At 69.7% G+C, this 165,083-nt stretch carries 144 protein-coding genes, 4 tRNA genes and 1 riboswitch (1 of these 149 running past the window's edge); of the genes, 81 read left to right on the top strand and 67 right to left on the bottom strand.

Going from position 1 to position 165,083, the window contains the following annotated elements; translation table 11 throughout:
• The 7 genes from FCK90_RS03275 to FCK90_RS03245 all read right to left on the bottom strand — a co-directional run.
• Positions 1 to 485 (bottom strand): hypothetical protein (locus FCK90_RS03275; protein WP_220433255.1); only part of this gene is annotated, 485 nt, incomplete at its 3' end.
• Positions 486 to 686: 201 nt separating this feature from the next.
• Complete coding sequence (locus tag FCK90_RS03270; RefSeq protein ID WP_158032853.1) at positions 687 to 1,502, bottom strand: MBL fold metallo-hydrolase; 816 nt, start codon at positions 1,500 to 1,502, stop codon at positions 687 to 689.
• Positions 1,499 to 2,014 carry an SRPBCC family protein gene (locus FCK90_RS03265; protein WP_158032852.1) on the bottom strand — a complete coding sequence of 172 codons (516 nt, stop codon included), beginning with the start codon at positions 2,012 to 2,014 and terminating at the stop codon, positions 1,499 to 1,501. Before FCK90_RS03265 ends, FCK90_RS03270 begins: the two co-directional genes overlap by 4 nt.
• 9 nt (positions 2,015 to 2,023) lie before the next feature.
• Complete coding sequence (tgt, locus tag FCK90_RS03260) at positions 2,024 to 3,361, bottom strand: tRNA guanosine(34) transglycosylase Tgt (protein WP_158032851.1); 1,338 nt, start codon at positions 3,359 to 3,361, stop codon at positions 2,024 to 2,026.
• Complete coding sequence (locus FCK90_RS03255; protein WP_158032850.1) at positions 3,358 to 3,900, bottom strand: NUDIX hydrolase family protein; 543 nt, start codon at positions 3,898 to 3,900, stop codon at positions 3,358 to 3,360. Before FCK90_RS03255 ends, tgt begins: the two co-directional genes overlap by 4 nt.
• An 82-nt stretch (positions 3,901 to 3,982) precedes the next feature.
• On the bottom strand, positions 3,983 to 5,191 hold the full coding sequence (locus FCK90_RS03250) for a glycoside hydrolase family 76 protein (protein ID WP_158032849.1): 1,209 nt from the start codon (positions 5,189 to 5,191) through the stop codon (positions 3,983 to 3,985).
• A 16-nt stretch (positions 5,192 to 5,207) separates the two neighbouring features.
• A complete protein-coding gene (locus FCK90_RS03245) occupies positions 5,208 to 6,161 on the bottom strand; it encodes a pseudouridine synthase (RefSeq protein ID WP_246179939.1) in 954 nt (317 codons plus the stop codon).
• Between the two features lie 162 nt (positions 6,162 to 6,323).
• On the opposite strand from FCK90_RS03245, the gene idi reads away from it, so the two are divergent.
• Entirely contained in the window at positions 6,324 to 6,908 is a 585-nt protein-coding gene (gene idi / locus FCK90_RS03240) for an isopentenyl-diphosphate Delta-isomerase (RefSeq protein WP_158032848.1), read from the top strand.
• Positions 6,909 to 6,959: 51 nt separating this feature from the next.
• On the opposite strand, the gene FCK90_RS03235 is transcribed toward idi, so the two are convergent.
• The 8 genes from FCK90_RS03235 to tadA all read right to left on the bottom strand — a co-directional run bounded on the left by FCK90_RS03235 (position 6,960) and on the right by tadA (position 20,062).
• Complete coding sequence (locus FCK90_RS03235) at positions 6,960 to 11,900, bottom strand: Lhr family helicase (RefSeq protein WP_158032847.1); 4,941 nt, start codon at positions 11,898 to 11,900, stop codon at positions 6,960 to 6,962.
• Positions 11,893 to 12,654 carry a DUF4232 domain-containing protein gene (locus FCK90_RS03230; protein ID WP_158032846.1) on the bottom strand — a complete coding sequence of 254 codons (762 nt, stop codon included), beginning with the start codon at positions 12,652 to 12,654 and terminating at the stop codon, positions 11,893 to 11,895. The genes FCK90_RS03235 and FCK90_RS03230 overlap by 8 nt, the downstream gene beginning before the upstream one ends.
• 202 nt (positions 12,655 to 12,856) lie before the next feature.
• Positions 12,857 to 15,769: an FAD-binding and (Fe-S)-binding domain-containing protein gene (locus tag FCK90_RS03225; protein ID WP_158032845.1), complete on the bottom strand. Its 2,913-nt coding sequence runs from the start codon at positions 15,767 to 15,769 to the stop codon at positions 12,857 to 12,859.
• A gap of 105 nt (positions 15,770 to 15,874) precedes the next feature.
• Positions 15,875 to 16,207, bottom strand: coding sequence for a 2Fe-2S iron-sulfur cluster-binding protein (locus FCK90_RS03220; RefSeq protein WP_158032844.1), 333 nt, complete (start codon positions 16,205 to 16,207; stop codon positions 15,875 to 15,877).
• 266 nt (positions 16,208 to 16,473) lie between these two features.
• Positions 16,474 to 17,346: a universal stress protein gene (locus tag FCK90_RS03215; protein ID WP_158032843.1), complete on the bottom strand. Its 873-nt coding sequence runs from the start codon at positions 17,344 to 17,346 to the stop codon at positions 16,474 to 16,476.
• The gene (locus FCK90_RS03210) at positions 17,343 to 19,199 is read right to left on the bottom strand and encodes an amino acid permease (protein WP_158032842.1); all 1,857 of its coding nucleotides are present in this window, start codon (positions 19,197 to 19,199) and stop codon (positions 17,343 to 17,345) included. The genes FCK90_RS03215 and FCK90_RS03210 overlap by 4 nt, the downstream gene beginning before the upstream one ends.
• Positions 19,200 to 19,426: 227 nt before the next feature.
• A tRNA-Ser gene (locus FCK90_RS03205) sits at positions 19,427 to 19,513 on the bottom strand.
• Positions 19,514 to 19,594: 81 nt separating this feature from the next.
• Positions 19,595 to 20,062 carry a tRNA adenosine(34) deaminase TadA gene (gene tadA, locus FCK90_RS03200; protein WP_281347437.1) on the bottom strand — a complete coding sequence of 156 codons (468 nt, stop codon included), beginning with the start codon at positions 20,060 to 20,062 and terminating at the stop codon, positions 19,595 to 19,597.
• Positions 20,063 to 20,149: 87 nt separating this feature from the next.
• On the opposite strand from tadA, the gene upp reads away from it, so the two are divergent.
• From upp to FCK90_RS03180, 4 genes are all read left to right on the top strand, one after another.
• Positions 20,150 to 20,785 carry a uracil phosphoribosyltransferase gene (gene upp, locus FCK90_RS03195; protein ID WP_158032841.1) on the top strand — a complete coding sequence of 212 codons (636 nt, stop codon included), beginning with the start codon at positions 20,150 to 20,152 and terminating at the stop codon, positions 20,783 to 20,785.
• A 488-nt stretch (positions 20,786 to 21,273) separates the two neighbouring features.
• Positions 21,274 to 22,089, top strand: coding sequence for a winged helix-turn-helix domain-containing protein (locus FCK90_RS03190; protein WP_158032840.1), 816 nt, complete (start codon positions 21,274 to 21,276; stop codon positions 22,087 to 22,089).
• Between the two features lie 80 nt (positions 22,090 to 22,169).
• Positions 22,170 to 22,721: a SixA phosphatase family protein gene (locus tag FCK90_RS03185; RefSeq protein ID WP_158032839.1), complete on the top strand. Its 552-nt coding sequence runs from the start codon at positions 22,170 to 22,172 to the stop codon at positions 22,719 to 22,721.
• A gap of 18 nt (positions 22,722 to 22,739) precedes the next feature.
• Positions 22,740 to 23,738, top strand: coding sequence for an aldo/keto reductase (locus tag FCK90_RS03180; protein ID WP_158032838.1), 999 nt, complete (start codon positions 22,740 to 22,742; stop codon positions 23,736 to 23,738).
• A gap of 104 nt (positions 23,739 to 23,842) precedes the next feature.
• Here the strand turns inward: FCK90_RS03180 and FCK90_RS03175 are convergent.
• From FCK90_RS03175 to FCK90_RS03155, 5 genes are all read right to left on the bottom strand, one after another.
• A tRNA-Arg gene (locus FCK90_RS03175) sits at positions 23,843 to 23,915 on the bottom strand.
• 50 nt (positions 23,916 to 23,965) lie between these two features.
• Positions 23,966 to 24,793 carry an ABC transporter ATP-binding protein gene (locus tag FCK90_RS03170; RefSeq protein ID WP_158032837.1) on the bottom strand — a complete coding sequence of 276 codons (828 nt, stop codon included), beginning with the start codon at positions 24,791 to 24,793 and terminating at the stop codon, positions 23,966 to 23,968.
• Positions 24,790 to 25,833, bottom strand: a complete 1,044-nt coding sequence (locus FCK90_RS03165) for a FecCD family ABC transporter permease (protein ID WP_246179938.1) — start codon at positions 25,831 to 25,833, stop codon at positions 24,790 to 24,792. Before FCK90_RS03165 ends, FCK90_RS03170 begins: the two co-directional genes overlap by 4 nt.
• Positions 25,830 to 26,867 (bottom strand): FecCD family ABC transporter permease, encoded by a 1,038-nt coding sequence (locus FCK90_RS03160; protein ID WP_158032836.1) that lies wholly within the window; start codon positions 26,865 to 26,867, stop codon positions 25,830 to 25,832. The genes FCK90_RS03165 and FCK90_RS03160 overlap by 4 nt, the downstream gene beginning before the upstream one ends.
• On the bottom strand, positions 26,864 to 27,976 hold the full coding sequence (locus FCK90_RS03155; RefSeq protein ID WP_181954173.1) for an iron-siderophore ABC transporter substrate-binding protein: 1,113 nt from the start codon (positions 27,974 to 27,976) through the stop codon (positions 26,864 to 26,866). Before FCK90_RS03155 ends, FCK90_RS03160 begins: the two co-directional genes overlap by 4 nt.
• A 375-nt stretch (positions 27,977 to 28,351) precedes the next feature.
• On the opposite strand from FCK90_RS03155, the gene FCK90_RS03150 reads away from it, so the two are divergent.
• Entirely contained in the window at positions 28,352 to 30,211 is a 1,860-nt protein-coding gene (locus tag FCK90_RS03150) for a phosphoenolpyruvate carboxykinase (GTP) (protein WP_158032835.1), read from the top strand.
• Between the two features lie 68 nt (positions 30,212 to 30,279).
• On the opposite strand, the gene FCK90_RS03145 is transcribed toward FCK90_RS03150, so the two are convergent.
• Complete coding sequence (locus FCK90_RS03145) at positions 30,280 to 31,677, bottom strand: phosphomannomutase/phosphoglucomutase (protein ID WP_158032834.1); 1,398 nt, start codon at positions 31,675 to 31,677, stop codon at positions 30,280 to 30,282.
• Positions 31,678 to 31,859: 182 nt separating this feature from the next.
• On the opposite strand from FCK90_RS03145, the gene manA reads away from it, so the two are divergent.
• The 4 genes from manA to FCK90_RS03125 all read left to right on the top strand — a co-directional run bounded on the left by manA (position 31,860) and on the right by FCK90_RS03125 (position 36,322).
• Positions 31,860 to 33,041: a mannose-6-phosphate isomerase, class I gene (gene manA / locus FCK90_RS03140; RefSeq protein ID WP_181954172.1), complete on the top strand. Its 1,182-nt coding sequence runs from the start codon at positions 31,860 to 31,862 to the stop codon at positions 33,039 to 33,041.
• A 121-nt stretch (positions 33,042 to 33,162) separates the two neighbouring features.
• A complete protein-coding gene (locus tag FCK90_RS03135; protein WP_158032832.1) occupies positions 33,163 to 34,158 on the top strand; it encodes a tripartite tricarboxylate transporter substrate binding protein in 996 nt (331 codons plus the stop codon).
• A 2-nt stretch (positions 34,159 to 34,160) separates the two neighbouring features.
• Positions 34,161 to 34,700, top strand: coding sequence for a tripartite tricarboxylate transporter TctB family protein (locus FCK90_RS03130; protein ID WP_158032831.1), 540 nt, complete (start codon positions 34,161 to 34,163; stop codon positions 34,698 to 34,700).
• Positions 34,700 to 36,322, top strand: a complete 1,623-nt coding sequence (locus FCK90_RS03125; protein WP_158032830.1) for a tripartite tricarboxylate transporter permease — start codon at positions 34,700 to 34,702, stop codon at positions 36,320 to 36,322. Before FCK90_RS03130 ends, FCK90_RS03125 begins: the two co-directional genes overlap by 1 nt.
• A 79-nt stretch (positions 36,323 to 36,401) precedes the next feature.
• On the opposite strand, the gene FCK90_RS03120 is transcribed toward FCK90_RS03125, so the two are convergent.
• The 4 genes from FCK90_RS03120 to FCK90_RS03105 form a co-directional block, all read right to left on the bottom strand.
• Entirely contained in the window at positions 36,402 to 37,481 is a 1,080-nt protein-coding gene (locus tag FCK90_RS03120; RefSeq protein WP_158032829.1) for a Gfo/Idh/MocA family protein, read from the bottom strand.
• Between the two features lie 60 nt (positions 37,482 to 37,541).
• Entirely contained in the window at positions 37,542 to 38,486 is a 945-nt protein-coding gene (locus FCK90_RS03115) for a LysR family transcriptional regulator (RefSeq protein WP_158032828.1), read from the bottom strand.
• A gap of 72 nt (positions 38,487 to 38,558) precedes the next feature.
• The gene (locus tag FCK90_RS03110; protein ID WP_246179937.1) at positions 38,559 to 39,425 is read right to left on the bottom strand and encodes a sugar phosphate isomerase/epimerase family protein; all 867 of its coding nucleotides are present in this window, start codon (positions 39,423 to 39,425) and stop codon (positions 38,559 to 38,561) included.
• Positions 39,377 to 41,167, bottom strand: a complete 1,791-nt coding sequence (locus tag FCK90_RS03105; protein WP_158032827.1) for an FAD-dependent oxidoreductase — start codon at positions 41,165 to 41,167, stop codon at positions 39,377 to 39,379. The genes FCK90_RS03110 and FCK90_RS03105 overlap by 49 nt, the downstream gene beginning before the upstream one ends.
• 315 nt (positions 41,168 to 41,482) lie before the next feature.
• Here FCK90_RS03105 and FCK90_RS03100 point away from each other — a divergent pair, with 315 nt between their 5' ends.
• On the top strand, positions 41,483 to 42,358 hold the full coding sequence (locus tag FCK90_RS03100; protein ID WP_158032826.1) for a shikimate dehydrogenase: 876 nt from the start codon (positions 41,483 to 41,485) through the stop codon (positions 42,356 to 42,358).
• Positions 42,359 to 42,509: 151 nt separating this feature from the next.
• Positions 42,510 to 43,628 (top strand): hypothetical protein, encoded by a 1,119-nt coding sequence (locus tag FCK90_RS03095; protein ID WP_158032825.1) that lies wholly within the window; start codon positions 42,510 to 42,512, stop codon positions 43,626 to 43,628.
• A gap of 34 nt (positions 43,629 to 43,662) precedes the next feature.
• Here FCK90_RS03095 and FCK90_RS03090 read toward each other — a convergent pair whose 3' ends face one another.
• On the bottom strand, positions 43,663 to 43,845 hold the full coding sequence (locus FCK90_RS03090; protein ID WP_158032824.1) for a hypothetical protein: 183 nt from the start codon (positions 43,843 to 43,845) through the stop codon (positions 43,663 to 43,665).
• Between the two features lie 118 nt (positions 43,846 to 43,963).
• Here FCK90_RS03090 and FCK90_RS03085 point away from each other — a divergent pair, with 118 nt between their 5' ends.
• The 3 genes from FCK90_RS03085 (at position 43,964) to FCK90_RS15925 (ending at position 45,980) form a co-directional block, all read left to right on the top strand.
• On the top strand, positions 43,964 to 44,503 hold the full coding sequence (locus FCK90_RS03085; protein ID WP_158032823.1) for a type 1 glutamine amidotransferase domain-containing protein: 540 nt from the start codon (positions 43,964 to 43,966) through the stop codon (positions 44,501 to 44,503).
• A 176-nt stretch (positions 44,504 to 44,679) separates the two neighbouring features.
• On the top strand, positions 44,680 to 45,477 hold the full coding sequence (locus tag FCK90_RS03080) for a DsbA family protein (protein WP_181954171.1): 798 nt from the start codon (positions 44,680 to 44,682) through the stop codon (positions 45,475 to 45,477).
• Positions 45,474 to 45,980: an acylphosphatase gene (locus tag FCK90_RS15925; protein WP_158032821.1), complete on the top strand. Its 507-nt coding sequence runs from the start codon at positions 45,474 to 45,476 to the stop codon at positions 45,978 to 45,980. The genes FCK90_RS03080 and FCK90_RS15925 overlap by 4 nt, the downstream gene beginning before the upstream one ends.
• A gap of 50 nt (positions 45,981 to 46,030) precedes the next feature.
• Here the strand turns inward: FCK90_RS15925 and FCK90_RS03070 are convergent, their stop codons facing one another.
• Positions 46,031 to 46,855, bottom strand: a complete 825-nt coding sequence (locus tag FCK90_RS03070; RefSeq protein ID WP_181954170.1) for a spermidine synthase — start codon at positions 46,853 to 46,855, stop codon at positions 46,031 to 46,033.
• Positions 46,856 to 47,102: 247 nt separating this feature from the next.
• Between FCK90_RS03070 and FCK90_RS03065 the strand changes: the two genes are divergently transcribed.
• The 3 genes from FCK90_RS03065 to FCK90_RS03055 all read left to right on the top strand — a co-directional run bounded on the left by FCK90_RS03065 (position 47,103) and on the right by FCK90_RS03055 (position 51,269).
• On the top strand, positions 47,103 to 49,085 hold the full coding sequence (locus tag FCK90_RS03065; protein WP_246179936.1) for a pyruvate kinase: 1,983 nt from the start codon (positions 47,103 to 47,105) through the stop codon (positions 49,083 to 49,085).
• Between the two features lie 143 nt (positions 49,086 to 49,228).
• The gene (locus FCK90_RS03060) at positions 49,229 to 50,050 is read left to right on the top strand and encodes a di- and tripeptidase (protein WP_181954169.1); all 822 of its coding nucleotides are present in this window, start codon (positions 49,229 to 49,231) and stop codon (positions 50,048 to 50,050) included.
• A gap of 310 nt (positions 50,051 to 50,360) precedes the next feature.
• A complete protein-coding gene (locus FCK90_RS03055) occupies positions 50,361 to 51,269 on the top strand; it encodes an FAD:protein FMN transferase (protein ID WP_158032820.1) in 909 nt (302 codons plus the stop codon).
• Between the two features lie 100 nt (positions 51,270 to 51,369).
• On the opposite strand, the gene purB is transcribed toward FCK90_RS03055, so the two are convergent.
• A complete protein-coding gene (gene purB / locus FCK90_RS03050) occupies positions 51,370 to 52,890 on the bottom strand; it encodes an adenylosuccinate lyase (protein WP_158032819.1) in 1,521 nt (506 codons plus the stop codon).
• 108 nt (positions 52,891 to 52,998) lie between these two features.
• On the opposite strand from purB, the gene hisC reads away from it, so the two are divergent.
• The 4 genes from hisC to FCK90_RS03030 all read left to right on the top strand — a co-directional run bounded on the left by hisC (position 52,999) and on the right by FCK90_RS03030 (position 58,091).
• Entirely contained in the window at positions 52,999 to 54,138 is a 1,140-nt protein-coding gene (gene hisC / locus FCK90_RS03045; protein ID WP_158032818.1) for a histidinol-phosphate transaminase, read from the top strand.
• Positions 54,139 to 54,204: 66 nt separating this feature from the next.
• Complete coding sequence (locus tag FCK90_RS03040) at positions 54,205 to 55,467, top strand: thiamine pyrophosphate-dependent enzyme (RefSeq protein WP_246179934.1); 1,263 nt, start codon at positions 54,205 to 54,207, stop codon at positions 55,465 to 55,467.
• Positions 55,464 to 56,462 carry an alpha-ketoacid dehydrogenase subunit beta gene (locus FCK90_RS03035; RefSeq protein WP_158032816.1) on the top strand — a complete coding sequence of 333 codons (999 nt, stop codon included), beginning with the start codon at positions 55,464 to 55,466 and terminating at the stop codon, positions 56,460 to 56,462. Before FCK90_RS03040 ends, FCK90_RS03035 begins: the two co-directional genes overlap by 4 nt.
• A 57-nt stretch (positions 56,463 to 56,519) precedes the next feature.
• The gene (locus tag FCK90_RS03030; protein WP_158032815.1) at positions 56,520 to 58,091 is read left to right on the top strand and encodes a dihydrolipoamide acetyltransferase family protein; all 1,572 of its coding nucleotides are present in this window, start codon (positions 56,520 to 56,522) and stop codon (positions 58,089 to 58,091) included.
• A 43-nt stretch (positions 58,092 to 58,134) separates the two neighbouring features.
• Here FCK90_RS03030 and FCK90_RS03025 read toward each other — a convergent pair whose 3' ends face one another.
• The 4 genes from FCK90_RS03025 to FCK90_RS03010 all read right to left on the bottom strand — a co-directional run bounded on the left by FCK90_RS03025 (position 58,135) and on the right by FCK90_RS03010 (position 62,111).
• Positions 58,135 to 58,830, bottom strand: a complete 696-nt coding sequence (locus tag FCK90_RS03025) for a DNA-3-methyladenine glycosylase I (RefSeq protein ID WP_158032814.1) — start codon at positions 58,828 to 58,830, stop codon at positions 58,135 to 58,137.
• 99 nt (positions 58,831 to 58,929) lie between these two features.
• Positions 58,930 to 60,078: a PepSY domain-containing protein gene (locus FCK90_RS03020; protein WP_158032813.1), complete on the bottom strand. Its 1,149-nt coding sequence runs from the start codon at positions 60,076 to 60,078 to the stop codon at positions 58,930 to 58,932.
• A complete protein-coding gene (locus FCK90_RS03015; protein WP_158032812.1) occupies positions 60,035 to 61,336 on the bottom strand; it encodes a sensor histidine kinase in 1,302 nt (433 codons plus the stop codon). The genes FCK90_RS03020 and FCK90_RS03015 overlap by 44 nt, the downstream gene beginning before the upstream one ends.
• Before the next feature lie 58 nt (positions 61,337 to 61,394).
• Positions 61,395 to 62,111, bottom strand: coding sequence for a LuxR C-terminal-related transcriptional regulator (locus tag FCK90_RS03010; protein ID WP_158032811.1), 717 nt, complete (start codon positions 62,109 to 62,111; stop codon positions 61,395 to 61,397).
• A 270-nt stretch (positions 62,112 to 62,381) separates the two neighbouring features.
• On the opposite strand from FCK90_RS03010, the gene FCK90_RS03005 reads away from it, so the two are divergent.
• Positions 62,382 to 64,127, top strand: coding sequence for a long-chain-fatty-acid--CoA ligase (locus FCK90_RS03005; RefSeq protein ID WP_158032810.1), 1,746 nt, complete (start codon positions 62,382 to 62,384; stop codon positions 64,125 to 64,127).
• 12 nt (positions 64,128 to 64,139) lie between these two features.
• Positions 64,140 to 65,042: a LysR family transcriptional regulator gene (locus FCK90_RS03000; protein ID WP_158032809.1), complete on the top strand. Its 903-nt coding sequence runs from the start codon at positions 64,140 to 64,142 to the stop codon at positions 65,040 to 65,042.
• A gap of 547 nt (positions 65,043 to 65,589) precedes the next feature.
• Here the strand turns inward: FCK90_RS03000 and FCK90_RS02995 are convergent.
• The gene (locus FCK90_RS02995) at positions 65,590 to 66,093 is read right to left on the bottom strand and encodes a MarR family winged helix-turn-helix transcriptional regulator (RefSeq protein WP_158032808.1); all 504 of its coding nucleotides are present in this window, start codon (positions 66,091 to 66,093) and stop codon (positions 65,590 to 65,592) included.
• Positions 66,094 to 66,193: 100 nt separating this feature from the next.
• The gene (locus FCK90_RS02990; RefSeq protein ID WP_158032807.1) at positions 66,194 to 66,916 is read right to left on the bottom strand and encodes a hypothetical protein; all 723 of its coding nucleotides are present in this window, start codon (positions 66,914 to 66,916) and stop codon (positions 66,194 to 66,196) included.
• Positions 66,917 to 67,253: 337 nt separating this feature from the next.
• Here FCK90_RS02990 and FCK90_RS02985 point away from each other — a divergent pair, with 337 nt between their 5' ends.
• Together FCK90_RS02985 and FCK90_RS02980 are read left to right on the top strand one after the other, a co-directional pair.
• On the top strand, positions 67,254 to 68,366 hold the full coding sequence (locus tag FCK90_RS02985) for a glutathione S-transferase family protein (RefSeq protein WP_158032806.1): 1,113 nt from the start codon (positions 67,254 to 67,256) through the stop codon (positions 68,364 to 68,366).
• Between the two features lie 57 nt (positions 68,367 to 68,423).
• Positions 68,424 to 69,272: an HpcH/HpaI aldolase/citrate lyase family protein gene (locus FCK90_RS02980; protein WP_158032805.1), complete on the top strand. Its 849-nt coding sequence runs from the start codon at positions 68,424 to 68,426 to the stop codon at positions 69,270 to 69,272.
• 6 nt (positions 69,273 to 69,278) lie between these two features.
• Here the strand turns inward: FCK90_RS02980 and FCK90_RS02975 are convergent, their stop codons facing one another.
• Positions 69,279 to 69,977: an HAD family hydrolase gene (locus FCK90_RS02975; protein ID WP_158032804.1), complete on the bottom strand. Its 699-nt coding sequence runs from the start codon at positions 69,975 to 69,977 to the stop codon at positions 69,279 to 69,281.
• Between the two features lie 114 nt (positions 69,978 to 70,091).
• On the opposite strand from FCK90_RS02975, the gene malQ reads away from it, so the two are divergent.
• From malQ to FCK90_RS02930, 9 genes are all read left to right on the top strand, one after another.
• Positions 70,092 to 72,389, top strand: a complete 2,298-nt coding sequence (gene malQ, locus FCK90_RS02970; RefSeq protein ID WP_246179932.1) for a 4-alpha-glucanotransferase — start codon at positions 70,092 to 70,094, stop codon at positions 72,387 to 72,389.
• Between the two features lie 456 nt (positions 72,390 to 72,845).
• Positions 72,846 to 73,082, top strand: a complete 237-nt coding sequence (gene rpmB, locus FCK90_RS02965; protein WP_158032802.1) for a 50S ribosomal protein L28 — start codon at positions 72,846 to 72,848, stop codon at positions 73,080 to 73,082.
• 1 nt (position 73,083) lies between these two features.
• Positions 73,084 to 73,251, top strand: a complete 168-nt coding sequence (gene rpmG / locus FCK90_RS02960; RefSeq protein WP_158032801.1) for a 50S ribosomal protein L33 — start codon at positions 73,084 to 73,086, stop codon at positions 73,249 to 73,251.
• A gap of 3 nt (positions 73,252 to 73,254) precedes the next feature.
• Complete coding sequence (gene rpsN, locus FCK90_RS02955) at positions 73,255 to 73,560, top strand: 30S ribosomal protein S14 (protein WP_158032800.1); 306 nt, start codon at positions 73,255 to 73,257, stop codon at positions 73,558 to 73,560.
• Positions 73,561 to 73,626: 66 nt separating this feature from the next.
• Positions 73,627 to 73,911, top strand: a complete 285-nt coding sequence (locus FCK90_RS02950) for an HU family DNA-binding protein (RefSeq protein WP_158032799.1) — start codon at positions 73,627 to 73,629, stop codon at positions 73,909 to 73,911.
• Positions 73,912 to 74,173: 262 nt separating this feature from the next.
• Positions 74,174 to 74,872: a hypothetical protein gene (locus tag FCK90_RS02945; RefSeq protein ID WP_158032798.1), complete on the top strand. Its 699-nt coding sequence runs from the start codon at positions 74,174 to 74,176 to the stop codon at positions 74,870 to 74,872.
• Positions 74,873 to 75,037: 165 nt separating this feature from the next.
• Positions 75,038 to 75,739 carry a copper resistance CopC family protein gene (locus tag FCK90_RS02940; RefSeq protein WP_158032797.1) on the top strand — a complete coding sequence of 234 codons (702 nt, stop codon included), beginning with the start codon at positions 75,038 to 75,040 and terminating at the stop codon, positions 75,737 to 75,739.
• Between the two features lie 127 nt (positions 75,740 to 75,866).
• Entirely contained in the window at positions 75,867 to 78,071 is a 2,205-nt protein-coding gene (locus FCK90_RS02935) for a bifunctional copper resistance protein CopD/cytochrome c oxidase assembly protein (protein ID WP_158032796.1), read from the top strand.
• Positions 78,072 to 78,232: 161 nt separating this feature from the next.
• The gene (locus FCK90_RS02930; protein ID WP_158032795.1) at positions 78,233 to 80,131 is read left to right on the top strand and encodes an NHL domain-containing thioredoxin family protein; all 1,899 of its coding nucleotides are present in this window, start codon (positions 78,233 to 78,235) and stop codon (positions 80,129 to 80,131) included.
• A 12-nt stretch (positions 80,132 to 80,143) separates the two neighbouring features.
• Here the strand turns inward: FCK90_RS02930 and FCK90_RS02925 are convergent, their stop codons facing one another.
• A complete protein-coding gene (locus tag FCK90_RS02925; RefSeq protein WP_158032794.1) occupies positions 80,144 to 81,127 on the bottom strand; it encodes a hypothetical protein in 984 nt (327 codons plus the stop codon).
• 146 nt (positions 81,128 to 81,273) lie between these two features.
• Between FCK90_RS02925 and FCK90_RS02920 the strand changes: the two genes are divergently transcribed.
• Positions 81,274 to 81,936, top strand: a complete 663-nt coding sequence (locus FCK90_RS02920; RefSeq protein ID WP_158032793.1) for a hypothetical protein — start codon at positions 81,274 to 81,276, stop codon at positions 81,934 to 81,936.
• 203 nt (positions 81,937 to 82,139) lie between these two features.
• Here FCK90_RS02920 and FCK90_RS02915 read toward each other — a convergent pair whose 3' ends face one another.
• The 7 genes from FCK90_RS02915 to FCK90_RS02885 all read right to left on the bottom strand — a co-directional run bounded on the left by FCK90_RS02915 (position 82,140) and on the right by FCK90_RS02885 (position 88,667).
• Positions 82,140 to 83,393, bottom strand: a complete 1,254-nt coding sequence (locus FCK90_RS02915; protein WP_158032792.1) for an ABC transporter ATP-binding protein — start codon at positions 83,391 to 83,393, stop codon at positions 82,140 to 82,142.
• 56 nt (positions 83,394 to 83,449) lie between these two features.
• Entirely contained in the window at positions 83,450 to 84,283 is an 834-nt protein-coding gene (locus tag FCK90_RS02910) for a carbohydrate ABC transporter permease (RefSeq protein WP_158032791.1), read from the bottom strand.
• 1 nt (position 84,284) lies between these two features.
• A complete protein-coding gene (locus tag FCK90_RS02905; RefSeq protein WP_158032790.1) occupies positions 84,285 to 85,235 on the bottom strand; it encodes a carbohydrate ABC transporter permease in 951 nt (316 codons plus the stop codon).
• On the bottom strand, positions 85,232 to 86,503 hold the full coding sequence (locus FCK90_RS02900; RefSeq protein ID WP_246179931.1) for an extracellular solute-binding protein: 1,272 nt from the start codon (positions 86,501 to 86,503) through the stop codon (positions 85,232 to 85,234). The genes FCK90_RS02905 and FCK90_RS02900 overlap by 4 nt, the downstream gene beginning before the upstream one ends.
• A gap of 233 nt (positions 86,504 to 86,736) precedes the next feature.
• Positions 86,737 to 87,762 carry an AEC family transporter gene (locus FCK90_RS02895; RefSeq protein ID WP_158032788.1) on the bottom strand — a complete coding sequence of 342 codons (1,026 nt, stop codon included), beginning with the start codon at positions 87,760 to 87,762 and terminating at the stop codon, positions 86,737 to 86,739.
• Between the two features lie 3 nt (positions 87,763 to 87,765).
• On the bottom strand, positions 87,766 to 88,455 hold the full coding sequence (locus FCK90_RS02890) for a class I SAM-dependent DNA methyltransferase (RefSeq protein WP_181954168.1): 690 nt from the start codon (positions 88,453 to 88,455) through the stop codon (positions 87,766 to 87,768).
• 138 nt (positions 88,456 to 88,593) lie between these two features.
• Positions 88,594 to 88,667, bottom strand: a tRNA-Gly gene (locus FCK90_RS02885).
• 173 nt (positions 88,668 to 88,840) lie between these two features.
• Between FCK90_RS02885 and dcd the strand changes: the two genes are divergently transcribed.
• Positions 88,841 to 89,416, top strand: coding sequence for a dCTP deaminase (gene dcd / locus FCK90_RS02880; RefSeq protein WP_158032786.1), 576 nt, complete (start codon positions 88,841 to 88,843; stop codon positions 89,414 to 89,416).
• A gap of 40 nt (positions 89,417 to 89,456) precedes the next feature.
• Here dcd and FCK90_RS02875 read toward each other — a convergent pair whose 3' ends face one another.
• The gene (locus FCK90_RS02875) at positions 89,457 to 90,776 is read right to left on the bottom strand and encodes an MFS transporter (protein WP_158032785.1); all 1,320 of its coding nucleotides are present in this window, start codon (positions 90,774 to 90,776) and stop codon (positions 89,457 to 89,459) included.
• Positions 90,777 to 90,985: 209 nt separating this feature from the next.
• Between FCK90_RS02875 and FCK90_RS02870 the strand changes: the two genes are divergently transcribed.
• The 9 genes from FCK90_RS02870 to FCK90_RS02830 all read left to right on the top strand — a co-directional run bounded on the left by FCK90_RS02870 (position 90,986) and on the right by FCK90_RS02830 (position 101,662).
• Complete coding sequence (locus FCK90_RS02870; protein WP_158032784.1) at positions 90,986 to 94,072, top strand: Na+/H+ antiporter subunit A; 3,087 nt, start codon at positions 90,986 to 90,988, stop codon at positions 94,070 to 94,072.
• Complete coding sequence (locus tag FCK90_RS02865) at positions 94,069 to 94,665, top strand: Na(+)/H(+) antiporter subunit C (protein WP_158032783.1); 597 nt, start codon at positions 94,069 to 94,071, stop codon at positions 94,663 to 94,665. The genes FCK90_RS02870 and FCK90_RS02865 overlap by 4 nt, the downstream gene beginning before the upstream one ends.
• Positions 94,662 to 96,437 (top strand): Na+/H+ antiporter subunit D, encoded by a 1,776-nt coding sequence (locus FCK90_RS02860; protein WP_158032782.1) that lies wholly within the window; start codon positions 94,662 to 94,664, stop codon positions 96,435 to 96,437. The genes FCK90_RS02865 and FCK90_RS02860 overlap by 4 nt, the downstream gene beginning before the upstream one ends.
• On the top strand, positions 96,434 to 97,159 hold the full coding sequence (locus FCK90_RS02855) for a Na+/H+ antiporter subunit E (protein ID WP_246179930.1): 726 nt from the start codon (positions 96,434 to 96,436) through the stop codon (positions 97,157 to 97,159). Before FCK90_RS02860 ends, FCK90_RS02855 begins: the two co-directional genes overlap by 4 nt.
• Positions 97,156 to 97,557 (top strand): MrpF/PhaF family protein, encoded by a 402-nt coding sequence (locus FCK90_RS15920; RefSeq protein WP_158032781.1) that lies wholly within the window; start codon positions 97,156 to 97,158, stop codon positions 97,555 to 97,557. The genes FCK90_RS02855 and FCK90_RS15920 overlap by 4 nt, the downstream gene beginning before the upstream one ends.
• Positions 97,557 to 97,955 (top strand): monovalent cation/H(+) antiporter subunit G, encoded by a 399-nt coding sequence (mnhG, locus tag FCK90_RS02845; protein ID WP_158032780.1) that lies wholly within the window; start codon positions 97,557 to 97,559, stop codon positions 97,953 to 97,955. Before FCK90_RS15920 ends, mnhG begins: the two co-directional genes overlap by 1 nt.
• A gap of 93 nt (positions 97,956 to 98,048) precedes the next feature.
• Positions 98,049 to 98,309 carry a DUF4235 domain-containing protein gene (locus FCK90_RS02840; protein WP_158032779.1) on the top strand — a complete coding sequence of 87 codons (261 nt, stop codon included), beginning with the start codon at positions 98,049 to 98,051 and terminating at the stop codon, positions 98,307 to 98,309.
• A 113-nt stretch (positions 98,310 to 98,422) separates the two neighbouring features.
• A riboswitch (TPP riboswitch) is annotated at positions 98,423 to 98,527 on the top strand.
• Between the two features lie 88 nt (positions 98,528 to 98,615).
• Positions 98,616 to 99,215, top strand: coding sequence for an ECF transporter S component (locus FCK90_RS02835; protein WP_158032778.1), 600 nt, complete (start codon positions 98,616 to 98,618; stop codon positions 99,213 to 99,215).
• The gene (locus tag FCK90_RS02830) at positions 99,212 to 101,662 is read left to right on the top strand and encodes an ATP-binding cassette domain-containing protein (RefSeq protein WP_343029884.1); all 2,451 of its coding nucleotides are present in this window, start codon (positions 99,212 to 99,214) and stop codon (positions 101,660 to 101,662) included. Before FCK90_RS02835 ends, FCK90_RS02830 begins: the two co-directional genes overlap by 4 nt.
• Before the next feature lie 3 nt (positions 101,663 to 101,665).
• Here the strand turns inward: FCK90_RS02830 and FCK90_RS02825 are convergent, their stop codons facing one another.
• The 3 genes from FCK90_RS02825 to FCK90_RS02815 all read right to left on the bottom strand — a co-directional run bounded on the left by FCK90_RS02825 (position 101,666) and on the right by FCK90_RS02815 (position 104,471).
• Complete coding sequence (locus FCK90_RS02825; protein WP_158032777.1) at positions 101,666 to 102,259, bottom strand: nucleoside/nucleotide kinase family protein; 594 nt, start codon at positions 102,257 to 102,259, stop codon at positions 101,666 to 101,668.
• Positions 102,260 to 102,262: 3 nt separating this feature from the next.
• A complete protein-coding gene (locus FCK90_RS02820; protein WP_158032776.1) occupies positions 102,263 to 102,781 on the bottom strand; it encodes a low molecular weight protein-tyrosine-phosphatase in 519 nt (172 codons plus the stop codon).
• Between the two features lie 178 nt (positions 102,782 to 102,959).
• Complete coding sequence (locus tag FCK90_RS02815) at positions 102,960 to 104,471, bottom strand: hypothetical protein (RefSeq protein ID WP_158032775.1); 1,512 nt, start codon at positions 104,469 to 104,471, stop codon at positions 102,960 to 102,962.
• A gap of 255 nt (positions 104,472 to 104,726) precedes the next feature.
• Between FCK90_RS02815 and dnaK the strand changes: the two genes are divergently transcribed.
• The 4 genes from dnaK to FCK90_RS02795 all read left to right on the top strand — a co-directional run bounded on the left by dnaK (position 104,727) and on the right by FCK90_RS02795 (position 109,037).
• Positions 104,727 to 106,583 carry a molecular chaperone DnaK gene (gene dnaK / locus FCK90_RS02810; protein WP_158032774.1) on the top strand — a complete coding sequence of 619 codons (1,857 nt, stop codon included), beginning with the start codon at positions 104,727 to 104,729 and terminating at the stop codon, positions 106,581 to 106,583.
• Positions 106,584 to 106,671: 88 nt separating this feature from the next.
• A complete protein-coding gene (locus FCK90_RS02805; RefSeq protein ID WP_158032773.1) occupies positions 106,672 to 107,268 on the top strand; it encodes a nucleotide exchange factor GrpE in 597 nt (198 codons plus the stop codon).
• A 196-nt stretch (positions 107,269 to 107,464) separates the two neighbouring features.
• A complete protein-coding gene (locus FCK90_RS02800; RefSeq protein WP_158032772.1) occupies positions 107,465 to 108,502 on the top strand; it encodes a DnaJ C-terminal domain-containing protein in 1,038 nt (345 codons plus the stop codon).
• Between the two features lie 73 nt (positions 108,503 to 108,575).
• Positions 108,576 to 109,037 (top strand): heat shock protein transcriptional repressor HspR, encoded by a 462-nt coding sequence (locus FCK90_RS02795; RefSeq protein WP_158032771.1) that lies wholly within the window; start codon positions 108,576 to 108,578, stop codon positions 109,035 to 109,037.
• Positions 109,038 to 109,058: 21 nt separating this feature from the next.
• On the opposite strand, the gene FCK90_RS02790 is transcribed toward FCK90_RS02795, so the two are convergent.
• Positions 109,059 to 109,730 carry a MerR family transcriptional regulator gene (locus FCK90_RS02790; RefSeq protein ID WP_158032770.1) on the bottom strand — a complete coding sequence of 224 codons (672 nt, stop codon included), beginning with the start codon at positions 109,728 to 109,730 and terminating at the stop codon, positions 109,059 to 109,061.
• Positions 109,731 to 109,806: 76 nt separating this feature from the next.
• Between FCK90_RS02790 and FCK90_RS02785 the strand changes: the two genes are divergently transcribed.
• The gene (locus tag FCK90_RS02785) at positions 109,807 to 110,307 is read left to right on the top strand and encodes a DUF4188 domain-containing protein (protein WP_158032769.1); all 501 of its coding nucleotides are present in this window, start codon (positions 109,807 to 109,809) and stop codon (positions 110,305 to 110,307) included.
• Here FCK90_RS02785 and FCK90_RS02780 read toward each other — a convergent pair.
• Positions 110,280 to 112,337, bottom strand: a complete 2,058-nt coding sequence (locus FCK90_RS02780) for a BCCT family transporter (protein WP_158032768.1) — start codon at positions 112,335 to 112,337, stop codon at positions 110,280 to 110,282. The two genes, FCK90_RS02785 and FCK90_RS02780, sit on opposite strands and share 28 nt — an antisense overlap.
• A 111-nt stretch (positions 112,338 to 112,448) precedes the next feature.
• The gene (trmB, locus tag FCK90_RS02775) at positions 112,449 to 113,300 is read right to left on the bottom strand and encodes a tRNA (guanosine(46)-N7)-methyltransferase TrmB (protein ID WP_158032871.1); all 852 of its coding nucleotides are present in this window, start codon (positions 113,298 to 113,300) and stop codon (positions 112,449 to 112,451) included.
• A gap of 77 nt (positions 113,301 to 113,377) precedes the next feature.
• Here trmB and FCK90_RS02770 point away from each other — a divergent pair, with 77 nt between their 5' ends.
• From FCK90_RS02770 to FCK90_RS02760, 3 genes are all read left to right on the top strand, one after another.
• Entirely contained in the window at positions 113,378 to 114,607 is a 1,230-nt protein-coding gene (locus FCK90_RS02770) for a multidrug effflux MFS transporter (protein ID WP_158032767.1), read from the top strand.
• Between the two features lie 263 nt (positions 114,608 to 114,870).
• Positions 114,871 to 116,310 (top strand): alanine/glycine:cation symporter family protein, encoded by a 1,440-nt coding sequence (locus FCK90_RS02765; protein WP_158032870.1) that lies wholly within the window; start codon positions 114,871 to 114,873, stop codon positions 116,308 to 116,310.
• An 84-nt stretch (positions 116,311 to 116,394) separates the two neighbouring features.
• Entirely contained in the window at positions 116,395 to 117,228 is an 834-nt protein-coding gene (locus FCK90_RS02760; protein WP_158032766.1) for a D-hexose-6-phosphate mutarotase, read from the top strand.
• 82 nt (positions 117,229 to 117,310) lie between these two features.
• Here the strand turns inward: FCK90_RS02760 and FCK90_RS02755 are convergent, their stop codons facing one another.
• On the bottom strand, positions 117,311 to 117,712 hold the full coding sequence (locus FCK90_RS02755) for a hypothetical protein (protein ID WP_158032765.1): 402 nt from the start codon (positions 117,710 to 117,712) through the stop codon (positions 117,311 to 117,313).
• 437 nt (positions 117,713 to 118,149) lie between these two features.
• Here FCK90_RS02755 and FCK90_RS02750 point away from each other — a divergent pair, with 437 nt between their 5' ends.
• A complete protein-coding gene (locus tag FCK90_RS02750; RefSeq protein ID WP_158032764.1) occupies positions 118,150 to 119,745 on the top strand; it encodes a DEAD/DEAH box helicase in 1,596 nt (531 codons plus the stop codon).
• Positions 119,746 to 119,838: 93 nt separating this feature from the next.
• Here the strand turns inward: FCK90_RS02750 and FCK90_RS02745 are convergent, their stop codons facing one another.
• Positions 119,839 to 120,606 carry a TetR/AcrR family transcriptional regulator gene (locus FCK90_RS02745; protein WP_246179929.1) on the bottom strand — a complete coding sequence of 256 codons (768 nt, stop codon included), beginning with the start codon at positions 120,604 to 120,606 and terminating at the stop codon, positions 119,839 to 119,841.
• A 114-nt stretch (positions 120,607 to 120,720) separates the two neighbouring features.
• Here FCK90_RS02745 and FCK90_RS02740 point away from each other — a divergent pair, with 114 nt between their 5' ends.
• Positions 120,721 to 121,704: an NAD-dependent epimerase/dehydratase family protein gene (locus tag FCK90_RS02740; RefSeq protein WP_158032763.1), complete on the top strand. Its 984-nt coding sequence runs from the start codon at positions 120,721 to 120,723 to the stop codon at positions 121,702 to 121,704.
• A 54-nt stretch (positions 121,705 to 121,758) separates the two neighbouring features.
• Positions 121,759 to 122,352: a DinB family protein gene (locus tag FCK90_RS02735; protein ID WP_246179928.1), complete on the top strand. Its 594-nt coding sequence runs from the start codon at positions 121,759 to 121,761 to the stop codon at positions 122,350 to 122,352.
• Positions 122,353 to 122,413: 61 nt separating this feature from the next.
• Here FCK90_RS02735 and FCK90_RS02730 read toward each other — a convergent pair whose 3' ends face one another.
• Positions 122,414 to 123,835 carry an HAD family hydrolase gene (locus tag FCK90_RS02730; RefSeq protein WP_158032761.1) on the bottom strand — a complete coding sequence of 474 codons (1,422 nt, stop codon included), beginning with the start codon at positions 123,833 to 123,835 and terminating at the stop codon, positions 122,414 to 122,416.
• An 80-nt stretch (positions 123,836 to 123,915) separates the two neighbouring features.
• Positions 123,916 to 124,911: a cation diffusion facilitator family transporter gene (locus FCK90_RS02725; RefSeq protein WP_158032760.1), complete on the bottom strand. Its 996-nt coding sequence runs from the start codon at positions 124,909 to 124,911 to the stop codon at positions 123,916 to 123,918.
• A 69-nt stretch (positions 124,912 to 124,980) separates the two neighbouring features.
• Between FCK90_RS02725 and FCK90_RS02720 the strand changes: the two genes are divergently transcribed.
• A complete protein-coding gene (locus FCK90_RS02720; RefSeq protein ID WP_158032759.1) occupies positions 124,981 to 125,640 on the top strand; it encodes a hypothetical protein in 660 nt (219 codons plus the stop codon).
• Positions 125,641 to 125,645: 5 nt separating this feature from the next.
• Positions 125,646 to 126,275, top strand: a complete 630-nt coding sequence (locus FCK90_RS02715) for a CDP-alcohol phosphatidyltransferase family protein (RefSeq protein WP_181954166.1) — start codon at positions 125,646 to 125,648, stop codon at positions 126,273 to 126,275.
• A 6-nt stretch (positions 126,276 to 126,281) separates the two neighbouring features.
• Here the strand turns inward: FCK90_RS02715 and FCK90_RS02710 are convergent, their stop codons facing one another.
• Positions 126,282 to 126,887: a GNAT family N-acetyltransferase gene (locus FCK90_RS02710; RefSeq protein WP_181954165.1), complete on the bottom strand. Its 606-nt coding sequence runs from the start codon at positions 126,885 to 126,887 to the stop codon at positions 126,282 to 126,284.
• A 298-nt stretch (positions 126,888 to 127,185) separates the two neighbouring features.
• On the opposite strand from FCK90_RS02710, the gene clpB reads away from it, so the two are divergent.
• Both clpB and FCK90_RS02700 read left to right on the top strand, forming a co-directional pair.
• Positions 127,186 to 129,840: an ATP-dependent chaperone ClpB gene (gene clpB / locus FCK90_RS02705; RefSeq protein ID WP_158032756.1), complete on the top strand. Its 2,655-nt coding sequence runs from the start codon at positions 127,186 to 127,188 to the stop codon at positions 129,838 to 129,840.
• A gap of 171 nt (positions 129,841 to 130,011) precedes the next feature.
• On the top strand, positions 130,012 to 130,221 hold the full coding sequence (locus tag FCK90_RS02700) for a DUF3073 domain-containing protein (protein ID WP_158032755.1): 210 nt from the start codon (positions 130,012 to 130,014) through the stop codon (positions 130,219 to 130,221).
• A 131-nt stretch (positions 130,222 to 130,352) separates the two neighbouring features.
• On the opposite strand, the gene purM is transcribed toward FCK90_RS02700, so the two are convergent.
• From purM to FCK90_RS02675, 5 genes are all read right to left on the bottom strand, one after another.
• Positions 130,353 to 131,510, bottom strand: a complete 1,158-nt coding sequence (gene purM / locus FCK90_RS02695; protein ID WP_158032754.1) for a phosphoribosylformylglycinamidine cyclo-ligase — start codon at positions 131,508 to 131,510, stop codon at positions 130,353 to 130,355.
• Positions 131,511 to 131,598: 88 nt separating this feature from the next.
• The gene (gene purF, locus FCK90_RS02690) at positions 131,599 to 133,299 is read right to left on the bottom strand and encodes an amidophosphoribosyltransferase (RefSeq protein ID WP_158032753.1); all 1,701 of its coding nucleotides are present in this window, start codon (positions 133,297 to 133,299) and stop codon (positions 131,599 to 131,601) included.
• Between the two features lie 4 nt (positions 133,300 to 133,303).
• The gene (locus FCK90_RS02685; protein ID WP_158032752.1) at positions 133,304 to 133,813 is read right to left on the bottom strand and encodes a hypothetical protein; all 510 of its coding nucleotides are present in this window, start codon (positions 133,811 to 133,813) and stop codon (positions 133,304 to 133,306) included.
• A 45-nt stretch (positions 133,814 to 133,858) separates the two neighbouring features.
• The gene (locus tag FCK90_RS02680) at positions 133,859 to 134,233 is read right to left on the bottom strand and encodes a sterol carrier family protein (protein WP_158032751.1); all 375 of its coding nucleotides are present in this window, start codon (positions 134,231 to 134,233) and stop codon (positions 133,859 to 133,861) included.
• A 2-nt stretch (positions 134,234 to 134,235) separates the two neighbouring features.
• Positions 134,236 to 135,276 carry an asparaginase gene (locus FCK90_RS02675; protein WP_158032750.1) on the bottom strand — a complete coding sequence of 347 codons (1,041 nt, stop codon included), beginning with the start codon at positions 135,274 to 135,276 and terminating at the stop codon, positions 134,236 to 134,238.
• 80 nt (positions 135,277 to 135,356) lie between these two features.
• Between FCK90_RS02675 and purD the strand changes: the two genes are divergently transcribed.
• Both purD and FCK90_RS02665 read left to right on the top strand, forming a co-directional pair.
• Positions 135,357 to 136,646, top strand: a complete 1,290-nt coding sequence (gene purD, locus FCK90_RS02670) for a phosphoribosylamine--glycine ligase (protein WP_158032749.1) — start codon at positions 135,357 to 135,359, stop codon at positions 136,644 to 136,646.
• Positions 136,647 to 136,689: 43 nt separating this feature from the next.
• Entirely contained in the window at positions 136,690 to 137,715 is a 1,026-nt protein-coding gene (locus FCK90_RS02665; protein WP_158032748.1) for a phosphoribosylaminoimidazolesuccinocarboxamide synthase, read from the top strand.
• 633 nt (positions 137,716 to 138,348) lie between these two features.
• On the opposite strand, the gene FCK90_RS02660 is transcribed toward FCK90_RS02665, so the two are convergent.
• From FCK90_RS02660 to FCK90_RS02650, 3 genes are all read right to left on the bottom strand, one after another.
• Positions 138,349 to 138,422: transfer RNA gene (locus tag FCK90_RS02660), tRNA-Pro, on the bottom strand.
• An 84-nt stretch (positions 138,423 to 138,506) separates the two neighbouring features.
• Positions 138,507 to 139,463 carry a metallophosphoesterase gene (locus tag FCK90_RS02655; protein WP_158032747.1) on the bottom strand — a complete coding sequence of 319 codons (957 nt, stop codon included), beginning with the start codon at positions 139,461 to 139,463 and terminating at the stop codon, positions 138,507 to 138,509.
• 5 nt (positions 139,464 to 139,468) lie between these two features.
• Positions 139,469 to 141,760 carry a transglycosylase domain-containing protein gene (locus FCK90_RS02650; protein ID WP_158032746.1) on the bottom strand — a complete coding sequence of 764 codons (2,292 nt, stop codon included), beginning with the start codon at positions 141,758 to 141,760 and terminating at the stop codon, positions 139,469 to 139,471.
• Positions 141,761 to 141,839: 79 nt separating this feature from the next.
• On the opposite strand from FCK90_RS02650, the gene sp36 reads away from it, so the two are divergent.
• From sp36 to FCK90_RS02635, 3 genes are read left to right on the top strand one after another with little or no spacing between them, the layout of a single operon-like run.
• A complete protein-coding gene (gene sp36 / locus FCK90_RS02645; protein ID WP_158032745.1) occupies positions 141,840 to 142,037 on the top strand; it encodes a Sp36 family protein in 198 nt (65 codons plus the stop codon).
• A 2-nt stretch (positions 142,038 to 142,039) separates the two neighbouring features.
• Positions 142,040 to 142,507 (top strand): RidA family protein, encoded by a 468-nt coding sequence (locus tag FCK90_RS02640; RefSeq protein ID WP_158032744.1) that lies wholly within the window; start codon positions 142,040 to 142,042, stop codon positions 142,505 to 142,507.
• Complete coding sequence (locus FCK90_RS02635) at positions 142,491 to 143,555, top strand: NUDIX hydrolase (RefSeq protein WP_158032743.1); 1,065 nt, start codon at positions 142,491 to 142,493, stop codon at positions 143,553 to 143,555. The genes FCK90_RS02640 and FCK90_RS02635 overlap by 17 nt, the downstream gene beginning before the upstream one ends.
• Positions 143,556 to 143,623: 68 nt before the next feature.
• Here the strand turns inward: FCK90_RS02635 and FCK90_RS02630 are convergent, their stop codons facing one another.
• Entirely contained in the window at positions 143,624 to 144,301 is a 678-nt protein-coding gene (locus FCK90_RS02630; RefSeq protein ID WP_158032742.1) for a Crp/Fnr family transcriptional regulator, read from the bottom strand.
• Positions 144,302 to 144,620: 319 nt separating this feature from the next.
• Between FCK90_RS02630 and FCK90_RS02625 the strand changes: the two genes are divergently transcribed.
• Positions 144,621 to 145,823 (top strand): MarP family serine protease, encoded by a 1,203-nt coding sequence (locus FCK90_RS02625; RefSeq protein ID WP_158032741.1) that lies wholly within the window; start codon positions 144,621 to 144,623, stop codon positions 145,821 to 145,823.
• 141 nt (positions 145,824 to 145,964) lie between these two features.
• On the opposite strand, the gene acs is transcribed toward FCK90_RS02625, so the two are convergent.
• A complete protein-coding gene (gene acs / locus FCK90_RS02620; protein ID WP_158032740.1) occupies positions 145,965 to 147,908 on the bottom strand; it encodes an acetate--CoA ligase in 1,944 nt (647 codons plus the stop codon).
• A gap of 182 nt (positions 147,909 to 148,090) precedes the next feature.
• Between acs and nth the strand changes: the two genes are divergently transcribed.
• Together nth and FCK90_RS02610 are read left to right on the top strand one after the other, a co-directional pair.
• On the top strand, positions 148,091 to 149,005 hold the full coding sequence (gene nth / locus FCK90_RS02615; protein WP_158032739.1) for an endonuclease III: 915 nt from the start codon (positions 148,091 to 148,093) through the stop codon (positions 149,003 to 149,005).
• Positions 149,002 to 149,895: an NUDIX hydrolase gene (locus tag FCK90_RS02610; protein WP_246179927.1), complete on the top strand. Its 894-nt coding sequence runs from the start codon at positions 149,002 to 149,004 to the stop codon at positions 149,893 to 149,895. The genes nth and FCK90_RS02610 overlap by 4 nt, the downstream gene beginning before the upstream one ends.
• 54 nt (positions 149,896 to 149,949) lie before the next feature.
• On the opposite strand, the gene FCK90_RS02605 is transcribed toward FCK90_RS02610, so the two are convergent.
• On the bottom strand, positions 149,950 to 151,773 hold the full coding sequence (locus FCK90_RS02605; RefSeq protein ID WP_246179926.1) for a bifunctional 3'-5' exonuclease/DNA polymerase: 1,824 nt from the start codon (positions 151,771 to 151,773) through the stop codon (positions 149,950 to 149,952).
• Between the two features lie 151 nt (positions 151,774 to 151,924).
• On the opposite strand from FCK90_RS02605, the gene ssd reads away from it, so the two are divergent.
• The 7 genes from ssd (at position 151,925) to FCK90_RS02570 (ending at position 157,181) form a co-directional block, all read left to right on the top strand.
• Complete coding sequence (gene ssd, locus FCK90_RS02600; protein WP_158032737.1) at positions 151,925 to 153,187, top strand: septum site-determining protein Ssd; 1,263 nt, start codon at positions 151,925 to 151,927, stop codon at positions 153,185 to 153,187.
• On the top strand, positions 153,184 to 154,365 hold the full coding sequence (locus tag FCK90_RS02595; RefSeq protein ID WP_158032736.1) for a TadA family conjugal transfer-associated ATPase: 1,182 nt from the start codon (positions 153,184 to 153,186) through the stop codon (positions 154,363 to 154,365). The genes ssd and FCK90_RS02595 overlap by 4 nt, the downstream gene beginning before the upstream one ends.
• Complete coding sequence (locus FCK90_RS02590; RefSeq protein WP_246179924.1) at positions 154,362 to 155,177, top strand: type II secretion system F family protein; 816 nt, start codon at positions 154,362 to 154,364, stop codon at positions 155,175 to 155,177. The genes FCK90_RS02595 and FCK90_RS02590 overlap by 4 nt, the downstream gene beginning before the upstream one ends.
• Entirely contained in the window at positions 155,174 to 155,806 is a 633-nt protein-coding gene (locus FCK90_RS02585) for a type II secretion system F family protein (RefSeq protein WP_158032735.1), read from the top strand. The genes FCK90_RS02590 and FCK90_RS02585 overlap by 4 nt, the downstream gene beginning before the upstream one ends.
• Before the next feature lie 86 nt (positions 155,807 to 155,892).
• Entirely contained in the window at positions 155,893 to 156,156 is a 264-nt protein-coding gene (locus FCK90_RS02580) for a DUF4244 domain-containing protein (protein WP_158032734.1), read from the top strand.
• 127 nt (positions 156,157 to 156,283) lie between these two features.
• Positions 156,284 to 156,733 carry a TadE family type IV pilus minor pilin gene (locus tag FCK90_RS02575; protein ID WP_246179922.1) on the top strand — a complete coding sequence of 150 codons (450 nt, stop codon included), beginning with the start codon at positions 156,284 to 156,286 and terminating at the stop codon, positions 156,731 to 156,733.
• Positions 156,723 to 157,181: an Rv3654c family TadE-like protein gene (locus FCK90_RS02570; protein ID WP_158032733.1), complete on the top strand. Its 459-nt coding sequence runs from the start codon at positions 156,723 to 156,725 to the stop codon at positions 157,179 to 157,181. The genes FCK90_RS02575 and FCK90_RS02570 overlap by 11 nt, the downstream gene beginning before the upstream one ends.
• Here the strand turns inward: FCK90_RS02570 and FCK90_RS02565 are convergent.
• A complete protein-coding gene (locus tag FCK90_RS02565) occupies positions 157,158 to 159,524 on the bottom strand; it encodes a DEAD/DEAH box helicase (RefSeq protein WP_158032732.1) in 2,367 nt (788 codons plus the stop codon). The two genes, FCK90_RS02570 and FCK90_RS02565, sit on opposite strands and share 24 nt — an antisense overlap.
• A 129-nt stretch (positions 159,525 to 159,653) precedes the next feature.
• Between FCK90_RS02565 and FCK90_RS02560 the strand changes: the two genes are divergently transcribed.
• From FCK90_RS02560 to topA, 5 genes are all read left to right on the top strand, one after another.
• Positions 159,654 to 160,109 (top strand): pyridoxamine 5'-phosphate oxidase family protein, encoded by a 456-nt coding sequence (locus FCK90_RS02560; protein ID WP_246179921.1) that lies wholly within the window; start codon positions 159,654 to 159,656, stop codon positions 160,107 to 160,109.
• A gap of 64 nt (positions 160,110 to 160,173) precedes the next feature.
• Complete coding sequence (gene trhO / locus FCK90_RS02555) at positions 160,174 to 161,148, top strand: oxygen-dependent tRNA uridine(34) hydroxylase TrhO (RefSeq protein WP_158032731.1); 975 nt, start codon at positions 160,174 to 160,176, stop codon at positions 161,146 to 161,148.
• The gene (locus FCK90_RS02550; RefSeq protein WP_158032730.1) at positions 161,145 to 162,794 is read left to right on the top strand and encodes a DUF7059 domain-containing protein; all 1,650 of its coding nucleotides are present in this window, start codon (positions 161,145 to 161,147) and stop codon (positions 162,792 to 162,794) included. The genes trhO and FCK90_RS02550 overlap by 4 nt, the downstream gene beginning before the upstream one ends.
• 97 nt (positions 162,795 to 162,891) lie before the next feature.
• On the top strand, positions 162,892 to 163,326 hold the full coding sequence (locus tag FCK90_RS02545) for a pyridoxamine 5'-phosphate oxidase family protein (RefSeq protein ID WP_158032729.1): 435 nt from the start codon (positions 162,892 to 162,894) through the stop codon (positions 163,324 to 163,326).
• Positions 163,327 to 163,588: 262 nt separating this feature from the next.
• Positions 163,589 to 165,083 carry the 5' portion of a type I DNA topoisomerase gene (gene topA, locus FCK90_RS02540; protein WP_158032728.1) on the top strand. Its footprint extends 1,295 nt past the window's final position, so only the first 1,495 of its 2,790 coding nucleotides appear in the window; it begins with the start codon at positions 163,589 to 163,591; the stop codon falls past the right edge of the window.

Genomic DNA, 165,083 nt, shown 5'->3' with positions numbered 1-165,083 from the left:
GCCACCGCGATTTCTGCGGCCACATCACCAACCACCACATCCACCGACCCATACGCCACAGCCGCGGCCGAGGCCCCCGGCCCGGCGGTAGCTAGGCGATCGGGCAGGGTCTCACCCCGGCGCGCCAACGCCGCCTCGTACAGGTCTGCGGTCAACCGCAGCAGCTGGCCCCTGGCGGCGGCCTCCACCCGCGCGGCCGCCTGAATACCGGCCACCAGCTGCCGGGCGGTCTCCCCATCGAGGAACGACAGCTCCAGGGGCTCCTGGGTAGGGGCAGTACCAGCAGTGCCGGGCGTAGGGGCGTCGGCGTCGTTGTTTCGCCCATCACCTTCGACACCGCCGAGGGAACCGGCGATGGGGCCCTGCCCCAGACCGGAAGGAACCCCGTTCCCGCCGGTGTTCCCAGCGCCAACGCTGGTGGCGGGAACCTCGTTCCCCTCAGCGTCTTCGAAGGGCCCGAACCCCTTCTGACCTGCCCCGTTCATGCTCCCAGCCTCCCACGAGGGTCAGACAACACAAGCCCGAAAACAACCCAGAACAGACCCCCGGAAACAATTCACAAAAGGAAATTTCACTTGCTCAGCACACCGAACGGCACGGGCGGGAGCTAAGAACCGGAGCGACCTGTCTCTTTGTCCTGACTCAGGCAGAGATCCCGCAGAGAGCATGCAAGGTCTCGAACCGCTCTACAGCGCCAAGTACGCCACCTGTGCCTCGATCGAACGCATCGCCGCACGGCGCGCACCTTCCGGGACATCGGCGTAGATGTGATCTGTCAGCTGCTCGACCGTGGCTCCGGCACCCAGATCACGCTGGGCTTCCCGGACCTGGTCTATCCGTGACAGCCGATGCTCCCGGAGCATCCGGCACGTCTCGGTCAGGTCTGCCAGAGGTTCCCCGTGCCCCGGTAGCCCGATCGTGGGCCCCGGGCCTTCCGCCAGTGCTTCGAGGCGATCGAGGGTGTCCAGGTATTCGGCCAGGGTGCCGTCGGGGTGATCGATCATCGTGGTGCCCCGGCCCAGGACGGTGTCTCCGGTGAGCACCATCGTTTTGGGCCGGCCTGCGGAGTCAGGGTCGAAATCCTCTGTAATTACAAAACTCAGCGAATCGGATGTGTGCCCCGGCGTATGGATCACCTGGATCTGCAGGCCCCCGGCGGTGAGCACCTCACCGCCGTGCAATGGTTCCCCGTCCCGGCAGTGCTCCTCCAGATGAGCCCGTACCGGCGCGTCCGTGCGTTCGTACAGCGCGGCGATAGCCTCCGTGTGATCCCCATGGCGGTGCGTGATCAGCACGAGTTCGATCGGCCCCGCCGCGACCAGCTCGTCCAGGTGCTCTTCCAGATCAGGTCCCGGGTCCACGACGACGGCGCCGCCCCCGCCTCCGCTCGCCCCGTGGCGCGGTGCCTGCAGGATCCAGGTGTTCGTGCCGTCGAGCGTCATCGCGCCGGGGTTGTCCGCCCGGATCACGGAGACCGAGTCGGTGAGGTACTGCCTGGTCATGCGCCCGGCTCCGCTACCAGGTACTGCGCCAGCCGATCCAGGGAACTGGACCACGCCGCGCGTGCGTGGTCGTGCACGGTCTCCGGGAGGGGGCCCTGGGTCAGGGTGACCCGGGTAGTGTGGGCCCCGTGAGAGGTCACAGAGTCGTCCGGGCTGGCTATCGGGTCCAGCTCGCATCGCAGGATCACTACGTGCTGACTCGGCTGGCCCTCATGATCCGGGATGAACTCGTGGATCTCCAGCAGCCGGTCCTGCATCATCCCCGCGTGACGCCCGTGGATCGGCGCCGTCTGCCCGGGATCCTCGTCGAAGGTCATCCGGAAGGATCGCGCGCCTCCGGGGACGGCGTCCAGATCGATGCTCGCGGGGTCCACCGACCATCCTGCCGGGCCGTACCACTGGGCCAGGGCCGTGGCATCGATGAAGGCGCGGAACACCGCGTCCGCGCCATGGGGCAGATCGCGGGTCAGCGTCCAGGTCTGGTCAGCGGGTACGGCATCGAGTGCGGACATGGATCGAGCTTACGGGTGATTACCGCCGTAGTAGGTGCTCATGGTCCGGTTCCGGTATTCGATGTATGAGCCGTCGTTCATGGCCTGGCGGGCGCGGTCCACCAGGCGCACCGTGAACCGCTCGTTGTGGATCGAGGTCAGTGTGGCCGCCAGGCGTTCCTTCGCCTTGAAGAGGTGATGGACGTAGGCGCGGGTGTAGTGGGCGCAGGTGTAGCAGTCGCAGTCCTCGTCGAGCGGGGTGAAGTCCCGCTTGAACCGGGCCCCCGTGATATTGAACCTGCCCCGCGGATGATAGGCCGCCCCGGTGCGCGCCACGCGCGTGGGGGAGACGCAGTCGAAGGTATCGGCGCCGGCCTCCAGCGCCACGAAGATGTCGTTGGGCTCCGAGATGCCCAGCAGGTGACGGGGCTTGTCCTCGGGCAGTTCCTCCGAGCACCAGCCCACGATCGTGCCCAGGTTCTCCTTCTCCAGGGCACCGCCGATACCGAAACCGTCGAACTCCATGGCGCCGAGGTCCTGGCAGGCCTTGCGGCGCAGGTCCTCGTACTGCGCCCCCTGGATCACCCCGAACAGCGCCTGATAGGGCCGGTGGGACCGCGCCGCCGTGAGCCTCTGATGCTCGGCGATGCAGCGGATCGCCCACAGCCGCGTGCGCTCCAGCGCCTGCTCCTGATACCCGCGGGAGTTGTGCAGGGTGGTCAGCTCGTCGAAGGCGAACATGATGTCCGCCCCGATCCCGTGCTGGACCTGCATGGAGATCTCGGGGGTGAACCGGTGCCGGTCGCCGTTGAGATGGGAGGTGAACGTGACACCGTCGTTGTCCACGGCGGCCAGGCGCTGCTTGCCGGCAGCGACGTCGTCGTCGCCGACCTGGCCCGACGAGCCCGCGGTGGACATGTCGATGACCTTCTTGAACCCGGACCCCAGGGACATCACCTGGAAACCTCCGGAATCCGTGAAGGTGGGGCCGTCCCAGTTCATGAACCGGCCCAGGCCGCCGGCCTCGTCCAGGAGGTCGTGCCCGGGGCGCAGGTAGAGGTGGTAGGCGTTGGCCAGCAGCGCCTGGGCCCCCAGGTCCTTCATGGCCTCCGGCAGCACGGCCTTGACGGTGGCCGCCGTGGCCACGGGGATGAACGCCGGGGTCTGGATCTCACCGTGAGGGGTGGTGATGGTGCCCGTGCGGCCCAGCCAGGGGCCGTCGTCGCCGCTGGGCTGCGGGGAGGTCTCGCTCAGCCGCCGGTCGACGGTGAAACCGAAGGCGCCGCGCGCGGACTCCCACTGCCGGACCCCCTGATCTGCCGGGTCCGTGACGTGATCGACGGCACCGATGTCAGCGCTCGCGCTCATCGGCCCCAGCCCACGTGGGCCAGGGCCTGCTCGACCAGACGCCCGCGCCCGCCGGCGAACTCCGCCTGGACATCGGGGCTGAGCGCCTCCTCCGGCGTGAGCCAGGACAGCTGCAGGGCGTCGGCCCGCGGGGAGAAATCGCCGCGCACCGCCACCACGTAGTTCAGGGCCACGGCGTGCTGGCGGTCGTCCGTGAAACCGGTCTCCGAGGGATGGGGGAAGTACTCCGTCACGGAGAACGGGACGGTCGACGGCGGTAGCTGCGGCATGGCCAGTGGCCCCAGATCCTTCTCCAGGTGACGCAGCAGCGCGGCCCGGATGGTCTCCCGGTAGAGCACCCTGCCGGAGACCAGGGCGCGTTCCAGCGTCCCGTTGGCGTTGGGCTGGAGCAGCAGCCCCACGTCGGTCACGCATCCCAGCGGATCCAGCTGCACCGGTACGGCCTGGATATAGACCATCGGCAGACGACGCCGGGCCTCGCGGAGGTCATCCTCGTTGAGCCAGCCTGGGGTGGGGTCCGGGGTGCGAACGGAACTCATAGGTGTTTTCTACCTCATTCACGCAGCGGGCGGGAGGCGGCGCTCGGCGTTCAGCGGTGAGCGCACGGGCTGGCCCGGAGGCTCATACGCGCGGGGAGAGTCCCGCAGCCGCCTCCAGGGCGGTCCAGGCCTGGATCTGGTGGCCCAGTTCCAGGCTCCTGCCCACCGGCTGGGAGATGTCGGCGTGCACCAAAGGGTCCGGGGAGAAGATCGCCAGGACACGGGCGGGCTCCGGCTGCGCCTCGGGGTCGTTGAAGTCCAGGTCCGGGTCGAACTCCCGGCGTCCCTCCCACAGGGCGTCGGCGGTATCGACGACCAGCCGCCGGGCCGCCTGCCGGGTCTCGGAGTCGAGCGCTTCGGATCGTGCGGCCAGCGCCAGATACCGGGCGAGAATGCCCGTGAAGAGCCCCGCGTCCCCGGCGCCGTGGGTGCGCAGCACGCGCCGTCCATCCACGGCCCGGCCGAACTCGGCGTCCGCCCCCTCCACGATCTCCGCTGCGAACCCGGCCCATTCCCTCGCCTCGCCGCCGTCGGAGGACTCGGCGAGTTCGACGGCGGCGCCCAGCGCCGGCCCGGAATTATAGGTGTAGACGGAGCTGTCCAGCGTGGTGCCGGGTTCGCCGTCACCGGCCGGGACGATCTTGAGGCCGTCGTGGAAGACCTGCCGCTGCGAGTTCCACAGATTGCCCCGCAGCCAGTTCAGCAGGGCGGCCGATTCCTCCCGCGCGTGGGTGCGCGCGGCGATCAGCGCCGCCGGTCCCGTGGTGGCGGTGTTCTTGTACGTGCGCTCGCGGGTCCAGAACACGCCGCCGTCCAGGTCCTGGGTGTGCGCGGCGCGCAGGCTCCTGAGCAGTTGCGCGCCCGTCGCCGCCACCCCGCGGGGAACCCGGCCCGCGGACTCGTCCAGATCCCGCAGGCGTCCGACGGCGAGCATCAGCCAGGCCATGTCGTCGTAGTAGTTGTTCAGGGTGACCTGGCCGCCGTTCCGCACGGTGATCCCGCGCAGCAGCTGATGGGCGAGCTTGCGGGTCGGCCCGGGGTCCTGCCCGGTGGCGGACTCGCGGTAGGCGGCATCTATGAGGGCGTCCATCAGGTGCGCCTGCCACCAGTAGTGCCACGTGGTGGAGCGCCGGCTGGGGTGCGGGAACGCCACGGCGCCCAACCAGGTCCCGGGCATGCCGAACACCCGTTCACCGAAGAGGGTCTCCACCGAGCGCGCAGCGAGTGCCGCCCGCTCGCGACGGTCCCCGGCGGCACCGGGAACGACGGATTCGGCAAGGTGGTGGCTCATGGGACTCCTCGGCGGGTCAGGTGGACGGACGGTGCGGCTCCCACAGCGTAGCCAGCGTCCGCCCGCTGGTGAACTCGAGCGGCTCCCCGGTCACCGGATGGCGTATCCCCAGGCTCCTGGCCAGCAGCTGGAGCGGTCGGGACAGATCGCCGGGGTCCCTTTCGCGGGCCACCGGGTAGAGCGGATCCCACCGGATCGGCACTCCCAGCGCGTCGAGATGGACGCGCAGCTGATGGGTCTGCCCCGTGAGGGGCGTCAGGCGAAGCGCGCCCCAGAGGCCGTCGGCGTCGGTCCAGGGCCGGGGCTCCAGCGGCTCGATACGGGTCACCGCGTTGACCGGCCCGTCGATTTCCCCGGCCTGCAGGCGACCGCGGGTCTTCTCGATGCGGCTCTCCCGGCTGGGCGGCAGCCGCTGCAGCGTCTCGGGCGAGGGGAGGGCGACGACGGCCTCGTAGGTCTTGGTGGTCCTGCGCGCCTGGAACTGCCGTTGCACCGCACCCCGAACGGCCGGATCGCGGGTCAGGAGCAGGGTTCCCGCCGTGTCCCGGTCCAGGCGATGGGCCGGTGCGAGGTCCTGCTCCTCCCGGCGGTGCCGCAGGATCGTGAGCGCGGTCTGCGCCACGAAGCGGCCGCGCGGAGTAGTGGGCAGCCCGTGAGGCTTGTCGACCACCAGCAGCCATGGATCCTCGTAGAGCACGGGGAGATCGTGGGGGAGCTCCGGCTCGTCGGGGAGCGGTCGGTGGTACCAGATGGCGCCGCCACGGCAGGGGTCGGCGGGCAGCGCCGGGGCGCCGTCGTCGTAGACGACGCCGTCGCCGCGGAACAGCTCCGCGGCCTCTCCCGCCGACCGCGGAAAACGGCGCATCAGGTAGGACCGGACGGATTCGCCGGTCTCCGGAAGCCGGACCCTGACCGCGTCCACGCCATCGCGGGCGAGGAGAGGGGAAACGGGGCGTCGACGGCGGGGCACCTCTCGATTTTCACACTTCGAACACGGAAAAGTGCATCAATGCCCCTCCACCATGTCCTTATCCGTGTTCAACGTGCGGGGAGGGGCCGCGCTCGGGCATCCTGGAACCAGCCGGTACATCGACAGCGTGCTGGACGCACTCCGGGAGCCATGAGGGAGCCGATGCCTGAGCCGACCAGCGCACGACCGACCAGCGCACGATCGTCCACGGTCGAGGAGGTCATCCTCCTGGACGCGCAATACCGGCCCATCGGAACCGCGCCGAAGGCGACGGTGCACACGGAGAACACGCCGCTGCACTTCGCCTTCTCCTGCTGGGTTCTCGACGACGACGGCCGGGTCCTGCTCACCCGCCGGGCCCTGAGCAAGAAGACCTGGCCGGGGGTCTGGACCAACTCCTTCTGCGGGCATCCCGGTCCGGGCGAGGACCCCCGAGAGGCCGTGGCCCGACGGGCACGACAGGAACTCGGCCTGGAGATCGGTGATCTGACCGAGGTCCTGCCGGATTTCTCGTACCGCGCGGTGGATGCGTCGGGCATCGTGGAGAACGAGTTCTGCCCGGTGTGGACCGCCCGCGCCGCATCGGCACTGCGCGTCCAGCCCTCCGAGATCGCCGAGACCACGTGGGTGGAGCCGGCGGATCTGCTGACCGCGGCACGAGGTATCCCTCGGGTGTTCAGCCCCTGGCTGGTCGAGGAGATCGCTGAGGCGCCTTTGCAACGGGCTCTGGGCGTCCACGGGCGCTGAGGCGGCGCCGTTGTGGCAGCGTCGCTCAGGCAGTGCCGTTGTGGCAGCGCCTCAGACACCGCGGCGCATCCGCAATCCCTTCGGCGTCGTCGAGAACCCTGCGGTCACGAGCGCGTCGCGCACCGTGCTCTCCAGAGGCCCGGAGCCCAGGACACCGTGGCCGTTGACCTTCTCCACGGTCAGCTTCTCCGCGGCCCCCGCATGCACGAGATCCACAACGGCCGGGGCGCACATGCGGATCCTCGCGGGATCGTCGTCGAAGACCAGGACCGTGCGCCCTCCTCGCTCGAAGTAGAGGACGGGGGAGCCGTCCACGGAGACCACCACGGCACCCGCCTTGCGTCCGGGACGATGCCCCGTGCCGTTCTCGGTCGTGATCACGGGTGGCCAGGACAGCGTGGCGCCCCAGGGGCTGGCGGGATCCGTGGCCGCGAGGGCCAGGACCTGGGGTTCGCGCGGCTTGGTGCGTGCCTGCTCGTCGTCGGCGAAACCTCGCAGCCGGTCGACCGTGGAGGATTGCGCGAACTGTGCCGCGCCCAGCCCCTCGATGAAATACCCGCGCCGGGTCTGACCGGCGTCCTCGATGGCGGTCAGCACCCGGTAGATCCCCGAGAAGCCCCCGGGGAGATCCTCGGCCTCGACCGCTCCGCGGGTCAGCACGCCGTAGCGATCCAGCAGCAGCTCCGCCCCGGCGCTGGCGCGCATCGTGGCGTCCAGGGAGTCGGGAACCAGCAGCGACCAGCGGCCCGAGGACTGCAGGGCCACCGAGGACCGCGGCCCTCCCGCAGCCGTGGCCGGCTGACGGGGGCGCAGCCGTGCCGCGCCGCGCCGTCCCGCCGAGCGGGTCACCGGGGCACGGGGCTTCTGCTTGTGCGCTCCGCCCCCTCCGGTCACGAGCGCGCGGACGGGGGCGAAGGTGTCGTTGGTGATCAGCCCGGCCCATACGAGCTCCCACAGGGCGGTGGTCACGCGGGGGATGTCGGCGGGGTGGCCCCGGTCGGCCAGGGCGGTCACCAGCTGATGGCTGAAGCGTGCGGCGCCGTCGGCCAGGATCTCCAGGATCGCGGACTGCAGGGCATCCGTTACCGCGGCGGCCTTCGCCTTGAGCTCGGCCAGGGGCGGCAGCGTGAGTTCCTGAGACTCCGCCAGGTGCAGCGCCAGCCACCCGTCGTCGCCGCTGAGCGATCCGGATCCCGACCAGAGCACCTCACCGGCGGCCAGCTGCTCGTCGAGCAGGTCGGGGGAGTAGTCGTCGATCCTCGCCCTGAGGATCAGGGGCTCGAGTGCGGAGGCCGGCAGGGCCAGGCCTCCCAGCTGGTCGATCACCGTGAGCAGCCCGTCGGCTCCGCGTAGCCGGGCCTCGCGGCCCACGTACTGCCAGGAAGGGAGGAACCGGGCGTAGACCTCCGGGGGGACCGGTTCCACCTGTTCCCGCAGGGCGGCCAGGGAACGGCGGCGGATCCGGTGCAGCACCTCCTTCTCGCACCATTCGGCGGCCGGTGCCGCGGTCGTGCCGTGCTCGCCGTCCTCGCCGTGCTCGCCGGCGGCCGGCATCGCTGTCCCGGCCGGACGGAACTCGCCCTCGAGGACCCGCCGCTCGGTGGCCAGGTGCTCCAGGGTGGCACGCACGACGGCGACGCCCAGTCCCGTGCCCGCGGCCGCCTCGGCGACCGTGAACGGGCCGTGGGTCCGGGCGTACCTGCCCACCAGATCCCCGAGGGGGTCCGCGACCGGGTCCAGGAACGCGACCGGGACGCCGTGGGGAACGGGGGCCCCGAGCGCGTCCCGCAACCGGGCGGCGTCCTCCACCGCGGCCAGTTTCTGCTCCCCCGCCAGCCGCACGGGAAAGGCGCGGTTGTCCCGGACCAGGTCGTCGGCCCACCGCTCGACGACGCCGGGATCGGCACTGGGGTCGGCACTGGGACCGATGCCGGCATCGACGCCGAGTTCCGGACCGGACTCGGCGGACGGAGCCTCACCGGGCACGTCACCGGGTGCACCGGCCTCGGGCGCATCCGGGTCCCGCAGCCGCAGCGCCGCCTCCTCGACCGTCAGCGGCCCCAGGAGACGCAGCAGATCCGCGAGTCCTTCGCGTCCTCGCAGCCGCCGTGCGGGAGCCAGGTACTGCAGCTCCGCCTCGGTGCGTGAGATGACATGGGCGTCCAGCAGCTCGCGCAGTTGCGCGCGGCCCAGCAGCTCCGCCAGCAGGTCCGTGTCCAGGGAGAGGATGGCCGCCTTGCGTTCGGCCAGCGGGGAATCGCCCTCGTAGATGAACTGCCCCAGGTAACCGAACAGCAGCGTTCTGGCGAAGGCCGAGGGGCCCTCCCGGGTGGTCTCCACCACCCGGATGGTCCGCCGGGAGATCTCCCGGTGCAGTTCCTGGAGGGCCGGGAGGTCGTAGACGTCCTGCAGACATTCCCGGACGGTCTCCAGGACGATCGGGAACTGCGGGTAGCGCCTGGCCACGTCCAGCAGCTGGGCCGACCTCTGGCGCTGCTGCCACAACGGCGTGCGACGACCGGGGTCCCGCCGCGGCAGCAGCAGGGCGCGGGCCGCGCATTCGCGGAAACGCGAGGCGAACAGCGCCGACGAGCCCACCTGCTCGGTCACGACCTGCTCGAGCTCATCGGCGTCGAACAGGAAGATCTCCGCCCCGGGCGGGTCCTCGTCGGTCAACGGGATGCGCAGCACGATGCCGTCGTCGGAGGCCTGCGCAGCGCCGTCGAGGCCCCAGCGCTCCTCGATCCGCGCCCCCACGGCCAGCGCCCACGGCGCGTGGACCTGCAGGCCGAACGGGGAGTGCAGCACCACCCGCCAGTCGCCCAGCTCGTCCGGGAACCGCTCGATGATCAGAGTGCGGTCCGAGGGCACGTGGCCCACGTCCTCCTTCATCTCGGACACGTAAGTCTGGAGATTGTCCCTGGCCCACTCGTCCAGGCCGTCGGCGGTCAGCCGGTCTCCAACGACGGCGGGTTCGGCGCCGGCGATCTCCCTCAGGAACGCGCCCTGCGCCCGGCCCAGCTCCACCGGGCGGCCCAGGCCGTCGCCGTGCCAGAACGGGAGCTTGCCCGCCTGACCCGGCGCCGGGACCACGGTGACCCGGTCGTGGGTGATCTCCTCGATCCGCCAGGATGAGGCGCCCAGAGCGATGATGTCGCCGGTGCGGGACTCGTAGACCATCTCCTCGTCCAGCTCACCCACGCGTTTCGGCGCTTTGTCGTCGGCCTGCCCGGCGATATGGACGGGGAAGAGCCCCCGGTCGGGGATCGTGCCGCCGGAGGTGACGGCCAGCCGCTGGGCGCCGGGCCGTGCCGTCAGGGTGCCCTCGTCCCGGTCCCACACCACGCGAGGCCGCAGCTGGGCGAACTCGTCGGAGGGGTACCGGCCGGAGACGAGGTCGAGCACGGCGTCGAACGCGCTGCGGGGCAGGCCCAGGAAGGGAGCCGACCTGCGGACAGTGTCCCACCAGTCCTCCACCCCGATCGGCTCCAGGGCGCAGGCGGCCACGCTCTGCTGGGCCAGGACATCCAGCGGGTTGGCCGGGATGTGCAGTGCCTCCACCCTGCCCTCCAGCATCTGCTCGACCGTGACCGCGGCATCGAGCAGATCCCCCCGGTGCTTGGGGAACAGCTTCCCGATCGAGACCTCGCCCACCTGATGCCCGGCCCGGCCCACGCGCTGCAGGCCCGAGGCCGCCGAGGGCGGGGACTCGATCTGGACGACCAGGTCCACCAGCCCCATGTCGATGCCGAGTTCCAGGGAGCTGGTGGCCACCACGCAGCGCAGCTGACCGCTCTTGAGATCCTCCTCGATCAGCGTGCGCTGGTCCTTGGACACCGAACCGTGGTGGGCGCGGGCGAGGACCGGCGCTGCGCCGTCGTACCGCCCGGTCTGCCGGCTGGGCGCGTCATCGACGCCCGCGGAACCCCGGCTCATGGCATCCAGGCCCATGGAATCCAGGACGGCGCCCACGGTCTCCGCCCGCCCGCTCCGGTCCTCGGATGCCCGGGCGTCCCCGGAGTGCTCGACGCGGAAGGCGTGGATCTCGTTGAGGCGCGCGGTCAGCTTCTCGGCCAGGCCTCGGGAGTTGGCGAACACGATGGTCGAACGGTGCGCCTCCACCAGGTCCGCTACCCGTTCCTCGACGTGGGGCCAGATCGAGGCGACGTTGGCGGGCTCGTCCTCCACGGCGGCATCGCCGAAGGGGGAGGAGTCCAGCGACGACGAGGCGCTCGGACCGCCCAGCACCGTCATGTCCGGGACGGGCACGCTGACCGTGAGGTCCCAGCGTTTCTCGGACCGGGGGCGGACCACCGTCACGGGCTCGCGGCCGCCCAGGAACCGGGTCACGGTCTCCACGGGCTCCACCGTGGCGGACAGTCCGATCCGCTGGGCGGGCCGGGGCAGCAGGTCATCCAGCCGCTCCAGGGAGAGGGCCAGGTGGGCGCCGCGTTTGGTTCCCGCCACGGCGTGGATCTCGTCGAGGACGATGGTCTCCACCTCCTCCAGGGCCGTACGGGCTCTGGAGGTGAGCATCAGATAGAGGGACTCCGGCGTGGTGATCAGGATGTCCGGAGGGGAGGCGACGAGCGCTCGCCGGATGGCCTGAGGGGTGTCGCCCGAGCGCACGCCCGTGGAGAGCTCCGGTGGCTCGAGGCCCATGTTCTTGGCCGTCTGGGTGATGCCGATCAGCGGCGAGCGGAGATTGCGCTCCACATCCACGCCGAGAGCCTTGAGCGGCGAGATGTAGAGCACCTTGGTGCCCCCCGAGGGGGACTCCCGGTTCATGAGCCGGTCGATGCCCCAGAGGAAGGCGGAGAGGGTCTTGCCCGATCCGGTGGGGGCGACCACCAGGGTGTGCCGGCCGTCCGCGACGGCGTTCCAGGCGCCTTCCTGGGCGGCGGTCGGCGCACTGAAAGCTCCCTCGAACCACCGTCTGGTGGGTTCCGAGAATCGTTCCAGCGCGCCGGAGCCAGCGGGATGATCAGCCACCGAACCCCTGGATCTCCAGCTGGGCGATCTTGGGATTGCCGCAGGCCTGGGTCTGGTAGGGGATGGAGAGCGCGTCGTAGCTGTCCGGCGGGTACACCACCAGCGCCGCGGACGTGTGCGCGTTGCACACCTGGCCGTAGTCCGCCGCGTTGCTCTGCTTGAGAGAGGCCGAAGCGGATTCGCCCGGCAGCACCGTCAGCGGCGTTCCCGCCGAGCCAGCGCGCTCCGCGGGCAGGCCGATCATGGCGCCGGACTCGTCGGCGAAGGAGACCCCGGGGTACCCGTAGAGATGGCAGGCCTGCTGTCCGTCGTTGGTCAGCGTGAGGCTCAGGATCGTGGCCCCGGCGGCGCCCTCCTGAGGAGTCACCGCACCGGTGAGGTCGTGGGCCCTGCACGCCTCCACGGATGCCGCCCCGCCTCCCGGCGCGGGAGCGGCGGGATCCTCCGGCATCGCCGCGGGATCGTCGCCGGATGCATTACCCGGATCAGCGGTCCCCGAGGGGCTCTCGGCGGGCTCGGGGGAGTCGGTGTCGGTATCGGTGGGATCGGCGGCCGTTGGTTCCGTGCTCGCCGATTCCGTCCCGGTCGGTTCCGTGCTGGGAGACCGCGTGGTCGTGGGCTGCGCCGACTCCGAGGACGTGGCGCTGGTCTCCTCGGGCGGGGCGGAGCCCTCGTCGCCGCCGCATCCTGCCAGGACGAGAGCAGCGGCCAGGGTGAGGGTGGAGAGGACTGCGTGGCGCTTGCGGAGAATCATGATTGCTCCTGTGGGGGCAGGTCCGGGCGAACCGGCATGAGTCGTGGCGCACGGGATGTGCGCCTGGTCTCATCCTAGAGCCGGCCTCCGACAACGCGGCCGCGACGGCAGGTCACGATTCGGGCTGCCCCGGCGCGCCCGCCGGGCCCGGCGGTGCCCGGCGGTGCCCGCTCGGCGGGGTACGGCGTGCCGTCGCGGCGCCTCAGGAGGCAGGCGGCAGTGCCGCCCGCAGGACCTCCGCCAGGGTGATGCCCTCTGCATCCGTGCCCTCGGCGATCTGGGTGCGGCAGGAGAAGCCGTCGGCGAGCACGATCGTCCCGTCCGCGGCCGCGCGGATCTTGGGGAACAGCTCCCGTTCCCCCAGGGTCCGGGAGACCTCCAGGTGCCCCGGCTCGAACCCGAAGTTCCCGGCGAGGCCGCAGCATCCGCCGCCGACCATGTCGACGTCCACACCCAGCTTCTCCAGGACCTTGAGCTCGGGGTCGTAGCCCAGCATCGATTTCTGGTGGCAGTGGACCTGGCACACGGCTTCCGCGGCACGCCCCTCGACCTCGAGCGGCCGGAACGGCCAGTCGCCGCCGGCCTCCAGGTGATCGGCCACGAACCGGCCCAGGGTGACCGTGCGCTCGGACAGGGCCTTGGCCCGCGGATCGCCCGGCAGGAGCTCGGTGATCTCGTCCTGCAGCATGACCGTGCAGGAGGGTTCCAGGCCGATCACGGGGTAACCGGCCTCCAGCAGCGGCTCCATGACGCCCAGGGTGCGGGCCACTTCCCGCTTGAGAGCATCGAGCTGCCCCGTGGAGTGCCAGGTCATGCCGCAGCAGACATCGCCCATCGGGATCAGGACGCGATACCCCATGGCCTCGAGGACCTCGACTGCCGCCTTGCCCGGGCCGTCGCTCATGAAGTTCGTCCAGGAGTCCGGCCACAGCACCACCGAAGGCCGCCCGGTGCCGTCGTCGCCGGCCTGCCGCCCGGAGGTTTTCGCCCGCGCCTTGAACCAGGAGGTCAGCGGCTTGTCGGCGAAGGTGATCATCTCCCGCTGCGTCTCCACGCCGCCGAGCCTCATCACCGTCTTCTGGAGGGGCTTGATCCTCATCGACGCATTGGCCAGTGCCGGGATGCCGGGCACCAGGTTCATCAGGCGGGCCAGCACCGGAAGCCAGCCCATGGTGGCGTGGGCCATGGGGCGGCGGTTGCGGCCCACGAAACTGCGCAGCCCCTCACCGTAGTGGTGGTGCAGGAACTCGGACTTGTAGGTGGCCATGTCCACGTTGACCGGGCACTCCGTGGCACAGGCCTTGCAGGACAGGCACAGGTCCAGGGCCTCGAGGGTCTCCTTGGACTTCCAGCCGTCCTTCAGGAAATCCCCGCGCAGCATCTCCGCCAGGGAACGCATCCTGCCCCGGGTCGAGTGCACCTCGTCACCGGTGGCCACGAACGAAGGGCACATCGCGCCCACGTCCGACCGGCAGGCGCCGACGCCGACGCACCGGTTGAGGGCGCCGGCGACTGACCCGCCGTCGTGGGTGAACGCGTGCACGGGCTTGAGCTCGAACTGCCGCGCACCCGGGCCGGGGCGGATACCCCGGTCGATCGGTTCCGGGTCCACGAGCACCCCGGGGTTGAACACCCCCTCCGGATCGAAGGCCCGCTTGAACTCACGGAATGACTGCAGGGCCTCGGGTGAGTAGATCGTGGAGAGCAGCTCCGAACGGGCGCGTCCGTCCCCGTGCTCGCCGGAGACCGATCCGCCGTAGCGGTGCACCAGCCGCGCGGCGCGCTCGATGAAGGTGCGGTAGACCTCCACGCCGGCGTCGGTGGCGAAATCGAAGGAGATGCGGATGTGCACGCACCCTTCGCCGAAGTGACCGAAGGGAATGCCTCGCAGGTCCAGCTCGGCGAGCAGGCCGTAGAGGTCGCGCAGATAGTCCCCGAGATGCTCGGGGGGCACGGCCGAATCCTCCCAGCCGGGCCAGGCCTCGCCGCCGTCGGGAAGGCGCGTGACGATGCCCGCGCTGGCCTCCCGGATGCGCCACAGGGCCCTGACCTCCCCGGGCTCGGTGACCACGACGGCGTTGCGCACCGTGACCTTGCCGGCCGAGTCCACGATCGCGCGCAGTTCGAGCGCACGGGCTTCGGCTTCCTCGAGGGTCCGCCCGCCGACCTCGCAGTACAGCCAGCCACCGCCCTCGGGCAGCTCCTGACCGGCGGTCTCCTGGCCCGGTCGCATGCGCAGGGCGTCCAGGAGGTCACCGCCCATCCCCTCGATCGTGGAGACGTCGCGGACGCGTAGAGCCGGGGCGGCCGTGGCGGCGTCGAAGGCGTCGTCGAAGCTCAGCACGGCCAGCGCCGTGTGGGCCGGCTTGCGTACCAGCTTGACGGTCATGCGGGTGATCACACCGCAGGTGCCCTCGGTTCCCGCGAACGCCTTGGCGGTGTCGAAGCCCTTCTCCTCCAGGAGGTAGTGCAGCCCGTAGCCGGAGACCTGGCGGGGGAACTGGCCCAGTTCGGTGCGCAGCATGGCCCGGTGGTCGTTGCGGATCCCCGCCAGCGTCGCGGTCAGTGCGTCGTCGCTGGTGGCCCCTGCGGTCAGCTCCACCTCGCGGCCGTCGGCCAGCATCACCGTGACCGCGATCAGGTTCTCCGCCGAGGTGCCCCACGCCACCGAGTGCGAGCCGCACGCGTTGTTGGCCACCATGCCACCCACCGTGCACCGGCTGTGGGTCGACGGATCCGGTCCATAGGTCAGCCCGAATTCCCCCGCGGCGTCCCGGAGCTGGTCGCAGACCACTCCCGGTTCGATCACGGCGGTCCCGGCGTCAGGATCGATCGAGATGATCCGGTTGAAATACCGGGAGGTGTCGATGACCAGGCCGTCGCCGATGGCGTTGCCCGCCACCGAGGTGCCCCCGCCCCGGGAGACCACCGGCCAGCCGCGTTCGCGGGCCAGAGCCAGGAGGTCGCGGATCTCCTCGACGGAACGCGGTTCCGCGACGGCCGCGGGGACCCGGCGGTAGATCGAGGCATCCGAGACGTAGGCCGCGCGCGTCGTCAGGTCGGCACGCAGCAACGCCTGGGCAGGGACATGGCCGTCGGTCCTCGTGGTGGTCAAAGCACAGGCTCCGTTCGGTAGATCTCGCGAACGTCTCGCGTGAGTGGATGAGCCCTCAGGACCGCGGGCGCCGGTCGGACGGGCGAACTGGATCCGATAGGGGGATCACCACTCCGGTGCGATGGTCACTTCGGCGCCGTTCAGTTCCTCGGACCACTCCACCTGGCAGGTCAGACGGGAGTCGTCGTGACGGGTGTCGTCGAGCATGTCCAGGACATCCTCTTCCTCGTCCTCGATGGGCGAGCTGGAGTTCGCCGTCTCCGCAGCCGAACCCAGGTAGCAGTGGCAGGTCGAGCACGAGGCGTTGCCGCCGCACGTCGCCAGGATCGGGAACTTGTTGCGGGTCAGGGCCTCCATGAGGGACTCGTGATCGTTCCATTCGACGTCCGGGGTCCGGGTGCCGTCGCGGTCGATGACGTTTACGGTGATGCTGCTCACGGGCGGGGTCCTCCTGGCAGCCGCATCTCTCGCAGCCGCGCTCTGGGTCATGGGTTCCCGGACATTCTAGAACCCTGTCCGAGTTGCGCTGACTCAGGGTTTCGCGAGCTTACGCCAACGTGCGCGGACTCACACGATGGGCCTTTCCCCGGTGCGGTCGGCGAATCGGCCGCGCCCTTCAACGGACTACCCCCTTGTGCCGGCACCTGGAGGTGCCGGCACAAGGGGGTAGTCGTTCATTCAGCGGACCGGTACCGGTCGCCCTCTCATCTGCGCGCGACGGTGAGGATGGGAACCGGTGAATGCCGCACGATCTTCGCCGCGTGGGATCCGAGGAGGAATCGCCTGGCCAGGGAGAGCGTGCTGCCGACGGCGAGCAGCTCCGTCGGCGACCACGGAACCGCGCCGACCGCCTCCTCCCAGCTGGTGCCGATGCCGACGACGACCTCGACCGCGGTCGGATCGCCACCAGCGGAGACGATGGCCTCCCCGATACGTTGGCGGAGCGGCTCGACCCACTGCTCCACGACCAGGTCGTCCGCGCTCGATTCGATGCTGTAGGCCTTGGTGTTGCCGGGGCGCACCGCGAAGCAGACCACGCGCAGCGGGATGTCGAGCCGCTGGGCCCATTCGAGCGCCGATGCCAAGAGCCTGCTGTCGTGGTCGGCCCTTCCGAATCCAACGGTGACGCGTGAGAAGGCCGAGCCCGGCGGCGGGCTGTAGCCGCTGGGCGCGATGCACACGGGCACATCCAGGGTGTGCAGGAGCCGTTCGGCGACGCTGCCCAGCGAGACCCGGCCGGGAACCCCCGAGGTCGCTGAGCCCAGGGCCACGAGGGTCGCCTCGCACCGTTCGGCGGCGGCCACCATGCCCGTCGCCACCGAGGGCGCCGTCTCGACGGCGTACTCGGCTTCCACGGTCTCGCCGATACGGCTCCTGGCCCGTTCCAGCGTCTCCTCGGCCGACTCCTCCTGCAGCTTCAGGTATTCGATGTCTCCCTGGTAGGGGTCCGGCGGCCACGGGACGGGGGTGACCGCCGAGACGAGCAGCGGCGAGGCGAAGGTATGCGCCAGCACTGCCCCGAGTGCTATCGCCGCATCGCTTCGTTCGTTCGGGCCGAGCCCGAGGAGGATGGTCATCGGGCTGACCCAGCCTGGTTCACCAGATCGCCCTCATCCGAACGGTCGACGACGATGTGGGTAATCGGCAGGTCGGGATGCTTCTCCCGCGCCCGGTCGACGACGTCGTAGCGCAGCCAGGTCGAGCTGTCCTCGGGATGCGAGCTGATGACGGCCTGGTCGGGCTTGAACTCGGCGACAGCCTCGTCGAGCGCTCGCAGCGGGCGGAAATCGCCCAGGCCTCCCTGGACGTCGAGGTTCTCGGATCGCATGGTCGCCAGAGTGCGGTCGAGGCGCTCTTGCGCCGCCTCCGCGGTCCGTTCCCAGATATAGACCGCACCGGAGTGCATGGCCTGCCCGGTGTCGATCGGATTGGCGGGGACGCAGATGAAGTACTCGGCCTTGCCCGCCCGGTCGATCCGCTGCAGCTCGGCCAGGAGCTCCTTCCCTTCCACGGTCTCGTTCGCGAGCACCAGCACGCGCTGCGCCTCCCCCGTGGGCTGGGGTTCGGCGCCTTCCGGAACCGGCGCACGGTTACGGATACCGCGCGTGACGAAGAAGATGACGAGCAGCACCGCCCAGGAGAGCAGGCTGAGCAGCAGCTGAGTGCGAGTGCCCTGGTTGAACGCCATCTGGAGGAGTACGGCGGCGATGGCCACGATGACCAGAACGGAGAGCCCCGGGTACAGCCACATCTTGACGGTCAGCTTGGCGGGGTCGGTCCTGCGCCGGAGGATGAACTGGGAGATCGCGATCAGCAGGTAGACGAACAGGATCACGGCGCCCGAGGAGTTCAGCAGGAACAGGAACACCGTGTCCTCCCACAGGGCGGCGGCGACGACGCACAGGAAGCCGACGATGCTGGAGAACAGGATCGCGTTGCGGGGCACGCCGTTGCCCTCGACCTTCATGAGGGAGAGAGGAGCCTCGCGACGGGCGGACAGCACGAACAGCATGCGGGAAGCCGTATAGAGACCGGAGTTCAGGCAGGACAGCACCGCCGTCAGGACCACGGCGTTCATGATGTGGTCGGCGAAGGGAATGCCCATGGCCGTGAAGGCCGAGACGTACGGGGAGGCCGCCAGGCCCTCCGAGTTCCACGGCAGGATCACGGCGAGCAGGAAGATCGAGAAGACGAAGAAGACCGCGATGCGCAGGATGATGGAGTTCGTCGCCCGGGCGATGGACTTACCGGGGTCGGGGGATTCCGCCGCGGCGATGGTCGCGATCTCGGCGCCCACCATGGAGAAGATCACCACGACCACGCCGGAGAAGACAGCCCCGCCGCCGAAGGGGAGGAAGCCGTCGTGGGCGACCAGGTTGGAGAAGTCGAGCCCCTTGTTGGGCCAGAGGCCGAGGACGAAGAAGGTCCCGAGGCCGATGAAGGCGATGATGGCCGCGATCCTGATGCCTGCGAACCAGAACTCGAACTCGCCGAAGGACTTGACCGAGAACAGGTTGGTACCAGTCATCAGGGCCATGAGGACCAGGGCGAACACCCAGGTCGGTACATCCGGGAACCAGTAGCGCATCGCCTCGGCGCCTGCGATGGCCTCGAAGCCGACGACGATCACCCAGAAGTACCAGTAGAGCCAGGCGGCGGAGAAGCCGGCCCACGGCCCCATCGCGTTGCGCGCGTAGTCGGCGAAGGAACCCGTGGAGGGGTTCGCCACTGCCATCTCACCCAGCATGCGCATGATCATGATGACGAGGACGCCCGAGACGGCGTAGGTCATGAAGGCACCGGGACCGACGCTCTGGATCACGGCGCCGGAACCGACGAACAGGCCGGCGCCGATGACGCCTCCCATCGCGATCATGGTGAGGTGCCTCTGTTTGAGGCCCTTCTTCAGTTCCACCGGTGGTGCGCCCATGACGGACCTCATCTCTACGTCTGTGAAGGAAGCCACACGCTGCGTGACTACAGGTCATTCATAGACGACGACGGTCCGCCGATTGTTTCGAACGTGTTAGTTCTCCGTTTGGCCACTGAGACCCCGGAAACCGGATGCGCGGCGATCCAGAGAGGCCGATCCCGGGCATGGAGAAAGCGCATGGCCTCCCGGAACCGAAGTTCCGGGAGGCCATGCGCTTCAACGAGCGGTGACGGAGGGATTTGAACCCTCGTTGGCTTTGACACCAAACATCATTTCGAGTGATGCACCTTCGGCCGCTCGGACACGTCACCAAGGCCAAAAGTGTAGTGGAGACTCTTTAGAGCGCCAAATCGGCCCTCGGGGCGAGCTGCGAAGGGGGTGCTGAGGGCGCTTCAGCGCTGAGCGCGGAAGAACTCGCGGATCGCCTCGCCGCACTCTTCCTCGAGTACCCCGCCGTGGACCTCGGTCCAGTGGTTGAGCGCAGGATGGCGGACCACGTCCATGACCGAACCGCAGGCTCCCGCCTTGGGGTCCCACGCACCCAGGACGATCCTCGGGATGCGGGCGAGCACGCTGGCCCCTGCGCACATCGCGCAGGGTTCCAGGGTCACCACCAGCGTGCAGTCGTCCAGTCTCCACCTGCCCAGCCGCCGGGCGGCCTGCTGCAGGGCCTGGACCTCCGCGTGGGCGGTGGGGTCGTCGTCGGCCTCCCGGCGATTGACGCCGGTGGCGAGCACTTCGCCGTCGTGGATGACCAGTGCGCCGATGGGCACGTCGTCGGTGCTCGCGGCGCCCGCGGCCACCTCGAGGGCGGTGCGCATCCACTGCTCGTGCCGGCTGTCCAGCGATGTCGGAGTCACCGTGCCTACCTGCTCTCGGTGTGTGGGGCGGGGTGGAGGCGCCCGGGCCGCCTATTGGGGCGGACGGCGCTCTGATAATTTTGCGGCATGCGCGTCACAGTCCTGGACCATCCTCTCGTCGCCCACAAGCTCACCGTGCTCCGGGATCGGAAGACCCCGTCGCCCATATTCCGCCTGCTCGTCGAGGAGCTGGTGACCCTCCTCGCGTACGAGGCCACTCGGGAGGTCCGGGTGGAGCCGGTCGAGGTCACTACCCCCGTGGCCACGACCACCGGCACCGCATTGAGCACCCCGCGCCCCCTGGTGGTCCCGATCCTCCGGGCCGGGCTGGGCATGCTCGAAGGCATGACCCGGCTGATTCCGACGGCGGAGGTCGGCTTCCTCGGCATGGCGCGGCATGAGAAGACCCTGGACATCGTCACGTACGCCGAGCGCCTGCCGGACGACCTCAGCGGCAGGCAGGTCTACGTCCTGGATCCCATGCTGGCCACGGGTGGCACGCTGGTGGAGGCCATCAAGTTCCTGCGCAAGCGCGGTGCCGCCGAGATCACCTGCCTCTGCCTGCTGGCCGCACCGGAGGGTCTGGCCGCGCTGGAGGAGCGTCTGGATGACGACGACGTCCATGTGGTGCTCGCTTCAGTAGACGAAAAGCTCGACGAGAACGCCTATATCGTCCCCGGCTTGGGGGATGCGGGTGACCGGCTCTACGGCATCGTGGACTGAGGCGCTCGGGCGCCGGACTATCACCGCAGAGACGATGACGACGGTGAAGCTCAAGCCCGACCGGCTTGATCTCACATATTGAGATCTAAATAGCTAAGCAGGAAGTTTGTTGACATATTGATTGTAGTTTGCTAGCGCTTCATATTTGAGTCCGGGGTGTGTATAGACGGCCAAATCCGCCTGAAAACCCGATACCGCGAGGATCAGATACTTCAATGAAGGTGCCGCCCCTCCTGTGCGGAAGCTGTCTATGGAGTGGGTATCTCATTATTTGAGACAAAGACACAATTGTTACTTGATTAAACTGGGTACTTGACGTGAAGATAGGGCTGTCGCATTCAGTGGGCACTCAGGATTCGGCACTGTCGGGAACGTCTTGCTTGTGGGAGAGAGAGGGCGGCCTGGGGTGATCGCGGTGTGACAAGTCAGCTCGACCTACTGGCTGACTGCGGCCATTTACAGGCCGTATGGAAGATCTAGGAGCAGTTATGGCGGGTGCACCCGGCTACGTCCACATTTCACAGCGGAACCGTGCAGCGGCAGCACGGCATCAGGCTGCAGTTGGAGAAGGGGCAACCCCGGGTCAGCGCCCCGCCCCGCCCCGTCCCGTCATGCGCGGCATGGTGAACGGCCAGCCGAACGAGGTCGACGCCGACCGTCGTCTGGCCCCGAACGAGACGCCGCAGGCGGCTCAAGGCAGCGAAGCCCGCGGATTCGTTCTCTATGTGGGTCTCGACGAGAAGAAGGCCGCAGCGGACGGCACCACCTTGGTGGAGGTCGTCCAGCACCTCCGCCGGGCGGTAGCCGAGGTGGCGCCGCAGGCCGGTACGTACGCGGCGGTCGCCTTGGCTCAGGCAGGAGCGGAGGGGACCGACCTGCAGGTGGTGCGCAATGCCCTGGGTGATCCCACCTCCGGTTACCAGCGCCCGGACCCCGTCCCTTCGCTGGTCAGCCGCAGCTCGGAAGCGAGCGCATCGCAGTCCGCCGGCGTGCTGATCGACCTCTCCCGCAGGGAGGTCCTGCTCGACGGCGACGTGCTCAACCTGACCTACAAGGAGTTCGAGCTCCTGAACTATCTGGTCGAGAACGGGTCACGGACTGTGGGCCGCGGCGAGCTGATCGGCAGCCTGTGGTCGGATGCCGAAGAGACGCCGAACGAGCGCACCATCGACGTCCATATCCGTCGCCTGCGCTCCAAGCTGGGGCGCCTGGCCAACACCGTTCGCACGGTGCGGGGTCAGGGCTACCGCTTCTACGACCACCCCGAGGTCGTGGTCTGGGCGGCGCCCGAGTACTCCATCTGAGCACCTCCATCGCGTCTTCGGCGGCGCCCCCACGACCCCGGTCGTGGGGGCGCCGCCGTCGGCCGTGAGAATATTGCCGCATGAGCACAGCAGAGTCTGCGAATCGTCACGATGAACGGGTGCTGATCTTGATGCGCCACTCAGCGGCCGGAGCCGGATGGGGGGTCGACGATCATGAACGCCCCCTCAGCCCCTCGGGGGAGGCCGATGCCCCCATGGCCGGCCGCTGGTTGCTGGAGCACGACCTCGCGCCGGAGATGATCCTGTGCTCGTCCGCGTTGCGCACCCGGCAGACCTGTACCTGGGTCTCCTCCGAGCTGGGGGAGCTGGCACCCACGGCGAACCTGTCGGAACGTCTCTACGAGGCGTCCGAGAACCATGTGCTGGCGGAGATCAACTCCGTCCCCGACGGGGTTCGTGTCCTGCTGGTGATCTTCCACCAGCCGGCGGTGCAGGACGTCGCCATGCGGCTGGTCGGATCGGACTCGGACATGGATGCCGTGATGGATCTCTCCGGCGGGTTCCCCACCAGCGGGCTGGCCGTCCTCCGGACCGTTGAGCCCTGGTCCGTCCTGGACGGCGCGGACGCGAGGCTGACCGACTTCGTGGTCCCGCGCGCAGAGCGGGTATAGGACGGGTACGGGCGCGATATGAGAGAGGTTCTGTTCACCCCCACGGGGGATCGAGTGGGTGCCGTCGGCTACGGCGCCATGGGGCTCAGCTGGGTCCTCGACCGCCGAGGCCTGACCGAGCGGGCCAAGCTGGACGTCCTGAGAGCGTCAGTGGACTCCGGGATGAACTTCGTCGACACCGCGACGCTCTACGGCGGCGGCGCCAACGAGGAACTCGTGGGCGCGGCGCTGCACGACCGCTACGACAGCGTCTTTTTGTGCTCCAAGGCCGGACTGCGCGCTGAGCAGCTGGACCCGCCGAAGACCGAGCGCTGCGGGGATCCCGGCTATCTCCGCCGCGCCATCGATGACAGCCTGCGACGATTGCGCGCCGAGACGGTCGACCTCTACTACGTGCACCGGCTCGACCCCGATGTGCCGCTCGAGGACACCTGGGGTGCCATGGCCGATCTCGTGGAGTCCGGCAAGGCCCGCTCCATCGGTCTCTCGGAGGTCTCGGTGGAGCAGCTCGACCGGGCGCAGGCCATCCACCCCGTGGCGGCCGTGCAGTCCGAGTACTCGCTCTGGACGCGGGAACCCGATGGCTCCGGGAAGATATCGGATGGTGACCCCGCCGGCGACGTCATCGGCTGGTGCAGGGATCACGGCGCCGTCTTCGTCCCGTTCTCCCCGGTGGGGCGCGGCTATCTGTCCGGGGCGCTGGGCGAGAGGGTGTTCTCCGGCGACGACTTCCGGTCCAGGAACCCCCGGTTCACCGATGAGGCCCGGGCGGCCAACGACGACGCCGTCCTGCCGCCCATCCGCAGCATCGCCCGGAAGCACGGGGTTCCGATGTCAGCCGTCGCCATCGCCTGGACCATGCTGCCGGGTGAAGCCGGGGGAGTCTCCTTGCCCATCCCGGGCACCACCAGCCTCGAGCACCTGGCCGAGAACGCCCGTGCCGCCGAGATCGAGTTCGATCAGGAGGACCTCATGATGCTGGAGCGGCTGCCGGCGGCGTCCGGACCCCGGTACTGAGGGAGTCACGGCCTGGGAGAGATTTCGGGGCCCCTCACCTGGACAGGCGAGGGGCCCCGAAATCGTCGTGAGCACACGGGCACGGAGTCCGCGGGCATGAAAAGTGCGCCACGAGGGATTCGAACCCCCAACCTTCTGATCCGTAGTCAGATGCTCTATCCGTTGAGCTAGTGGCGCATGGTCTTGCAGACCGATGTCCGCGGGCCGAAGGCCTCGCGAACAGGTGATTACATTACGCGGCTTGGGGCCGTGGGGCAAATCCGCCGGCGACCTCTCGGCAGGATCACCGGATGGCCCTCCACGGGGTCCCGGACCACCTGCGCCTCGAGGTCGAAGACCTCGGCCAGGATCTCGGGGGTGAAGACCTCCTCGGGGGTGCCCGCGGCCGAGATCCGCCCGGCGTTCAGCGCTATGACCCTGTCGGCCACGCGTGCGGCCAGGTTGAGCTCGTGCAGCACGGTGATCACCGTGGTCCGCGAACCGTCGGGGCGGCGCAGGCCCCGCAGGAGGTCGAGCAGCTCCACCTGATGGGCCAGGTCCAGGGCCGCCGTCGGCTCGTCCAGCAGGACGGTCGGCGTGTCCTGCGCCAGCACCAGGGCGATCCACACCCGCTGCCGCTGTCCGCCGGAGAGCTCGTCGACCGGGCGCTCGGCGAACTCCTCCAGGCTGACCATGGACAGGGCGCGGGCGATCGCCTCGTCGTCGCCGGGCGACGGGGCGCCCCACCACCGCCGGTGCGGATGGCGGCCACGGGAGACGAGCTCGGTGACGGTCAGGCCTTCGGGGACCAGGGGTGCCTGGGGGAGCAGCGCCACCTGCCGCGCATAGGGTTTGGGCCGGAGCTCCTCGAGGTCGTGGCCGTTGAAGCGGATGGTGCCGGTGCTCGGGGCCAGCTGCCGGGACAGGCCCTTGAACAGCGTGGATTTGCCCGATCCGTTGGCGCCGATCAGCACGGTCGTCTCCCCGGGGCTGATCGCCAGGTCCACCTCGGACACCGCGATCCTGGGTCCATAGCCGAGAGACAGCCCCCGGGTCTCGAAAACCGGATCGCTCATGATCGTGCTCCTCTCCGCTGCTGGACCAGCAGCCACAACATGACGGGTGCGCCGATGGCCCCCGTGATCACCCCGGCGGGCAGGCGGGCGTCGCCGAGCATCTCGGCGCCGACCATGTCCGCCGCGAGGACGATCAGGGCCCCCACCGCACCGCTGGCCAGCACCGAGATCCGGCCGTGGCGCAAGGCGGCGGCGATCGGGGTCGACAGCAGGGCCACGAAGGCGAGCGGCCCCGTGGAGGCCGTAGCGACGGCGGCCAGCACCACCCCCAGCCCCAGGGCGGCGGTCTGCACCCGGCCGGGATGCGAACCGAGCCCCACGGCGAGCTCGGGGCCGAGGGAAGCCGGTTGCAGGGCGCGGTGCACCAGAACCGCGGCGGGGATCGCCACCACCAGCACGACGGACACCAGGATCAGCCGGTCCCAGGTGGAGGAGTTCAGCGATCCCGCGGTCCATACCGCAGCGCCCTGAGCGTTCTGGGTGGTCAGGCGCGCCATGATGCCGACCACCGTGGCCTGGCCCAGGGCGGCTACCCCGATGCCGGCCAGCAGGAACCGTTCCCCCACGATCCCCGCCGTGCCCGCGGCGCCCCGCAGCGAGGTGGAGACCAGGGCGATCAGCATCGCGGCGGCGATGGCACCGGCCAGTCCCGCCCATGCCAGCCCCGTGCCCGCGGCGCCCAGGAAGTACATGGCCGCCACTGCACCGGCTGCGGCGCCCGCATTGATGCCCAGCACGTCGGGACTGGCCAGGGGGTTGCGCAGCACGGTGCGGAACAGGGCGCCGGAGATGCCGAAGGCCGCTCCGGCTGCGGCGCCCAGCAGCGCCCGGGGCAGTTTGTCCTGCATCACGATGAAGGTGGCTCCCGGGATGCGCTCGCCGCCGAGGATCCGGAAGAAGTCCGGGATGGTCACGGTGTACTGACCGAGCAGCACGCGGATGCCCATCATGGCGAGCATCGCGGTGAAGAGGACCACCAGAACGACGGTGGTGCGTCGGGTCTGCCTGCGCTGAAGCTCATGGACGGCGGAGGCCTTCACAACGACATCCCCTTTCGCCGGCGCAGCAGGAGGAGCAGGACGGGAACCCCGATCGCCACGGTGGTGACGCCCACGTAGATCTCCTGCGGAGGGGCGACCACGCGGCCCAGGGTGTCCGCGACCAGGAGCAGAATCGGGCCCAGGAGCATGCTGAGGACGATGATCCAGCGGTAGTCCCCTCCCACCAGGCGGCGGATCGCGTGGGGGATCAGCAACCCCACGAACGCGATCGGGCCCGCGATGGCCGTGGCCGAGCCGGCCAGGACCACCACGCCGGTGAACACCATGGCTCGCTGCGCGCCCAGGTCAACCCCCAGCCCGTGAGCCATGTCGTCACCCAGGGCCATGGCATTGAGTCCCGAGGCGCCCGCGAGCACCAGGAGCACGCCCAGCAGGATCAGGGGCGCTGCGGTAGCCAGGTCCGTGCCCTCGGTCCGGGACACGGAGCCGACGTTCCAGTACCGGTAGCGCTCCAGCACCTGCTGGTTGGTCAGGACGACGGCGGAGGTCACGGCCACGAACCCCGCATTGACCGCGGCTCCCGAGAGGGCCAGGCCGATCGGCGTGGGGGCGCCACCTCCTATCTGGGAGATGCCGAAGACCAGGATCGCCGCCACCGTCGAGCCGCTCAGGGCGGCCAGGGCGATCTGCCAGCTGGTGTGGACGCCCAGCCAGCCCAGCCCCAGGACCACCCCCGCCGCAGCGCCGGAGGACAGCCCGAGCAGCCCGGGATCGCCCAGGGGGTTGCGACTGACCCCTTGCATCCCCGCGCCGGCCACCGCCAGGGCGGCGCCCACCACGATGGCGGTGATCGTCCTGGGGATGCGGTTGAGCACCACGGCGGTGTCCATGTCCGCGGTGGCCCCCGGGTCCTGGCCCAGGAGGATCTCGGGCAGGCGGGCGAGCGCGGAGACGACGGTTCCGGGCTCCAGCGATCGGCTCCCCCAGAACAGCGACGCGGCCGTCGCGGTGATCAGCAGGACCACCGCGACGGCCAGCGTTACCCACGGGGTGACCCGTAGGGATGTCCTCATGCGGCGGGCGACTCTGAGGCAGAGGCCTGGTCGGACGATTCGGTGAAGACCCCCGCGATCTGCGGCAGCACGTTCTCCAGTGCCCACGGAATGCTCAGCGGAGAGGCCGCCGAGACGGACAGGGTCTCCTGGCCGTCGGTCTGCAGGACCATATGGCCATCGGCCACGGCGGGGATCTTGTTGAGCAGCTCGTCGGATTCGATGGCTTCCTTGACCCCGGCGTCGGCGGCCCAGGTGACCAGGACGTCGGAGTCGAGCTCGTCGGCGCGCTCCGGGGACCAGCCGATGTAGAACTCGGACGGGTCCTCGCCCTCGGTCTCGACGACGACGGGGGCCTGCTCCATGCCCAGGGAGGTGAGGAAGCGCGGCCGGTTGTCCACCGAGGTGTAGATGCTGATCTGCTCCTCGGCGGACGGATCGACCGTGCCGTAGATGAAGGTCTTGCCCTGGATCTCCGGGTGGTCCTCCGCAGCCTGGGAGAGCTGGTCCTCGACGGAGGAGATCAGCTCCTCGGCCTGGCTGTCGCGGCCGAGCGCCTCGCCGATGAGGCGGGTGGTCTCATCCCACGGGGTGCCGAAAGCGGGCGTGTCCGGCGGGGGCGCGATCGTGTTCGCGATCTCCGAGAGGCGGTCGTAGTCCTCCTGGGTCATCCCCGAGTAGACGCCCACGATCAGATCGGGCTCCGCCGCGGCGATCGCCTGGAAGTCCAGGCCGTCGGTCTCCGACCACTTGGCCGGTTCCTCGCCGCCGTTCTCCGTCAGGGCGTCGTCGAACCAGTCGGTCGAGTTGTTCTCGTTGCCCCCGAAGTCCGTGGCGGCGATACCCACGGGGGCCACACCCAGGGCCAGGACGATGTCCTGGTTCACCCATGCGATGGTCGCCACGCGCTGAGGGGCCTCGTCGATCGTCGTCGAACCGTAGGCGTGCTCGACGGTGCGGGGGAAGTCCCCCGTGGCGTCGTTAGCGCCCTCGTCCTGCGAATCCGAACCCGTCTGGCACGCTGCGAGGGCCATGGCGCCGACGGCGGCCAGCCCGGTCAGCGCGGTACGGCGGGAGAAGGAGCCCTTGGCAAGGCTCCGGGTGCCTTGCGGTCGAAGCGAGTCGGTCATGGTCAACCCCTGTGATTCGAAGATGTGGATCAAGACGTGTCGAAGTCTGGACGGAGGCGAGGTTAGGTGCCCCTAACATCGCGCAGACACACTGTAGGGGGTGTTCGAGGAAATGGGCAATGCGAACGTGTGCTAATCGGGTGGTCATGGAGTGCGCGTGCCTGGCGTCTGCGGGCCGCTGTCGCGGGCGGATCGTGGCATGGCAACCGCAGGCGTGAGACCTGTCACTAACCGGATCTGTGACGAGGGGAACAGGTAGACTTCGATCACACCACAAGTTCGGCCAGCTCGCTGCTCCCGACAGAGTGGGAGAACCTCAAAGACGAGGTGGCGAGGTGGTCTAGTAAATGCACGGCCTCAACGAGGAGACACGTCATGGCTCAGAAGCCCGCCGATACATTGAACGAACTCTCCATCGAGGCCCAGCGGGGGATAGAGCAAGCCCCCACGACCCATGAACACCTGCTGGAGTGGGTGAGCGAGATGGCTCGCCTGACCCAGCCGGACCGGATTCACTGGGCCGACGGCTCCGAGGACGAGTGGAAGTCCCTGACCGACGACATGGTTGAGGCCGGCACCCTGGTGCGGCTCAACGAGGAGAAGTTCCCCAACTCTTTCGCGGCGTTCTCCGACCCCGACGACGTTGCTCGCGTCGAGGAGCGCACCTTCATCTGCACCAAGACCAAGAGCGGTGCGGGTCCCACCAACAACTGGGAGGACCCGGAGGAGATGAAGGAGATCCTGCGGGGCCGGTTCCGCGGGTCCATGCGCGGTCGCACGATGTACGTGATCCCCTTCGTGATGGGGCATCTCGATGCCGACGACCCCAAGTTCGGGGTGGAGATCACCGACTCGGCCTACGTGGTGTGCTCCATGCGCATCATGGCGACCATCGGTACCGACGTCCTGAAGAAGATGGACGAGACCGACGCCTTCTTCGTCGAGTGCCTGCACTCGCTCGGTGCTCCCCTCGAGCCGGGGCAGGAGGACGTGCCGTGGCCCTGCAACCCGTCCAAGTACATCGTGCAGTTCCCCGAGGACCGCGCGATCTGGTCGTTCGGCTCCGGATACGGCGGTAACGCCCTCCTGGGGAAGAAGTGCTACGCGTTGCGCATCGCCTCCGCGATCGCCCACGACGAGGCGTGGCTGGCGGAGCACATGCTGATCCTGAAGGTCACCGACCCGCAGGAGTCCACCAAGTACATCGCCGCCGCATTCCCGTCGGCCTGCGGCAAGACCAACTTCGCGATGATCGAACCCACGATCCCGGGCTGGAAGGCCGAGATGGTGGGCGATGACATCGCGTGGATCCGTTTCCGTGGTGACCAGGCCTACGTGACCAACCCGGAGGCAGGGCTGTTCGGGGTGGCGCCGGGCACCGGCTGGTCCACGAACCCCAATGCGATGAAGGCCGTTGCCAAGGGGAACACCATCTTCACCAACGTGGCGCTGACCGACGACGGCGGCGTCTGGTGGGAGGGCATGACCGACGAGGTTCCCGAGCACCTGGTGGACTGGAAGGGCCATGACTGGACCCCCGATGCGGGGCGTCCCGCCGCGCATCCGAACTCCCGGTTCTGCACGCCGATCAAGCAGACGGACATCCTGGCCGCGGAGTACGACGACCCCAACGGCGTGCCCCTGTCGGCCATCGTCTTCGGCGGGCGCCGTAAGACCACCGTCCCCCTGGTCTCCGAGTCCTTCGGCTGGGAGCACGGCGTTTTCCAGGGGGCGACCCTGTCCTCCGAGACCACCGCGGCCGCCAAGGGCGCCGTCGGCGTGGTCCGCCGTGACCCCATGGCCATGCTGCCGTTCATCGGCTACAACGCCAACGAGTACCTGCAGCACTGGCTGGACCTGGGGGAGAGCCACGGCGCGGAGAACATGCCCAAGGTGTTCTACGTCAACTGGTTCCGGCGTACCCCGGACGGCGGTTTCGCCTGGCCCGGGTTCGGCGAGAACAGCCGTGTGGTGGACTGGATCTGCCGTCGCGTCGACGGTACCGCCGGGGGCGTCGAGACCCCGGTGGGCGTGGTGCCGACCAAGGAAGACCTCAACCTGGACGGCCTGGAGATCACCGACGAGGAGATCCAGGCGGCCCTGGCGGTCGATGCCGGGGAGTGGCTGAAAGAGCTGCCCGGCATCGAGGAGTGGTTCGCCAAGCTGGGTGCCGTCCCGGAGGTCCTCGACGAGCAGGCCGCGGGGCTCCGGGATCGTTTGAACGCTCAGCGGTGAACGCCCGCGGGGCCTTCCCCGTGAGCCCGGGACATCCGGGCTGACGGGGAAGGCCCCGCTTCATGTGGTCAGGCGCGCACCAGGGAGAGCACCCGGTCCCGGACGCGTTCCATGGAATCCTGATCCGCTGCCTCGACGTTCAGGCGCAGGTAGGGCTCGGTGTTGGAAGGGCGCAGGTTGAACCACCAGCCCTCCTCCTGAGAGGTGAACGTGGTGCCGTCCGAGTCCTCGACCGTGACGTCCTCATCGGCGTAGGCGTCCCGCACCCGGTCGACCGCGGCCTTCTTGTCCTCGATCTGCGAGTTGATCTCGCCCGAGGCCACATAGGGGGAGTAGCTCGCCATGAGATCGCTCAACGGCCGCTCCTGCTCGCCCAGCGCCGCGAGGACGTGCATGGCGGCCAGCATCCCGGTGTCGGCGTTGAAGAAGTCCCGGAAGTAGTAGTGCGCCGAGTGCTCCCCACCGAACACACCACCCTCCGAGGCCATGACGGCCTTGATGAAGGAGTGCCCCACTCGGGTCTTGACCGGCCGGCCGCCGCGGGAGGTCACCAGCTCCGGCACGGCCTTCGAGGTGATCAGGTTGTAGATCACCACGGGCCGCTCCTCGCCGTCGGCCTGGGCGCGAGCGATCTCCCGCTCGGCCACCAGCGCGGCGATGGCGGACGGGGTGACGGGCTCCCCCCGGTCGTCGATGACGAAGCAGCGGTCGGCATCGCCGTCGAAGGCCAGGCCGATATCCGCTCCGTGCTCGACCACCGCGCGCTGCAGATCGAGCAGGTTCTCCGGCTCGAGCGGGTTGGCCGGATGGTTGGGGAAGGTGCCGTCCAGCTCGAAGTACAGCGGGACGACCTCCAGGGGCAGACCCTCCAGGACGGTGTCACCCAGGACGGCGGGGGTGGTCTTGCCCCCCATGCCGTTGCCGGCGTCCACGACCACCTTCAGCGGACGGATGCCGGTCAGGTCCACGAGCCCGCGCAGGAACTCCGCGTACTCCTTGAGGATGTCGCGTTCGGTCGCGGTGCCCGGCTCGGCCACGGCGGTGATGCCGTCGGCCAGGTAGGCCTGGGCGCGGTCGCGGACCTCGTAGAGGCCGGTCTCGGAGGAGACGGGGACGGCGCCGGCCTTGGACATCTTCATGCCGTTGTAGGCGGCGGGGTTGTGGCTTGCGGTGAAGGTCACCCCGGCGGCGTCGAATACCCCGCACGCGAAGTAGAGCTCATCGGTGGAGATCAGGCCGATCTTGACCACGTCGGCGCCGCGGGCGGTCGCGCCCTCCGTGAAGGCATCCATGAACTCGGGCGACGACGGGCGCATGTCGCCGCCGACCAGCACAGTGCCGCCCGCAAGGCCCAGGGCGTCCACGAACGCGGCGCCCGTGGCCCGTACCGTCTCGGCGGTGATGGTTTCGCCCACGATGCCGCGCACATCGTAGGCCTTGAACGACTCGGAAAGCTCAATTGTCATAGACCGAACTTTAGTTCACCCGGCCCCTGCGCCCGTGGTGGTGAAGCGGTGGTCGAGCCATGTCACCGGGCGATGCGCCGGAGCGTTCCACCGGGCCGACTCGAAGGCAACCCCGAGGGCAATCCCGCCCGACCCACGTGGCCCGGCAGTGCCACCGCGCTGCGCTGTGCTTCCATGGAGGCATGGCAGAGTTTTTCGCAAGCACCGATCCCATCCAGGGCTATGCGTGGGGATCGCGTTCGGTCCTGGCGCGCATGCAGTCGCGTGAGGTCCCCTCCCCGGAGCCCGAAGCCGAGCTGTGGATCGGCTCACATCCCTCCGGCCCCTCGAGGCTTTCCGTCGACGGCCGGGAAGAGCCTCTCGACGAGATCCTGGAGCGGGATCCCGCACGGGTGCTCGGCGAGCGCGCGGAGGCCCTTCGCGACGGCGAGCTCCCGTTCCTGCTCAAGATCCTGGCCATCGACGCCCCGCTGTCGATCCAGGTCCATCCCTCGCCCGAGCAGGCCGAGGAGGGGTGGCAGCGCGAGGAGGCCGAAGGCATCGACCATCAGGCGGCGAACCGGAACTACAAGGACCGGTCGGCCAAACCGGAGATCGGCGTGGCCGTGACCCGGGTGGAGACGCTCAGCGGGGTGCGCAGCCGGGCGGAGCTCGCGGTGCTGGCCGAGGCCCTCGACCAGCAGTGGCTGCGCGATGTCCTGGCCACTGGCCTGCCGGTGCTGCCGAGCGTGCTCCAGCTGCCCGAGGCGGAGGCCCGGGTCGCGCTGACGGACCTGCTGTCCGCCGTCGATCGGCTGCCGACCCACGACGAGCTCGGTGCGATGCTGCGCTACATCGCGGGGCGCCACCCCGGCGATCGCGGCCTGCTCGTGGCGCTGTGCATGAATCACGTGGTCCTGGAGCCCGGTGAGGCCATCTTCACACCGGCCGGGCAGCTGCACGCTTACTTGCGGGGGACCGCCGTCGAGATGATGGCGTGCTCCGACAACGTGCTGCGGGCCGGGCTGACTCCCAAGCACATCGACGTCGACGAACTGCTCGAGCTCGTGACCCCCGAGCAGGCGAACACCGATCCCATCGACGCCCCCGCCGGTCCTGACGGCCTGCGTCGCTACCCCCTGTGGGACGAGAGGCTGAGCCTCGTGTCGGCCACCGTCGAGGGAGGGGCCGGGACGAGGCTCCCGGAGAGCACGTGCGTCGTCCTGTGCACGGACGGTGCCGTCGAGCTCACCGCCGGCCCAGGCGGATCCGAGGCGCCTTCCTACGAGCTGTCCGCCGGGCACTCCGTCTGGTGCCGGACCGACGGCTCCGAACTCGGCGTCAAGGGTGCCGGGACGGTCTTCGCCGTGGGCCTGACCGCCTGAAGCGCTGATCATCGCCTCACGGTCCCTGCGGTCAGTGCGATCCGCACTTAATACCGGGATCGGTGGTGGTCATAACGTGGGGCACGTCACACTGGAGGTTCATCCATGAAAGGGAACCTCTATGACGACCACACGGCGACGCTGCGCCGCGGCCGCGCTTGCGGCGGCTTTCGTCCTGGCCGGTTGCAGCGGTGGGGACGACGGCGAGGGGGCTGAGGCCGACGGCGGCTCGGGCTCCTTCCCGTCGCAGCCGATCAACCTCATCGTCCCGTACGCGGCGGGCGGGAGCGCGGACAGCACCGCACGCCAGCTGGCCGCGGTCGCACAGGACACCTGCGGGGCGCCGATCATCATCCGCAACGCCACGGGCGGATCAGGGGCGGTGGGCTTCCAGGCCACGCTGTCCTCGCCCGCCGACGGATACACCGTGGGAAGCGCGTCGATCGAGCTGACCATGCTCGATCACATGGGCATCTCCGAGATCCACCCCGACGACTACGAGGGCATCCTGCAGTACAGCGAACAGCCCATCGTCTTCGGTGTACCGGCGGACTCCCCCTATCAGAGCCTGCAGGACGTCATCGACAGCGACGACCGCGTGACGGTGGCCACCAGCGGTACCGGAGGCATCTACCACCTCGGGTACGAGTCCATGGCCCTGGCGGCGGGCATCGACGACAGGACCGTGAACGTGCCTTTCGACGGCGCTGCCTCCGCCCTGCAGGCGGCGCTGGGCGACCAGACGGCCATGGTGTCCGTGGGTGCCGCCGAGATGCGCCCGCACATCGAATCCGGCGCCATCCGCCCGCTGGCGATCGCCGGAGACCCCGTGGACTATCTCCCCGAGGACGTGCCCACGCTGCACGAGCTGGGGATCGACTCGGAGACCACGGCGATCCTGGGCCTCTACGCCCCCGCCGGCGTCCCGCAGGACCGGATCGAGCTCCTCAACGAGTGCTTCAACGAGGCCCGCGAATCCGATCAGTTCTCCGACTACATGGAGACCACGGGGCTCAACCAGCGATACCGCGACGCCCAGGAGTTCGATCAGTTCATGGGCGAGGAATACGACCGGTTCGGTGAGCTCATCGACGAGATCGGGATGGGGGTTCACTGATCATGAACGCTGAGAAACCAACCGCCACCGCTGACGCGAGTGCACGCGGACACGCTCCGGCGGACTCCGGCGACGAGACGCCCGAGCAGGCCGGCGGGACGTTCGCCGACCGGATGATCGCCGTCGTCGTCATCCTGCTCGCCCTGACGCTGCTGCTGCTCACCTTCGGGTTCCCCGCCCCCGCTCAACCCGAGGATCCGGGGACGGCGATCCTGCCGCGGCTGGTGGGCGCCGCCCTGCTGGTGCTGGGGCTGGCCCTGATGCTCAGGCCGGAGACCGCCGCGGTGGCGCCGCCCCGCGGCGCGCGCGGCCGGCTGACGGCCTCCGTGATCGCCACTGCGACGCTGGTGTTCCTGGTGGTCCCCCTGGGGTTCCCCGTGGCCATCGCGCTGTTCCTGGCCTTCGCCCTGTGGCTCATGGGGGTCCGTAAAGTCCTGGGCCTGGTGCTGTACCCGATCATCGCGTCCGGATTCCTGTATTACCTGTTCGCCGACCTGCTGGACGTGTATCTCCCCGCAGGAATCCTGGAGGGAGTGCTCTGATGGAAAACTGGGCAATCGGCCTGGAGGCGGTCGCCGATCCGACGGTTCTGCTGCTGATCGTCGCGGGCGTGCTGATCGGCATCGTGGTGGGCGCCCTGCCGGGGATCTCGGCCACCGTCGGCGTGGCCATCCTGCTTCCGTTCACGTTCGTGATGGAGCCCCTTCAGGGCATGATGCTGCTGCTGGGCATCTACGGCGGCGCGGTCTATGCGGGGTCGATCCCCGCGATCCTCGTCAGGGCGCCGGGAACGCCGGCCTCGGCGGCCTCCGTCGCCGACGGCAATGCGCTGACCCGCAAAGGACAGGCGGAGCGGGCGCTGAAGATCTCCGTGCTCGCCTCCTGCCTGGGCGGTATCTTCGGCGTGATCGTCCTGGCGCTCATGGCGCCCGCCCTGGCGAGCATCGCCCTGGGCTTCGGCCCGGCGGCATACTTCATGCTGGCGCTGCTGGCCCTGACGGTGGTGGCCTCGGTCTCCGAGGGCCGTATGGTCAAGGGCCTGATCTCGGGCGTGATCGGCATCGGCATCGCCATGATCGGGCTGGACACCATCCAGGGCTTCCCGAGGCTGACCTTCGGGTCGGCCGACCTGACGGCGGGGATCAACTACATCCCCGTGATGATCGGCCTGTTCGCGGTCTCCGAGGCCTTCATGCAGTTCGAGTCCAAGGCCAAGCTCAAGCTCGACGTCGCGACGGAGAAGTTCAAGGCCTCGCTGAAGTGGCTGGCCCGGATCTCGCCGTCGGGTCTGCTGGGCTCCGTGATCGGCTTCATCATCGGCGTGATTCCAGGGACCGGCGGGGACATCGGGTCGTTCGTGGCCTACAACGAGGCCAAGCGGGCGGCTCGGGACAAGTCGAAGTTCGGCCGGGGTGACGAGCGCGGGCTGGCCGCGGCGGAAGCCGCGAAGAACTCCGGTACCGCGGGCGCCATGGTGCCCATGCTCACCCTGGGCATCCCGGGTGACGTGACCTCCGCCGTCTTGATCGGCGCGATCACCGTGCACGGCCTGCAGCCCGGTCCCAACCTGTTCTCCGGTGCCCCGGACCTGGTCTACGGCATCTTCATCGGCTTCCTCGTGGTCTACCTGGTGCTCTTGATCCTGGGATGGTTGGGCAGCGGGCTGTGGTCCAAGCTCATCGAACGCGTCCCCAGCAGCTACCTGTGGCCGTCGGTGATCGTGCTGGCCGTCATCGGCTGCTACTCCCTGCGCTCGAGCGCGTTCGACGTCCTGATCATGCTGATCTCGGCGGTGGTCGGCTACGTGCTGGCGAAGGCCGGCTTCCCGCTGGCGCCGCTGATCATCGGCATGATCCTGGGCCCGATCGCGGAGGCGGGCTTCCGCCGGGCGATGATCATCGAAGGCGATCTCTCCTGGATCTTCTCGCCGCTGCCCCTGGTGCTGCTGATCCTGACCCTGCTCTCGGTGGGCTTCGCCATCTGGCGGGAGTTCGCCCATCACGGGTCCCTCTCCGAGACCATCGGGATGGACAACACGGTGCCGCCGACCGGTGCCACCCCGGTGGTCACCGCGGACGGTCCTTCGGGTGAGCAGGGGGCAGCCGGCTCCGTGGACTCGGAGAAGCCGGCCCCATCGCGCTCGAGTGGTCAGTCCGACAGCTGATCTGCGCCGAACGGTCGAAATCCTCGCTCATCAGTGCTGATGAGCGAGGATTTCGACCGTTCGGCGGGCCGATCGCCGTTCAGAGCGTGATGCTCTCCCCGGTGCGGTGCGAGGCGTAGATCGCCTCGACCAGGCGCAGGGATTCCAGAGCGTCCTGGCCGGTGACCACGGGTTCCCGGTCCTCGGCCACGGCGCGGACGAAATCGACGGCCTGCAGGGTGTGGAAGGGGATGTGCTGCTCGTTGATCTGCGCCAGATCGATATCGGGGTCCACGCCCCGACCGAAGACGGGCGCCTGTTCCACCCGCCCGGGGACATCCCAGAGGTCATTGACGCCTTCGGCACCCTCCGGGTACTCGGAGACGGAGACGGTGGCTCCCGTGGAGCCCGTGATCTTGATCTGCACGCCCTCACCCGGCGTGGCCCCGGTGGTGGCCAGGACGGTGGCCATGCCTCCGGATGCGAACCGCAGCAGTGCGGTCGCCGAGTCCTCGACCTCGATGTGCTCTCCGTGCACGTAGGTGGCGTACCGGCCCGTGACCTCCACGACCGGTCCCATGAACCACCGCAGCAGGTCCAGGTAGTGGATCGCCTGGGTCATCAGCACCCCGCCGCCGTCGGTGTCCCAGCGGCCCCGCCAGGCGTTGCGGGTGTAGTAGTCGGGTCTGCGATGCAGCATCACCGTGCACTGGCCCAGGACCGGGGTGCCCAGGGTGCCGTCGTCGATAGCGCGGCGGATGCGCTGGCTCGCGGGCCAGAAACGACGCTGGAACATCACCCCCAGGCGGACACCGGCTTCCCGGCACGCGGTCACCATCCGGGCCGCCGTGGGGGTGTCGATCGCGATGGGCTTCTCGCACAGCACGTGCAGACCCAGGCCGGCCGCGGCTATAACGACGGCCTCGTGGGTGGGGTGCGGGGTGCACACGGCGACCGCGTCCACTCCCAGGGCCGCCATCTCGGGCAGCGAACTCACCGCGTGCTCGATCCCGTGCCGGTCGGCGAACGCGCGAGCACGGGCGGGGTCGACGTCCGAGCAGGCGACGACGGTCGCACCCGGTGCGGCTGTGAACGCCTCCGCATGGTTGCGGGCGATCATCCCGCAGCCCACGACCCCCACGCGCAGTGGAGCGGAGGATGAGACTGACGACGGATTCATGGGTGCCCTCCCGGTCGGCGGCTCGAGGTAGATGGTCTGCGGATGCTGCGGGTCATGGCCTCATGCGTTCGACGCACTGGACCGGGACGACGGCGTGGGGGACGGGTCGGTATCGGTCGTCCCGGCAGGGAAGACCGATCGAGCCAGGTCCAGCACGGCGTCGAGCGCCTCGGTCCGGCGGGTTCCGTTCCAGCCCAGGGCACTGCGCAGGGGCGGATAGTTCTCGACCGGCCGGTGCTCCACGCTGCTGGGCAGGATGTGCAGCATGCCCTCGGGGACGATGGCCACGCCCAGTCCCGCGTCGACCAGCGAAAGGATCATGAACGGGTCCAGGACCTCCTGGGCCACCATGGGAGGAAAACCGTGGGTGTGGCAGGTGCTGGTCAGCGTCTCGCGCATCGTGGAGCCGCGATCGCGGGGTGGGCAGATGACGGGCTCGTTCTGCAGCTGCGCCACCTCGATCACATCGTGCTGCAGCAGGGGATGGCCCCGGTAGGCGACCAGGTAGTTGTCCTCGACCGCGATCATCAGGCTCTCCACGTCGGGCGAGCGGTACGGCAGCCCGATGAACGCCAGATCCAGCTGGCCCTGCTCGAGGCGGTGCACGGCCTCCCCGGAGAGCAGCCTGTCCACGAACTCCAGCTCGATCTGGGGGAACCTGGCCCGCACCGCGCGGGTGAACTGGGGGACCGTGCGGTGGTTCAGGGCCCCTGAGAAGGAGACCCGCAGCCGTCCGTAGACGTCCTGGCCGGTGCTGCGGACCGCGGAGGTGGCCAGCTGCAGCTCCTCGAGGACCTGGCGGGCGTGGGGGAGCAGGGCGTGACCGGCAGATGTCAGGGCCACGGACCGCGTGGAGCGGTCGAAGAGCTCGGCCCCGACCTCCTTCTCGAGCTTCCGGACGGTCTGGGACAGGGGCGACTGGCCGACGTGCAGCCGCTCGGCGGCCCTGCCGAAGTGCAGCTCCTCGGCCACGGTCAGGAAGGCTTCCAGCCAGCGTGTCTCCATAATCCTCCGTCCCCTCTGCTCCGGACGCAGCCGGACAGGCTCTTGCAGCCGCCCCACGTCGTCGTGCTCGGTTCAGCCTACGTGGGCGCGCGCCAGGGCATCGACCGCCTTCAGCCCGTCCAGGAGAAGCCCGGCCCAGGTGCGGTCTCCGAGATGCTGCCGGCGTCGCGGGTCCGGGACCTCGGCGCTCAGGTCGGTGTCCTCGGGCAGTGCCTGCACGAGGGAGGCCAGGTCGAAGTCACCGGCACCGGGGACCAGGCGGCGGGACCGGGACTCGACGACCAGGCCCTCATGGTCCGCGGGGGCTTCGGCCGGGCCGTCGCACAGCTGCAGCATGGGCACGTTCGCGGCGTGCTCCGCGAGCTGCGCGGCCGTGCCGCCGAAGCGATGGATGTGCAAGGAGTCGGGCAGCCAGTCGCACTGGGCCCCGGCGGCCAGTGCCGCCGCCTCCGGGATCGAATGGACCGGCTGATAGGAGATCGGTTCCAGGCTCAGCCGGATCCCGTGCTCCCGGCAGTCCCCGGAGAGCTCCATGAGCGTATCGGCCAGCCGTTCCCGGTCCGGATCGCATCCGGCCACGGTCAGGCTCGATGCGCCGAGGATCCCGCCGGCTTCGAGCACGGGCAACCAGGTCCCGCGGTCCACCGTGCCGTCCAGGGCCAGGAACTCGATGTCGGCCACGGGCAGGCCCGTATCGGCCAGCGCGGCCTGTGCCTGGCGGAGGCGTCGTGTGCCGGGCAGCAGGCTGAAGTCCGGTTCCTGGGCGGTCACCGGGATCACCCGCAATCCCACGAAGTCGAATCCCGCGCCGGCTGCGATCCGGACGACGTCGTCGGGCGGTGTGCCCAGGAAGGAGAGGGGCGCCAGGCCGAAGCGCCGGATGGCGGAGGTCATCGCCGCACCGCCCACGCCGTCCCGCGGTAGGCGGGGGACGGGCACGCCGTGCCGTCGTCCTCGTACGTGCTCGCCCCCGCCAGGTCCCGCCCGGCGACGTAGCCGAAGGTCATCGCGGGTCCCAGGTTCACGCCGCCGGCGGGGTAGCGCCCGCCCATGATGTTCACCTGGTCGTTGCCGCAGGCCCACAGGCCGTCGACGACGGCGCCGGACCGGTCCACCACGCGGGACCGGGCGTTGACCTTGATCCCGGCGAACGTGCCGAAGGAGCCGGGCAGGACCTTCACCGCGTAGAAGGGACCCTTCCCCAGCGGCGCCAGGGTCGGGTTGGGCGCCACGGCGGGATCTCCGCCGTAGCGGTTGAACGGCGTTTCGCCCCGGCCGAAGTCGGGGTCCACGCCGGCCGCCGCGTTGCGGTCGAATGCCGCCACCGTCTCCCACAGGCCCTCGGGGTCGATGCCGCACTTTCCCGCGAGCTCCTCCAGGGTGCGGCCCTTGACCAGGTACCTGAGGATCCGGGTGTAGGGGAAGACCGGCACCGGCCGGGGCTTGGCGAATCCGAGCATGTAGTTGCGCAGCGCGTGGTGACTGCCGATCAGCCAGGATTCGACCGGCCGTCCGTCCGGCACGGAGCGGATCATGCCGTTCACGTAGTCCCAGTAGCCGTTCGCCTCGTTCACGAACCGCCGTCCGTCCGAGAGCACGCCGATCACTCCCGGCTTGGCACGATCGGCGATATGCGGGAAGACTCCCTGGCGGCCGCCGGGGAAGTCCACCAGGGAGACCGGGCACCACGCCGCCGCCGAGGTCACCTCGGTGTCGAGGTACCCGCCGGCGGACTCGGCCAGATCGGCCCCCGACCCGTCGGCCTCCGCCGGGGCCAGGGTCCAGTGCTCCCGTCCGGTGGGGGTCCGGGTGAAGGTCTCCCTGCGCCGCTCGACGTCGGCAGGGTAACCGCCCGTGGCGAGGACGACGCCGCGGCGTGTTCTCACCGTGGTGGTGCCGGCGGGGGACTCGAGCACGGCGCCGGTCACCCGGCCGTCGTCGTCGAACGTGAGCCGGGTGACCCGGGTCTCGACCTCGATCCGGGCCCCGCCCTGATCGGCGGCTTGCAGGAGCCGGCCTACCAGGGCGACGCCGTTGACCATCTGCATGTTGCGCCTGTGGACCGCCAGGTCGAAGAGATGGGTGCCGACCCTCCGGGCCGCGTGGAGGAAGCTGCTGGGTCTCTTGAGGGCGGTCAGGAACTTCCCCAGGTCGTCGCCGGCCATGATCCCCATTCCCAGGAACGAGGTCATGTAGAACTGGTGGGCGAGTTTCCGCCGCAGCCGGGCGGGGATCCGCGTCCCGTAGAACGGGGAGGCCGCCACCGAGCGGTGACCCGTCCCCGCTCCCGGCAGGTTGCCGTAGATGTCGTTGATCCTGGCTCCTGGGGTGAAGCGCAGGGGGGTGAGCTCGTGGAAGAAGCCCACCATGTGGGGGACCGCCTCGAGGAAGGCCTCGATGCGCTCCTCGTCGTAGTTCTCCGGCGCGATCACGGCCCGCAGATAGGTGCGGAAGTCATCACGGGGTTCAGCGACGCCGTCGGCGAGGGCCAGCGGATTGCCGGGTGTCCACATCCAGCCCCCCGACCGCGCGGTGGCCCCGCCGCAGCGGGCGGCGCGCTCGGCCACCAGGACATCCAGCCCGTGATGGGCCGCGGTGGCAGCCGCGGACAGCCCGCCCGCGCCGGCCCCTGCCACGAGGACATCGACGGTCAGTTCGGCGGGTAGTTCAGCTTCGGCCATGGCCTCGTCTCGGTCCTGTCATCGTTGCCGGGCATCCTCAGCGCCGGGCGGGGCGGCCCTCCGCCGGGCGTCATTCCATGCTGCGCCGGGAATTATCCGCTGTCCATCACATATATAAGCGTTGTTTAAGTGGCAAACGCACTGGATCGGGGGATCGGGGTCGTAGCTTCATCCCGGCCTGTAGCGTCAGACGGAGCATGGGAGGGCGGGCCCGTCGTACGGCCCGTACGACGCCGTGGTATGCCCCTGGCCGTGAATCCCTGCAACCGAACCCGATCATCAACCGAACCCGATCATCCGAGGTGAGCCCCTGACATGAGCACGGTGCACGAGTCCTATCTGGTCGGGCTGATCGGGGACGGGATCACGGCCAGCATGACCCCGCCCATGCACGAGGCCGAGGCTGCGGCCCAAGGCCTGCAGTACCTCTACCGCCCCATCGACCTGGCGCAGATCGGCCGGCCCGCCGAAGATGTCGGGGATCTGCTCAGGGCCGGCAGGGATCTGGGATTCAACGCCTTCAACATCACCCATCCCTGCAAGCAGATCGTGCTGGATCATCTGGACGAGGTGTCCGGCCGTGCCGCTGCCCTGCAGGCCGTGAACACCGTGCTCGTCCAGGGCGGGCGCTTCGTCGGGCACAACACGGACCAGACCGGCTTCTCGGCCGCACTGGCCACGGAGCTGCCGGGAGCCGTCAAGGACCACGTGGTGCAACTGGGAACCGGCGGCGCCGGTTCCGCCGTGGCATACGCTCTGCTGGATTCCGGGGTGCGGCACCTGGCCCTGTTCGACATCGACCCCGAGAGGGCGGCTGCCCGTGCACAGGCCCTGGCCTCGCATTTCCCGCAGGCCCAGGTCAGCGCGGTCGGGCCGGAGGGGCTGAGCGAGGCCGTGACCCGTGCGGACGGGCTGGTCAACTGCACCCCTATCGGAATGCACCATCACCCCGGGGCCCCGATCGACCTGGAGCTGATCGACGCCAGGCAGTGGGTGGCGGACGTGATCTACCTGCCCGTCGACACGCCCCTCGTCCGGCGCGCCCGTTCCCTGGGCTGCCCGGTCCTGGACGGCGGCGCGATGGCCGTGGGACAGGCCGTCGACGCCTTCCGGCTGATCACCGGACTCGAAGCGGACCGCAGTCGCATGCGCCGGCATTTCCTGGCCATGCTCACCGCCCAGCAGGGCTGACCGGACGGAGGGGCGGAGGCCACTATCCTGGATGCCACGGGTGACCTGGACGGCTCCCGGGCGCGCTGGCCCGATGCGCGCAGCGACACGGCTCCCCGGCCGCTGTCCCCTCCAGCCCGCGCCGGTCGCCCGGAAGAAGTCAGGAGCCCCCATGCACTCCGCATCCACCCCCTTCGCAGCCGTGAGCAGACGGTGGCCGGCGGCGATCGCCGTCGTCGTGCTGTCCTGGGGCCTGGCAGGGTGCGGGAGCGGTACCAGCGCCGACGTCGGAGGCGGCGGCGAGACCACCGGGCTGGCCACTCCGCCCGACCGCGAGAGCGCCGAGCCCGTGATGGCCGAAGGCGCGGAGATGCCCGTCTGGGGTTACAGCGCCTCCTGCGACCAGCCCCGCCCGGAGGGTGAGGATGACGGCCTGGTCAGGCCGGACCCGCTGGCCGGCGACGAGAACACCCAGTTCTACGTTCCGGCCGTGGAGGAGATGTTGTGCAACATCAACGACGTCCGGTCGGCATCGGTGGCAGGGCAGTACACGGACAGCGATGGCGTCCGGAACGGCTCCGTGGACGTCGGCGTGGTGATGAGTGCCGACAGCTCGGAGGAAGCCCTGCGCGCGGTGCGTCAGGCGGCGGTGACCGCGGCGGATGAACAGCAGTTGCCGGCCCAGGGGATCGAGGTGGAGACGATCGAGATCTTCCTGGCCGACGGATCCTCCGTCTCCGGGCCCGCCCACGCGGTGGGCGACGACGGGTCCGAGACCATGACGGGGGAGGCCATCCGGAGTCTGGTCCTCCTGCGGGAGGCTGGTGCCGGGACGTATTGGAGCGCAGTGGCGGGCGAGGATCTCACCCTGACCACCTACCTGACGGCGGATGTGCTCGCGGCCGACTACGGCCAGAGCCGGGAGGAGGCCATGAGCGCCTCGACGGGCGTGCAGGCGGAGGTCCCGCCCGAGGTGCGCCAGGATCTGGTGGTGGTCGAGGACGGTCCGCTGACCCTCACCTACCGCAGCGACCTTCCGGCCGACCTCTCCGAAGCCGTCCTGGGCGACCTGGTGGAGCTGAGCGCGATCGAGGACGTGGAATCCGTGGCTGCCCAGCTGAGCACTGATCCCGAGGGCCGGGAGGTGCTGCGCGTCCGCACGAACGCGGCGAACCCGGCGACCGCCCCCGATGTCGACGACGCCGTAGCGGACCTGCAGCGGTCCGTCTCCGCCCACGGGCTGCAACTGGACCACGCGGTGACCGGCGCTCCGGCCCCGACCCGCTCCTGATGCTGATGGGCTGATGCTTGCGGGACCGGCGCGGTCAGCGGCGCGGACCGTCCTCCCGGGCTCGTGCGCGCAGCGCCATGCCCAGGCCGGTGACGGCGATCGCCGTCATCAGGCCGCCGATGAGCAGCAGGAGAGCATCGCCGACCACCGCGCCGAGGACGACCACCAGGAGCCCGACGACGGTCAGCCCGATCTGCAGGGGGATCAATGGTGCCATGGTCTCGCTCCTCAGGTCGTGCGCAGGTTTTCTCGGCGGCAACGCTACCGCTTTTGCCACGTCGTCGTAGGCTGGGAGGAGCACTGTCAGCCGTCTTCTGGTTCGGGAAGTGAGTGAAATGACGTCATTGAACGGTAAGAAGGTCGCGTTCATCGCCACCAACGGCGTGGAGGAGCCGGAGCTGACCGAGCCCTGGGCCGCGGTCCGTGAGGCAGGGGGTACGCCGGTACTGCTCTCCTCCGAGAAGGGCAGGGTGACGGCCATGAAGGGCGACTGGGAGCACTCCGGCAGCTACGACGTGGACGAGACCCTGGAGACCGTGGAGGCCGCCGATTTCGATGCCCTGGTGCTGCCGGGCGGTACGTTGAATGCGGATGCCGTCCGCATGGAGAAGGAGGCTCTGCGGCTGGCCCGTGAGTTCGACGCCGCGCAGAAGCCGATCGCAGCGATCTGTCACGCGCCCTGGATCCTCGTCGAGGCCGACCTGGTCAGAGGGCGCACCATGACCTCCTACGCGTCCGTGGCCACCGATCTCCGCAACGCCGGCGCCGAATGGGTGGACCGGGAAGTGGTGGTGGACGGGAACCTGATCACCTCCCGCAACCCCGGTGACCTGGAGGCCTTCAACCGGGAGCTGCTGCGGCTCACCGCCGACTGACCTCCTGGTCAGGACACTCGCGGCAACCACCCGGGAAAGGCCCGCCGAGGATGGTTGACTGCCCATAGACCCTGAATCCGCCCCGGTTGCCGATGCCGGTTGCCGCCGTCCCGGCCGCAGGAGCGGTCCCGCTGTCCCCGGTACCGACGGGGAAGCAGCCGATGAAAGGTGGTTCCGTGCCCCTCCGCCCGTATCCCATGAAACCCGGCCGATCTTCCCGGCTCGCAGGTGCGGCGGCGGGTCTCTCCGTCCTCCTGCTGCTGACCGGGTGCGGGACGGGAGGGGGCGGCTCCGAGGAGGCATCGGAGAGCGCGGCCGCTGACCCGGCCGGTACGGCGGCGCCGTCGCAGGACGCGGAAGAGGTCGAGGCCTCGATCGACTCCGGCTACCCCTTGAACGCCGTGGGCGACCACCCCGTGGTCACCATGTTCACCGACTACGAATGCCCGGCCTGCCAGTCCGCGCACGCACTGGTCGAGGAGGCGGCGCAGAGCCTGGACGGCGAGGTGACCGTCATGGTCAAGAACTACCCGCTGCCGATGCACGACAACGCCGTTCCCGCGGCCCGTGCGGTCGAGGCGGCAGCCATGCAGGGCCGGGCGGTCGAGTATGCCGACCATCTCTACGAGAACCCCGGCGAGTGGATCGATCTCTCCGGCGCCGAACTGGACGACTACTTCCGGGATATCGCCGACGATCAGGGGCTGGAGACCGGGCGCTTCGCCGCCGACCTCTCCTCCGGCGCCGTGGCGGCGATCGTCGACGGGCACGCCGGGCAGGCCGCGGAGCTCGGACTGCCCGGCACCCCGAGCTTCGTGACGGGCGATCAGACCATCGATCTGGACGGCGTCAGGACCGCCGACGATCTCGCCGGCGCTTTCCGGGACGCTGCCGAGGAAGCCGGCGACGACGCCCTGATCCCCTCCGGCGGCACCGCCGCCCCGACAGCACCCGCCCAGGAGGCAGGCTCATGACGTCCCAGGACGATTCACCGCAGGACGATTCAGTGCAGAAGGATTCAGCGCAGGACGGCGGACCGCTCGGCTGGCTCTCGCGCCTGACGGGCCGTCGTCAGCGCACCACATCGCTGCGGCATCCCGGCAATTCCTTCTTCGGCCTGCGGAGAGGGGCCAAGGCCCCGTCGGCGGGAGCGCAGGCCTCACCTCATTCCTCATCCCATCAGGAGGCGACATTGAACACGGATGAACCACTGCGCGTGACCGCGATCGTCCAGGGCACGGTGCAGGGAGTGGGTTTCCGGTACTGGACGTGGCGTCAGGCCGAGAAGCTGGGGCTGGCCGGTTCGGCGGTGAACCAGACCGACGGTTCGGTGCGGGTGGTCGCAGAAGGACCCCGCTCGGCGGTCCGCGAGCTCTTACGCGATATCCAGGGCCCGGACGCCCCAGGCGCGGTCTTCAAGGTCGACGCCCACTACGAGGAGGCGGCGGGCGGCCTCGACGGCTTCACCACCGGCTGAACCCGGCTGACGACCCGGCTGACGACCTCGCCAGAGGGAGCCTGCGCGGCTCACAGGGACTCCAGCCACTCCTCCAGTTCCCAGCGGTCCAGAACGGCCGCAGGGTGAGGCCCGGCGATCCGCAGAGCCTCACCCCACTCCGGAGGGATCTGCCGGGTGCTCGCGACCAGGATCAGGTTCCCCGCCTGCGTCCCGGAGAGCATGGAGTGCTCGGTGAGGCACCACAGGTCCTCGAAGAGAGGCCGGGAACCGGGGCCGGCCGGCCTCCCCAGCATCCGGGCCTGTTCGGCCAGGAACTGCAGACCGGGGTCGTCGCCGACGTTGACCAGCAGGATGCCCTCCGGGCCCAGGAGGTCGCGCACGCCTGCGTAGAACTCCCTGTCACGCAGGTGCTGCGGGGCGTCGGCACCCCGGAAGACGTCCAGGACGACGACGTCGGCCGGTGCCGCGAGGCCGGCCCGCGCGGCGGGGAGTTCCTCGCGGGCGTCGCCGATGATGACCTCGACGGCGGAGCCCGGAGGTAGCGGAAGGCGTCCCATCACGAAATCGGGGAGTTCCCTGGCCAGTTCCACCACGGTCTGAGGCGACCCCGGACGTGTGGCCGCGATGTAGCGGAGCAGCGTCATGGCACCGCCGCCGAGGTGGATCGCCCGCAGCGGGGTTCCCGGAGTTCCGGCCAGATCGACCACATTGGCGATCCGGCGCAGGTATTCGTAGAAGACCCGCCGGGGGTCGTTCAGATCGACGTGCGACTGCTCCGCGTCCCCGATGCTCAGGATCCACCCTTCCGTGTCGTCGTCGAAGTGCAGCCGGGCGGGGGCGTCCAAGACGCCGAGGAAGCACTGGGCCGGGTTCTGGGCGGAGCGGTCGGGCACGGGTACCTCACGATCGTGGTGATGCGGACGGCGGCCCCCGCCGCCGGGGACGGGCCGCCGGGAAAGAACGGGACGGCCGGAGTTGTTCCTCTAGAACCGGGTTCCAGACCGGGTTGTTTCCTGAGACCGGTATCTCGACCACCGGTATTTCGGTGACCGGCATCTCCACGGCCGGCGCGAGGACGAACGGGCCGGCGACCAGCGTGCCAGAAGAACCGAGACAGAGGAACGAGGAGGTGAGGTCACCGTGACCACCCCGTCGAACCGGCCGGCCACCGTCGGCTCGGGAAAGGCCCCGGACCCGGGTCAGCACGTGGCTGTGGTGCATCCCGCTGCGGATGCCCGGGTCCGCGCGGACGTGGCGCGCAGGCTCAACGTCGAGGTGCGTGGCCTGATCGACCACCTCAACGCCGTGAGGCGGCAGGCGGCGCCGTCCATCATGGCGGTGGATCTGCCCCATCGGCCCTCGGCGCTGAATTTGATGGACTACGTGGCCATCCGCGGCCTGGAGATCCGGCACCTGCAGCGCGGCCTGTCGGCTCTGGGGGTCTCGTCGCTGGGCCGAATGGAGGCCGGCGTGATGGAGCATCTTCTGCAGGTCTCGGCCACTCTCGGCGCCATCGGAGGCGAGGAGGGCGAGCAGGGCGAGCAACCGCAGCAGGTCTCGCTGGGTGTGGAGCGCGGCCGGGCCGCTCCCGGCGCGAAGGTGCTCGCGGACAACGCCGACCGCCTGCTCGGTCCCGTGCGGACCAACCGCAGTACCCGCATCATGGTCACGCTGCCCTCCGCCGCTGCCGGGCAACCGGAGCTGATCGAGCGGTACGTGGCATCGGGCATGGACGTGGCCCGCATCAACTGCGCCCACGACAGTCCCCGGGAATGGTCCCGGATGATCTCCAGCGTGCAGGCCGCGGGGAGCGCCGCCGGCCGCCCGGTCAAGATCGCCATGGATCTCGGTGGGCCCAAGCTGCGCACCGGACCCATCGAGCCCGGCCCGCGGGTGCGCAAGCTCAAGCCCCTCCGCGATCCGCAGGGCCGGGTCACCCGGCCGGCGAGGATCTGGCTGACACCCGCCGGCGGCAGCCTCGGAGACCTCCCCGCAGACCTCCCCGGCGAGGCCACGGCGATCCCGGTCGATGACGCCCAGTGGCTGATCGATCGCCGCCCAGGGGAGACGCTCGCACTACGCGACGCCCGGGGTTCCCGGCGCAGACTGCATGTGGTCGAGCGCCGGGACGGCGGGATGCTCACGGAGGCGCGCAAGACCGTGTACCTGGCCACGGGGCTGCCCATCACCGCGGAGGACGGCACCCAGGCTCTCGTCGGTACCCTGCCCTCTACCGAGCAGGCGTTCCGCGTCCATCAGGGCGATCATCTGACGCTGACCCGGGATACGGCCCCCGCCTCCGTGCGGCCCGGCGACCCCGTCCGGATCGGCTGCACTCTCCCCGAGGCCTTCGGCGACGCCGCACCCGGCCAGCGCGTGCTGATCAACGACGGCAAGATATCCACCGTGATCCGCGCCATCGATGCGGAGCACATGGAGCTTGAGGTCACCCGCTGCAAGCCGGCCGGAGCCGACCTCAAGGCCGGGAAGGGGCTCAACTTCCCGGACACGGAACTCGGGCTGTCCGCGCTCACGGCCGAGGACAGGGAGCACCTCCCGTTCATCGCGGAGCACGCCGATATGGTTCAGCTCTCCTTCGCCCGCTCGGCGGAGGACGTCTCGGACCTGCTCGATGCCCTGGAGGCCTTGGGGGCGACGGAGCTGGACGTCGTCCTGAAGATCGAGACCGTCAGCGGGTTCGAGAACCTGCCCCGTATGCTCATGCGGCTCCTCGGCAGGACCGGCTGCGGGGTGATGATCGCCCGGGGGGACCTGGCGGTGGAGGCGGGCTTCGAACGGACGGTGGAACTGCAGGAGGAGATCCTCTGGCTGTGCGAGGCCGCCCACGTTCCCGTGATCTGGGCGACACAGGTGCTGGAAACCCAGGCGCACTCCGGCCTGCCCTCCCGGCCGGAGGTCACCGACGCCGGGGTGGGACAGCGCGCGGAGTGCGTGATGCTCAACAAGGGACCGTTCATCCCCGGGGCGATATCCACGCTGGACTCCATCCTTTCGAGGATGGAGGGCCACCTGTCCAAGAAGTCCGACCTGCTGCGACGGCTCGAGTCATGGGATGCCCCGGTCAGCTTGCCGCGAACTGGCAAGCCTGCTGATCAAGTCTGACATACGGTGGACTTCGCTCGTCCATGCTCTCCCGTGCTCTTCAGGGATCTCCCACGACCTCCGAAGATCTCAGGAGCTCCCCGGCGAGGCTAAGGTCATATGGACGGTCGCTGATCCGGTGATCTCAAGATGAGGAGTTCTTCGTGGCTTTCAACCCCCTCAAACATGCGTTCGACGACGACGGCAGACCCACCCCTGCGCTGCAGAACTTCATGGACACCACGCTGAGAGTCCAGCGGCCCGTCGTACTGCGCTGGGTCAAGCGCATGCGCCGTCAACATCCCGAGGAGACCCCGCAGCAGATCGCCAAGCGGCTGACCAAGCACTACATGCGGGCGACGACGGGCGGTGGCGCCGCGACCGGCGGCATCGCCATGGTCCCGGGCATCGGCACCATGGCCTCGCTGGGCGTGTCCGCCGCCTCGGTGGGGGCCTACCTGGAGCTGACCGCGTTGTACGCGCAGTCCATCGCCGAGCTGCACGGCGTCTCCACGGACGACCCGGAAAAGACCCGGGCCATGGTCATGGCGCTCATGCTCGGCGAGGACGGCGAGGCGCTCATGACGCAGGTCCTCTCCAGCGGGTCCCGGGCCAGCAGCCTGAACAGCAAGTGGGGCCTGATGCTGAGCTCCGGGGGATCCCAGGGCTTCAAGGTCAGCCGGGCCCTGCCCAACCTGTTCATCAAGCGGTTCCTCAAGCGGCAGTCAGGCGCCTTCCTGGGCCGCGCCCTGCCGTTCGGGCTCGGTGCGGTCGTCGGTGGCGGCGCGAACTTCGCGCTCGCCCGCGTGGTCGTGAAGTCCACGCAGGAGGCCTTCGGCGAACTCGGGCCCGCCTTCCCTCCCGTCCTGGCGGAGGTCGACCGTGCTCCCAGGTTCAAGGACCGGGGATCCGGCCGGTCCAAGGGCGGAGCGGCCGAGGAGGCTCCCGCCGAACTGACCGCGGCCGACTCGGAGGAGTCCCGCTGACGTCCCGGTGACGGTGCGCCGTCTCAGGAGGGTGGTGCGATGGGCGCCGCCCTCCTGGTCTCTTCATGCTCCTTTTCATGCATCCGTGCAGGTCAGGCGGTAGTGGCGGGAGAATCTGCTGGATGAACGCGTCACACTCCGTCCGATAGGCCCCAGGGTTCACAGGGAGTTCCGAGTTGGGTATGTTCGCACCTGACGTTGCGTCCGCCCGCCCGGGCAACCGAACGTGAGGTGTTCCCGGGCGCCGCTGCCGCTCATCTCCCCCGTCGCTCCCCGTATTCCTCACCCCCCCCATCGAAGAGGACTGCCGATGACCATCTCTACCGTTCGCCGGGGCAGTGGCCTCGTGTCGGCCGGGCGGGTCGTTCATGCCATCGACCCCCTGACCCGGCTGGTCGCGTGCAGTGTGGCCGACCGCGTGCTCGAGGACCTGTCCTCGGCGGTCCAGGACGACCGCTGCGACTCGGAGATCGCGCTGCTCAACAGCCGAGCCGTTCACGACGACGTCAGCATCATGACCTCCCCGGCCCTGACGGCCATCCTGAGGCGAGCGCAGGAGGCCGCGCGGATGAGCGGGGGGCTCGTGGACCCCGTGGTCGGCATGGCCCTGACGGACGGACGACAGGGGCACGCGGGCCTCGGGCCGGTGGAGCCCTACCGCTTCGACGCGGATCAGCACCGCCTCGACCTGCGACGAGGAACGGTCCTCGACCTGTGGGACATCGGCTGCGCCTGGGCGGCGGAGGAGATCGTGGCGCAGGTGGTCCGCGAAGACCCCGCCGCCACGCTCGCGGTGGTGGTCGACCTCGCGGTCGTCTCCGTCGGCGCGGCCTGGGAGATCAGCGAGGCTCTTGAAGAGACGCTGCCGGTCCTGGACTCGCCGTTGCGATGCGGATTGAGGTCCTTCGCCATCCTGGACCACTCCGGTCCGCGCACGGGGACGCAGGACGAGGCCCTAGGCGACGCGACGGAGGTCCCGAGCCCCGCGCCCGGGACCTCGGCGGAGGCCGCCTGGGCACCCTGGTGGGAGCGCGCCGTGGTCGGTGCCGGGGATGCGGTTCAGGCACTGACCTTCGGGCTCATGGCGGAGCGCCTGGGAGACGGGATCTCCGAGCACATCGTCGACGCCGGGGGACAGGCGGAGTTCGTGGGGCCGCCCGGGGAGGCGGCACCGCGGCACCGGTTGCGGACGCCGGGCTGGGTGCCCAGGAGCGGATGAGGGGAGTCCTGGCGCCGGTGGACCGTGAACCGGTCCGGAGCAGCGCGGAAGACGGCGACGGCCGGCGGGGGAGACCCGCCGGCCGTCGCCGTCGGGCGGGCTAGCGCAGATGCTTCAGCAGCTCTTCGGCGATACCCGTGTACGTCGCGGGGGTGAGGCCGCTCAGGCGCTGCTCGGCCGCCGGCCCCAGGCCGAGGCCCTTCACGAACTCCTGCAGGCGCTGCCGGTCCACGCGATGCCCGCGGGTGAGCTCCTTGAGGCGTTCGTAGGGATCGTCCATGCCCTGCGTGCCTGCGATGGCCTCGGCGCGCATGACCGTCTGAACGGCCTCGCCCAGGACCTCCCAGTTGGCGTCCAGCTCCTCAGCCATGACGTCGTCGGCCACGTTGAGCCGTTTCATGCCCTTGGCGACATTGGAGATCGCCAGGAGGGAGTGCCCGAATGCCGTCCCGATATTGCGCTGGGACGACGAGTCGGTCAGGTCCCGCTGCCAGCGGGAGGTCACGAGGGTTGCTCCCAGGGTGTCCAGCAGGGAGCAGGAGATCTCCAGGTTCGCCTCGGCGTTCTCGAAGCGGATGGGATTGATCTTGTGCGGCATGGTGGAGGAGCCGGTGGCCCCCTCGACCGGCACCTGGCGGAAGAAGCCGATGGAGATGTAGGCCCAGATGTCCGTGCACAGGTTGTGCAGGATGCGGTTGAAGCGGGCGACGTCCGCGTAGAGCTCGGCCTGCCAGTCGTGGGACTCGATCTGGGTGGTCAGCGGGTTCCAGGTGAGGCCCAGCCCCTCGACGAAGCTGCGGGAGATCTCCTGCCAGTCGGTCTCGGGGGCGGCGGCCATGTGCGCCGCGTACGTGCCCGTCGCACCGTTGATCTTGCCCAGGAAGCCGGTCGATCGGACGCGGTCGAGCTGCCGGGTCAGGCGCTGGACGAACACCGCCAGCTCCTTGCCCAGCGTGGTCGGCGTGGCCGGCTGGCCGTGCGTTCGCGACAGCATCGGCACCGCCGCCGACTCCCGGGCCAGGGCTGCGATCCCGTCGACCAGCTCGCTCGCCGCAGGCGCCCACACCCGGGCGACGGCGTCGCGGATCCCCACCGCATAGGCGAGATTGTTGATGTCCTCCGAGGTGCAGGCGAAATGCACCAGGGGCTTGAGGCGATCCAGTCCCAGCGCGGGCAGGCGGCGGCCGATGAAGTACTCGACGGCCTTGACGTCGTGCACGGTGACGGCTTCGATCTCCGCCAGCTCTGCCACGGCCGCGGCGTCGAAGTCCAGCACGATCCCGCGCAGGCCATCGATCTGGCCCTGATCCAGCGGCTCGAGCCCCGGAAGCGCCCGCCGCTGGCACAGGTGGATGAACCACTCGACCTCGACGTGCACCCGGTTGCGATTCAGCGCCGCCTCCGAGAGGTGGTCCACCAGGGCTGCGACCACCGGACGATAGCGGCCGTCCAGGGCGCCGAGCGCGATCGCCGGTTCGGCCCCGGCCAGTGAGACGCGACCGGAGTCCGGTGAGCCCTGCTCGGGAAGCGCTGGCGTGCCGTGGTCGCCCGGCTGGGCGGCGGAGGGCGTGGCGGATGACGTGGCGGGGGCAGAACTGGAAGCGGAAGGGGTCTGAGCCATGACCGCCATTGTTCCACCTCCCCGCACCTCGGCGGGCATCCTCCCGGTCCCGGTGTCCAAGGATCCGATGACCGCTGCGGAGGCCCCCGCGCCGGTTAGAGTGAGCCTATGAGTCCGATCCGTGCCCGTAGTGCTCTGAGCGCCTTGCCCTCCTATGCCGCCGGCAAGCCGCCTGTCGAGGTCGCGGGGCTGACTCCGTACAAGCTCTCGTCCAACGAGAACCCCTGGGGGCCCGTTCCCGCGGCCCGCGAAGCACTGATCGAGGCGGCCGCCGGGGTGCACCGCTACCCGGATCCCGGCACCGTGCAGTTGCGCGCCGAGCTCGCCCGCGTGCTCGGGGTGCCGGCCGGCGACATCGTCACGGGCGCGGGCAGCCTGGGCGCCCTCTCCCAGATACTGGCCGCGTTCGCGGGCACCGGTGACGACGGTGTGGGCGATGAGGTCGTCTACCCCTGGCGCTCCTTCGAGGCCTACCCGATCGTGGTCACCACGGCCGGAGCCGTCAACGTGCAGGTGCCCAACCGGCCCGACGGCTCGCACGACCTGGAGGCGATGCTGGCCGCGGTCACGGAACGCACGCGGGTGATCCTGCTGTGCTCGCCCAACAACCCCACCGGGCCGTCGCTGTCCCAGGAGGCGGTTGAGGATTTCGTGGCGCGGGTCCCGCAGGACGTCGTGATCGTGCTCGATGAGGCCTACCGGGAGTTCCAGTCGGATCCCGATGTGGCGGACGGCGTGCGCACGTATCAGGCGCACCCCAATGTCGTCGCCCTCCGCACCTTCTCCAAGGCCCACGGCCTCGCCGGCCTGCGCGTGGGCTACAGCCTGTCCCAGCAGGCGATCACCGAGCAGCTGTGCAAGGTGACCGTGCCCTTCGCCGTGACCCAGCTGGCCCAGACGGCGGCCATCGCGACGTTGCGGCACCCCGAGCAGGTGGCCGAGCGCGTGGCGCGGATCAACTCCGAACGCGAGCGGGTCCAGGCGGGTCTGGCCCGTCTGGGGTGCTGGGTGCCGGACACGCAGGCGAACTTCGTCTGGCTGGACCTGGGGGCGGACGCGGAGCGGTTCGCGCAGGCCTGCGACGCCCAGGCGCTGTCGGTCCGGGCCTTCCCGGGAGAGGGCGTGCGGGTCACGATCGGTGAGCCGGAGGCCAACGACCGCTTCCTGGCGGTCTGCGCGAGCTTCTCACCATTGCCGCAGCGTCCCGTAAGCTCGCATCAAGAACTGGGCAGCGCGCCCGCCGGCTGATCCTCACGGATGCGGACCGCAGCAGGAACAGCCTCGAACAGTCGCTCAAGCCAGGGGGACCCACCTTTGACACCAACTGAGAACATCTCAGGCGAGCCGGGCACAGCCGACCCCCGGGACGCCCGGGCGACGGCAGGTGTCGGCGAGCACCCGGCCACCGTGGAGTGCGCTCTGCCGGTGGTCCGTCTGCTCGATCAAGACGGCAGAAGACTTCAGGACGACCGGTTCGGGCCGTGGGTCGAGGACCTGGACGACGACGCCGTCGCTCAGATCTACCGTTCCATGCTGCGTTCCCGCCGCCTGGACGAGATGGCCACTTCCCTGCAGCGGCAGGGGCAGATGGCGCTGTGGCCGCCGCTACGGGGCCAGGAGGCGGCACAGGTGGGCTCGGCGCGAGCGGTCGGTGAGCGGGACTTCGTGTTCCCCTCCTACCGCGAGCACGCCGTGATCCTGGAACGCGGCATCCCCGCCGGCCAGATGATGTCCCAGTTCCGCGGGCACAAGGCCTCCAGCTGGAAGCCCTCGGAGACCAGGACCCACGTCTACTCCCTCGTGCTCGGCTCGCAGGTCCCGCACGCCGTCGGATACGCGATGGGCATCGACCAGGACCGGCGGCTCGCGGAGGACGCCGGGGAACCCGCACCCGCGGAAGAGGCCGTGCTGGTCTACTTCGGGGACGGCTCCTCCACCCAGGGCGAGGTGCACGAGTCCATGGTCTTCGCGGCGTCCTACGACGCACCCGTCGTGTTCTTCGTGCAGAACAACCAATGGGCGATCTCCGTCCCGTTCTCCACGCAGTCCCGCGTCCCCCTGGCCGCGCGTGCCGCCGGATACGGCTTCGAAGGGGTCAGGGTCGACGGGAACGATCCGCTCGCCGTGCTGGCCGTGACCCGGTGGGCCATGGCCGAGGCCCGGCAGGGCCGGGGCCCGGTCATGATCGAGGCCGAGACCTTCCGGCTGGGGGCGCATACGACGGCCGACGATCCCACGAAGTACCGGAGCACTGCCGAGGAGCAGCGCTGGGCCGCCCGCGACCCCCTTCTGCGCACGCGGGCACTGCTCGAGGGCGAATACGGGGTCGGGCAGCAGTGGTTCGACGAGCTGGAGGAGGAGACGACGGCGTGGATCAAGTCCACGCGCACGGAGATCCTGGCCGGCCGGCCGGAGGACCTGGAGCAGCGCTTCGACGTCGCGTACGCCGCCGAACATCCGCTGGTGGACGAGGAACGCCAGTGGTACCTGGACTACCAGAGCTCGTTCCTCCCCGACCACGATGAGACCCCGGCCGGTTCCGCCGGCCACGACGCCGCACAGGAGGACCGGGCATGAGCGAGACCACCGAGTCCACGTTGCGCACCACCATGGCCAAGGCGCTGAATCTGGGGATGCGCCGCGCTCTGACCGACGACCCCAAGGTCCTGCTGATGGGAGAGGACATCGGCTCCCTGGGAGGCGTCTACCGGGTCACCGAAGGACTCAAAGGGGACTTCGGCGCTCACCGCGTCAGGGACACCCCTCTGGGCGAGGCCGGCATCGTCGGGACCGCGATCGGCATGGCCATGCGCGGTTACCGGCCCGTGTGCGAGATCCAGTTCGACGGTTTCACCTACCCGGCGTTCAACCAGATCACCACCCAGCTGGCCAAGATGCACGCCCGTTCCGACGGCGATGTCCAGGTGCCCGTGACCATCCGCATTCCCAGCGGCGGGGTGATCGGCTCCATCGAGCACCACTCCGAATCCCCCGAGGCGCTGTTCGCGCACACCGCAGGGGTCCGGATCGTGACCCCCTCCACCCCGCAGGACGCCTACTGGATGATCCAGCAGTCGATCAGCAGCCAGGACCCCGTGATCTTCTTCGAGCCCAAGCGCCGCTACTGGCTCAGGGGCCAGGTGGACCTGCTGCGGCCCACCAGCGAGAGCCCCTTCACGGCGCACGTCGTCCGGGAGGGGGAGGAGCTGACCCTCGTGGCCTGGGGGCCGCTGGTGCCCGTGGCCCTCGCCGTGGCCGAGGCGGCCTTCGAGGACGGCCACTCGGTGGAGGTGGTCGACCTGCGCTCGCTGTCCCCGATCGACTTCGACACCCTCGAGGCGTCCGTGAACCGCACCGGACGTATGGTGGTCGCCCACGAGGCCCCGGTCTTCGGCGGTCTCGGGGCTGAGATCGCCTCGCGGATCACCGACCGGTGCTTCTACAGCCTCGAGGCGCCCGTCCAGAGGGTGGGCGGCTACCACCTGCCGTATCCGCCCGCCGGCATGGAAGAGAACTACGTCCCCGACCTCGATCGCATCCTTGACGCGGTGGAACGAGCTTTCGCGTACTGAATCGCCGCGGGAGACGCCCCTGGGGGAGTCCGGCCCGCTGCCCGGAAGGAGCCTTGAATGTCTGAGGTTTTCGCCCTGCCCGATGTTGGCGAAGGGCTGACAGAAGCCGAGATCGTGAGCTGGAAGGTCGGCCCCGGCGAGAAAGTCGTGGTCGACCAGGTCCTGCTGGAGATCGAGACGGCAAAATCCCTCGTAGAGCTGCCCTCTCCATGGGACGGCACGGTCCTGGACCTGCTTGTGGACGAGGGCCGCACCGTCGAGGTGGGTACGCCGCTGATCGTGATCGGGGCCGACTCCGAGTCACCGGGCAACCTGCCCGACCCCGGCTACACGGGCGAGGCCGATGCCGCCTCCCGTGCCTCCACCCGGTCCGGGGACAACCAGGACGGCAAGGCGGGTTCGCACCAGAAGCAGGTCGAGGGAGAGGAGGCCGCCTCCCAGCAGGCCCTCGTCGGATCGGGGCCGAAGGCGGACCCGGTGGTCCGCCGACGGCGGCAGCCGACCCTGCCGCGGCGCAACCAGGGGGCGGAACCGGAGCGCAGGGCCTCCCAGGCTCATGAGGCCCCGCGCCAGGGGCCGGGCCCTGCGGGGCGGCCTTCCTTCGGGGAGGGCATCGCGGACCTGCTCTCCCGCGCCGGCCTGGGCCAGTCCGCAGCGGAGCGTCCGGCCTGGCTCGGCGGCCGCCGCCAGGAGGCAGGGGGCGGGGCAGCACCCGTGCCGTCCACCGCCGATCAGGAGACCCCGCGGCGCCCGGCCCTGGCCAAACCTCCCGTGCGCAAAGTCGCGAAGGAGATGGGCATCGACCTGGCGGATGTCACCGGCACCGGGGAATCCGGCCAGGTGACCAAACGCGATCTGCTGGCCTACGCGGCGCATCTGCGTGAGATCCCGGACGGCCCCGACTCCTTCTGGGTCTCCACCAACGCGCCGGGAGCGGGTGACCGTACCCAGCGGATCCCCGTCAAGGGCGTTCGTAAGCTGACCGCTCAGAACATGGTCAAGAGCGCCTTCACCGCACCGCACGTCTCGATCTTCGTGGACGTGGACGCCTCCCGCACGATGGAGTTCGTCAAGCGGTTGAAGGAGGCCGACTACTTCGACGGCGTCAAGATCACACCCCTGCTGATCCTGGCCAAGGCGATCATCTGGGCCACCGCCCGGAATCCCCAGGTGAACGCCACCTGGACGGACAGCGAGATCATCATCAAGCGGTACATGAACCTGGGTATCGCGGCGGCCACCCCCCGCGGGCTGATGGTCCCCAACATCAAGGACGCCCAGGACATGTCCCTGCGCGAGCTCGCGGTCGCCCTGGACAACCTGACCAAGACGGCGCGTGCGGGCAAGACCCAGCCCGGGGACATGCAGAACGGGACCATCTCGATCACGAACATCGGATCGCTGGGCATCGACATCGGCACCCCGATCATCAATCCCGGCGAGGTCGCGATCGTGGCCTTCGGCACGATCAAGCAGAAGCCCTGGGTGGTCGACGGGGAGATCATCCCCCGGTGGATCACCACCCTGGGCGGTTCCTTCGATCATCGCGTGGTCGACGGCGATCTCTCGGCACGCTTCATGGCCGATGTCGCCAAGATCCTCGAGGAGCCGGCCCTGCTCCTGGACTAGCTCCGTCCCGTCCACCGGATGACCGGTCCCCTGCCGGTCGCCGTCACCAGCCCTCCGCCGTCGGGTCTCCCGCGGCGGGGTGGCGGTGGCAGCCTTCCACATGTCCGGTGACGACGCCCGTCCGGGCCAGGAAGTGCCCTGCAATGCCGGGCCCCACATGGACCAGACCGAGCTCGCGGAACCGTTGCGCGAGCTGCCGGGGGGCTTCGCCGGGGTGAGCGGCCGCAGCGCCGGTGATCTCCTCCCAGTCCTCCGTGTCCCAGCCCTGCACGAGCCTGGCCGCGTGGATGACCGCCACCAGTTTGGCCCGGTTACGGATGAGGCGACGGTCCAGCATGAGCTCGTCGACGTCCTCGTCCGCGAGCAGCCCGGTTCTGGCCGGCAGGAAGCCGCACATGGCCTCGCTCAACGCACCGCGGCGCCCGGCTGCGGTTCCCGTTGCCAACCCGGCCTGGAAGATCTCCATCGCCAGCGCCTCGAACCAGGCGGGGGAGGTGAGGGGCCGACGGCCCCAGACGAGATCGTGCTCCTCCAGGACCACGGAGTTCACCAGAGCCCACGGGCAGCGGTACACGCCATCGGCGCACAGCACCGCGTGGTCCAGGATGCGATGAAGCCTCCCGCCGGGATCCTCTCCGGCGCCCCGGAGATCGGGAGAACCGGCCGGTGCAGCCGAGGGGGCGACCGGGAGCGCGGCGGGCTGAATGCTGGTCGTGACGTCGAAGCGCGTGGAGTCCATGCACGGACCCTACGGACCGCCGTGGCCCGACGCCGGACGAGCCGGGGCATCTGGGGACACCGGCTCGCCCGGGGCCCGGAAGGGCGGGGTGTGGAGCCCTCAGAGCACGGAGATCTCCCCGGTCTCCTGCTCTATCTCGATGGCCACCGCATCGGAGTCCTCGTCGCCCGGATCATGGACGATGAACACCGCGGTGGCGTCGTCGGGGGAGAAGGCGCGGATCGTCACAGCCCCTGTCTGGGCGGCGTCGAGCACCGCGACGGCCTGATCCGTCACGACCTCCATGATGCGGTGGGGAAGCGGAGTCCCCCGCTCGTCCAGGATGTCCACCGTGACGCCGCGCTCGCGGGCGTTCCGGGCGACTTCCAGGAGCCGTGGATTGGCGATGGCCCGACCGCGGATGGAATCCCGGAGCTGGGCCTCGGTCAGGCGGAACTGGGCGATGTCGTAGTCGGTGACCGGTGAGTTGTCGTGGGCGATCCGCTCCAGCAGCCCGCCGGCCATGCGACGTACCTCCTGGATCCGCCGGATCGAGGCATTGACAAGATCCTGGTTCTCCTCGTCCGTGGTGCGGGCCGAGAGCCCCATCCGCCAGGCCTCCCGGCGGCGGGTGAACAGCCGACGCATCTCCGTGACCAGGATCTGGGCGGCCAGGATCAGCCCGATCAGGGAGCACATCGACAGCACGCCCGAGAGCGCGCCGACATCTGAACGCGCGCCGTAGCTGGCCGCGAAGAGCAACGCCACGCACAGCGTGCCCCAGGCCCAGCCCGTGCGCCTGCGGACCACCAGGCAGACCATGTAGGCGTGGATGCCCAGCGTGTACCAGGGCGACGGCAGGCCTTCCATCGCGGGTGGCGTCGCCTCTCCCAGCGAGGGCGGCATCGCCTCGAACGACAGGCTCACGCACAGCACCATGAGGAACGATGAGGTCACCGTCTGCAGGTCGCCCATCCTCAGCGAGCTGGTCGGCCAGACGACGAGGAGGACGCTCAGGGTGAAGAACACCACGGCCGCCAGCTGAGCACTCGTATTGTACGAGCCGTTGACCGCCATCAGGCCCACGGCGATGGACGGCACGAAAACCAGGAGCCTGGCCGCATACATCCATGGGTGCTCGAAGGCGGCATCGAATCCACCGACGTCTCGACGTCGGTGCCATTCGTTGAGGATGCGGCGGCGGATTCCGATATCCGCCTTCGTCTCAGTGAGGGTGTTCGGCATCGCGTGGCCAGGTGATGACGACATGTGTTCCGCGGTGCAGGGGGGAGTGGATCTGCACCTCTCCGCCGACGTTCTGCACGTTGCCGGTGATGGAGACCCTGACGCCGAGGCGGCGTTCGTCGACCGCGCGGATCTGGAATCCGCGGCCGTTGTCCTCGATGTCGAAGCGCAGGAAGAATCCCTGGGGATTCAGGCGGGTGGGCGGGCAGGAGCCTCCGCTCATGGTGACGTAGGTGATCTCCGCCCCCGAGTGCCGGGCGCTGTTGGCCACGGCCTCGGTGACAGCCTGTACCAGGGCCTGTGCGACCTCGGTCCAGAGAAAGACCCGGGGCTGACCCACCGGGCGGATGTTCGGGGTGACGGAGGTGAACCGCACGCGAGCGCGCCATGGGGTCAGCGCCTCGAGCAGCTCGTCCTCCAGGACGTGCACCAGGGTGGTGGCCGTGCCGGAGGCGCGCTTCTCCTCGAAGGCCAGGACGTTCAGGGCGCGCTGGGCCAGTTTCTTGGTGCGCTTGGAGACCACGTCGGAACCCCGGGAGGCGTCCAGCAGGGCGGCCATGACGTTGTCGTGGATCAGGCGGTCCAGGCGTTCCTGGGCCTCGGCCTGGCTGTGCGAGCGCTTGAGCGCCGTGGCGTGGGCCAGGGCGTCGTTGTAGGCCTCGTCCGCGTTCTCCGCCACTTTGCGGATGACCGAGACGATCATGACGGCCACCAGTGTCACCGCGACCTGGGCGGCGAAGGAGAGCAGCGCAGCCGTGCCGTCCAGCGGGCCGGCCTGCACCCAGCTGAGGATCACATAGAGCAGCGCGGACCCGGATGCGTACACCAGCCCCATGACCGTTCCCCAGACGTAGACCACGGCCATGGCTGCCACCGTGAGGAGGGAGGGTATCCACGGATGCTGGATGGTCAGTTCCCGGGCGCTCATGAACGGCACGGAGGCCACGGCGAGGAGGCCCAGGACGGCGGTCACGATCAGCGGCCAGACCACCACCTTCCGCTGGAGGCCGAAGACGAACATGACCACCGTGTTGGCCAGGTGGAGCAGGAGGAATACGAGGCTCCAGGACAAGGGGCCGTCGTCCAACTGCCCCAGTCTCGGCAGGCTCTCGAGGATCAGGGCGAAGGCCAGCACCGCGAGGCAGATCTGGCCGAGCCAGAACAGCCGGTACGCATACGGCCCCAGGGCTACGGGCGAGGTCGCGGATGGAAGGCCGGAGCGGCGCAGCCTCGAGGGCACGCGCTTGTAGTTGAGCTGGGATCGGATCTCGGTGTGACTCACGAGAGGGTGCCGGCCTTGTGCTTCGTTCCCCGGGGAGTCCCGCTGCCGCGGGATGCCCTCAAGGGCGCAGTTCGACCGTGTTGACGTCGGCCTCGGGATCCACCAGGCCGTCCTCGATCGCACGGATGCGCAGATCGATCTTGGTCGGCGCCGGACGGCCGATGCGGGCGTACTTCTCCCGGATCCGGTCGATGTTGGTCTTGACGGCCGACTGCTTGATGCCCATGCGGCGGGCCACCTGGACCTGGGCGAACCCTGAGGCGTAGAGACGCAGGGTCTCCTGCTCTCGCGGGGAGAGATTGGCACGTGCGAATTCGACGTCGCCGTCGATGGCCGCGGCGAGTTCCTTGGTGATCACCGGCTTGCCCTCGGCGATGTTGCGGGCCTCCTCGATCGCATGCTCGAGGGGCTCCGACTTGCGGACCAGTCCCAGGGCCCCGGCTCGCAGGGCCTCCCGGATCAGCGTCGCGTTCTCGCCCACCGAGAAGATCAGTACCTTCATGCCCGCCTGACGCAGCTTCTCCACGTTCTCCGAGGGGCGCGAACGATCGGTCAGGGAGAGGTCCAGCAGGACCACCTCGCAGTCGATGCGCTTGGCCCCGTACGCCGTCAAGGAGGCGCTCTCCGGATCGCGGCCCAGCTGGTCCAGCAGTGCCGGAACGGTAGCGGCGGCCCCCACGAGCTTCACGTCGGCCTGCGAAGTCATGGAAACAAGGCGGATGCCTTCGCGGACGACTTCGTGGTCATCAACGACTGCAACGAGCGTGGAGGGCATATTTACACCTCGGGTCGGTTCGGGGGCGTTCAGGGTCGCGATGTCGTGGGTGCTCCATGATGCCGGAACCCGGCTCACAGGAACTCCCGGGGGCCAGTTTCACCTCCCCAGCGGGTGGAGCCGGTCTGGTGGATACTCCTCACTATACGACGGAGATCCACCCGATGACCGCCGGCGCATTAAGATACATGAAATTACGACGATACCCGGTCTGACGTGGTGCGGTCATCACCACCGCCTGCGGAGCGCACCACCGGTAGGCTCGTCACCATGCCTGAGCACAATCCCGCCACCGGCCCCACGGCTCCCGGGTCTTCCCTCGAGTTCCTGTCCGGCCGCCCCTGGACCGCCAGTTACGTCGACGGCGTCGCACACGACCTGGACCTTCCGGACACCTCGCTGAGTCATATGTTCGAGAGGTCCGTGGGGCTCTTCGGCTCGAAGGCCGCCGTGAGCTTCTTCGGCGTGGACGTCACCTACGAGCAGCTGGGCAAGGACGTGGAGCGGGCGGCCGAAGGGCTGAGGCAGCTCGGGGTCGAGGCGGGCGACCGGGTGGCCCTGGTGCTGCCCAACTGCCCCCAGCACATCGTCGCCTTCTACGCGGCCATGCGGCTCGGGGCGATCGTCGTCGAGCACAACCCGCTCTACACCGCGCCCGAGCTGCGGCACCAGTTCGAGGACCACGGCGCTCGCGTGGCGATCGTCTGGGACAAGACCGCAGCCGCTGTCCAGTCGCTGCCCCAGGACGTCGGCCTGGAGCACATCGTCTCGGTGGACATCACCTCGGCCATGCCGCGGCTGATGCGCACGGCCCTGCGCCTGCCGCTGAAGAAGCTGAGGGAGCAGCGGGCCGCCCTGACCGCGCCCGCGCCGGGAACGACTCCGTGGAAGGAGCTGCTGGCCCACGAGCCCGTCGCCCACGATCACCCCTATCCCACGGCCCACGATCTCGCCGTGCTGCAGTACACCTCCGGTACTACGGGGCTGCCGAAGGGCGCGATGCTCACTCATCGCAACCTGGAGTCCAACGCCGCGATGGGCTCGGCCTGGCTGCACGCCAGCTCCGACGAGGTCTTCTACGGGGCCCTGCCGCTCTTCCACGCGTTCGGGCTCACGCTGGGGATGACCCTGGCGATGTCCCTGGGGGCCACCCTCGTGCTCTTCCCCACCCCGCGCCCGGATCTGATCGTCGGAGCGATGAAGAAGCGTCAGGCCACGGTGCTCCCGGCCGTGCCGCCCGTCTACCAGAAGGTCATGGAGCTGGCTGACCGGAAGGGCGTCTCCCTCGCCGGACTCAAGATGGGCGTCTCCGGCGCCATGGCCCTTCCCGTCCACCTCGTGGACGAATGGGAGCAGCGCACGCACGGGATGCTCGTGGAGGGGTACGGGCTGACCGAATGCTCGCCGCTGGTCTCCTGCAATCCCCTCAACTCGTTGCGCAAGGCGGGCAGCATCGGCATCCCCTTCCCCTCGACCGACATTCGGACGGTCGACCCCGAGACCATGGAGGACGTGGCCAGGGGTGAGGAGGGCGAGCTCTGGGTGTCCGGCCCCCAGGTCTTCCAGGGCTACTGGAAGCGCCCGGACGCCACCGCCGAGACCCTCGTGGACGGCTGGCTGCGCACGGGGGACATGGTCACGGTCGACGACGACGGCTTCATCCGCGTGGTGGACCGGCTCAAGGAGATCATCATCACCGGCGGTTTCAACGTGGCTCCCAGCGAGGTCGAGGCTGCTCTCCGGACGAGCGACGCGGTGGAGGACGCCGCCGTCGTGGGGCTCAAGAACGAGGACGGGACGGAGATCGTCGTGGCCGCGGTCATCCCGGCCGCGGGCCAGGCCTTCGACGAGCACGCCCTGCGGGAGCACTGCTATGCCAAGGTCACCCGGTACAAGGTGCCTCGGCGCATCGTGGAGGTCGACGACCTGCCGCGCACCATGCTCGGCAAGATCCAGCGCCGCCTGGTCCGTGAAGAGCTCGAGGGCAAGAACATAGACCTCAGCCATAAGGGCTGACCTCCCGGGGCCATGGAACTGCGGCAGCTGAACTACTTCCTCGCCGTGGCGGAGGAACGCCATTTCGGCCGCGCGGCCAGGAAGCTGAAGATCACCCAGCCGCAGCTCTCCCAGCACATCCGGCAGCTGGAGCAGCAGATGGGCGTAAAACTGTTCGAGCGGACCACTCGCCGGGTGGACCTGACGGCCGCGGGGCACCTGCTGCTGGATCGCGGCCGCGCCATCGTCGATGAGGTGGACGAGGTGCGGGCGGAGGTCTATCAGGCGGGCTCCGGGGTCACGGGGACGCTGCGGATCGGCATGGTGGGTTCGGCGGCGTACACGGTGATGCCCGGGATCGTGCGGGCCTCCGGGGAGGCGTATCCGGACCTGAAGCTCGAACTGCACGGGGAGATGCTGTCTCCCGAGCTGGAGAAGGCGTTGGTGGACGGGGATCTGGACGCGGCCGTCGTCCGGTCACCGCCCGCCGGTCCCGAGGTCGGCTTCCGGATCATCGGGAGGGAGCCGCTGATGGTCGCCGTCCCGGCCCGGGGGCCGTTGGGCCGGGACGGGACCCTGACCGCCGGCGACCTGCGGGACGAACGATTCGTGAGCTATCCGCCGGGGACGGCGATCCACCGGCTCACCCAGCAGATCTGCCGCGGTGCGGGTTTCGAGTGCCGCGTGGCCCAGGTCGTCCGGGAGCTTTCCGCGGCGCTCTGCCTCGTGGCGGCGGGAACGGGAGTGGCCGTGGTCCCGGTGGGCGCACGGGTTGTGCGGATGGCCGGGGTGAGATTCTGCGAGCTCGCCGGAGCTCCCGAGACGGAACTCGCCCTCGTCTGGCGCCGGGGCGATTACTCGCACCTGGTCGCGAACTTCGTCGAGCTGGTCACGGCCCTGGAGGCGACCGAGGTATCGGCCCCGGAGGCGCCGTAGCCTGCGTGCCGGCGCCTGGAAGACGCGCCCCGATCCCGGCTCCGGCGGGGTCAGCCCGTCCGGCAGCGGGGATGTAAGGTACTTCACACTTTATGAAGATGTATCGAATTGTGGACTTTCAGGGGAAAACCCCAGGTGACTCTCGGGAGGCACTGACCCCCTGCCACCTGGGGTTTTGCTATATTCTGCCTAGTGAGAGATGCGCCACAGGGGGTCGAAAAGTCAAGACTCATGATAAATCGACCACTTGTGTGGGGACGCCCAGTCCCCTATATTGAAATCACTACGCGTATCGGCCCGGTGGTGATCCCCCAATGTGCCACCGGATAGTTCCCGCGTGTAGTTGACGTCCTGTTCCCCCGATACGGACGTTTGACGGGCCCTGTCATTTCCCCAAGTGACAGGGTCCGTCCCTATTCCCCGTAGTTTCGCGAGTCGGCCCTGGCGAGGTCGCCCGCCGATGCCGGTGGATACCCCCGCGCCGCGTGACGGGCCGTCGAGGGGCGCGCGGCACCGGCAGAGGCCAAAAGGCCTCGAACAGGAGTCGCTAGTCCAGGCCCAGCTCGCGCAGTCGTTTGGTCATCTTCTCGTGGATCCTGTCGATCGCCGCGGCCTCCTGGTCCGTGAGCTCATCCATCAGGACGGCGCGGACCATGGCCAGGTGGGCGGGGGCCGCCGCTTCGATGGCCTGCCGGCCCTCCTCCGTGACGCGTACGTCCAGGCCGCGTGCATCCCCCGGGCACGGATGGCGCGAGATGAGTCCGCGCCTGTCCATGCGGGTCAGCAGATGGGACAGGCGGCTCCGTTCCCAGCCCAGGAAATTGAGGAGATCACGGGAGCGCATCATCCCGGCCTCGGACTCGGAGAGAGGAACCAGGACCTCGTACTCCGCCGCCGACAGGTTGCTGTCACGCGTGAGCTGCCTGTCGATGCCGCGGATCAGCGCTCGCGAGCCGAAGAGGAAATGGCGCCAGGTCTGCTGCTCCGCATCGGAGAGCCAGCGGGGCTCGCCCTCAGCCGGACGTCGGCCCTCGGACTCGGGTTCGCTCATGGGCATGTCGCTTTCAGTAGCCGATTCACCCCGTGGGATGAGCCGTCAGGCGTCTGAGGGGGCAATCGCAGTGGGCCCGGGGTCGAATCAGAATGATATATCACACGTCCTCGGGATCGCCGTGACCGCCCTTGCGCCGAGAGCGCGGCGGATGCGGTCTGCCCGTGAGCCAGGAGGAGTCGTAAGGTCCCGCGGGGCCGCGGGGGCGGCTCTCGTAGCGCCGGGGGTACTCCTCGGACCAGTCGACCCGGCGCAGGGGTGCATCGTCGTCATCGGGGACCGACAGGCGGGAAGCTGCCACCAGGCCGAATCCGAGAGCCGCAGCGGTCAGGAGTGTGGCCGCCGTGACCAGCCACAGGATCGTCCACGGGTTTCCGGGGCCGGGCTCCCCGGCCGTGACGAACACCGCGCTCAGTGCGGCCAGCCCGAGTGCAAGGAGACTCGCCGGCAGCAGCCACCACGATCTTCCGGGGCGATGGCGGCTCGTCTCCGGCAGGCGCAGGCTCCTGGGGATGCCCAGGTGCACGGCGAGAAAACCCGCCGCTCCCGCCAGTGCGGGTGCGAGGCCGGTCAGGCCGATGAGCGGGTGACCCAGGGCGGCCAGGCCGAAGCCCACCAGCACCCCCAGCATGATCAAGGCGAAGGACAGTCCCCGTGCGGCGCGACGCCGTGCGGCGACTGCCTCCGGCGGATCCGGGCGGCTGTCGGCGGAGTCAGGATTACCGGGGGGAGGGGGCGGCGTGGATCCGGGCGGGCGCAGGCGTCCCCACTCGGGGAGCGGGGTGTCCTCCGGTCCGTGCGGCACTGCGCTGTCGGAAGTCATGACGCACCTCCTGCGGTTGCGCTTTCCGTCGTCGCATCTGCATGCCAAGCCTACTGCGCAAGCGTTCGTCCCGACAGCGGATTCGCGACAAGGGCCGGCCGGCCGCGATGGTGGCGAAGCTTCCGGAGCCCCCGCCCCGCCCGAGTGCGAGGGCTCGTCGGGAGCACCGGCTCCGACGCTGTCACCAGGGCAAATGTGTCCGGAATGTGATGCGCGAAAGCCGCCGGAAAGGCTTTGATTGACATATCGTCAAAAGAAATCTGTGCGCTCGCCAGAGGTCATCCGTGATCACCGAGCGGCGCATGGTCCTGAGGACAGCCTGAGGAATGCGATCACCATGACGGCGGAGGGTGCCGTGGACGCGGGAGAGGACACTGGTCGAAGAGTGAAGAGCGATGCCGAGCACAGCACCGAAGGCGCCTACGTGCGAACGGGGGAGGCCTTTGACCGGGACACCACCTACATCGAGGACCGGATCGTGGCCGAGCCCGCCGCGGCCGAGCTCTCGCCGGGCGCGGCGGCCTGGCCCGTCGAGGCCGGAAGGTATCGCCTCATAGCGGCCCGGGCCTGCCCGTGGGCCAACCGGACGCTGATCGTGCGCCGTCTGCTCGGCCTGGAGGACGCGATCTCCCTCGGGCTCCCCGGGCCGCTCCACGACGTCCGCTCGTGGAACTTCCATCTCGACGAGAACGGTCGTGACCCCGTTCTCGGCATCGAACGGCTGCAGCAGGCCTATTTCGCCCGTTTCCCCGGCTACCCGCGAGGCATCACCGTGCCGGCCATCGTGGAGGTCGGCAGCGGCCGGGTGGTCACCAACGACTTCCCGCAGATCACCGAGGACTTCGCCAAGGAGTGGGCCCGGTTCCACCGCGAGGGCGCACCGGATCTCTGGCCCGCCGAGCTGGAGGACGAGATGCGCCAGGTCATGCGGCGGATCTACACGGAGGTCAACAACGGCGTGTACAGGTGCGGTTTCGCCGGCTCCCAGGCCGCTTACGACCTCGCCTACGAGCGCCTCTGGGCGACCATGGACTGGCTCGAAGAGAGACTCGCCGACCGGCGCTACCTGATGGGCGATCACATCACGGAGGCCGATGTCCGGCTGTTCACCACCCTCGTCCGTTTCGACCCGGTCTATCAGGGGCACTTCAAGTGCTCACGGAACAAGCTGACGGAGCTTCCCAGCCTGTGGGGCTACGCGCGGGACCTGTTCACCACGCCCGGTTTCGGGGACACCGTGGACTTCCAGCAGATCAAGCAGCACTACTACGTCGTCCACACGGACATCAATCCCACCCGGATCGTGCCTGCCGGCCCGGACCTGGACAACTGGCTGGAGCCGCACGGGCGGGAGGCGCTGGGAGGCTCCCCCTTCGGCGAGGCGACGGCGCCCGGTCCGGTGCGCGACGGCGAGCGGGTCGATCCGGCGCATACCCCGCTGCGGGCATAGCCCGTAGGATGAGGAAGCCTCCTAGGCTTCCTACTGCCACGCCGTCGAAGGATCTCTGTGAGCCCGTACCGCAATCAGCGCGCCGCCGCGCTGCCCGCCCGACTGTCCCGTTCCGTCCTGCTCGTGGGGGCTGCGGACCCATCGGTGTTCCCCGCGGCGCTGGCCTCCGAGGCCGATTCGGTGATCTTCGACATCGAGGACGGTCTTCCGGAGGATCAGAAGCAGCAGGGCCGTGAGGCGGTGGTCGAGGCGCTCAATGCCGGAGCCGGAGCCTGGGTGCGTATCAACGACATCTCCTCGGAGCACTGGCACCACGACCTCGAGGCCCTGGCCGGTGTCAAGAATCTCCGCGGTCTGATGCTGGCCAAGACCGAGCATCCCGACCACATCACCCGCACGGCCATGATGATGCCCGCCGGCACCCCCGTGATCGCCCTGATCGAATCGGCCGTGGGCGTGGTCCGCGCCAACGACATCGCCCGCGCTCCCGGTGTGTTCCGCCTGGCCTTCGGGGTGGGTGACTTCCGCCGCGACACGGGCGCCTCCGACGACCCCATGGCTCTCGCCTTCGCGCGGTCCGCCCTGGTGATCGCCTCCCGCGTCGGCCTGCTGCCGGGGCCGATCGACGGGCCGTCCGTGGGGGCGCAGGGAGAAGATCTCCAGGAGGCCTGCCGGGTGACGCAGTCGATGGGGATGACCGGCAAGCTGACCCTGGACCCCGACCAGGCCGATGGCATCAACGTGGGCCTGGCGCCCTCCGAGCAGGAGATCACCTGGGCCCGTGAGCTCATCGAGCAGTTCGAGACGGGGGAGAGCGGAGCCATGGACGGCAGCTACCTGCCGCGCCTGGCACGCGCTCGCAAGGTCTCGGACCTGGCCAAGACCTACGGTCTCTGGAACCGCTGAACGGCGTCACCAGCCCCAGCGGACCAGGAGCTGTTCCAGCGCCGGATCCAGCAACGACGTCACGAGCACCGACGACGGCACCGGGTGGGCGTCCGGGTCCGCGCTGACCCCCACGGTGACCATGCCCGCAGCGATGGCGGCGGCCGCCCCGGCGGGCGAGTCCTCGATCGCCAGGCACCGAGCCGGCTCCACCCCCAGCCTGCGGGCGGCCTCGAGGTAGATATCCGGCTCCGGCTTGCCCGGGGGCGTGTCGTCGGAGGAGACCCAGGTCCGCACGTGCTCTCCGATGCCCGTGGCGTTCATCTTGGTGTCCAGGATCTGCCGGGTGGAGTTGGAGGCGACGGCGGCGGGCACCCGGGCGGCGACGCGGCGGAGCAGCTCCATCGCCCCGTCGATCATCGGCAGGTGCCCTTCCAGGAACTCGGCCTCGGTCGCCAGGATCTCGGTGAAGGCCGCATCGGCGTCCGTGCCGCTGAGGGTCGCGACTTCCCGGGCGACGCTGCGGGCGGACCAGCCCATCATGCGCCGCTGCTCGTCCTGGTCGAAGGGCAGCCCGTGCCGGGTGAACATCGCTTCCTGGACCTCGGTCCAGACGGACTCGGTGTCCAGCAGGACGCCGTCGCAGTCGAAGACGACCGCCGACGGGCGGTATCCGGGATCCAGGGGGCGGGCTTGCGTGCTGAGGGTGCTCTGGTGATCGGCCATGTATCCCAGGATGCCTGAAGATCCGCGGTCCCCGCTTGTGCGTCGCACGCCCCCGGCGTTGCTAGCATGGTGCTTATGCAGTCTTCGGCCTCAGAATCAGCGTCCAGTTCCGCGGTGCAGCAGACGGGACGGGGTGAAGGTCACGACGGCGGTCCGTCCGCGCTGGAGCGGCTGGCCGCCGCCCACGGCGTGCGGACCACCTACGACAATTTCGACGGCGAAGAGGTCAAGGTCCCCGAGCCCACGCTCACGGCGGTGCTCACGGCCCTGGGAGCCGACGTCACGGACCCGGACGCGGTCGACGAGTCGCTGCGCGCGAAGGACGAGCAGCCCTGGCGCCGCTTCCTGCCTCCCGTGGTGGTCACCACGGAGAACGTCGCCACGCAGGTCCCGGTGCACGTGGCACCGGGTACCGAGGTGACGCTCGAGCTGGTGGTCGAGGGCCGTCCCCGTCGGCTGGTCCGGGCGCAGGGGCGGCCGGAGACCCGGAGGATCGACGGCGCCGAGGTGGAGCGGCAGCTGTTCGAGCTGCCGAGCGATCTCGAACCCGAGTGGTACGCGCTTCGAGCCGCGGCCTCCGGTCCGGCTGCTGAGGGAGGTTCGCCGGGAGAGGCCTTCGAAGCCCGGATCGAGGTGGCGGTGACCCCCGCCCGGCTGAGCACGACCGACCGGCTCCTCGGCGCACGCCGGTGGGGCTGGGCGGCCCAGCTGTATTCGGTGGCCTCCGATCGCTCCTGGGGGGTGGGCGATATCAACGACCTCGCGGCCCTGACCGCGATCGGCGGCGAGCAGGGCGCCGACTACGTCCTGGTCAACCCGCTGCACGCCTCCGAGCCTGTGCCGCCCATCGAGCCGTCGCCGTACCTCCCGGTCACCCGGCGGTTCTTCAACCCGCTCTACCTGCGCATCGCCGATGTCCAGGAGTACGCCTACCTTCGCCCCAGCGACCTCGAGGTGGTCTCCACCCTCGCGGCCATCCAGCGCCGGAAGGTGCTGGACGCCGACGCGATCGACCGGAACGGCATCTACGCGGCCAAACTCAAGAGCCTGGAGCTGCTCTACACGGTCCGCCGCTCGCCTCAGCGCCAGCAGCAGCTGCAGCGGTTCGTTCGCGAAGGCGGCCAGCACCTGCAGGACTTCGGCCTGTGGTGCGCGCTGCGCGAGGAACTCGGCCCGGACCACGGCCTCTGGGACTCCGGCGCTTCGACCCCCGACTCGCCCTACGCGATCGAGGCGCGCGAGCGGCTCAAGGACCGCATCAACTTCTACGTCTGGATCCAGTGGCTGCTCGACGATCAGCTCGCCACGGCCCAGCAGGCCGCCCGGTGCGCGGGCATGGAGATCGGCGTGATGCACGACCTGGCCGTGGGCGTGACGAAGGACGGGGCCGACGCCTGGACGCTGCACGAGGTCATGGCGCACGGGGTCTCCGTCGGCGCCCCGGCCGACATGTACAACCAGCAGGGCCAGAACTGGTCCCAGCCGCCATGGCACCCGCAGCGCCTGGCGGAGGGCGGCTACAAGCCGTGGCGCGAGATGCTGCGCACCATCTTCCGGCACGCCGGGGGCATCCGGGTCGACCACGTGATCGGGCTCTTCCGGCTGTGGTGGATCCCGGAGGGCAATGCGGCCTCCGACGGCGCGTACGTCTACTACGACCACGAGGCCATGGTCGGCATCCTGGCGCTGGAGGCCCAGCGAGCCGGGGTCGTCGTCGTGGGGGAGGACCTGGGGACCGTGGAGCCCTCGGCTCGGGAGTTCTTGTTCGAGCGGGGCGTGCTGGGCACATCCGTGCTGTGGTTCGAGCGGGAGGGCGATGGCCCCAAGGATCCGCGCACCTACCGGCGCGAGGCGTTCGCCTCGGTGGGAACCCACGACCTTCCGCCCACCGCGGGCTTCCTGGAGGGGGTCCAGGTGGACCTCCGCGAGAGCCTGGGCGTGCTGGAGCGCCCGGTGGAGGTCGAACGGGAGGAGGCCCGGGAGCAGATCGACGCGTGGCTCGCGGCGGTGGCCCATGAAGGCCTGCTGCCCGACGGCAAGGAGATCTCCGAGCTCACGGAGCAGGAGAAGATCGAAGGCCTCTACAGCTACCTGGCGCTCGCGCCGTCGCTGCTGCACTGCGTCCAGCTGGTGGACGCCGTGGGGGAGAAGCGCGTGCAGAACCAGCCCGGTACCTCCGACGAATACCCCAACTGGCAGATCCCGCTGGCCGACGACGGAGGCGAGGTCGTCCTGCTCGAGCGGATCCAGCGCTCCGCCCGGGTCCGCTCGCTGGCAGAGGCCATGAACCGCGCTCTGGGTTCCAGGGAGCGTCTCTATCGCGATGTCGCGGCACCCGAGCAGCCGCGGACCCTGGATCCGGACTCGCCCGTCGAGTCCCTCGACACCGGTTCCCACCTGCCCGTCTCCTGAGAACCCCTCCGGAGGTTCCGGCGTCGCATCCGTCCCATTCAGCGGGCCCGGAGGGGCGCGCCGGAGGGCGCGGGAGGTGATCCCTGCCACCGGTGGTTGGCCGGGCGTGCCGAGTCGACTAGACTCGACTCCTGTCCCTGTCCAGGGCCGGGTGCACCGCGAGCGTTCTGGTGCATCGTGCCGGGAGAGGGACAGAAAGTTGCGGGCGAACCGCCACAAGCCTATGATTTTAGGCTGTCGTGTGGTGGAGTCCGCACCCGACACCAAGATCTTCACCGTCGTCGTGGCGAACCCGTAACGGTTGCCACCGTGCGGAGGTCTGCAGACAGACCCCGGGTTCATGAACGGTGGTTGCAACTGAGGGTGACGGGACGCTTCGGCCGCTGCACCGGTGAGTCATTCATCAGCAAGCACCGTTAGCGTGCCGTCATTCGTCGACATATGGAGGAGAGCACTATGGCAGCGCACTGCCAGGTGACCGGGGCCAAGCCGGGCTTCGGGCACAGCATTTCGCACTCGCACCGGCGTACCAAGCGCCGGTTCGATCCCAACATCCAGAAGAAGCGTTACTGGGTTCCGTCCCTGCGGCGCACCGTCACGCTGAACGTCAGCGCCAAGGGCATCAAGGTCATCGACGCCCGTGGCATCGACGCCGTGGTCGCCGACATGACAGCGCGAGGGGAGAAGTTCTGACATGGCCAAGGACAAGGACGTACGTCCCATCATCAAGCTGAAGTCCACCGCGGGCACCGGTTTCACCTACGTGACTCGCAAGAACCGCCGGAACAACCCCGACCGCGTCGTGCTCAAGAAGTACGACCCGGTGATCCGCAAGCACGTCGATTTCCGTGAGGAGCGCTGAGTAATGGCCAAGAAGTCCAAGATCGCCAAGAACGAGCAGCGCAAGGTCATCGTCGCCCGCTACGCCGCGAAGCGTGCCGAGCTGAAGAAGACTCTGGTCGACGAGAACGCCACCGCAGAGGATCGCGAAGCAGCCCGCCTGGGTCTGCAGAAGCTCCCGCGTGACGCCTCCCCGGCTCGCCTGCGCAACCGCGACCAGATCGACGGTCGCCCCCGCGGCACCTTCCAGAAGTTCGGAATCTCCCGAGTCCGCTTCCGCGAGATGGCACACCGGGGCGAATTGCCGGGAATCACCAAGTCCAGCTGGTAATTTCCACCTGTAGTGGGTTCTCGCAAGGGACCCTCGCACAGACCCGACGTCCAGGAGGACATCAACATGGCTAAGAACCGCAGCGAGATCGTGGCCGAGGTCGCCGAGAAGGCAGGCATCACTCAGGCGCAGGTCAACGGCGTGCTGGACGCCCTGTTCCAGACCTTGGAAGCTTCCGTGACCAACGGCGAGAAGGTCACCATCCCCGGCTGGCTCTCCGTCGAGCGCACCGAGCGCAAGGCCCGTACCGGCCGTAACCCGCAGACCGGCGAGACCATCAACATCCCCGCCGGTCACAGCGTGAAGATTTCCGCGGGTTCCAAGCTGAAGGCTGCTGCCTCCGGCAAGTGATCCCCTGATCATCGGTGCAAGCCGGTGATTCAAGACGAGCGGTGGAATCCACACGGATTCCACCGCTCGTCTCTTGCGTCCAGAACTTCCGCCCAGATGTGAGTTGAGCCGCCCATCAGCGCTGATGGGCGGCTCAACTCACATCTGGGCGGAAGGGTGAACAGAGTGGGCGAGGTGGTTTGACGACGACGGCATAATGGAACCCGGCCGTTGACGCCGGCATCGCCGCTCACGAGTTCTGGACCAGGGGAAGGAGCAGGGCGTGACCCCACGTGCTTTGCGACTGACCCGTGGCTGGGCGGCGTCGTTCGTGGCGACTGGTGCTGCGGTGCTCGCGCACGTGGCCGCCGGAGGCGCCTGGCCGCCGCCCATGATCTTCGCCCTGTGCGTGGCCCTGTCCGCGCCGGTGTGCATGCTCCTGGCCGGGCTCAGGATCCCCCTGGCCGGCCTGACCCTCGCGGTGGTCGTCTCCCAAGGTCTCTTCCACGCCCTCCTGTCCCTGACCGGGGCCTATGTCACGGCGGCCGACCGCACCGGGCATGCCGGCCATCTCGGCGGCGGTCCGGCCGGAGGCGGCGCGGACCTGGTGCTCGTCCCGGCAGGCGGGGCGGCTGCGGCGCACGCGGGGCACTCCCATGTCGCGAGTGCTGCGGACGCGGCCGTGGGTGCTGTCTCGGGGGGCCACGCACTGGCGATGGGCGCATCGGGCATGCTGATCATGCATGTCATGGCGGCTGTGCTCGCGATCTTCGTGCTGCGTTACGGGGAGGCCGGCCTGTTCAAGGCCATGGCCGCGCTGCTGGTCCGTGCCGTCAGGCTGGCCGTGGCAGTCGCCATGCCGTGGGTCTCCGTGCGTCCCTGGCATCCCGGGTTCCTCGCGCCCCTGCCCGCCCGGGTGGTCGGCTGGGCCCGCAGCTCGATGCGCTACCGGGGGCCGCCTCGGGCGTTGCGCCTCACCTGACGGCTGGCCCGCCCGGCGTCGCTCCCGGCAGATGACCGGAGTGACGGATCCCGAACACGAGGGTGGCCCGGACCCGTCATGGTGGAGGCCTGCGCCTGACCGACCGATGACGATGCACGATCGAGCCCCGGAGGCCGGGACCGTGCACTGCCCGAAAGCAGAGACATGTCCAATTTCCAGATCCCTGAACCCCGTACCGGAACCGCACTGCAGGATCGGCCGAAGACCGGCCGGTCCATACGATCCCAGCTGGCCCGGCTCGCCGCAGCGACGGCCGCAGCCGCTCTCCTGGCACTTCCCGCCCCTGCCTGGGCGCACGACACCTTGATCTCCTCCGATCCCGCCGACGGCGCCCAGATGGACGAGGCGCCCGAGGAGATCGAGCTGACCTTCTCCGGCGACCTCCAGGACGTCGGCACGGCGGTGCAGGTCACCGACTCCTCGGGTGCCGACGTCACCGACGGCGATCCGGTCCTGAACGGCCCGACCGTCGCCCAAGCCGTCACGCCCCCCGGCGAATCCACTGGAGGGACCGATGGAGGGATCGAGGAGACCTATACGGTCGTGTGGCGGGTGGTCTCCTCCGACGGCCATCCCATCGAGGGGACCTTCACCTACGATGTCGGCCAGGACGCCGGCGCCACCGACGACGCCAGCGCTGTGCCGGCAGCGCCGTCGTCGGCCACCCCGGCGCAGGACCAGGACTCCGCGACCGGTGAAGCCGACCCGACGGCGACCGAGACCGGCGATTCGGATGACGGGGCACCCGTGTGGCTGTACGTCGCGGGGGGTGCAGTCCTGGTCCTGGTGATCCTGGGTGCGGTGGTCGCGGTACGCCGCATCGGCGGGGACCGTCACGACCGATAAGCCCGAGCAGAGGCCGGTGCCCGGCACGAGGACACCGGTAGGCCGTCGTGGAACGCATCATGAACGGCATGGACGACGGCAGAGGAACGGCCCGGACGACCGGTCCGGGAAGTGAGGACGACGCGGTATGAAGACCGGAGCACCCGAGAAGAACCAGGACGGCGGTACGGCCGCGGCCCCGGACCAGGGCACCGCACGGCCCGTGACGGCGGGGATGGCCGCGGGGATCTCCCCGTGGTGGTTGTCCGTGCCCGCTCTGGTCGCCTTGCTCGCGCTGGCCGTCGCGCTGGGCTTCTCGGGTGCCTCCGCTCCGCAGCAGGTGGCCGACCCCGGCCCTCTGGTGCGGTGGGGCCTGCCGGTCAGCGAGACCATCCGCAACGTCGCCTTGATCGCGACGATCGGCTCCCTCCTGGTGGCCGTGGGGGTGGTCCCGAGCGCCGCCGGCACCCGGAACGGCCGCAGCCGGGTCTCCAAGGAGGCGGACGCCCGGGAGCACCCCCTGTTCGCGCGGGTCCTGCAGCTGGCCGGCGCAGCCGCCGTGGTCTGGACCGTTGCCGCGGCGGTGGTGGTGGTCTTCACCTACGCCGAGGTGTCCGGCGTCCGGCTGAGCCCGAGCGCCGCCTATACCCAACAGCTGATCAGCTTCCTGACCGATATCCCCACCGGCCAGGCCCTGGGGGTCGAGGTGATCGTGGCCGCGGTCGTGACCACCCTGGTGTTCGGGGTGCGCTCCCTGCTGGGGCTGCTGCTGACGACCGCGCTGTCGTGCGTCGCACTGGTGGCCATGGCCCTGAGCGGGCACTCGGCGGGCGGTGACGACCACATGGGCGCCGTGAACTCCCTGGGCCTGCACCTGCTGGGCGTGAGCGCCTGGATGGGCGGGCTGATCGCGCTGGCATGGCTGTCACCGCTGCTGGCCCGCGACCGGTCCACGGCACGGCTGCCGATCGGCACCCGCGCCCGCCGGAAATCCGGTTCCGTCCGGGCGGCCGAGGGCAAGGAGGTGCCGCTCACGGCGGTCGTGCTCAACCGCTTCTCCCATCTGGCGCTGTGGTGCTTCGTGCTGGTACTGGCCTCGGGCGTGATCAACGCCGCGGTCCGCATCGGCAGTCCCTCCCAGCTGCTCAGCCCGTACGGCACGCTCGTGATCGTCAAGCTGGTGCTCACGCTGGCCCTGGGCGTAGCGGGGTACGTCCACCGCAGGGCCGTGATCCCGGCGTTGATCGCCGATCGGATGAGCGGGAAACGGGCCGTGTGGCAGATCGTCTTCGGCGAGCTGCTGCTCATGGGCGCACTGGTCGGCGTCGCCGTCGCCCTGGGGAACTCCGCCCCGCCGGTACCGGAGGACCTCTCGCCCGATGCCAGCCCGGCGCGCATCCTGACCTTCTACGAGCTACCCCCCGAACCCACCTGGGCCAGTGCGATCACCCAGTGGCGCCCCGACTGGCTGTGGGTCGCGGTCATCGCGCTCTTCGGTCTCAGCTACGGGTGGGCGCTGTGGAAGGTCGGCAGGACCGGCGGCAGATGGCCCGTGCTGCGCGCGATCTCCTGGTACATCGGCCTGATCCTGCTGTTCCTGGCCACTTCGGGCCCGGTGGCGGTCTACGCTCGCGTGCTGTTCAGCTGGCACATGGTCGAGCACATGTCCCTGACCATGATCGTCCCCGTGTTCCTGGTGCTCGGTTCCCCCGTGACCCTGCTGCTGCGCGCGCTGGAGCCCCGCCGGGACGGCACCCGGGGTCCGAGGGAATGGATCCTGCGCCTCGTGCACTCGACCTGGGGCAAAGTGGTCACCCACCCCATCTTCGCCGCGGTGAACTTCGCCGGCTCCATCGTGCTCTTCTACTTCACCCCGCTGCTGGGCCTGACCCTGCGCACGCACGTGGGGCACGAGTTCATGATGGCCCACTTCCTGTTCACCGGTTACATGTTCGCCCTGGTGCTGGTGGGCCAGGATCCCATTCCCTACCGCCCGCCCCATTTCATGCGGCTGGTCATGCTCATCGCCACGATGGTCTATCACGCCTTCGTCGGAGTGGCGATCATGGGCATGGACGTCCTGCTCGAAGCCTCCTGGTTCGGCAACATGGGCCGTGACTGGGGCCTGACGGCCATCGAGGACCAGCAGCGCGGCGGTGCGCTGATGTGGGGCATCGGGGAGCTTCCGACGGCGATCCTGGCCGTCGTCGTCGCCGTCCAGTGGGCCATCGCCGGCGGACGGGAGAACCGGCGGGTGGACCGGGAGGCCGATCGTACGGACGATGCCGAGCTGCGGGCCTACAACGAGATGATGGAGCGCCTGGCCGACGAGGACACGGGCAGGCGGAACTGACCTCCGCGCCGGTTCGGCACGCGGCACACGGGCGTGAGGCGCCGCACGGAATACCGGAGCCCCCGCCCTCGGTTGCAACGATGCGGGATCCCCGAGAGCACCACAGCCGCCGTGGCGTACATTGCGACCCACGGTGTGACCCGAAGACCGAAAGGACATCCATGACCGCCATCTCGCGCGTGCGCGCCTCTGAACTGACCGGGCGCGCCTGGCTGAACACCGGTGGTGAGGACCTCGACTGGCAGAAGCTGCGCGGCAAGATCGTGATCCTGGACTTCTGGTCGTTCTGCTGCATCAACTGCCTCCACGTCCTCGACGAACTGCGGCCCCTCGAGGAGCGCTACAGCGACGTCCTGGTCACCGTGGGCGTGCATTCGCCCAAGTTCGAGCACGAGGCCGATCCCGACGCGCTGGCCGCCGCCGTGGACCGCTACGAGATCCACCACCCGGTGCTCGACGACCCCGAGCTGGGGACCTGGGACGCCTTCACCGCCCGCGCCTGGCCGACGCTGGTGGTGGTGGACCCGGAGGGCTACATCGTCGCCCACCTCTCGGGAGAGGGCCATGTGCAGGGCCTCGTCTCGCTGGTCGAGGAGCTCGTGGCCAAGCACGAGGCCGACGGCACGCTGCATCGCGGCGACGGCCCCTACGTGCCGCGTCCCCAGCCCGAGGGGGACCTGAGGTTCCCGGAGAAGGCGGTGCTCCTGGAGGACGGCTCCGTCCTGGTCTCCGATACGGGCCATCACCGGCTCGTCCAGCTCGAACAGGACCTGGTCACCGTGCGGGCCACGTTCGGCACGGGGGACAAGGGCCACGCCGACGGCGGGGCGCAGGAGGCGCAGTTCAACGAGCCCCGGGGGCTCGCTCTGCTCCCGGCCGGCCTCCGCGATCGGGTGGGCTACGACGTCGTGGTCGCCGACACTGTCAATCACCGCCTCCGCGGCCTGCAGCTGGGCACCGGCAGGACCACGACCCTGGCGGGCAGTGGCGTCCAGCGGCTCCTGGACTCGGCCCGTGCGCAGGGGATCGACCCGGACTTCATCGCCGAGGGGGCCGACCCCCGCGAGGTCGCGCTGTCCTCGCCGTGGGATGTGCAGTGGTCGGCCGCCACCGATCAGCTCGTGGTGGCGATGGCCGGCACGCATCAGATCTTCGGTTTCGACCCGCGCACCGGAGCGCTCTCGGTCCTGGCCGGGACGGGGGACGAGGGCCTGCTCGACGGCCCGGCCCGTGAGGCCTGGTTCGCCCAGACCTCCGGTCTGTCCGAGGCTGCCGATGGCACCGTGTGGATGGCCGACTCCGAGTCCTCGGCACTACGCGCCCTGCGGGTCGCCGAAGGCGCGGTCACCTCGGCGGAGACCGCCGTGGGGCTGGGCCTGTACGACTTCGGCTTCCGCGACGGCGACTCCGCGCACGGGCGCCTGCAGCACCCCCTCGGCGTCGCCGCCCTGCCCGATGGCTCCGTGGCCGTGGCCGACACCTACAACGGGGCGATCCGCCGGTGGGAACCGGCGAAGAACCAGCTCTCCACGCTGACCCGCGGGCTGGAGGAGCCCTCCGACCTGCTCCTGGACCTGACCTCGGAGACGCCGGTGCTGATCGTCGTCGAGACCAACCAGCACCGGCTGGTCCGGGTGGCCGTCCCGGAGCAGGCCCTGCAGGCCGTGGACGAGGGGGCATCCGTGTCCCAGCGCCAGCGCACCCCGATCGCCCCGGGCACGCTCACCATCGACGTCCGCTTCGCCGCCCCCGAGGGCCAGAAGCTCGACGACCGGTGGGGCGACCCCACCCAGCTGAAGATCTCCACGTCGCCGGCCGGCGCCCTGGCCGGTGGCGACGGCACGGCGCAGGGGCTCACCCGTGAGCTCGTGCTGGCCGAGGGCGTGACGGAGGGTGTACTGCACGTCACCGCCCGCGCGGCAGCCTGCGACGGCGAGCCCGGGGGAGAGATCCCCGACCACGCCGCCTGCCATCTCTATCAGCAGGACTGGGGCATCCCGTTCACGGTGACCGACGGCGCCGACGATTCCCTGACCCTGGAGCTGCGCGGGCTGAACTGATCCGGGGGCCGGTTAGCGGCTGATCTCGGGTTCTCCCTGGTCGTCGAACCCGATGGTGGCCTGGTAGGTGAAGGGCACCCGCTCGGTATGCTCCTCGGTGGTTCCGTCGTAGAGGTCCACGGACGTGAAGCTCACCTCGGCCACGCCCCGGGCCTCCGACAGGGACCAGCCCGTGTCGGATCCGGCCGAGACCGAGATCTCGGGTTCGGGCTGCTCCACGATCTTCCAGGTGGGGGTGCCCTGGACACGGCCACCGAACTCGTGGGAGAAGGGGCAGTCCGCGGGGAACAGGGTGCGCTGGTCCGTGCACTGCTTCAGGTCGGCGCTGATCGAGCGCTGCACCTCGTCCGTCATCTTCTGCGAGGGACGCGCGGCCAGGGTCGCGGATTCGTCCTGGTCGGGCGCCGTGAGGGCTATCGACTCGGGCTCGGCGTCGACGTACTCCGAGGCGTAGGAGGCGGTGTAGAGCCCTGGCGGCAGGGCGGCGAACTCCTGGGTGGAGTCCGGCATGGCCGCTGAGGTGTCATTGATGTCGATGCTGGTGACACCCGGCATGGAGACCGTCAGGGTGGGCAGTGGGGTCTCGTCGAAGGACCACACCGTGAAGAAGCCCCACTGGGTGTCGGCCGGATGCAGGTGGTACTCGGTCGAATGCTCCTGGCCGTCGAGCGTGTAGTCGGCTCGGACCACCGCACTGTCGGCGTCCTGCGAGACCGTGCTGATCTCGACGTCCGACAGGGTCTCCGTGGCCTGGCGCAGGGCGTCGCCGTCGAGCAGGGTGGCGTCCGTGCCGGAGGGGACCTGCGCATTGATCGCCCCGAGAGCCCGGGCGCCGTCGCCCTCCTCGAGGTGGGTGAAGTAGGTGCGTACGTCCGTCTCGGGGCCGTACATGTACTTGTTGACGAGTGAGATGGTCACCCAGGCCGCAGCCACCGCCAGCAGCACCAGGAAGAACCATGCCCCCACTGCCCGGCCGATTCGGTCATTGCCCTCCATCCGCACAACGCTAGCCGAAGATCCCGCCAAACCCGGACTCGGTGACGGGCCTGTTGCTAGGGTCGATGCTGGCCCGCAGCGAGAGCGGGCCAGCATCGTGCGCCACGGGCATCGCGTGGCGGCAAGCCGTACGTCAAGGAGCCTGCGTGGCCGACAACATCCGCCATATCCCCGAGCGCTTCGGAGAGGTCCAGCAGGTCTGGCATCCGCGCATCACGTCCATGGGGCGCCGGCTGCTGGCTTGCCTGCCCCCGGCCCTCCTCGGGGTGATGTGCCTGGCGGTGCTGTGGCTGCGGCGCCCCGCTCCGGCGATCAGCGCGATCATCGCGGTGATCGTCCTCGCCTGCGTGGGACTGTGCTGGCTCTGGCTGCGCCCCAGCATGGTCGCGGTCACCCGGTCGCACGTCCTGGGCTCCCGCATCGTCGGGTTCCACAAGGCGCAGCGATCCGAGATCGAGCAGGCGGTCCTGGTCGAGGCCCTCGAGCGACCCGGGCAGGCTTCTGCCGGCCGTGACGGCAAGCCACGCCGGAGGGGGCTCACCAGGCCGTACCTCTGGCTGGTCGACGACGGCGGCCGCCGCCTCTTCCGGCTCGACGGCACCGTGTGGGACGTCAGGTCCCTGAACCAGCTGGCGGACTATCTCGGCGTCCCGGTCCAGAAGGTCCCGCGGACCACGCCCAAGAACCTGGCCCGTTCCTGGCCCAGGATCGTCGGCCCCCTGATGCGTTACCCGTGGATCAGATCGGTCTCCTCGGGGGCGGTGCTCATCGCAACCGTCGCCGTCGTCTACTGGCTGGCCTGGCAGTAGCACCCCGACCCCCCCCCCCCCCCCCCCCCCCCCCCCCCCCCCCCCCCCCCCCCCGCCGAGTGTCCGATTGCATACCGGAAACAGCTGAAAATCGGTATGCAATCGGACACTCGGCGGGGGCTGAGGGGGAGAGAGGGGAGAGGGAAAAAAGGGGGCGCCCCGCCGGACTGACCGGCGGGGCGCCCCCTCGTTGCTGAGACGGGTCAGAGGTTCTGGTCGTGCAGGCGCTTGATCTCGGCCTTGCGCTCCTCGTTGGCCTCGCGGGTCAGCTCCGCACCGGCCTCCTCGTCACGGGTCAGGTTCGTGCCCGACTCGGGGTCGAAGACGTGCATCTTCTGGGTGTTGACCCACAGGCTGGTCGTGCTGCCGCCACGGATGCGCGAGGCCGCGTCGAGCTCGACGACGACCTGGGCGGGCATCTCATCGGCGTCCAGGTCCTTGGCCAGCTCATCCAGCTTGGCCTTGACGTCCTGGTCCTGCTCGTAGCGCACGTAACCGTACTGCTGGTTGCCCAGCCACTCGGTGTGGGTCAGCTCCGCCTCGAAGGTCGTGCCACGGGCGGCCCACGGGGTGTCCTGGACATCCTTGGCGTCCGCGAAGTGCTCGGGGCGGATGCCGAGGACCAGAAGCTCCCCGGCCTGGTCGAGCTTGCCCTTCGCGTGCTCGGGCACCGGGATGTCACCGATCGGGGTGTGGAAGATGTCGCCGTCACGACGGGCCGGGAGGAAGTTCATCGACGGCGCGCCGATGAATCCCGCCACGAAGAGGTTGACGGGCTGCTCGTAGAGCTCACGCGGGGAGGCGATCTGCTGCAGGCGGCCCTTCTTGAGCACGGCGACGCGGTCGCCGAGGGTCATGGCCTCGGTCTGGTCGTGGGTCACGTAGAGCGAGGTGATGCCCAGGCGACGCTGCAGCTGGGCGATCTCCGTGCGCATCTGACCGCGGAGCTTGGCGTCCAGGTTGGACAGGGGCTCGTCGAACAGGAACGCCTCCGCATCGCGGACGATCGCACGGCCCATGGCCACGCGCTGGCGCTGACCGCCCGACAGGTTGCCCGGCTTGCGCTCGAGGTGATCGTCGAGGTCCAGCAGCTCCGACGCGTGACGGACCTTCTCGTCGATCTCCTTCTCCGAGAACTTGCCCTTGGCCAGGCGCAGCGGGAAGGCGATGTTCTCGTAGACCGTCAGGAAGGGGTACAGGGCGTAGTTCTGGAACACCATCGAGAGGTTGCGCTGACGCGGCTCCTTCTCGTTGACGCGCTCGCCGTCGATCAGGAGGTCGCCGGAGGTGATGTCCTCCAGGCCCACGACCATGCGCAGCAGCGTGGACTTACCGCAGCCCGAAGGGCCGACGAGGATCAGGAACTCACCGTCGGCGACGTCGATGGAGACGTCGTTGACGGCGGGGAACCCGTCGTCGTATTTCTTGACCAGATTGTTCATCGTGATAGATGCCATTTTGTATTGCCTCTCAAAGACTCAAAGTGGGATGTCGGTCGGGGCGAGCGGGGCGGTCAGCCCTTGACCGCACCCTGGGTCAGGCCTGCGACGATCTGGCGCTGGAAGGCCAGCACCAGGATGATGACCGGGATGGTCACGACGATCGCCGCGGCGGAGATGGCACCGGCGGGGTCCTCGAACATCGAGGCGCCGGTGAAGAAGGCAAGGGCCGCCGGGACCGGGCGCGCGGCGTCGGTCGAGGTGAGGCCGATACCGAACACGAAGTCGTTCCACGCGATGAAGAACGCGATGATCGCCGTGGTGAACACGCCGGGGGCGGCCAGCGGAACGATCACCTTCCGGAAGGCCTGGAACGACGTTGCCCCATCCACTTGGGCAGCGCGTTCGAGATCCCAGGGGATCTGCTGGAAGAACGCGGCGAGGGTCCAGATGGAAATCGGAAGCGTCAGCGACAGGTACGGCAGGATCAGGCCCAGCCAGGTGTCGTACAGCCCGATCTGGCGCCACACGTTGAACAACGGGGTCACGATCGAGACGACCGGGAACATCGACACCGCCAGCGCGGTGACCAGGATGATCCGCTTGCCCCGGAAGTCGAGGCGCGCGATCGCGTAGGCGCACAGGGTGGCCAGTACCACGGCCAGCGCGGTGGCGATCACGCTGATGCCGATGGAGTTCCGCAGGGCTGGCAGGAAGAGATCGCGGGCGGAGCCCGTGAAGATCATCTCGTAGTTGGCCCAGGTGAACGCGCTGGGCAGGAAGCCGCCCGACTGCAGATCGGCGTTGGACTTGAACGAGTTCATCAGGATCGAGAACACCGGGAAGAGGCTCCAGATCATGACGATGACGATCGCGATCGCCCAGCCGAGTTTCTGTTTGGTAGTCATATCAGCCCTTACCTCCCGCCAGATCGACCTTGAACACCTTGATCGCGACGAAGGCGATCAGCAGCACGCACAGGAACAGGATCACGGACACGGCAGAGCCGAGCCCGATCTCCAACCGCGTGATGGAGGTGCGATAGGCCAGCAGCGAGAGAGTCTCGGTCCCGTACTGGCCGTTGGTCATGATGAACACATTGTCGAAGATGCGGAAGGCATCCAGGGCGCGGAAGACGACCGCCACCATGATGGCCGCCTTCATGGACGGAAGGGTCACCTTGTACATCCGCTGCCACCAGCCGGCGCCGTCGACCTTGGCCGCCTCGTTGAGCTCACCCGGCACCTGCGCCAGACCGGCGAGGAGGAGCAGGGAGATGAACGGGGTGGTCTTCCAGATCTCGGAGGCCATGATCACGAACAGCGCCGACCACTGCTGGCCGAACCAGTTGAAGTCCGGCCCGATGATGGGCAGCCACTCGAACCAGGTGTTGACGTAACCGGTGTTGATGTCGAAGGCGTAGAACCAGGCGAAGGCCGAGACCACGGTGATGATGCCGTACGGCACCAGGATCGCGGTCCGGACCACGCCGCGGAAGGTCTTCAGCACGCTGTTCATGACCAGCGCCAGGGCGAAGCCGATCACGAGTTCGACGGCCACGGTCACGACCGTGATGAACAGGGTCACCAGCAGGGCGGAGAGGAAGACCGGGTCGCCCAGCACCGTCATGTAGTTCTGCAGGAACACGAACGAACGGTCGTCGGGGGCCGTGAGCCGGTACGAGTACAGCGAGTCCCAGAGGGCCTGCACGATCGGATACATGGTCACCAGGAGCATGACCACGAAGGCGGGGCCCGCGAGCATCCAGCCGAGACGCCGCTCGCCGCGCGTGCGGTCGGAGACGGGTGCCTTGGCCTCCTTGCCCTTGTGAGCGGGGCGTTGTTCAACGGTGGTGCTCATAGCATCGCCTCTCCGTTCAGCACGGACGTGATGAACTCCGCCGATTCCTTCGGGGTGTTCTCATTGACATCGTAGATCGGGGTCCAGGTCTGCTGGATGCCGGTCGAGACCTCGTTGTAGTACGGCGTCTGGGGGCGAGGCACCGCGATGTCGAGGGACTCGCGGATGGTCTCCGACATCGGGAAGGCCTCCTGGACCTCGGGATCGTCATAGGCGACGCTCGACGAGGCCGGGTTGCCGTCGCTGACCATGTACGACGACTGGTTCTCGGGGCTCACGATGCACTCGATGGCATCCCAGGCCTCTTCCTGGTGCTGGGAGTCGGAACCGACTCCCAGGTTGATGCCGCCCACGGGGGGAGCGGTCTCGGTATCGGCGTCCACCCGAGGCCACGTGGTCCAGGCGATGTCGTCGATCACCGACTGATCGATGGAGCCCTCCTCGGCCGCGGCGACCGCGGCGGGGTAGACGAAGGGCCAGTTGACCATGAAGGAGCCCTTGTCGCCGCGGAACTGGACGCCGGCGGCGCTCTCGTCCTGGGACGAGATGCCCGGGCCGCCCAGGCCCTTGTCTCCGATATTGCCGATGATCGCGGCTGCCTTGTCGCCTGCCTCCGAGTCCAGCCCGAGCTGGATTCCCTCTGCGGAGGCGGCGTCGCCCTGGACGATCGAACCGCCCGCGGACTCGATCAGCCCGTTGACCCACACGGTCATGGACTCGCCCTGGATTCCGTGAACGCCCAGGTACTTGTCCTGGGTCTCCGCGGCATCCATGATCTGCTGCCAGGTCACGGGCTGGGACATATCCAGACCGGCGGCCTCGGCCACCGACTTGCGATAGAAGAGCACCTGGGTGTTGGCGAAGAACGGCACGGTCACGTACTCGCCCTCCCACTGGGCGGCCAGAGCCGGGCCTTCGAGGGTGTCCTTGGTGGTCCGCTCGATCACATCGGCAGGAGGAGTGGCCAGGAAGCCCGGTTCCGCCAGTTCTGGGACGAACGGCGGGTCCAGGCTCATGATGTCCATGGTCTTGTCGCCGGCCGCCAGACGGCGAGCGAGCTGCTCGCGCTGCGAGGCGGCGTCACGGGGCAGCAGCGAGGTCGAGATGTTGTAGGCGCCGTTGGAGGCGTCCGAACACTGCTCGGCGAGCGCGGTCTGACCGCCGTTGTCGGGGTTGATGTACCAGGTGAGTTCGACGGGGCCGCCGTCATCGGAGGCGCATCCTGCCAGTACGAATGCGCCGATTGCGGCCACCGCGACTGAACGCAAAGCACGTCGGTGTGGTTTTGCTGTCACAAGTTCCTCCGTTTTCTCTGTGGCAGAGGGCGCGCCGTGAAGAACGGACCAGTCCCCTGACAGTTAGGTAGGTTACTCGTGCCTGTGAAGCTTGACACAATTGAAAGCCCCGATATTTCCAGGCTTTCGTACAGATTTCTTTAAGAGTCCTTCGGTGGCCCGGCCGTGGCCCGCCGGGGGTGCCGGCCTGGCCCGGTCAGGCCCGGTCAGGCCAGGATCAGGGCCACCAGAGCCATGGTCAGCATGGCGATCACGGAGGTGACCAGGACGACGTCGCGGCTGATGGGCTGCGCGGTCCGGTAGCGGACGGCGGCCACGTAGACGTTCTGCGCCGTGGGCAACGAGGCCATGAGGACGACGCCGAACAGGGCCGAGCCCTCCAGCCCCAGGGCCAGGCCGAACAGCCAGGCCAGGGCAGGCATGACCAGGAGCTTGAGCACGCTGAGCACCAGGACCTGCAGCTTGTGCGACCGTGGCCCCTGCAGCGGCTTGTGCTGGGTCAGGGACATGCCGAAGGCCGCCAGCATGCACGGAATGGCGGCCCCGGCGATGAGCTCGACGGGCTGCAGGGCGATCTCCGGGAGCTGCCAGCCCGTGGCCGCGAAGAGCACCCCCAGCAGGGAGCCCATCACCATGGGATTGGTGATCACCGAGCGGAGGATCGAGAGCACGTTGGGCCGCCGGCCGAGGACCACGATGTCCATGACCGTCAGGTAGACGGGCGTGTTGATCGCGAGCTGGAAGAGGATCACGGGAACCACGTACGAGGCGTCTCCCAGGACGAACGTGGTGAGGGGGATGCCGAGGTTGGCGGAGTTCACCTGCGAGGCGGCCTGCCCCGACATGACGACCTGGCCCAGGCCCGGCCGGTGCTCGCCGTCGGCGATCCGGACGCCGTCCCGCACCGTCGGCGCGGGCCGTTTCGGCTCGCCGTCTCCGCGAGCAGGTGCGGAACGACGGCGGCGGAGCGCGGAGTAGCCCCATTGCAGCGCCCACCACAGCGCCACGGTGGACCAGGCCGACATCAGGGCGACGGCCAGGGGCGCGGACAGGATGACCGCGATGTCCGCCTCGGCGACCGTCAGGAAGAGGAGGCAGGGCGAGGCCACCCAGAAGGAGAACTGGCTCAGCGTCCGCTGGGATCCCTCGCCCAGCACCCCGGAGCGGCCCACGAGCGAGCCCACCAGGATGATGGTCCAGATGACGGCGAAACCGGCCAGTACCCCTGCCATGGACTAGCGCTCGCCGGCCGTGCTGAGGATCGCCACCAGGAAGTCGCTGTCCCTCCGGTAGGGGCGGAGATCCCAGGTGGAGAATCGCTGGACGGTCGCGAAACCCGCGGTCTCGGCGTCGTCGAAGAACTGCTCGGGGTCGTAACCCCGGCCCGTGCCGAACCCGACCACCGCGCGGCCCTGAGGCGCGAGATGGGCGCGGAAACCGGACAGGACCGAACGGTGGGTGCCGGGGGCCAGGAAGGTCATCACATTGCCCGCGCACACGATCGCATCGAATCCCGCCGAGCCTGCTGGTCGGAGTGCCGTTCCCAGGACGTCGAGGTGCGCGAAGTCGCCGTGGAGCCAGGTGACTGCCGGGTGGTCCCGCCGGGCGGCTTCGATGAGGACCGGGTCGACATCGACGCCCACCACCTGATGCCCGCGCCGGGAGAGTTCCCCGCCGATGCGTCCCGGGCCGCACCCGGCGTCCAGGACGAGGCTGTGGCGGGAGAGCATGGCATCGATCAGTCGGGCCTCGCCGTCGAGGTCGGCGCCCTGCTCGCGCATGGTCTCGAAGCGGCGCACGTAACGGTCCGAGTGCTGGGGGTCCTTGGCGACCACGGCCTCCCACAGCGTGGTGAGCCGATCGGCCGGTGCACCGGTGGGCGCCAGCCGCCCGGCGCGGTCGGGAGTGCCGGGTTCAGGGCTCACGGGGTCTCCTTGCCGCGCAGTCGTCGATTGCAGTCGTCGATTCAGGTCATGCTCATATCGTGCTGGCCGCACCCGATCAGCTGGGCCAAGCGAAAAGCGCCCGCTGACCGGGAGGCCACGGGCGCTTTCCATGGTGCATGGAGCGGCTGACGGGAATCGAACCCGCGTATCAGGCTTGGGAAGCGTGCGCTCTACCATTGAGCTACAGCCGCAGGTGCTGACAGGGTCATCCCGGCAATGAGGTTATCCCAGCAATGCCTGAATGCCAGCAATGCCTGAATGCACTGCTCGACTGTAGTGAGCCCGTGACAACCGCGTCAACTCGGCGCAGGCCGGGCGGGCTCCAATGGACCCCCGCGCACCCCGGTGCGCTAGCGTGGGCGGCGTGCTGCTCTCCGATCGTGACATCCGCGCCGAACTCGACGCCGGCCGGGTCCAGCTGGATCCGTACGCGCCCGAGATGATCCAGCCCTCGAGCATCGACGTCCGCCTCGACAGGTGGTTCCGGCTCTTCGACAACCACAAGTACGCGGTGATCGATCCTGCCGAGGACCAGCCGGACCTCACGCGCCTGGTCGAGGTGGATGCCGAGGAGCCCTTCGTGCTGCACCCCGGCGAGTTCGTCCTGGGGGCCACCTACGAGAAGGTCTCCCTGCCCGACGACGTCGCCGCCCGCCTCGAGGGCAAGTCCTCCCTGGGCCGCCTGGGGCTGCTGACCCACTCCACCGCGGGGTTCATCGACCCCGGCTTCTCCGGCCACGTGACCCTGGAGCTGTCCAACATGGCCACGCTGCCCATCAAGCTGTGGCCCGGGTCCAAGGTCGGGCAGCTGTGCTTCTTCCGCCTCTCGTCCCCGGCGGAGTTCCCGTACGGCACGGGGGACCACAAGAACAGGTACCAGGGTCAGCGGGGGCCCACCGCGTCCCGTTCCCACCTGAACTTCCACCGCACCGGCATCTGAGGCCCGCCGGTGCAGCGGGCCCCTTCCCGGCCATTGATCGTCAGCGACGACTGCGCGGGTCGGGCAGCGGCAGCATGAGCAGCAGCCCCAGGACCACCACGCTCAGGATGCCCAGGATCCCCCAGCGCTGGGCGCCGAAGAGGTAGATGCTCAGGGCGAACAGGCCCGGCGCCAGGAAGCTGACGGCGCGGCCCGTGGTGGCGTAGAGGCCGTAGAGCGAGCCCTCCGTCCCCTCGGTGGTCAGCCGGGCGAGATAGGCGCGCGAGGAGGCCTGTGCCGGGCCCACGGCCAGGCACAGGGCCAGGCCGCACACCCAGAAGACGGCGTGGCCGTCGAGGAACAGCAGGGGCGAGGCGAAGGCGATCACCCAGACCAGGGCCGTCACGATCACCGCCTTGGGGCCGAACCTGTCGTCGAGCTGTCCTCCGAGCAGCGCACCCGCACCGGCGGCCAGGTTGCCGGCGATGGCGAAGGCCATCACCTCCGCGAGCGAGAAGCCGAAGGTTCCGGCGGCGATCACGCCTCCGAAGGTGAAGATGCCGCTGAGGCCGTCCCGGAACACCGCCGAGGCGACCAGGAAGAACAGCGCCAGGCGGTCGGTGCGCCACAGCTGGCCGACCATCGCGAGGATCTCCCGATAGGGGCCGAGCAGCCCGCTCTTCGTCGTCCCCGCGGCCTGGACCGGTGCCAGGAGGCGTTCGCGGCGGCGCAGCGAGATCACCAGGGGCACGGCGAAGGCCGCGCACCACACGGCGCAGAACAGGGCGACGGCGCGGACGTTGACGGCGTCGTCGGTGGGCAGCCCCACGAACCCGGGGGAGACGAAGCCGAAGAGCACGAAGGCGGTCGCCAGGATCGAGCCGATGTACCCGGCGGCCCAGCCGCGGCCGCTGATCCGGCCCACGCGGTCGGGCTCAGCGATGGAGGGGAGGACGGCGTAGTAGTCGACGGCGGCCAGCTCCTTGGCCGCGTTGGCCGTGGAGAGCAGGATGACGCCGAGCAGGAGCATGCGCTCGGCGGGTGCCACGAAGTAGCACGCCGCCGTGGCCAGTACGCAGACGCCCGTCAGGATCGCGATGCCGGGCGACCTGCGTCCGCTGCGGTCGGAGAGCCTTCCGATCAGCGGGGCGAAGACCGCGATGCTCACCGCGGCGATCGCCGTTCCGATGGAGAGCACCTGCGAGGTGTACTCGGGTGTGCCGAAAGCTGAACTCGTCAGGTACGTGGTGAACACGAACGTGATCATCAGTGCGTCGATCACGGAGATCGCCACATCGTAGAGATACCAGGAGACAAGGGTCTTCCGGGGGGCCGGTCCGGAGGCGCGGGGGGTGCCTGCGGGCACTGCGGTGGTGCTCATGGGACCCAGACTATGGTGTGCGACCTCACGAAGACCGCCCGGGGGGCGGAAAAACGCGTCGTTGATACTTGGTAGGCTTGTCAACGGCTCGATTCCCATCCGATGCTCCCCGCCGCGGCACATGGGTTGAGTGGCGTGGCTTTCGGATGCGGCAGAGCTGACACCCTTGAAGACCATTTTCCCGTGTACGTGTCGGCCTCGGAGGTGCCATGCTCGCAGTGCTCATCGCTCATGCCCTGGCGGCGCTGCTGGCACCCGTGATCTTCCCACGCATCGGCCGTAACGCGTTCTACCTGCTCGCCGCCGTCCCCGCTGCGTCCTTCGTCTGGCTCCTGCTGCAGTGGCCCGCCGTCGACGCCGGCGACGATCCCACCCGGATCATCCCCTGGGTCCCCGGGCTGGACCTCGAGCTCGCGTTCCGGATGGATGCCCTGGCCTGGGCCACTTCACTGCTGGTTCTCGGGGTCGGCAGCCTGGTGCTCGCCTACTGCGCACGGTACTTCTCCAAGGACTCCCCGGACATGGGGTCCTTCGGCTCGCAGCTGGTGGCCTTCGCCGGGGTGATGTTCGGCCTGGTCACCTCGGACGACCTGATGCTGATGTTCATCTTCTGGGAGATCACCTCCGTGCTCTCCTTCCTGCTCATCGGTTACGCCCGCGCCCGGCTGTCGGCACGCCGGGCGGCCATGCAGGCCCTGGTGATCACCACGGCCGGCGGCCTGACGATGCTCGTGGGCGTGGTGATGCTCGGCCAGCTGGGCGGCACCTACCGGATCTCCGAGCTGCTGGCCGGCGCGCCGCAGATCATCGAGGCGCACGAGGCCATGATCAGCGTGGCGATCGCGCTGATCCTGGTGGGAGCCGTCACCAAGTCCGCGCTGGTGCCGTTCCACTTCTGGCTGCCCGCCGCCATGGCCGCGCCCACACCGGTCTCCGCCTACCTGCACGCTGCCGCCATGGTCAAGGCCGGCGTGTTCATCGTGGCCCGTTTCGCCCCCGCGTACGCGGAGACGGCGGCCTGGCAGCCCATGACGCTGATCCTGGGCCTGGCCACCATGCTCTTCGGCGGCTGGGTGGCGCTGCGCCAGTACGATCTCAAGCTCATCCTCGCCTACGGCACGGTCAGCCAGCTGGGCTTCCTCATCCTGGTGCTCGGGCAGGGGACCGCCGACGCCGCCCTGGGCGGGCTGGCCCTGATGCTGGCGCACGGCTGCTTCAAGGCCACGTTGTTCCTGGTGGTCGGCATCATCGACCACCAGACGGGCACCCGGGACATCCGCAAGCTCTCCGGCCTGCACCGGCCCATGCGCGGATTGTTCGTCATCTCCTTCGTGGGCGCGGCCTCGATGTCGGGCGTGCCGCTGCTGGGCGGGTTCGTCGCCAAGGAGGCCGTCCTGGAGGGGCTGCTCCACGCCGGTGAGGTCGACGGCGACCCCGCCTCCTGGATCCGCCTGATCGGCGTCGTCATCGGCTCGATCCTGACCGTGGCCTACAGCGCCCGGTTCGTGTGGGGGGCCTTCGCCGGGAAGCGCACCGAGTTCGCCGACCTCCCGGTCGGCTCCGACGGCCGTCCCGTGCGGACGCCCACCCACGGCGTGTCCTGGGCGTTCCAGGCCCCGGCCGCGGTCCTGACCGTGGTCACCATCGCCTACGGCCTCTACCCCGGGCCCGTGGAGACGATCCTCACGCCATGGGTCCGCACCTTCGGCACGGAGACGAGCACCTATCTCTCCTGGTGGCACGGCCTCACCCCGGCGCTGGGCCTCTCCGCCACGGTGCTGCTGCTCGGCCTGGTGCTGTTCTGGCTGCGCGGTCCCGTGACCGAGTTCCAGCGGTCCCTGCCCCGCCTTCCCGCGGGCGAACGCGTCTACCGCGGCGTGATCGACCAGCTGGACCGCCTGGCCGTCAAGGTCACGGGCAGCACCCAGCGCGGTTCGCTGGGCTTCTACCTCTCGGTCATCCTCGTGACGGCCATCGTGGTCCCGGTGATCGCCTTGTTCATCCAGGAGACCCCGCCGCTCGGTCCCATGCGGATCGCCGACTCCTGGGGCCAGGTCATCGCCGGTGCGATCATGGTGGTCGCCGCGATCGCCGTGATCAAGGTCCAGAAGCGGTTCCTCGCCGTGCTGCTGGTATCCGTCACGGGCTTCGGCATGGTGCTGATCTTCGCCCTGCAGGGCGCCCCGGACCTGGCCCTGACCCAGATGCTGGTGGAGACCATCGCCCTGGTGGCCATCGTGCTGGCGCTGCGCTCCCTCCCGGCCCCGGTGTGGGACCGGCAGCGGGGCAAGTCCCGCTGGCCGCAGGCCGTCGTGGCCGTCACCTTCGGCGCGTTCATGATGCTGCTGGCCGCCTTCTCGATGGCCTCACGCACCGCGTCGCCGATCTCCCTGAATATGCCCGAGATGGCATACGAGCTGGGCAACGGCGCCAACGTGGTCAACGTCATCCTGGTGGACATCCGTGCCTGGGACACCTTCGGCGAGCTGACCGTGGTGGTCGTCGCCGCGACCGGCGTGGCCTCCCTGCTGTTCGTGCAGGGCCGCGGCGATCGCCTGGTGCGGCGTGCAGTGGCCCCGGACACCGCCCAGCTGGAGAAGATCCAGTCCCGGGCCTCCCAGGCACTGGGCTCCGAGAGCTATCGCTCGACCCGCAAGTTCCAGGTCGAGCCCTCGACCCCGTACATCCTGGCGGGCAAGACCGTGGCCCCGGAGATCCGTTCGATCATCCTGGAGGTCATCACCCGCCTGCTCTTCCACACCATCATGCTGGTCTCCCTGTACCTGCTGATCGCCGGGCACAATTCGCCCGGCGGCGGCTTCGCGGGCGGCCTGACGGCGGGTCTGGCCCTCACCCTGCGCTACCTGGCGGGCGGTCGCTACGAACTGGAGCGGGCCACGCCCGTCAACGCCGGCACCATGCTGGGCCTGGGTCTGGCGATCTGCTGCGTCTACGCCGTGGTGCCCGTGTTCTTCGGCGGCTCGATCATGCAGAGCTACACCCTGGGCGCCGAGCTGCCGCTGTACGGGTACACCTACATGGTCACCTCGGTGATCTTCGACGTCGGCGTGTACTTCATCGTGATCGGGCTGGTCCTGGACATCCTGCGGTCCCTCGGCGGGTACGTCGACGAGCAGCACGAAGAGGAGATCGTCCGGCGTCGTCGTAGGGCGCAGGGTCGCGGGGCCCGGATCAAGGTGCGGCGCGGCCCCGCCGTCGACGCGGGGACCACCACGAGCATCACGGTGACCAGAGAAGAACCGGACGAAGCGGACGAGGAGGAGCCGGCACGATGAGCGTGAACCTGACGTTGCTGATCGTCATGGGCGTCCTCTACTCGGTGGGCGTCTACCTGGTGCTGGAGCGATCCCTGACCCGGGTGCTCCTGGGCGTCATGCTCCTGACCAACGCGACCAACCTCCTGATCATCCATGCCGCGGGGCTGCCGGGGCTGGCCCCCCTGTACTCGTCGGACATCGATCCGCAGAACTACACCGACCCGCTGCCCCAGGCGCTCGTGCTGACCGCGATCGTGATCGGCCTGGGCGTGACCGCGTTCCTGCTCGGCCTCATCTACAGGTCCTGGGTGCTGTCCCGCCGCGACGTCATCAGCGACGACGCCGAGGACCGCCGCGTGGCCAAGCAGTCCGCCTACGTGGAGGAGGAGGACGCCGAGCTGCCCGAGGACACCTCGGAGTTCGACGACGAGCAGCTCGAGGCGCACGAGCGCGAGAACGAGAAGCGCCACCACCGCGAGCAGGACGCCGCCGGCGACGACCCCTCCGGCGGCGAGGGACGGGGAAGCCAGAGCTCCTTTGCGGGCAGCGGGCCGGCCCCCGCGGACGAGACCGGTAACAGGACCGACGACGACGGAGAGGTGCGCCGATGAGTATCGACGTCGCCCAGCTCGCCCCCCTCGCGATCATCATCCCGTTCGTGGGCGCCGCCCTCTCGCTGGTGCTGGTCCACCGCAACCGCATGCAGCGCACGGTGGCGATCGGGTTCCTGGCGCTGTCCCTGGTGATCGAGATCCTGGTGCTGATCCAGTCCTGGGACGCGGAGCCGACCGCCGTCAACCTGGGCGGATGGGACGCGCCCTTCGGGATCGTGCTGATGGTGGACCAGCTCTCGGCCGTGATGCTCGTGGTCTCGAGCATCGTCTCGCTCGCCGTGCTGATCTACGCCACGGGCCAGGGCGTGGCGGACGGGGACGCCGAGGGCCCCATCTCGATCTTCTACCCGACCTTCCTGATCCTGGTGGCGGGCGTCTCCAACGCCTTCCTGGCGGGAGACCTGTTCAACCTCTACGTGGGCTTCGAGATCTTCCTCGTGGCCTCCTACGTCCTCATGACGATGGGCGGCACCACGCAGCGCATCCGCGCCGGTGTCACCTACGTGGTGGTCTCGATCATCTCCTCGGTGCTGTTCCTGATCGCGATCGGCATGATCTACGCGGCCACGGGCACGGTGAACATGGCGGATCTCTCCGTCAAGCTCGCGGACCTGCCCGTGGGAACGCAGATGCAGCTGCACCTGATGCTCCTGATCGCCTTCGGCATCAAGGCCGCGGTGTTCCCGCTGTCCTTCTGGCTGCCCGACTCCTATCCCACGGCCTCGGCTCCGGTGACCGCGGTGTTCGCCGGCCTGCTGACCAAGGTGGGCGTGTACGCCATCATCCGCACCGAGACCCTGCTGTTCACCGGCGACCGCATCAGCACCCTGCTGATGTGGGTCTCCCTGCTGACCATGGTGGTCGGCATCCTCGGCGCCCTGGCGCAGATCGACATCAAACGTATGCTGTCGTTCACCCTGGTCAGCCATATCGGCTACATGATCTTCGGCATCGCGGTGGGCACGGACGCCGCCTACGCGGCCGTGGTGTACTACGTGGCGCACCACATCATCATCCAGACCAGCCTGTTCCTGGTGGCCGGTCTGATCGAGCGCCGTGGCGGCTCCACCAACACCGACCGGCTGGGCGGCCTGGCCCGCCTCGCCCCGGTCCTGGCGATGCTCTACATAGTCCCGGCGCTGAACCTGGGCGGCATCCCCCCGTTCTCAGGCTTCCTGGGCAAGATCGGGCTGTTCCAGGCGGGCGTGGACGTGGCGACCTGGCAGACCTACGTGGTGATCGCAGGCGCCGTGCTGGCGTCCCTGCTGACGTTGATCGCCATGATGCGCGTCTGGAACCGCGTCTTCCTCCGCACCCCGGACGACGCCGATTTCCCCGACCCCGTCCTGCTGGCTCCCACCCGCGAGGGTCACTGGGGCGCCGGGGCGCACCAGACCCTCACGGCGCGCAACGGCGACCCCGCCCAGCGGGTGAGTCTCCTCCCGCGCCTGATGGTGTGGCCGACCACGATCCTCGTGGTCGTCGGCGTCGGGCTGACGGTCTTCGCGGGCCCGCTGTTCAAGGTCTCGGAGAACGCCGCGGCCAACCTGGGCAACCCCGGCGCCTACGTCGAGGCGGTCTTCGGCCCGGAGGGCACCCCCGGGGGACCCGTGGAGGGCGGCCTCGACGACGGTGCCACCGGCTCCAGCGACTCGGGTCTTCCTCAGGGCACGCAGTACGGCAACGGCGAGACGGAAGGGCTGCAGGAGGACATCTACGACGGCTCGACCCCGGCCCCGGAGGACACAGCGACTGAGGAGGCGCCATGAGCGGCGAAGCCAACGCGACCGACCCCGCTGAGGACGGGCGCGTCCGGGACGACCCGTCCGGGATGCCGCGGGATCCGGAGGTCCGCAAGGCGCGCAGGGACCGCAAGGTCGAGAAGATCCGGCGCCGCAATCACCGCTTCATCGTGGAGATCCCCCTGATCCTGTGGCTCGTGCTGGTCTGGGCGGTGCTGTGGGGCGAGTTCAACCTGACCAACCTGACGGTGGGTGTGATCTTCGCCGTCCTGGTCACCCGGGTGCTCGCGCTGCCGCCCGTGACCCTCTCGCACCGGTTCAACGTCTTGCAGGGGCTGGTGCTGGGAGTGACCTTCCTCTACCAGGTCACCAAGGCCAGCTTCCAGGTGCTCTGGGTCGCGATCAAGGAGGGCCCGAACGTCCGCAGCGCCATCGTGGGCGTTCAGCTGCGCACCGGCAACGACCTGCTGATCACCGCGGTGGCCAATACCACCGGCCTCATCCCCGGATCGGTGCTGATCGAGGTGGATCGTTCCACGGGCACCCTCTACTTCCACGTCCTCAACGTGAAGAACGACGCCGAGGTCGAGTCCTTCCGCCAGGTGGTCCAGGACACTGAGGCCGCCTGGATCCGCATGCTCGGAACGCACCAGGAGCTGGCCATGCTGCACGAGGAGGACGAGCGTCTGGGCCGCAAACGCCGGCTGGCCGTTCTGCGAGCTCCCAATCTCTCAGGAGGTGACTCATGAACCCGATCGTTCTGCTGCTCGCGGTGCTCCTGCTCAGCGGAGCCGCTGCCGGAGTGCTCTACCGCCTCGTGAAGGGGCCCGCGCTGCTGGACCGGGTCCTCGCGAGCGACGTGCTCCTGGCCGTGGTGGCGGCGGCGGTCTGCCTGGACATGATCTGGCTCGGCAACACGGACTACCTGATCCTGACCGTGATGATCTCCCTCGTGGGGTTCCTCGCCTCCGTGACCTTCGCCCGCTTCGTGCAGACCCGCCCGTCGCAGCACCCGGACGTCGGACGCGGTCGCTCGGAGTGGGAGGACGCGGAGGCCCCGTCGAAGCGGCGTGAGCCGGAGTCCGGCACGGGGGCGGTCACCGTCGTATCCCGTGAGCCCGTCTCAGACCCGGAGGAGCAGCACTGATGGATACCGCGCTCGATGTCATCGGCTCGGCCCTCCTGCTGATCGGCTGTCTCATGTCCTTCGCGGCGGGCCTGGGCCTGGTCCGCCTGCCCGACGTCCTGACCCGCATGCACGCGGCCACCAAGCCGCAGGTGCTGGGCCTCCTGTGCGTGCTGCTCTCGGTCGTGATCATGAACCGCGCGTGGGAGCTGCTGCCCCTGGCCATGCTCGGATGGGTCTTCATGCTGCTGACGGCACCCGTCAACGCCCACATGGTGGGGCGGGCCAGCTACCGCAGCAAGCACGTCAAGGAGGAGGGCGTGACCAAGGACGAGCTGGGGGAGGCCCTGCGCGGCGAGACCCCGGCGAACACGCGCGTTGAGAAGATTACTGACGATTCGGACCGCCAACCGCGCTAGGGTTGTGCTGAAGAGCAGCTGCAGGCGCCCCTCCGGGGGCGTCGACGGCAGCACCACACCGCGGGCGCCCGGCGTCCGGGATAAGGAGAGAGCATGAACGACAAGGTTTTGGGCCTGGTGGGAACCGCCGCCTCCATGGTCGGCATCACGGTGGCCAACAAGGGGCTGTCCGCCGTGTGGGGCAAGGTCACCGGCCATGAGCCCCCGGCCAAGAACCCGGATCCGGAGGAGCGCTGGGCCGACATCCTCCTCTGGGCCGTCATCACCGGTGTGGTCACCACCGCCATCCGGGTGGCCGTCACCCGTCAGGTGGCGAAGATGCAGTCCGACGAGGAGCAGCAGATCGAACGCTGAAGCCCTCAGCCCGCACGCCGGGGAGGCGGCGCCTCGCCCTGATGACCGATCAGGACGAGCGCCCCTCCCCGGCGTCGTTTGTTAGAGTGGCCGAGCACTGCCACGACAGGGCACTGCAACGACAGGGGAGCGCCACGAGGCGCTGAGAGTGCGGGTGACCGCAGACCCTCGAACCTGATCCGGTTAGTACCGGCGAAGGGAGTCGAGTATCTCGAGGTGCCGTGCCATCGCTCGCCGCGATGGCCACGCCACCTTCCCCTCCTGAATTTACGACGGCGCCGTCCGTCTCGAACCAGGAGGAACTCCATGAGCACCACCACTGAGAAGCCCAGCACGAGGGCCCCGAAGCTGCGCTGGCGGGTCGTCGACATCGTGGTCCTGGCGGTTCTCGCCGCCGCGTGCGGCGTGATCTTCTGGGCGTGGTCCAACCTCGCCTACCCGCTGATCACCAGCGCCGCCGTGGCCTACCCGCCCGCTTCCGGGCTGATGGTGGGGGGCTGGCTCCTGGCGGGAACGCTGGGCGGGCTGATCATCCGCAAACCGGGGGCCGCCCTGGCCTGCGAGCTGCTGGCGGCGATCTTCCAGGGCCTGATGGGCACGCATTTCGGGCTGACCGTCGTCCTGTCCGGGCTGATCCAGGGCGTCGGCGCGGAGCTGATCTTCGCAGGCGTGCGCTATCGCAGGTTCGGTGCCTGGGTGGCCACCGCCGCGGGGGCGCTCGCTGGATTCTTCGGCACCCTCTCCGAGTGCTTCATCTACTACTACGAATGGCCGGCCGACCATCAGGGGGTCTACGTGGCCTTCGGCACGCTGTCCGGCGCCGTGATCGCGGGCGTGCTGATGTGGGCGCTGACGCGCGGCCTGCGCGGCACGGGCGTGCTCTCCGCGCTCGCCTCGGGGCGGTGACCCCGGTGCGTCCGGGGCACGGAAGGCGCCCCTCCGCTCGGACCGGGCACGCCGCGGAGGCCGCGGGAGCGGGCGCCCGTGTCAGTGCGCTGGGCTTCTCCTGGCAGCACCCCGATCGTGCGGCTGCTTCCCCCTCGGGACTGGATGTCGAGATCCGTCCCGGAGAGAAGGTCCTGATCGTGGGACCCAGCGGCGTGGGCAAGTCGACTCTGCTCCATGCCCTCGCGGGCGTCCTGGATCAGGAGGCGGAGCCGGATTCCGATCACCAGGTGGCAGGGCCGGCCGCCGGCCAGGCAGGGCAACTGCTGATCAACGGGGTCGAGGCCGCCGAACGCGCCACGGTCACGGGACTGCTGCAGCAGGACCCCGAATCGGCCATCGTGCTCGCCCGGGTGGGTGACGACGTCGCCTTCGGGCCGGAGAACCTGGCGGTTCCCGCCGAGAGGATCTGGCCCCGGGTGGACGACGCCCTGGACTCCGTGGGCCTGCCCGGAACCACCGGCCGGAGCACGGACGAGCTCTCCGGAGGACAGCAGCAGCGCCTCGGGCTGGCCGGGATCACGGCGATGCGCCCGGAGCTGCTGCTGTTGGACGAACCCACCGCCAACCTGGATCCGGAAGGGGTCCGCACGGTGCGCGACGCGGTGAAGACCGTGGTGGAGGACACCGGAGCCACGCTGATCGTCGTCGAGCACCGCACCGACGTGTGGACGGAGCTTGTGGACCGCGTGCTCGTGCTGGGGCCGCACGGAGTGGTCCACGACGGGGCGCCGGACGAGGTCTTCGGGCAGCCCCGGCTCGCGGCTGACCTCGCGGAACAGGGGATCTGGGTGCCCGGCCGGGCGGCACCGCAGCCCGTGGTCCGGGCGGCGGACGACGGCGAGGACCTGCTGACGGTCCGCGACCTCGTGGTCTCCAGGGACCAGCCGTCCTCCCGTGCCCTGGCGAGCCGGCGTCGTCGCCTGCGTTCCGGCCGCCCGGTGCCGGACCGGGCGGTGGCCGGTCGGCCGGCGGCCGAGCCCGTGAGCCTGACGATCCGCAGCGGTAGCGCCACGGCGCTCACCGGAGTCAACGGAGCCGGGAAGTCCACGCTCGCACTGACCCTGGCCGGCCTGCTGGTGCCGGCGGACGGCTCCGTCCGGGCGACCTCCGTCCTGGCCGGTGAGGCGCCCGCGGATCCCTCCGCCTGGTCCGGCCCGGAGCTGCTGACCCGCGTGGGCACCGTGTTCCAGGAGCCGGAGCACCAGTTCCTCACCTCAAGCGTCCGCGCCGAGCTGGCGGAGGGCCCCCGGCGAGCCGGATGGTCCCGGGAGCGCATCGAGGCGACGGTGCAGGATCTCCTGCACCGTCTCGGGCTCGAGGACGTGGCCGAGGCCAACCCGTTCACCCTCTCGGGCGGTCAGAAGCGCCGCTTGTCGGTCGGCACGGTGATGGCGGCGGCACCACGGGTGCTCGTCCTGGACGAGCCGACCTTCGGCCAGGACTCCAGGACCTGGTGGGCCGTCGTGGATCTGCTGGCCGAGCAGATCCGTGCGGGGCGGGTCGTGGTCGTGGTCACCCACGACCGGGACCTGATCGCCGCTCTCGGGGCCGAGGAGGTCCGGGTCGAGCCGGCCCCGGCCGGTGACGGCGTGCGTCAGACGGAGCCCGCACCCGCCGCGTCCGTGCACGACGGCTGGCTGGCGCGCCGGGATGCCCTGACCAAGCTCGTCTGCGCATTCGCCCTGACCGTCCCGCTCGTCCTGAGCGCGGATCCCCTCACCTCGGCGATCATCCTGGCCGGGGAACTCGTGGCACTGGGCCTGGCGGGCCAGCGGCCGCTGCGGCTGCTGATCGTGGCCTGGCCCATCGTGGTCGCCGCCGTGCTCTCGGGGTGGGGCACCGCGCTGCTGGCGGAGAACTCGGGCGCCGTCCTGCTGGAGGCCGGCCCCGTGCTGCTCTCCGAGGGGTCCGTGGCCGCGGGGGCCGCCATCGCCGTGCGCGGTCTCGCCCTGGCGCTGCCGGGGCTGGCCCTCCTGCTGAGCACCGACCCCACGGACCTGGCCGACGGACTGGCGCGGACGGCCCGGCTGCCGGCGAGATTCGTGATCGCCGCGCTGGTGGGCCTGCGGCTGGTCACCGTGATGGTGCGGCAGTGGCAGGTCCTGGTGACGGCCAGGCGAGCCCGCGGGGCGGGTGCCTCCAGGAATCCTCGTCTGCTGGTCAAGGAGCTCGGGGGGAGGGCCTTCGGGCTGCTGGTCCAGGCGCTGCGCAGGGCGACCCGGCTGGCGGTCACCATGGAGGTCCGGGGCTTCGGCGCCGTGGTCGCGGCGGGCGAACGGACCTGGGCCCGGCCCATCCGGCGCGATGGGACGGATGCGGTGCTCCTGGCGCTGACCCTGGCCCTGGCCGCCGGCGCTCCGCTGCTGTCCCACCTCGCGGGACTGCACCGGTTCATCTGGCAGTAGGCCTCAGGCCGTGGGGCCGGGCTGGATGATCCCGGCGCTCTCCCAGACGGGGTCGACGGCGAGGTACTGGGCCTCCTGCCCGGCCCACCGGTCCCAGAACCGCTCGTAGTTCTTCCCGTCCCGGGTCAGGGCCCGGGCCCTGCGCTGGGCATCGGGCAGCTCCACCCATACCGAGACGTCCAGGATCTCGCGGGCGGCCCGGTTGCAGGCGCCGACCCCTTCCAGGATCACGATCTCGGCGCAGCGCGTGAGCCGCGGCCCGCCGGTGGTCTGGGCCAGCCAGTCCCAGGCGGTCCAGTACGCGTCGTGCTGGTCCCGCAGGACGTTCAGGATCGACTCGTTATAGGTCTCCATTCCCTCCGCCAGGCCGTCCCACCCGGGGTAGACATCCTCCAGGTGGAAAGTGACCACGTCGCGGGTGACGGAGAGCACCGCGGAGAGCTGGGCGGCCAGGCTGGTCTTGCCGGCGCCGGAGCGGCCGTCGATGCCGATCAGATGAGGACGGCGCTTCGGGCTGTCCAGCTGATGCATCAGGTCGACCCCGGACGGGTTGCGCTCCGCGATGACCGGATCTATCTGCAGTTCGACGTCATGCACGATTCAGGCCCCGGTTGTCGTGGATCGGGGCGTATCCAGTTGGGTTCGTACGTAGTCCACGATCCCGGGTACGGCGGCCGTGATCATCTTCCAGGTGTCCTCGAAGCCCGAGGCGTCTCCGTACCAGGGATCGACGATGCCCTGCTGCCGCTGACCGCGATCGGCCACGGAAGGGTCGAAGGACCGGAACATCCGGATCTTGTCCCGGCCGGGCCCGTCGGGAGCCATGCGGGCCATCCCCCGGGCGTGGGGCACGTCCATGGCCAGGAGGAGGTCATGGGTGCCGAACCATGTGGGGTCGATGCTCTGGGCGCTGTGGCCGTCCGGTTCGATGCCCTCGCGCTCCAGGAGGCGCCGGGCACGGGGATCCACGGGGTTGCCGAGCTCCTCGTCCGAGATACCGGCGGAATCGACGCTGACCTCCTGGCCCAGACCCTCACGGTCGAAAGCGCGGCGGAGAGCGAACTCGGCCATGGGCGATCGGCAGATGTTGCCGGTGCACACGGTGGCAATTCGGTACATGCGGATCAGTGTAAGTGCTGAGCACAGCGGACTCAGGTTTGTATGCCTTGGGATGAATGCCCGTTGGCGGATCGTTATCGGGGGCTGCAGTCCGGAGTTGCCTGGATCACTCCGGGGCTCCCCGGCCCGGTCACCGGCCGGATCACCGACCGGATCACCGACCGGATCACTGACCGGATCACTGGTAGGACACGAACCACGGCCTCGGGTCGACGTCGTAGGTCTGCTCCGGGGTGAAGACGGGCGTGTCCTCGTCGTAGAAGTTCTTCCAGGCCATCCAGATGCCCTCCGGGAGGTCCTGGCGCAGGACGTCCCAGGTCTCCGTCTTCAGCTGGGGTGTCCCGTGGCCGTCGGCGTGCAGGGTGATCGCCAGCTCTTCGTGAGAGGTGTCGATGCTCTCCCGGTCGGTGATCATCGCCGTCGAGAACTGGTGCAGGATGAGTGTCTTCTGAGGCAGGTGGTTCCGGGCCGTCAGCTCGGCCAGCCATCCGGAGACCTCGTTGATCTCGGCGGCGTCCACGGAACCGATCTGCTCCATATGCCGCTGGCCTTCCTGGAGACGCCATTCGGGGTCCAGCGCGAGTCCCACGTTGGGCTCCTTCAGGAGATCCTCGTAGCGCTGCGCCTGGGTGAGGAAGTCCACCTGGCCTGGTTGCAGGTCGAGCACCACGTACACCCCCTCGTCCTGCGCCGCCTCGACCCAGGGGCGCAGCTGCTCGGGATCGATCTCGCTCGTGTAGTCGCCGTCCGGGCCCGGCTCCGAGGAGGCGATCGTCGCGATGATCTCGAAGGCGGGTATCACCGGTTCCTCGGAGTGGGGCTCGTACTGCTCCGCGAGCTCGGAGGCGCGCTGGATGGCGGCATCCACGTCCTGTTCGCCCAGGGCGCCCAGCGCGGCGGTGCCGGGCGAGCCGTAGAGGGCGACCATGCGACGCCCCGGGAATGCGAGCTGCCCGCCTCCGGGGAGCTCGGCCGTGGTGGAGGCCGCGAGGGACATGCGCTCCTCGAGCTGGTCGGTGCTTCCGAAGCTCGCGCCCACCGCGACCACGGACGTGTCCGGAGACCGCTCGGCCGCGGCCACGGAATCGCCGCTCACCCGGGGATCACCGCCGGGAACCTCCACGACCTCTCCTCCCGCCGCCCGGACGGTCGCCGCGACCGCTGCGGCCGCCGGGTGGTGCTCCCCGGGATCGATCATCGCCACGGCGGGAGCATCGTCGTCGTCCGCATCCAGATCGGGCAGCCCCATGGCATCGGCCCGGGCCTCCGGGTCCACCTCGATCACCTCGCGCTCCCCGGCGGCGGCCGGGGCGGGAGCGTCCTGGGCAACGATCACGGTCTCGGTGCCCAGCCGGTCCAGCTCCTCGCGCAGGGCGTCGTCGTCGCCCGTGAGCAGCAGCGGCATCCGCGCCTCCGCGCTGGCCTCCGCCAGCTCCTCCGACTGCTCGGGCGGGGAGAGGAAGACGGCTTCGGCGCGGGTGAAGGCCGCTTCGCTCGCGGCCACCGATGCTGCCGTGGGGTCGTCCACGACGGCGGTCGCCGCGGCCTCGTCGGTGAAGGCGAGCTGGGGGCCGGTCGTGGTGCCGGATGAGCATGAGGTCAGGGCTACCGCCACGGCGGCGGTCGCCGCGGTCAGTGCCCCCGTCTTGAGGGTGCGCGGTGTCAGGGGACGTGTCAGGGGTCGTGTCATGGGGGGCCTCCGGGTGGGGTTCTCCCTCCACCGTATGGTCATCAGCATGTTGATGAAAATGTGACTCCGGGGCGCTGCGGTGGGGCGATGACCAGCATCACGTCAAAAAGTTGATACGAGTTGACTCAACTTTGTTGACAAGGAAACAGGAAGTTCTATCCTGGAGTCAGGACAACTCAAGATGTGAGACCTCCGGGGCGTTCGATCGCCCCGGGTGCAGACAGAGAGCCCCGCAAGGGCGAAGGAGGTATGGGAATGTCCCGTGCAGTAGGAATCGACCTCGGAACCACCAACTCGGTCGTCTCCGTGCTCGAAGGTGGCGACCCCGTCGTCATCGCCAACGCAGAGGGTGCTCGCACCACCCCGTCCGTCGTCGCCTTCTCCAAGGACGGCGAGACCCTGGTGGGCGCCACCGCGAAGCGCCAGGCGGTCACCAACGTCGACCGCACCATCGCGTCCGTCAAGCGGCACATGGGAACCGGCTGGACCCAGGAGATCGACGGCAAGAAGTACACCGCGCAGGAGATCTCGGCCCGCATACTCATGAAGCTCAAGGCCGACGCTGAGTCCTACCTGGGTGACAAGGTCACGGACGCGGTGATCACCGTCCCGGCGTACTTCAACGACGCCGAGCGCCAGGCCACCAAGGAGGCCGGTGAGATCGCGGGCCTCAACGTCCTGCGCATCGTCAACGAGCCCACCGCGGCAGCCCTGGCCTACGGTCTGGAGAAGGGCAAGGAGGACGAGCTCATCCTGGTCTTCGACCTCGGTGGTGGCACGTTCGACGTCTCCCTGCTGGAAGTCGGCAAGGACGAGGACGACTTCTCCACCATCCAGGTGCGCGCCACGGCCGGTGACAACCGGCTTGGAGGCGACGACTGGGACCAGCGGATCGTCGACTGGCTGCTCGAGCAGGTGAAGTCCAAGACCGGTGCGGACCTGTCCAAGGACAAGATCGCCCTGCAGCGACTCAAGGAGACCGCCGAGCAGGCCAAGAAGGAACTCTCCTCGGCCTCCTCGACCAACATCTCCCTGCAGTACCTCTCCGTGACCCCCGAGGGCCCCGTCCACCTGGACGAGACCCTGTCCCGCGCCAAGTTCGAGGACCTGACCAGCGACCTGCTGGCCCGGACCAAGAAGCCGTTCGAGGACGTCATCAAGGAAGCCGGCATCAAGCTCTCCGACATCGACCACGTCGTGCTCGTGGGTGGCTCCACCCGTATGCCCGCCGTCGTCGAGGAGGTCAAGAAGCTCTCCGGTGGCAAGGAGCCCAACAAGGGTGTGAACCCGGACGAGGTCGTGGCCGTGGGCGCCGCCATCCAGGCCGGCGTGCTCAAGGGCGACCGCAAGGACGTCCTGCTGATCGACGTGACCCCGCTGTCCCTGGGCATCGAGACCAAGGGTGGCGTGATGAACAAGCTGATCGAGCGCAACACCGCGATTCCGACCAAGCGTTCGCAGGTCTACACCACGGCTGAGGACAACCAGCCGTCCGTGTCGATCCAGGTCTTCCAGGGCGAGCGCGAGTTCACCCGGGACAACAAGAACCTGGGCACCTTCGAGCTGACCGGCATCGCTCCGGCCCCGCGCGGCGTGCCGCAGATCGAGGTCACCTTCGACATCGACGCCAACGGCATCGTGCACGTGTCCGCCAAGGACAAGGGCACCGGCACCGAGCAGTCGATGACCATCACCGGCGGCACCTCGCTGTCGCAGGAGGATATCGACCGCATGGTCAAGGACGCCGAGGCCAACGCCGAGGCCGACAAGGCCCGCCGTGAGGCTGCCGACATGCGCAACAACGCCGAGCAGCTGGCCTACTCGACCGAGAAGCTCATCAAGGACAACGACGAGAAGCTCTCCGAGGACATCAAGACCGAGGTCCAGGGCGATGTCGACGCCGTCAAGAAGGCTCTCGAGGGCGATGACGACGACGCCGTGAAGGCCGCCGTCGAGAAGCTGCAGGGCTCCATGGGCAAGATCGGCGAGGCGATCTACTCCCAGCAGGATGCCGGTGACGCCGGCGCCGAGGGCGCTGCCGACTCGGCCTCCCAGGACGACGAGGACATCGTCGACGCCGAGGTCGTGGACGAGGACGACGACAAGAAGTGACATCCCTGCCCGAGCCGGCGGCCGTGGCCGCCGGCTCGGGCGGTGTCCTTCGCTCGTCCCTCGCGCCCCCAAGACGGAAGGTATATCCATGAGCACTTCTCCAGAAGAGCCCCAAGAGCCCGCCCAGGATCCCGGTGACCAGGCAGCGGAGCAGAACGCCGAGACGGAGACCCCGCTGACGGCGGAGGAGATCCTCGACGCCGAGCAGACCGAGGAGGCCCGCGCGGCAGACCACGAAGGCGCTGGTGCCACCGGTTCCGCCGGCACGGAGTTCGCCCAGCTGGCGGAGGATCGTCTCGAGGACCTGCGCCGGCTGCAGGCGGAGTTCGTGAACTACAAGAACCGCACCGATCGCGAGCGCGCAGCCCTGCGCGATCACGTGATCAGCGACGTCCTGGGTTCCGTGGTCCCGGTCTTCGACGACATCGACGCGGCGCGTGCCGCCGGCGATCTCGAAGAGGGCCCCTTCGCCGCGATCGCCGCCAAGCTCGAGGACCTGCTGGGCAAGCAGGGCCTGGAGCGCATCGGCCGGATCGGCGAGGCCTTCGATCCCAACGTCCACGAAGCCGTGCTCCAGCAGCCGGCGGACGGCGTGGACGCCGACCACATCTCCATGGTGCTGCGGTCGGGCTTCCGCGTCGGAACCCGCGTGGTGCGCCCGGCTCAGGTGGCCGTCGCGCCCTGAGCTCCGGGACGCGATGCGAGCACACCGTGAGGCGAGTTCGCAGGCACCTCCCGATGCGCGGTCGGTGGGCGGAGAGATCCGCCGACCGGCCGTCGTCGTCGGAGGCTTGCCACGGGACCTGCTACAGGGTTCACGGCAACCCGTTGGAGAATAGAACTGAAGACATTGACGGAACTCGCCCCTGAAAGGAGGCGTCATGGCCAGTCAGGACTGGATTGACAAGGACTTCTACGACGTTCTGGGCGTCTCCAAGGAGGCGACCGACGCCGAGATCAAGAAGGCGTACCGAACGCTCGCCAAGAAGTACCACCCGGATCGCAACGAGGGTGACGCGGCTGCGGAGCAGAAGTTCAAGGAGATCTCCGAGGCGCACGACGTGCTCGCGGATCCCGAGGAGCGCAAGCAGTACGACGCCATCCGCGCCATGGGCTCCGGCGCACGCTTCGCCGGCGGCTCCGACGGCGCCGGGTTCGAAGACCTCTTCGGGGATGTCTTCGGGGGCGGCCGCACCCGGGCCCGGTATTCGACCGGCGGGACGCAGAACATCAATTTCGAGGACCTCTTCGGCCAGTTCGGCGGCGGAGGCTTCGGGGGTGGCCGCGGCTCCGCCGGCGGGTACGGAGGGGGTTACGGCCCCGGCGGCTACGACGGCGCCTACGATCCCCGCTATCAGGCTCCGCCCGCCAAGGGCGAGGACATCACCACGAGCACGCTGATCCCGTTCCGCTCGGCGATGGAGGGCACGACCGTCAAACTCCAGCGCGGCAACGGCTCCTCGACCACCGTGCGCATCCCGCAAGGCGTCCGCGACGGCCAGAAGCTCAAGCTCAAGGGCAAGGGGCACTCCGGTCCCGGCGGGAACGGAGACCTGTTCCTCACGGTCAAGGTGGGGGAGCATCCCGTGTTCTCCCGCCGCGACGGAAGCGACGACCTCGCCGTGACCGTGCCGATCTCCTTCCCGGAGGCCGTGCTGGGTGCCACCATCAAGGTCCCCACGCTGGACGGCAAGCCCGTCTCGCTCAAGGTGCCCGAGGGCACCAGCTCGGGGCGGAAGTTCAGGATCAAGGGCAAGGGGGTGCCGACGTCCAAGGGCACGGGCAACCTGATCGTCACCGTCGAGATCGAGGTGCCCAAGGTCCTGGACGACGACGCCCGGCGGGCGGCCGAGGCCTTCGCCGAGGCGACGTCGGGTGAGGACCCCCGGGCGCATGTGATGGCGAGAGCCGCCGAATAGGCACCGCGGATCGCACGGTGCCTTCCAGGAGACCAGGCGAAAGGATCAGGCATGGAGAGGAGCAGAGCCGGTCATGACTGAGCATTCGGAGGAGCGAGCTCTCTTCGTGATCTCCGTGGCCGCCGAGCTGGCCGAGATGCATCCGCAGAGCCTGCGCCAGTACGACCGGCTGGGTCTGGTGAAACCATCTCGGGCCCCGGGCCGGTCGCGTCGGTACTCCCAGCGCGACATCGACAAGTTGCGCGAGATCCAGAAGCTGTCCCGGGACGGGATATCCCTCGAGGGCATCAGGCGCATCATGCAGCTGGAGAACCAGGTGCTGGCGCTGCAGCACCGGGTCGCGGAGCTGACGATCGAGCGCGACGCGGCCCTGGAGAAGGTCCAGTACGACCAGAGCGTCTGGGCGGCCTCGACCTCGGGGGAGGTCGTGCGCCTGCCGCGAGGCTCGCGCCCGCCCGGCCCGGCTCCGCGCCCGAAGTCACGGGCGCTGATGCTCTACCGGCCTCGGCGCGGGCCCGGTCAGGCCGAGGACTGAGGCCGGGCCCGGCACGGACCCTCAGGGGTCGCAGGGCCCCCGGTCCTGCTCGGAGCCGGTGGAAGACGTGGAGGACAGCACGGACAGATGCTGCTGAGCGAGCCGGCGCAGTGTCCTGAGCACCGGATCGACCAGGAGCGTTCCGGTGACGACCTGGCGGACGGCCAGGTCGGGGGCGGCGGGGACCGAGGCGACGTCTATCGTGGCGATCCGCTCGGCGGCATCGGCGTAGGCGTCCATCCGCTCGGAGTCCAGCCCGACCTGACCCAGGTCGCACGCGTCCCACGCGCGGTCGAGCTGTGCGATCAACGGGTCCGCGGCGTGGACCCGCCAGCCGCGTTCACGCAACCAGGCGCGGGCCCGGGACGGCGCGGGTTCCTCTCCTCCCTGGCCCAGGCAAGGGGTACCCGGTTCGTCGGGGGCCGTCAGCGCCCGCTGCGCGGCGGCGAGGACCCCCAGGCGTTCCGTGCCGGGGTCGTCCAGCGTGGCCAGGACGCGGCCCACCGTCTCGAGGCTCAGCTCGCCGACCTCCGTCAGCGCCCGGATGAGGCGTACGCGGGCGAGATGGTCCTCGTCGTAGTCGGCCTGGGTCCTGGACAGCGCGCGACCGGGGGGCAGGAGCCCTTTACGCAGATAGAACTTGAGCGTGGCCACCGGCAGGCCGCTTCGTTCGGCGAGCGCGGAAATTCTCATGATCACCTCTTGACCTTGAATAGCTTAGCTCTCCATTATTGGATAGTTCAGGTATCTAATATGGCCGGAGGTCGTCATGGTCGCCACTCTCACCCACGCGTACCGGGGCGACGTCGTGGTCTTCCAGATCGGGATGACGCTGCGCAAACCGCACCGGCCCGATCTATGGCTTCCCGTGGCAGCCGCCATGCCCAGGATGCTCGGAGAGCTGTACCGGAACAAGGCGCAGGCGGAGCGCGGCGTCGCCGAGGACCTCGGGTTCCTGGGCGGCGTGACGCTCCTGGGCGCGAAGGGCCCCTGGGTGGTGCAGTACTGGCGCAGCGCCGAGCAGCTCTACCGTTACGCCTCGGATCCGGAGCTGGCCCACCTGCCGGCCTGGCGCAGCTTCAACAGGGCTGCCCGCCGGAACCCCGGGGGAGTCGGCATCTGGCACGAGACGTACGCGGTGCCCGCGGAGGGCATCGAGACCCTCTATGCCAACGGGGCAGTCATCGGGCTCGGCGCCGTTGCCGGCACCGAGCCCGTGGAGAAGCGCGGAGCCCGCGCTCGTCAGCGGCTGGGCTCGTCGCCGTCCTGATCGGAGGACGCTCCCGGCCCCGACCGGCGGGGCTGCTCAGACCGCTCAGCCTTCTCAGTCTTCTCAGACTGCGAGGCAGCGACCTCCCCGGTGTACGTGCCGGTCTCGTAGTCGTAGTCGAGAGGATTGCCGTCCTCGTCGGTGCGCTGGTACCACTGCGTGTACTCGGGGGCGGTGGAATCGAAATCCGGTGCGGTGGCCCATTTCTCCTGGTCCCCCGAGGCGCGCTCGACCGGGATCATGAAGACGTCGCCGTGCTCGTCGATGCCGTGGCGCACCGCCTTGTCCAGGGCCCAGTGCCTGTACTGGTCGCGCAGGATCAGGGGGTCGCTGCGGAGGTCCTTGTGCAGGGCGAAGACCATGAAGAACATGATCAGCGTGAATGGCAGCGCCGTCACGGTGATCAGGTTCTGCAGCCCGGTCAGCGCGCTCTCGCCGCCCACCAGGAGCATCACGATCGCGATGCCCGCCATGCACAGCCCCCAGAACACGGTGATGAGCTTCCGGGGGTCGGGGTCACCGCGCTGGGACATCTGGGAGGCCACGATCGAGGCCGAGTCCGCCGTGGTGATGAAGAAGATCGCCAGCATGAGCACCACGACGGCGGCCATGAAGCCTGCGCTGGGCAGGGTGTCCAGCACCACGAAGAAGATCTCCTCGGGAGCGGGTAGCGAGTCGATGGTGCCATCGGGGGCGATCGCGAGCTCGTCCACCTGAGCGCGGATGGCGGTTCCGCCCAGGACCGTGAAGGCGAGCACCACGATGGTCGAGGGGATGAACAGCACTCCGAAGACGAACTGGCGGATCGTGCGGCCTCGGGAGATCTTGGCCACGAAGACCCCGACGAACGGCGCCCAGGACACCCACCAGGCCCAGTAGAAGACCGTCCACGACGACAGGAACTCCTGCATCTCGGGACCGTCGGCCATCGAGGCCGTGAGCATCGTGGGCAGTTCCGCGAAGTAGGTCACGAAGACCGACGGGATGAAGTTCAGCAGGAACGCGGTGGGGCCCACCACGAAGAAGAACAGGGCCAGGACGATGGCCAGCACCATGTTGATGTTGGACAGGACCCGGATGCCCCGGGCGACGCCCGAGACCGCCGATGCGATGAAGCCCGCGGTGAGGACCGAGATGATCAGCAGCGCCGCTGTATTGCCGGCGGTGTTCCAGCCGGTGAAGATCTGCACGCCCCGGCCTATCTGCAGCGCCCCGATGCCCAGGGAGGCCGCGGTGCCGAAGAGCGTGGCGATGATGGCGAGGATGTCGATGATGCGCCCGGCCAGGTTGTCGGTCTTGCCGTCGCGGAAGAACGGCGCGAACACCGAGCTCATGAGGGGCACCCGGCCGCGGCGGTAGGAGGTGTAGGCCACGGCCAGGCCCACCAGCGCGTAGATCGCCCAGGCGTTGAGGCCCCAGTGCAGGGCGGCCTGGGCCGAGGCGAGCTTCATCGCCTCCTGGGCGGCCGGTTCCACCGACCCGGGCCGCGGGGACAGGAAATATGTCATCGGCTCGAAGGGGCCGAAGAAGATGATGCCGATCCCGATTCCCGCGGCGAACAGCATGGCGGCCCAGGAGGGGGTCGAGTACGCGGGCTTGTCGTCGTCCAGGCCGAGGGGGATCCTGCCGTAGCGGGAGACCGCCAGGTACAGCAGGTAGAGGGGCAGCGCGGTGGCCAGGATGCTGAAGGCCCATCCCATGTTGCCCATGGTCCAGGTCAGGGCCGCAGAGGAGGCGGCCGTCAGGGTCTCCGTGCTCAGGATGCCCCACGCGATGAAGCCCACGATGAGGGCCCCGGCGACTCCGGCCACCAGGCGGTCGACGCCGAAGCGGTACTTCTGATCGTCCACCGAGACCCCGGGGACCAGGGCCGGGTGGATGTTGTGGGGGTAGTTGATCTCGTCCAGGAACGTCCGGGCGAAACCCGGCTGGTAGGTGCCCCGGCGTACGGTCGGGGTCTCCGCGGAGGGGGTTGCCGATCCGGGTCGTTTCGGGCTCTCGGGCTGCTCGTCGTGGTGCTCGGGAGGCATGCGATGCTCGTCTCACGTAGATGGGCAGGACCATCCAAGGCTAAGACAGGGCCGTCCCGATCTCTCAGAAGCTCCCGCGACCGCCGGACGGCAGCCGGCGGTCGCGGATGTTCATCCCGCGTCAGGACGACGCCGGTACGTGAGATCCCGGGGGATGCGGCCCGCCTCCCGGGCCTTGCGCTCGAAACTGGTCAGGGTCCGGCCCTCCCACCGCGGCGCCCATCCCTGGCCGGGCTCGCCGTCCGTCGCCGTGGGGCCGGGGTGGAGGTTCTCGAACCGGCCGTCGGCCTCGATGACCGCGCGCATCTGGACCGCGTACTCCTGCCAATCCGTGGCCAGCCGCCATGTGGCGCCGGGTTTGAGCACCTTGGCCACCTGATCGACGAAGCGGGGGGAGACCAGCCGGCGCTTGTGATGCTTCTTCTTGTGCCAGGGGTCCGGGAAGAACACCCACAGCTCGTCCACGGATGCCGGCTCGAGGAAGTGGTCCAGGACCTCGGGCGCGTTGGCCTGGACCGCGCGCACGTTCTCCACGCCCTGGGCGGCGGTCTTCACCAGGAGGTCCGCCAGCCCGGGCGTGTACACCTCGACGGCCAGGAAGTCCGCCTCGGGAACCCGGGCGGCCCGGTGGGCCATGGCCTCACCCAGGCCAGAGCCGATCTCGACCACCAGAGGGGCCAGGCGCCCGTAGACCGCGGCCTGGTCGAACTCGGCGTGAGCCGCCACGGAGGTGTCCGTGACCTCGCGAGGGACGTGGAGGATGCGCGACGGCGCCCACTGGTTCCAGGCCTTCTGGCGTCGAGGGGTCAGGCGGTCTCCCCGGCGTACGAACGAGAACGGCTGGCGCCGGAACCGTTCCGGCACGGAGCGCCCGTCCTCGGCAGGGGGCCCGGCAGGGGGCGTCGGAGCCTCGTCGGGGAGGCCCGGGGCGGGGGAGTCAGTGGGTTCTGGGGCGTTGGTCATACTCATCGAGAGCAGAGTCTAGTCAGGGCGTAACCTGTGGAGGTTGCCGGATTCCCCTCAGGAGGTCACGCCACCCCATGCCCGTCTCGTCCCGCCTCGGCCTGGCTCCCGGCCCGGACCGCGTGTTCTTCGTCCTGGCCCTGGGGGTGCTGAGCGCGGTCAGCCCGATGGCCACGGACATGTACCTGGCCTCCATGCCGGCGATGGCCGACTTCTACGGGACGCCCGCCTCGACCATTCAGCTCTCCCTGAGCGCGTACATGATCGGCATGGCGGTGGGGCAGTTCCTGCTGGGGCCGGTCTCCGACATGTGGGGCCGCCACCGGCTGCTGGTGGCCGGCACCTCGGTCTTCCTGCTCTCCAGTATCGGGATCGTCTTCTCCGCCGACGTCGGCCTGCTGCTGGCCCTGCGCGTCGTGCAGGGGTTCGCGGGGGCGGCGGGCGTGGTCATCTCCAGGGCCATCGTCGCGGACATCGCTCAAGGGATCGAAGCCGCCAAGATGTACTCCCTGCTGGGCACCATCATCTCCGTCGCGCCGATCGTGGCCCCCGTCCTCGGCGGGCTGATCGCGACCTGGGCGCCCTGGCAGGCGGTGTTCTGGGTGCTGACCGGGTTCGGCGCGCTCATGGTCGCCTGCGTCGTCTTCGTGATCCCGGAGACCCTCCCGCCCGAGAGGCGGCGTCAAGGTGGCATCGCCGGAACCTTGTCCCTCGCGGGCGCCGTGCTGGCCAACCGGCCGTTCATGGCCTGGGCGCTGGCGATATCGCTGTCCTTCGGCTCGCTGTTCTCCTATATATCGGCGTCCTCGTTCGTGATGCAGAACGTCGTGGGACTGTCCTCGATCGGCTACAGCATCGTCTTCGCCACCGCCGCCTTCGGCTCCGTGGTCTCCAGCCTGGTGAACGTCCGGCTGCTCAACCGCTTCTCCCCGACCCGGATCATCATCGCGGCCCTGGGCGTCCAGGGGATCGTCAACGCCCTGGGGCTGACGGGCATCCTGCTGGGCGCGCCCGCCTGGACCATCGTGGTGCACGTCGTCTGCTCGCAGGCCTGCGTGGGGTTCCTGATGGGCAACGGCATCGCCCTGTCCCAGGCCCAGGTGCCCGGCAGGGCGGGCTCGGGCTCCGCGGTGCAGGGCCTGCTGCAGTTCCTGGTCGCGGCGGCCGTCAGCCCGCTGGCGGGGCTGGGCGGCGAGCACACCGCGGCCCCCATGGGGGTGCTGATGTTCGGGTTCACGACGGCGGCGCTCCTGACCGCGCTGCTGGCCGCCCGGTGGTCGAGGCGGTCGCGACCGCACGAGAGCTGATCCCCGCTCCGCCGTCGTCCCGCGGCTCCGGTGCCTTCGGACCACGGCGCCGTCATGATGGCCAGGTAACAGCCTGGCAATCAGCTGTGTGGTTAGATACGCCCAGTGACGAGCGCCGTACGGCGGGGTCGCCGCTCGCCCACCCTCCTCCTTCCCCACACCACCTGCGACCCCCCGAGAGGAACTGAACAGTGAATGAGCTCATTCAGAATCTGTTGGATCAGTTCGCCGGAGTCGGCACCTACTGCTTCACCCCGGGTGAGATGGATGCCGCCGAGTGCTTCGGCTCGATCGGCGGTATCGTCTGGGGCCCGTTCCTCCTGATCCCCCTGCTGCTGCTGACCGGCCTGTACCTGACCATCCGGCTCGGGCTGATCCAGCTGTTCAAGCTGGGTCCTGCATTGCGCCTGGCCCTGTTCCAGCGCTCCGACAAGGACGCTCCCGGCGGCGACGTCTCCCAGTTCCAGGCGCTGACCACCGCCCTGGCCGCCACCGTGGGGACGGGCAATATCGTGGGCGTGGCCACCGCCATCTCGATCGGCGGCCCCGGGGCGCTGTTCTGGATGTGGGTCACCGGCCTGCTGGGCATGGCGTCGAAATACTCGGAGGCCTTCCTCGGCGTCCGCTATCGCACCACGGACGCCAAGGGCGAGATCTCCGGCGGCCCGCAGTACTACCTGCAGCGCGGCATCCCGAACGGGTTCGGCAAGTTCCTCGCGCTGTTCTTCGCGATCGCGGCCGTGCTGGCCTCGTTCGGCATCGGCAACATGACCCAGGGCAACTCGATCTCCGGCAACGTGGACGGCTCCTTCGGCATCCCCTCCTGGATCACGGGCCTGGTCCTGGCCGTACTGACCCTGGCGGTGCTGGTGGGCGGCATCAAGTCCATCGGTCGCGTGACCTCCGCCTTCGTTCCCGTCATGATCGTCTTCTACGTGCTGGGTGCCCTCTGGATCCTGATCTTCAACGTGGCCGACATCCCCGCAGCCATCGCCTTGATCTTCACGGACGCCTTCTCGGGAACCGCCGCCGTCGGTGGCTTCGCCGGCTCGGCCCTGATCCTCGCCATCCAGATGGGCGTGGCCCGCGGCATGTTCTCCAACGAGTCCGGCATGGGGTCGGCCGCGATCGCTGCGGCCTCGGCCAAGACCACCCACCCCGTGCGCCAGGGCCTGGTCTCGATGACCCAGACGTTCATCGACACCATCATCGTGGTCACCTGCACCGGCCTGGTCATCATCACCACGGGCGTGTGGGAGGAGGGCAGCGAGTTCGCGGCCACGATGACGGGTGAGGCCTTCAGCCACGGTCTGCCGGGTCAATGGGGCCACATCATCGTGACCCTCGGCCTGGTGATGTTCGCCTATTCCACGATCCTGGGCTGGGCCTACTACGGCGAGCGCTGCATGGAGCGCCTGTTCGGCCGCGGGGGCGTGATGCCCTACCGCATCTTCTACTCGTGCGTGGTCTTCATCGGCGCCACCATCCCGCTGGCCGCGGTATGGAACTTCGCCGACGTCATGAACGGGCTCATGGCCATCCCGAACCTCATCGGGCTGCTGATCATGGCGGGCCTGGTCGCTCGGGAGACCAAGCACTACCTCAAGAACGACCCCAAGCTCACGGCTGGCAAGTCCGAGGTCGACCTCTTCATGAAGGGTCACGACGGCGGCATCGACACCTACGAGCTCACCGGACGCTGATGCCCGTACCCGACTGACGGCCCGCCTCCGCAGCAACGCCCGGCAATCGATGCGGTTGCCGGGCGTTGCACATAACCTGTGGACATGACTGCACTCCAACAGCCTCTGACGCTGGCCAATGTCCAAGGCACCGCGACCGTCTACGAACAGGGTGCGCACGTGGCGTCCTGGACCCCTGCACAGCAGGATCCCGTTCTCTTCCTCTCCCGGAAGGCCGTCTTCGCGGAGGGCAAGGCCATCCGCGGCGGCGTGCCGATCTGCTTCCCCTGGTTCGGCCCCGGCCGTTCCGGCGATCGCAGCCCCGCACATGGCTATGCGCGGACGATCCCCTGGCGCCCGGTGTCGGCCACGGACGAGGAGGCCGTCTTCCGGCTCACCGAAGCCGACCTCCCCGAACAGGCCCGGGCGGAGTTCCCCCACGAGTTCTCCTGCGAATACACCGTGACCGTGGGCGCCGCCCTGGAGATGAAGCTGGCCACCACCAACACCGGCGGTGAGCCGATGGAGATCGAGGAGGCGCTGCACGCCTACCTGGCCGTCGGCGATGTCCGCCAGGCCGGCGTCCAGGGGCTCGACGGCGTGAGCTATGTGGACAAGGTCACGGGGAAGACGGACATGAAGCAGTCAGGAGAGATCGTCATCTCCGGTGAGACCGACCGGGTGTACCGCTCCGGAGGGCCGGTCTCCGTGGTGGACCCCCTGCTGGGACGTACTCTGCGCATCACCACGTCCGGGGCGGCCGACACCGTCGTGTGGAATCCGTGGGAGGACAACGCCCGGGCCATCGGCGATTTCGCCGACGACGAGTGGACGGCGATGATCTGTGTCGAAGCCGCCAACGCCCTGGACGACTACGTGACGATCGCCCCGGGCGAGACGCACGAGATCGTCTACCGGCTGGAGGTCGGATCCATCTGACGGATGGATCCGGGGTCGCCCCGGCCATGCCGTGCGACAGGCGGGACGACCCCGGATCCGGTGATGGGAGTTCCGCGCGGGATCAGTCCTTGGGCTGGAACACGAGGGACAGGCCGATCGCCGCCAGCCACACGTCCTTGGACAGCGGGGTGCCTTCGTGGGTGGGCCGGATGCCGTCGTCCTGGGTCATCGAGTCGTTGTTGAAGTACATGGTCAGCATGCCCGCCGAGAACGCCGTCAGGGCGAGGCCCGCGAGCCGCTTGGAGACGAACGGGGTGAGCAGGGCCGCGCCGAGAGCGGTCTCTGAGATCCAGAGCGCCTGACCGAAGGTCTTGGCGTCCCACTCCTTGAGCTGGGGAACACCGGTGGCGGCCATGGCCTGCAGGCCCTCGTAGGCCTCGACGGGGAGGTCCTTCTTGCCGAGGCCGGACTGCAGGATGTAGGCGCCGGAGATGCCGCGCAGGATTGCATTGGACAGCCGCATGGTGGTCCTTCCAGAGAGTTCGGGGGAGGGCTGCTCGAGCCCGCTGCATCTCACCGTACCAGTTCGCCGGTCGCCCCTTCCGGGGCTCGACTTCCCTGCCGACCTGCCGTGACGAGCCCCGACGAACCGTGATCCCCATAGGCGCTGGCGGTGAGGTGTCCCGCGTCATGGCTTGGTTACCGGCCAGTCGTGTAGGCTGCTGGAGTTGCTCATGGCACTGCCCGTGGTGACGGCCCCCGTGACTGATCCCGGGGTGTGACGCCGTCGCATGAAGACAAGGGCAGGCAGCGCGTCGGACACTCCGTGGGTTCCCCAAGGGAACCCCTCTGCAGTGGAAAGCAAAGCATCGCGCAGGTGCGGTGCCCATGGAGTGTGATCGGCGCACCCGGCAGGCGTACCCGCCACCGGGACATCCGATCGAAAGTGCGAACTTCCTCGTGACTCATTTTGTCGACCTCGGCGTGCCCGAGGCGCTGGCCCGTGTCCTCTCCAACCAGGGGATCATCGAGGCCTTTCCCATTCAATCCAAGACTCTCCCGGACTCGCTGGCCGGCCGGGACGTGCTCGGCCGAGGCCGTACCGGCTCCGGTAAGACCGTCGCCTTCGCCCTGCCCCTCGTGGCCCGCCTGGCCGGCCTCACCCGCGGCTCCGCGAAGGTCTCGCGGAGGCCCGGCCGACCCACCGGTCTGGTGCTCGCGCCCACCCGTGAGCTGGCCACGCAGATCGACCGTACGGTCGCGCCGCTTGCCGAGGCGGTGGGCCTGAACACCACCGTGATCTTCGGCGGCGTCTCCCAGAAGCATCAGGAGAGGGCCCTGGGCCGCGGCGCGGATATCGTCGTCGCATGCCCCGGCCGGCTCGAGGACCTGCTCAAGCAGGGCATCCTGACTCTCGACGACGTCCAGCTGACCGTCATCGACGAGGCGGACCACATGGCCGACATGGGCTTCCTGCCCGTGGTGACCCGCATCGTGAAGCGCACGAAGCCGGACGGCCAGCGGCTTCTGTTCTCGGCCACGCTCGACGGCGGCGTGGACGTGCTGGTCAAGAAGTTCCTGGACGACCCCGTGACCCATTCGGTGGATGCGCCCAAGGCCACCGTCTCCACCATGGAGCACCACGTGCTGGTGGTGGATCCCGACGAGAAGCAGAACGTCATCGAGACCCTGGCCTCCGGGACCGGCCGTCGGGTGATGTTCACCCGCACCAAGTACCGGGCGAAGAAGATGGCCAAGAAGCTCTCCCAGGTCGGCATCCCCGCCGTGGACCTGCACGGCAATCTGTCCCAGAACGCCAGGGACCGCAACCTCGCGGCGTTCTCCTCCGGTGAGGTGAGGGTTCTGGTGGCCACGGACGTCGCCGCCCGCGGCGTGCACGTCGACGACGTCGAGCTGGTCGTCCACATCGACCCGCCCGCCGAGCACAAGTCCTATCTGCACCGTTCGGGCCGGACCGCGCGAGCGGGAGCGGAGGGGCAGGTCATCACGATCGCCACCACGGAGGAGCGTCGTGAGGTCCAGAAGCTGATGAAGCAGGCCGGCGTGACCGCCGACTTCTCAGAGGCCTCCACCGGCTCGCGGGTGGTGTCCGAGCTCGTGGGCGAGCAGGCTGAGCGCGTGGCCTACGTGCCCCCGGTCAAGAACCCGGGCGGGCAGGCCGGCGCCAAGTCCGGTGGTAGCTCCGGTGCTCGGTCCGGCTCTCGCTCCGGCGCGGGGCAAGGCGGCCGGAACGGCCGTGGTCAGGGCCGCTCCGGGGGAGGGCAGCAGCGCCGTGACTCCCGGAAGGGCCGGACGGACTCGCGCGCCGAGACGCGCGGCGGATCCCGGACCGGTCAGGGATCCGCAGGCAGGTCGGGAGGCCGTCCGGCGGCCGGACGGGGCTCGGGCTCCGGCGGCGGCCAGAGGACGGACTCCTCGGCTGCGGCGGTCAACCTCCATACGACGGGGGCTTCTGCGGTCGACCGGGCCACCCAGGCCGCAGCCCGGCGCCGCAACAGGCGCTCGACCGCCTCGGCCGGCGCTCCCCGGCGATAGCGGAGCCGAACGATAGAAGCCGGTCGCGGCCAGCCGCGGCCGGCTTCTCGCATGCTCCGGCGCGTTCCCGGGGACACCCTGGCCTTCGGGGGGTCAGGCGCCCGTGGCCGGGTCAGGGAGGAAAAGGCCGCCGCTCAGGGCCACGGTGCACTCGAACAGGGCATCCATATCACCCGCCCCCGGGCCGAGATGGCCGAACACCTCGGAGCTGACGGCTCCGATCAGAAGGTTCCACGCCGCCAGGCCCCGGACCACCCGCTGCGGGTCCAGTCCCGAGATGTCCGGATCCTGCCGCAGGGCCGATATTCCGGCCGCGGCGTACCGTGCCGTGATCGGGTCGGCAGGCGGTGGCGGGGCCGGCGCGGATTCCGCGGAGCCGGTTCCCTCCGCGCCGGGATCGCCGACGGCGGGACCCGAGTCGCGGATGATGCCGGCGACCAGGCGCAGCACCCGCGTGCCCGGGGTGTTCGTCGTCTCCCCGGGTGCGGCGTAGTCCGGCACGGGCGAGCCGTACAGCAGGGCGTAGTCGTGCGGGTTGCGCAGTGCCCAGGCGCGCAGCGCACCGGCCACGGCGGCCCACCGCCCTGCGGTATCGGAACGCCGCACGGCTCTCTCGGCTGTCTCCACCCGCTCGCCGAGCTCGTCGTAGGCCGTGACGATCAGGAGCGTCAAGAGCTCGTCCCGGTTGGCGGTATAGCGGAACAGCGCCGAGGGGGCCATACCCATGTCCCGCGCGACCGCCCGCAGGGACAGGCCGGCGGCGCCGTGGGAGGCCAGATGCGATCGGGCCGTGCGGAGCAGGGAGGCCTGGATCTCCGCCCGGTTCCTGGCCCGCTTCCCCGGGTTCTGCTGCTCGGTCACCCTCCCAACTCTACGGGGCAACCCGGAGAAAATGAGAACACTGCTCTTGTTTTCGGAGCGTCACGATGCTCTACTAAATAGAGAACACTGTTCTCGTTTTGGAGGGTGAGGGGCATGCGACATATTGCGGTCATCGGGGCGGGGGCGATCGGGCAGCTGATCGCGGAGGAGCTGACCGATCGCGGTCACCGGGTGTCCCTGGTGAGCCGGTCGGGGTCGACACGGGCCGCCGGGGTGAGATCCGTGGCGGCGGATGCCACCGATCCCCGGGCGCTGGCGGAGGCGCTCGGACCGACCGGCGCATCAGGCGGGTATCACGACGTCGTCGTCAACGCCGTCAACCCCAGGTCCTACACGGCGTGGGAACGGGACTGGCCTCCGATGTCGGAGGCGATCTCGGCCGTGTGCGAGCGGACGGGTGCGGGACAGCTCATCATCGGCAATCTGTACGGCTACGGACGCGTAGACGAGCCCATGACCGAGAACCATCCCTTCTCGCCCGAGGGCCCCAAAGGGCGGGTCCGCGCGCAGATGTGGGAACGAGCGCTGCAGAAGCACCGCGAGGGCGCGATGGCCGCCGTCGAGCTGCGCGCCTCCGACTACTTCGGTCCCACCGCCCGTGCGGGGGTGAGCCTGCTGATGGACTACGTGGTGCGCCCCGTCCTCAAAGGCCGCACGGCCTGGGTGCCCATGGGGGACCTGCGGGCGGCGCACTCGTGGAGCTATCTCCCCGATATCGCGCGACTGGCCGCGGATCTCGCCGAATCGGATCAGGGAGGCCCCCGGTGGGGCAGGCCGTGGCACGTGCCGACGGCACCACCGCGCAGCATGCGGGAGGTGGCCGATGAGGTGGCGGAACTCGCCGGGCTGGACCGAGCCGTCGTGCGCAAGGTCCCCGGCGTCGTGATGGCCGCGGGGCGTCTGCATCCGCTCGTCCGCGCACTGGACGAGACGAGGCACCAGTTCGAGCACCCGTGGATCCTCGACTCCGGTGCGGCGCAGCGGGAGTTCGGCCGGCAGCCGACTTCCTGGTCGCAGGCCCTGCTGGAAACCATCGACGGCTGCGCCGAGGGACGGGATGCGGGCCGGAAGAACTGAAACTTCCGGCGATGAACACGGGTGGTGAACATGAAGTCGACTTATGCTGGATCCGTGAACGAGCACACGTCGCCTTCCCCCGAACCGTCAGGTCAAGGGCCCGCCGGCGCGGACCCCGCCGCCGACATCTCGTCCGTGCCGCCGGAGACCAAGGATTGGACGGCGGTCCTCGGCCGCGGGTGCCGGCAATGCGGCTTCGAGCCCGGATTCGATGTCGAGACCGTAGGGTGGCGCATCCGTATGTCGCTGCCCGTCTGGCAGGAGGTGCTGGCCCGCCCGCGACTCTCCCAGCGACCGGACGGGAACACCTGGTCCACCCTCGAATACGCCGCCCATGTGAGCGAGCTGCACCAGGTGTTCCGGGAACGCCTCGCGCTCATGCTCGACCAGGACGACCCCGAATTCCCGGACTGGGACCAGGACGCGGCGGCGATCGAGCAGGAGTACAACCGCCAGGACCCGGCAGAAGTCGCCAGGCAGCTGCGCGCCGAGGGCGAGAAGACGGCGGCCGCGTGGGACGCGGTGCAAGGGGAGCAGTGGGAGCGCACCGGGCGCCGGGGTGACGGCAAGGTCTTCACGGTGCGGTCACTGGCCGAGTACTTCGCCCATGACCTGATGCATCACCGGGTCTACGACGTCAAGGCCTGAGGCCCGGTCGCCGTCGTGGAGGCGGCCGTGTCCGTCCCCCCACGATCGGGACGGCTGGAGATCAGTCGCGGTTCACCCGGAGCAGCTCCCCGGCGGGACGGCGGCTGGTTCCCGAGGGCAGCTCGTCCGAGGGCGGGCCATCGGCGCGCGGCAGGTCCGGGAGCAGGGGGCCGATCTGCCGGAGACGCTCCAGGGTGACCTTCGTATGGGCGTCGACGGGTACGAAGCCCGGCTCCCAGGGCACCGGCTTGTCGCCGGGGACCAGGACGGCGGGCATCCCCGCCGCCACCGCGGACTGGGCACCTGCCTGCGAGTCCTCCAGGGCGACGCAGTCCTCCGGCGCCGTCATGAGCCGTTCGGCGGCCATCAGATACGGATCCGGGTGAGGCTTGGGGTTCGTCACGTCCTCGCGGGAGACGACGGCGCGGATGTTCTCCGACAGCGCCGTGGCAGTGGTCGTGACCACCGAGGCCAGGGCGTTGGTGACCAGGGCCGCGGGCAGCTGCTCCCGGCGTAGTTGCTCCATGAGCTCCGGTATCCCGTCGATCAGAGGGATGTCCTCCTGGATGGCCTCGACCACCTTGGCGCCGATGCGGTCGGTGATCTCCTGGACCTCGCCCTCCGCGCCGCGATCGATCATCATCTGCGCGGAGTACTGCACGGTCTGCCCCAGTCCTTCGTGGTCGTCCTCCGTGCTCCAGTCCAGGCCCAGCTCGGCGGCCACGGCCCGCTTGGCCGTGGCCCATTCGGGCTCCGTGTTCACGGTGGTGCCGTCGTGATCCAGCAGCACGGCCTTGGGCCAGGAGGCGTTGCGCGGATCCAGCCATTCCAGCAGGGACAGGGTCACCTGCCGGTGGTCGTTGACGTGCACGGTTCCCTGGTCCTCGGCCACCGGGACGGCGCCGGGAACCACGACGACGACCATGCCTGCGGCCTGTGCGGCGGCCACGCCGGACGGCGAGTCCTCGATGGCGACGCATTCGGACGGATCCACGCGCAGCCGGCGGGCGGCCTCGAGGTAGCCCTCGGGGGAGGGTTTGGGGGAGACGCCCTTCGCGGCTTCCTCGTTGCCGATGATCACATCGAACAGGCCCTCGGGCCCGAGGGTCGCGGTGTGCCGGGCGATCTCCTCGGTCGCGTTGGTCACGATCGCCGTGGGCAGGCCGGCCTGGGCGATCTCCTCGAGCAGCTCGGGCATGCCGGGCAGGAGCCGCAGGGTGTGCGAGCGCAGCTCCAGCTCGGAGAAGCGCAGCAGCCCGGTGATCATGGCCTCGTCGTCGAGGCTCTTGACGCCGTTGGCCCGCAGGCGGTCGATGGTCTCCTGCGCGGGCCGCCCGATCGTCTCCATCGTGTCCGTCTCGCTCCAGGTTCCGCCCAGCTCGGTGGCGAAACGGGCCTTGGCGCGTCCCCAGACGGGCTCGGTGTCGACCAGGGTGCCGTCGTGATCGAAGAGGACGGCTTGGGGGAAGGGGCGTGCAGGCATGGTTTCACTCTATCGGCCGCACCGGGTGCGGCGTGCATCGGCCGACGAGAGGAGGCCCCTGGTGATGCCGGGCCGGGGAGCTACGAGTGCGTGCCCGGGGACCCCATGGGGCCGTGCCGCAAGGTCTCGTGCTCGACGTGCCCCGCGGGTTCCAGCTGGAACGTCGCGTGCTCGACCGAGACGGGGAAGTGCTGCGCGGCGCAGACCTGCAGGGCGTCGAGGATCCGGGGCGCCGAACCGTCGTCGAAGCTGGAGTTCTCGACGACGACGTGCGCCGTCAGCACCGGGACCCCCGTCGCCACCAGCGACGCGTGCAGGTCGTGGACGGCGATCACGCGCGGCACCCGCTCGAGATGCCGCGCCACCTCGTCGAGGTCCAGGCCCTGCGGTGCCGATTCCATGAGTACGGAGCCCGACTCGCGCAGGATCCGGACGGCACGCGGGATGATGAGCAGGGCGATGAGGATGCCCGCGACGGGGTCCGCGCCGCTCCATTGGGTCAGCCCGGTGACCACGGCGGCGACGATCACCGCCACGGAGCCCAGGGCGTCGTTGAGCACCTCGAGGAACGCGGCGCGCATGTTGAGCGAGGTCCCGCGGGCGGCCGTGAGGACCAGGAGCGAGGCGATATTGGCCAGGAGCCCGGCGACGCCGATGGCGCCCAGCAGCCAGAGGTCGCTTCCGTCCAGGGGCACCGGGGAGAACAGCCGCCGGAGACCCTCTACGATCGCGTAGATCCCGACCCCCAGCAGCACCGTGGCCTGGACCCCCGCCGCGATGATCTCGGCGCGCAGCCACCCCCAGCTGCGCCGCGACGAGCGGGGCCGGGTGATGAGGATCGAGGCCACGAGCGCCATCAGCAGGCCGACCGAGTCCACGGCCATGTGGGCGGAGTCCACCAGCAGGGCCAGCGACCCCGTGACGAGGGCTCCGATCACCTGCGCCATCAGGACCGTTGCGGTGATGCCCAGGGCGATGGCCAGGCGTCTGCGCGATGACCTGGCGAGGTCATGCGAATGCCCGTGCCCGTCGGGCACGGTGACGGGCGATGCGCCGCAGGTTCCCGCTGATGACATATTAGAAAAATAGCATATGTGTTGCAGGATGCCTACGTTCCTGCCCCGTACCCTCCGTAGACTGGGGGCATGTCCTCTGCCCCCGGAGCCATCCCCGCTGCGACCACACGCGCCGACCGCGCACAGAGCGCCGGTGACGGCGCAGCTCCGTTCGGCGACAGGCGCGGCGGGGGGCTGCGCAGAGCGGTCCCGGTGGCGGCGCCGGTCGTGCCGCTCGTGCTCGCGGCGTGGCTGGTGCTGGCATCGGTGCCGATCGGCGGCCCCGGCGGCAGGGCGCTGATCTGGCTGGGCGCGCTCGCCGCCCCGCTGTGCCTCCTGCTGTGGATCTCGGCCGGACTGGTCCTGGGGGATCTGGCTCGTTACCGGCCGCGCTACGCCACGCCGGCGACGGTCTGGCTGACGGTGGCGGCATGGTTCGGTGCGCTCTGCCTGGGCTTCTTCCTCCCCGACCTCATCGACGGACGCGGTCAGTCCCTGTTCACCGCTCTGGCCGGGCCGGAGGCCGTGGGCCTGAGCGCGGGGTTCGCCAATACCGTGGGCGTGCTGACCTTCGCGGCGGCTGCCGGGTCGGTGGTCTCCGCCTCCCTGGACGTCAGGCGAACCCGCGCCCGGCTGCGGGGGGAAGCGGTCGAGCCGGACCCGGAGGAGGAGGACCGCCTGCGGCAGGAATGGGTCGACTCCTTCCGGGCTTCGGAAGCGGCCTCCCGCCGGGGCGGTGGTCCGCGATGAGCAGGATGCTGAAAGCCGTTCGCGACGGCCTGGTTCCCCCCGCGCGCGATGCGGCACCCGTGGAGCGGGCCGACAGCGGCATCTGGACCGTCCCCAACCTCTTCACGATCCTGCGCTTCGCGCTGATCTTCCCCGCCGTCGTCTCGATCTTCGCCATCGACGAGCACCCATGGCTGCCCTTGACGCTGGTGGCCGTCTTCTCGCTGACCGACTGGGTGGACGGCTTCCTGGCCAGGGTCCTCGACCAGTTCAGTCACTTCGGGGCCAGGATGGACCCCGTGGCGGATCGACTGGGGCTCGCGCTCGTGGCGATCGCCCTGGCCTGGGTGGGCCTGCTCCCGTGGTGGGCCATCGTCATCATCGCGGTCGTGGACCTCTTCCTGGGCCTGTTCATCCTGGCCCTGGACTCCTACGAGTCCATGAAGGTCAACTGGGTGGGCAAGTTCCGGACGGCGATCACCATGGTGGGGGTGGTCGCGGTGCTGGCCGCACCTGCCTTCGGTCAGCAGTGGCTGGACTTCCTGGGTGTCCTGTTCGTGGAGGCCGGGGCGTTCCTGCACGTGGTCACCGGCGCGTTCTACGTGCGCCTGGCCTGGCGCGGACGCCGTCGCTTCCGGCGCGGGGCCGCTGTCTAAGACCCGTCACTCCGGGACGTGACGCATCGCGTACTGCGTCACGCCCCGTGAGTCGGTGAACTCCCGGATCATCCGGAACCCCAGGCGCTCGTAGAGCCTGCGGCTCTCCGGCGTCGTCGAGTCGAGCGAGGTCGTCAGGTCTCCGGTCCGTTCCAGGCCGTGGCGCAGCAGCGCCGAGCCGACCCCCATCCCCTGCGCCGAGGGGCTCACGGCCAGCAGCTCCAGATGCCAGTGCGGCTGCGCCGGGCGGGCGTCGACAGCCAGTGCGTGGTCGGCCCCCTCCCGCTGCGGGTCCAGGCCCAGTGCGCCGATGAAGAGCTCCTCGAGCTCCTGCGGCATCTCGGCGGCGTGGGGCGGCTGCCAGAGCGCCACCCCGAGCAGTTCCGCGGGCTCCGCCGATCCGGTCTCCGCGCTCGGCGCCGAGACCGCGACGTCGGCCACCTGACTGGCCAGCCAGTAGCGCCGCAGCGCCTGGCGCTCGTAGCCGAATACCGCCGGGATCGCCGTCGCGGGGCCGGCATGCCCAAGGGTCCACGGATCGTGCTCGAAGGCGCGGACCATGATCTCCGCCATGGCTTCGACGTCGGCCTCTTCCGCGGCGCGGACGAGCATCCGGCCGTCCCGGCCGGATCGCCCTGTCCCGGATCGCCCTGTCCGGTTGGAAAGGGGGTCGGCGGATGGTGCTGGGGAAACGGGCTCGCCGTGGGCATCAGTCATGGGGATCAAGCATAGGGCTGCGGGCCCGGCTCTTCCATGAGCCCATCTAGCGTAGGAAAGTTGATAGTAGTAGACTCAACTTAACGAAAGACGACTACCCCTTCGGGCTACGGGGTGAACGCGCGACACTGAAGGCGCCGGCTGTCAGCGGGCCGGCCGGTCCTCGGTCCGCTGCACCCAGGAAGGATCTGACATGGAAACCAAACTCACCACTCGTTCGCAAGAGGCCATCAGCGCCGCTGCCACGGAGGCCTCCACCGCGGGCAATCCGCAGATCGAACCCGTCCACCTTCTCAAGGCGCTGCTCGATCAGCGCGACGGCGTCGCGGATGCCGTGCTCCAGGCCGCCGGCGTGGACGTGGCCGCCCTGGGCCGCAAAGCGGCCGAGTCGATCGCCGCACTGCCGTCGGCCACCGGCTCCACGGCGGCCCAGGCGCAGTTCAACCGTGCTGCGCTGCAGGTCGTGCAGAGCGCGGAGAAATTCGCCCAGGGGCTCGGGGACGAGTACGTCTCCACCGAGCACCTGCTGTACGGCCTGGCGGACGTGGACGGTACGGCGGGGCGGCTGCTCGAGGAGGCCGGTGCAACGGCCAAGACGATCAAGGACACCATCCCGTCCGTCCGGGGGGACCGGAGGGTGACCAGCCCCGACCCGGAAGGCACCTTCCAGGCCCTCGAGAAGTACGGCACGGACCTGACCGCCGTCGCCCGTGACGGCAAGCTGGACCCCGTCATCGGCCGTGACTCGGAGATCCGCCGCGTGGTCCAGGTGCTCTCCCGCCGGACCAAGAACAACCCGGTGCTGATCGGCGAACCCGGCGTCGGCAAGACCGCCGTCGTCGAGGGGCTCGCCCAGCGCATGGTCGCGGGGGACGTCCCCGAGACCCTGAGGGGCAAGACCCTGATCTCCCTGGACCTGGGGTCCATGGTGGCGGGGGCCAAGTACCGCGGTGAGTTCGAGGAGCGGCTGAAGGCCGTCCTGGACGAGATCAAGGCCTCCGAAGGCCAGGTGGTGACCTTCATCGACGAGCTGCACACGGTCGTCGGCGCGGGCGGCGGATCCGAAGGCGCCATGGACGCGGGCAACATGCTCAAGCCCATGCTCGCTCGCGGTGAGCTGCGTCTGATCGGCGCCACCACCCTGGACGAGTACCGGGAGAACATCGAGAAGGACGCCGCCCTGGAACGCCGCTTCCAGCAGGTCTACGTGGGAGAGCCGTCCGTCGAGGACACCATCGCGATCCTGCGCGGTCTCAAGGAACGCTACGAGGCCCATCACAAGGTGCAGATCGCCGACTCCGCCCTGGTGGCGGCGGCCGCGCTGTCGAACCGTTTCATCCCCGGACGGCAGCTGCCCGACAAGGCGATCGACCTGGTGGACGAGGCCGCCTCGCGCCTGCGGATGGAGATCGACTCGGCCCCGGAGGAGATCGACCAGCTGCGCCGCCAGGTGGACCGCCTGACCATGGAGGAACTCGCCCTCAAGGACGAGACCGACCCCGCCTCCGTCGAACGGCTCGAAGCGCTGCTCAAGGACAAGGCCGACAAGCAGGCCGAGCTCGACGTCCTCAACGCCCGGTGGGAGCAGGAGAAGGCCGGGCTGAACCGCGTGGGCGATCTCAAGGCCAAGATCGACGAGCTGCGCTCGCAGGCCGAGCGGGCCCAGCGCGGTGGCGACCTGGGGGAGGCCTCGCGCCTGCTCTACGGCGAGATCCCGGCCCTGCAGAAGGAGCTGGACGTCGCCCAGGAGCAGGAGGACGCCGGAGCCGAGCGCGAGTCCATGGTCTCCGAGGAGGTCACCGCCGATGACGTCGCCGAGGTGATCTCGGCGTGGACCGGGATCCCTGCTGGGCGGATGCTGCAGGGCGAGACCGAGAAGCTGCTGCATATGGAGCAGGTCCTGGGCCGGCGCCTGATCGGGCAGAGCAAGGCCGTGACCGCCGTGGCCGACGCCGTCCGGCGCTCCCGCGCAGGGATCGCCGACCCGGACCGGCCGATCGGGTCCTTCCTCTTCCTGGGCCCCACCGGCGTGGGCAAGACCGAGCTGGCCAAGTCCCTGGCCGAGTTCCAGTTCGACGACGAGCGCGCCCTGGTGCGCATCGACATGTCCGAGTACGGGGAGAAGCACTCCGTCGCCCGGCTGGTCGGAGCGCCTCCCGGCTACGTGGGCTACGAGGAGGGCGGGCAGCTCACCGAGGCGGTGCGCCGCCGCCCCTACTCCGTGGTGCTGCTCGACGAGGTGGAGAAGGCCCACCCGGAGGTCTTCGACATCCTCCTGCAGGTGCTCGACGACGGGCGCCTGACCGATGGCCAGGGGCGGACGGTGGACTTCCGCAACACCATCCTGATCCTGACCTCCAACCTGGGCAGTCAGTTCCTGGTGGATCCCGCCCTGGACGACGAGGCCAAGAGGGACGCGGTGATGAACGTGGTCAACGTCTCGTTCAAGCCGGAGTTCCTGAACCGCCTGGATGAAGTGATCATGTTCGATCCTCTGACCACGGAGGACCTGGCCAAGATCGTGGATATCCAGGTGGCCCATCTGGCCGAGCGGCTGGCCCAGCGTCGCCTGAGCCTGGAGGTGTCCTCCGCGGCCACGGAATGGCTGGGGCTCTCCGGATACGACCCCGCCTACGGGGCCCGGCCCCTGCGCCGCCTGGTGCAGCGCGAGATCGGCGACAAGCTCGCCAGGGGGCTGCTCTCCGGGGCGATCAGCGACGGCGACACCGTCCACGTGGACATCGATCCGGATGTCGCGGCCGACGGACTGATCGTCACGACCGAGGACTCCCGCGAACGCCGCGGGCCGGATGCCGGTGACCAGGATGTTCCCCTCCATGGCGGGTGACGACCGGGCGGCCCGGCCCTCCGGGGCTCGTGGATCGCGGGTGACGGGGAGTCGAGCCGCGCGGTCTGAGCGTGTACGCTGGGGCCACGACACAGACTGAAAACATCCGGGGCCGTACTGTGTGCCAAACGTACCGCCGACCGGGACCGAGAGACAGAGGGGGTCACGCTCATGGGGCGCGGCCGTCAAAAGGCGAAGGCAACGCGACAGGCGCGGGAGATGAAGTACTTCAGCCCGCAGACCGACTACTCCGCCCTTCAGCGGGAATTGAGGCAGTCCGGTACGACCCGGCCTGCCGCGTCTCCCTACGACGATGACCTCACCGAGGGTGAGGATCACTCGGAGGACCCGGGGTACGACCCCGACGACGATTACCGCTGACTCGGCGGCGAGCGCGCGGCCTGCGCGATTGCCGGACGGAAGAGGCCGGATCCCTGAACGGGATCCGGCCTCTTCCCATGTCCGGTTCCGGCGGCCGGTGAGCCGCGCCGGTGCCGCCGGGCGCTAGCGGCTCAGGGAGCGTACTCGCCCACCATGTGCACGGTGCCGCCGTCCACGCCCTTGGCGCCCTGGACCCAGTCCGGGCCGTCGCCCGATGCGGACGGGTCCGTGGCCTCCACGGAGCCCAGCACCCAGGAGGGCACCCCGCGCGCCTCCAGGTGCTTCACGGCCTGCTCCGCCACGGCGGGGTCGACCACCGCGATCATGCCCACGCCGAGGTTCAGGGTGCGCTCCAGGTCGGCCTGGGGCACGTTGCCCAGCGTGGAGACCACCTGGAAGATCGCTGGCCAGGACCAGGTCGACCGGTCGACGGTCGCCGTCATCCCGGCGGGGAGGACGCGGGCCAGGTTGGCGGCCAGCCCGCCCCCGGTCACGTGCGTGAAGGCCCGGACCCCGGCGCCGGTGCTGCCCGAGGAGTCGTTGACCGGGAAGGCGGCCGTGAGGTCCAGGACGTCGGCGGCGTAGACGCGGGTGGGCTCGAGCAGCTCCTCGCCCAGGGTGCGGCCCAGCTCGGGGACGTCCCGGTCCAGGGACCAGCCGGCCACGCTGAGCACCCGGCGGACCAGCGAGTAGCCGTTGGAGTGCAGCCCCGACGACGCCATGGCGATCAGGACGTCGCCGGGACGGACCCGGTCGGCACCCAGCAGCTGGTCGGCCTCCACGACGCCCGTGGCCGCCCCCGCGACGTCGTACTCGTCCGGGCGCAGCAGCCCCGGATGCTCGGCGGTCTCGCCGCCGACCAGCGCGGTTCCGGCGGCCTGGCAGGCGCCGGCGATACCGCGCACGATGTCCGCGACCCGCTCCGGGACCACCTTTCCCGTGGCGATGTAGTCGGTCATGAACAAGGGGCGGGCGCCTGCCACGACGATGTCGTCGACGACCATGCCCACGAGGTCCCACCCGATGGTGTCGTGGACGTCCAGCGCCTGGGCGATGGCCACCTTGGTGCCCACGCCGTCGGTCGAGGTGGCCAGGTAGGGCTTCTTGAACCCGATGAGGGCGGAGGCGTCGAAGAGCCCCGCGAAACCTCCCACGCCGCCCACGACCTGATCGGTGTGCGTGGCCCTCACGGCGGTCTTCATGAGCTCGACGGCCCGGTCGCCGGCCTCCACGTCCACACCGGAATCGGCGTAGGTGATGGCCTGGCTCGGGCGGGTGGATTCGGTCACCGGAGGGTCCTCACTGCTGGGGTGCTTGTTCGGTCATGGCCATGGACGGATGCGACGGGACGGACGCTGGGACGGTCTGAGCGCGCAGTCACCGGGAGGAGCGGGTCGGATGGCGATCCTCCCGGCGCTTGTCCTCCTCCAGCACCAGATCCTCGAGATCGGAGTCGGGCCCCGGCTCGCACGTGCCCGGGGCCTCGGACTCGAGGATCCGGGGGGCCGAGACCTCAGGGGCCGGGCCCGGCGTCGTAGGGGGCTCGGGGGCCGTGGTCGCCGCAGGTCCATCGGAGGCCCCGGCGGTCCTCGTCCGCACGGGGGTGCCGGGCTTCCTGCGGGACTCGACCACGGACTTGCCCAGGTCGTCGGCGGCGGGCAGCTCGGTGGGGTAGCGGCCGGAGAAGCACGCGGTGCACAGCTCATGGGGCTGCTGCTGGGTGGCTGCGACCATGCCGTCCTCGGAGATGTAGCCGAGGCTGTCGGCGCCCAGGGATTCGCGGATGTCCTCGACGGCCAGGCCGTTGGCGATCAGCTCGGCCCGCGACGCGAAGTCGATGCCGTAGAAGCACGGCCACTTGATGGGCGGCGAGGAGATGCGCACGTGGATCTCAGCGGCCCCCGCCTCGCGCAGCATGCGGACCAGGGCCCGCTGGGTATTGCCCCTCACGATCGAATCGTCCACCACCACCAGGCGCTTGCCGGCCACGACGGATTTCAGCGGATTGAGCTTGAGCCTGATGCCCAGCTGCCGGATGGTGTCGGAGGGCTGGATGAAGGTCCGGCCCACATATGCGTTCTTGACCAGGCCGTTGCCGAACGGGATGCCGGAGGCCTCCGCGTAGCCGATCGCCGCGGGGGTGCCTGATTCGGGCGTGGGCATGACCATGTCGGCTTCGACCTCGTGCTCCCGCGCCAGCTGCCGGCCCATCTCCACGCGCGACTCGTATACCGAACGGCCGTGGATCGAGGTATCGGGACGTGCCAGGTAGACGTATTCGAAGACGCACGCCGCGCGGCGGGTCTCGGCGAAGCGCTGCGAGCGGAGGCCGTCCTCGTCGATCGCCAGGAACTCGCCCGGTTCCACCTCGCGGACGAAGGAGGCCCCGACGATGTCCAGGGCCGCGGTCTCCGAGGCCACCACCCATCCCCGCTGGAGCCGTCCCAGGACGAGGGGCCGGATGCCCTGGGGGTCGCGGGCCGCGTAGAGCGTGTGCTCGTCCATGAAGGTCAGGCAGAACGAGCCCACCAGCTGGGGCAGGAGCGCCAGCGCGGCCTCCTCGAGGGAGCCGTGAGGGTGTTCCGCCAGCAGGCTGGTCACCAGGGCGGTGTCCGTGGTGTTGCCCATCGCCATCTCGCCCCGGGAGGGGAAACCGGACTTGTCGATGAGGCTGTCGTAGAGCTGCGCCGAGTTGGTCAGGTTGCCGTTGTGCGCCAGGGCCACGGTCCCGTGGGGCGTGGCGCCGAGGGTGGGCTGCGCATTGGCCCACCGTGAGCCGCCCGTGGTCGAGTACCGGCAGTGCCCGACGGAGATGTGCCCCGTCAGGGTGTTGAGGGTGGGCTCGTCGAAGACCTGGGAGACCAGGCCCATGTCCTTGTACACGTTGATCCGGGAACCGGTGGACGTGGCGATGCCCGCGGACTCCTGCCCGCGGTGCTGCAGGGCGTAGAGGCCGTAGTAGGACAGTTTGGCGACGTCTTCACCCGGTGCCCACACACCGAATACGCCGCATTCATCCTGAGGTGATTTCTCACCCGGGAACGTTTCGAAACTCAGTTTTCCATCAGGGCGCGCCACGGCCTCAGTCTCTCACGTCCGGGCGCTGTTCGGTCACCCGGCCGGAGTCCCCGGCCGGATCCCCCTCGGCTGCGGCGGAGGGGGATCCGGGCTCGGCCGGTTCCCCAGGCTCGGGGAGCTCGGGCGTCCCGTCCGTCCCGGAAGGGGCCGAGGGGTGCCTGCTGGGCTGCTCTTCGACGTGGGCCCTGACCTCCTGCGCGCGTCGTACCGAGACGCGGTCGATCACCAGGGCCACGATCGCTCCCACGGAGAGGCCGAGAAGTGCGAAGATCGCGATCATGTAACCGACCACCTGCCCGGTGGTGAACATCACGTTGCCGGGGCCCAGGACACCCAGGATCATCCCCGCGACGGCGCCGAGCGCTCCGCCCAGGATCAGGAACACCGGCAATCTCGGGGCGCGCCGGTATCTGAGGGTCTCCACCCGGTGCTGCACGGGAGGCTCGGAATCACGGCCGGCATCGTGCACGGGCTCGTGCTGCTCTCGATCGGAAGGGCGGTCTGCGGAAGACATGACCTCCAGCCTAACCCGGATTCCGCCCGGTATTCGGGGCGCGGGTCAGGACCCGGGACCGGAGAACAGGGGGAGGACCCCGGAGAGGTCCGCCCGGGTGCCGGAGGCGCTGACCGCACCTCCTGTCATGGCCTCGGACCATTGCACGCGGCCGGTCACCAGGGCCAGCCATGTCGCGGCATCGGTCTCGACGACGTTCGGCGGAGTTCCCCGGGTGTGCCGCAGCCCGGGGATGCACTGCGTCACTCCGAACGGCGGGACCCGGACCTCGACGGAGTTGCCCGGGGCCCGCTCGCCGAGTTCCTCGAGGGTGAAGCGCACGGCCGTCGCCAGGGTCTTGCGGTCGAGCCCCCCGCGGTTTTTGCGCCAGGCGGCCAGCGCCATGGTGCCGTCCGCGGGGTCGATACGCCGGCGAGCCATCGTCATCCTTCCGCCGGGGTGCGGGCGCCCGCGTGCCCGGCTACGGCGCGCTCGACCTCGGGGCTCGCGGCGAAGCGTCCCACGGTCCTGCCGCCGCCCGTGATCCGAGGGGTCACCTTCTCCAGCACGGGCTCGACGCCGGCCCGCTGGACCGCTCCCACCGCGACCAGGAGCTCCAGGCCCACCAGGGTGTTCGCCCGGCCGCTGCCGTCGAGCATCTTGAGGGCGACGGACACGCCCTCCTGCGTGGCCAGGCCGAGTACGCCCTCCGCCCCCAGCTTGGCGATGACGCCGAGTTCCTCCATGACCACGGTGTTCGCCCTGCCCGGGCCGTGCACGAACTCCGGGTAGTCCAGCATGGCGGTGGCAACGGTCGCCAGGCGGGCATCGGCGCGGATGTTGTAGGCCGCAGCGCCCAGCGACGAGAACAGGCGGGCGAGCCCGGTGAGGGACAGCGCCGTGAGGGGGGCCCCGCAGCCGTCCACGCCGATGAGCGCCGGGTCTTCGTGTGCGAACTCCGCGATCGTCTCGACGACGGTCTGCTGCAGCGGGTGCTCGAGATCCAGGTATCCGTCCAGGTCCCACCCGCTCTCCACGCACGCAGCCAGGAATGCGGCGTGCTTTCCGGAGCAGTTGTAGTTCAAGGGGGAGCCGCCGTCGTCGGGGGAAGCGGGCCGGCCGCTCCCGTCGACCGACGGGCACCGCAGGGCGGTCTCGTCCAGCCCCACCTTGGCCAGGATGCTGCGCACGGATCCGATCTGCTCGGCGGAGGCCACGTGCGAGCCGGCGGCCACCGCGATCTGGTCCCACTGGATCGGAGCGCCCGCCTTCAGGGAGGCCACGGCCTGGAACGGCTTGAGGGTCGAGCGCGGGAAGATCGGGGTGGTCGTGTCCCCGAGCGCGAGCAGGGTCTCGCCGTCGGGCCCCATGACCAGCGCCGATCCGATGTGCCGGGACTCCACGAAACCACTGCGCTCCACCTGCGCCAGGTCCACGGCGTCGGCCGAGCTGAAGGTCTGCGTGGGTGCTGCTGCGGAAGTCATCCCCCCAGTATCCAAGAGATCGGCCCCAGGGTGGCGAAAGCCCGGGGCGCAACCGCTGCGTGGCGGTTAGGCTGTCACCCGTGAGAACTCTGGTGATCGGTACCGGCGGTCGTGAACACGCCATTGTCCGTGCGCTGCTGCGCGACCCCGCTGTGGAGGAGGTCCACGCGGCGCCCGGTAACGCAGGCATCGCCCGGGATGTGCCCGTGCACGCGGTGGAAGCCGCGGACGGCGCCGCCGTGGTGCAGCTGGCCCAGGACCTCGGCGCGGACCTGGTGGTCGTCGGACCTGAACTCCCCCTGGTGTCAGGGGTGGCGGACGCCCTGCACGGTGCGGGTATCGCGGTGTTCGGGCCGACCGCCCAGGCCGCGGTCCTGGAGGGTTCCAAGTCCTTCGCCAAGGACGTCATGACCGCCGCGGGCGTGCCCACGGCCGCCTCCCGCACGTGCGTGACCGAGAACCAGGTGGCCGCGGCGCTCGATGAGTTCGGCGCGCCGCACGTCGTCAAGGACGACGGCCTCGCCGCGGGCAAGGGCGTGGTGGTCACCGACGACCGCGACGCCGCGCTCGAGCACGCCCGAGCGTGTTTCGCAGCGGACGGGCACGTGGTGGTCGAGGAGTTCCTGGACGGGCCGGAGGTCTCCCTGTTCGTGCTGTGCGACGGCCGTGACGTCGTCCCGCTGGCCCCGGCGCAGGACTTCAAGCGCATCGGCGACGGCGACCAGGGCCCCAACACCGGCGGCATGGGCGCTTATACGCCGCTGGACTGGCTCCCGGAGGACTTCACCGACGAGGTCGTGGAGACCGTCGCCCGCCCCGTCGTCGAGGAGATGGCCCGCCGCGGGACGCCGTTCAGCGGCGTGCTCTACTGCGGGCTCGCGGTGACGGCGCGGGGCGTGAAGGTGATCGAGTTCAATGTCAGGTTCGGCGACCCGGAGACGCAGTCCGTGCTGGCCAGGCTCGACTCCCCGCTGGGCGAGCTCCTGCTGGACGCCGCCCAGGGCCGGCTCGGCGAAGGACGGCACCTCCCGCTGAGATGGAACCCCTCCGCGTCGGTCAACGTCGTCGTCGCCTCCGAGGGTTATCCCGAGTCCTCGCGCCGGGGGGACCCGATCACCGGGCTGGCCGAAGCCGAGGCGCTGGAGGGCGTGTCCGTGCTGCACGCCGGCACGGCCGAGGGCAGCGGGGAGACCGCCGGGGAGATCGTCGCCGCGGGTGGCCGGGTGCTGTCCGTCGTCGCACTCGGGAAGGACCTTCAGCAGGCCCGGGAACGGGCCTATGAAGGGATCGGGCGGATCGGCCTGGAAGGCTCCCAGCACCGAACAGATATCGCTTTGAAAGCCGCCACAGGCCAGATCTCCGTGAGCTGACCGGAGGCGTGCCCCACCGCAGTTGCCACGTCAGGAGCAGAGCATGACCGAACCCGTAACCTCCTCCGTCCTGCCCAGCGGAGAGCCCGAACATCCCAAGTTCCCCGGCCACCCGGCACCGCCGGTCCTGGACGGCTGGCAGCACGTGTACTCCGGCAAGGTGCGTGAGCTCTACGTCCCGGAGGACGAGCGCATGGTGGCCACGGGCGTCTCCGTCGAGGACAACGCCGAATACCGGGCGGGCTGCGTGCTGGTCCTCGCCACCGACCGGATCTCCGCGTTCGACCAGGTCCTCGCCACGGAGATCCCCGACAAGGGGACGGTGCTGACGCAGCTCTCGCTGTGGTGGTTCGACCAGCTGGCCGAGGTGCCCAACCATGTGCTCTCCACCCGCGTGCCGGAGGCGGTCCGCGGACGGGCGATGGTGTGCAAGAACCTGACGATGTTCCCGATCGAGGGCATCGTGCGCGGGTATCTCACGGGGTCGGGTCTCAAGGACTACCGCCGCTCGGGTGAGGTCTGCGGCATCGGGCTGCCCGAGGGGCTGCTCGACGGGTCACGGCTGGAGCAGCCGATCTTCACCCCCACCGGCAAGGCTGAGATCGGGGAGCACGACGAGCCGATCACGTTCGAGGAGATGACCGAAGGACTGGGACGCGCGGTCTCGGACCGGCTGCGGGAACTGTCCCTCGAGATCTACGGCCGTGCGGAGGCGATAGCCCGCGAGCGTGGGATCATCCTGGCCGACACCAAGCTGGAGTTCGGCCTGGACTCCTACCGGGGGGCGATCACCCTGGGCGACGAGGTGCTGACACCGGACTCGAGCCGCTTCTGGGCTGCCGAGTCCTGGCAGCCGGGCCACGCCCACCCGTCCTTCGACAAGCAGTTCGTCCGCGACTGGCTGCGCTCGGAGGAATCCGGGTGGTCGGGGGAGGGCCCCGCACCCGAATTGCCCGAAGATGTGGTCAGCAAGACGCGCGACCGGTACATTGAAGGTTTCGAGCGGTTGACCGGCACGAGGTTCTCACCTGACGGCCCGTTCACCGAGATCGGCCGCGGTGATCAATGACCCCGGCGGCCGCGATCTTCCCGCTGCGGAAGGACCCGCACGGATTTCTCGGCCAAATTTCTTCGAACCTGGACCAAAGTCCATAGTGCGTTCGAGGAACCCCTCGGATACTTCTTATTGAGCGACGCCCGCGGCGACCAGATGCGGGCGAATCGATTCGGTGAGGAACATCGGGACCACCGCCGGGGCATTCCACCCCTCGGCTTGACCGCTGGGAACGGTGTCCGGGTCGATAAGCTCCGGAAGGGTCTGAGGACCGCTGATGCTCTCCCCATCGGCACCAAGGTTCATCAGGCGCCGCACGAGGCTTGGATCCCCTCGTGGCCCGGTGCCGGACCAAGACCCTCTGCGGTGGAAACGCCGAGCGGCTCCTTCGGCCCACGAAGGAGCCGCTCCGTCGTATCCGGGCACCGATCAGACCAGCGCCTCAGCGCGATGTGGCCGCTCCAGCCCGATGTCGCACCATGACTCCCCCCGCCGTGACCGACCGGCGGGCCCGCGGCCGTGAGGCGGCGTCCGCGGCGAGAGCGCAGCCATGCGCCCCGACCTCGCGTCACCGTCATCGAGACGAACCCATAAAAAAGTCCTGAGCCGCGACACGTCCGTAAACGATGTCGCGACTCAGGACAAAAGTCGGGATGACAGGATTTGAACCTGCGACCTCCTCGTCCCGAACGAGGCGCGCTACCAAGCTGCGCCACATCCCGAGAAACTCGGCAGACCTGCTGGTCCGCGAGCAACCAGACCATCATACGGGTTGGCCCGCGGGAAGTGAAATCCCCGGCGGCGTCCTATGCCCTGGCCGTCAGTGTCATGAGCACGGCCTCGGGCGGGCAGAACAGCCGGATGGGCGCGAACCGTGATTCCCCCAGTCCCGCGGAGATCTGCACCGGCACGCCGCCTTGCGAGGTCACTCCCTTGCACCGCGACGGCTCGATGTCGCAGTTGCTCACCAGGGCCCGGCCCCCGGGCAGGCACACCTGCCCGCCGTGAGTGTGCCCCGCCACGACCAGGTCCGCGCGGTCCTCCGCGAAACGGTTCAGGGCACGTAGATACGGGGCATGGGTGAGCCCGAGGCGCAATGCCGCCGGCGCACTCCCGGCATCCGCGAAATTGCCCAGGCCGGAACCCGGCTGGCCCGGAGCGAGGAAGCCCGGATGCCTGTCGAAGCCCAGATGAGGGTCGTCGACCCCCGAGACCTCGATCACGTGATCGCCCACCCTGACCCGGTCGGCCCGGTTGATCATGCCGACCCAGCCGGCTTCGTCGAAGGCGCGGTGCATCTGACGCCAGGGCAGGATCCTGGCAGCCGACCGGTCCTCGCCGGAGGTGGAGCTCTTCCAGAGATACCGTGCGGGATTCTTCAGCATCGGGGCGAAATAGCAGTTCGACCCGGGGACGTACAGCCCGGGGAAGGCCAGCAGCGGCTCCATGATCTCCAGCAGGTACGGCACTGCGTCCGGGTGGGAGAGATTGTCGCCCGTGTCGAGTACCAGGTCGGGGTTCAGGTCCGCCAGGCCGTGCACGAACCGCTTCTTGGCCTCCTGCCCCGGGATGGTGTGCAGGTCGGAGATGTGCAGCACGCGCAGGTCGGGATGACCCGGGGCGAGGACGGGAAGGGTCTCGTGACGGACCCGGAAACGACGGCGCTCACCGAACACTCCCCAGGCGGCCAGTGCGGTGCCGGAGACGGCCGTGGCCGCCACGCTGGTGGCGGCCACGGCGGCGATCGTCGAAGCGGCGGGCATGGCGATCAGTCGTCGCCCCCGGCGTTGTCGCCTCCGCCGTTGTTGTTCCCGCCGGTGTTGCCCCCGGCGTTGTTACCGCCGTTGTTGTTGCCGTTGCCCCCGTTGTTGCTGCCCGAGTTCGGGTTGGGGGTCGCGCCGCTGCCCTGCGTCAGGTTCGACGGCGGGTCGGGGAACGCCTCGGTGTCGTAGTTCGGGGCCACGGAGCGCATGAACCGTTGCCACTGCCCTCCGGCGTAGGTGGAGCCGTCCACGAAGTCGTCGGGGTCCGAGGTCTGCGAGGCCGGCGGGTTGCCGCCGATGGACAGGTCGTTCAGGGAGCGCGAGCCTTCGAGGTAGTTGCCGACCCACGAGGCCGTCGCCAGGCCGTGCGTGTAACCCACCATCCACGTCTGGGTCGAGTTATCGGTGGTGCCGGTCTTGCCCGCAGAGGCGTTGGGGAGCCCGATGCCCAGCTGATAGCCGGAGCCTCTGACGATGACCTGCTCCAGGACGTAGTTCACCGTCCGGGCGTCGTCCTCGCTGATCGCCCGCTCGCAGTCGGGTTCCGGCACCTCGTAGTCGCGCCCGGTGTGGTCCCTCGCGGAGATGAACGCCCGGGGCTCGCACCTCACGCCGTCGTTGGCGAAGGTGCTGTAGGCGGTGGCCATCGTCATGGGGGAGATGTTGTCGTTCGAGCCGCCCAGCAGAGCCGAGAGCTGCGTGGTGTTCACGGCCTCGCCGGTCTGCCCGTTGTGGATGCCGATGCTCTCGGCGAGCTCGCCGATCCGGCACAGGTCGAGCTGGGAGGCCATGGCGTACAGCGCCGAGTTGATCGAGTTGTACATGCCGTAGTCCACGGCCATCTGCCGGTTGTAGCCGCTCGAGGCGTTCTGGAAGCTGAAACCGTTGCCATCGTTGCCGGGCTCGAAGACGGAGCCGCCGTCGACGCAGGAGGCCTGCCAGGGGAAGTTGGCCGGATAGGACATACGCCGTGCGTCGACCTGCTCGCCCACGGACCTGCCGGAGTCCACCCAGGCCAGCAGGGTCACGGGCTTGAAGGTCGAGCCCACCTGGTAGCCGCCGGTTCCGCCGTCCCAGGTATCGGTGTTGAAGTTGTAGACGGTGTTGGAGTCGCCCTCCTCGGAGGTGTAATGGGTGTTCTGCGCCATGGCGACGATATTGCCGCTGCCGGGCTCCACGGAGACCATGGAGCTGCCGATGTTCTGCGGGTTGCTGTCGCGCGACTGGGTGTCGTTGACGGCGTCGTTCGCCTCTTCCTGGGCATCCATGTCCAGGGTGGTCACGATCTCCAGGCCGCCGCGTTGCAGCGTGTTCATGCGGTCCTCGGGATTGGCGCCGAAGGTGTCCGAGGCGAGGATCTGGTTCTCCACGTAGTCGCAGAAGTAAGGGGCCTCGGTGGATGCGGTGCAGCCGGCCTCCTTGGGGTGCAGATCGAGGTTGAGGGGTTCGGCGAGAGCGTCGTCGTACTCCTGCTGGGAGATCCTGCCCTCGTCGAGCATCGTGTAGAGCACCACGTTGCGCCGTTCCACCGAGACCTCCGGGTTGGAAGCCGGGTCGTAGTAGGCAGGCGACTGCACCAGGCCGGCCAGGGTGGCGGCCTGGGCGATGCTCAGCTCGGAGGCGGGGATGCCCCAGTAGAACTCGGAAGCGGCCTCCACCCCGTAGTTGCGCGGCCCGAACAGGGCGATGTTGAGGTAGCCCTCCAGGATCTCGTCCTTGGACTTCTGCTCCTCCATGGACATCGCGAGCTTCACCTCGCGCAGCTTGTCCGCGTACCCCTTGTTGGCACCCAGGGTGGAGGGATCGCGGCCGGCGCGCACGTCCTGATCGATGATCAGGTTGTTGACGTACTGCTGGGTGATCGTGGAGGCGCCTTGGCGGCCGCCGTCGCCGAGCAGGTTGTTGCCGAGCGCGCGAACGATGCCGCCCACGGACACACCGCCGTGGTCGTAGAAATCGCGATCCTCGATGGAGAGGATCGCGTCCTGCATGTTCGGGGAGATCTCATCCAGGGTCACCGGGGTGCGGTTCTCGGCGAAGAAGGTCGCGAGAACCGTCTCACCGTCGCGGGCATACACCGTCGAGGAGCGTGACAGGGGCCCGTCGGAGAAGTCCGTCGGCAGATCCTTGAACCAGCCGATCGAGCCGTTGGCTGCCATGCCCACGGCGGCTGCTGGGGGGAACACGAGGCCGGTGACGACGAGGCCTGCCAACAAGCTGGTCGCGACGAACGCCAGGACCCGCCCGAGGGTCGACGTGCCGCTGCTGCCGGCGGGGGAGTTGGTGGAGGATGCCATTCGGTCAGTTTACAAGTCATAGCTGGGAGCGTGCAGGCACCGGAGGTATGAGGCAGGTCCGACGGGCTAGTCTTGGAGCATGACCACCTGGGAATACATGACCGCGCCCATCATGATCCATGCGACCAAGCAGATCCTGGACAACTTCGGTTCCGACGGCTGGGAACTGGTTGCCGTCCTGCCGGGGACCCAGCAGGCCAGCGTGCCGGACGCCGCCGTGAACGCGCCCGTGCAGACCAACCCCATCGCGTACTTCAAGCGCCCCAAGGAGTCCTGAACATGTCGGGTGGAGTCGACCGGCGCCTCGCCGATCTCGGGCTCTCGCTGCCCGAAGTGCCCGCCCCGGCGGGTGTCTACGTTCCGGCTCTGGTGACCGGCAACTACGTGCACACCTCGGGGCAGCTGCCCTTCATCGACGGGGAACTGCCGGAGACGGGCAAGGTCGGCGACGGCCTGGTCTCTCCCGAGCGCGCTCAGGAGCTGGCGGCCGTGGCCGCCTTGAACGCCCTGGCCGCGGTGAAGAACGTGATCGGCGACCTGGACCGGATCATCAGGATCGTCAAGGTCGTCGGCTTCGTCGCCAGCGATCCGGAGTTCTTCGGCCAGCCCGGCGTGCTCAACGGCGCCTCCAACCTTCTCGGCGACGTCCTCGGCAGCGCCGGTGTGCACGCGCGCTCCGCCGTCGGGGTGGCGGTCCTGCCGCTGAACTCGCCCGTCGAGGTGGAGCTGCTTGCCGAATTCGCCTGACCCCGCGCGCCGCCCGCGAACGTTCCGGGTTCTGCCGGAGTACTGGCAGGCGGCCGAGGTCTGGATGGAGGCCGAGGGCTCGTGGGAACCCATCGAGGCGGTCGACGCCGCCTGCGTGATCCTGCTGCGTGACAGCCCGGACGGGGTGGAGACCTACCTCGTCACCTGCCCGGAGCGCTCGCCGTTCGGCCCGGTGGCCTTCCCCGGTGGTCCGGTAGCGGCGGAGGACGATGATCCGCTGCCCTGGAGCGGGCCCCCGGCCACCGAATGGGGCGCGCGCTGGGGCGACGACGTCGGCAGTGCCCGCCGGGTGGCGGTGACCGCCATCCGAGAGCTCTTCGAGATCACCGGTGTGCTGCTCGCGGGCCAGGACGGGCACTCCACGGCTGAGACGATGGACGGCCGGGACTGGCTGGCCGTGCGCCAGCAAGTGCTCGCCCGGCAGCTGGGCTTCAAGGAGATGCTCGAGAGGCGGCGGCTCGCCCTGCGCACCGACCTGCTGTGGCCGATCGCCCGGTGGGCGACCCCCGACTTCCTGCACCGCCGTTACGACATCCGGTATTTCGCGGTGATCCTGCCCGAGCGGCAGACCGTCACGGAACTGCCCGGCCATCCGCGCCCCGGCGCCTGGGTCCCGCTGAAGCGGCTGGCCGCGCACATCAGGCCGGACGGGGCGGCGCCCTCGCGGGGAGGGGACGCGTCCTCGGAGCGGGAGGGGCTCGAACCGGATTCGTGGCTGGGGGACACCATCGGTGCCCGCAGCACTGCCGGCAAACCGCAGTCCGTCCTGCTCTCCGCCAACGTCAGCTGCCTGATCCAGGAGCTCGCCGGCGTGCGCTCCGTGGTCGAGGCCATAGCGCACCCCGGTGACCTCGGGCCGCGCCAGCCGCAGCTCAGACGCGACGACGACGGCACCTTCCAGCTCGTGGTGGCCCCCAGCATCCGGCATGGACGGACCCGTGAACGCGCCGAGGCGCATGGTGGCTGGCGGGAACGCGGAAGGGCGGATGCCGGTGCGGGCACGACAAAGGCCGCCCGGCAGCCTTGAGGGCGTGTCCGGGCGGCCGACGTCGTGACTGCGTCTGCGGCTACAGTGCGGCGACCGGGCGGTTCAGGTCAGCGTGAACGCTGCTTGAGCCGCTGCAGGTCCAGGATCACCACGGCGCGCGCCTCGAGGCGGATCCAGCCCCGCTGGACGAACTCGGCCAGGGCCTTGTTGACGGTCTCTCGAGAGGCACCGACCAGCTGAGCCAGCTCTTCCTGGGTCAGCTCGTGCGCCACCAGCACGCCGTCGGGGGTCTGGCGTCCGAAACGATCGGCGAGATCCAGGAGGGCCTTGGCCACGCGCCCCGGTACGTCGGAGAAGACCAGGTCCGCCAGGTTCTCGTTGGTCCGGCGCAACCGCCGCGCCAGCGCCTGCAGCAACTGCTGGGAGACGGCGGGGCTGCGCTCGATGACCTTCTTGAGGTTCTCGTGGTTGAGGCCGGCGAGGTGGGTCTCCGAGACGGCGGTCGCCGCCGTGGAACGCGGTGAAGGGTCGAAGATGGCCATCTCCCCGAACAGCTCCCCGGGGCCCATGACGGCCACGAGGTTCTCCCGGCCGTCGCTGGCGGTCCGGCCGAGCTTGATCTTCCCCGAAATAATGAAGTAGAGGCGATCGCCCTGGTCACCCTCGTGGAAGAGCGTGGCACCGCGGGGAAGCTCCACCTCGGTGATTTCGTCCGTAAGCGCCGCGAAGGCTTCGTCGTCGAGGGACGCGAATAGCGGTGCGCGTCGTAGGACGTCTGTATCCATGATGCTCCTCGTGTCGTTCATCTGGCTGGTCGTCGATGTGACGCAGTCGACACCATCAGTATCACTGTAGTGCGACCTGCCGTGATTCCAAATGACCAACTATCTCAGGCGTGGCCCTCGGTTAACTCTCACGGCGCACCCAGGGCCGTTCAATAGTCTTTCCCCCACCTTCCTGGACCTCGCTCATGAGGTCCTCCGGGCCCCTCGACGCCCGCGCCGGCGCGGTGGGCACCGGAGCGGAGCGGGAGAATTGCCGGAGCCGGCGGACCGCGGGAAAACCTGGTGAATAGACCGGCGAATAGAACGGAAGAGAAAGGACATGATGGACCTCAATGGAGATCTGTTCCTGGGGTTCAATGCCTTGGACGTCATCGTCGTACTGCTGCTCCTGGTGTTCCTGCTCCACGGCGCCGCCCGCGGCATAGGACGTACGATCGGCGGTGCCGTGGGGCTGGTGCTCGGAGCGACCCTGGCGTTGCTCCTGCTGCCCCATATCGAGATCAGCGAGGTCGGGCGATGGGCCCGCCTGGCGATTCTCGGGGTGGTCCTGGTGATCTGCATGGTGGTCGGGCAGGCGCTGGGCGAGGCGCTCCTCGGCCGGATCGCAGGCGGACCGCCGCGATCCTCCAGGATCCTGACCTTCGTGGACCGGGCCGGGGGAGGTGCGATCGGGGCGGCGATCGGGGTGATCGTGGTGCTGGCGCTCGGCGGTTTCCTGGGCCAGGTGCCCGCCCCCTGGCTGAACGCGCAGCTGGAGAGCTCGCGCTCGCTGCAGGCCATAGAGCGCTGGACCCCGCCGGCGGTGATCCGCGCGCTGGGCACCGCGCAGGAGGAGCTCGCGGGCGCCCCCGCGATCCGGGAGCTCGATGCGCTGCTCTACCCGGCCGTGGAGCCACCGCAGACCGAGATCGACGACCCCGAGGTGACCGCGGCCTCCGCCTCCACCGTGCGCATCCTCGGCGCCGCCGCCGAATGCGGGTACAACCAGTCCGGCTCCGGGTTCGTGACGGCGGCGGGGCAGGTAGTGACGAACGCGCACGTGGTGCAGGGGACCGACGGCGTCTCGGTCTACACGTCCCAGGGGCAGCGGCATGCGGCGGACGTGGTCAGTTTCGTGCCGGAGCACGATCTCGCCGTGCTCTCGGTCCCCGGCCTGGAGCTGGGCCCCCTGAGTATCGCCCAGGGCGCCGAGAGCGGCACGGAGGCGGCCTTCATCGGCTACCCCCTGTCAGGGCCGCTGGCCATCGGCGCGGCGACCGTCCAGGGCAGCGCGTACACGTCCATGGGCTCGATGGACGGCTCCATGCCGGTGCAGGTCACGCAGTTCGCGGGCAATGTCCAGCAGGGCAACTCGGGCGGGCCGCTGGTCGACATGGACGGCCAGGTCATCGGGGTGGTCTTCGGTAAGGCCGTGGACGACCCCGCAGGCTACGCCGTGGACACCGGGACGCTGACCGACGTGTTGGCCGGTGCCGCCGGGGCGGACCAGCCGGTCGGGACCGGGCAGTGCCAGGCCGCCTGAGCTCTGCCATCTGAGCTCTGCAGTCTGAGCCCTGCCGTCTGAGCCCTCCGTGGCGCGGCAGATGCCCGTGGCGGTCGGCACCCGAGGGGAAAGCCCCGCTCGTTCACGAGCGGGGCTTTCAGCGCTGATGCCGTGCAGCGGCTACTCGCCGAGCGAATCCACGATCTGCTGCATCACGGTCTGATCCGCCAGCGTGGTGACGTCGCCGACGGGGCGATCCTCGGCGACGTCCTTGAGCAGGCGGCGCATGATCTTGCCCGAACGGGTCTTGGGCAACTCCGGCACGATCAGGACACGCTTGGGCTTGGCGATCGGGGAGATCTCCTGGCCGACGTGGGCGCGGAGCTTCTCGCCGAGCTCCGCCTTGTCGTGGCCCTCCTGGGCGGCCTCGTCCGTCAGGATCACGAACGCCACGACGGCCTGTCCCGTGGTCTCGTCCGCAGCGCCGACGACGGCGGCCTCCGCGACGGTGTGATGGGAGACCAGCGCGGATTCGATCTCCGAGGTGGACAGGCGGTGGCCGGAGACGTTCATGACGTCGTCCACGCGCCCGAGGATCCAGATGTCGCCGTCGTCGTCGTAACGCGCGCCGTCGCCGGCGAAGTACATGCTCTCGAAGCGGGACCAGTAGGTCTGGACGAACCGCTCGTCATCGCCCCAGATGGTGCGCATCATGGAAGGCCACGGCTCGCGGACCACCAGGAAGCCCTGCTGGCCGTTCTCCAGGGACTCGCCCATCTCGTCGACCACGTCCACCTTGACCCCAGCCAGGGCGCGCTGCGCGGAGCCCGGCTTCGCCACGGTCACCCCGGGCAGCTGGGTGATCATGTGGGCTCCGGTCTCGGTCTGCCACCAGGTGTCGACGATCGGGCAGTCGCCGCCGCCGATGACCCGGTGGAACCAGGTCCAGGCCTCCGGGTTGATCGCCTCGCCGACCGTGCCGAGCAGTCGCAGGGAGGTGAGGTCGTATTCGGCGGGGATCTCCTCGCCCCACTTCATCATCGTGCGGATCGCGGTGGGGGAGGTGTACATGATGGTCACGCCGTACTTCTGCACGATCTCCCAGAACCGTCCGCGGTGCGGAGAATCGGGGGTGCCCTCGTAGATGACCTGGGTGGCTCCCATGACCAGCGGGCCGTAGGTGATGTAGGAATGCCCGGTGACCCAGCCGACGTCGGCGGTGCACCAGTAGACGTCGCTCTCGGGCTTGAGATCGAAGGTGTACTTCATGGAGAACGCACCCTGGGTCAGGTAACCGCCCGTGGTGTGCAGAACGCCCTTGGGCTTACCGGTCGTGCCGGAGGTGTAGAGGATGAACAGGGGATCCTCGGCGCCCACCTCGGCCGGAGCGTGCTCGGCGGAGGCGGTGTCCACGACGTCGTGCCACCAGACGTCGCGACCCTCGGTCATGGCGACCTCTTCGCCGTTGCGCCGGACCACCAGCACATGGTCGACCGTGGGCCCGCCCTTCTCCAGGGCGGCGTCGACGGCGGGCTTGAGCGTGGTGGGCTTGCCGCGACGGTAGGAGCCGTCCGCGGTGACCACCAGCTTCGCCTCGCCGTCCTCGACGCGGGAGCGGACCGCCTCGGCCGAGAAGCCGCCGAAGACCACGGAGTGGATCGCGCCCAGGCGGGCGCAGGCCAGCATGGTGATGACCGCCTCGGGGATCATGGGCATGTAGACGGCGACCCGGTCGCCCTTGCCGATCCCGAGGGAGGCGAATCCGTTGGCTGCCTTGGAGACCTCGTCCTTGAGGTCCGCATAGGTGAAGGAACGGGAATCGCCGGGCTCTCCCTCGAACAGCAGGGCGATGCGATCGCCGTTGCCGGCCTCGACGTGACGGTCCACGGCGTTGTAGGCGGCGTTGAGGGTGCCGTCCTCGAACCATTTGGCGAACGGCGGATTCGACCAGTCCAGGGTGGTGGTGAAGTCCTTGGACCAGGTCAGCAGCTCGCGGGCCTGACGCGCCCAGAACTCCGTGCCCTCGGCCTCCGCCTGCTCGTACAGCTCGGAGCCGGCGTTGGCCTGATCGACGAAATCCTGCGGAGGGGCGAAAGTCTGCTGCTCGTGGTTGTGCTCGGTCATCGGCGTGTGCTCCTTATCAAGGGGCTCAGGCCCGGACGGTGTGCTCCGGACGGCGTGGTCTCACCAGCATATGTGCCTGGCGTCACATGTTCGGTTCGAGGTTAGTTCAGTTGCACCATCGGATTCCACACGTGTCCAACTCCCGCGGACGGGCTGTCCGCCCCGGCACGTAGCATCGGGATATGAGCACGAGTCCCGGCAACGATCTGCAACCGCATCCCCTGCATCGCGCAGAGGGCGGCCCGGTTCCCGACCACGTGCGCATCGTGGATCCGGCCAGGGCCAGGGCGGGGGCAGCCCGTCGCCGCCGGACGGGGAAGACGGAGACCGAGCTGGGCCGGAAACGGCGGGCGCGCAAGATCGACGCCGTCCTGGGGCGAACCTATCCGTACGCCGTCGCGGAGCTCGACTTCGGATCGCCGTGGGAGCTGCTCGTCGCCACGGTGCTCTCCGCCCAGACCACCGACGTACGGGTCAACGCGACCACGCCGGCCCTGTTCGGACGCTGGCTCACCCCGCGCTCGCTGGCGGAAGCGGAGCGGCCCGAGGTCGAGGAGATGGTGCGGCCCCTGGGCTTCTACCGGTCCAAGGCCAAGGCCATCCAGGGCCTGGCCCAGCGGGTGGAGGACGAGTTCGGCGGTGAGGTCCCCTCGACGCTGGACGATCTCGTCTCCCTGCCCGGAGTGGGCCGGAAGACCGCCCATGTGGTGCTGGGCAATGCGTTCGGGCGCCCGGGCATCACCGTGGACACCCACTTCGGGCGGCTGGCCAGGCGGTTCGAATGGACGACGGAGGAGGCCCCGGACAAGGTCGAGCGGGATGTGATGGAGCTTTTCGAGCCCGGGGACTGGACCGACCTCTCCCACCACCTGATCTACCACGGCCGCCGGATCTGCCACGCCCGCAAACCCGCGTGCGGGGTGTGCCCGGTCGCCGACCTGTGTCCTTCGTACGGTCAGGGCCCCACCGAACCCCATACGGCGGCCAAGCTGATGACCTACGAGTTCGCTGCTGGGCGCGAAGACCTCTTGCAGGGATATCTCGGCGGGAAGAGCCGTCTTGAGCTGCGGGCCTCCGGCCATTCCCTGGGGCTGTGACCGTGGATCCCATCCGGTGCCGGGCCAGGACCGACCTGATCCGGGCGGTCCAGCTGCTGAACCAGGCCGGCCCTTTGCGGATCCCGGAGGTTCCTCCGGGGAGGACCATGCGCGAGTCCGCCGTTCTCATCCTCGTGGGCGCGCTCGACGAAGTGCCCGCCGTGACCTCGTCGCTCCCGGCCGTGGGCGGCCAGGACCGGCACGAGGCCGCCGGACGCGGGGACCGGGACGGGTCCAGGGACCGGGGCCGCGAGGAGACCCCCGGAGCCCCGGAGCGGCCTCACGTGACTGCCGACCTTGACCTTTTGCTGGTCCAGAGGGCGGCCACCCTGCGGGCGCACCCGGGGCAGGTCGCCTTCCCCGGCGGGCGCCTGGACCCCGAGGACGGTGACCCCTGTGCGACCGAGGACCGCCTCGAACTGCCGGCCGGATCCGGTCAGGCGGCCTACGTCCGTGCGGCGCTGCGAGAGGCCGAGGAGGAGACCGGCCTCGACCCCTCGGGCGTCGAGGTCCTGGGGCTGCTGCCCCGCACGCCGCTGACGGTCTCCAGCCATCAGGTCACCCCGGTGGTGGGGTGGTGGTCCAAGCCCGTGTCCGTGGACGTGGTGGACCACAGGGAGTCCTCCCTCGTCTTCAGGGCCCCTGTCCTCGACCTGGTGGATCCGTCCCGGCGTCACTCGGCGGAGGTCCGCGTCCCGGGGCCGGACTATCCGGACGTGCGCCACCGCTCGCCCGCCTTCCGGATCCCCCGGGAGATCACCGACCCCGCCGGGGGAGAGGGCGACGTCGTGGTCTGGGGCTTCACCGGCCTGCTGCTCGACCATCTGCTCACGGCCGCGGGATGGTCGCGGGACTGGAATACGGACGACGTCCGGCCCGCCCCCAGATAGCGACGGGCCGGAGTCCCGTCCGAGAGGGCGGCCGGCTCCCGGGTGAGTGGGGTGCTACTTCGCCTGGTCGTAGCTGTCGACCGTGACCACGCTCACCGGGAAGTCCACGGGCACCTTGCCGAAGACGATGCGGGTCGCCTCCTCGGCGGCCTCCCGGACGATCCGTTCGACCTGCGGGGCCTGGTGATCGGCCGTGTCCACCATGATCTCGTCGTGCAGGAAGAACACCAGGCGGGCATCCAGGTCCTCGCGCATCAGGACCGTCCGGACCCGCCCCATCCAGGCCATCGCCCATTCCGCGGCCGAGCCCTGCACCACGAAATTGCGGGTGAACCGCCCGTGGGTCCGGCGCATGCTCTGCGCAGCGCGCTCACCGGCGGCGGTGGCCGTATCCGCCGTCCTGGCCTGCCATTCCTGCGAGGGCGCCGGTGACCAGCGCCCCAGCCAGGTGCAGACCTGCCCGCCGTCCTCCCCGACCCGCGCGGCGTGCTCCACGTAGGCGACCGCCTTGGGGAACATGCGGGTCAGGTGAGGCATGAGTCGGCCGCTGTCCCCGGTGGTGGCGCCGTACATCGCACCGAGCAGCGCGATCTTGGCGTGCGTGCGTTCGGTGAGCCCCGAGTTCTGCGTCCGCCCCTGCTCGGCGATGGCGAGGTAGAGGTCACGGCCCCGTGAGGCGTCGGCGAGGGCGTCGTCTCGTGCCAGGACCGCCAGGACGCGGGGTTCGAGCTGGGCGGCGTCGGCGACCACCAGCCGTCGTCCCGCTCCGGGGCGCACGGCTGAGCGCACTGCCCGGGGGATCTGCAGGGCTCCGCCGCCGCGGGCCGCCCAGCGGCCGGTGACCACCCCGCCCACGACGTACTCGGCGTGGAAACGGTCGTCGTGCACCCAGTTCGCCAGCCAGTGCCACCCGTTGGCGGTGAGCAGGCGGGACATCTTCTTGTACTCCATGACCGGAGCGATCAGCGCTTCCCGGCGTGCGCGCTCATCGGGCGAGGACGCCGGTGCGGCCTCCACCCAGCCCTTCAGCAGCCACTGGCTGGTCGAATCGACGGGGATCCCCGCATCGCGCAGTGCACGAAGGAGGGACTGCGGGGAATCGGGGTTCAGGGCGGGTGCGACCAGGGCCTCGCGCAGCCGCCGGGCCGCGGCCTCCATCCTGGCCGGACGCTGTCCCGGGGCGGGTTCAGGGCCGAGCGCCTCCTCGAGGAGCGCGCGGTGGACCTGCGTGTCCCAGGCGACCCCGACCCGGTGCATGTCAGCGGCCAGGAGCGCGCCCGTGGATTCCAGTGCGGCGAGAAGCCGTAGTCTCCCGGGCGAGCGCGCCTGATCGACGGCGAGGAGCTGAGCGGAGAACTCGGAGACCGCACGTCGCAGGCGCTCCTCCGTATCCGGGCCCGTCGCGGTGTCCCCCGCGGTGATGTCGTCGAAGAGCCCCAGCTGGTTCTCACCCGGTGCGTTCCACGCCGAACGCACCGGCGGGTCCGGGGCGATGCCGGGATGCTCGCCGTCCGGCAGAGGGGGCAGGACGGGCCGGTAGGTGACCCCGGAGCCCGGAGCCGTGGCCGCCTGGGCGAGGATGGCCTGGACCAGGCGCAGATCGTGCACGTAGGGCATGGGCAGGGCGGGGTCCGCGGACAGCAGGGCGGGGAACACGGTCGCCCCGCGTTCGAAGACCCAGCGGGGCGGGGCGACTCCTGCCGCGCGGGCCGCCCGGGTGCGATCCCGGATGAAGGCGGCCAGCTCCGCGGTGTTCAGAGTCTGCGGGCCGCCCTGCGGGGACCCCGCGGCAGAGACCACCTGGGCGAGGTAGGCGCCCGAGGGCGCGGCGCTGCTCTGCGCCTGCGGACCCACGATCTCAACGACGACGACGAACACCCGTCCATTCTGCCCGTTGCCTCCGACGGCCCGGCACCGGCGAGACCGGGGGCCTCCACAGGAGGACCGGTGGGGCACGGGACCGGAGGTTTCCCACACACGGTGCGTCGCCGCGAGCGGACGAAGACCCGCCCCGGCCACCGTGGTGGACATGAACACGGCACACATCTCCGGACGCCGGGCCGCACGGATCGGCAGGCCGGACGAGACCACGGGCACACAGGACGGCATGGGTGGTCTCCCCGGCGAGGGGCGGTTCGCAGGCCCTGAGGCCGGCCCCTGTCCGGACGCCTCCGGGACAGATGGCGCGGCCGCGGACCAGGTGGTCTCCGGGGAGGGGCAGCGGGTCGGCCTGGTGACCTCCGACTCCGCGTTGCGCGAGCTGGTCGCGGGGATCTGCGCCTCGGCCGGAGCATCCCTACGGGTCGCGGCGGCGGACACCTCGCTGCGCGGTATCGACATCCAGTTGTGCGACGTCCAGGCGCTCGCGGACGGTCGCGTGCCCCACGGACGCAGCGGGCGCGAGGTCGTGCTGCTGGGCCGTGCGGAGGACACCGGGCTCTGGGATGCGGCCGCGTTGCTGGGCGGATGCCCCGTGGCGGTTCTCCCGGAAGCCGAGTCGTGGCTGGCGGACCGCCTCGCTCCCCGACCGGCGCCCGGGGAGGGGAGCCCCGCCGTCGTCATCGGCGTGGCGGGAGCGGTGGGCGGCATCGGGACCTCGACGCTGGCCTGCTGGCTGGCAGCCGACGCGGCGGCGCGGGGGGTGCAGAGCGTCCTCGTCGACGGTGATCCGGATGCCTGCGGTCTGGACCTGCTGCTCGGCCTCGAATCGCTGGAGGCATTGCGCTGGCCCGATCTGTACGGCTCGAAGGGCGTCCTGCGCCCCGAGCAGCTATGGCCTCTGCTGCCCGGCCATGCGGAAACCGCGAACTTGCGGTGGCTCTCGTGGGGGCGGGACCTCCCGTCGCAGGACCAGGTCCCCGGCAATGCCGTGGTGACCGCGCTGCGCGGGGCGGTGGAGGCCGTCGTCGTGGACCTTGGACGCATCCGAGCCGGGGGTACGGTGCTGGCGAACCAGTGCGACATCGTGGTCGTCGCCATGCCCAGGACGGTCAGGGGCGTGCTGGCCGCCCACCGCGCGACGAGTCTCCTGGGGTCCACCCCCGTGGAGTACGTGCTGTGCGGGGTGGACGTCGCCGACGTCGACGGAGCCCTGGTGGCGGAGACGCTGGGACGCGAGCCGGTCGGGCATCTGCGTTTCGACGGCCGCGTCCCGGAGGCCACGGAGATCGGGCGCCTGCTCGACCGCGGCGCACGGCGCCGCCATGCCCGGGCCGTGGGCCGGATGTGGGACGAGCTCAACGACATCGTCCGCTCCGCCGCGGCCGGCGCCCGGGAGGGCGAGCACTCATGAGCATCGACGCCCGGACCCGCCCAGAGCCCGCCGTCGGCCCGGCACTGCTGGAGTTCGTCCGCGAAGCGCTCCTGGCGGACGGCGGCAGGGTCACCGACGAACGCATCGCCCGCGCAGTGCGTGCCTCCGGGCACGTACTCGGAGCGGCGGGGACGCTGAGCGCTGTACGCAGTATCCGCGCCGAGCTGACGGGCCTGGGGCCCCTGCAGCACGAGCTGCCCGCCGAAGGTCTCACGGACGTGTGGATCAACGGCGCCCATGAGGTCTGGTGGGAGGCGGGGGCAGGGCCGGTACGGATACCGTCTCCGTTCAAGGACGACGACGAGGTCCGGGCCCTGGCCGTGCGCCTCGTCTCCTCGGCGGGCCGCAGGCTGGACGAGGCCCACCCGTGCGTGGACGTGCAGACCGACGGCGGCATGCGCGTGCACGCGGTCCTTCCGCCCGTCTCGACCGGCGGGACCCTGATCTCGGTGCGTTTCCGGCACCGTGACGTGATCACCGTGGACGACCTGGTCGCCAGCCGCACGGTCAGCCCCGAGATCCTGGAGCTCCTGCTGTCCGCCACGGCCCGCGGGGCGAACCTGCTGGTGACGGGCTCCACGGGAGCGGGCAAGACCACCGTGCTCAATGCTCTGCTCGGTGCCTGCCCGCCGCACGAACGCATCGTGCTGATCGAGGACGCCGCGGAGCTGCGGCCGCTGCACCCCCACGTGGTGGGCCTGCAGGCGCGGCATCCCAACGTGGAGGGCAGCGGCGCCATCGGCTTGGCGGAGCTGGTGCGCCAGTCCCTCCGCATGCGCCCCGACCGCATCGTGGTCGGCGAGTGCCGCGGTGCGGAGATCAGGGAACTGCTGACCGCGCTGAACACCGGGCACCGCGGGGCAGGTACGGTGCACGCCAATTCGGCGGATGCCGTCCCCGCGCGTCTGGCCGCGCTCGGCGCCCTGGGCGGGATGAACAGCGAGGCCGTCGCCCTGCAGGCGGGTTCGGCACTGGACCTGGTGGTCCACCTGGGCCGCCGCGAGGCCCGCCGGGTCGTGGAAGCCGTGGCTCTCGTGCAGGAGCGCAACGGCGCCCTGCAGATGACGACGGCGTCCCGCCTCACGGTCTCGGGGTATCGGCCCGGCCCGGGATGGCAGCGGTTCGCGGAGCTAGCGGAGCGGGGTGAGGAGCCGTGAACGGCCCTCCGATCGTGATGGCCCTGCTGGTCCTGCTGAGCCTCGCCCTGATCTGGCTCCCGGCGGGAACGCGGACCCGGGTCACCGGCGCCCTCGGCGTCCCGGGCCGCTCGGGAGGCTCCGCCGGTACGGCCGGTGCGTCCGGGCCGGCGAGCAGGCTGGTCCGGGCAGTGCGGAACCACCGGCGCAGCGCGACCACGGAGGCGGGGGAATGGGCCGTCTGGATGCGCCAGCTCGCCACCCTCCTGCGGTCGGGGCGCAGCCCCGGCTCCGCGTTCGGGGTCGAGGCCGAGTCCCTCTCCGAGACCCCGGACCCGTCGCCGACCGGACAGAGGATGGCAGCGGTATGCCGCACCGTGGCCGGCGGCGCCTCCGTGGGCCTGCCGCCGTCGGCCACGCTGCGTTCCCTGGCGAGGACGCCGGCCGCCGACCGGAAGCGCCTGCGCCGTATCGAGGCCACCGTGCTGACCGACCTGGCGCGCTGCTGGGAGATCTCCGAGCGCACCGGAGCGCCTCTGGCCGCGTTGCTGGAGGGCCTGGCCGACGCGACGGAAGCCGACCTGGATGCCGCGGCCGCACGTGAGACGGCCCTGGCCGGGTCGCGGTCCACCGTGCGGATCCTGAGCTGGCTTCCGGTGATGGCCCTGGGCCTGGGCGTCCTGATCGGGGCCGACCCCATCCGGACGCTTCTGACCAACCCCTGGGGGATCGCCGCCGGAGTTGCCGGTGCGGTGCTGACCCTGGCGGGGCGGGTGTGGACCGTTCGTATGGTGCGCGCGGCCGAACACGCCACCGGGAGGGACCCGGCATGAATCCGCTCAGCGTCTTCATCACCGCAGCCCTCCTGGCCCTGTTCCTGGCAGCCGGTCTCGCCGTGGCATGGCTGCCGGCGCACCGGTCCAGGGCACTCTTCGCCCTGTCCGCGATAGGACCCGTGGCCGCAGCACCCGCCGGGAACGTCGCCCGGGGCCATGAGGCCCGGGAGCGCGAGGACCGGGCGGAACCTCCCGCATCGGCCGCCGTGCTCGTGGAACTCGTCGTCTCCATGCTCGAAGCCGGCATGCCGGTCGACCGCAGCCTGACCGTCCTGGGCCAGAGCCTCGGCGGTCCGTCGGGCCGTGCCCTGCGGGCTGTCGGCACCGGCCTGGGGCTGGGCCTGCCCTGGCGGCAGGCATGGGCCTCCGCGGGGGACATCCCGGTGGCCGTGCAGGATCTCCGGGCCGCACTGACCTTCTCCTCGGTGTCCGGGGCGCCCTCGGCAGCGGCTCTGAGGGCCACCTCCGCCCATGTGCGGCGGCTCGAGCACCGGCGGGCGGAAGCCGCGGCCGAACGGCTCGCGGTGCACCTGGTGGTCCCCCTGGGGCTCTGCTCCCTGCCCGCCTTCATCGCGTGGGGGATCGTCCCCGTGCTCATCGGCCTGGTACCGGAGCTGTTCCGATGACCGCGCCCTCCCTGAACCCCGGCCGGACACCCGTCCCGTCCGGAAGCAGACCCCCGGCACCGGGGGCGACAGAAAGAGGAAGAACCATGTCCCGCACACAGCACAGCGCGACTCCCACACCCGGCCAGGACCCGGCCGCCGCGCAGGCCACGGTGGTCCGCGACGGCCAGGCCGTCGTACCGGGCCACGGCCTGGTGATCCACGATCCCGACCTCGGGGCCTCGACCGTCGAGTACGCCATCGTGCTCCTGGCAGCCGCGGCGTTCGGAGGCGTCATGGCCGCGGTCATCGCCTCGGACGCCGTGAGCGAACTGCTCATGGGCATCATCTCCAAGGCGCTGGGGATCTGAGCGCCCGGACCGCCGCGGGGAGGACCCCGCGGCGGTCCGAAGCCCCTTGTCACAGCTCCTCCGAGCGACGTCGGACGGCGGTGGACACCGCCCCGCGGCGTTCGCCGACCACCAGGAAGGTTTCATCATGTTCGTGCGTACCGTTCGCGCCCTGCGCGAGCTCATCTGCGGACGCAGCCCCCACGATCGGCCGGCCGGAGCCGCCGGCAGTGAGAGCGGCCCGCACCCCGATCGCGGAGCCGTCACGGCGGAGACGGCCATGGTGCTGCCTGCCGTCGTGCTCATGCTGGCCGTCGTGCTCGCCGGCGGGGCGGCCGCGGCTACGCAGGTCCGCTGCGAGGAGGCCGCCGGTGCCGCCGCGCGCGTGATCGCCCGCGGTGAGAGCGAGGAAGCCGCCGTCGAGGAGGCCCGGTCCATCGCGGGCGAACGGGCGCGGATCTCCGTGGGCCTGCGTCAGGGCCGGGCCGAGGCGGAGGTGGTCATGCCGGCCCCGGGCATCCTGGCGGACTGGGGCGGGCTGGAACTGTCCGCGACCGCCTCGACCCTCACCGAGGGGGTGGTCCTCGATGACCGGTGACCGCGGCTCGCCGACGGCCTCCGGCGGGCAGGACCGTCGCGAACGGTGCGAAGAAACAGGGGTGCCCGCCGCGTCGCCCGCCGACCACGGCGGCGGCACGGTTCTCGGGCTGACCGTCGTCCTGGTGTCGATCTTCCTGCTCGGGGCGGTGCTGCTGGTCGGGCAGGCGGCGATTCTCAAGCACCGGGCCGGCAACGTCGCCGACCTCGCCGCACTGGCTGCCGCGGACACCGCGCGCGGACTCGTGCCCGGGGATCCGTGCGAGACCGCCCGGAGCGTCGCAGAGGAGAACTCGGCCACGCTGCACAGCTGCGCACTCGTGGAGCCGGAGCTGACCACCGTGGACATCACCGTCGGCATCGACCTGCCAGGGGTGCTGTCCCCGCTGGGACAGGCCGAGGGGATCAGCCGCGCGGGCCCGCCGTCAGACAGCCCCTTCGCGCAGTGAGCTTTCCGGGGCTTGGTCCAGCAGCGCTCCGAGGAAGGCGACCGCCCCCGCCTTGTCCAGGGGATTGTTGCGCTTGCCGCACTTGGGCGACTGCACGCAGGAGGGGCAGCCGTGCTCGCACTCGCAGGAGACGATCGCGGCCCTGGTGGCCGCCAGCCAGGTGGCGGCCAGGTCGTAGCCGCGCTCGGCGAAACCGGCACCTCCCGGATGGCCGTCGTGGACGAAGATCGTGGGCAGCTCGGTGTCGGCGTGCAGCGCCGTGGACAGCCCGCCCACGTCCCACCGGTCGCATGTCGCCAGAAGGGGCAGCAACCCGATCATGGCGTGCTCGGCGGCGTGCAGTGTCCCGGGCAGGTCGGGTTCCTCGATCCCCGCGGCAGCCAGGACGGGTGCGGGGACGGTGAACCACACGGCCTTGGTGAACAGGTCCGTGGGCGGAAGATCGAGCGGCTCCTCCCCGATGATCTCGTGACCCGGGAGCGCCTTGCGCTGGTAGGAGACCACCAGGGAGGTCACCTGGACCTGACCCGCATGGACCGTCACCCGCCCCCAGGACTCGCGGCGCTGCTCCTCGAGCACGTTCACCGAGGTGACCTCGCGCGCCATGGTGTAGAAGTCAGGATGGGCGCGGGACACGGAGACCACATGGTGCTCCAGATCCAGTTCGTCGACGAGGTAGGAGCGTCCCTGGTGCACGTAGACCGCCCCGGGATGGGTCTGCTGATGGGCCTGCCCCGTTCCGATCGACCCCAGGATCTGTCCGGAATCGGTCTCGACGATCTGCAGCGGGCCGCCCCCCTCGGCCCGGATGGAGACCATGGCGGCCGGGGCTTCCGCGCGGGTCCAGAACCAGCCGCTGGGCCGCCGCCGCAACTGCCCCGCCCGCACCAGCGAATCCAGGATCCCCGGAGCGGCCAGCCCGAACAATTCCAGGTCCGCCGGCCTCAGGGGCTGCTCCGCCGCGGCGGCGCACAGGTGCGGAGCCAGAACGTACGGGTTGGAGGGGTCGAAGATGGTGGCCTCCACGTTGACGTCGAAGATCGCCTCGTGATGGTTGACCAGATAGGTGTCCAGGGGGTCCTCGCGGGCGATGAACGCCGCCAGCGCCTGCTGCCCGGCCCGCCCGGCCCGGCCGATCTGCTGGAAGAACGACGCCCGTGTCCCCGGCCATCCCGCCACCAGGACCGCGTCCAGCCCGGCGACGTCGATTCCCAGCTCCAGCGCCGAGGTGGAGGCGAGTCCCAGCAGGCGGCCGTCGCGCAGCTGCTGCTCCAGCTCGCGTCGCTCCTCGGGGAGGAAACCCGCCCGGTACGCGGCCACCCGGTGCGCCAGACCCGGTTCGACCTCGTCGAGCTGTGAGTGGGCGATCTGCGCCACCGTCTCCGCGCCGCGCCGCGAACCGACGAACGCCAGGGTGCGGACCTGCTTGAGCACCAGATCCGTGAGCATGTCGGCGGACTCCGCCAGGACGCTGCGCCGCGTCGGCGCCCCGTTCTCGCCCTCCGCACCCGACTGCTCGGGCTCCCAGAGAACCACGGTCACCGGTCCGTGCGGGGAGTCATCGCCCGTCACGGCCTCGACCTCGGCGTCGGCGACCCCGAGCAGCCGCGCGAAGGACTCCTGCGGGGCCGCCGAGGTGGCCGACGCGCCGATGAAGACGGGTTCGGAACCATACAGGGCCGTAACCCGCCGGAGCCTTCGCAGGACGTTGGCCACGTGGGATCCGAAGACCCCCCGGTACACATGGGCCTCGTCGACCACGACGTACCGCAGCCGCCGCAGGAACCGGCTCCACTGGGGATGGTTCGGGAGCACACCGGCGTGCAGCATGTCCGGATTGCACAGGACCAGGTCGGCGTGATCGCGGATCCAGCGGCGCTGCTCGAGCGGGGTGTCGCCGTCGTAGGAATGGGCGCGGACGCGCAGGCCGCCCGCCAGCGCCTCGACCGAGGCCAGCTGGTCCGCGGCGAGGGCCTTGGTCGGCGCCAGGTAGAGAGCCGTCGCCTCCTCGGTGTGCTGCAGCACCCCGGGCGAGGACTCCGCGAGCAGCCGCCCGGCGTGAATGGCCGACAGCGCAGGTGCCTGATAGGCCATCGACTTGCCCGAAGCCGTCCCGGTCGCCACCACGACGTGCCCGCCGCGGGTGGCCTCGATGGCCCTGGCCTGATGACGGTAGGGCTCGTGGACTCCCAGCCGCGCGTAGGCGGTCACCACGTCCGGGTGCACGAGATCCGGCCACGGTGCCGTGACCGCCTCGCGAGCCGGCAGCTCCCGGACGTGCCGTACCTCCTCGGGAGCGTTTCCGCGACCGAGCAGCGGCAGGAGGGAGTCGTAGTCAGGCACCGGCACATTCTCCCACCGGTTCGTCCGCCCGGCCCCTCACACGAGCCTCAGGACTCGGGCCGGTGCACGGTGAATGTAAGAAATGGCTCCTGGTGTGATCCGCGCCATGGTCGGTGGGAGAATCCTGGTATGAGCACCGGAAGCATGATGAACCCCGCGCCCCTGCCCGAGGACCAGGCACCGCACCAGCAGGCCAACGTGAGCGAGCCCCTGAGCGAAGACCAGTGCTGGGAGTACCTGGAGGCCGCCCGGTTCGGTCGTCTGGCGACCATGGACGACGAGGATATCGAGATCACGCCCGTCAACTTCGTGGTCGACGACCGCAAGCTCTACTTCCGGACCGCCCAGGGCCCCAAGCTGTTCCGCCTGGTCCTGACCGGCAGGGTCGCCTTCGAGATCGACAGAGTGGCCGGGGACTCCGCATGGTCGGTCATGGTCCGCGGAGCGGGCCGTCGGCTGACCGGAGCCGAGGAACTCGAACGGGCCCGGTCCCTGGACCTCAAGCCCTGGCTGGACACCGAGAAGGCCGAGTTCGTGGAGATCGAACCCCTGCGGGTGACGGGCCGCAGCTTCCGCCTGGGCTGACCGCGGGGGACTTCGCCGGGGCCGGCCGGGAGGGCGGTCTCCGGACCCGACTACCCTGGTGGGCGTGTCCGTGAACCGCATCCTGCTCTACTACAGTCTCTGTCCGCTGCCCGATCCCCAGGCCATCGCCCTCTGGCAGCGTGCACTGTGCGAACGCCTGGGGCTGCGCGGGCGGATCCTGATCTCCCCCGAAGGTCTCAACGGGACGGTGGGAGGCGAGGTCGGCGCCCTCAAGCAGTACGCCAAGACCACCCGGTCCTACCCGGGGTTCCGGGAAATGGACCTGAAATGGTCGGACGGCTCCGCCCAGGACTTCCCGCGGCTGTCCGTCAAGGTCCGCGACGAACTGGTGGCCTTCGGCGCCCCCGGTGAGGTCGAGGTCGGCACCGGGGGCGTGATCGGCGGAGGCCGGCGCATCACCCCGGGGGAACTCGACCGCCTCGCCGATGAACGCGAGGATCTGGTGCTCTTCGACGGCCGCAACTCCTGGGAGGCCCGCATCGGGAGGTTCAAGGGAGCCGTGGTCCCGGAGGTGGAGACCACCCGCGACTTCGTCCGGGAACTGGACTCCGGCAAGTACGACGACCTCAAGGGCAAGCCGATCGTCACTTACTGCACGGGCGGCATCCGGTGCGAGTTCCTCTCCGCGCTGATGCGCCGGCGAGGGTTCGAGGAGGTGTACCAGCTCGACGGCGGGGTGGTGCGCTACGGCGAGGCCCGCCAGGACTCGGGCCTGTGGGAAGGGTCGCTCGCGGTCTTCGACGGCCGGGGCGCCATCGATTTCTCCTCCCAGACGGCCGTGATCGGCATCTGCGACGTGTGCGGCGGCTCCGCGAGGACCTTCGTCAACTGCTCGGATCCCGCCTGCCATCGGCGCCTGCTCGCCTGCGACGAGCACGTCCGGGCCCACGACGGCGGCGGGCTGCGCTGTCCCGACGGCTGCCGTCCCGATCGTCCAGGACACGGCGGCGGCAGGTCGGCAGGTCCCGGAACCGACCCGGCGGCATCCCGCGGGCCGTTCAGCGAGGCCGTGTCATGAGCGATGCGAACAACCCGGCGGATGACTTCGCGGTCGTGGCCGGGGCGCCGCGGTCCGACGACCTCGCAGCGATCGGACGCCTGCGTGAGGCCCTGAGCCGGGCCGGGTTCACGTCCACCGGGGTGAGGGACTACCTGGGCGAGGCCGCGGCGCGGGCGCTCTCCCGCGACCAGGCCGCACCGGCGCTGCGCGCCCTCGGCCGGCACCATGACAGGGGAACGGCGGGGGCGCTGTCGGCGCTGATCCGGCTGTTCCTCCTGGCTCGCCCGGTCGCGGAGGCCGCCCTGGAGGAAGCGCTCGGAGACGCGGTGGCCGAAGACCTCCTGAGGCTGGGGCTCGCGGAGCGCTGCGACCCGGGCCGGGTGCGCAGCCTCGTGGACCTCGACCTGCACTCCGCCGACGACGGCATGGAGCTGTGGGTCACGGCCGACCTGACGGCTTTCCAGCGTCCCGGTGCACTGCGTCATGACTATGTGCTGGGCATCGGCGGTGCCTCCCTGACCCTGGCGCAGATCACCGAACGCCGCCCGGCCGGGCGGGCCCTGGACATCGGCACGGGCTGCGGCGTGCAGATCTTCCACCTGCTGGGCCATTGCGACCGGGTGGTCGCGACGGATCTCTCCGAACGGGCCCTGGCCTTCGCGCGGTTCAACCTGATCCTCAACGCCCCGGCGCTGGGCCTCGACCCCGAACACCTCGGGGACCGGGTCGAGCTCCGCCACGGATCGCTTCTGGAGCCCGTGGCCGGGGAACGCTTCGACCTGGTGGTGACCAACCCGCCCTTCGTGATCACTCCTCGGGCCGAGGGGGAGACGGCGGAGCAGCGCTATACCTACCGCGACGGCGGACGGCCCGGTGACGCCCTGGTGGCCGAGCTGATCGGCGGGCTGGGGGCCGTGATGTCCCCGGGGGCGACCGTGCACCTGCTGGCGAACTGGGAGATCGGCGAGCGGGAGGCCGGCGAGGACGACGATCTCGACCCCGGGCGGCGGTGGTGGCACCGCGTGCGGGCCTGGATCCCGGTGGAGCTGGACGCATGGGTGATCCAGCGCGATGCCGAGACACCCGAGGAATACGCCGAGACCTGGCTGAGGGACGCCTCCGAGCACCTGGACCGGGCGGCCTACGAGAGCGCCTACATCGCCTACCTGGAGGATTTCGCCTCCCGGGGCGTGCACAGCGTGGGCTTCGGCTACGTCAGGCTGCAGCGCCCGGCGGCTCCCCGCGAGCCCCGCCGTCGTTTCGAGGAGCTGACCCATCCCGTCCAGCAGCCGATCGCCGGAACCCTGGCCGAGACGGCCGAGCGCGAGGAGGTCCTCGAGGGGCTGGGGGAGCGCTGGTCCGACCTGCATCTGGTCGTGCCGGAGCATGTGACGGAGGAGCGGCATCAGCGCCCCGGGGCGGAGGACCCGTCCGTGATCCTGCTGCGGCAGGGCTCGGGACTGCAGCGGACCAACGTCCTGACCTCCGCGACCGCCGGGCTGGTGGGGGCATGCGACGGCGAGCTGTCGGTGGCGCAGATCGTGGCGGCACTCGGGTCGCTGCTGGGCTGGGAGTCCCCCGCCTCGTCGGCGGAGGAGGGCCGGGCCGTGCTCGCGGAGACCCGGCAGCTGCTCGTCGACGGTTTCCTGGAACCGGAGGCCTGAGCCGCCCGGTTCCCGGGCTGGACGTTCCCGGAAGAAACATGGCCGGAGGACGGCGGTCCGGGCTGACCCCCGGGCCGGGGAATGAAAGAATGAGGCCATGAACAGCCAGAGCCGATATCGAGAACTGACCCGCGACGAAGCATGGGAACTGCTGGAGAGGGAGCCGTTCGGGCGCTTGGCCGTCGTCGTCTCCGGGCTGGTGGACATCTTCCCCGTCAACTTCGTGGTCCACAATCACAAGCTGTGGTTCCGCACCGCGCAGGGCTCGAAGCTGGCCTCCCTGGTGGTCAACAACCAGGTGGCCTTCGAGGCCGACCGCAAGGATGAGGAGAATCTCGAGGTCTCCTCCGTGGTGGTCCACGGCCGCGCTCGCCGTATCGAGGACGGGCCGGAGTTCGAGATGGCCGAGGGCCTGGACCTGCGCCCGTGGGTGCGCTCCTTCAAGCCGTACTTCGTGGTCGTGGAACCCGAGCAGGTCTCCGGGCGGGCGTTCCCCATCTCCTCCGCGGCAGCGGACGAGGACGACGAATAGGTCCCGTCCCCGTTCCGGGGGCGGCCGCCTCCAGCCGATGCCGTGGGGGCCGTAGCGGGCGGCACGACATACTTCACGGCAGTATCCACAGTCACTTGCGGCGCGTTCCGGCGATAGGGGTATGGTGCGATCCGTGCCGTTAGGGTGGGATCCCGAGAGCGGACGGTGCGCGACGGCCCACCGGTTCCGCTGCCGATGAACCCGCCGGCGGCCGTCGTCGATACAGACCGGTGCCGGGCGTAACGCCCTCTGAGGAGAGACTGTGGCCAACAAGAACACGGGGACGGGCAAGAGCCTGCTCATCGTGGAATCCCCGTCGAAGGTCAAGACCATCGCCGGGTACTTAGGCGATGCCTATGAGGTGGATTCGTCCATGGGGCATATCCGCGACCTTCCGCAGCCCTCCGAGCTGCCCACTGACATGAAGAAGGGGCCCTACGGCAAGTTCGCCGTGGACGTGGACTCGGGGTTCGACCCCTACTACGTGGTCAATCCGGACAAGAAGAAGAAGGTCACCGAGCTCAGGCGCAAGCTCAAGGAGTGCGACGCCCTCTACCTGGCCACCGACGGCGACCGCGAGGGCGAGGCCATCGCGTGGCACCTGTACGAGGTGCTCAAGCCCAAGGTCCCCGTCTACCGCATCACCTTCCCGGAGATCACCCGGGAGGCCATCGAACGCTCCTTCGGGGAGGCCCGGGACCTGGACCTCGACCTCGTCGACGCGCAGGAGACCCGGCGCGTCCTCGACCGCCTCTACGGGTACGAGATCTCCCCGGTGCTGTGGCGCAAGGTCTCCTCCGGTCTCTCCGCCGGCCGTGTGCAGTCGGTGGCCACCCGGATGGTGGTCCAGCGCGAGCGCGAGCGGATGGCCTTCGTCTCCGCCGGCTACTGGGACCTCAACGGCCAGTTCACCTGCACCACCGGGCCGGACGAAGGCTCCTCCTTCAGCGCCCGGCTGGCCACCGTCGACGGCAGGAAAGTCGCCGGAGGCAAGGACTTCAACGACGACGGTCTCCTGAAGAAGCCCGGCGAGGTGGCGCACCTGGACGAGGCGCAGGCCCGCTCGCTGGCCGAGGGGCTCGCCGACGCGCGGTTCACCGTGGTATCGCAGGAGACCAAGCCCTATGTCTCCCGGCCCAAGGCGCCGTTCACGACCTCCACGCTGCAGCAGGACGCCGCGCGCAAACTGCATTTCTCCTCCCGCTCCACCATGCAGGTGGCCCAGCGGCTGTACGAGAACGGCTACATCACCTACATGCGTACGGACTCCGTGGCGCTGTCCGACCAGGCCGTGACCGCGGCCCGCCGCCAGGCCAAGGAGCTGTGGGGCGGCGATCACGTCCCGGAATCGCCGCGCCGCTACAGCTCCAAGTCCAAGAACGCGCAGGAGGCCCACGAGGCCATCCGGCCCGCCGGCGACTCCTTCCGCACCCCGAGCCAGGTGCGCTCGTCGCTTTCCGCCGACGAGTTCAAGCTCTACGAGCTGATCTGGCAGCGCACCGTGGCCTCCCAGATGGCGGACGCCAAGGGCTTCACCGCCACCGTGCGCCTCGGGGCCACCGCCGCCGACGGGCGGGAAGCCGTCTTCACGGCCTCCGGGACCGTCATCACCTTCCCCGGTTTCCTCTCGGCCTATCAGGAGGCGAAGGACTCCGGCAAGGAGGACGAGAAGAACAGCAACAAGCGTCTTCCCCAGCTGGAGGAAGGGGACTCCCTGGACGCCGCGGACGTGACCGCGGACGGCCACTCGACCCGCC

This window comes from Kocuria coralli, from assembly GCF_008831305.1.
Lineage (GTDB): Bacteria > Actinomycetota > Actinomycetes > Actinomycetales > Micrococcaceae > Kocuria > Kocuria coralli.
Note: the sequence above shows the minus strand (reverse complement) of the source record. Positions and strands in the feature narration are given on the sequence as shown.

Excerpts from the sequence above, each read along its gene's own strand:
- FCK90_RS03135 (WP_158032832.1), top strand. The coding sequence starts at position 33,163 with ATGACGACCACACGGCGACGCTGCGCCGCGGCCGCGCTTGCGGCGGCT.
- FCK90_RS03000 (WP_158032809.1), top strand. The coding sequence starts at position 64,140 with ATGGAACTGCGGCAGCTGAACTACTTCCTCGCCGTGGCGGAGGAACGC.
- FCK90_RS02580 (WP_158032734.1), top strand. The coding sequence starts at position 155,893 with ATGTCCCGCACACAGCACAGCGCGACTCCCACACCCGGCCAGGACCCG.
- upp (WP_158032841.1), top strand. The coding sequence starts at position 20,150 with ATGCGCGTCACAGTCCTGGACCATCCTCTCGTCGCCCACAAGCTCACC.
- sp36 (WP_158032745.1), top strand. The coding sequence starts at position 141,840 with ATGACCACCTGGGAATACATGACCGCGCCCATCATGATCCATGCGACC.
- FCK90_RS02595 (WP_158032736.1), top strand. The coding sequence starts at position 153,184 with ATGAGCATCGACGCCCGGACCCGCCCAGAGCCCGCCGTCGGCCCGGCA.
- FCK90_RS03180 (WP_158032838.1), top strand. The coding sequence starts at position 22,740 with ATGAGAGAGGTTCTGTTCACCCCCACGGGGGATCGAGTGGGTGCCGTC.
- trmB (WP_158032871.1), bottom strand. The coding sequence starts at position 113,300 with ATGACCAACGCCCCAGAACCCACTGACTCCCCCGCCCCGGGCCTCCCC.
- FCK90_RS03145 (WP_158032834.1), bottom strand. The coding sequence starts at position 31,677 with ATGACAATTGAGCTTTCCGAGTCGTTCAAGGCCTACGATGTGCGCGGC.
- FCK90_RS02730 (WP_158032761.1), bottom strand. The coding sequence starts at position 123,835 with ATGCCTGCACGCCCCTTCCCCCAAGCCGTCCTCTTCGATCACGACGGC.
- FCK90_RS03090 (WP_158032824.1), bottom strand. The coding sequence starts at position 43,845 with ATGGCACCATTGATCCCCCTGCAGATCGGGCTGACCGTCGTCGGGCTC.
- FCK90_RS02650 (WP_158032746.1), bottom strand. The coding sequence starts at position 141,760 with ATGGCATCCTCCACCAACTCCCCCGCCGGCAGCAGCGGCACGTCGACC.
- FCK90_RS02865 (WP_158032783.1), top strand. The coding sequence starts at position 94,069 with ATGAGCGTGAACCTGACGTTGCTGATCGTCATGGGCGTCCTCTACTCG.
- FCK90_RS02755 (WP_158032765.1), bottom strand. The coding sequence starts at position 117,712 with ATGCGGCTGTCCAATGCAATCCTGCGCGGCATCTCCGGCGCCTACATC.
- rpmB (WP_158032802.1), top strand. The coding sequence starts at position 72,846 with ATGGCAGCGCACTGCCAGGTGACCGGGGCCAAGCCGGGCTTCGGGCAC.
- FCK90_RS03185 (WP_158032839.1), top strand. The coding sequence starts at position 22,170 with ATGAGCACAGCAGAGTCTGCGAATCGTCACGATGAACGGGTGCTGATC.
- FCK90_RS02715 (WP_181954166.1), top strand. The coding sequence starts at position 125,646 with ATGCTGAAAGCCGTTCGCGACGGCCTGGTTCCCCCCGCGCGCGATGCG.
- FCK90_RS03150 (WP_158032835.1), top strand. The coding sequence starts at position 28,352 with ATGGCTCAGAAGCCCGCCGATACATTGAACGAACTCTCCATCGAGGCC.
- FCK90_RS02860 (WP_158032782.1), top strand. The coding sequence starts at position 94,662 with ATGAGTATCGACGTCGCCCAGCTCGCCCCCCTCGCGATCATCATCCCG.
- FCK90_RS02760 (WP_158032766.1), top strand. The coding sequence starts at position 116,395 with ATGACTGCACTCCAACAGCCTCTGACGCTGGCCAATGTCCAAGGCACC.
- FCK90_RS02675 (WP_158032750.1), bottom strand. The coding sequence starts at position 135,276 with ATGACTTCCGCAGCAGCACCCACGCAGACCTTCAGCTCGGCCGACGCC.
- idi (WP_158032848.1), top strand. The coding sequence starts at position 6,324 with ATGCCTGAGCCGACCAGCGCACGACCGACCAGCGCACGATCGTCCACG.
- FCK90_RS02930 (WP_158032795.1), top strand. The coding sequence starts at position 78,233 with ATGACCGCCATCTCGCGCGTGCGCGCCTCTGAACTGACCGGGCGCGCC.
- FCK90_RS02910 (WP_158032791.1), bottom strand. The coding sequence starts at position 84,283 with ATGACTACCAAACAGAAACTCGGCTGGGCGATCGCGATCGTCATCGTC.
- FCK90_RS03250 (WP_158032849.1), bottom strand. The coding sequence starts at position 5,191 with ATGAGCCACCACCTTGCCGAATCCGTCGTTCCCGGTGCCGCCGGGGAC.
- FCK90_RS03085 (WP_158032823.1), top strand. The coding sequence starts at position 43,964 with ATGACGTCATTGAACGGTAAGAAGGTCGCGTTCATCGCCACCAACGGC.
- FCK90_RS03255 (WP_158032850.1), bottom strand. The coding sequence starts at position 3,900 with ATGAGTTCCGTTCGCACCCCGGACCCCACCCCAGGCTGGCTCAACGAG.
- FCK90_RS02870 (WP_158032784.1), top strand. The coding sequence starts at position 90,986 with ATGCTCGCAGTGCTCATCGCTCATGCCCTGGCGGCGCTGCTGGCACCC.
- FCK90_RS02915 (WP_158032792.1), bottom strand. The coding sequence starts at position 83,393 with ATGGCATCTATCACGATGAACAATCTGGTCAAGAAATACGACGACGGG.
- hisC (WP_158032818.1), top strand. The coding sequence starts at position 52,999 with ATGAGTCCGATCCGTGCCCGTAGTGCTCTGAGCGCCTTGCCCTCCTAT.
- FCK90_RS02875 (WP_158032785.1), bottom strand. The coding sequence starts at position 90,776 with ATGAGCACCACCGCAGTGCCCGCAGGCACCCCCCGCGCCTCCGGACCG.
- FCK90_RS03030 (WP_158032815.1), top strand. The coding sequence starts at position 56,520 with ATGTCTGAGGTTTTCGCCCTGCCCGATGTTGGCGAAGGGCTGACAGAA.
- FCK90_RS02655 (WP_158032747.1), bottom strand. The coding sequence starts at position 139,463 with ATGCCCGCCGCTTCGACGATCGCCGCCGTGGCCGCCACCAGCGTGGCG.
- clpB (WP_158032756.1), top strand. The coding sequence starts at position 127,186 with ATGGAAACCAAACTCACCACTCGTTCGCAAGAGGCCATCAGCGCCGCT.
- FCK90_RS02630 (WP_158032742.1), bottom strand. The coding sequence starts at position 144,301 with ATGGATACAGACGTCCTACGACGCGCACCGCTATTCGCGTCCCTCGAC.
- ssd (WP_158032737.1), top strand. The coding sequence starts at position 151,925 with ATGAACACGGCACACATCTCCGGACGCCGGGCCGCACGGATCGGCAGG.
- FCK90_RS02765 (WP_158032870.1), top strand. The coding sequence starts at position 114,871 with ATGGATGCCGCCGAGTGCTTCGGCTCGATCGGCGGTATCGTCTGGGGC.
- FCK90_RS02805 (WP_158032773.1), top strand. The coding sequence starts at position 106,672 with ATGAGCACTTCTCCAGAAGAGCCCCAAGAGCCCGCCCAGGATCCCGGT.
- FCK90_RS02770 (WP_158032767.1), top strand. The coding sequence starts at position 113,378 with ATGCCCGTCTCGTCCCGCCTCGGCCTGGCTCCCGGCCCGGACCGCGTG.
- FCK90_RS02940 (WP_158032797.1), top strand. The coding sequence starts at position 75,038 with ATGTCCAATTTCCAGATCCCTGAACCCCGTACCGGAACCGCACTGCAG.
- FCK90_RS02815 (WP_158032775.1), bottom strand. The coding sequence starts at position 104,471 with ATGACACGACCCCTGACACGTCCCCTGACACCGCGCACCCTCAAGACG.
- FCK90_RS02985 (WP_158032806.1), top strand. The coding sequence starts at position 67,254 with ATGACGGCGGAGGGTGCCGTGGACGCGGGAGAGGACACTGGTCGAAGA.
- FCK90_RS02710 (WP_181954165.1), bottom strand. The coding sequence starts at position 126,887 with ATGCTCGTCCGCGCCGCGGAAGAGGCCGACGTCGAAGCCATGGCGGAG.
- FCK90_RS03095 (WP_158032825.1), top strand. The coding sequence starts at position 42,510 with ATGCACTCCGCATCCACCCCCTTCGCAGCCGTGAGCAGACGGTGGCCG.
- FCK90_RS02935 (WP_158032796.1), top strand. The coding sequence starts at position 75,867 with ATGAAGACCGGAGCACCCGAGAAGAACCAGGACGGCGGTACGGCCGCG.
- rpsN (WP_158032800.1), top strand. The coding sequence starts at position 73,255 with ATGGCCAAGAAGTCCAAGATCGCCAAGAACGAGCAGCGCAAGGTCATC.
- FCK90_RS03210 (WP_158032842.1), bottom strand. The coding sequence starts at position 19,199 with ATGGGCGCACCACCGGTGGAACTGAAGAAGGGCCTCAAACAGAGGCAC.
- FCK90_RS02640 (WP_158032744.1), top strand. The coding sequence starts at position 142,040 with ATGTCGGGTGGAGTCGACCGGCGCCTCGCCGATCTCGGGCTCTCGCTG.
- FCK90_RS02585 (WP_158032735.1), top strand. The coding sequence starts at position 155,174 with ATGAATCCGCTCAGCGTCTTCATCACCGCAGCCCTCCTGGCCCTGTTC.
- FCK90_RS02550 (WP_158032730.1), top strand. The coding sequence starts at position 161,145 with ATGAGCGATGCGAACAACCCGGCGGATGACTTCGCGGTCGTGGCCGGG.
- FCK90_RS03035 (WP_158032816.1), top strand. The coding sequence starts at position 55,464 with ATGAGCGAGACCACCGAGTCCACGTTGCGCACCACCATGGCCAAGGCG.
- FCK90_RS02990 (WP_158032807.1), bottom strand. The coding sequence starts at position 66,916 with ATGACTTCCGACAGCGCAGTGCCGCACGGACCGGAGGACACCCCGCTC.
- FCK90_RS03115 (WP_158032828.1), bottom strand. The coding sequence starts at position 38,486 with ATGGAGACACGCTGGCTGGAAGCCTTCCTGACCGTGGCCGAGGAGCTG.
- FCK90_RS15925 (WP_158032821.1), top strand. The coding sequence starts at position 45,474 with ATGACGTCCCAGGACGATTCACCGCAGGACGATTCAGTGCAGAAGGAT.
- FCK90_RS02575 (WP_246179922.1), top strand. The coding sequence starts at position 156,284 with ATGTTCGTGCGTACCGTTCGCGCCCTGCGCGAGCTCATCTGCGGACGC.
- FCK90_RS02700 (WP_158032755.1), top strand. The coding sequence starts at position 130,012 with ATGGGGCGCGGCCGTCAAAAGGCGAAGGCAACGCGACAGGCGCGGGAG.
- FCK90_RS02625 (WP_158032741.1), top strand. The coding sequence starts at position 144,621 with ATGATGGACCTCAATGGAGATCTGTTCCTGGGGTTCAATGCCTTGGAC.
- FCK90_RS03190 (WP_158032840.1), top strand. The coding sequence starts at position 21,274 with ATGGCGGGTGCACCCGGCTACGTCCACATTTCACAGCGGAACCGTGCA.
- FCK90_RS02895 (WP_158032788.1), bottom strand. The coding sequence starts at position 87,762 with ATGGCAGGGGTACTGGCCGGTTTCGCCGTCATCTGGACCATCATCCTG.
- FCK90_RS02790 (WP_158032770.1), bottom strand. The coding sequence starts at position 109,730 with ATGAGAATTTCCGCGCTCGCCGAACGAAGCGGCCTGCCGGTGGCCACG.
- FCK90_RS03230 (WP_158032846.1), bottom strand. The coding sequence starts at position 12,654 with ATGATTCTCCGCAAGCGCCACGCAGTCCTCTCCACCCTCACCCTGGCC.
- dnaK (WP_158032774.1), top strand. The coding sequence starts at position 104,727 with ATGTCCCGTGCAGTAGGAATCGACCTCGGAACCACCAACTCGGTCGTC.
- FCK90_RS02725 (WP_158032760.1), bottom strand. The coding sequence starts at position 124,911 with ATGTCATCAGCGGGAACCTGCGGCGCATCGCCCGTCACCGTGCCCGAC.
- FCK90_RS15920 (WP_158032781.1), top strand. The coding sequence starts at position 97,156 with ATGAACCCGATCGTTCTGCTGCTCGCGGTGCTCCTGCTCAGCGGAGCC.
- FCK90_RS02795 (WP_158032771.1), top strand. The coding sequence starts at position 108,576 with ATGACTGAGCATTCGGAGGAGCGAGCTCTCTTCGTGATCTCCGTGGCC.
- FCK90_RS02720 (WP_158032759.1), top strand. The coding sequence starts at position 124,981 with ATGTCCTCTGCCCCCGGAGCCATCCCCGCTGCGACCACACGCGCCGAC.
- FCK90_RS02905 (WP_158032790.1), bottom strand. The coding sequence starts at position 85,235 with ATGAGCACCACCGTTGAACAACGCCCCGCTCACAAGGGCAAGGAGGCC.
- FCK90_RS03120 (WP_158032829.1), bottom strand. The coding sequence starts at position 37,481 with ATGAATCCGTCGTCAGTCTCATCCTCCGCTCCACTGCGCGTGGGGGTC.
- FCK90_RS02545 (WP_158032729.1), top strand. The coding sequence starts at position 162,892 with ATGAACAGCCAGAGCCGATATCGAGAACTGACCCGCGACGAAGCATGG.
- nth (WP_158032739.1), top strand. The coding sequence starts at position 148,091 with ATGAGCACGAGTCCCGGCAACGATCTGCAACCGCATCCCCTGCATCGC.
- FCK90_RS02995 (WP_158032808.1), bottom strand. The coding sequence starts at position 66,093 with ATGAGCGAACCCGAGTCCGAGGGCCGACGTCCGGCTGAGGGCGAGCCC.
- FCK90_RS02685 (WP_158032752.1), bottom strand. The coding sequence starts at position 133,813 with ATGTCTTCCGCAGACCGCCCTTCCGATCGAGAGCAGCACGAGCCCGTG.
- FCK90_RS02835 (WP_158032778.1), top strand. The coding sequence starts at position 98,616 with ATGAGCACCACCACTGAGAAGCCCAGCACGAGGGCCCCGAAGCTGCGC.
- FCK90_RS02570 (WP_158032733.1), top strand. The coding sequence starts at position 156,723 with ATGACCGGTGACCGCGGCTCGCCGACGGCCTCCGGCGGGCAGGACCGT.
- tgt (WP_158032851.1), bottom strand. The coding sequence starts at position 3,361 with ATGAGCGCGAGCGCTGACATCGGTGCCGTCGATCACGTCACGGACCCG.
- rpmG (WP_158032801.1), top strand. The coding sequence starts at position 73,084 with ATGGCCAAGGACAAGGACGTACGTCCCATCATCAAGCTGAAGTCCACC.
- mnhG (WP_158032780.1), top strand. The coding sequence starts at position 97,557 with ATGGATACCGCGCTCGATGTCATCGGCTCGGCCCTCCTGCTGATCGGC.
- FCK90_RS02820 (WP_158032776.1), bottom strand. The coding sequence starts at position 102,781 with ATGTACCGAATTGCCACCGTGTGCACCGGCAACATCTGCCGATCGCCC.
- FCK90_RS03130 (WP_158032831.1), top strand. The coding sequence starts at position 34,161 with ATGAACGCTGAGAAACCAACCGCCACCGCTGACGCGAGTGCACGCGGA.
- FCK90_RS03265 (WP_158032852.1), bottom strand. The coding sequence starts at position 2,014 with ATGTCCGCACTCGATGCCGTACCCGCTGACCAGACCTGGACGCTGACC.
- FCK90_RS03215 (WP_158032843.1), bottom strand. The coding sequence starts at position 17,346 with ATGACCATCCTCCTCGGGCTCGGCCCGAACGAACGAAGCGATGCGGCG.
- purB (WP_158032819.1), bottom strand. The coding sequence starts at position 52,890 with ATGGCTCAGACCCCTTCCGCTTCCAGTTCTGCCCCCGCCACGTCATCC.
- acs (WP_158032740.1), bottom strand. The coding sequence starts at position 147,908 with ATGACCGAGCACAACCACGAGCAGCAGACTTTCGCCCCTCCGCAGGAT.
- FCK90_RS02855 (WP_246179930.1), top strand. The coding sequence starts at position 96,434 with ATGAGCGGCGAAGCCAACGCGACCGACCCCGCTGAGGACGGGCGCGTC.
- FCK90_RS02780 (WP_158032768.1), bottom strand. The coding sequence starts at position 112,337 with ATGCCTCCCGAGCACCACGACGAGCAGCCCGAGAGCCCGAAACGACCC.
- FCK90_RS03055 (WP_158032820.1), top strand. The coding sequence starts at position 50,361 with ATGACCATCTCTACCGTTCGCCGGGGCAGTGGCCTCGTGTCGGCCGGG.
- FCK90_RS02740 (WP_158032763.1), top strand. The coding sequence starts at position 120,721 with ATGCGACATATTGCGGTCATCGGGGCGGGGGCGATCGGGCAGCTGATC.
- FCK90_RS03005 (WP_158032810.1), top strand. The coding sequence starts at position 62,382 with ATGCCTGAGCACAATCCCGCCACCGGCCCCACGGCTCCCGGGTCTTCC.
- FCK90_RS02785 (WP_158032769.1), top strand. The coding sequence starts at position 109,807 with ATGGTCGCCACTCTCACCCACGCGTACCGGGGCGACGTCGTGGTCTTC.
- FCK90_RS03160 (WP_158032836.1), bottom strand. The coding sequence starts at position 26,867 with ATGAGGACATCCCTACGGGTCACCCCGTGGGTAACGCTGGCCGTCGCG.
- FCK90_RS03105 (WP_158032827.1), bottom strand. The coding sequence starts at position 41,167 with ATGGCCGAAGCTGAACTACCCGCCGAACTGACCGTCGATGTCCTCGTG.
- FCK90_RS02925 (WP_158032794.1), bottom strand. The coding sequence starts at position 81,127 with ATGGAGGGCAATGACCGAATCGGCCGGGCAGTGGGGGCATGGTTCTTC.
- FCK90_RS02950 (WP_158032799.1), top strand. The coding sequence starts at position 73,627 with ATGGCTAAGAACCGCAGCGAGATCGTGGCCGAGGTCGCCGAGAAGGCA.
- FCK90_RS03155 (WP_181954173.1), bottom strand. The coding sequence starts at position 27,976 with ATGACCGACTCGCTTCGACCGCAAGGCACCCGGAGCCTTGCCAAGGGC.
- FCK90_RS02975 (WP_158032804.1), bottom strand. The coding sequence starts at position 69,977 with ATGGCCGATCACCAGAGCACCCTCAGCACGCAAGCCCGCCCCCTGGAT.
- FCK90_RS02665 (WP_158032748.1), top strand. The coding sequence starts at position 136,690 with ATGACCGAACCCGTAACCTCCTCCGTCCTGCCCAGCGGAGAGCCCGAA.
- FCK90_RS02680 (WP_158032751.1), bottom strand. The coding sequence starts at position 134,233 with ATGGCTCGCCGGCGTATCGACCCCGCGGACGGCACCATGGCGCTGGCC.
- FCK90_RS02800 (WP_158032772.1), top strand. The coding sequence starts at position 107,465 with ATGGCCAGTCAGGACTGGATTGACAAGGACTTCTACGACGTTCTGGGC.
- FCK90_RS03010 (WP_158032811.1), bottom strand. The coding sequence starts at position 62,111 with ATGCCCTCCACGCTCGTTGCAGTCGTTGATGACCACGAAGTCGTCCGC.
- FCK90_RS03270 (WP_158032853.1), bottom strand. The coding sequence starts at position 1,502 with ATGACCAGGCAGTACCTCACCGACTCGGTCTCCGTGATCCGGGCGGAC.
- FCK90_RS03125 (WP_158032830.1), top strand. The coding sequence starts at position 34,700 with ATGGAAAACTGGGCAATCGGCCTGGAGGCGGTCGCCGATCCGACGGTT.
- FCK90_RS03025 (WP_158032814.1), bottom strand. The coding sequence starts at position 58,830 with ATGGACTCCACGCGCTTCGACGTCACGACCAGCATTCAGCCCGCCGCG.
- FCK90_RS02560 (WP_246179921.1), top strand. The coding sequence starts at position 159,654 with ATGAGCACCGGAAGCATGATGAACCCCGCGCCCCTGCCCGAGGACCAG.
- FCK90_RS03100 (WP_158032826.1), top strand. The coding sequence starts at position 41,483 with ATGAGCACGGTGCACGAGTCCTATCTGGTCGGGCTGATCGGGGACGGG.
- manA (WP_181954172.1), top strand. The coding sequence starts at position 31,860 with ATGGCAGAGTTTTTCGCAAGCACCGATCCCATCCAGGGCTATGCGTGG.
- FCK90_RS02840 (WP_158032779.1), top strand. The coding sequence starts at position 98,049 with ATGAACGACAAGGTTTTGGGCCTGGTGGGAACCGCCGCCTCCATGGTC.
- FCK90_RS03170 (WP_158032837.1), bottom strand. The coding sequence starts at position 24,793 with ATGAGCGATCCGGTTTTCGAGACCCGGGGGCTGTCTCTCGGCTATGGA.
- FCK90_RS03020 (WP_158032813.1), bottom strand. The coding sequence starts at position 60,078 with ATGTCGTCATCACCTGGCCACGCGATGCCGAACACCCTCACTGAGACG.